The organism is Streptomyces sp. APSN-46.1 (genome assembly GCF_022815725.1).
GTDB lineage: Bacteria > Actinomycetota > Actinomycetes > Streptomycetales > Streptomycetaceae > Streptomyces.
Map to the genome: position 1 here is coordinate 1 of NZ_JALGRF010000006.1, position 223,944 is coordinate 223,944.

The 223,944-nt window shown below is 70.4% G+C and carries 233 protein-coding genes, 5 tRNA genes and 4 pseudogenes (1 of these 242 only partly in view); 165 read left to right on the forward strand and 77 right to left on the reverse strand.

Going from position 1 to position 223,944, the window contains the following annotated elements; genetic code table 11:
* Positions 1-138: 138 nt before the first annotated feature.
* Positions 139-1,305 (reverse strand): S8 family serine peptidase, encoded by a 1,167-nt coding sequence (locus tag MTF65_RS17960; protein ID WP_243629749.1) that lies wholly within the window; start codon positions 1,303-1,305, stop codon positions 139-141.
* A gap of 266 nt (positions 1,306-1,571) precedes the next feature.
* On the opposite strand from MTF65_RS17960, the gene MTF65_RS17965 reads away from it, so the two are divergent.
* The 9 genes from MTF65_RS17965 (at position 1,572) to MTF65_RS18005 (ending at position 8,537) form a co-directional block, all read left to right on the forward strand.
* Complete coding sequence (locus tag MTF65_RS17965) at positions 1,572-1,769, forward strand: hypothetical protein (RefSeq protein ID WP_243629750.1); 198 nt, start codon at positions 1,572-1,574, stop codon at positions 1,767-1,769.
* A gap of 19 nt (positions 1,770-1,788) precedes the next feature.
* The gene (locus MTF65_RS17970; RefSeq protein ID WP_243629751.1) at positions 1,789-2,457 is read left to right on the forward strand and encodes an HAD family phosphatase; all 669 of its coding nucleotides are present in this window, start codon (positions 1,789-1,791) and stop codon (positions 2,455-2,457) included.
* A gap of 52 nt (positions 2,458-2,509) precedes the next feature.
* A complete protein-coding gene (locus tag MTF65_RS17975; protein ID WP_243630022.1) occupies positions 2,510-3,727 on the forward strand; it encodes an MFS transporter in 1,218 nt (405 codons plus the stop codon).
* The gene (locus MTF65_RS17980) at positions 3,678-4,847 is read left to right on the forward strand and encodes an acetoin utilization protein AcuC (protein ID WP_243629752.1); all 1,170 of its coding nucleotides are present in this window, start codon (positions 3,678-3,680) and stop codon (positions 4,845-4,847) included. The genes MTF65_RS17975 and MTF65_RS17980 overlap by 50 nt, the downstream gene beginning before the upstream one ends.
* A 107-nt stretch (positions 4,848-4,954) precedes the next feature.
* A complete protein-coding gene (locus tag MTF65_RS17985; protein WP_243629753.1) occupies positions 4,955-5,785 on the forward strand; it encodes a phosphatase in 831 nt (276 codons plus the stop codon).
* A gap of 114 nt (positions 5,786-5,899) precedes the next feature.
* Complete coding sequence (locus tag MTF65_RS17990) at positions 5,900-6,109, forward strand: helix-turn-helix domain-containing protein (protein ID WP_008738568.1); 210 nt, start codon at positions 5,900-5,902, stop codon at positions 6,107-6,109.
* Positions 6,110-6,240: 131 nt separating this feature from the next.
* The gene (locus MTF65_RS17995; protein ID WP_003948845.1) at positions 6,241-6,339 is read left to right on the forward strand and encodes a 30S ribosomal protein bS22; all 99 of its coding nucleotides are present in this window, start codon (positions 6,241-6,243) and stop codon (positions 6,337-6,339) included.
* 114 nt (positions 6,340-6,453) lie between these two features.
* A complete protein-coding gene (locus MTF65_RS18000; protein ID WP_243629754.1) occupies positions 6,454-7,527 on the forward strand; it encodes an NAD-dependent epimerase/dehydratase family protein in 1,074 nt (357 codons plus the stop codon).
* A complete protein-coding gene (locus tag MTF65_RS18005) occupies positions 7,527-8,537 on the forward strand; it encodes a lysophospholipid acyltransferase family protein (protein ID WP_243629755.1) in 1,011 nt (336 codons plus the stop codon). The genes MTF65_RS18000 and MTF65_RS18005 overlap by 1 nt, the downstream gene beginning before the upstream one ends.
* Before the next feature lie 124 nt (positions 8,538-8,661).
* On the opposite strand, the gene MTF65_RS18010 is transcribed toward MTF65_RS18005, so the two are convergent.
* From MTF65_RS18010 to MTF65_RS18020, 3 genes are all read right to left on the reverse strand, one after another.
* Positions 8,662-9,873, reverse strand: a complete 1,212-nt coding sequence (locus MTF65_RS18010; protein ID WP_243629756.1) for a DUF5667 domain-containing protein — start codon at positions 9,871-9,873, stop codon at positions 8,662-8,664.
* 225 nt (positions 9,874-10,098) lie between these two features.
* Positions 10,099-10,914, reverse strand: coding sequence for an ECF subfamily RNA polymerase sigma factor, BldN family (locus MTF65_RS18015; RefSeq protein ID WP_243629757.1), 816 nt, complete (start codon positions 10,912-10,914; stop codon positions 10,099-10,101).
* A 309-nt stretch (positions 10,915-11,223) separates the two neighbouring features.
* Positions 11,224-12,204, reverse strand: coding sequence for an HAD family phosphatase (locus tag MTF65_RS18020; protein ID WP_243629758.1), 981 nt, complete (start codon positions 12,202-12,204; stop codon positions 11,224-11,226).
* A gap of 97 nt (positions 12,205-12,301) precedes the next feature.
* Between MTF65_RS18020 and MTF65_RS18025 the strand changes: the two genes are divergently transcribed.
* From MTF65_RS18025 to MTF65_RS18060, 8 genes are all read left to right on the forward strand, one after another.
* Entirely contained in the window at positions 12,302-12,589 is a 288-nt protein-coding gene (locus tag MTF65_RS18025; RefSeq protein ID WP_243629759.1) for a glutaredoxin family protein, read from the forward strand.
* A 273-nt stretch (positions 12,590-12,862) separates the two neighbouring features.
* Entirely contained in the window at positions 12,863-13,732 is an 870-nt protein-coding gene (locus MTF65_RS18030; protein ID WP_243629760.1) for a redox-sensing transcriptional repressor Rex, read from the forward strand.
* Positions 13,729-15,642: a glutamyl-tRNA reductase gene (locus tag MTF65_RS18035; RefSeq protein ID WP_243629761.1), complete on the forward strand. Its 1,914-nt coding sequence runs from the start codon at positions 13,729-13,731 to the stop codon at positions 15,640-15,642. Before MTF65_RS18030 ends, MTF65_RS18035 begins: the two co-directional genes overlap by 4 nt.
* Positions 15,639-16,607, forward strand: coding sequence for a hydroxymethylbilane synthase (hemC, locus tag MTF65_RS18040; RefSeq protein ID WP_243629762.1), 969 nt, complete (start codon positions 15,639-15,641; stop codon positions 16,605-16,607). Before MTF65_RS18035 ends, hemC begins: the two co-directional genes overlap by 4 nt.
* On the forward strand, positions 16,604-18,280 hold the full coding sequence (locus tag MTF65_RS18045) for a bifunctional uroporphyrinogen-III C-methyltransferase/uroporphyrinogen-III synthase (RefSeq protein ID WP_243629763.1): 1,677 nt from the start codon (positions 16,604-16,606) through the stop codon (positions 18,278-18,280). The genes hemC and MTF65_RS18045 overlap by 4 nt, the downstream gene beginning before the upstream one ends.
* A gap of 90 nt (positions 18,281-18,370) precedes the next feature.
* Positions 18,371-19,372 carry a porphobilinogen synthase gene (gene hemB, locus MTF65_RS18050; protein WP_243629764.1) on the forward strand — a complete coding sequence of 334 codons (1,002 nt, stop codon included), beginning with the start codon at positions 18,371-18,373 and terminating at the stop codon, positions 19,370-19,372.
* Positions 19,373-19,752: 380 nt separating this feature from the next.
* Positions 19,753-20,247 (forward strand): hypothetical protein, encoded by a 495-nt coding sequence (locus MTF65_RS18055; protein WP_243629765.1) that lies wholly within the window; start codon positions 19,753-19,755, stop codon positions 20,245-20,247.
* Between the two features lie 56 nt (positions 20,248-20,303).
* On the forward strand, positions 20,304-20,576 hold the full coding sequence (locus tag MTF65_RS18060; RefSeq protein ID WP_243629766.1) for a DUF1876 domain-containing protein: 273 nt from the start codon (positions 20,304-20,306) through the stop codon (positions 20,574-20,576).
* Here the strand turns inward: MTF65_RS18060 and MTF65_RS18065 are convergent.
* Together MTF65_RS18065 and MTF65_RS18070 are read right to left on the reverse strand one after the other, a co-directional pair.
* A complete protein-coding gene (locus tag MTF65_RS18065) occupies positions 20,558-20,803 on the reverse strand; it encodes a DUF397 domain-containing protein (RefSeq protein WP_243629767.1) in 246 nt (81 codons plus the stop codon). The two genes, MTF65_RS18060 and MTF65_RS18065, sit on opposite strands and share 19 nt — an antisense overlap.
* Positions 20,800-21,585, reverse strand: coding sequence for a helix-turn-helix transcriptional regulator (locus tag MTF65_RS18070; protein ID WP_243629768.1), 786 nt, complete (start codon positions 21,583-21,585; stop codon positions 20,800-20,802). The genes MTF65_RS18065 and MTF65_RS18070 overlap by 4 nt, the downstream gene beginning before the upstream one ends.
* Before the next feature lie 177 nt (positions 21,586-21,762).
* Here MTF65_RS18070 and MTF65_RS18075 point away from each other — a divergent pair, with 177 nt between their 5' ends.
* Positions 21,763-22,140 carry an ATP-binding protein gene (locus tag MTF65_RS18075; protein WP_243630023.1) on the forward strand — a complete coding sequence of 126 codons (378 nt, stop codon included), beginning with the start codon at positions 21,763-21,765 and terminating at the stop codon, positions 22,138-22,140.
* A gap of 119 nt (positions 22,141-22,259) precedes the next feature.
* Positions 22,260-23,984 carry a serine/threonine-protein kinase gene (locus MTF65_RS18080; protein ID WP_243629769.1) on the forward strand — a complete coding sequence of 575 codons (1,725 nt, stop codon included), beginning with the start codon at positions 22,260-22,262 and terminating at the stop codon, positions 23,982-23,984.
* Here the strand turns inward: MTF65_RS18080 and MTF65_RS18085 are convergent.
* From MTF65_RS18085 to MTF65_RS18095, 3 genes are read right to left on the reverse strand one after another with little or no spacing between them, the layout of a single operon-like run.
* Positions 23,981-24,457 carry an SRPBCC family protein gene (locus MTF65_RS18085; protein ID WP_243629770.1) on the reverse strand — a complete coding sequence of 159 codons (477 nt, stop codon included), beginning with the start codon at positions 24,455-24,457 and terminating at the stop codon, positions 23,981-23,983. The genes MTF65_RS18080 and MTF65_RS18085 overlap by 4 nt on opposite strands.
* The gene (locus MTF65_RS18090; protein WP_243629771.1) at positions 24,454-24,963 is read right to left on the reverse strand and encodes an RNA polymerase sigma factor; all 510 of its coding nucleotides are present in this window, start codon (positions 24,961-24,963) and stop codon (positions 24,454-24,456) included. The genes MTF65_RS18085 and MTF65_RS18090 overlap by 4 nt, the downstream gene beginning before the upstream one ends.
* On the reverse strand, positions 24,960-25,424 hold the full coding sequence (locus MTF65_RS18095; protein WP_243629772.1) for a DUF3995 domain-containing protein: 465 nt from the start codon (positions 25,422-25,424) through the stop codon (positions 24,960-24,962). The genes MTF65_RS18090 and MTF65_RS18095 overlap by 4 nt, the downstream gene beginning before the upstream one ends.
* Positions 25,425-25,586: 162 nt before the next feature.
* Here MTF65_RS18095 and MTF65_RS18100 point away from each other — a divergent pair, with 162 nt between their 5' ends.
* Positions 25,587-25,847, forward strand: coding sequence for a type II toxin-antitoxin system VapB family antitoxin (locus MTF65_RS18100; protein WP_243629773.1), 261 nt, complete (start codon positions 25,587-25,589; stop codon positions 25,845-25,847).
* Positions 25,844-26,248 (forward strand): PIN domain nuclease, encoded by a 405-nt coding sequence (locus MTF65_RS18105; protein ID WP_243629774.1) that lies wholly within the window; start codon positions 25,844-25,846, stop codon positions 26,246-26,248. Before MTF65_RS18100 ends, MTF65_RS18105 begins: the two co-directional genes overlap by 4 nt.
* Positions 26,249-26,320: 72 nt before the next feature.
* On the opposite strand, the gene argS is transcribed toward MTF65_RS18105, so the two are convergent.
* Positions 26,321-28,099 carry an arginine--tRNA ligase gene (gene argS, locus MTF65_RS18110; RefSeq protein WP_243629775.1) on the reverse strand — a complete coding sequence of 593 codons (1,779 nt, stop codon included), beginning with the start codon at positions 28,097-28,099 and terminating at the stop codon, positions 26,321-26,323.
* A 193-nt stretch (positions 28,100-28,292) separates the two neighbouring features.
* On the opposite strand from argS, the gene lysS reads away from it, so the two are divergent.
* Positions 28,293-30,056: a lysine--tRNA ligase gene (gene lysS, locus MTF65_RS18115; protein WP_243629776.1), complete on the forward strand. Its 1,764-nt coding sequence runs from the start codon at positions 28,293-28,295 to the stop codon at positions 30,054-30,056.
* Positions 30,057-30,150: 94 nt separating this feature from the next.
* Here lysS and MTF65_RS18120 read toward each other — a convergent pair whose 3' ends face one another.
* The 3 genes from MTF65_RS18120 to MTF65_RS18130 form a co-directional block, all read right to left on the reverse strand.
* Positions 30,151-31,557: a DUF2637 domain-containing protein gene (locus MTF65_RS18120; protein WP_243629777.1), complete on the reverse strand. Its 1,407-nt coding sequence runs from the start codon at positions 31,555-31,557 to the stop codon at positions 30,151-30,153.
* 62 nt (positions 31,558-31,619) lie between these two features.
* Complete coding sequence (locus MTF65_RS18125) at positions 31,620-32,426, reverse strand: DUF3558 domain-containing protein (protein WP_243629778.1); 807 nt, start codon at positions 32,424-32,426, stop codon at positions 31,620-31,622.
* Positions 32,427-32,584: 158 nt separating this feature from the next.
* Positions 32,585-33,448, reverse strand: a complete 864-nt coding sequence (locus MTF65_RS18130) for a DUF3558 domain-containing protein (RefSeq protein WP_243629779.1) — start codon at positions 33,446-33,448, stop codon at positions 32,585-32,587.
* 193 nt (positions 33,449-33,641) lie between these two features.
* Between MTF65_RS18130 and MTF65_RS18135 the strand changes: the two genes are divergently transcribed.
* Positions 33,642-34,835, forward strand: a complete 1,194-nt coding sequence (locus MTF65_RS18135) for an RtcB family protein (RefSeq protein WP_243629780.1) — start codon at positions 33,642-33,644, stop codon at positions 34,833-34,835.
* Between the two features lie 72 nt (positions 34,836-34,907).
* On the opposite strand, the gene MTF65_RS18140 is transcribed toward MTF65_RS18135, so the two are convergent.
* Complete coding sequence (locus tag MTF65_RS18140; protein WP_243629781.1) at positions 34,908-35,474, reverse strand: Uma2 family endonuclease; 567 nt, start codon at positions 35,472-35,474, stop codon at positions 34,908-34,910.
* Positions 35,475-35,631: 157 nt separating this feature from the next.
* On the opposite strand from MTF65_RS18140, the gene MTF65_RS18145 reads away from it, so the two are divergent.
* Together MTF65_RS18145 and MTF65_RS18150 are read left to right on the forward strand one after the other, a co-directional pair.
* A complete protein-coding gene (locus MTF65_RS18145; RefSeq protein WP_243629782.1) occupies positions 35,632-36,741 on the forward strand; it encodes a hypothetical protein in 1,110 nt (369 codons plus the stop codon).
* A 42-nt stretch (positions 36,742-36,783) separates the two neighbouring features.
* Positions 36,784-37,470 carry a polysaccharide deacetylase family protein gene (locus tag MTF65_RS18150; RefSeq protein ID WP_243629783.1) on the forward strand — a complete coding sequence of 229 codons (687 nt, stop codon included), beginning with the start codon at positions 36,784-36,786 and terminating at the stop codon, positions 37,468-37,470.
* A gap of 12 nt (positions 37,471-37,482) precedes the next feature.
* On the opposite strand, the gene MTF65_RS18155 is transcribed toward MTF65_RS18150, so the two are convergent.
* A complete protein-coding gene (locus tag MTF65_RS18155; RefSeq protein WP_243629784.1) occupies positions 37,483-38,253 on the reverse strand; it encodes an SDR family oxidoreductase in 771 nt (256 codons plus the stop codon).
* Between the two features lie 91 nt (positions 38,254-38,344).
* On the reverse strand, positions 38,345-38,680 hold the full coding sequence (locus MTF65_RS18160) for a YnfA family protein (protein ID WP_243629785.1): 336 nt from the start codon (positions 38,678-38,680) through the stop codon (positions 38,345-38,347).
* A gap of 486 nt (positions 38,681-39,166) precedes the next feature.
* On the opposite strand from MTF65_RS18160, the gene MTF65_RS18165 reads away from it, so the two are divergent.
* Entirely contained in the window at positions 39,167-39,736 is a 570-nt protein-coding gene (locus tag MTF65_RS18165) for a hypothetical protein (protein WP_243629786.1), read from the forward strand.
* Positions 39,737-39,776: 40 nt separating this feature from the next.
* Here MTF65_RS18165 and MTF65_RS18170 read toward each other — a convergent pair whose 3' ends face one another.
* A complete protein-coding gene (locus MTF65_RS18170) occupies positions 39,777-40,514 on the reverse strand; it encodes a Mut7-C ubiquitin/RNAse domain-containing protein (RefSeq protein ID WP_243629787.1) in 738 nt (245 codons plus the stop codon).
* A gap of 41 nt (positions 40,515-40,555) precedes the next feature.
* Positions 40,556-40,975 carry a helix-turn-helix domain-containing protein gene (locus tag MTF65_RS18175; RefSeq protein WP_243629788.1) on the reverse strand — a complete coding sequence of 140 codons (420 nt, stop codon included), beginning with the start codon at positions 40,973-40,975 and terminating at the stop codon, positions 40,556-40,558.
* A gap of 166 nt (positions 40,976-41,141) precedes the next feature.
* Between MTF65_RS18175 and MTF65_RS18180 the strand changes: the two genes are divergently transcribed.
* Positions 41,142-42,041, forward strand: coding sequence for an NADP-dependent oxidoreductase (locus MTF65_RS18180; protein WP_243630024.1), 900 nt, complete (start codon positions 41,142-41,144; stop codon positions 42,039-42,041).
* A 106-nt stretch (positions 42,042-42,147) separates the two neighbouring features.
* Here MTF65_RS18180 and MTF65_RS18185 read toward each other — a convergent pair whose 3' ends face one another.
* The 4 genes from MTF65_RS18185 to MTF65_RS18200 form a co-directional block, all read right to left on the reverse strand.
* Positions 42,148-42,666, reverse strand: coding sequence for an RICIN domain-containing protein (locus tag MTF65_RS18185; RefSeq protein WP_243629789.1), 519 nt, complete (start codon positions 42,664-42,666; stop codon positions 42,148-42,150).
* 201 nt (positions 42,667-42,867) lie between these two features.
* On the reverse strand, positions 42,868-43,965 hold the full coding sequence (locus tag MTF65_RS18190; RefSeq protein WP_243630026.1) for a MerR family transcriptional regulator: 1,098 nt from the start codon (positions 43,963-43,965) through the stop codon (positions 42,868-42,870).
* A gap of 108 nt (positions 43,966-44,073) precedes the next feature.
* Positions 44,074-44,772 carry a peptidylprolyl isomerase gene (locus tag MTF65_RS18195; RefSeq protein WP_243629790.1) on the reverse strand — a complete coding sequence of 233 codons (699 nt, stop codon included), beginning with the start codon at positions 44,770-44,772 and terminating at the stop codon, positions 44,074-44,076.
* Positions 44,773-44,930: 158 nt separating this feature from the next.
* On the reverse strand, positions 44,931-45,554 hold the full coding sequence (locus tag MTF65_RS18200) for a hypothetical protein (protein ID WP_243629791.1): 624 nt from the start codon (positions 45,552-45,554) through the stop codon (positions 44,931-44,933).
* A 133-nt stretch (positions 45,555-45,687) separates the two neighbouring features.
* Between MTF65_RS18200 and hemL the strand changes: the two genes are divergently transcribed.
* From hemL to MTF65_RS18235, 7 genes are all read left to right on the forward strand, one after another.
* Complete coding sequence (gene hemL, locus MTF65_RS18205) at positions 45,688-47,022, forward strand: glutamate-1-semialdehyde 2,1-aminomutase (RefSeq protein WP_243629792.1); 1,335 nt, start codon at positions 45,688-45,690, stop codon at positions 47,020-47,022.
* The gene (locus MTF65_RS18210; protein WP_243629793.1) at positions 47,019-47,693 is read left to right on the forward strand and encodes a histidine phosphatase family protein; all 675 of its coding nucleotides are present in this window, start codon (positions 47,019-47,021) and stop codon (positions 47,691-47,693) included. The genes hemL and MTF65_RS18210 overlap by 4 nt, the downstream gene beginning before the upstream one ends.
* A gap of 214 nt (positions 47,694-47,907) precedes the next feature.
* Positions 47,908-48,552 (forward strand): TlpA disulfide reductase family protein, encoded by a 645-nt coding sequence (locus tag MTF65_RS18215; protein ID WP_243629794.1) that lies wholly within the window; start codon positions 47,908-47,910, stop codon positions 48,550-48,552.
* A 4-nt stretch (positions 48,553-48,556) separates the two neighbouring features.
* A complete protein-coding gene (locus tag MTF65_RS18220; RefSeq protein WP_243629795.1) occupies positions 48,557-49,345 on the forward strand; it encodes a cytochrome c biogenesis CcdA family protein in 789 nt (262 codons plus the stop codon).
* 13 nt (positions 49,346-49,358) lie between these two features.
* Positions 49,359-51,182 (forward strand): cytochrome c biogenesis protein ResB, encoded by a 1,824-nt coding sequence (locus tag MTF65_RS18225; RefSeq protein WP_243629796.1) that lies wholly within the window; start codon positions 49,359-49,361, stop codon positions 51,180-51,182.
* The gene (gene ccsB, locus MTF65_RS18230; protein ID WP_243629797.1) at positions 51,179-52,273 is read left to right on the forward strand and encodes a c-type cytochrome biogenesis protein CcsB; all 1,095 of its coding nucleotides are present in this window, start codon (positions 51,179-51,181) and stop codon (positions 52,271-52,273) included. The genes MTF65_RS18225 and ccsB overlap by 4 nt, the downstream gene beginning before the upstream one ends.
* Positions 52,274-52,298: 25 nt before the next feature.
* Positions 52,299-52,802: an SRPBCC domain-containing protein gene (locus tag MTF65_RS18235; protein ID WP_243629798.1), complete on the forward strand. Its 504-nt coding sequence runs from the start codon at positions 52,299-52,301 to the stop codon at positions 52,800-52,802.
* Between the two features lie 49 nt (positions 52,803-52,851).
* Here MTF65_RS18235 and MTF65_RS18240 read toward each other — a convergent pair whose 3' ends face one another.
* Complete coding sequence (locus MTF65_RS18240; protein WP_243630027.1) at positions 52,852-53,268, reverse strand: MarR family winged helix-turn-helix transcriptional regulator; 417 nt, start codon at positions 53,266-53,268, stop codon at positions 52,852-52,854.
* Between the two features lie 167 nt (positions 53,269-53,435).
* Between MTF65_RS18240 and MTF65_RS18245 the strand changes: the two genes are divergently transcribed.
* Positions 53,436-53,801: a cupin domain-containing protein gene (locus MTF65_RS18245; RefSeq protein ID WP_243629799.1), complete on the forward strand. Its 366-nt coding sequence runs from the start codon at positions 53,436-53,438 to the stop codon at positions 53,799-53,801.
* Positions 53,802-53,955: 154 nt separating this feature from the next.
* On the opposite strand, the gene MTF65_RS18250 is transcribed toward MTF65_RS18245, so the two are convergent.
* Complete coding sequence (locus MTF65_RS18250) at positions 53,956-54,147, reverse strand: hypothetical protein (protein WP_243629800.1); 192 nt, start codon at positions 54,145-54,147, stop codon at positions 53,956-53,958.
* A gap of 70 nt (positions 54,148-54,217) precedes the next feature.
* Positions 54,218-54,520, reverse strand: a complete 303-nt coding sequence (locus MTF65_RS18255) for a PLD nuclease N-terminal domain-containing protein (RefSeq protein WP_243629801.1) — start codon at positions 54,518-54,520, stop codon at positions 54,218-54,220.
* A 90-nt stretch (positions 54,521-54,610) separates the two neighbouring features.
* Here MTF65_RS18255 and MTF65_RS18260 point away from each other — a divergent pair, with 90 nt between their 5' ends.
* Genes MTF65_RS18260 through mqnP form a run of 3 tightly spaced genes read left to right on the forward strand, consistent with a single transcriptional unit; the run spans position 54,611 to position 57,473 of the window.
* On the forward strand, positions 54,611-56,068 hold the full coding sequence (locus MTF65_RS18260; protein WP_243629802.1) for a menaquinone biosynthesis decarboxylase: 1,458 nt from the start codon (positions 54,611-54,613) through the stop codon (positions 56,066-56,068).
* Positions 56,065-56,553 (forward strand): hypothetical protein, encoded by a 489-nt coding sequence (locus MTF65_RS18265; protein ID WP_243629803.1) that lies wholly within the window; start codon positions 56,065-56,067, stop codon positions 56,551-56,553. The genes MTF65_RS18260 and MTF65_RS18265 overlap by 4 nt, the downstream gene beginning before the upstream one ends.
* Entirely contained in the window at positions 56,550-57,473 is a 924-nt protein-coding gene (mqnP, locus tag MTF65_RS18270) for a menaquinone biosynthesis prenyltransferase MqnP (RefSeq protein WP_243629804.1), read from the forward strand. Before MTF65_RS18265 ends, mqnP begins: the two co-directional genes overlap by 4 nt.
* A 39-nt stretch (positions 57,474-57,512) precedes the next feature.
* Here the strand turns inward: mqnP and MTF65_RS18275 are convergent, their stop codons facing one another.
* Positions 57,513-58,118, reverse strand: a complete 606-nt coding sequence (locus MTF65_RS18275) for a rhomboid family intramembrane serine protease (protein WP_243629805.1) — start codon at positions 58,116-58,118, stop codon at positions 57,513-57,515.
* Positions 58,119-58,240: 122 nt separating this feature from the next.
* On the opposite strand from MTF65_RS18275, the gene MTF65_RS18280 reads away from it, so the two are divergent.
* Entirely contained in the window at positions 58,241-58,924 is a 684-nt protein-coding gene (locus MTF65_RS18280; protein ID WP_243629806.1) for a UbiX family flavin prenyltransferase, read from the forward strand.
* A gap of 11 nt (positions 58,925-58,935) precedes the next feature.
* On the opposite strand, the gene MTF65_RS30300 is transcribed toward MTF65_RS18280, so the two are convergent.
* Complete coding sequence (locus MTF65_RS30300) at positions 58,936-59,070, reverse strand: hypothetical protein (protein ID WP_279399304.1); 135 nt, start codon at positions 59,068-59,070, stop codon at positions 58,936-58,938.
* Between the two features lie 122 nt (positions 59,071-59,192).
* On the opposite strand from MTF65_RS30300, the gene MTF65_RS18285 reads away from it, so the two are divergent.
* The 6 genes from MTF65_RS18285 to MTF65_RS18310 all read left to right on the forward strand — a co-directional run bounded on the left by MTF65_RS18285 (position 59,193) and on the right by MTF65_RS18310 (position 64,512).
* A complete protein-coding gene (locus MTF65_RS18285) occupies positions 59,193-59,648 on the forward strand; it encodes an Lrp/AsnC family transcriptional regulator (protein ID WP_243629807.1) in 456 nt (151 codons plus the stop codon).
* 66 nt (positions 59,649-59,714) lie between these two features.
* Positions 59,715-60,893 (forward strand): aminofutalosine synthase MqnE, encoded by a 1,179-nt coding sequence (mqnE, locus tag MTF65_RS18290; protein ID WP_243629808.1) that lies wholly within the window; start codon positions 59,715-59,717, stop codon positions 60,891-60,893.
* 106 nt (positions 60,894-60,999) lie between these two features.
* Positions 61,000-61,524 carry a GNAT family N-acetyltransferase gene (locus MTF65_RS18295; RefSeq protein ID WP_243629809.1) on the forward strand — a complete coding sequence of 175 codons (525 nt, stop codon included), beginning with the start codon at positions 61,000-61,002 and terminating at the stop codon, positions 61,522-61,524.
* Between the two features lie 83 nt (positions 61,525-61,607).
* A complete protein-coding gene (locus MTF65_RS18300) occupies positions 61,608-61,919 on the forward strand; it encodes a DUF4229 domain-containing protein (protein WP_243629810.1) in 312 nt (103 codons plus the stop codon).
* A gap of 458 nt (positions 61,920-62,377) precedes the next feature.
* Positions 62,378-63,679, forward strand: a complete 1,302-nt coding sequence (locus tag MTF65_RS18305; RefSeq protein WP_243629811.1) for a dicarboxylate/amino acid:cation symporter — start codon at positions 62,378-62,380, stop codon at positions 63,677-63,679.
* Between the two features lie 152 nt (positions 63,680-63,831).
* The gene (locus MTF65_RS18310; protein ID WP_243629812.1) at positions 63,832-64,512 is read left to right on the forward strand and encodes a hypothetical protein; all 681 of its coding nucleotides are present in this window, start codon (positions 63,832-63,834) and stop codon (positions 64,510-64,512) included.
* A gap of 186 nt (positions 64,513-64,698) precedes the next feature.
* Here the strand turns inward: MTF65_RS18310 and MTF65_RS18315 are convergent, their stop codons facing one another.
* Genes MTF65_RS18315 through MTF65_RS18325 form a run of 3 tightly spaced genes read right to left on the reverse strand, consistent with a single transcriptional unit; the run spans position 64,699 to position 66,063 of the window.
* Complete coding sequence (locus MTF65_RS18315) at positions 64,699-65,016, reverse strand: hypothetical protein (protein WP_243629813.1); 318 nt, start codon at positions 65,014-65,016, stop codon at positions 64,699-64,701.
* 1 nt (position 65,017) lies between these two features.
* Entirely contained in the window at positions 65,018-65,209 is a 192-nt protein-coding gene (locus tag MTF65_RS18320; protein WP_243629814.1) for a DUF397 domain-containing protein, read from the reverse strand.
* Positions 65,206-66,063, reverse strand: coding sequence for a helix-turn-helix transcriptional regulator (locus MTF65_RS18325; protein WP_243629815.1), 858 nt, complete (start codon positions 66,061-66,063; stop codon positions 65,206-65,208). The genes MTF65_RS18320 and MTF65_RS18325 overlap by 4 nt, the downstream gene beginning before the upstream one ends.
* Before the next feature lie 153 nt (positions 66,064-66,216).
* On the opposite strand from MTF65_RS18325, the gene MTF65_RS18330 reads away from it, so the two are divergent.
* The 3 genes and pseudogenes from MTF65_RS18330 to MTF65_RS18340 form a co-directional block, all read left to right on the forward strand.
* On the forward strand, positions 66,217-66,633 hold the full coding sequence (locus MTF65_RS18330; protein ID WP_243629816.1) for an ATP-binding protein: 417 nt from the start codon (positions 66,217-66,219) through the stop codon (positions 66,631-66,633).
* Positions 66,634-66,881: 248 nt separating this feature from the next.
* Positions 66,882-68,009: a helix-turn-helix domain-containing protein gene (locus MTF65_RS18335; RefSeq protein ID WP_243629817.1), complete on the forward strand. Its 1,128-nt coding sequence runs from the start codon at positions 66,882-66,884 to the stop codon at positions 68,007-68,009.
* A 33-nt stretch (positions 68,010-68,042) separates the two neighbouring features.
* A pseudogene (locus MTF65_RS18340) lies at positions 68,043-68,434 on the forward strand (transposase); the annotation flags it as partial.
* A gap of 27 nt (positions 68,435-68,461) precedes the next feature.
* Here the strand turns inward: MTF65_RS18340 and MTF65_RS18345 are convergent.
* The gene (locus MTF65_RS18345; RefSeq protein WP_243629818.1) at positions 68,462-68,749 is read right to left on the reverse strand and encodes a hypothetical protein; all 288 of its coding nucleotides are present in this window, start codon (positions 68,747-68,749) and stop codon (positions 68,462-68,464) included.
* Positions 68,750-69,131: 382 nt separating this feature from the next.
* On the opposite strand from MTF65_RS18345, the gene MTF65_RS18350 reads away from it, so the two are divergent.
* The 3 genes from MTF65_RS18350 to MTF65_RS30305 all read left to right on the forward strand — a co-directional run bounded on the left by MTF65_RS18350 (position 69,132) and on the right by MTF65_RS30305 (position 70,516).
* Entirely contained in the window at positions 69,132-69,398 is a 267-nt protein-coding gene (locus MTF65_RS18350) for a hypothetical protein (protein ID WP_243629819.1), read from the forward strand.
* A 63-nt stretch (positions 69,399-69,461) separates the two neighbouring features.
* Positions 69,462-69,809 (forward strand): GntR family transcriptional regulator, encoded by a 348-nt coding sequence (locus MTF65_RS18355; RefSeq protein ID WP_243629820.1) that lies wholly within the window; start codon positions 69,462-69,464, stop codon positions 69,807-69,809.
* A 71-nt stretch (positions 69,810-69,880) separates the two neighbouring features.
* Positions 69,881-70,516: a hypothetical protein gene (locus MTF65_RS30305; RefSeq protein WP_279399240.1), complete on the forward strand. Its 636-nt coding sequence runs from the start codon at positions 69,881-69,883 to the stop codon at positions 70,514-70,516.
* Between the two features lie 57 nt (positions 70,517-70,573).
* Here the strand turns inward: MTF65_RS30305 and MTF65_RS18370 are convergent, their stop codons facing one another.
* Positions 70,574-71,641 (reverse strand): site-specific integrase, encoded by a 1,068-nt coding sequence (locus MTF65_RS18370; protein WP_243629822.1) that lies wholly within the window; start codon positions 71,639-71,641, stop codon positions 70,574-70,576.
* Positions 71,642-71,760: 119 nt separating this feature from the next.
* Positions 71,761-72,735 (reverse strand): YafY family protein, encoded by a 975-nt coding sequence (locus MTF65_RS18375; protein WP_243629823.1) that lies wholly within the window; start codon positions 72,733-72,735, stop codon positions 71,761-71,763.
* 79 nt (positions 72,736-72,814) lie between these two features.
* Here MTF65_RS18375 and MTF65_RS18380 point away from each other — a divergent pair, with 79 nt between their 5' ends.
* Entirely contained in the window at positions 72,815-73,540 is a 726-nt protein-coding gene (locus MTF65_RS18380) for an alpha/beta fold hydrolase (RefSeq protein ID WP_243629824.1), read from the forward strand.
* Positions 73,541-73,566: 26 nt separating this feature from the next.
* Positions 73,567-74,643, forward strand: a complete 1,077-nt coding sequence (locus MTF65_RS18385; RefSeq protein WP_243629825.1) for a winged helix DNA-binding domain-containing protein — start codon at positions 73,567-73,569, stop codon at positions 74,641-74,643.
* A gap of 52 nt (positions 74,644-74,695) precedes the next feature.
* Here MTF65_RS18385 and MTF65_RS18390 read toward each other — a convergent pair whose 3' ends face one another.
* Positions 74,696-77,917, reverse strand: a complete 3,222-nt coding sequence (locus MTF65_RS18390) for a Tn3 family transposase (protein ID WP_243629826.1) — start codon at positions 77,915-77,917, stop codon at positions 74,696-74,698.
* Between the two features lie 135 nt (positions 77,918-78,052).
* Here MTF65_RS18390 and MTF65_RS18395 point away from each other — a divergent pair.
* From MTF65_RS18395 to MTF65_RS18415, 5 genes and pseudogenes are all read left to right on the forward strand, one after another.
* A pseudogene (locus MTF65_RS18395) lies at positions 78,053-78,265 on the forward strand (hypothetical protein); the annotation flags it as partial.
* Between the two features lie 287 nt (positions 78,266-78,552).
* On the forward strand, positions 78,553-80,373 hold the full coding sequence (locus MTF65_RS18400; protein ID WP_243629827.1) for a long-chain fatty acid--CoA ligase: 1,821 nt from the start codon (positions 78,553-78,555) through the stop codon (positions 80,371-80,373).
* Between the two features lie 33 nt (positions 80,374-80,406).
* Entirely contained in the window at positions 80,407-80,550 is a 144-nt protein-coding gene (locus MTF65_RS18405; RefSeq protein WP_243629828.1) for a hypothetical protein, read from the forward strand.
* Positions 80,551-80,581: 31 nt separating this feature from the next.
* Positions 80,582-82,135: an alpha/beta hydrolase gene (locus MTF65_RS18410; protein ID WP_243629829.1), complete on the forward strand. Its 1,554-nt coding sequence runs from the start codon at positions 80,582-80,584 to the stop codon at positions 82,133-82,135.
* 128 nt (positions 82,136-82,263) lie between these two features.
* Entirely contained in the window at positions 82,264-82,740 is a 477-nt protein-coding gene (locus MTF65_RS18415) for a hypothetical protein (protein ID WP_243629830.1), read from the forward strand.
* Here MTF65_RS18415 and MTF65_RS18420 read toward each other — a convergent pair.
* Positions 82,694-83,002 (reverse strand): annotated as a pseudogene (locus MTF65_RS18420) (helix-turn-helix domain-containing protein); the annotation flags it as partial. The gene MTF65_RS18415 and the pseudogene MTF65_RS18420 overlap by 47 nt on opposite strands.
* A 242-nt stretch (positions 83,003-83,244) precedes the next feature.
* Between MTF65_RS18420 and MTF65_RS18425 the strand changes: the two are divergent.
* Positions 83,245-84,966: a lytic transglycosylase domain-containing protein gene (locus MTF65_RS18425; protein WP_243629831.1), complete on the forward strand. Its 1,722-nt coding sequence runs from the start codon at positions 83,245-83,247 to the stop codon at positions 84,964-84,966.
* A 211-nt stretch (positions 84,967-85,177) separates the two neighbouring features.
* Here the strand turns inward: MTF65_RS18425 and MTF65_RS18430 are convergent, their stop codons facing one another.
* Positions 85,178-85,381 (reverse strand): cold-shock protein, encoded by a 204-nt coding sequence (locus MTF65_RS18430; protein ID WP_030162033.1) that lies wholly within the window; start codon positions 85,379-85,381, stop codon positions 85,178-85,180.
* 237 nt (positions 85,382-85,618) lie between these two features.
* Between MTF65_RS18430 and MTF65_RS18435 the strand changes: the two genes are divergently transcribed.
* The 4 genes from MTF65_RS18435 (at position 85,619) to MTF65_RS18450 (ending at position 90,705) form a co-directional block, all read left to right on the forward strand.
* Positions 85,619-86,482 (forward strand): menaquinone biosynthetic enzyme MqnA/MqnD family protein, encoded by an 864-nt coding sequence (locus tag MTF65_RS18435; protein ID WP_243629832.1) that lies wholly within the window; start codon positions 85,619-85,621, stop codon positions 86,480-86,482.
* Positions 86,483-86,739: 257 nt separating this feature from the next.
* On the forward strand, positions 86,740-88,716 hold the full coding sequence (locus MTF65_RS18440; RefSeq protein WP_243629833.1) for a serine/threonine-protein kinase: 1,977 nt from the start codon (positions 86,740-86,742) through the stop codon (positions 88,714-88,716).
* A 74-nt stretch (positions 88,717-88,790) separates the two neighbouring features.
* Positions 88,791-89,990, forward strand: a complete 1,200-nt coding sequence (gene mqnC, locus MTF65_RS18445) for a cyclic dehypoxanthinyl futalosine synthase (protein ID WP_243629834.1) — start codon at positions 88,791-88,793, stop codon at positions 89,988-89,990.
* Between the two features lie 10 nt (positions 89,991-90,000).
* Positions 90,001-90,705, forward strand: coding sequence for an imidazolonepropionase-like domain-containing protein (locus MTF65_RS18450; RefSeq protein ID WP_243629835.1), 705 nt, complete (start codon positions 90,001-90,003; stop codon positions 90,703-90,705).
* Here MTF65_RS18450 and MTF65_RS18455 read toward each other — a convergent pair.
* Positions 90,671-91,033 (reverse strand): helix-turn-helix transcriptional regulator, encoded by a 363-nt coding sequence (locus MTF65_RS18455; protein WP_243629836.1) that lies wholly within the window; start codon positions 91,031-91,033, stop codon positions 90,671-90,673. The genes MTF65_RS18450 and MTF65_RS18455 overlap by 35 nt on opposite strands.
* Before the next feature lie 73 nt (positions 91,034-91,106).
* A complete protein-coding gene (locus tag MTF65_RS18460; RefSeq protein WP_243629837.1) occupies positions 91,107-92,072 on the reverse strand; it encodes a DUF3152 domain-containing protein in 966 nt (321 codons plus the stop codon).
* 289 nt (positions 92,073-92,361) lie between these two features.
* On the opposite strand from MTF65_RS18460, the gene MTF65_RS18465 reads away from it, so the two are divergent.
* Positions 92,362-93,054, forward strand: a complete 693-nt coding sequence (locus tag MTF65_RS18465; RefSeq protein ID WP_243629838.1) for a demethylmenaquinone methyltransferase — start codon at positions 92,362-92,364, stop codon at positions 93,052-93,054.
* A 6-nt stretch (positions 93,055-93,060) separates the two neighbouring features.
* The gene (locus tag MTF65_RS18470; RefSeq protein ID WP_243629839.1) at positions 93,061-93,987 is read left to right on the forward strand and encodes a glutaminase; all 927 of its coding nucleotides are present in this window, start codon (positions 93,061-93,063) and stop codon (positions 93,985-93,987) included.
* Positions 93,988-94,078: 91 nt separating this feature from the next.
* Here the strand turns inward: MTF65_RS18470 and MTF65_RS18475 are convergent, their stop codons facing one another.
* A complete protein-coding gene (locus tag MTF65_RS18475) occupies positions 94,079-94,618 on the reverse strand; it encodes a GNAT family N-acetyltransferase (protein ID WP_243629840.1) in 540 nt (179 codons plus the stop codon).
* 98 nt (positions 94,619-94,716) lie between these two features.
* Here MTF65_RS18475 and MTF65_RS18480 point away from each other — a divergent pair, with 98 nt between their 5' ends.
* On the forward strand, positions 94,717-96,000 hold the full coding sequence (locus MTF65_RS18480) for a geranylgeranyl reductase family protein (protein ID WP_243629841.1): 1,284 nt from the start codon (positions 94,717-94,719) through the stop codon (positions 95,998-96,000).
* A 15-nt stretch (positions 96,001-96,015) separates the two neighbouring features.
* Here MTF65_RS18480 and MTF65_RS18485 read toward each other — a convergent pair whose 3' ends face one another.
* Genes MTF65_RS18485 through MTF65_RS18510 form a run of 5 tightly spaced genes read right to left on the reverse strand, consistent with a single transcriptional unit; the run spans position 96,016 to position 100,487 of the window.
* Complete coding sequence (locus MTF65_RS18485) at positions 96,016-96,321, reverse strand: hypothetical protein (protein WP_243629842.1); 306 nt, start codon at positions 96,319-96,321, stop codon at positions 96,016-96,018.
* A gap of 44 nt (positions 96,322-96,365) precedes the next feature.
* Positions 96,366-97,679 (reverse strand): ABC transporter permease, encoded by a 1,314-nt coding sequence (locus tag MTF65_RS18490; protein ID WP_243629843.1) that lies wholly within the window; start codon positions 97,677-97,679, stop codon positions 96,366-96,368.
* A gap of 26 nt (positions 97,680-97,705) precedes the next feature.
* Positions 97,706-98,392 carry an ABC transporter ATP-binding protein gene (locus MTF65_RS18495; RefSeq protein ID WP_243629844.1) on the reverse strand — a complete coding sequence of 229 codons (687 nt, stop codon included), beginning with the start codon at positions 98,390-98,392 and terminating at the stop codon, positions 97,706-97,708.
* Complete coding sequence (locus tag MTF65_RS30310; RefSeq protein ID WP_308407187.1) at positions 98,389-100,014, reverse strand: peptidoglycan-binding protein; 1,626 nt, start codon at positions 100,012-100,014, stop codon at positions 98,389-98,391. The genes MTF65_RS18495 and MTF65_RS30310 overlap by 4 nt, the downstream gene beginning before the upstream one ends.
* Positions 100,015-100,025: 11 nt before the next feature.
* Positions 100,026-100,487 carry a hypothetical protein gene (locus MTF65_RS18510; RefSeq protein ID WP_243630041.1) on the reverse strand — a complete coding sequence of 154 codons (462 nt, stop codon included), beginning with the start codon at positions 100,485-100,487 and terminating at the stop codon, positions 100,026-100,028.
* A 288-nt stretch (positions 100,488-100,775) separates the two neighbouring features.
* On the opposite strand from MTF65_RS18510, the gene MTF65_RS18515 reads away from it, so the two are divergent.
* Positions 100,776-101,189, forward strand: a complete 414-nt coding sequence (locus tag MTF65_RS18515; protein WP_243629846.1) for a hypothetical protein — start codon at positions 100,776-100,778, stop codon at positions 101,187-101,189.
* Between the two features lie 26 nt (positions 101,190-101,215).
* Entirely contained in the window at positions 101,216-102,235 is a 1,020-nt protein-coding gene (locus tag MTF65_RS18520) for a hypothetical protein (RefSeq protein WP_243629847.1), read from the forward strand.
* A 125-nt stretch (positions 102,236-102,360) separates the two neighbouring features.
* On the opposite strand, the gene MTF65_RS18525 is transcribed toward MTF65_RS18520, so the two are convergent.
* Positions 102,361-103,227 carry a C40 family peptidase gene (locus tag MTF65_RS18525; protein ID WP_243629848.1) on the reverse strand — a complete coding sequence of 289 codons (867 nt, stop codon included), beginning with the start codon at positions 103,225-103,227 and terminating at the stop codon, positions 102,361-102,363.
* Positions 103,228-104,013: 786 nt separating this feature from the next.
* Here MTF65_RS18525 and MTF65_RS18530 point away from each other — a divergent pair.
* From MTF65_RS18530 to nuoN, 14 genes are read left to right on the forward strand one after another with little or no spacing between them, the layout of a single operon-like run.
* Positions 104,014-104,373, forward strand: coding sequence for an NADH-quinone oxidoreductase subunit A (locus MTF65_RS18530; protein ID WP_008738438.1), 360 nt, complete (start codon positions 104,014-104,016; stop codon positions 104,371-104,373).
* A gap of 15 nt (positions 104,374-104,388) precedes the next feature.
* The gene (locus MTF65_RS18535; protein WP_123079911.1) at positions 104,389-104,943 is read left to right on the forward strand and encodes an NADH-quinone oxidoreductase subunit B family protein; all 555 of its coding nucleotides are present in this window, start codon (positions 104,389-104,391) and stop codon (positions 104,941-104,943) included.
* Positions 104,940-105,677 carry an NADH-quinone oxidoreductase subunit C gene (locus tag MTF65_RS18540; RefSeq protein ID WP_243629849.1) on the forward strand — a complete coding sequence of 246 codons (738 nt, stop codon included), beginning with the start codon at positions 104,940-104,942 and terminating at the stop codon, positions 105,675-105,677. The genes MTF65_RS18535 and MTF65_RS18540 overlap by 4 nt, the downstream gene beginning before the upstream one ends.
* A complete protein-coding gene (locus tag MTF65_RS18545; RefSeq protein WP_243629850.1) occupies positions 105,677-107,017 on the forward strand; it encodes an NADH-quinone oxidoreductase subunit D in 1,341 nt (446 codons plus the stop codon). Before MTF65_RS18540 ends, MTF65_RS18545 begins: the two co-directional genes overlap by 1 nt.
* A complete protein-coding gene (gene nuoE / locus MTF65_RS18550; protein ID WP_243629851.1) occupies positions 107,014-107,757 on the forward strand; it encodes an NADH-quinone oxidoreductase subunit NuoE in 744 nt (247 codons plus the stop codon). Before MTF65_RS18545 ends, nuoE begins: the two co-directional genes overlap by 4 nt.
* Entirely contained in the window at positions 107,754-109,103 is a 1,350-nt protein-coding gene (nuoF, locus tag MTF65_RS18555; protein ID WP_374207253.1) for an NADH-quinone oxidoreductase subunit NuoF, read from the forward strand. The genes nuoE and nuoF overlap by 4 nt, the downstream gene beginning before the upstream one ends.
* Complete coding sequence (locus tag MTF65_RS18560; RefSeq protein ID WP_243629853.1) at positions 109,100-111,607, forward strand: NADH-quinone oxidoreductase subunit G; 2,508 nt, start codon at positions 109,100-109,102, stop codon at positions 111,605-111,607. Before nuoF ends, MTF65_RS18560 begins: the two co-directional genes overlap by 4 nt.
* Entirely contained in the window at positions 111,604-112,965 is a 1,362-nt protein-coding gene (gene nuoH, locus MTF65_RS18565; protein ID WP_243629854.1) for an NADH-quinone oxidoreductase subunit NuoH, read from the forward strand. Before MTF65_RS18560 ends, nuoH begins: the two co-directional genes overlap by 4 nt.
* A gap of 3 nt (positions 112,966-112,968) precedes the next feature.
* Positions 112,969-113,568 (forward strand): NADH-quinone oxidoreductase subunit NuoI, encoded by a 600-nt coding sequence (gene nuoI, locus MTF65_RS18570; protein ID WP_243629855.1) that lies wholly within the window; start codon positions 112,969-112,971, stop codon positions 113,566-113,568.
* Positions 113,565-114,380: an NADH-quinone oxidoreductase subunit J gene (locus MTF65_RS18575; protein WP_374207254.1), complete on the forward strand. Its 816-nt coding sequence runs from the start codon at positions 113,565-113,567 to the stop codon at positions 114,378-114,380. The genes nuoI and MTF65_RS18575 overlap by 4 nt, the downstream gene beginning before the upstream one ends.
* On the forward strand, positions 114,377-114,676 hold the full coding sequence (gene nuoK / locus MTF65_RS18580) for an NADH-quinone oxidoreductase subunit NuoK (RefSeq protein ID WP_243629856.1): 300 nt from the start codon (positions 114,377-114,379) through the stop codon (positions 114,674-114,676). Before MTF65_RS18575 ends, nuoK (MTF65_RS18580) begins: the two co-directional genes overlap by 4 nt.
* Positions 114,677-114,688: 12 nt before the next feature.
* Positions 114,689-116,629, forward strand: a complete 1,941-nt coding sequence (gene nuoL / locus MTF65_RS18585; RefSeq protein ID WP_243629857.1) for an NADH-quinone oxidoreductase subunit L — start codon at positions 114,689-114,691, stop codon at positions 116,627-116,629.
* Position 116,630: 1 nt separating this feature from the next.
* Positions 116,631-118,250: an NADH-quinone oxidoreductase subunit M gene (locus tag MTF65_RS18590; protein WP_243629858.1), complete on the forward strand. Its 1,620-nt coding sequence runs from the start codon at positions 116,631-116,633 to the stop codon at positions 118,248-118,250.
* 11 nt (positions 118,251-118,261) lie between these two features.
* Positions 118,262-119,881 (forward strand): NADH-quinone oxidoreductase subunit NuoN, encoded by a 1,620-nt coding sequence (gene nuoN, locus MTF65_RS18595; protein ID WP_243630030.1) that lies wholly within the window; start codon positions 118,262-118,264, stop codon positions 119,879-119,881.
* A 49-nt stretch (positions 119,882-119,930) separates the two neighbouring features.
* Here nuoN and MTF65_RS18600 read toward each other — a convergent pair whose 3' ends face one another.
* From MTF65_RS18600 to fahA, 3 genes are all read right to left on the reverse strand, one after another.
* Positions 119,931-120,506 carry a hypothetical protein gene (locus tag MTF65_RS18600; protein WP_243629859.1) on the reverse strand — a complete coding sequence of 192 codons (576 nt, stop codon included), beginning with the start codon at positions 120,504-120,506 and terminating at the stop codon, positions 119,931-119,933.
* A gap of 82 nt (positions 120,507-120,588) precedes the next feature.
* A complete protein-coding gene (locus MTF65_RS18605) occupies positions 120,589-121,170 on the reverse strand; it encodes a hypothetical protein (protein ID WP_243629860.1) in 582 nt (193 codons plus the stop codon).
* A gap of 240 nt (positions 121,171-121,410) precedes the next feature.
* Positions 121,411-122,634 carry a fumarylacetoacetase gene (fahA, locus tag MTF65_RS18610; protein ID WP_243629861.1) on the reverse strand — a complete coding sequence of 408 codons (1,224 nt, stop codon included), beginning with the start codon at positions 122,632-122,634 and terminating at the stop codon, positions 121,411-121,413.
* Between the two features lie 304 nt (positions 122,635-122,938).
* On the opposite strand from fahA, the gene MTF65_RS18615 reads away from it, so the two are divergent.
* On the forward strand, positions 122,939-123,769 hold the full coding sequence (locus MTF65_RS18615; RefSeq protein ID WP_243629862.1) for an HAD family hydrolase: 831 nt from the start codon (positions 122,939-122,941) through the stop codon (positions 123,767-123,769).
* A gap of 78 nt (positions 123,770-123,847) precedes the next feature.
* On the opposite strand, the gene MTF65_RS18620 is transcribed toward MTF65_RS18615, so the two are convergent.
* Positions 123,848-125,872, reverse strand: coding sequence for a CocE/NonD family hydrolase (locus tag MTF65_RS18620; RefSeq protein ID WP_243630031.1), 2,025 nt, complete (start codon positions 125,870-125,872; stop codon positions 123,848-123,850).
* Positions 125,873-126,147: 275 nt separating this feature from the next.
* On the opposite strand from MTF65_RS18620, the gene MTF65_RS18625 reads away from it, so the two are divergent.
* The 4 genes from MTF65_RS18625 to MTF65_RS18640 all read left to right on the forward strand — a co-directional run bounded on the left by MTF65_RS18625 (position 126,148) and on the right by MTF65_RS18640 (position 129,297).
* Positions 126,148-127,158 (forward strand): polyprenyl synthetase family protein, encoded by a 1,011-nt coding sequence (locus MTF65_RS18625; RefSeq protein WP_243629863.1) that lies wholly within the window; start codon positions 126,148-126,150, stop codon positions 127,156-127,158.
* 235 nt (positions 127,159-127,393) lie between these two features.
* Positions 127,394-128,590, forward strand: coding sequence for a sigma-E factor regulatory protein RseB domain-containing protein (locus MTF65_RS18630; protein WP_243629864.1), 1,197 nt, complete (start codon positions 127,394-127,396; stop codon positions 128,588-128,590).
* Positions 128,591-128,698: 108 nt separating this feature from the next.
* Positions 128,699-128,902, forward strand: coding sequence for a ribbon-helix-helix domain-containing protein (locus MTF65_RS18635; protein ID WP_243629865.1), 204 nt, complete (start codon positions 128,699-128,701; stop codon positions 128,900-128,902).
* Positions 128,899-129,297, forward strand: coding sequence for a hypothetical protein (locus MTF65_RS18640; protein ID WP_243629866.1), 399 nt, complete (start codon positions 128,899-128,901; stop codon positions 129,295-129,297). Before MTF65_RS18635 ends, MTF65_RS18640 begins: the two co-directional genes overlap by 4 nt.
* 11 nt (positions 129,298-129,308) lie before the next feature.
* Here MTF65_RS18640 and MTF65_RS18645 read toward each other — a convergent pair whose 3' ends face one another.
* From MTF65_RS18645 to MTF65_RS18655, 3 genes are all read right to left on the reverse strand, one after another.
* Positions 129,309-130,625: a M28 family metallopeptidase gene (locus MTF65_RS18645; protein ID WP_243629867.1), complete on the reverse strand. Its 1,317-nt coding sequence runs from the start codon at positions 130,623-130,625 to the stop codon at positions 129,309-129,311.
* A 282-nt stretch (positions 130,626-130,907) separates the two neighbouring features.
* The gene (gene rarD / locus MTF65_RS18650; RefSeq protein WP_243629868.1) at positions 130,908-131,852 is read right to left on the reverse strand and encodes an EamA family transporter RarD; all 945 of its coding nucleotides are present in this window, start codon (positions 131,850-131,852) and stop codon (positions 130,908-130,910) included.
* Between the two features lie 177 nt (positions 131,853-132,029).
* Positions 132,030-132,884 carry an SDR family oxidoreductase gene (locus MTF65_RS18655; RefSeq protein ID WP_243629869.1) on the reverse strand — a complete coding sequence of 285 codons (855 nt, stop codon included), beginning with the start codon at positions 132,882-132,884 and terminating at the stop codon, positions 132,030-132,032.
* A 95-nt stretch (positions 132,885-132,979) separates the two neighbouring features.
* Here MTF65_RS18655 and MTF65_RS18660 point away from each other — a divergent pair, with 95 nt between their 5' ends.
* The gene (locus MTF65_RS18660) at positions 132,980-133,354 is read left to right on the forward strand and encodes a helix-turn-helix domain-containing protein (protein WP_243629870.1); all 375 of its coding nucleotides are present in this window, start codon (positions 132,980-132,982) and stop codon (positions 133,352-133,354) included.
* Between the two features lie 89 nt (positions 133,355-133,443).
* Here the strand turns inward: MTF65_RS18660 and MTF65_RS18665 are convergent, their stop codons facing one another.
* The 5 genes from MTF65_RS18665 to MTF65_RS18685 all read right to left on the reverse strand — a co-directional run bounded on the left by MTF65_RS18665 (position 133,444) and on the right by MTF65_RS18685 (position 140,522).
* Positions 133,444-134,502, reverse strand: coding sequence for a 2-oxoacid:ferredoxin oxidoreductase subunit beta (locus MTF65_RS18665; RefSeq protein WP_243629871.1), 1,059 nt, complete (start codon positions 134,500-134,502; stop codon positions 133,444-133,446).
* Complete coding sequence (locus MTF65_RS18670) at positions 134,495-136,468, reverse strand: 2-oxoacid:acceptor oxidoreductase subunit alpha (RefSeq protein WP_243629872.1); 1,974 nt, start codon at positions 136,466-136,468, stop codon at positions 134,495-134,497. The genes MTF65_RS18665 and MTF65_RS18670 overlap by 8 nt, the downstream gene beginning before the upstream one ends.
* Before the next feature lie 155 nt (positions 136,469-136,623).
* Positions 136,624-137,283 carry a response regulator transcription factor gene (locus MTF65_RS18675; protein WP_243630032.1) on the reverse strand — a complete coding sequence of 220 codons (660 nt, stop codon included), beginning with the start codon at positions 137,281-137,283 and terminating at the stop codon, positions 136,624-136,626.
* A gap of 324 nt (positions 137,284-137,607) precedes the next feature.
* Positions 137,608-138,921: a sensor histidine kinase gene (locus tag MTF65_RS18680; protein ID WP_243629873.1), complete on the reverse strand. Its 1,314-nt coding sequence runs from the start codon at positions 138,919-138,921 to the stop codon at positions 137,608-137,610.
* 428 nt (positions 138,922-139,349) lie between these two features.
* On the reverse strand, positions 139,350-140,522 hold the full coding sequence (locus MTF65_RS18685) for a sensor histidine kinase (protein ID WP_243629874.1): 1,173 nt from the start codon (positions 140,520-140,522) through the stop codon (positions 139,350-139,352).
* 146 nt (positions 140,523-140,668) lie between these two features.
* On the opposite strand from MTF65_RS18685, the gene MTF65_RS18690 reads away from it, so the two are divergent.
* The 13 genes from MTF65_RS18690 to MTF65_RS18750 all read left to right on the forward strand — a co-directional run bounded on the left by MTF65_RS18690 (position 140,669) and on the right by MTF65_RS18750 (position 152,525).
* Positions 140,669-141,076, forward strand: coding sequence for an NADH-quinone oxidoreductase subunit A (locus MTF65_RS18690; RefSeq protein ID WP_243629875.1), 408 nt, complete (start codon positions 140,669-140,671; stop codon positions 141,074-141,076).
* Complete coding sequence (locus tag MTF65_RS18695; protein ID WP_243629876.1) at positions 141,067-141,660, forward strand: NADH-quinone oxidoreductase subunit B; 594 nt, start codon at positions 141,067-141,069, stop codon at positions 141,658-141,660. The genes MTF65_RS18690 and MTF65_RS18695 overlap by 10 nt, the downstream gene beginning before the upstream one ends.
* On the forward strand, positions 141,657-143,087 hold the full coding sequence (locus MTF65_RS18700; protein ID WP_243629877.1) for an NADH-quinone oxidoreductase subunit C: 1,431 nt from the start codon (positions 141,657-141,659) through the stop codon (positions 143,085-143,087). The genes MTF65_RS18695 and MTF65_RS18700 overlap by 4 nt, the downstream gene beginning before the upstream one ends.
* Complete coding sequence (locus MTF65_RS18705) at positions 143,084-144,052, forward strand: complex I subunit 1 family protein (RefSeq protein WP_243629878.1); 969 nt, start codon at positions 143,084-143,086, stop codon at positions 144,050-144,052. The genes MTF65_RS18700 and MTF65_RS18705 overlap by 4 nt, the downstream gene beginning before the upstream one ends.
* Positions 144,052-144,714 (forward strand): NADH-quinone oxidoreductase subunit I, encoded by a 663-nt coding sequence (locus MTF65_RS18710; RefSeq protein ID WP_243629879.1) that lies wholly within the window; start codon positions 144,052-144,054, stop codon positions 144,712-144,714. Before MTF65_RS18705 ends, MTF65_RS18710 begins: the two co-directional genes overlap by 1 nt.
* Positions 144,714-145,319, forward strand: coding sequence for an NADH-quinone oxidoreductase subunit J (locus MTF65_RS18715; RefSeq protein WP_243629880.1), 606 nt, complete (start codon positions 144,714-144,716; stop codon positions 145,317-145,319). Before MTF65_RS18710 ends, MTF65_RS18715 begins: the two co-directional genes overlap by 1 nt.
* The gene (gene nuoK / locus MTF65_RS18720; RefSeq protein WP_243629881.1) at positions 145,319-145,669 is read left to right on the forward strand and encodes an NADH-quinone oxidoreductase subunit NuoK; all 351 of its coding nucleotides are present in this window, start codon (positions 145,319-145,321) and stop codon (positions 145,667-145,669) included. The genes MTF65_RS18715 and nuoK (MTF65_RS18720) overlap by 1 nt, the downstream gene beginning before the upstream one ends.
* Positions 145,666-147,735, forward strand: coding sequence for an NADH-quinone oxidoreductase subunit L (locus MTF65_RS18725; protein ID WP_243629882.1), 2,070 nt, complete (start codon positions 145,666-145,668; stop codon positions 147,733-147,735). The genes nuoK (MTF65_RS18720) and MTF65_RS18725 overlap by 4 nt, the downstream gene beginning before the upstream one ends.
* Positions 147,736-147,773: 38 nt before the next feature.
* On the forward strand, positions 147,774-149,333 hold the full coding sequence (locus tag MTF65_RS18730) for a NuoM family protein (RefSeq protein WP_243630033.1): 1,560 nt from the start codon (positions 147,774-147,776) through the stop codon (positions 149,331-149,333).
* Entirely contained in the window at positions 149,330-150,868 is a 1,539-nt protein-coding gene (locus MTF65_RS18735; protein WP_243629883.1) for an NADH-quinone oxidoreductase subunit N, read from the forward strand. The genes MTF65_RS18730 and MTF65_RS18735 overlap by 4 nt, the downstream gene beginning before the upstream one ends.
* Positions 150,869-151,050: 182 nt before the next feature.
* Positions 151,051-151,914: a zinc metalloprotease HtpX gene (gene htpX, locus MTF65_RS18740; protein WP_243629884.1), complete on the forward strand. Its 864-nt coding sequence runs from the start codon at positions 151,051-151,053 to the stop codon at positions 151,912-151,914.
* The gene (locus MTF65_RS18745; RefSeq protein WP_243629885.1) at positions 151,911-152,303 is read left to right on the forward strand and encodes a YccF domain-containing protein; all 393 of its coding nucleotides are present in this window, start codon (positions 151,911-151,913) and stop codon (positions 152,301-152,303) included. The genes htpX and MTF65_RS18745 overlap by 4 nt, the downstream gene beginning before the upstream one ends.
* Positions 152,304-152,363: 60 nt before the next feature.
* Positions 152,364-152,525: a hypothetical protein gene (locus tag MTF65_RS18750; protein ID WP_243629886.1), complete on the forward strand. Its 162-nt coding sequence runs from the start codon at positions 152,364-152,366 to the stop codon at positions 152,523-152,525.
* Here MTF65_RS18750 and MTF65_RS18755 read toward each other — a convergent pair.
* A complete protein-coding gene (locus MTF65_RS18755) occupies positions 152,509-153,762 on the reverse strand; it encodes an APC family permease (protein ID WP_243629887.1) in 1,254 nt (417 codons plus the stop codon). The two genes, MTF65_RS18750 and MTF65_RS18755, sit on opposite strands and share 17 nt — an antisense overlap.
* Positions 153,763-153,837: 75 nt before the next feature.
* On the reverse strand, positions 153,838-155,265 hold the full coding sequence (locus MTF65_RS18760) for a SulP family inorganic anion transporter (RefSeq protein WP_243629888.1): 1,428 nt from the start codon (positions 155,263-155,265) through the stop codon (positions 153,838-153,840).
* A gap of 422 nt (positions 155,266-155,687) precedes the next feature.
* On the opposite strand from MTF65_RS18760, the gene MTF65_RS18765 reads away from it, so the two are divergent.
* Positions 155,688-156,929 carry an MFS transporter gene (locus tag MTF65_RS18765; protein ID WP_243629889.1) on the forward strand — a complete coding sequence of 414 codons (1,242 nt, stop codon included), beginning with the start codon at positions 155,688-155,690 and terminating at the stop codon, positions 156,927-156,929.
* A gap of 23 nt (positions 156,930-156,952) precedes the next feature.
* Here MTF65_RS18765 and MTF65_RS18770 read toward each other — a convergent pair.
* The 5 genes from MTF65_RS18770 to MTF65_RS18790 form a co-directional block, all read right to left on the reverse strand.
* A tRNA-Ala gene (locus tag MTF65_RS18770) sits at positions 156,953-157,027 on the reverse strand.
* A 133-nt stretch (positions 157,028-157,160) separates the two neighbouring features.
* Entirely contained in the window at positions 157,161-157,910 is a 750-nt protein-coding gene (locus MTF65_RS18775) for a hypothetical protein (RefSeq protein WP_243629890.1), read from the reverse strand.
* A 201-nt stretch (positions 157,911-158,111) separates the two neighbouring features.
* Positions 158,112-158,564 carry a hypothetical protein gene (locus MTF65_RS18780; protein ID WP_243629891.1) on the reverse strand — a complete coding sequence of 151 codons (453 nt, stop codon included), beginning with the start codon at positions 158,562-158,564 and terminating at the stop codon, positions 158,112-158,114.
* 47 nt (positions 158,565-158,611) lie between these two features.
* A complete protein-coding gene (locus MTF65_RS18785) occupies positions 158,612-159,172 on the reverse strand; it encodes a phytanoyl-CoA dioxygenase family protein (RefSeq protein ID WP_243629892.1) in 561 nt (186 codons plus the stop codon).
* Positions 159,173-159,317: 145 nt separating this feature from the next.
* Positions 159,318-159,479, reverse strand: coding sequence for a hypothetical protein (locus tag MTF65_RS18790; RefSeq protein WP_243629893.1), 162 nt, complete (start codon positions 159,477-159,479; stop codon positions 159,318-159,320).
* Between the two features lie 177 nt (positions 159,480-159,656).
* Between MTF65_RS18790 and MTF65_RS18795 the strand changes: the two genes are divergently transcribed.
* The 3 genes from MTF65_RS18795 to MTF65_RS18805 all read left to right on the forward strand — a co-directional run bounded on the left by MTF65_RS18795 (position 159,657) and on the right by MTF65_RS18805 (position 162,434).
* Positions 159,657-160,919, forward strand: a complete 1,263-nt coding sequence (locus MTF65_RS18795) for a hypothetical protein (protein WP_243629894.1) — start codon at positions 159,657-159,659, stop codon at positions 160,917-160,919.
* Between the two features lie 12 nt (positions 160,920-160,931).
* Positions 160,932-161,486: a GNAT family N-acetyltransferase gene (locus MTF65_RS18800; protein ID WP_243629895.1), complete on the forward strand. Its 555-nt coding sequence runs from the start codon at positions 160,932-160,934 to the stop codon at positions 161,484-161,486.
* A gap of 573 nt (positions 161,487-162,059) precedes the next feature.
* Entirely contained in the window at positions 162,060-162,434 is a 375-nt protein-coding gene (locus tag MTF65_RS18805) for a hypothetical protein (protein ID WP_243629896.1), read from the forward strand.
* On the opposite strand, the gene MTF65_RS18810 is transcribed toward MTF65_RS18805, so the two are convergent.
* A complete protein-coding gene (locus MTF65_RS18810; protein WP_243629897.1) occupies positions 162,425-162,913 on the reverse strand; it encodes a YajQ family cyclic di-GMP-binding protein in 489 nt (162 codons plus the stop codon). The two genes, MTF65_RS18805 and MTF65_RS18810, sit on opposite strands and share 10 nt — an antisense overlap.
* A 201-nt stretch (positions 162,914-163,114) precedes the next feature.
* Between MTF65_RS18810 and MTF65_RS18815 the strand changes: the two genes are divergently transcribed.
* Positions 163,115-163,196: transfer RNA gene (locus MTF65_RS18815), tRNA-Tyr, on the forward strand.
* 140 nt (positions 163,197-163,336) lie between these two features.
* On the forward strand, positions 163,337-163,765 hold the full coding sequence (locus tag MTF65_RS18820; RefSeq protein ID WP_243629898.1) for a hypothetical protein: 429 nt from the start codon (positions 163,337-163,339) through the stop codon (positions 163,763-163,765).
* A gap of 35 nt (positions 163,766-163,800) precedes the next feature.
* Here MTF65_RS18820 and MTF65_RS18825 read toward each other — a convergent pair whose 3' ends face one another.
* On the reverse strand, positions 163,801-164,298 hold the full coding sequence (locus MTF65_RS18825; protein ID WP_243629899.1) for a hypothetical protein: 498 nt from the start codon (positions 164,296-164,298) through the stop codon (positions 163,801-163,803).
* 104 nt (positions 164,299-164,402) lie between these two features.
* On the opposite strand from MTF65_RS18825, the gene MTF65_RS18830 reads away from it, so the two are divergent.
* A complete protein-coding gene (locus tag MTF65_RS18830) occupies positions 164,403-164,843 on the forward strand; it encodes a DUF3574 domain-containing protein (protein WP_243629900.1) in 441 nt (146 codons plus the stop codon).
* Between the two features lie 80 nt (positions 164,844-164,923).
* On the opposite strand, the gene MTF65_RS18835 is transcribed toward MTF65_RS18830, so the two are convergent.
* A complete protein-coding gene (locus tag MTF65_RS18835; protein WP_243629901.1) occupies positions 164,924-165,580 on the reverse strand; it encodes an SDR family oxidoreductase in 657 nt (218 codons plus the stop codon).
* 54 nt (positions 165,581-165,634) lie between these two features.
* On the reverse strand, positions 165,635-167,050 hold the full coding sequence (locus tag MTF65_RS18840; RefSeq protein WP_243629902.1) for an amidohydrolase family protein: 1,416 nt from the start codon (positions 167,048-167,050) through the stop codon (positions 165,635-165,637).
* A gap of 362 nt (positions 167,051-167,412) precedes the next feature.
* On the opposite strand from MTF65_RS18840, the gene MTF65_RS18845 reads away from it, so the two are divergent.
* The 10 genes and pseudogenes from MTF65_RS18845 to MTF65_RS18890 all read left to right on the forward strand — a co-directional run bounded on the left by MTF65_RS18845 (position 167,413) and on the right by MTF65_RS18890 (position 174,735).
* Positions 167,413-167,485 (forward strand) — tRNA-Thr (locus MTF65_RS18845).
* A gap of 48 nt (positions 167,486-167,533) precedes the next feature.
* Positions 167,534-167,606, forward strand: a tRNA-Met gene (locus MTF65_RS18850).
* A gap of 89 nt (positions 167,607-167,695) precedes the next feature.
* Positions 167,696-167,860, forward strand: a complete 165-nt coding sequence (rpmG, locus tag MTF65_RS18855; RefSeq protein WP_006604855.1) for a 50S ribosomal protein L33 — start codon at positions 167,696-167,698, stop codon at positions 167,858-167,860.
* Positions 167,861-168,002: 142 nt separating this feature from the next.
* Entirely contained in the window at positions 168,003-168,455 is a 453-nt protein-coding gene (locus tag MTF65_RS18860; RefSeq protein WP_243629903.1) for a MaoC family dehydratase N-terminal domain-containing protein, read from the forward strand.
* Position 168,456: 1 nt separating this feature from the next.
* The gene (locus MTF65_RS18865) at positions 168,457-168,885 is read left to right on the forward strand and encodes a MaoC family dehydratase (protein WP_243629904.1); all 429 of its coding nucleotides are present in this window, start codon (positions 168,457-168,459) and stop codon (positions 168,883-168,885) included.
* Between the two features lie 1,544 nt (positions 168,886-170,429).
* A pseudogene (locus MTF65_RS18870) lies at positions 170,430-170,975 on the forward strand (TetR/AcrR family transcriptional regulator); the annotation flags it as partial.
* Between the two features lie 267 nt (positions 170,976-171,242).
* Positions 171,243-172,703 carry an MFS transporter gene (locus tag MTF65_RS18875; RefSeq protein ID WP_243629905.1) on the forward strand — a complete coding sequence of 487 codons (1,461 nt, stop codon included), beginning with the start codon at positions 171,243-171,245 and terminating at the stop codon, positions 172,701-172,703.
* 69 nt (positions 172,704-172,772) lie between these two features.
* Positions 172,773-173,177 (forward strand): DUF3291 domain-containing protein, encoded by a 405-nt coding sequence (locus MTF65_RS18880; protein WP_243629906.1) that lies wholly within the window; start codon positions 172,773-172,775, stop codon positions 173,175-173,177.
* Between the two features lie 69 nt (positions 173,178-173,246).
* Positions 173,247-174,302 (forward strand): UDP-N-acetylmuramate dehydrogenase, encoded by a 1,056-nt coding sequence (locus tag MTF65_RS18885; RefSeq protein WP_243629907.1) that lies wholly within the window; start codon positions 173,247-173,249, stop codon positions 174,300-174,302.
* Positions 174,303-174,318: 16 nt separating this feature from the next.
* Positions 174,319-174,735, forward strand: coding sequence for a hypothetical protein (locus MTF65_RS18890; protein WP_243629908.1), 417 nt, complete (start codon positions 174,319-174,321; stop codon positions 174,733-174,735).
* Between the two features lie 41 nt (positions 174,736-174,776).
* Here MTF65_RS18890 and MTF65_RS18895 read toward each other — a convergent pair whose 3' ends face one another.
* Both MTF65_RS18895 and MTF65_RS18900 read right to left on the reverse strand, forming a co-directional pair.
* Entirely contained in the window at positions 174,777-175,796 is a 1,020-nt protein-coding gene (locus tag MTF65_RS18895; RefSeq protein ID WP_243629909.1) for an adenosine deaminase, read from the reverse strand.
* Positions 175,797-176,096: 300 nt separating this feature from the next.
* Positions 176,097-177,323 (reverse strand): pyridoxal phosphate-dependent aminotransferase, encoded by a 1,227-nt coding sequence (locus MTF65_RS18900; protein WP_243629910.1) that lies wholly within the window; start codon positions 177,321-177,323, stop codon positions 176,097-176,099.
* Between the two features lie 259 nt (positions 177,324-177,582).
* Between MTF65_RS18900 and MTF65_RS18905 the strand changes: the two genes are divergently transcribed.
* The 10 genes from MTF65_RS18905 (at position 177,583) to MTF65_RS18950 (ending at position 190,961) form a co-directional block, all read left to right on the forward strand.
* Positions 177,583-177,655 (forward strand) — tRNA-Trp (locus MTF65_RS18905).
* 105 nt (positions 177,656-177,760) lie between these two features.
* Positions 177,761-178,042, forward strand: coding sequence for a preprotein translocase subunit SecE (gene secE / locus MTF65_RS18910; RefSeq protein ID WP_030298162.1), 282 nt, complete (start codon positions 177,761-177,763; stop codon positions 178,040-178,042).
* Between the two features lie 85 nt (positions 178,043-178,127).
* Positions 178,128-179,105 carry a transcription termination/antitermination protein NusG gene (gene nusG, locus MTF65_RS18915; RefSeq protein ID WP_243629911.1) on the forward strand — a complete coding sequence of 326 codons (978 nt, stop codon included), beginning with the start codon at positions 178,128-178,130 and terminating at the stop codon, positions 179,103-179,105.
* 169 nt (positions 179,106-179,274) lie between these two features.
* Positions 179,275-179,709 carry a 50S ribosomal protein L11 gene (gene rplK / locus MTF65_RS18920; protein WP_243629912.1) on the forward strand — a complete coding sequence of 145 codons (435 nt, stop codon included), beginning with the start codon at positions 179,275-179,277 and terminating at the stop codon, positions 179,707-179,709.
* A gap of 86 nt (positions 179,710-179,795) precedes the next feature.
* A complete protein-coding gene (gene rplA / locus MTF65_RS18925) occupies positions 179,796-180,524 on the forward strand; it encodes a 50S ribosomal protein L1 (protein WP_030710300.1) in 729 nt (242 codons plus the stop codon).
* A gap of 197 nt (positions 180,525-180,721) precedes the next feature.
* The gene (locus MTF65_RS18930; protein WP_243629913.1) at positions 180,722-181,606 is read left to right on the forward strand and encodes an LppX_LprAFG lipoprotein; all 885 of its coding nucleotides are present in this window, start codon (positions 180,722-180,724) and stop codon (positions 181,604-181,606) included.
* Between the two features lie 265 nt (positions 181,607-181,871).
* Positions 181,872-182,402, forward strand: a complete 531-nt coding sequence (gene rplJ, locus MTF65_RS18935; protein ID WP_243629914.1) for a 50S ribosomal protein L10 — start codon at positions 181,872-181,874, stop codon at positions 182,400-182,402.
* A gap of 110 nt (positions 182,403-182,512) precedes the next feature.
* Positions 182,513-182,893, forward strand: coding sequence for a 50S ribosomal protein L7/L12 (gene rplL, locus MTF65_RS18940; protein ID WP_243629915.1), 381 nt, complete (start codon positions 182,513-182,515; stop codon positions 182,891-182,893).
* A 588-nt stretch (positions 182,894-183,481) separates the two neighbouring features.
* Positions 183,482-186,964, forward strand: coding sequence for a DNA-directed RNA polymerase subunit beta (gene rpoB, locus MTF65_RS18945; RefSeq protein ID WP_243629916.1), 3,483 nt, complete (start codon positions 183,482-183,484; stop codon positions 186,962-186,964).
* Positions 186,965-187,061: 97 nt separating this feature from the next.
* Complete coding sequence (locus MTF65_RS18950) at positions 187,062-190,961, forward strand: DNA-directed RNA polymerase subunit beta' (protein WP_243629917.1); 3,900 nt, start codon at positions 187,062-187,064, stop codon at positions 190,959-190,961.
* Between the two features lie 29 nt (positions 190,962-190,990).
* On the opposite strand, the gene MTF65_RS18955 is transcribed toward MTF65_RS18950, so the two are convergent.
* The 7 genes from MTF65_RS18955 to MTF65_RS18985 all read right to left on the reverse strand — a co-directional run bounded on the left by MTF65_RS18955 (position 190,991) and on the right by MTF65_RS18985 (position 199,876).
* Positions 190,991-192,067, reverse strand: a complete 1,077-nt coding sequence (locus tag MTF65_RS18955; protein WP_243629918.1) for a M48 family metalloprotease — start codon at positions 192,065-192,067, stop codon at positions 190,991-190,993.
* A gap of 21 nt (positions 192,068-192,088) precedes the next feature.
* On the reverse strand, positions 192,089-192,589 hold the full coding sequence (locus MTF65_RS18960) for a Pycsar system effector family protein (RefSeq protein WP_243629919.1): 501 nt from the start codon (positions 192,587-192,589) through the stop codon (positions 192,089-192,091).
* Positions 192,586-193,602, reverse strand: coding sequence for a hypothetical protein (locus MTF65_RS18965; RefSeq protein WP_243629920.1), 1,017 nt, complete (start codon positions 193,600-193,602; stop codon positions 192,586-192,588). The genes MTF65_RS18960 and MTF65_RS18965 overlap by 4 nt, the downstream gene beginning before the upstream one ends.
* Positions 193,603-193,630: 28 nt before the next feature.
* Positions 193,631-195,772: a hypothetical protein gene (locus MTF65_RS18970; protein WP_243629921.1), complete on the reverse strand. Its 2,142-nt coding sequence runs from the start codon at positions 195,770-195,772 to the stop codon at positions 193,631-193,633.
* Positions 195,769-196,518: a hypothetical protein gene (locus MTF65_RS18975; RefSeq protein WP_243629922.1), complete on the reverse strand. Its 750-nt coding sequence runs from the start codon at positions 196,516-196,518 to the stop codon at positions 195,769-195,771. Before MTF65_RS18975 ends, MTF65_RS18970 begins: the two co-directional genes overlap by 4 nt.
* A 118-nt stretch (positions 196,519-196,636) precedes the next feature.
* Positions 196,637-197,350 (reverse strand): Crp/Fnr family transcriptional regulator, encoded by a 714-nt coding sequence (locus MTF65_RS18980; protein ID WP_243629923.1) that lies wholly within the window; start codon positions 197,348-197,350, stop codon positions 196,637-196,639.
* 60 nt (positions 197,351-197,410) lie between these two features.
* Positions 197,411-199,876: a YfhO family protein gene (locus MTF65_RS18985; RefSeq protein WP_243629924.1), complete on the reverse strand. Its 2,466-nt coding sequence runs from the start codon at positions 199,874-199,876 to the stop codon at positions 197,411-197,413.
* 493 nt (positions 199,877-200,369) lie between these two features.
* Between MTF65_RS18985 and rpsL the strand changes: the two genes are divergently transcribed.
* The 37 genes from rpsL to MTF65_RS19170 form a co-directional block, all read left to right on the forward strand.
* A complete protein-coding gene (rpsL, locus tag MTF65_RS18990) occupies positions 200,370-200,741 on the forward strand; it encodes a 30S ribosomal protein S12 (RefSeq protein WP_007265893.1) in 372 nt (123 codons plus the stop codon).
* 2 nt (positions 200,742-200,743) lie between these two features.
* Positions 200,744-201,214 (forward strand): 30S ribosomal protein S7, encoded by a 471-nt coding sequence (gene rpsG / locus MTF65_RS18995; protein WP_007265894.1) that lies wholly within the window; start codon positions 200,744-200,746, stop codon positions 201,212-201,214.
* Positions 201,215-201,253: 39 nt separating this feature from the next.
* Positions 201,254-203,386, forward strand: a complete 2,133-nt coding sequence (gene fusA, locus MTF65_RS19000; protein ID WP_243629925.1) for an elongation factor G — start codon at positions 201,254-201,256, stop codon at positions 203,384-203,386.
* Between the two features lie 149 nt (positions 203,387-203,535).
* The gene (gene tuf, locus MTF65_RS19005; RefSeq protein ID WP_243629926.1) at positions 203,536-204,729 is read left to right on the forward strand and encodes an elongation factor Tu; all 1,194 of its coding nucleotides are present in this window, start codon (positions 203,536-203,538) and stop codon (positions 204,727-204,729) included.
* 167 nt (positions 204,730-204,896) lie between these two features.
* Positions 204,897-206,090: a hypothetical protein gene (locus MTF65_RS19010; RefSeq protein WP_243629927.1), complete on the forward strand. Its 1,194-nt coding sequence runs from the start codon at positions 204,897-204,899 to the stop codon at positions 206,088-206,090.
* Positions 206,091-206,550: 460 nt separating this feature from the next.
* Entirely contained in the window at positions 206,551-206,859 is a 309-nt protein-coding gene (gene rpsJ, locus MTF65_RS19015; protein ID WP_003948644.1) for a 30S ribosomal protein S10, read from the forward strand.
* A gap of 14 nt (positions 206,860-206,873) precedes the next feature.
* On the forward strand, positions 206,874-207,518 hold the full coding sequence (gene rplC / locus MTF65_RS19020) for a 50S ribosomal protein L3 (protein WP_007265899.1): 645 nt from the start codon (positions 206,874-206,876) through the stop codon (positions 207,516-207,518).
* A gap of 4 nt (positions 207,519-207,522) precedes the next feature.
* Positions 207,523-208,173, forward strand: coding sequence for a 50S ribosomal protein L4 (rplD, locus tag MTF65_RS19025; protein WP_243629928.1), 651 nt, complete (start codon positions 207,523-207,525; stop codon positions 208,171-208,173).
* Positions 208,173-208,496, forward strand: a complete 324-nt coding sequence (gene rplW, locus MTF65_RS19030; RefSeq protein WP_243629929.1) for a 50S ribosomal protein L23 — start codon at positions 208,173-208,175, stop codon at positions 208,494-208,496. Before rplD ends, rplW begins: the two co-directional genes overlap by 1 nt.
* Positions 208,497-208,535: 39 nt before the next feature.
* Positions 208,536-209,372: a 50S ribosomal protein L2 gene (gene rplB / locus MTF65_RS19035; protein WP_008739715.1), complete on the forward strand. Its 837-nt coding sequence runs from the start codon at positions 208,536-208,538 to the stop codon at positions 209,370-209,372.
* Positions 209,373-209,384: 12 nt separating this feature from the next.
* Positions 209,385-209,666, forward strand: coding sequence for a 30S ribosomal protein S19 (gene rpsS, locus MTF65_RS19040; RefSeq protein ID WP_008739713.1), 282 nt, complete (start codon positions 209,385-209,387; stop codon positions 209,664-209,666).
* 43 nt (positions 209,667-209,709) lie between these two features.
* A complete protein-coding gene (gene rplV / locus MTF65_RS19045) occupies positions 209,710-210,057 on the forward strand; it encodes a 50S ribosomal protein L22 (protein WP_214946990.1) in 348 nt (115 codons plus the stop codon).
* Entirely contained in the window at positions 210,057-210,899 is an 843-nt protein-coding gene (rpsC, locus tag MTF65_RS19050) for a 30S ribosomal protein S3 (RefSeq protein ID WP_030230639.1), read from the forward strand. The genes rplV and rpsC overlap by 1 nt, the downstream gene beginning before the upstream one ends.
* 5 nt (positions 210,900-210,904) lie before the next feature.
* A complete protein-coding gene (rplP, locus tag MTF65_RS19055; RefSeq protein ID WP_243629930.1) occupies positions 210,905-211,324 on the forward strand; it encodes a 50S ribosomal protein L16 in 420 nt (139 codons plus the stop codon).
* Positions 211,324-211,548, forward strand: a complete 225-nt coding sequence (rpmC, locus tag MTF65_RS19060) for a 50S ribosomal protein L29 (RefSeq protein WP_008739703.1) — start codon at positions 211,324-211,326, stop codon at positions 211,546-211,548. Before rplP ends, rpmC begins: the two co-directional genes overlap by 1 nt.
* A complete protein-coding gene (rpsQ, locus tag MTF65_RS19065; RefSeq protein WP_030008467.1) occupies positions 211,548-211,829 on the forward strand; it encodes a 30S ribosomal protein S17 in 282 nt (93 codons plus the stop codon). Before rpmC ends, rpsQ begins: the two co-directional genes overlap by 1 nt.
* Positions 211,830-211,935: 106 nt before the next feature.
* A complete protein-coding gene (gene rplN / locus MTF65_RS19070) occupies positions 211,936-212,304 on the forward strand; it encodes a 50S ribosomal protein L14 (protein WP_008739701.1) in 369 nt (122 codons plus the stop codon).
* 2 nt (positions 212,305-212,306) lie between these two features.
* Entirely contained in the window at positions 212,307-212,630 is a 324-nt protein-coding gene (gene rplX, locus MTF65_RS19075) for a 50S ribosomal protein L24 (RefSeq protein WP_243629931.1), read from the forward strand.
* Positions 212,630-213,181: a 50S ribosomal protein L5 gene (gene rplE, locus MTF65_RS19080; protein WP_030154702.1), complete on the forward strand. Its 552-nt coding sequence runs from the start codon at positions 212,630-212,632 to the stop codon at positions 213,179-213,181. Before rplX ends, rplE begins: the two co-directional genes overlap by 1 nt.
* 5 nt (positions 213,182-213,186) lie before the next feature.
* Positions 213,187-213,372: a type Z 30S ribosomal protein S14 gene (locus tag MTF65_RS19085; RefSeq protein WP_003956452.1), complete on the forward strand. Its 186-nt coding sequence runs from the start codon at positions 213,187-213,189 to the stop codon at positions 213,370-213,372.
* Between the two features lie 223 nt (positions 213,373-213,595).
* Positions 213,596-213,994 carry a 30S ribosomal protein S8 gene (rpsH, locus tag MTF65_RS19090; protein WP_007265911.1) on the forward strand — a complete coding sequence of 133 codons (399 nt, stop codon included), beginning with the start codon at positions 213,596-213,598 and terminating at the stop codon, positions 213,992-213,994.
* 21 nt (positions 213,995-214,015) lie between these two features.
* The gene (gene rplF, locus MTF65_RS19095; protein WP_243629932.1) at positions 214,016-214,555 is read left to right on the forward strand and encodes a 50S ribosomal protein L6; all 540 of its coding nucleotides are present in this window, start codon (positions 214,016-214,018) and stop codon (positions 214,553-214,555) included.
* A gap of 2 nt (positions 214,556-214,557) precedes the next feature.
* Positions 214,558-214,941 (forward strand): 50S ribosomal protein L18, encoded by a 384-nt coding sequence (gene rplR / locus MTF65_RS19100; protein ID WP_030008471.1) that lies wholly within the window; start codon positions 214,558-214,560, stop codon positions 214,939-214,941.
* A 45-nt stretch (positions 214,942-214,986) separates the two neighbouring features.
* The gene (rpsE, locus tag MTF65_RS19105; RefSeq protein WP_030298218.1) at positions 214,987-215,592 is read left to right on the forward strand and encodes a 30S ribosomal protein S5; all 606 of its coding nucleotides are present in this window, start codon (positions 214,987-214,989) and stop codon (positions 215,590-215,592) included.
* The gene (rpmD, locus tag MTF65_RS19110) at positions 215,592-215,774 is read left to right on the forward strand and encodes a 50S ribosomal protein L30 (RefSeq protein ID WP_053682614.1); all 183 of its coding nucleotides are present in this window, start codon (positions 215,592-215,594) and stop codon (positions 215,772-215,774) included. The genes rpsE and rpmD overlap by 1 nt, the downstream gene beginning before the upstream one ends.
* 1 nt (position 215,775) lies before the next feature.
* Entirely contained in the window at positions 215,776-216,231 is a 456-nt protein-coding gene (gene rplO, locus MTF65_RS19115; protein WP_243629933.1) for a 50S ribosomal protein L15, read from the forward strand.
* 185 nt (positions 216,232-216,416) lie between these two features.
* Entirely contained in the window at positions 216,417-217,730 is a 1,314-nt protein-coding gene (secY, locus tag MTF65_RS19120) for a preprotein translocase subunit SecY (protein WP_243629934.1), read from the forward strand.
* Positions 217,730-218,377, forward strand: coding sequence for an adenylate kinase (locus MTF65_RS19125; protein ID WP_243629935.1), 648 nt, complete (start codon positions 217,730-217,732; stop codon positions 218,375-218,377). The genes secY and MTF65_RS19125 overlap by 1 nt, the downstream gene beginning before the upstream one ends.
* Positions 218,378-218,507: 130 nt before the next feature.
* Positions 218,508-219,359 carry a type I methionyl aminopeptidase gene (gene map / locus MTF65_RS19130; RefSeq protein WP_243629936.1) on the forward strand — a complete coding sequence of 284 codons (852 nt, stop codon included), beginning with the start codon at positions 218,508-218,510 and terminating at the stop codon, positions 219,357-219,359.
* A 138-nt stretch (positions 219,360-219,497) separates the two neighbouring features.
* A complete protein-coding gene (gene infA / locus MTF65_RS19135) occupies positions 219,498-219,719 on the forward strand; it encodes a translation initiation factor IF-1 (protein WP_003956442.1) in 222 nt (73 codons plus the stop codon).
* A gap of 73 nt (positions 219,720-219,792) precedes the next feature.
* Entirely contained in the window at positions 219,793-219,906 is a 114-nt protein-coding gene (rpmJ, locus tag MTF65_RS19140; protein WP_003956441.1) for a 50S ribosomal protein L36, read from the forward strand.
* Positions 219,907-220,105: 199 nt separating this feature from the next.
* Positions 220,106-220,486, forward strand: a complete 381-nt coding sequence (gene rpsM / locus MTF65_RS19145) for a 30S ribosomal protein S13 (RefSeq protein WP_007265919.1) — start codon at positions 220,106-220,108, stop codon at positions 220,484-220,486.
* A 54-nt stretch (positions 220,487-220,540) separates the two neighbouring features.
* Positions 220,541-220,945: a 30S ribosomal protein S11 gene (rpsK, locus tag MTF65_RS19150; protein WP_003956432.1), complete on the forward strand. Its 405-nt coding sequence runs from the start codon at positions 220,541-220,543 to the stop codon at positions 220,943-220,945.
* Between the two features lie 150 nt (positions 220,946-221,095).
* On the forward strand, positions 221,096-222,118 hold the full coding sequence (locus MTF65_RS19155) for a DNA-directed RNA polymerase subunit alpha (protein WP_008739666.1): 1,023 nt from the start codon (positions 221,096-221,098) through the stop codon (positions 222,116-222,118).
* Positions 222,119-222,254: 136 nt separating this feature from the next.
* Complete coding sequence (rplQ, locus tag MTF65_RS19160) at positions 222,255-222,713, forward strand: 50S ribosomal protein L17 (protein WP_243629937.1); 459 nt, start codon at positions 222,255-222,257, stop codon at positions 222,711-222,713.
* A 118-nt stretch (positions 222,714-222,831) separates the two neighbouring features.
* A complete protein-coding gene (truA, locus tag MTF65_RS19165) occupies positions 222,832-223,683 on the forward strand; it encodes a tRNA pseudouridine(38-40) synthase TruA (RefSeq protein ID WP_243629938.1) in 852 nt (283 codons plus the stop codon).
* A 56-nt stretch (positions 223,684-223,739) separates the two neighbouring features.
* Positions 223,740-223,944 carry the start of an ABC-F family ATP-binding cassette domain-containing protein gene (locus tag MTF65_RS19170; protein ID WP_374207255.1) on the forward strand. The gene runs 1,415 nt beyond the window's last position, so only the first 205 of its 1,620 coding nucleotides appear in the window; its start codon is at positions 223,740-223,742; its stop codon lies off the right edge, out of view.

Below are 223,944 nucleotides of genomic sequence, written 5' to 3' on the forward strand. Positions count from 1 at the left end.
AGCTAAGCCTTTCAGCGCCGATGGTACTGCAGGGGGGACCCTGTGGGAGAGTAGGACGCCGCCGAACAATCATTGCGGAAGCCCCGCATCGAATCCTTTATGGGTTCGGTGCGGGGCTTTTCTGCGTTTACGGGTCCTTCAGCGGCGGAAACCGCGGACTCCGCGGGGGCTGCCGACGCCGGTAGGGGCGTCGTAGCCGAGGGTCGCGGAGAAGGCGCCGGCGGTGCCCACGTTGATGTCCCAGAACGCGCGTCGGTTGGCGTAGGGGTAGGAGTTGGGGCGGTCGTTGGGACCGGGGTTGCCGGCCAGGGCGTACATGCCGGCGACCAGAGGCGCGGCGACGCTGGTGCCGCCGACCTGTAGCCAGCCTGTTTCCATGGTCGGGGTAGGGGTCGTGGTGTAGACGGCGAGGGGGGTGCTCGGGCTGGCGAGCGCGGCGACGTCGGCGCTGGTGCGGCTGCCCGGGCAGATGGCGTCGGTCTGCCACGCCGGTTTGGGCTGGAACGGGGAGCAGCCGCAGCCGGTGCCGGACCATGCGGATTCGAACCAGTTGCGCGGGCGATTGCGCTGTGGGCCCTGAATCGGACCCGGGATCTGGTTGAGGACGGTGCCGCCGGCGGAAGTGATGTACTGCGACGCGGCGGGCCACTGGGTGACGCCACCGGTGTTGCCGGAGGACGCGACGAAGGCGATGCCCGGGTGGTTGAAGTAGGTCTGGTCGATGATCGGCTGGAGGTTGTTCTCGCCGTCGCCCCAGCTCATGGAGATGAACTTCGCCGGCGGAAAGACGTTCGGCACGCCCATACGGGCCACGGTCACGGCGTTGAGTAGATCACCGATCGTGTTGCTGGCGGCTTCGACCAGCACGATGTTGCAGGCGGGACAGGACGCGCTGACCGCATCGATGTCGATGGCGCTCTCCAGTGCCCAGCTGGAATCGAACGGTGGTTGGGAGCCCGTCGCGTAGACCTGGTCGAAGCAGCCGTTGGCGGTGGTGCACGGGGGCAGGCCGTATGTGCGGCGGTACTCGGCCAGGTCGGCCTCGGCGGTGGGGTAGTGGAAGGCGGACACGATGGCCACCGTCCGGCCCCGGCCGGCGCCGAAGGGCAGCTGGTAGGCGCTGCGGATATGGGGCGGGCCGTAGCCGGGCGGCAGGGCCCCCGGGGTCAGACTCCTCACCGCCGGGAGGTCGGTGCGGAGCAGGGACTGGCAGGCGGCCCGGCCGGGCTTCGGCACGCACACCTGCTGGGTCGTCACCGCCGGGTCGGGCGGCTGGGCGTGCCCCGTGCCGGGGACGAAAGCCAAGGCCGCCACCAGGGGCAAGGCCCCCAGTAGCAACCGGAGAATGCGCACAGGTCGCATGTCGCTCCTTCACGATCGGATTCACGGCTGAACCCGACCAGGGCAATACGCGACGTCTTCGCCGTACGCGGGGCCCGGCAGATTCGCCCCACATCATCGGCAGCGCACGGACGGCGAGCCCGCGAACAGTACCGGGGAGGGCGTCCAATGCAGTAGCGGACTCACCTCTGCGGCCCAATGCGCGTGTGAGCTGCTCTTAGGCTTCCGCCATGGTGAAAGCGACGCTCCTGCATCCCACCGAGGACGCCCGCGAGATGCCCTGCGAGGACTGCGGGACCGGGTGTGAGCTGTTCTTCACCGTCTCCGGCGGTGGCGTAACGGGGATCGACATCGCAAGGGCCGGGGAGCTGAGGATCTTTCGTTGTCCTGCGGATGCCCGGCATGGGCTTTGGCTTGACGCGCACTGACTGCTCGTAATGTGGTGGTATGGGCTACGACCTCGTCATCTTCGACAACGACGGCGTGCTGGTGGACAGTGAGCCACTCGCCAACGGGATCCTCGCCGAGTACCTGACCGAGCTGGGGCACCCGACCTCGTACGACGAGTCGGTGCGCGACTACATGGGGTCCGCCGTGCACCGGGTTCACGAGCTGGTGCGCGAGCGGTCCGGCGCGCAGTTGCCGGCCGACTTCGACGAGACCCTGCACGCGCGGGTCTTCGCCGCGTTCGAGCGGGAGCTGCGGCCCGTCCCCGGGGTCGAGGACGTGCTCGGGGTGCTCACCGCGCGGGGGGTGGCGTATTGCCTCGCCTCCTCCAGCAGCCATGAGCGGATCCGGGTCGCGCTCCGGGCGGCGGGGATCGACGGGTGGTTCGAGGAGGAGTGGATCTTCAGCGCGGACGACGTCGGGCAGGGCGTGCCCGCGCCCGACCTGCTCCTGCACGCGGCGGACCAGATGGGAGTCGCGCCCGCCCGGTGCGTCGTCGTCGAGGACAGTCCGCTCGGCGTCCAGGCCGCCGCCGCCGCGGGGATGGACGTGTACGCCTTCACGGCGATGCTTCCCGCCGACCGGCTGCCCGGCGCCACCGGGTACTTCGGCGACATGAAGCAGCTGCCCGGACTCCTCGGGCTGGAGTCCCAGGCCATGGGCATGTGATCTCTCTACCCACGGGTAGCCCGGAGGCCTACGCTGTGCCGCCATGACGGCTATGGCAGATGTGCGGCTGCGGCGCGGCCGGAGCGCCTTGGGGTTCAGTTTCTTCGTGCAGGGCGTGACCTTCGCCCTGCTCGTGACCCGGATCCCGGCCATCCAGGACCGGTACGGGATATCCGACGGGCTGCTGCCCGCCTTCCTCGCCGCCGTGCCGATCCTCGCCGGAGCCGCGAGCGTGGCCACCGAGCACCTGGTGAAGCGGGTCGCGCCCGGCACCGTACTGCGGTGGGCGCAGCCGCTGGTGCTGCTGTCCCTGCTCGGGGTCGGGGCCGGACGTCAGATGTGGCATGTGGCGCTGGCCCTGGGGGCGTTCGGGCTGTCCGTCGGTGCGCTGGACGCGTCCATGAACATGCTCGGCGTCAGCCTCCAGCGGACGTACGGGCGCAGCATCATGCTCGGCTTCCACGCGTCGTACAGCCTGGGCGGGATCGTCGGGGCCTCGGCCGCCTGGGCCGGGGCGCACTGGCACCTGTCGCTGGTCACCAGCTATCTGCCGGCGGTGCTGGTCCTGCTGCCGCTGGCCTTCCTCGGGAGCCGGTTCTACGTCGATCAGGAGGGGCGGGGCCGGGCGGGCGAGGCCGAGAAGGGGCTGGGGCCCGGCGGGTTCACGCTGCTGCTGCCGCTGTGCCTGGTGATGGCGTGCGCGTACATCGGGGACTCGACGGTCTCGAACTGGAGCGCCAAGTACCTCCAGGACGTGCTCGGGAGCTCGGAGCAGCTGGCGACCGTCCCCTACAACGTGTACATGGTGACCACCCTGATCGGGCGGGCCGTCGGGGACCTGGGCGTGCGCCGCTTCGGGGCCGTCGCCGTCGTGCGGGCCGGGGCGCTGGTCGCGGCGCTCGGGTTCGGGGTCGTGGCCGCCGCGCCCGGGGCGTGGGCGGGGATGCTGGGGTTCACGCTGCTGGGGATCGGGCTGTGCGTGATCGTGCCGCAGACCTTCGCGGCGGCGGGCCGGCTCTTCGGAGGGGCCTCGGACACCGCCATCGCGCGGCTGAACATCTTCAACTACGTCGGGTTCCTGATCGGGTCGCCGCTCGTCGGAGGGATCGGGGACGCCTGGAGCTACCGGGGCGCGATGCTCGTACCGATGGCGCTGGTGCTGGTGACTCTCCTCTACGCCCGCTCGTTCGGCGTGCGGGGCGCCGGATACGGTGTCGGGCATGAGCGGCCGCGGGTTGTTGATGTGGGACGAGGCGGTAACGAGGTATGACTTCGGACCGAGCCATCCGATGGACCCGGTGCGCCTGGCGCTGACCATGGGCCTGGTGCGTGCCTTCGGGCTGGACCGGGCGATGGAGGTACGGGCGGCCCCCGCGGCCGGGGATTCGACGCTGCGGCTCGTGCACCGCGAGGACTACGTGGCCGCCGTGCGCGAGGTGTCGGCGGACCCCGGGGTGGCCGACGGCTTGTACGGGCTGGGCACCATGGACGATCCGGCGTTCCACGGGATGCACGAGGCGTCCGCGCTGATCGCGGGCCAGTCGGTGGCGGCCGTGGAGGCGATCTGGCGCGGGGAGGCCGAGCACGCGGTGAACTTCGCGGGCGGGCTGCACCACGCGATGCCGGGCGGGGCGGCGGGGTTCTGCGTGTACAACGACGCGGCGCTCGCGGTCGCCCGGCTGCTGGAGCTGGGGGCCGAGCGGGTCGCGTACGTGGATGTGGACGTGCATCACGGCGACGGGGTGCAGGCGGCGTTCTGGGACGACCCGCGGGTGCTGACCGTCTCCCTGCACGAGCACCCCCGGACGCTGTTTCCGCAGACCGGGTGGCCCGAGGAGACGGGCGGGCCGGCCGCGGAGGGTTCGGCGGTGAACGTGGCGCTGCCCGCCGGGACCGGGGACGAGGGCTGGCTGCGGGCGTTCCACGCGACGGTGCCCGAGCTGCTGGCGGATTTCCGGCCGCAGGTGCTGGTGACCCAGCACGGGGCCGACACGCACTTCGAGGACCCGTTGGCCCATCTGGCGGTGTCGTTGGACGCGCAGCGCGCCGTGCAGGAGGCCTGCCACCGGCTGGCGCACGAGTACGCGGGCGGGCGGTGGCTGGCGCTCGGCGGCGGCGGTTACGCGGTGGTGGACGTCGTGCCGCGGTCGTGGACGCATCTGGTGGGGATCGTGGCGCACCGGCCGGTCGATCCGGAGTCGGCGGTGCCGGCCTCGTGGCGGGACGAGGTGTACGCGCGGACGCGGCAGCTCGCGCCGGCCCGGATGACGGACGGGCGGACCCCGTCCTGGCGGGACTGGGACGCGGGCTACGATCCGGCGGACCGGACGGATCAGGCCGTTCTGGCGACGCGGCGGGCGGTGTTCCCGCTGCGGGGGATGCTGACCTGACGGGGCGGGTTTCGGCGCTGGTGGCAGTGTGATGCATCGTTACGCCAACGGTGGGGCTGTTCGCCGGAATCGACGATCCCGCTGATCCCGTGCGGCAGCATCGGAGGGTGTTGAGCACCGCGGCGCTGCGCGCGCATCTGCTGGCCGCCCGGTTGGCCGGGCCCGTCGCCACCTCCCGGGAGGAGAGCCTGCGCAGTTACCGGCTGTTCGCGGCGCGCGATCCGCGGGTGCTGCTGGGGCTGGATCCGGAGTGGGGCTGGGGCGAGGGCGACCTGCTGAGGCTGATGGCGGACAAGTGCGGGGTCTCCGCGGACCCGTCGCACGTCAGCGGCCCGGACGTGATCGATCCGGAGCGGACCCTCTCGGGGCTGGAGGCCTTCGCGGAGCGGCTGCGGGAGGCGGTCCGGGCGCGGTCGCCCGTGCTGTTCGGCACCGGGCATCCCCACCGTCTCCTGGCGTTCTACGCCAGTTTGGCGCAGGCGCTGTCGGCGGCGGGATGTGTTGTCCTCACTCCGGCGCAGGGGGTGGGTATCGACATGGCGACCCGGTTCGGCGTACGCCCGCACAGCATCGATTACGTACGGGGGGTCGCGCTGGTGCGGGAGCCCGGCGCGCGGCCGCCCGGGAGTGCGACCGGCGTGCACACCCATTCGCCGCTCCCGGTTCGGATCGCGCTCGGGGCGCTGGCGGAGGCCGGCGGGCCGCTGCCGGAGCTGGTGGTGGGGGATCACGGCTGGGTCTGCGGCGCAGGTCAGCTCGGTGTGGACGCGATCGGGCTGGCGGACACGGATGATCCGGCGCTGTTCGTGGGGGAGGCCGAGGGGCGCGTCTCGGTCGCGGTTCCGCTTGATGACGCGGTGCGCTCGGACTACTACCGCCCGCTTACTCGCTATGTGCTCAATCGGGCGAGTCTGACGATGGGCCAGGAGTGGCCGTAGCTCCTCTTCCCCACTCGTATCACACGCCCCTACTCTGGGGAGTGAGCGTGCGACGACGAGGAGTAACCGGAGGGGAAGCCGGTGCCCGTCATGCGCGGAAGGTCAAGGTGTGTCATGGCTGCTGGCGAGAGGCCTCTCAGTGAGGTTCAGTTCCTGACCGTGGCGGAGGTTGCCTCGGTGATGCGAGTGTCGAAGATGACCGTGTACCGCCTGGTGCACAACGGTCATCTGCCCGCAATCCGGGTGGGCCGGTCCTTCCGGGTCCCCGAAAACGCGGTCCACGAGTACCTTCGAGAGTCGTATGTGGGGGTGGAGTCGGCCTGAGCCTGGCGCCTTGGGCCCCCATGGACGCACTCGATTACAAGCTCAGAGCTCGGGCGGGTAGGCTAGGCCGACGTAGGTCGTGTGGGCCCAGACGCCCCGCACCGAGTGAAGAGAAGTGAGCGAGGGTAGTCGTGGGCTCTGTTATCAAGAAGCGGCGCAAGCGGATGGCTAAGAAGAAGCACCGCAAGCTGCTCAAGCGCACCCGCGTCCAGCGCCGTAACAAGAAGTAAACGGCAGCTGTACGTGTTCTCCGCAGCCCCTCCACCATCATGGTGGGGGGGCTGCGGTGCAGCCGGGGGCCAGTGGGATCCGGCTGTGGCTTCTAACAGGGAGGCGCTGAGCTCGTGGGAAAGGTCGTACTCGTCACCGGGGCTGCCCGGCAGCTGGGAGGCCGCTTCGTGCGCCGCATCCAGCGTGATCCGGAAGTCGAACGGGTGATCGCCGTGGACGCGGTGACTCCGCCACACCGGCTCGGATCGGCCGAGTTCGTCCGTACGGACATCAGGCAGTCGGCGATCGCGCGCGTGCTCGCCGAGCACGCGGTGGACACGGTGGTCCATCTGGCGGTCACCGGAGGCGGCTCGGGTCTGGGCGGCGGGCACAGCACGGTCAAGGAAACCAACGTCATCGGGACGATGCAGCTCCTCGGGGCCTGCCAGAAGTCCCCGACGATACGGCGGCTCGTGGTGAAGTCCAGTACCAGCGTGTACGGGGGCACCTCGCGGGATCCGGCCGTGTTCACCGAGACCACGCAGCCGAAGTCGCTGCCGTCGGGCGGCTTCGCCAAGGACGCCGCCGAGGTCGAGGGCTACGTACGGGGTTTCGCGCGCAGGCGGCCCGATGTGGCGGTGTGCGTGCTGCGGTTCGCCAACATCCTGGGGCCGTACGCCGATTCGGCGCTCGCCGAGTACTTCTCGATGCCGGTGATGCCGACGGTGCTGGGCTATGACCCGAGGCTGCAGTTCGTCCACGAGGACGATGTGCTGGACGTGCTGCGGCTCGCGGCGCAGGAGCCGCGGCGCGGGACGCTGAACAGCGGGACCTTCAACATCGCGGGCGACGGCGTGATGCTGCTGTCGCAGTGCTCGCGGCGGCTGGGGCGGCCCACGGTGCCGCTGCTGCTGCCCGCGGTGACATGGGTCGGGGCGGCGCTGCGGGCGGTGGGGGTCACGGACTTCTCGCCGGAGCAGATCAGGCTGCTGACGCACGGGCGGGTCGTGGAGACCACGCAGATGCGGGACACCCTGGGGTTCAAGCCGATGTACACGACCGCCGAGACCTTCTTCGACTTCGCCCGGAGCCGGGGGAGCGGGCTGCTGCCGCCGGAGCGGGTGGGGCGTGCGGTGGACCGGGTGGCGGAGATGCTGAACGCGGATCTGTCGAGTGTGGGGCCTGCGGTTGAGGGAGCGAAGAGATAGTGGCGGACGCCAAGGTCATTCCGTTCGACGAGGACCGGCCGCGGCGGCGGCCGCCGCGGCGCGTGCGGGTTGCTCCGCTGGTGGAGCTGGTGGAGCCGGTGAGGTCGGCGGCGCCGGCTCTGGCCGGACGCGTGCCCGCCGGCGGGGACAGGGCCGAGCCGGGGCGGGGCGGTGACTGGGACCGGCGGATCGCCGGCGGGCTGGCGTTCCTGCGGCGGCGGATCACCGGGGACTACGAGGTCGACGACTTCGGCTACGACGAGGAGCTGACGGACCAGGTCCTGATGTCCTTGCTGCGGCCGCTGTACGACAAGTACTTCCGCGTCGAGGTCAAGGGCATCGAGAACATCCCGAAGGAGGGTGGGGCGCTGATCGTGGCGAACCACTCGGGGACGCTGCCGCTGGACGGCCTGATGATGCAGGTCGCGGTGCACGACCACCACCCGGGGCGGCGGCATCTGCGGCTGCTGGCGGCGGACTTGGTGTTCATGCTGCCGGTGGTGAACGAGCTGGCGCGCAAGGCGGGGCACACGCTGGCGTGCGCGGAGGACGCGCAGCGGCTGCTGGAGGCGGGCGAGCTGGTCGGTGTGATGCCGGAGGGCTTCAAGGGGATAGGGAAGCCGTTCGGAGACCGGTACAAGCTCCAGCGGTTCGGGCGGGGCGGGTTCGTTTCGACGGCGCTGCGGGCGGGGACGCCGATCGTGCCGTGCTCGATCGTGGGGGCGGAGGAGATCTACCCCATGGTCGGCAACGCGAAGACGCTGGCGCGGCTGCTGGGGATCCCGTACTTCCCGATCACGCCGACGTTCCCGTGGCTGGGGCCGTTGGGGGCGGTGCCGCTGCCGACGAAGTGGACGATCCAGTTCGGGGAGCCGATTCCTACGGATGGTTATGCGGCGGAGGCGGCGGAGGATCCGATGCTGATGTTCAACCTGACGGACCAGGTGCGGGAGCAGATTCAGCACACGCTGTACAAGCTGCTGGTGCAGCGGCGGTCGGTGTTCTTCTGACGGTTGAGTGCCGGGGCTCCGCCCCGGACCCCGCGCCTCAAACGCCGGCGGGGCTGGGGATGTCGGCGGGGCTGAAAGATGACGGCGGGGGCTGCGTATGCGCAGACCCCGCCGTCATCTTTCTCTACTGACCCGCGTCCTCCGCGTTGAGGCCCAGGCCGGGCAGGAGGCCCGGGAGGAGGGGCGGGAGGGTGATGTCCGGCTTGGGGAGTTCCGGGGTTGCCGCCGAGGGGGCGGGCGACTGGCCCGCGGGCGGGTTCAGGAGCTCGCCGGTGCCGCCCAGGAGGCCGCCGGGGGACGCCGGCTGGCTCGCCGTACCCCCTGCCGGTGCCGAGGGGCTGTTGTGGCCGCCGGGCGACGAGGCACCCGGAGACGCGGCCGGGTGCTGCTTTCCGGCGGGCGCGCTCGGCTTGGCCGATGACCCCGCCCCGCTCCGCGGCTGCTCCGGTGGCTTGGGGAGCAGGCTCTGCAGCGGCGCCACGTCATCGTCTATGGCCTGGAAGACCGACTCCACCTCACCGCCCACGTCCGTGAGCTGCGCCGGGAGTTTCTCCCGGAGCCGGCCCCACGCGTCGCGGTGCGAGCGGGAGAACGACGACAGGGTCTGGATCGGGCCGAGCGAGCCGTCCCGGTGGTAGGCCGCGTGGAGGAGCCGGTGGCCCTCCGACGCGTCGTGCTTCATGCCCGCCAGCGCTCGGCGGATCTCGCCCACGGACTCGTGGTCCAGTGCGCCCGTACGGCCGCGCTCCATCAGCCTGCGGGCCTCCGACAGCCGGTTCGAGGCCTGGTCGAGATAGAGCTCGCCCCGGTCCGCGTCCTCGTCGGCCATCCCGAGCTTCAGGTCCTCCATACCCCGCTTGATCGGGTAGAGGGAGTCACCCGGCAGGGCGTCCGTACTGGCAGCGGCCACTCCGCTGAAAGCCCCCGCGGCCACACCCACGGTGAGGCCTCCCGCTGCGATGCCCTTGGACCAGCGGGAGCGGGGCCGCAATTTCCGGAGCGAGGTCGCCCGGTGGGCGCCGCGGCCGGTCCGCTGCTCGGGCACCAGAGGGTCCGGGGCAGCACCGCCCCCGGCCCTCTCCTCCAACACCAGGGCCTCCATGGCGGCCACGAGCTGAGCTCGCTGCACCACTTTGACGTCGGCGTCCAATTGCGGGCGCGGCAGTTCGCCGAGCGCGCTCGCCAAGGCCAACAGCCGGTCGTGGTCAGCAGGTTCGGCAGGTGCCTCGGACTGCTCGGCCGCCGGGTCCGGTTCCGGAAGATCGAATGGGTTCCGATCCTCCAGGGCCTGGGCGAAGGCGTTCGCCCGCCGGTGCGGAGTCACGTTCGCGATCACTGGCGGCACCTCCTCTCGTCATGACGATCGACTCCCCAAGGTGTCCGGAAGGTTGCCTTCCTTGAGCACATCCACACTTTCGAGTGAGCGGCTTCGGGCAAAGCGTGTCCACAGGGAGCCTGCATTCCGCACAACGAGCGGCGCGGCACTTGGGTTACGGACGAAGGATGATCGGACCACAGCGTCATCAGAGTCAGGCAGTTCGTCGTAGGCGTGGGGATGCCCTCAGCGGGCATCGTCCGGGAGCAGGCGGGCCAGGGTGCGGACCGCCCGGTACTGGAGCGTCTTGATGGCTCCCTCGTTCTTCCCCATCACGCGGGCCGTCTCGGCGACCGAGAGGCCCTGGAGGAAGCGCAGGGTCACGCACTCCTGCTGCTGCGGGTTGAGTTTGCGTACGGCCTCCAGCAGGGCCGCGTTGGAGAGGGATTCCAGGACCGAGTCCTCGGGGGACCGTTCCACCTCGTTCGCGTCCAGCATTTCGCCAGTGGTCACTTCCAGGCGGAAGCGGCTGGACTTGAAGTGGTCCGCGACGAGGTTGCGGGCGATCGTCACGAGCCAGGCGCCGAAGTCGCGGCCCTGCCAGGTGAAGGTGGAGATGCGGCGCAGGGCGCGCAGGAAGGTCTCGCTGGTGAGATCCTCCGCCGTCGCCTTGCCGCCGACGCGGTAGTAGATGTACCGGTAGACGGTGTCGCTGTACTGGTCGTAGAGCCGGCCGAAGGCCTCCGCCTCTCCGGCCTGGGCGCGTTCGACCAGGTCCATCATGCGGGCCTGGTCGCTGTCCGCGGTGGGGCGGCGGGCGGTGGGGGCGCTCGTGCCGGCGGCGGTGCCGCCCGCGCTCGCGGCCGTACGACCGCGTCTGCCCACGGTCGCTCCGCCGTCGGTCAGGGCATAGCAAGGACCGGCCGGGCCGAGGCCGGCAGGGACCGCGGCGGCGAAGGCGGGGACGGCGTACGCGGTGGGGACGAAGCCGCGCAGGTGGTCGAGGACCGTTGCGCGCAGCGTAGCCAGGCCCGAGGCGTCAACCCCGACAGGTGGGTACACGGGACTCCCAGAGGCAGAGCTTCCATCACGTGCAGTGCGGGACCGTTCACCCGTCGTGGCGACAGATGACCGGTGGCATGCGTTTGAGGAGAATAACGCTTCGTACAGGCAGTGCTACACCCAGTTGCTCAAATCACCGGTTCCGACACTTCTGTTGCGTGTCGAGGGCATATTCAGTCGCAGTTGGTGATCGATTCTTGATCGATTGGATACGCGGAATGGACGCTTCCGCGGTGGCTCGCGACCGAGTCGGGCATGCCGGAGTGCCCCGCCGGACGCGGGGGTAGGGCTGGGGGAATGCCGCCGTCGCTAGCGGCGGCGGCGGTGCAGGGCGATGGCGGCGGCCGTGCCGCCCGCGATCGCGCCGACTCCGGCGGCCGCGGGGACGCCGACCTTCACGGCCTTGCGGCCGGTGCGATAGTCGCGCAGCCGCCAGTCGTTGGCCCTGGCATGCTTGCGCAGTTTTGTGTCGGGATTGATCGCGTACGGGTGTCCGACCAGCGACAGCATCGGGATGTCGTTGTGCGAATCGCTGTACGCGGCGCAGCGTTCGAGATCGAGCCCCTCGGCGGCGGCCAGCGCGCGCACCGCCTCCGCCTTGGCGGGGCCGTGCAGCGGCTCGCCGACGAGCCGGCCGGTGTAGACGCCGTCCACGGATTCGGCGACGGTGCCCAGGGCCCCGGTCAGGCCGAGGCGGCGGGCGATGATCGTGGCCGTCTCGACGGGGGCGGCGGTGACGAGCCATACCTTCTGGCCGGCGTCGAGGTGGGCCTGGGCCAGGGCGCGGGTGCCCGGCCAGATCCGCTCGGCCATGTACTCGTCGTAGATCTCCTCGCCGATGGCCATGAGTTCGCAGACTTTATGGCCCTTGACGATGGACAGGGCGCTGTCGCGGGCGTCCTGCATGTGCTCGGGGTCCTCGACGCCGGCCAACCGGAACCAGGCCTGCTGCCAGGCGAAGCGGGCGAGCTCGCGGCGGCGGAAGAACTCCCGCTTGTAGAGGCCGCGGCCGAAGTGGAAGATGGCGGCGCCCTGCATGACCGTGTTGTCGAGGTCGAAGAAGGCGGCGGCCAGGTCGTCGCCGACGACGGGGAACGGGGGCGGGGCCGCCTCGGCGGCTTCCTCGGCCTCCGGCCGCACCGTTGTGACCTCGGTGTACGCGGTGATGTCCGGCTCCGGCGCCTCGGTCAGAGCGGTCTTGCGGGCGGCTTCGGCCGAGGCCTCGCCTGCCAGCACGCTCCGCGCGGTCGCGGAGCGCCTACGGGGGGTGAGCCATCCCAGAGCGGCCATGACGCGAGCATAGCCACTGTGTTCGGGAGTTCCCGAACCGTCCGGATGCGGAGGCGTGAACTCTTCGGGGCGGGGGTGTTACGGGCGGCGCGGGAGAATGGGGGGCATGAGCCCTTTGCTGCGTCGTAAGGAAAAGAAGCGTCCCGGGGAGCGGATGGTCACGCTCATCGGGAAGCCGGGGTGCCATCTCTGTGATGACGCCCAGGAGGTGATCGAGAACGTTTGCGCCGAGACCGGTGCGCAGTGGGAGAAGAAAGATATTTCGCAGGACGAGGAGCTCTACCGGCTCCACTGGGAGCAGATCCCGGTGGTGTTGGTCGACGGCGAACAGCACACCTTCTGGCGAGTGAACCCTGACCGGCTGCGCCGGGCGTTGGGAGGCTGACCGCCCGGGCGGTTACCATCGTGGGCGATTTATGGGGACTCGGGGGCGTATCGATGAGGAGTGTGTACCGTCTTGCCCCCATCTGGATTTGAACGGGTTCGGCCCGTTCTTGGTTCCGCCCCCGCGCGCCCGGACCGCGTGACCCCGGTCACTTTGCTCGGACAAAGCGGACACAATCTTTGTGCACGCGTTCACAAAGACATAGCCTGCATTCGACGGGGCGGTCTTGGGACAAGTGACCGCCTGCAGCCCCGCTCATCCCGCAGGAGCATCGTGGCAACTGGCCGAACTCACCGACCGGCGACCCGCAGCCGAGGTATTCCCGAGGCCACAGTCGCCCGGCTTCCGCTGTACTTGCGTGCCCTCACCGCGCTCTCCGAGCGATCGGTGCCCACGGTGTCCTCCGAGGAGCTCGCTGCCGCCGCCGGAGTGAACTCCGCGAAGCTGCGCAAGGACTTCTCGTACCTCGGTTCCTACGGGACGCGCGGCGTCGGCTACGACGTCGAGTACCTCGTCTACCAGATCTCCCGCGAGCTCGGTCTGACCCAGGACTGGCCGGTCGTCATCGTCGGCATCGGCAACCTCGGCGCGGCCCTGGCCAACTACGGCGGCTTCGCCTCGCGCGGGTTCCGCGTCGCGGCGCTCATCGACGCCGACCCCGCCATGGCCGGGAAGCCGGTCGCCGGCATGCCCGTACAGCACACCGATGATCTGGAGAAGATCATCGAGGATAACGGCGTCTCGATCGGCGTGATCGCGACCCCCGCGGGCGCGGCGCAGCAGGTGAGCGAGCGGCTGATCGCCGCCGGTGTCACCTCCATCCTGAACTTCGCGCCGACCGTGCTGTCCGTGCCGGAGGGTGTGGACGTGCGCAAGGTCGATCTGTCGATCGAGCTGCAGATCCTGGCGTTCCACGAGCAGCGCAAGGCCGGTGAGGGGGCGGCGGCGGCCAGTGCGGTCGCGGATTCCGCCGGTGACGTCGGTGGCGCCGGTGGCGTCGCTGCCGCGGACGACGAGGCGGCGGCCGGTGTCGGGACCGGTGCCGCTCCGGCCGCGGCCTTGGTGCCGCCCGCCGGGCGGGGCGCCGCCGCCGCGCGCAAGGGCGGCCCCGACGGAGACGTCCCGGCGGTGATGCCGGCATGAGTCTGCTCGTCGTAGGGCTGAGCCACCGCAGCGCGCCCGTGAGCGTGCTGGAACGGGCCTCCCTGTCCGCCGACGCCAAGGTGAAGCTGCTGCACGACACGCTGGCGGCGGAGCCGGCGGCCGAGGCCGCGGTGCTCGCCACCTGCAACCGGATCGAGCTGTACGCGGACGTGGACAAGTTCCACGCGGGCGTGGCCGAGCTGTCGACGCTGCTCGCGCAGCACAGCGGGGTGGCTCTGGAGGAGCTCACTCCGTACCTGTACGTGCACTACGAGGACCGGGCGGTGCACCACCTGTTCTCGGTGGCGTGCGGGCTGGACTCGATGGTGGTCGGCGAGGGCCAGATCCTCGGCCAGATCAAGGACGCGCTGGCGCTGGGGCAGGAGCTCCACACGGCGGGTCGGCTCATCAACGACCTGTTCCAGCAGGCGCTGCGGGTCGGCAAGCGGGCGCACTCGGAGACGGGCATCGACCGGGCCGGGCAGTCGCTGGTGACGTTCGGGCTGGAGCAGCTTGCCGTACGGGAGCCGGTGGAGCGGTGGGCCGACGGCAAGCGGGCGCTGGTGATCGGGGCCGGGTCGATGTCCTCGCTCGCGGCGGCGACGCTCGCGCGGGTGGGCTTCGCCGAGATCGTGGTGGCGAACCGGACCGCCGAGCGGGCGGACCGTTTGGTCGAGATTCTGGTTGCCTCAGGCACGGGTGTGGTGGCGCGGGCCGTTTCCATGGCCGGGGTCGCCGGTGAGCTGACACGTGTTGACGTGGTCGTTTCCTGCACCGGTGCGACTGGGCTGGTGCTGACCGCCGATGACGTGCTCGCCGCCGTGTCCCAGGGCTCCGCCGAGGCCGCAGGCTTTGCCGCGGCGGGGCTGGACGGGGCCGGGGCTGCGCCCCAGGCCTCCCAGGGGCTCCGCCCCCGGACCCCCGCGCCTCAAACGCCGGCGGGGCTGGAAGATCGGGGCTCCGTCCCGGACCCCGCGCCTCAAGCGCCGGCGGGGCTGGGTGTGGCGGGGCTGGGTGGGCTGGGCGCCGCGGCGCAGGTGTCGGCCGAGCCGGGAGGCCGGGGCTCCGCCCCGAGCCTCGCGTCTCAAGCGCCGGCGGGGCTGGATGTGGCCGGGCTGGATGTGGCCGACGCTCGGGTTGTCGCCAAGCTTGTCGCCGCTGCCGAAGGTGGGCGGCGGTTGGCCGATGCCGGGGCCGCCAGGACCATCGCGCCTGTCGCCGGGGCGGATGGTTGTCCCGTGGACGTGTCGGCAGGTGACGGGCGGGCCGCTCTGACCGGGGTGGATGCCAACTCGCTCGAACTGCACGGGACATGGGCCGACCAGGGGGAGGCCGCCGCGCAGCGGCAGCCGCGCCGGAGCGCGCGGACGCACCTCGACGGGGTGGCCGTACGGCTCGCGCTGCTCGACCTGGCCATGCCGCGCGACATCGACGCCGCCGTGCACCGGATCCCCGGCGTGCGGCTGGTGGACATCGAGTCGCTGGCCGAGGCATCGGCCGACGCGCCGATGGCCTCCGACGTGGACGCCGTACGGGGGATAGTCGCCGACGAGGTGGCCGCCTTCGGCGCCGCGCAGCGGGCCGCGCACATCACGCCCACCGTCGTGGCCCTGCGGGCCATGGCCGCCGAGGTCGTGGCCATGGAAGTGGCCCGCCTCGACGGGCGGCTGCCCGATCTCGACGAGCGGCAGCGGGCTGAGGTCACTCAGACCGTGCGGCGCGTCGTGGACAAGCTCCTCCACGCGCCGACCGTGCGCGTCAAGCAGCTCGCCAGCGAGCCCGGCGGCGCCGGGTACGCCGAAGCGCTGCGTGAACTCTTCGACCTCGACCCGCAGACGGTGGCCTCCGTCAGCCGGGCGGACGCGGCCGACAACGCCGACAAGAACGACGACTCAGGACGGGCATCATGAATCCACGTCTCGACCGGCCCCTGCGGCTCGGCACGCGGCGCAGCAAGCTGGCCATGTCCCAGTCCGGACATGTCGCCGACGCGGTACGGGCGATCACCGGTCGGCCCGTCGAGCTCGTGGAGATCACGACGTACGGTGACGTGTCGCGGGAGAGCCTCGCCCAGATCGGCGGGACGGGTGTGTTCGTCACCGCCCTGCGCGACGCGCTGCTGCGCGGTGAGGTCGACTTCGCCGTGCACTCGCTGAAGGACCTGCCGACCACGCAGCCCGAGGACCTCGTGATCGCGGCGATGCCGCCGCGCGAGGACCCGCGCGACGCGCTGGTCGCCCGTGACGGCATGACCTTCGAGCAGCTCCCCGACGGGGCCCGGATCGGTACCGGGTCGCCGCGCCGGACGGCGCAGCTCCACCACTACGCGCGCACCCTCGGGAAGCGCGTCGAGACCGTCGCCATTCGGGGGAATGTCGACACCCGGATCGGGTTCGTGCGCGACGGCGAGCTCGATGCCGTCGTCCTCGCGGCCGCCGGACTCAACCGGATCGGTCGCGGTGATGAAGCGACCGACCTGCTGTCGGTCGACAACGTGCTGCCGGCTCCGGGCCAGGGTGCCCTCGCCGTGGAGTGCCTCGCGTCCGACGCGGAACTCATCGCCGCGCTCGGCGAGCTCGACGACCCGTTGACCCGGGCCGCCGTGACCGCCGAGCGCTCCCTGCTCGCCGCCCTGGAGGCCGGCTGCAGTGCCCCCGTGGGCGCGCTCGCCGACCTGTTGGTTGATGGGCAGACTGTCAATGAAATGCGCCTGCGCGGCGTCGTCGGTACCCTCGACGGCTCGACGCTGGTGCAGCTGTCCACCACCGGTCCCGTGCCCCAGTCGTACGACGAGGCCATGGCGCTCGGCCGCGAACTCGCGGACGAGATGCTGGCCAAGGGCGCGGCCGGTCTGATGGGGGAGCGATCGCTTTGAACCCCTCAAGTCCGACCACCTCCGCCTATCCGGTCGTCGCCGCGAACGGGCACGTCACCTTCCTCGGTGCCGGCCCCGGCGACCCGGGTCTGCTGACCCTGCGCGCCGTCGAGGCGCTCGCGGCCGCCGACGTACTGATCGCGGAGCCCGAGGTGCTCGACGTGGTCCGTACGCATGCGCGCGCGGGTGTCGACACGCCGCAGCTGACGATCGCTGACGAAGTGTCAGCAGCCGCCAAGGTCCCGGTGATCCGTGACGCCGCCAATCTTGTCATGGAGGCCGCGCGCTCCGGCAGGCGGGTCGTGCGTGCCGTCACGGGCGACCCCGGGCTCGACGGGAACGCGGCCCAGGAGATGCTCGCCTGTGCCACGGCGGGCATCCCCTTCGAGGTGGTGCCCGGTGTCGCGACCGCCGTCGGCGTGCCCGCGTACGCGGGTGTCCCGCTTCGTGGCGGGCCAGGCGATCAGGGCGCAGACGTGCGCTTCGTGGACGCGCGCAACGCCTCGGCGCGGTGCTGGAGCGAGGCCGGTTCGAGCGACGGCGTGCTCGTCGTCTCCGCGACGCTGGAGACGGTGTCGGCCGCGGCCGCCGAGCTGGTGAGCGCCGGGCGCAAGCCCGACACCCCGCTGACCGTGACCGTGGGCGGTACGACGACCCGGCAGCGGACGTGGTCCGCGACGCTCGGCACCATCGCCACGGTGTTCAAGCAGGGCAAGGTGCTCCCCTCCCCCGAGGGCGCCCGGCCGGTCATAGCCGTGGTCGGTGAGCACGGCGCCACCGCGCGCCGCGAGGAGCTGGCCTGGTTCGAGTCGAAGCCGCTGTTCGGCTGGCGGGTGCTCGTACCGCGCACCAAGGAGCAGGCCGCTTCGCTCTCCGACCAGCTGCGTTCGTACGGCGCGGTGCCGCACGAGGTGCCGACCATCGCCGTGGAGCCGCCGCGCACCCCGCAGCAGATGGAGCGGGCGGTCAAGGGACTGGTGACGGGCCGCTACGAGTGGATCGCCTTCACCAGCGTGAACGCCGTGAAGGCGGTCCGCGAGAAGTTCGAGGAGTACGGGCTGGACGCCCGCGCCTTCGCGGGCATCAAGGTCGCGGCCGTGGGCGAGCAGACCGCGGCCGCGCTGGTGGAGTTCGGCGTCAAGCCGGACCTGGTGCCGAGCGGCGAGCAGTCCGCGGCCGGGCTGCTGGAGGACTGGCCGCCGTACGACCCGGTGTTCGACCCGATCGACCGGGTCTTCCTGCCGCGCGCGGACATCGCGACCGAGACGCTGGTGGCCGGGCTGATAGAGCTCGGCTGGGAGGTGGACGACGTCACGGCGTACCGCACCGTGCGGGCCTCGCCGCCGCCGGCGGACACCCGTGAGGCGATCAAGGGGGGCGGTTTCGACGCCGTGCTCTTCACGTCGTCCTCGACCGTGCGCAACCTGGTCGGCATCGCGGGCAAGCCGCACAACGTGACCGTCATCGCCTGTATCGGGCCGGCGACGGCCAAGACGGCGGAGGAGCACGGCCTGCGCGTGGACGTGCTCTCGCCCGAGCCGTCGGTGTCGAAGCTGGCGGAGGCGCTGGCCGAGTACGGGGCGGCGCGCCGCGACGCGGCCAAGGAGGCCGGGGAGACGGTGTTCCGGCCGAGCGAGCGCCGGCCGGGCGCGCGGCGTCGTCGTACGACGTGACCTGATGTGAGTGGTGTGGGCCCGGGCGCTGAGCGCCCGGGCCCTACCCTTGTCAGGACTGCTGTCGATGCTCGAAGAGGCGACTACAAGATGAGCGCGTACGGATCCTTCCCCGGCTCGCGGCCCCGGCGGCTGCGCACCACCCCGGCGATGCGGCGGATGGTCGCGGAGACCCGGCTGCACCCCTCGGACCTGATCCTCCCGGCCTTCGTGCGGGAGGGCATCAGCGAGCCCCTGGCCATCTCGGCGATGCCGGGCGTGGTCCAGCACACCCGGGACACACTGCGGAAGGCCGCCGTGGAGGCGGTGGAGGCGGGCGTCGCGGGCATCATGCTCTTCGGCGTCCCGGCCGACGAGAACAAGGACGCGCTGGGCACGGCGGGCACGGAGCCGGACGGGATCCTCCAGGTCGCGATCCGCGACGTGAAGGCGGAGGTCGGCGACGACCTCGTCATCATGTCGGACCTGTGCCTGGACGAGTACACCGACCACGGCCACTGCGGGGTGCTGGACGAGCACGGCCGCGTCGACAACGACGCGACGCTGGAGCGGTACGCGGAGATGGCCCAGGTCCAGGCCGACGCCGGCGTCCACGTGGTCGGCCCGAGCGGCATGATGGACGGCCAGGTCGGCGTCGTCCGCGACGCGCTGGACGAGACGGGCCACGAGGACGTCTCGATCCTCGCGTACACGGCGAAGTACTCCTCCGCCTTCTACGGGCCGTTCCGCGAGGCCGTCGCCTCCTCGCTCCAGGGCGACCGCAAGACGTACCAGCAGGACCCGGCGAACGCGCGCGAGTCGCTGCGCGAGCTGGCGCTGGACCTGGAGGAGGGCGCGGACATGGTCATGGTCAAGCCGGCCGGGCCCTACCTCGACATCCTGTACCGGGTCGCGCAGGCCGTGGACGTACCGGTGGCCGCGTACCAGATCAGCGGCGAGTTCGCGATGATCGAGGCGGCCGCGGAGAAGGGCTGGATCGAGCGCGACCGCGCCATCCTGGAGGCCCTGCTCGGCATCAAGCGGGCGGGCGCGGACACGATCCTGACCTACTGGGCGACCGAGGTCGCGGGCTGGCTGAACCAGAAGCGGTAGGCCGCCACCGGCCCGGACTCGGGGTCCACCCGCCCGAGTGCCGGGCCGCCCCCGCACGCGGCGTCGGCCTGCCCCGCCTGCTGAGTCAGACGGCTCCGGGTCTGAACGGGGGAAGTTCGCCCGCTTCTTCGCGTCGGGACGCGGTCGGGCCGACGTTCGGGGACCGTCCCAACACGACGGGTCCCGGCGTGGACGCGTGGGTGGTCGCGGCCGTCAACCCGACCGCGCAGGACCGCACCCTGAGTGCCTGGGCCGTCTGCGTCGACGCCGCGGAATGACCCCGAACGGCGGCGGCGAACCCCTCCTAGCCTGACACTGTCTAGAAGATAGTTCTAGAAAGGTCTTCCCCAACTCTCCTCGGCTGAGCCACACTTGGCCGCATGACGGGTCACGAGTCCGGCTTGTCGCCGACACCTGGCGAGTTCCTGGAACACGTCCAGCGGGACGCCTTCCGGCAGGCGTGCACCACGATGCGGCTGCACGGGGCCCTGCCCCGGCGGGTCTGGGTGTTCCGCTATCCGCGGCCCGAGCCGCTCGGCTCCTTCCCCGACGCGGGGGAGTCCGAGCGCTTCCGCAGACGGCTCGGGCAGGTGGCCGCCGAAGCGGCCGTGTACGTGCGGCGGCGGCTCCGCCGGCAGGCTGGCCAGCAGCAGCAGCAGCAGGAGGGGCGGGCTGGGGGCGGGGCGGGCGCCTGCGGCCAGCGCGGGCGGGGGAGCCCGTGCCCCGCCGGGCACCCGGCTCCGCCCGGACCCGCGCCTCAAACGCCGGCGAGGCTGAATGGGCGCGCCCGGGGTCGGGAGGGGGTGGAGACCCGGGCCGGGCGACGGGGACGGCCCGGGCCCCCGCCCCCGCCCTTTCCCGTCGAGTGGCCGTAGCGCGGAGCCGGGGGCACCCTGGAGGGATAGAGGTCGACCTCTGGAGGTGATCCCTCATGTCCACGCTGGTCGGGTGGCATGTGGAGCTGGAATTTACCGAGGAGGGCCACCGCACGAGCGCGGCTGCCCTGGTCAGACTCGGTGACGGCTCCGAGCTGCGGGCGCGCGGATACGCCATGCGTCACCCCTCCGACCCGGAGCAACTGCGGGTCGGCGAGGAGATCGCGGGCGCACGGGCGCTCATGGATCTCGCGTCACAGATGTTGCAGAAGGCGCACGGCGAGATCGACGAGGTGACGGGCAGGCACTCCTACCCGCTGACCCAGTGAGCCAGGTTCGTCCACGCCGAAGGGGAAAGGGTGAGGGTGGGACCGTGCGGGACTTTCGAGTCCCGCACGTGCACCTGGTCGGCCGACGGGCAGGGGGCCATCTCGACGCAGTCGCCGCCTTCGCTGCCGCTGTACGTGGACTTCCGCCAGCCGATGGCGACCTCCAGGCAGTTGCCGCCTTCGCTGCCGCTGTAGCTGGACTTGAACCACGTGAGTTCGGTGCTCATGGATCTCCTAGCAGCCGTTTCAACAGGCCCCTGGTGTCATCGGGGTTGAGGGCCTGCGTTCGCAGCATCGCATACTTCTGAGCGAGGATGCTGACCTCGTCGAGGTCGGAGACCACAAGGCTGCCGCGCTGAGTTTCGAGGTACGCGATGTGCTGGTGGTCCGGGGTTTCCAGGAGCACGAACGGGCCATCGAGAGCGGGGTGGGTGGCTTCGTTCAGGGGCAGGACCTGGATCATCACGCCCGGCAGGCGTGAACAGTCGAGCAGGTGACGGAGCTGGTCCCGGAGGACTTCCCGGCCGCCGATCGGGCAGCTGAGGACGGGCTCCCAGATCACGAAGCTGGCCAGGATCGGCTTCTCGCGGCGCAGCACCGGCTGACGGTCGAGGCGGGCGGCGGTCTGGTCGGCGATCTCGCTCTCGGTGTAGAGCGGGAGGCGGCTGCGGAAGACCGCCTCCGCGTAGGCCTCGGTCTGGAGCAGGCCCGGGATCACCTGGTTCTGGTACGAGGACAGGGCCTGGGCCTTCTTCTCCAGGTTCATCAGCGGCTCCGCCCACGGCGGTATCACGTCCATCTGGGGCATCTTGTGCGCGGCGACCGTGAGCACGCCGGGCAGGCCCAGCTCCTGGTCCATCAGCGCCGCCACGTCGGGCATCAGGGGGCGCCTGCCCTGTTCGATCGAGGCGATGCTCTCCTCCTGGAGCCCGACCCGCCTCCCGAGTTCCTTTTGTGTCAGTCCTCTGGCGATCCGGGCGACGGCGACCTGCTCGCCGACCATCCTCATCGCCGTCGCGTTGGGCCGAGCCCTTTTCCTTGGTGGCATGAACGTGAACTCCCCACCTGCGTCCGCGAAATACCCGTACCAACCCGTACTGGAAGTCCGGTACGGGTTGCCGTACTGCTCACGCTAGTCACGGACCGCGACGATCGTCTCGTGAACGTGAATACTCAACCCGCCTTGATGCGGGACCGGTTCTATCCGCGCAGTCGTCAAACGGTGCCTGCTGCCAGGGAGTTCACCGGGGTGACACTTGACGCGTGGGGTGTCACATCGCGCCGGGACGACGTGTTGCTCTGCGTGAGCGAGCTGGCGACCAACGCCGTGCTGCACGGCGTACCGCCCGGCCGGGGCTACCGGCTGCGGCTGCTGCGGTTCGAGGACGTCGTACGGGTGGAGGTGCACGACAGCGGCGACGGCAGGCCCCGGGTCGCGGACCGCGATGTCGCGGCCGAGCGGGGGCGGGGGCTGCTGCTGGTCACGGCGGTCGCGGACCGGTGGGGGGTCGGGCCGCGGTCGCCCGGAAAGATCGTCTGGTGCGAATTCACCCAGATGCCCTGACAGGACCCGACCGCCGGGCCGGCGTTGGAGTCCGGCCGCCGAACTCCCCCCACACTCCTGCCTCTACGCTTGTCGCCGGTTGATGAAGGGCGAACAGCAGCAATGGAACGGAGCGTGCGATGACGACGGGGGAAGCGAATGGCGGAGAGCTGATAGGCAAGGTCCTCGGGGGGCGTTACCGGGTGACTTCCGTCATCGGGCGTGGCGGCATGGGAGTGGTCGCCCGGGCGGTGGACGAACTGCTGAACCGAGAGGTCGCCGTCAAGGTCCTGCGAGCCTTCACCGACGCCGCCGCAGGCGAACTGGCCGATCTGCGGACCCGGATGCAGCGGGAGGCGCAGGCCGCCGCCCGAATACGGCACAGCGGCGTGGTCACCGTGCACGACGTGACCGAGGAGCAGGGCCTGCCGGTCATCGTCATGGAACTCGTCGAGGGGACCTCGCTCGACGGCCTGCTGATGGAGCGCGGCACTCTGGAGCCGCACGAGGCGGCGGCGATCGGCGCCAAGCTGATGGACGCGCTCGACGCCGCGCACCGGGCCGGCGTACTGCATCGGGACGTCAAGCCGGCGAACGTGCTGCTGGAGCACGGTGGGAGGGTCGTTCTCACCGATTTCGGCATCGCCACCATGGAAGACTCCGGCGACGAGGCCATGGCCAAGCTGACCCGCAGCGGTGCCATCGTCGGCTCTCTCGACTACCTGCCACCGGAGCGCGCGCAGGGCAGGGAGCCCGGGCCCGCGTCGGACATCTGGTCGCTCGGCATGACGCTGTACGCGGCTGTGGAGGGCATTTCGCCGTTCCGTCGCACTTCCGCGTGGTCCACGTTGTCGGCCATCGTCACCGATCCACTGCCGGAGCCCCGCAGGGCGGGACCACTCACGCCGGTGCTCCAGGCGCTGATGGCGAAGGAACCGGAGGACCGGCCCACCGCGGACCAGGCGCGCGCCATGCTGGAACGCGTCGCCGCGAACCGCCCGGCGTCGCCCGCCGCACCCGCCGCCGCGGCTCCCGCCCCCGCTCCCACCGCCGCTCCCACTCCCACGGTGGGTCCCGGGGCCGCGGCCGCCGTCGCACCGCCCCCCGGGTTCGGCCCCCCGCTGTTCCCCCAGCCCACCCCGCAGCCTCAGCCCCCGTATGCCGGTTACCCTCAGCCCGGCGCCGCACCGGTCGCGGGCCCCGCCGGAGTCCCCGGTCCCGAAACGAGCCGCTCCGCAGCCCGCCGCGCACGGCGCAGCAGCCGCACCCTCATCGCATCAGCGGTCGCCGTCGCGCTCCTCGCCGCAGGCGCCGGAATCACCTACGCCCTGACGTCCCAAGAGGGCGGCAAGACCGCGGACGGTGCGCAGGCGACGCCGGCCGGCGCCGGCTCCCCGGCGGGCAGCGCCACGTCGTCCGCCGGTTCTCCGGGCGCGTCCTCGCAGCCGTCTCCCTCGGGCAAGAACAAGGTGACGGTTCCCACGACGACGCCCGGCAACGGCGGTGGCAAGCCGGCGGCGAGCCCGTCCGCCTCTCCGGAGACCAAGCCCAGTTCCACGGTGAAGCCCAGTTCCACGGTGAAGGAGCCCACCCCGGTGTCGACGGCGTGCACCGGCTGGGCTCACGAGAACCGCAGCAACGGCTTCGGCTACCTCGTCGACAACTCCCACTTCTACACCGGGCCGTACGCGGAGTGCAGTTACGTGACCGTGGTCAAGACCGGCGTGAAGGTCTTTTACCACTGCTACATCACCAACGCCCATGGCAACAAGTGGATCTACGCCCGTATCGACGGCACGAACACCGAAGGCTGGATGTCCAGTACCCACATCACCCGGCAGAGCGGCACACTGGCCCGCTGCTAAGCGGTCTCCCCGAGCCCCAGGCGGGCCTCCAGGCGGTTCAGTGCGTCCGCGAGTTCGGCCGCCGTGCCGAGGGGGACGATCGCCGCGCGGCCCGGGACGCGGACGCCGCCCGTCAGGGCCACGCGGGTGCCGCCGCCCGGTTCCGGGGCGGCCGCCATGCCGATGATCAGGAACCGGCTCTGCAGCCAGCACCAGCCGGGGCGCAGGACGCCGCGGAAGTGGGCCCGCAGCCCGTACTTGCTGCGGGCCAGCGCCTCCACGCGGTCGCCGGTCATCCGCAGGACGCGGACCCGCCGCATGTCCGGCTGGAAGCGCCCGAACTCGCCCTCCAGGTCGGACATGAGCGCCCAGACCTCCTCGACGGGCGCCGGGAGGACCCGTTCCACCACCCGCGCGCCCCGCACGCCCGCCGCCATGATCCGCAGCCGGCCGACCGCGCCGACCGCGTCGACCGCATCGATCGGGTACGTCATGAGAACCACGCCTTCCGGAAGCTCGAACGGGCCCGGTGCAGCCGGGACTTGGCGGTGCCGGCCGGGACGCCGAGCAGGGCCGCGGCGGATTCCTCGTCCAGCCCCTCCACGTCCCGCAGGACCAGGACGGCCCGGTGGCCGGGGGAGAGCCGGGCCAGCACGTCGTCGATGTCGGCGGCCAACTGCGGATCGCCGCGCTCGGGTACGTCGGCCAGCTCGGCCGGGACGGCGCGCGCCGCGCGCCGGGCGACCCGTACCGCCTCGCGGACCGCGATGGCCCGCACCCACCCGTACAGGGTCTGCGGCTCGCGCAGGGACCGGAGCGCCTTGAACACGGCGACCAGCGCCTCCTGCGTGGCGTCCGGGCCGTCGGCGAGGGCGATCGGCGTGCAGATGCGGGCGATGTACGGGGCGAGGTGGTCCAGCAGGTCGTGCATCGCGAGGGTGTTCCCGGCGCGGGCCGCCCGGGCCAGGGCGATCCCGCGCTCGCGGTCGGCGGGGGTCACCGGGCGCGTGCCAGGCGGGCCGCCGCCCAGCCGAAGCCGAGGCAGACGGGCGTGTACAGGGCGAGGTTCAGTACGTAGAACGGGCCGGGCGGGCTGTCGATCAGCCCGGCCGCCCACCCCAGGCCCGCGAGGCCCCGTACCGCCAGCCCGGCCGCGACGGCCGCGGTGACCGCCCGGGTCACGCGCCCGCCGCGCCCGTACGCGTGCCCGAGCACGGCCGCGGCCCCCGCCAGGGCGACGGCGGCCAGCGGCAGCACCACCGGCGGCGCGAAGGACACCTGCGTGCCGAGCACGGCCGACGACAGCGCCCGCTCGTCGGCGGCGGGCCAGGTCGCCCCGGTGGCCCAGTACAGATGCGCCAGCCCGTCGGCGACGAGCAGCGCCCCCAGCGCCTGCCCGGTACGGCGTCGCGTCGCGGTCCTCATGTGCGGCATGAACGGCATGCGCGGCGTGAACGGCATGTACGGCCCCCTCGGTGGTGAACAACCCGACACCCCAAGGAGGAGCCGCACCGGAAGAACGTTCCCTGTGGCCCTCGTCACACAGCGCGGGGGGCGGTGGGATATCCTATTGGCGAATCGTATATACGCGTACGCGCCTGTGTGCGCCTGCTGGAGGCGGCCATGTCCAGAACCGTGATCGACCTCGATGACGAAGCGCTCGCCGAGGCGGCCCGGCACCTCGGTACCACCACTAAGAAGGACACGGTCAACGCGGCGCTGCGGGAGATCGCCGACCGCAGGCGGCGGGCCGAAGCCGTGGAACGCATGCGGCAGATGGTCGCCGAGGGTGACATCGATTTCGGTGCGATCGGCTACGACGCTTCCGAAGGGGTGGCCGAACCGGGCGACGGGAAGAGCGGGAAGAGGCAGTCCGCCGCGTGAGCGAGAGCTTCCTGATCGACACGAGCGCGCTCGTGCGCTTCTATCGCGGCCAGGCCGGATCGGAATGGGACCAGCTGGTCGCCTCCGGCCTGGTGGGTCTGTGCGAACCGGTCCGCCAGGAGTTCCTGCGGGCGGTCGGCGGTCGCCCCGCCTACTACGAGGCGGAGGGCCTGCTCCGCGAGACGTTCCCCTACTGGACGGCGCGTGACTCCGTGTGGGAGGACACAGCCGCTCTTCAGCGAAGGCTGGCCGACGCGGGAGCGCACCAATGCGCGAGCCCGGTCGATCTCCTCGTCGCCGTCATCGCGCAGCACCACCGGCTGACCGTCCTCCACCAGGACGCGGACTTCGAGACGATCGCCCGCCTCACTGCCCAGCCGGCGCGGCGCATCCTCGACTGACGGCCCACGGCAACCCACGGCAAAGCCCCGCCCCACCGCCTGCGCGGGGAGCGGGGCTTCACGCCGTACGGATCAGAGGCGCTCGGGGGTGCGGATGCCCAGGAGGGACATGCCCTTGGTGAGGGTGCGGGCCGTCAGGTCGCACAGGAAGAGGCGGTTCTCCGCGACGACCTGCTCCGGCTCCGGCTTGATGACCGGGCACTGGTCGTAGAACGTCGTGAAGAGCGACGACAGCTGGTAGAGGTACGCCGCCAGCTTGTGCGGGGCGTGCTCGGCCGCCGCCTCGGAGAGCAGCTCGCCGAAACCGTCCAGGTGCAGGCCCAGCGCGCGCTCGGCCGGGGCCAGCTCCAGCTCCGGGTGCGCGGCCGGCTCGCGGTCGCCCGCCTTGCGCAGGATGGAGCGGATGCGCGCGTAGGCGTACTGGAGGTAGACGGACGTGTCGCCGTTCAGCGAGACCATCTGGTCCAGGTCGAACTTGTAGTCGCGCGCGGCCGAGGTGGACAGGTCGGCGTACTTCACCGCGCCGATGCCCACGTACTGGCCGTTCTCGACGATCTCCTCCTCGGACAGGCCGACCTTCGCCGCCTTCTCGCGTACGACGGCGGTCGCCCGCTCGACGGCCTCGTCGAGCAGGTCCACCAGCCGTACCGTCTCGCCCTCACGGGTCTTGAACGGCTTGCCGTCCTTGCCGAGGACCGTGCCGAAGGCCAGCTGGACGGCCTTGACCTCGTCGTTCAGCCAGCCCGCCCGACGCGCGGTCTCGAAGACCATCTTGAAGTGGAGCGACTGGCGCGCGTCCACCACGTAGATGAGGGTGTCCGCCTTCAGGTTGGCGACGCGGTCGCGGATCGCGGACAGATCGGTCGCGGCGTAGCCGAAGCCGCCGTCCGACTTCTGGACGATCAGCGGGGTCGGGTTGCCGTCCTGGCCCTTGTACTCGTCGAAGAACACGCACAGCGCGCCGTTGGAGCGGACGGCGACGCCCGAGTCCTCCAGCAGCTTGCACGTCTCCGCCAGCATGTCGTTGTAGCCGGACTCGCCGACCACGTCCGCGTCCTGGATGTCCATGTCCAGCTTGTTGAAGACGGAGTAGAAGTAGATCTTCGACTCGTCCACGAACCGCTGCCACAGGGCAAGCGTCTCCGGCTCGCCGGCCTGGAGGTCCACCACCCGCGCCCGCGCCCGCGTCTTGAACTCCTCGTTGGAGTCGAAGAGCGCGCGCGAGGCCTTGTAGAGGCGGTTGAGGTTGGACATGGCCTCCTCGCCGGAGACCTCGATGTCATCGGCGGCGGCCTTGTGGTCCAGCTCGTGCGGGTGCTCCAGCAGGTACTGGATGAGCATGCCGAACTGGGTGCCCCAGTCGCCGATGTGGTGGCGGCGGATCACCTTCTCGCCCGTGAACTCCAGGATCTCGACCATCGCCGCGCCGATCACGGCGGACCGCAGGTGGCCGACGTGCATCTCCTTGGCCACGTTCGGCTGCGCGTAGTCGATCACCGTGGTGCCGGCCGTCGGCGACAGCGGCACGCCGAGGCGGTCATCGGCGGCGCGCGCCGCGAGGGTCTCGATGATCGCCTTGTCGGTGATCGTGATGTTGAGGAAGCCGGGGCCCGAGACCTCGATCTCCTGGATCAGGTCACTGAGCGCGATGCCCCCGACCACGGTCGCCGCGAGCTCGCGCGGATTGGCCTTCGCCTTCTTCGCGAGCGCCAGGATGCCGTTGGCCTGGAAGTCGGCCCGGTCGCTTCGTCGCAGCAGCGGGTCGGCGCCACCGGCCTCCGGCAGGGCCGAGGCGAGGGCGTCCGCGACGCGCTGATGGACGGAAGAAGCGAGGGAAGGGACCGAGGCCATGAGCTGCCGTTCCTGTGAGGTCGTGCCGGTGGGTGCACTTGGTTGTTCCGACAAGTGCCGAGTATCCCACGTGAGGGCCCACGGGCGGGCCGTCCATTTCGCGGGAGAAAACAGCCCCCGAGCACAACCCCGGAGCGGGCGCCGACGTCTGGGAGAATGGCGGAAGCCAGCATTCGAGATAGAAGGACGTGTCGTGGCTCAGAGCAGCACCGAGACCGACTGGGTCTCCCGTTTCGCGGACGAGGTCATCGCCGAGGCGGAGCGCCGAGCACCCGGCGCGGAGACATCAGTCGCTACCGCTCCGGTTGTCGTCGTCGCGTCCGGACTCTCCCCCTCCGGCCCGATCCACCTGGGCAACCTCCGTGAGGTCATGACCCCGCACCTGGTCGCGGACGAGATCCGCCGCCGCGGCTTCGAGGTCCGGCACCTGATCTCGTGGGACGACTACGACCGCTACCGCAAGGTCCCGGCCGGCGTCCCCGGCGTCGACGAGTCGTGGGCCCAGCACATCGGCCGCCCGCTGACCTCCGTCCCGGCCCCGGCCGGATCGGCGTACCCGAACTGGGCCGAGCACTTCAAGGCCGCCATGGTGGAGGCACTGGACGAGTTGGGCGTCGAGTACGACCCGATCAGCCAGACCGAGCAGTACACCTCCGGCGCGTACCGCGAGCAGGTGCTGTTCGCGATGAAGCACCGCGGCGACATCGACGCCGTGCTCGACCAGTACCGGACGAAGGCCAAGCCGGGCGGCAAGAAGCCCCAGCAGAAGACGCAGCAGAAGCCGCTCGACGAGGCCGAGCTGGAGGCCGCCGAGGGCTCCGGCGCGGCCGCCGAGGACGACGGCAGCAGCGCCGAGGGCGGGTACTTCCCGTACAAGCCGTACTGCGGCGCGTGCGGCAAGGACTTCACCAAGGTCACGGCGTACGACGACGAGACCACGGAGCTGACCTACGTCTGCACCGAGGACGAGTACACCGAGACGGTCAAGCTCAGCGAGTTCAACCGCGGCAAGCTCGTCTGGAAGGTGGACTGGCCGATGCGCTGGGCCTTCGAAGGCGTGATCTTCGAGCCGTCCGGTGTGGACCACTCCTCGCCCGGGTCGTCCTTCCAGGTCGGCGGGCAGATCGTGCACATCTTCGGCGGCGAGCAGCCGATCGGCCCGATGTACGCGTTCGTCGGCATCAGCGGCATGGCGAAGATGTCGTCCAGCAAGGGCGGGGTCCCGACCCCGGCCGACGCGCTGAAGATCATGGAGCCGCAGCTGCTGCGCTGGCTGTACGCGCGCCGCCGCCCGAACCAGTCCTTCAAGATCGCCTTCGACCAGGAGATCCAGCGGCTCTACGACGAGTGGGACAAGCTGGAGGCCAAGGTCGCCGACGGCTCCGCCCTGCCGGCCGACGTCGCCGCGCACTCCCGCGCCGTCCGCGTCGCCTCGCACGAGCTGCCGCGCACCCCGCGGCCGCTGCCGTACCGCACGCTCGCCTCCGTCGTCGACATCACCGGCGGCCACGACGAGCAGACCCTGCGGATCCTGACCGACCTGGACCCGTCGCAGCCGCTGACCTCCCTCGACGAGGTACGGCCGCGGCTGGACCGCGCCGAGAACTGGATCACCACCCAGGTGCCGGCCGACCAGCGCACGCTGGTCCGCGAGGAGCCCGACACCGAGCTGCTGTCGTCCCTGGACGACGAGGCGCGCGAGTCGCTGCGGCTGCTCCTGGAGGGGCTGGATTCGCACTGGTCACTCGACGGGCTGACCACGCTCGTCTACGGCGTGCCGAAGGTGATGGCCGGGCTGGAGCCCGACGCCAAGCCGACGCCGGAGCTCAAGGTCGCGCAGCGGTCGTTCTTCGCGCTGCTGTACCGGCTGCTCGTGACCCGGGAGACGGGGCCGCGGCTGCCCACGCTGCTGCTGGCGGTGGGGACGGACCGGGTGCGCAAGCTGCTGGGCGCCTGATACCGGGCATGGCATGAGGAAGTGCCCGCACCCCGAGGGGGGTGCGGGCACTTTTTCGTTCGGCTCGGCTCGGCTCGGCTCGGCTCGGCTCGGCTCAGGCGATGTGTTCGTTCTCCAGATCACGCTGGTAGCGCTGCTTCAGACCCGGCATGAGCTTGCGGATCATCGAGGAGCTGCGCGGGTGCACGATCCCGTGGCGGTCCGAGAGGTGTATGTCCACCTGCTCGGGGGTCGGGAAGTCGGAGTGCTCGTCGAGGTACGCGCGGAAGACCTCGTACGCGGCCTCGGCGAACTTGATCTCGTCGAAGTTCGCGTCCACGGTGTCCGTGGCGTCTTCCCCTCTTGCTGCCGGGAGGGGGAGCTCCTGCTGCGGAAGGTCCTCGTCCGGGCCGGTCGGGGGCATGACCGGGGTCGGCTCCAGGCCCTCGACGTACTGGGGGTTGTAACGCCCCTCGTACGAGGCCTGCGGCGCGAGCGGGGCGGCGAACCACGCGCTGTTGTGGGCCGCCGGCATGGCGGTCGGATCCACCGCGAACGGCGGCGGCGCGTGGTGGGCGGGGACGGGGGCCCCGGCAGGGCCCTGAGCGGCAACCCCGTCGGCCGGGATCCCGGCGTGGAACAGGGCGTCCGCGTCCGGCGCGGGGACGGGCGCCTGCTGCGCGGCCGGGTCCGCCGGGCCCGCCGTCAGGGCCGGGGCGGCGAGCGGCGCGTTCAGCGCGTCCACCGCGGCCACCGCGTTCGAGGCGTTCACGGCGGCGTTCACGGCCGTCCCGGGGTTCGGGTTCGCCGCGTTCGCCGGAGGCAGCAGCGCCGGGTCGATGCCGGCCGCCGCCAGCCCCTCGGGCGCCGTCTGGGACAGCGGCACGCCGATCCGGGCCAGCCGCAGCGGCATCAGCGCCTCGACGGGAGCCTTGCGGCGCCAGGCCCGCCCGTACCGCGCCTGCAGTCGGGCCTGGTAGATCAGCCGGTCCTGCTCCATGCCGACCGCCTGCTCGTAGGAGCGCAGCTCCCACAGCTTCATCCGGCGCCACAGCTTGAAGGTGGGCACCGGCGACAGCAGCCAGCGGGTGATGCGGACGCCCTCCATGTGCCGGTCCGCGGTGATGTCCGCGATCCGGCCCACCGCGTGCCGGGCCGCCTCGACCGTGACCACGAAGAGGATCGGGATCACGGCGTGCATCCCCACGCCCAGCGGATCCGGCCAGGCCGCCGCGCCGTTGAACGCGATCGTCGCGATCGTCAGCAGCCACGCCGTCTGGCGCAGCAGCGGGAACGGGATGCGGATCCAGGTCAGCAGCAGATCCAGGGCCAGCAGGACGCAGATGCCCGCGTCGATGCCGATCGGGAACACCAGCGAGAAGCTGCCGAACCCTTTCTGCAGTGCCAGCGCGCGCACCGCGGAATACGAGCCCGCGAAACCGATCCCCGCGATGACCACGGCCCCGGCGACGACAACGCCGATGAGTATCCGGTGCGTACGAGTCAGCTGCATCGCGGCCACCCGCGATCCCCTCCCCTTAATGAGCTACGGCAGGCACAGAGTACGGCCTACTGCTGAGAGGCCTACTGCTGAGAGGGCGACTGCTCCGGCTGCGCGGACGCCTGCGGGGATTCCTGCGTGGCCTCCGGCGTGGCCTCGCTCTTGTTCGCCGCCTCGACCGACGTGACGGTCTCCTTGGCCGCCGCGATGGCGCCCTCCATCAGCTTCGCCTGGTCCGGGGCGTCGGCGCCCTCGTAGGAAGCGCCGTTGTAGTCGACCGTGACCACCACGTTCTGGGTGCGGGCCACGATCGTGGTGTTGAAGAACTGGACGTCCTTCTTCACGCCGTACACGACCGACGTGCCCTCGTCGCCCACGCCCGTCGGCTCCACCTTGACGTCCGTGGCGCCCTCGGCCGCCTTCGCCGTCTCGACCTGCTTCTTGTACTGGTCCTCGGCGCGCTTGTTGCCGCTGCCGAGCGACGCGTGGGACTCGTAGCGGACCAGCGAGACCGAGAGCCAGCGGTACTTCGAGCCCTTCAGGCCGTCCACGTCGAGGCCGTTCCAGGAGCAGCTGGCGCGGCTGGACAGGTCGTTCGACTTGGTGGCCGTACCGCTCTTGTCCTTCGCCTCCGGGACGAGCGAGTCGATGCTCTTCCCCGAGAGGGCCTTGCAGGGCTCCGGGAGCGTGGCGTACGCCACCTTCTCCAGGGCGGCCGACGCCTTCGCGCTCGGCTTGGCGGAGGACGAGGACGAACCGGACTTCTTGTCACTGTTCGAGCCCGAACCCGAGCCCTTGCCCGAATCGGAGGAGCATCCGGCGACGGTGAGGATCACCGGGACGGCTGCGCAGGCGAGAACGCGAGTGAGGCGCGAGGCTGATCGGTGCATGGTTCCTTCAGACGTTGTGGGTCTTCATCGGGCATATGGACATATGGGCATATAGGCGTGTTGCGGGCGCGGGACCCGAACAACGGTAGCCCGACCCGGCGCCCGCCTGCTGTGCGCGCCGTCACGCGGACGCCGCGCGCCCCTCGGGCCGGATCCGTTCAGTCGCTGAAACGCTCGGCCAGGGCCTGCGCCAACTGCCGTACCTTGTCCTGCGTTTCGGTGCTGGGCGGGACCACGCCGGGCAGCGAGGGCTGCACGCTGTACTCGATGGTGACGATGACGTTCGAGGTACGGAACACAATCCGCACGCTGCGCGCCTGGGCGGCGGTGGCGCCGGCCGCGCTCAGCTTGTCGTCGAGGAAGCCCTCGTTGCCGAGCCCCTCCAGGACGCGGGAACCGAGCTCGGGCGGGGCGCTGGGGGAGCCGGAGGGACTCGGGCTCCCGCCGGCGGCCGCGCTCGCGCTCGTACTGGGCGCGGGTGTGGCGGGTGTGGCGGGTGTGGCGGAACTCGCGCTCGCGCTCGGGCTGGCGGTGGGGCCCGGGAAGGGCAGCTTCGCGTCCGTCAGCTGACGGACGTACACCTGCCGCGCCTTGTCGTCGTCGCTCGCGGCGGCGCGGTCGTACGAGACCACGCGCTCGAATCCGACGTACAGCAGCCGGGTTTCGGCGGTCGTCCCCGCGGTCCAGCGGCAACCGACGTGCCTGTCGCCGTCGTACGAGGTGTCGGCGGTGCCGGCGTAGAGCGCGTCGCGCTGTTCGTCGGTGAGGGAGTCCTGGGTCGGCAGCATCGCCTTGAGGCGCTTGCTGTCGAGGGCCTTGCAAGGGGAGGGCAGGCTGCGGTACTTCCCGGCGGGCGCGGGGGCGGGGCTGCCGCCGGGCTTCGAGTCGCTGACGGTCCCGCCGCCGCTGTCGCCGGTGCACCCGGTGAGGCCGGCGGTGCCGGCCGCGAGCGCGGTGAGCATCGCGATGCCGGGCAGGACTCTGCGTACCGCTGTACCCGCCTGGCCTGCCTTGCGCTGCACGTCCACTGGCTCCCTTCGACCGGCCGGCTGCCCCGCCGGTCAGGAAAATGCGTTGCCGCGGTTGGGGTGCGGCTGGACACAATGTCTATCGCACACGCTGGTGCTGGCGCCGGTCCGCTGTCTGTTTTGGGACCAAGAGCGAGGCTTTTGCGTAATAAGACTTTTCTGTGGTTAACGGGGTATTGGGGCTGTTATGTCGTATGTAGAGGTGGCCGGGGCGAAGGTCCCGATCCGGATGTGGACCGACCCGGCGTCGGTCGAGGCCGGTGCGATGCAGCAGCTCCATAACGTCGCGACCCTCCCGTGGATCAAGGGCCTGGCCGTCATGCCGGACGTCCATTACGGCAAGGGCGCCACGGTCGGCTCGGTGATCGCGATGAAGGACGCGGTCTGCCCGGCGGCGGTGGGCGTGGACATCGGCTGCGGAATGTCGGCGGTGAAGACCTCCCTGACGGCGAATGACCTGCCGGGGGACCTGTCGGGCCTGCGCTCGAAGATCGAGCGCGCGATCCCGGTGGGCATGGGCCTGCACCGGGAGCCGGTGGATCCGTCACGCCTCTACGGCTTCTCGGTGGAGGGGTACGAGGACCTCTGGAAGCGCTTCGACTACCTCGCCGATGCGGTCAAATTCCGTCAGGACCGCGCCATAAAGCAGATTGGAACGCTCGGAGGCGGCAATCACTTCATCGAATTCTGTCTCGATGAGTCAGGTTCGGTCTGGCTGATGCTGCACTCGGGGTCCCGGAACATCGGCAACGAGCTCGCCGCGCACCACATCGGCGTGGCGAGGGGCCTGGCCCACAACCAGAACCTGGTCGACCGGGACCTCGCGGTGTTCCTCGCGGCGACGCCCGAGATGGAGGCGTACCGCAGCGACCTCTTCTGGGCGCAGGAGTACGCGAAGTACAACCGCGCGGCGATGATGAGCCTGTACAAGGAGGTCATCCGGAAGGAGTTCCGGAAGGCGAAGGTCTCCTTCGAGCGGGAGATCAGCTGCCACCACAACTACGTGGCGGAGGAGCGGTACGACGGCATGGACCTGCTGGTCACGCGGAAGGGCGCGATCCGCGCGGGCAGCGGTGACTACGGGATCATCCCGGGTTCGATGGGCACGGGCTCGTACATCGTGAAGGGCCTCGGCAACGAGAAGTCCTTCAACTCGGCCTCGCACGGCGCGGGCCGGAAGATGAGCCGGACGGCCGCGAAGAAGAAGTTCTCGGCGCGCGACCTGGCGGAGCAGACCAAGGGCGTGGAGTGCCGTAAGGACTCGGGCGTCGTGGACGAGATCCCCGGCGCGTACAAGTCGATCGAGCAGGTCATCGACCAGCAGACGGATCTCGTCAAGGTCGTGGCCAAGCTCAAGCAGGTCATCTGCATCAAGGGCTGACGCCCAGGTGCGGTTGTCGGGGGAGTGGAGGAGCCCGGGCCGGTATCGGCCCGGGCTCCTCCGTGTGGTGGCTCAGGCCTCGTCGCCGTCGAGGAGGCGGTCCACCGGGAGTTCGAGGGTGATGCCGAGGGACTCGGGGAGCGGGACCGAGGTGCCGCGCTTGAAGGTCTTGCGGGAGCGGTACTCCCCGCCGCGGGGGTCGGTGTGGAGAACGGCCTCGTCGTGGCGCCGGTCGGCCACGAGGTAGACCGGGATGCCGGCCTGGGCGTAGCAGTCGGTCTTGGTCCCCAGGTCGTCGGACCAGTGGGGCCCGGTGACTTCCGCGACCATGCGGAAGGCGTGGGGGGCGTAGCAGTTGCTCTCGACGAGGTTGTGGCGGAAGTCGGCGGCTACGAGAGAGAGGTCCGGGATGGCGAAGTCGTCGGGGCCGGAGGGCAGCCAGAGGCCGATCGCCTGAAGGTACTTGAGACCTGCCTGTCGCGCCCCGGCCTCGTGGAACGTGGTGATCAGCTCGGTCAGGATGAGTGCGTGTGTTCCGTCGGCGTGCGGCGTCGCGGTGAGCCGCCCCTGGAGGATCTCTACTCGGTACCCGGGGAGTTCCCTGGAGAGGCGGTCGGCGGCCTCTGAGATGCGGCTCATGCCGTCGGAGCGTATCCGCGCCCGCTGACATTTCGCGTGCATTCACCCATACGGGCAGGCCGGGGGCGGGGGCAGCTCGACCCGGGCGGTGGGGGTGGGCCGTGGCGTGATTTCATCGGCGGGATTCTGGTGGGTGGGGTCTGTGGGGGGATGTTCCGTGAGTGGGTTCTGGGCTGGTCGGCGGCGTGTGCGGGCGGGCGTGGTCGGGGTGGTCGTGGGCTGTGCCCTCGGGCTGGGTGGGTGCGCGTCGGCGGGGACGGACGCGAAGGCGGCGGTGTCGGCTGCGGCCGCGCCGGTGGTGCCGATGGTGATCGGCAAGGGGCAGGCGGAGGACGTCTACAACCGGTGGGTGGCGGAGCGGAAGTCCTCGCTCGACCGGCGGGACGGGGCCGGCCTCGCCTCCGTGGAGACGGGGCCGCTGCTGGCGGAGAGCCTGGCGGCCATTGAGGTGGCCAAGGCGCGGGGTGTCGGCGCCCGAAACTCCGCTTTCGGCCGGGCCGAGTTCTTCGTACCCGCGGAACGCGACCAGCAGGGGTATCCGCGCTCCTTCGTGGCGCTGAGCAGGGTTGCCGGCACTGAGGGGAACGCGGTGCGGGAGGGCGCCCTGCACTACTTCACGCAGGAGGCGCCCGGCGGCGACTGGAAGGCGGCCGCGGTGTCGTGGGTGAACGACCGGCCGCCGCTCGTCCGCGCCAAGAACGAGACCTCCTGGGGCACCACGTACTTCGAACTGCGGAAGAAGGAGATCGCGGCGGTGAACCGGGACGCGGCGGGGGCCGCGGTGCTGTCGCCGGCCGCCGGGGCGGACCGGGAGGTGTGCGGCCGGTACGCGGAGTACATGAGCTTCACCGCGCCGGAGGGCGAGCCGGAGAGCGAGCACTTCCTGCCGGGCCCGCTGACGGGCGGGATGGTCGGGGCGTACAACGTCGCCGACGAGGACCTGAAGCTCGTGACGAAGCGGTACGCCTTCGAGCCGACCGGCGGTGAGCTGCCGGTGCTGCGGCTGGCGGACGGGAAGTCCCTGGTCACCTGCACGTTCGTGCGGACCGACCGGTGGGCGGGGAAGAAGGCGGCCTTCCGTTACGGGAACGGCGAGCACGGGGACGCGGCCGCGCTGCTGGGCGGGACGGACAAGTGGTGGGTGGACTCCACGGTGCGGCTGAGCGTGACGGCGACGTTCGAGGTGCCGGCGGAGGGGCCGGCCGATGTGGTGGGGTGCAACTGCCTGAAGCCGACGGTGCTTTCGGCGCTGGGAACGCCGAAGTAGGTGATTGACGGCGGGAGTTGGTCTAGACCAGGATGGGGCGGCATGTGGAGATCTCGCGCGCTTGTCGCCGCGCTCGCGTCGTTGTCGCTCGCCCTCGGGGCCGTCGGGTCCGCTCAGGCGGGGCCGGGGCCGGGGGCGGGGCTGCCGCCCGTCGTCTCGCATGTGCCGACACAGGAGAAGGTCGTCTTCATCACCATCGACGACGGCTGGAACCACGATCCGGAGGCCGCCCGGATCCTCCTGGAGGAGCGGGTGCCCGCCGCGCTGTTCCTGCTGCCGGGGGCGACCTCGTACGACACCGGGTACTTCACCGGGCTGGCGGAGCGGGGGAGGGTCACCGTCGGAAACCACACCGTGAACCACCCGGACCTGACCACGTTGGACGCGGCCGGGAAGGACGCGGAGGTGTGCGGGGCCGGGGAGCGGCTGGCGGCGACGTTCGGGCGCGAGCCGAGGCTGCTGCGCCCGCCGTACGGGGTGGTCAACGACGAGGTGCGGCTCGCGGCGAAGGCGTGCGGGGTGAAGGCGCTGGTGACCTGGACGCACGATTTCACGACGTGGGGCGGGACGCCGCCGACGCCGCGGCTGGAGTCCGGGGACATCGTGCTGCTGCACTTCACGCCGACCCTGGGGGCGGATCTGCGGCGGGCGCTGGAGGCGGCGAAGGCCGCCGGGCTGAAGCCGGCGGCCCTCATGCCGCACCTGAAGAGCGCGGGGCTGGTCCCGTAGGTCTCCTGGCCGCTAGAGCTCGCGGTGGACCTTCGTGTTCGAGGCCTGGGCGCGGGGGCGGACCACCAGGAGGTCGATGTTGACGTGGCTGGGGCGGGTCACGGCCCAGGTGATGGTGTCGGCCACGTCGTCGGCCGTGAGGGGTTCGGCGACGCCGGCGTAGACCTGCTCGGCCTTCGCGGCGTCGCCGCGGAAGCGGGTCTTGGCGAATTCCTCGGTCTTGACCATGCCCGGGGCGATCTCGATGACGCGGACCGGCTGGCCGACGATCTCCAGGCGGAGGGTCTCGGCGAGGACGCGGGCGCCGTTCTTGGCGGCGACGTAGCCTGCGCCGCCCTCGTAGGTGGAGTGGCCGGCGGTGGAGGAGAGGATGACCACCGTGCCGTCGCCGGAGGCGGTGAGCGCCGGGAGCAGCGCCTGGGTGACGTTGAGCGTGCCGATGACGTTGACCTCGTACATCGTGCGCCAGTCGGCGGGGTCGCCGGTGGCGACGGGCTCGGCTCCGATGGCGCCGCCGGCGTTGTTGACGAGGACGTCGACCGAGGGGAAGCGCTCCAGGGAGGCGGCGAAGGCGTCCACGGCGGCGCGGTCGGTGACGTCGAGTGCGTACGCGGTGGCCTCGCGGCCGGCGTCGGTCAGCTCGGCGGCGAGGGCCTCGATGCGGTCCTTGCGGCGGGCGGTGAGGACGACGTGGTAGCCGGCTGCGGCGAGCTGCCGGGCGGTGGCCGCACCGATCCCGCTGCTCGCGCCGGTGACTACGGCGGTTCGGGTGGCCGTGCTCATGTACGGGGCTCCTCGTGCACTCGGTCGTTCGTACGGGCGAATAGGCGAATACTCGCCAGCATAGGCGGGGGCCGGTGGGCCAGGGGGCCGCTTAGCGGCCGCGCGGGGTGTACATGATCACGGCCATGCCGGCGAGGCAGACGAGGGCGCCGACGATGTCCCAGCGGTCGGGGCGGTAGCCGTCGGCGACGACGCCCCAGGCGAGGGATCCGGCGACGAAGACTCCGCCGTAGGCGGCCAGGACGCGGGCGAAGTCGCCCTGGGGCTGGAGGGTGGCGACGAAGCCGTAGAGGCCGAGGGCGATGACTCCGGCGCCGATCCAGGCCCAGCCCTTGTAGTCGCGGACGCCCTGCCAGACGAGCCAGGCGCCGCCGATCTCCAGGAGGGCGGCGAGGGCGAAGAGCGCGGCGGAGCGGGCGATCAGCATGGCCGGAAGCCTATGCGGGCCCCCTCGGCCGGTCGGCCCGTCGGGCGCGCATCCAGCCTCGCCGGCGTTTGAGTGGGGGTCCCCCCGGACGGAGTCTGGGGGAGGGTCCGGGCAGAGCCCGGTGCCCGGCGGAGCCGGGTTCCTCCCCCAGCTACCTCCCCCAGACTCCGTCCGGGGGGACCCCCACGGAGGTGCCCCCAGGGGCTCCGCCCCAGACCCCGCGCCTCAAACGCCGGCGAGGCTGGATAGGTGGCCGGTCGGGAGGCAAGGCGGGACGGCATCGGCGGGACGGCCGGTCGGCCCTCGGCCGGTCGAGGCGGGCTCGACGAGGTGGCCGGTCGGGACGGCAGGGCGGGACGGCATCGGCCCTCGGCCGGTCGAGGCGGGCTCGGAGGGGCGGTCGGGCGGGCGGCGGATGGCGGAGGGCGCGCCCTCGTTCGTGTGATGGTCCTACTGGAGGGCGGTCGCGCGCACTAGCCTCCGCGCGTGGAGGTGGTGGCGGTGCGCCGTGGTGCCGTACGGAGTGTGGTGGTGGCGGGTTCGCTGGTGCTCGGTGTGACGGGCCTGACCGCTGTGGAGGGCGGTGCGCAGGCGCGGGCGGCCGATGGCACCGGCACCGGGGCACTGGTCGGGGTCGGGGCCCGGGCCGAAGGTGCCGGTGCGTGGGCCGGGCCCGAGGCCGATGTGTCGTATCACGGGCGGGTGCGGCTGACGCCGGGTCTGCTGCGCCTGTGGCTGGTCCCGGCGAACGTAGGGCCGTCCGCGCTGCCCAACGCCACGGTGCGGGTGCGGCTGTCGGCGGATCTCGCGGAACGGCAGGAGCTCTCGGAGGGCTGCGCGCGGATCGGCTCGCGCGAGCTGGTGTGCGAGACGGGACCGCTGCCGGAGCACGGGCGGGGCCGGCACATCGGGCTGGCGATGGAGCTGCGGGAACACCCCGGCGAGGTGACGGTGCGGATCGACACGTGGTGGAACGGCGGGGCGTCCGACCGGAACGGGGCCAACAACGAACTCGCGGTGCTGGCCCTGGACACGGGTGACTCGTACGCCTTCTGACGCCTTCTGAGCGCCCCGTCCCGCCCCGGCCGCCCCGGTCCTACGGGGTGCCGACGCCGCCGAATTCGGCGACGGCCTCGTCGACGATCCGCTCCAGGCGGGCGTGGTGGGCGCCGCGCCAGTAGACGCGCTCGCAGTCGGCGCACTGGGCGAACACGTCGTACGAGCGGTGCGTGCCGTGTTCGAGGCGTTCGCCGACGCTGGCCTTGTCGGCGCCCCGGAGCGGGCCGTTGCATGCCGTGCAGCGGCTCCACGGGGCGAGGGCCGGGGTGAACCGGCTCAGGACGTCTCGCAGTTGCTCGTCGGGGTTGTCGCTGTAGACGTACGCGCCGGCGAAGATCTCGCGGCGGCGCAGCAGGCCGCGGTCGCGGGAGAGCAGCACGCGCTGTTCGGCGGCGGAGCGGGTGGCGAGCGCCGGGTCGCCGATGTCCTCGTTCTCGTATGCGGCGTCGACGCCGAGCAGGCGCAGGCGGCGGGCGAGGGTGCCGAGATGGACGTCGAGGAGGAAGCGGAGCGGGGCGCCGGTGATCTGCTGCGGGCGGCTGACCCCGAGTACCTCGACGGACTCGCCGTCCCGGGGCACGTACGAGACGGGCACCTCCCTGCCGTCGACGAGGAGACGGCCGACCTCGGTGAGCGGGACCCCTGCCGACTCGACGACGTGGCCGATGCTGGAGGCGCCGTCGGTGCTGGTCGCCACGCGCTCGGCGCGCCGGCTGGGCGGGGCGAAGACGCGCAGTTCCGGGGCGAGGGTGAGTTGAATGCCGGGTCCGTTCACGGCCCCAGCATGCCATTGCCCGGCGGGCCGGTGTTGCCGATTTACGCGGCTGCGGTCGCGCTCTCGTCGTAGGCGTCGCGGTGCGCGCTGACCTCGTCGAAGTGGCGCTCGGCCCACAGCTTCACGGAGGAGAGGAGGTCGCCGAGGCTGGCGCCGAGCTCGGTGAGGCGGTAGTCGACGCGGACGGGGACGGAGGGGGTGACGGTGCGGGTGACGAGGCCGTCGCGTTCGAGGGAGCGGAGGGTCTGGGTGAGCATCTTCTGGCTGACGCCGGGGATCTTGCGGCCGAGGTCGCTGTAGCGCATGGAACCGGTCTCCGACTGGCCGAGGGCGCTGACGATCAGGCCGACCCACTTGTCGCTGATGCGGGCCAGGAGCTGGCTGGTGGGGCAGTCCTTGACGAAGGCGTCGTAGGCGGCGCGGGCCGCTTCGCGGCGGTCGGCGGCGGTGCGGGTGGCCATGGTTACCCACTTCCGGGTCGGGTACGCACTCCCGAGTGCGTACTTACGAAAGGAGAGTACCTCTCCCTAGGTTAGTGCTCACCCGGAACACGGGAACGCCGGGAACGCTACGAAACGGGGAGAAACGATGAGTGAGCAGACGCAGACGCCGGCTCAGGCGCAGACCATGCAGGCGGCCGTGGTGAGTGCCTTCGGCGGCCCGGAGCAGGTGGAGATCGTCGAGGTGCCGGTTCCGCGGCCGGCGGCCGGACAGGTCCGGATCCGGGTCCGCGCCGCCGGGCTCAACCCCGTGGACGGGGCGGTCCGCGCCGGAGTCTTCGGCGGTGCCGGGCAGCGGCTCGGCTTCGGCTGGGACGTGGCCGGCGAGATCGACGAGGTCGGCCCGGAGGCCACCGGCTGGAGCGCCGGACAGCGGGTGGTCGGGCTGCACTACGGGCAGATCAAGCCGCTGGGCACGCACGCGGAGTACGCGGTGCTCGACGCCTCGGCCGTGGCGGCGGCTCCGGCCACCGCGGACGACGTGGCCGCGGCGGCGTTCCCGCTCGGCGCGCTGACCGCCGCCCGCGCGGTGGACCTGCTGGGGCTCGCCCCGGGCGCCTCGGTCCTGGTCACCGGCGCGGCGGGCGTGGTCGGCGGCCTCGCCGTGCAGCTCGCGGCCCGGGCCGGGCTGGTGGTGAGCGCCCTGGCGGGTCCGGAGGACGAGGCCCTCGTACGGTCGCTGGGCGCCGCCGCCTTCGTCCCGCGCGGCGCGACCCCGGCCGGGCCGGTGGACGGGGTCCTGGACGCGGCCGTCATGGGCGAGAGCGCGCTGTCCCGCGTCCGCGACGGCGGCGTCTACGTGGGCCTCATCCCGGGCGCCGCCCCGGCCGCGCGGCGGGGGATCCGCGTGGTGGAGCAGGAGGTCGCGCCCGACGGCGCGCACCTGGCCCGCCTGGTGGCCCTGGTCGACGCGGGCGAGCTCACGCCGCGGGTGTCCGAGACGTTCGCCCTGGCCGACGCCGCCAAGGCCCACGCCCGCCTCGCCGAGGGCGGCTCCCGCGGCCGCCTGGTCCTGACGGTGGCCTGACGGAGGCCTGATGGTGGCCTGACGGTTCCCGACGGCGACAAACGGAAACGCCCCCGCCTCACGCAGGCGAGGGCGCTTCCTTGGTCCGTGGGACCCGGTCCGGAGGTTAGAAGTTCCAGAACTGCTGGTTCTTGCCGAAGTGGCAGTCCCACTGCCGGATCGGGGCACCGGCGTCGGTGCGCCAGTCGGCCACCTCCATGCACTTCTTGCTCGTCCAGTTGTGGTAGTAGCCGAGCACGCCGCTGTTTTGGGACGTCATGTACCAACGCTGGTTCTCGCCACCGTTGCAGCCCCACTGGACGACGGGGGCGCCGTTGTCGGTGCGGTAGCCCGGCACCTCGATGCACAGGCCGTTGGCCGCGTTGCGCAGGACGGGGGTTCCGTTGACATAGTCGAAGTAGAAGTTCTGGTTGGCGCCGCCGTTGCAGGGCCACTGGATGAGCTGGGTGCCCCAAGTGCCGGTTCCGCCGGGGACGTCCATACACATCCCGCTGTTCTGATTCTTCATGAAGAACTGCCCGCTCAGGGCGGCGGAGGCCGGGCTCGCCGGGGCCAGGAGGGTGAACCCAACGGCGGCGAGCAGCGCCAGGAGGAGTCGGTAGGGAGACTTCCGGGCTATGTGCATGGCTGTGCCTTTCTGTACTTCGACAACTGGCTGAGACGTCGGCACAGTACGTGACTTGATCATTTCGTCCACGCCTTCGACTCGGCGTGTCGCCACGGGAGATGAGCCCTGATCAGAGGCGTGTCTCCGGGTATTGCGCGATCTGGGAACCGGCCGGATTTCGAGCGACCGGCAGGTACCTCTCTGACGCTGCGACGCGGTTCAAGCTATGAGCAGGCGGAGGCCGAGATCTGCCGCGTCGAGGTCGGCGAGGTCGCTGTTGCGCTCGGCCCACCGGCCGGAGTCGAGGTCGTCGCCGAGGCCTCGTACCGCCCGCTGCTCGGCCTCCGGCCCGACCCTCGTCCACACCGACATCGCACGGCGCACGTGATCCTCCAGATACGCCCCCGGTCGGCGCCAGTACGCCTCGAACAGGCCGTCAGCGCAGTCCCACGGGATGGGCACCGGCTCAGCGCGGGCGCCGATCGCGTCGGCCATCCCGGCAAGCGAGGGAAATTCTGCGAGGACGGCCGCGAACTCGGGCAGGTAGTCACGGGTAAGCCAGAACCGGTCCTGCCATCCGGGCTCGTCGGTGTCGAACGTGAGCACCACCACGCGGCGGGCCACGCGCCGCATCTCGCGCAGCCCCGCTATCGGGTCCCCCCAGTGGTGAACGGTGGAGACGGCCATCGCGACGTCGAAGGAGTGGTCCTCGAACGGCAGGCTCTCCGCGGCGGCGGCCACGCACGGCGCCGAGCCGGCAGGCCGCTGCCCCCGCATGACCGCCGATGGCTCCACCGCGGTCACGTCGCGATCAGCAGGCTCGTAGGAGCCGGTGCCGGCCCCGACGTTCAGCACCGTCTGCGCGTCCCCGAGCGCGTCCCAGATCTGCGCGGCGATCCGCGGCTCGGTACGCCGTGTCGCGGTGTAGGCGCCGCCGATCGCGTCGTACAGCCGTGCACCGAGCATCTCCAGTTGCTCCTCCGGTGTCACCTTCAGCCCCTTCGCCCGTGCCTCAAGTTCCCTGTCGATGGCCGCCACCATGGCGTCAGCGCGATCACGCCGCTCCAGCAGCAGACCGCGCAGTCGGCGCAGGTGCGCGACCGCGTCGGTGGACGGGTCGCCGACCAGTTCCGCAACCTCCCGCAGCCCGAAGCCCAACCGCCGATAGGCCAGCACCTCCCGCAGCCGCTCCACGTCGCCCGCCGAATAGGCCCGGTACCCGGCCAGGGTCCGCGCCGACGGCCGAACGAGCCTGATCTCGTCATAGTGATGCAGCGTGCGGACGCTCACGCCGGCCAGCTCGGCCACGCGTCCCACGGTCCAGTGATCCTCCACGGCACCGACTATGCGGCCTGACGCCACGTGAGGGTCAAGAGCCTCACTCACGGCACCGCTCATGGCGTCCAGGCGGGGGTGCCTGCTCGGCTACTTCTCCGCGATCGTCACGTCCTGGATGGTGACCTTCTTCTTGGGGGCGCCGTCGCCTTCACCGTTGGCGTTGTCCGATCCGGCGTCCGCGACCTCTTCCAGCAGATCCATGCCGCTGGTGATCTTCCCGAAGACGGTGTAGTTCGGTGGCAGCTCGGAGTCGCCGTAGACCATGAAGAACTGGCTCCCGTTGGTGCCCGGACCCGCGTTGGCCATGGCCAGGGTGCCCTTGGCGTACTCGGCGGTCTCCTTGCCGGAAGCGGCTTTCGGCAGGTTCTCTTCCGCGTACTTGTAGGCCGGTCCGCCCGAGCCCGTGGCAGAGGGGTCACCGCACTGCAGGACCTTCAGCGCGCCGGTGGTCAGGCGGTGGCAGTTCGTCTTGTCGAAGAAGTTCTTCGCGGCCAGGTAGGTGAAGGAGCCGACGGTGCAGGGGGCCTTCTCCCCGTCCAAGTCGAGCTCGATGTCGCCCAGGTTGGACTTGACCGTGGCCTTCACCGTGCTCGTGTGCGGGGGCTTGACGGGTGGCTTTCCCACGTCCCTGGCCCCCTGCTCCTTGTTGTCCAGGTACAGGCACTCGCCCGGCCTGGGCGCGGTCCCCGCGACGAGTCCGGGCGAGGAGTGCGGCCCGGAGGCCACGGCGACGAGTCCGGCAGCGATGACGGCGCCGGCCGCCGCACGCAGGGTGGTGGCGAGCATGGAGGTCCGTTCATAGGCGCTTGCAGAGGACTCGATCTTGATATCGGCCCCTGCACCCTCGCGGCGCGAAACACTCTGGGGGTCACTCCAAAGAGCGATCCCGCCCTGTCCGACCCGCCGCGCGCGGTGTCGCCATCTTGAGATGACGAAAGACCAGGTCAGGGCCAGACCAGGCAGTACGGCTGGTGGCCCGCCTCGTGGAGGCGGTGGGAGAAGTCCTGCCATTCGTGGAGGAGCTGGTAGACGTTGAACGCGTCGCGGGGGCCGCCTCGGTCGGGGACCGTGGACCAGATGAAGGCGGCCGCGCCGACCGACTCCTCGCCGATGCCGCGCAGCGGGTCGACGACCGTCATCGGGAGCTTGACCACCGCGTAGTCGGGGTGGAGGACGACCAGTTCCAGCGGGGGCACCTGGTGCAGGGGTATTCCCTCGATGCCGGTCAGGACCATGGCGGCCACCGTCTCCGGCTTGATCTTGGTGAACATGCCGCCCATGCCGAGCTCGTCGCCGCCCAGCTCCTCGGGCCGCATCGTCACGGGCACCCGGGCCGCCGTCGCGCCGTCCGGCGCGCCGAAGTACTTGTACGTCACGCCCATGCCGCGGCCCCGGGGGGTGCCGTCGTGGCCGTCGGAGGAGCGGCCGTCGGTGGACCGGAACGGCCCCGGTGCCGCGTCCGCGGCGTCCGTGGCGCGCCGGCGGTGCTTGCCGCGGCGGCGCGCGTCGCGGGCGCGCTGCGGGTCGAGGCCGTCCGTACCCTCGCCCGGTCCACCACCGCGTTGCATATCTCCACCCGACTGGTATTGCCTGCCCCGGCCCCGCGGCCCCCGCCACGCAGCCTGATCATCATGGCAGTGACCTCCCCCGGGGCGGCGCGGTGAAACGCCCGTCCGCAAGTCAGTCGCGGCCTCTGAGACCATGGCTGGTGTGAGCTACCCGTATCCGTATGAAGCCCCAGTCTCGCAGAACCTGTTTACGCGCGCGTCCCTCGTGACGCCCGGCGGCGTGAACTCTCCCGTGCGCGCGTTTCGCGCCGTGGGTGGAACGCCCAGGTTCATGGTGTCTGGTACCGGTCCCTATCTGACCGATGCCGACGGCCGCGAGTACGTCGACCTGGTCTGCTCGTGGGGTCCGATGATCCTCGGACACTCCCACCCCGCCGTCACGGAGGCGGTCATGGCCGCCGTCGCGCGCGGCACCTCCTTCGGTACGCCCGGCGAGGGCGAGGTCGCGCTCGCCGAGGAGATCGTCGCGCGCATCGAGCCCGTCGAGCAGGTCCGCCTGGTGTCCTCGGGCACCGAGGCGACCATGTCCGCGATCCGGCTGGCCCGCGGCTTCACGGGCCGCGCCAAGGTGGTGAAGTTCGCCGGCTGCTACCACGGCCACGTGGACGCGCTGCTGGCCGCCGCCGGGTCCGGGCTCGCGACGTTCGCGCTGCCCGACACCCCGGGCGTGACCGGCGCGCAGGCCGGCGACACGATCGTGCTCCCCTACAACGACCTCGAAGCAGTCCGGGCGGCCTTCGCCGCGCACCCCGGCGAGATCGCGTGCGTGATCACCGAGGCCGCGCCCGGCAACATGGGCGTCGTGACCCCGGCCCCCGGCTTCAACCAGGGGCTCGCGGACGTGTGCCGGGAGAACGGCGCCCTGTACATCTCCGACGAGGTCATGACGGGCTTCCGTACGAGCCGTGCCGGCTGGTACGGCGTGGACGGCGTCAAGCCCGACCTGATGACCTTCGGCAAGGTCATGGGCGGCGGCTTCCCGGCCGCGGCGTTCGGCGGCCGCGCCGACGTCATGGGCCACCTGGCCCCGGCCGGCCCGGTCTACCAGGCGGGCACGCTCTCCGGTAACCCGGTCGCCACGGCCGCCGGCCTGGCGCAGCTGCGCCTGCTCGACGAGGCCGCGTACGACAAGGTCGACGCGGTGTCGGAGCAGATCCAGGGCCTGGTCACCGAGGCGCTGACCAAGGAGGGCGTGGCGCACCGGCTGCAGACCGCGTCCAACATGTTCTCGGTCTTCTTCACCGAGGACGAGGTGCGGAACTACGACGACGCCAAGAAGCAGGAGTCCTTCCGCTTCAACGGTTTCTTCCACTCGATGCTGGCGCAGGGCGTGTACCTGCCGCCGTCGGCGTTCGAATCGTGGTTCGTGTCCACGGCCCACGACGAGCAGGCCGTCGAGCGCATCGCGGCCGCGCTGCCCGCCGCCGCCCGCGCCGCCGCCGAGGCGACCCAGGAGAGCGCGGCATGAGCGACATCACTGTGGTGCACGTGATGCGGCACGGCGAGGTGGACAACCCGCACGGGGTCCTCTACGGGCGCCGCGCCGGCTACCACCTCTCCGAGCTCGGCCGACAGATGGCCGACCGGGTCGCCGAGCACCTGGCCGACCGGGACGTCACGTACGTGGTGTCCTCGCCGCTGGAGCGGGCGCAGGAGACGGCCGCGCCGATCGCGAAGACGCACGGCCTGGAACTGGCCACCGACGGCCGCCTCATCGAGGCGGGCAACGTCTTCGAGGGCAAGACCTTCGGCGTCGGCGACGGCGCGCTGCGCAGGCCGGGCAACTGGAAGCACCTGACGAACCCGTTCAGGCCGTCCTGGGGCGAGCCGTACGTCGAGCAGGTCGTGCGGATGATGAGCGCCATCGAGGCCGCGCGCGACGCGGCCCGCGGCCACGAGGCCGTGGCGGTCAGCCACCAGCTGCCGATCTGGATCGTGCGCAGCTTCGCGGAGCGGCGGCGGCTGTGGCACGACCCGCGCCGCCGGCAGTGCACGCTGGCCTCGCTGACCTCGTTCACGTACGACGGGGAGAGGCTGGTGTCGGTGGGCTACAGCGAGCCGGCCCGGGACCTGGTCCCGGCCCATCTCCTGGCCGGAGCGAAGCCGGTGAAGGGCAAGTCGAAGGCGTTCGGCGCCTGAGCGGCGCGTCGGATGCGCGTCCGGTGCGTCCGGTGCCTGACCGGTGCGCCCGGTGCGCGTCCGGCCGGGGCCCGGTGAACGACGCGACGGCCCGTCCGGCGCGCGCGGTCCGTCCGGTGCGCGCGGCCCGTCCGGCGGGTTGGCCTGACCAGGGCCTTAGCACCCCGTCGGGGGGCGCGGAAGATCCGCAAATCGCCCATGCGAAACTTTTCACATGAGCCTTAGCCGCGCCCGTGTCCGTCTGAGTAGCCGCCGCTCGGCCGGCGGCCGCGCCGTCCTGCTGACCGCGGTGACCCTCGTCGGCGCCTTCACCCTTTCGGCGTGCGGCGATTCGGGCAGCGGCAGAAGAACCGCCGGTTCCGCCGGCGGCAACTACGTGACGGGCCCCAGCGGCATCTCCACCGTCGCCAAGGGCGACCGCACTGACGCGCCCAAGCTCGACGGCGAGACCCTCGACGGCAAGACCCTCGACACCACCGCCCTCAAGGGCAAGGTCGTCGTCCTCAACGTCTGGGGCTCCTGGTGCCCGCCGTGCCGGGCGGAGGCCCCGTACTTCGCGAAGGTCTCCAAGGAGTTCGCCGACGCCGGCAAGGACGTCGCGTTCGTGGGCCTCAACACCCGCGACAACAGCAAGCAGAACGCGACCGGCTTCGAGGAGACCTTCGGGATCACCTACCCGAGCCTCTACGACCCGGACGGCAAGCTGATGCTCCGCTTCCCCAAGGGCACGCTCAACGCGCAGTCGATCCCGTCCACGATCGTCCTCGACAAGGAGGGCAAGATCGCCGCCCGCACCCTCGTCGCGGTCAACGAGGAGCAGCTGCGCTCGATGATCGACCCGCTGCTCGCGGAGAAGTGACCTCGTGGTCGCAGAGCTTTCCGACTTGCACCAGCTCGCCGCCGAGGCGACCGGCGTGAACACCACCGTCCTCAACGGCGCGCTGCTGCTGGCCCTGCCCATCGCGCTGCTCGCCGGACTGGTGTCCTTCTTCTCGCCCTGCGTGCTGCCGCTCGTCCCCGGATACCTCTCCTACGTCACCGGCGTGAGCGGGGCCGATCTCGCCGAAGCCCGGCGCGGCCGGATGGTGGCCGGGGCGAGCCTGTTCATCGCGGGCTTCACGGCCGTCTTCGTCTCGACGGGCGCGCTCTTCGGCTACTTCGGCGACGCCCTCCAGGACAACAAGCAGATCATCTCCCGGGTCCTCGGCGGCCTGGTGATCGTCCTCGGCCTCTTCTTCATGGGCGCGATCCCGGGCCTGACGATGCGGGAGTTCCGCTTCCACAAGAAGCCGACGGCCGGCCTGATCGGCGCGCCCGTGCTCGGGGTGCTCTTCGGCGTCGGCTGGACCCCCTGCATGGGCCCGACCCTCGCCGCCGTCAACACGCTCTCGATCGACCAGGCGAGCGCCGGCCGGGGCGCGCTGCTGACGGTCGTCTACTGCCTGGGCCTGGGCCTGCCCTTCATCCTCGCGGCGGTCGCCTTCCGCAAGGCGCTCGGCGCGTTCGGCTGGGTCAAGAAGCACTACGCGTGGGTGATGCGCATCGGCGGCGGCATGCTGATCCTGACCGGTCTGCTGCTCGTCACAGGATGGTGGGACATCATCGTCGGCGACATGCAGAGCTGGACCCAAGACTTCACGGTGGGGATCTGAGGACCTAACGCACATGAGTACGACTGACAACGCGCCCACCGAGGCGCCGCGATCCGAGGACTCCGCCGAGGCCGCAGCCCAGGCCGACGCCCACGCCCAGGCCGACGCGAACGCCCAGGCCGACGCCCGGGCCGAGGCGGCGGCCGGGGCCCAGCTCTCCACCGCCCCGCTGGACGACAGCCCCGCCGACCCCGTCGGCATCGGCGTCTTCGGCTGGGTCCGCTGGTTCTGGCGCCAGCTCACCTCCATGCGGGTGGCGCTGATCCTGCTCTTCCTGCTGTCCCTCGGGTCCATCCCCGGCTCGCTCATCCCGCAGACCCAGGTCGACGAGCTCAAGGTCGCCGCCTGGAAGCAGGAGCACGCCTCCTGGGTCGGGATCGCCGAGAAGCTCCAGCTCTTCGACGTCTACAGCTCGGTGTGGTTCTCCGCGATCTACATCCTGCTGTTCGTGTCGCTGATCGGCTGCATCCTGCCGCGCTCCTGGCAGTTCGTCGGCCAGCTAAGGGACCGCCCGCCGGCCGCCCCGAAGCGGCTCGACCGGCTGCCCGCGTACACGACGTGGCGTACGGAGAAGTCCCCGGACGAGGTGCTCACCCACGCCAGGACCCTGCTCGGCGGCAGGCGCTTCCGCACCGAGGCCGCCGGGAGTTCCGTCGCCTCGGAGAAGGGCTACCTCCGCGAGGCCGGGAACCTGGCCTTCCACATCGCCCTGATCGTGATGCTGGTGGCGTTCGCCTGGGGACAGCTGTTCAAGTCCGAGGGCGGCAAGCTCGTCCTGCGCGGCAAGGGCTTCTCGAACACACTGACCCAGTACGACGACTTCAAGCCCGGCGGCCTCTTCAACTCCGACGACCTGCCGCCGTTCTCCTTCACGCTGGACAAGTTCGACGCCACGTTCGAGAAGTCCGGCCCGCAGAAGGGCACCCCGCGCGACTTCAAGGCGTACGTCACCCTCAGCGAGGGCGTTGACGGCACGCCGCAGAAGCGCGAGATCGAGGTGAACACGCCGCTGGAGGTCGAGGGCTCGAAGGTCTACCTCCTCGGGCACGGCTACGCGCCGGTCATCTCGGTGACCGACCCCAACGGCAAGGTGATCTTCAAGGACGCCGTGCCGATGCTGCCCCAGGACGCCAACCTGACCTCCTCCGGCGCCGTCAAGGTCACCGACGGCTACAAGGACAAGAACGGCAAGAAGGAACAGCTCGGCTTCAACGCCTGGTTCGTGCCGACGTACGCGGGCGAGGGCAAGGGAACGATGTTCTCGCAGTTCCCGGAGCTGGACTTCCCCGTCCTCGCGCTCAACGCGTACCACGGCAGCCTCGGCGTGGACTCGGGCCTGCCGCAGAACGTCTACCAGCTCGACACGTCGAAGATGGAGAAGTTCACCGACGAGAACGGCGAGCTGTTCAAGCGGAAGCTGCTGCCCGGCGAGACGATGAGCCTGCCGGACGGCGCGGGCACGGTGAAGTTCGAGGGCATCGAGCGCTGGGCCACCTTCTCCGTGACCCACCAGCCCGGCAGCGGCCTCGCGCTCGCGGGCGCGATCGCCGCCATCGGCGGCCTGGCCGCCTCCCTGTTCATCCAGCGCCGCCGGATCTGGGTGCGGGCGGTGACCGGCCCGGACGGCGTGACCGTCGTCGAGATGGCGGGTCTCGGCCGCAGCGAGTCCGCCCGGCTCCCGGAGGAGCTGACGGTGCTCGCCGAGGCGCTCCACCGGCAGGCGCCCTCGGCGGCGTCCGCCCCACCTGTCGAAGCTCCACCCGTCGAAGCTCCACCCGTCGAAGCCCCACCTGTTGAAGAACCCGCTGAAGTTGAAGTTGAAGGGGAGCGCGGATGACGCCGCTCGCAGCAGCGACCAACGAGAACCTGGCTCAGATCAGTAATTACCTGGTCTATTCGTCGATGGCGGTCTACACCCTCGCCTTCCTCGCGCACATCGCCGAGTGGATCTTCGGCAGCCGCAGCAAGGTGGGCCGTACGGCCGCCGCGCTGACCGCCACGCAGGCCGCGGGCGCGGGCGCCCCTGCCGTGCGGGTACGGGCCACGCGGGCCGGGGGCGGCACCGCCGTACTCGACCGGCCGAAGGTCGTCACCCGCTCCGCGGCCGGCACCCGCGACGTCCCGGACGGCCCCGGCGCGGCCGGCGGCACCGAGCAGGGGGACCTGTACGGCCGGATCGCGATCTCGCTGACCGCGCTCGCCTTCCTCATCGAGGCGGCCGGCGTCGTCGCCCGTGCGGCGTCCGTGCAGCGGGCTCCCTGGGGCAACATGTACGAGTTCTCGCTCACCTTCTCCACGGTGGCCGTCGGCGCGTACCTGGCGCTGCTCGCCCTGAAGAAGAACGTCCGCTGGCTCGGCCTGATCCTGGTCACCACCGTCCTGCTGGACCTCGGCATCGCCGTGACCTGGCTCTACACCGACAGCGACCAGCTCGTCCCGGCCCTGCACTCGTACTGGCTGTGGATCCACGTCTCCACCGCGATCTTCTGCGGCGCCGTCTTCTACATCGGCGCGGCCGGCGCGGTCCTGTACCTCTTCCGCGACTCCTACGAGGCCAAGCTCGCCGGCGGCGGCAAGCCGGGCCGGTTCGCGACCTCGGTCCTGGAGCGGTTCCCCTCGGCGGCCTCGCTCGACAAGTTCTCGTACCGCGTCAACGCGGCCGTCTTCCCGCTGTGGACCTTCACGATCATCGCGGGCGCGATCTGGGCGGGCGACGCCTGGGGCCGCTACTGGGGCTGGGACCCCAAGGAGGTCTGGTCCTTCGTGACCTGGGTGGCGTACGCCTGCTACCTGCACGCCCGCGCCACCGCCGGCTGGAAGGGCCGCAAGGCCGCTTACCTCGCGCTCTTCGCCTTCGCCTGCTGGATCTGGAACTACTACGGCGTGAACATCCTGCTCAACGGCAAGCACTCGTACGCGGGCATCTGACCGGCGGGAGTGGGACGCTGGTGTCATGCCTCCTGTGAGCCATGGCACCAGCGAGAGCCGGGGCGAGGACCGTTGGCGCCTGAGATTCGAGCCCCACCTGCCGTACGCCTACGAGGTCATCTGGCCCGCCCTGACCACGCGGGACGGGCTGCGCGGCTGGCTGGCCGAGGCGGAGGTCCTGGAACGCCACCTCGGCGGGGCCGTCACGCTGCGCTGGCCGAACACCGGGACGGTGGTGTCGGGACATGTCACGGCCTGGGACGTCGAGCGGATCGTGGAGTACACGGTCACCGAACACGGGCGGATCCGCTTCCACCTGGAACCCGTCGGCACCGACTCGACGGTGATCCGCTTCCTGAACGAACGGCGCGGGACGGAGTCGGAGCGGCTGGACAGCCTGGCCGGCTGGCACCACCACTTCGAGCTGCTGGAGTCCGCGCTGGCGGGGCACCCGGCGGACTGGTCGGCCTGGAGCGATGCCCACTGGGCCGAGCTGCGGGCCTCCTACGCGCCGCACGCGGCGGCCTGAGGCGACCGCCTCGCCGCCCGCCAGTCCTCGTTCCTCGTCCGAGCTCCGCTCACCACACCGGGCGCAGCGCGGGCAGCGGCCCGTCCCCGTTCAGCGCGCGTACGAACCGGGCCAGCTCCCCGCGCAGGACGCGGAGGTCGGCGGCCCGCCCGAGTTCCGCCTCCAGCTCGTGCAGGATCCGGCCCGCGACGGCGAGGTGGTCGTAGGCCGCCCGGGTCAGGACGACGAGCTTGCGCCGGCCGCCCTCCGGGTGCGGTTCGCGGCGGACGTAGCCGCGCCGCTCCAGTTCGTCGACCACCTGCCCGGCGGCCTGTTTGGTCACCCCGAGCCGCTCGGCGAGCTCCGTGGCGGTGGCCCCGGGGCCCTTGAGGACCTGGAAGGCCATGCCGTGCAGGGGGCGCAGATCCTCGTACCCGGCCGCGGCGACCCTCCGGGTGAACTCGCCGAGCATCAGCTGGAAGCCCATGCCGAGCAGGAAGCTCAGCTCGACGCCCTCTTCTTCGTTCCCGTTCCCGTTCCCGTTCACGGAAACATGGTGACACGGGTGAGTCAATCTGCTTTACTCATCGCAAGTAAAGCTGCTTGACTCACTCGACCGCGAAGACACCGAGAAGACGAGGCCACTCCTTGCGCGTGATCACCGTTTCCCCCGAGCACGTCACCGCCACCCCGAACGCCACCATGACCGGACTCGCCGCCCCCAGCCGTGGCAGCTCCGAGCTCAGCACCTGGCACGTCGCCATGCCCGCCGGAATCACCGGCCCCGAGCACTCCGTCAGCCGCGAGCAGGTCTGGACCCTCACCGCCGGCTCCCTGGAGGTCACCTGCGACGGCCGCACCGAGAAGGTCGCCGCCGGCCAGACCCTCGTCCTCCCGGCGGACGTGCTGCGCCACATCCACTCCGTCGAAACCTTCGAGGCCTACGTCGCGATGCGCGCGGACGGCGTGGTCTCGGTCCCCGACACCGAGGGCACCCGCGCCCTGCCCTGGGCCCAGTAACGCGCTGATCGGCGCCTGCAGGGGAACGGCGCCCATCCGATCGTCGCGAAGGGCGACGCGTGCGGCTGGTCAGCTGGCGCGGCCAGGTCCGGAACATCACCTACGGCCCCGGGTTCTCCCGCACCGCCTTCACCGAGGCGAACCCGCACACCGCTTACTCGGTGCCGTTCGGCTGGGGACCGGGCCTGCTGATCGGCGGACCGGCCCTGGTGTGGATGGCCTGCTGGTACGGGTGGCTGTCCGGTCGCTCCCGCCGGGCCGCCCCCTGGCAGGTGACGGTGCCCTCCGTGGCACTGATCGTCCTGGCCGCCGGGACGGGGAGCGCGAGGTGCTCATCGCCGTCCACCGCAAGAACATGCCCTGGCTGGTCGGCGCGCTGCCGCAGGCGGAGCCCGCTGACGCCGGCTAGTCCGCGGCTAATCCTTGCCGGTGTCCTTGCCGTTGTCCTTGTCCCGCTCCTCGCGCAGCGAGCGCAGGAACTCCGGGTTGTCGTCCGGCGCCACCCACTGGGTCCTCGCGGCACGTCCGCCGCCCGCGGCGGTCCGCTTCTTGCCCGCGGCCAGCCACACCACCGGGCCGACGATCGAGAAGAGCAGGATGATGATCACCCAGATCACCTTGGGGAGGTGTTTGACCTCCTCCTCCGGCGTGTTCAGGCAGTCGATGAAGGTGTAGATGGTCAGCGCGATGATCAGCAGGAACGGCAGATAGCGCAGCACGGTGTGGGACCGACTCCCAGGCAGTGACGGCGGGCCCCACGGGGGCCCCGGTGACGCTTCCAGGGTAGTTGGTGGCGGATACTGACCCCTATGGCTTACGACGATCTCCGCTCGCTGCTCCGGGCTTTGGAGCGGGAGGGCGACCTCAAGCGCATCAAGGCCGAAGTCGACCCGTACCTGGAAGTCGGGGAGATCGTCGACAGAGTGAACAAGGCGGGCGGGCCCGCCCTGCTCTTCGAGAACGTCAAGGGCTCGGCGATGCCGCTGGCCATGAACGTGTTCGGGACCGACCGCCGGCTGCTGAAGGCCCTCGGGCTGAAGTCGTACGCCGAGATCAGCGAGAAGATCGGCGGCCTGCTGAAGCCGGAGCTGCCGCAGGGCTTCATCGGGGTCCGCGAGGCCTTCGGCAAGCTCGGCTCGATGGTGCACGTGCCGCCGAGGAAGGTGAAGGGCGACGACGCCCCCGTCCAGGAGGTCGTCCTCACGGGCGACGACGTGGACCTGGACCAGCTGCCGGCGCTCTTCACCTGGCCGAAGGACGGCGGCTCCTTCTTCAACCTGGGCCTGACCCACACCAAGCACCCGGAGACGGGCGTGCGCAACCTCGGCCTCTACCGCCTCCAGCGCCACGACAAGCGCACCATCGGCATGCACTGGCAGATCCACAAGGACAGCCGCAACCACTACGCCGTCGCCCAGAAGCGCGGCGAGCGGCTGCCCGTCGCGATCGCCTTCGGCTGTCCGCCGGCCGTGACGTACGCGTCCACCGCGCCGCTGCCGGGTGACATCGACGAGTACCTCTTCGCCGGCTTCGTCGCGGGCAAGCGGATCGAGATGGTCGACTGCAAGACCGTCCCGCTCCAGGTCCCGGCCAACGCCGAAGTCGTCATCGAGGGTTGGCTGGAGCCGGGCGAGATGCTGCCGGAGGGTCCCTTCGGCGACCACACCGGCTTCTACACCCCGCAGGAGCCGTTCCCCGCGCTGAAGATCGACTGCGTGACGATGCGGAAGCGTCCGCTGCTCCAGTCGATCGTCGTCGGCCGTCCGCCGACGGAGGACGGCCCGCTGGGCCGCGCGACGGAACGCTTCTTCCTGCCGCTGCTGAAGATCATCGTCCCGGACATCGTGGACTACCACCTCCCCGAGTCGGGCGGCTTCCACAACTGCGCGATCGTCTCGATCGACAAGAAGTACCCGAAGCACGCTCAGAAGGTCATGCACGCCATCTGGGGCGCCCACATGATGTCGCTGACCAAGCTGATCATCGTGGTGGACTCCGACTGCGACGTCCACGACCTGCACGAGGTGTCCTGGCGGGCCCTCGGCAATACGGACTACTCCCGCGACCTCACGGTGGTCGAGGGCCCGGTGGACCATCTGGACCACGCCTCGTACCAGCAGTTCTGGGGCGGCAAGGCCGGCATCGACGCCACGAAGAAGCTGCCCGAGGAGGGCTACACGCGCGACGGCGGCTGGCCTGACATGGTCGAGTCCGACCCCGCGACGGCGGCCCTCGTGGACCGCCGCTGGAAGGAGTACGGACTGTGAGCCCCATCGCCGTGAGCGGACCCGCCCTGTTCATCGGATCCGACACCCCCTGCGTCGCCCTCGTACGCCCCGCGATCGACCCGGCCCAGCCGGCGGTCCGCGCGGCCGCCAAGCGAGCCGGCGTCACCCCCGAGGAGTTCGCCGGCCCGTCGGACGTGTGGCAGCTGATCGCCGACCGCACCGACGGCGAGGGGCGCGAGATCGCCCTCAACGAGCTCTCCGACGACGACGCGGCCGCCTTCGCGGACCGCCTGCTGGCCGCCATCGCCGACCCGGACGCCGAGTTCTCGGAAGTGCTGACGGTCGCCGCGCACGACGTGCTCCGCCTCGACGGCCGCCCGGCGGGCGAAGGCAGGTTCTCCTTCCTGGCCAGCGTCGTCCCGCCGCCCTCCGAGGGAACGCCCCTGCTGGAGGTGGAGATCGGCCCGACGTCCGCCACGGACCTGCGCGTCGAACTCGAACAGTTCCGGAGGTCCCTCGGATGACATCGGCTGCCGAGGGCGTCCTCGGGCCCGGCCCCGCGCCGCAGGCGAGCGGCAAGGTCAAGGCGTTCCTGCGGCTCGTGATGATCGAGCACTCGGTCTTCGCCCTGCCCTTCGCCTACATCGCCGCGCTCACCGCGATGTTCACGCTCGACCGGGTCATGCACTGGGGCGAGCTGCTGCTCGTCACCCTCTGCATGGTCGGCCTGCGGACCTTCGCGATGGCGGCGAACCGGATCATCGACCGCGAGATCGACTCCCGGAACCCGCGCACCGCCGGGCGCGAACTGGTCACGGGCGCGGTGTCGGTGCGGTCCGCGTGGACCGGGGCCGGGATAGCGCTGGTGCTGTTCCTCGGGTCGGCGGCGCTGCTGAACCCGCTGTGCCTGATGCTGGCGCCGCTCGCCGTGGTGCCGATGGTGGTCTACCCGTACGGCAAGCGCTTCACGAACTTCCCGCACGCCATCCTGGGTCTGGCCCAGGCGATCGGCCCGATCGGGGCGTGGCTGGCGGTCACGGGCGAGTGGTCGTGGGACGCGGTGATCCTCGGGGTCGCGGTGGGCGTGTGGATCGGCGGCTTCGACCTGATCTTCGGCTGCCAGGACGTGGCGGCGGACCGCGCGGAGGGCGTCAAGTCCGTCCCGGCCCGCTTCGGCATCCCGGCGGCGCTGTGGGGCGCCCGCGCCGCGCACGTCGTGACCACGGGCCTGCTGGTCTGGTACGCCCTCGCCACCGGCGCGGGCGCGCTGTTCTGGTTCGGCCTGCTGATCGTCGCGGCGGCGTTCCTCTACGAGCACACCATCGTGAAGCCGCACGACCTGTCCCGCCTGAACCGTGCCTTCTTCACGGTCAACGGGTTCATCGGCATCGCGCTCTTCGCGTGCGCCGTCCTCGACCTGGCGAACCGGGGCATGGTCCTGTAGCAGCCTGGCCTCTAAGCGGTCTGGGCTGAGCGGTCTGCGCTAAGCGGTCTCGGCCCGGCCGCGGAAGAGGAACGCCGCGGCCACGCCCGCCAGGAGGCCGAAGAGGTGGGCCTGCCAGCTGACCACCGGGTCGGTCGGCAGGATGCCGCCGAGGACCGTCGTCCCCCAGACGGCGGCCATGACGATGCCGACGGCCACCCCCAGCGGTCTGCGCTCCAAGAAGCCGCGGACCAGCAGGTAGCCGAACAGGCCGAAGATCAGGCCCGAGGCGCCCGCCGTGATGGACTGCGCGGGGGATATCAGCCACACCGCGAACCCGTCGGCCACGATGATCGCCCCGCAGACCGCCAGGAAGCGGCGTATGCCGCTCAGGGCGGCGACGAAGCCGAGCACCAGCAGCGGCAGGCTGTTCCCGGCCAGGTGGTCGAAGCCGAAGTGCAGGAACGGGGCGGCGAGGATGCCGCTGAGGCCCTCCGGGTCGCGCGCGACGATCCCGAACCCGTCCAGGGCATGGCCGGCGGCGAGGTCCAGGACCTCGATCACCCACAGCAGACCCACCCAGCCCAGCATGAGCTTCCCGGCCGCCTTGGCCCGGTCGGCCTGGGTCCAGCTGCCGCTCCGGGTGTCCGGACTCGCGTATCCCATGCCGATCCCCTCCCACTTCCACTGGCCGCTTCGACTGACCACTTCCACCGACCGTCCCACCCTATGAACGTCGGGTCACCTTACTCAGTGCCCATGACCGGTGGCCGGATAGTCTCGTAGGCATGACTGACGGCAAGCGCACCCCATGGGTGGTCGGGGTTTCCGGGGCGTCCGGGACGCCGTACGCGGCGGCGGTGATCCGCGGGCTGCTGACGGCGGGCGAGAGTGTGGACCTGGTGGTCAGCCGGGCCTCGCGGCTCACCCTGCTGGACGAGACCGGGATCGCCTTCCGGGACGCGCACTGGCGCGACGACCTGTCCCAGTGGCTGGGGCACGGGGCGGACGGGAAGCCGGAGACGTTTCCGCGCCCCGACCTCGACGACGTCCGCTACTGGGCCGCTGGGGATCTGGCCGCCGGACCGAGTTCGGGCTCGTACCCCGTGAAGGGGATGCTGATCGTCCCGGCGTCGACGGCCTGTGTGGCGGGAGTGGCGCTGGGCCTGTCGAAGGACCTGCTCCAGCGCGTGGCGAGCGTGACGCTCAAGGAGCGGCGCCGGCTGGTGGTCGTGGTGCGGGAGACCCCGCTGAACGGGCAGACGCTCAAGCATCTGGTGGCGCTGGACGAGGCGGGCGCAGTGGTGCTGCCCGCCTCTCCGGCGTTCTACGCGGGCGCGACGCACATCCAGGATCTGGTGGATTTCGTCGCGGGGCGGGTGCTCGACACGGCAGGGGTGCCGCACGGGCTGTACCGCCGGTGGGAGGGGGAGCTGGGGAGCTCCCGCCCCCGGGAGGAGAGCCGTGGTTAGCAGCGCTGGTGCTAGCGCTTCTTCGCGGCGTGCGGCTTGCGGGTCTTGTCGACGCGGTGGGCGGCGGCGGGCTGGTCGGTGCGGGATCGGTTGGCCAGCTCCTGGAGCTGTCGCATGTGCGCGTAGGCCATCTCGATCGTGTACACGGTGAACCACTCCTGAAGATCGTCATTGATCTGATGAAAAGATTCGCAGGGTGTTGACCCTGCACGCCTTTGATTCTATACCTAATCTTGCAGGATCGCCGAATAATGGAAGGCTCCACGTAATGGACACGGTGGACAGGCAGCTCATCCAGGCACTCCGGGAAAACGGACGTGCCTCGTACGCGGAGCTGGGCCGTCTCGTGGGCCTCTCCGGCCCCAGCGTCACCGACCGCATCAACCGCCTGGAGACGGCCGGGGTGATCACCGGCTACCGCGCGACCGTCGACTCGGCCTCGCTCGGCCTCGGCGTCACGGCCCTGATCGGGATCTCCCTCTCCGACGCCGCCGACCACGAGGACGTGGCCCGCCGGCTGCGCGACCTCGCCGAGATCGAGGACTGCTGGTTCATCGCGGGCGACGACTCCTTCATGCTGAAGGTCCGCGCCAGCGACGTGGACGGCCTGGAGAAGATCATCCGTAGGCTCTCCGGCACCAAGGGCGTCTCGCGCACCCGCACCACCATCGTGCTGTCCACGAAGTGGGAGAACCGGGTCGGAGATCTCCCCGAGGAGGGCTGAGAGTACGGTTGCGGGGTTGGGCACGGGCAGTAGGACAGAGCAGGACACAGAGGAGGCGGCCGGCCGATGACTGCATCTATCAAAGATGTAGGGCTCAAGCGCGAGCTGGAGGAGAAGGTCCGCTCCGGCGAGCGGCTGACGCGTGAGGACGGCATCGCCCTCTACGAGTCGGACGACCTGGCATGGCTGGGCGGCCTCGCCCACGAGGTGCGCACGCGCAAGAACGGCGACGTCGTCCACTTCAACGTCAACCGCCACCTCAACATGACGAACGTGTGCACCGCGTCCTGTGCGTACTGCTCGTTCCAGCGCAAGCCGGGCGAGAAGGACGCGTACACGATGCGCATCGAGGAAGCCGTCCGCCTGGCCAAGGCCATGGAGAACGAGAACCTCACCGAGCTGCACATCGTCAACGGCCTGCACCCGAGCCTGCCGTGGCGCTACTACCCGCGCTCGCTCTCGGCCCTGAAGGAGGCGCTGCCGAACGTCTCGCTGAAGGCGTTCACGGCGACCGAGATCCACCACTTCGAGACGATCTCCGGGATGTCGGCCTCCGACATCCTGGACGAGCTGATCGAGGCGGGCCTGGAGTCGCTGACCGGCGGCGGCGCCGAGATCTTCGACTGGGAGGTCCGGCAGCACATCGTCGACCACCGCACCCACTGGGAAGACTGGTCGCGCATCCACCGGCTCGCGCACGAGAAGGGTCTCAAGACCCCGAGCACGATGCTGTACGGGCACATCGAGGAGCCGCGCCACCGCGTGGACCACGTGCTCCGGCTGCGCGAGCTCCAGGACGAGACCGGCGGGTTCCAGGTCTTCATCCCGCTGCGGTACCAGCACGACTTCGTGGATATGAAGGACGGCAAGGTCCGCAACAAGCTCCAGGCGCGCACCACGATGGCCACCGGCGCCGAGGCGCTGAAGACCTTCGCGGTCTCGCGGCTGCTGTTCGACAACGTCCAGCACGTCAAGGTCTTCTGGGTGATGCACGGCGTGCAGACCGCCCAGCTCGCGCTCCAGCACGGCGCGGACGACATGGACGGCTCGGTCGTCGAGTACAAGATCACGCACGACGCCGACAACTACGGCACCCCGAACAAGCTGGGCCGGGACGACCTCCTGGAGCTCATCCGGGAGGCGGGCTTCCGCCCGGTCGAGCGCAACACGCGCTACGAGGTCATCCGCGAGTACCCGGGCCCGGACGCGGAGCTGCGCGAGTCGCCGCAGGCGATGCGCGTCTGAGGTCCGACGAGCTCTGAACGGCTGAACTGAGGAAGCCCCGGTCCCCGCGGACCGGGGCTTCCTCAGTTCCGTTGCCCCCCGCTCCGGTAATAGATACTCTCCGGATATGGCCCTTACTTTCACCTTCGATCCGGTGGTCGATCCCGCCCTGCGCGACGGCCTCGTCGACCTCTGGACCGACGCCTCCAACGCCGGCGGGGCGATCGGCTTCGTACCGCCCGTCACCCGCGAGGACATCCGGCCCGAGCTGGTCAGGCACCTCGTCGCCATGGCCGAGGGCCGCAACCGCCTGGTCGTCGGCCGCGACGCGAACGGCAGGGTCGGGGCCGCCGCGTTCCTCGCGTTCAACACCCACCGGCTGCAACTGCACTGGATCTGGGTCTACACGGTCATGGTGCACCCCGACCTCCAGGGCCAGGGCGCCGGCCGCGCCCTGATGGAGGCCGTCGCCGACGCCGCCCGCACGCTCGACGGCATCGACGCGATCCGCCTGAGCTGCCGCGGCGGCCACGGCCTGGAGCACTTCTACGCGGCCTGCGGCTACAAGGAGGTCGGCCGGGTCCCCGACGCCATCCGCGTGGCCCCCGGCGAGGACCGCGACGACATCACGATGCTGCTGCCGCTGCTCTGACCTCACCCCAGCGGGCGGGGGCGGGGTACCGGCGTGCTTCACTGGACGGGCACGTCCGGACGTACGAGAAAGAAGGGGTCACCGTGTCCCTCAAGGCGAGCGCAACGATCCGCTACACCGCGATGCGGCTGGGCATCTTCGTCGGGTGCTTCATCGCCGTACTCGGCCTGGTCAAGCTCGGCTGGGTGCCCGCCGGGATCGGCGACGCCAACCTCGCCTGGGTCGCGCTCCTCGCGCTGCTGCTGTCCGCGCCGCTCTCCTTCGTCCTGCTGCGCAAGCAGCGTGACGACATGTCGGAGCAGATCGCCGGACGTGTCGAGGGCGCGAAGGAGAAGCTCGCCGCGAACCGCTCCCAGGAGGACGCGGTCGACGACGCCGCCCGCGCGACCTCGTAAGGGCCCCGTTAGCTTCATCACACACCGCACCGCCCCAGCACGCCCCGGCACCGCCTCAGCACCGCCCCAGCATCGGCCATGCCGCCGGTAGCGCTGGGGCGTTCGCGTTTTCCGGGGCCGCGCAAGAGGGCCTCGTGCGCCTGTTGGCTCAAAGGGCACCTTTGAGGTTCTCAAAGGGTGGGTGTTAGCGTGTTCAACATGTTGACCCCAGTTGCGCACCCGATGACCGCGAGCCTTCCGCTCGTGGCGCGCCTGCACGTCGACCTCTGCCGCCGCGTGTCCGCGGCCTGTTGCTGTTGTCGCTGAGCATGTCAGCGCGTCCCTGACACGCCCTGACCCGCTGAACCGCTGAATCGATACAGCAGCGGTCCCGGCCGGCCGCTTTCCGGCTGCCGCACCGCTTCACCACGCAGAAAATCCCCCGCCTTCTCGTTGTGCGTCCCCTCCGGAGAGTGTCCGTGTCCGCGTCCCCCCAGGCCCCCGCCAAGGCCTCGTTCAAGTTCCCCTTCTGGGCCCAGATCATCACCGGTCTCGTGCTCGGCGTGCTGCTCGGCTGGCTCGCCAAGAGCCAGGACATCAGCTGGCTCAAGACCACCCTCGGGCAGGTCGGCGACATCTTCGTCCAGCTGCTGAAGCTGGCCGTCGCCCCGCTCGTCTTCTTCGCGATCCTGGTGTCCATCACCAACCTCCGGAAGGTGAACAACGCCGCGCGGCTCGCCTCCCGCACGCTGCTCTGGTTCATGATCACCTCGCTGATCGCGGTGGGCATCGGCCTCGGCCTCGGCCTGCTGACCAACCCGGGCGCCGGCACCGGCCTCACCCCGCAGGACGGCAAGCTGCCCAAGAAGCAGGGCTCGTGGATCGACTTCCTGACCGGCATCGTGCCGAAGGACATCGTCACGCCGTTCACCGAGCTGAACGTCCTCCAGATCGTCTTCCTGGCCGCCGTCGCCGGTATCGCCGCCCTCCAGCTGGGCAACAAGGCGCAGCCGGTCCTGAACGTCGCCGAGTCCATCCTGGAACTCCTGCAGAAGGCCCTGTGGTGGGTCATCCGCCTCGCCCCGATCGGCACCGTCGGCCTCATCGGCACCGCGATCGCCACGTACGGCTGGGACCTGATCGGCAAGTACGCCACCTTCACCGCCGACATCTACATCGGCTGCGCGCTCGTCATGTTCGGTGTCTACCCGCTGCTCCTCGCCACCGTCGCGAAGGTCAACCCGATCCAGTTCTTCAAGGGCGCCTGGCCGGCCCTTCAGCTGGCCTTCGTCTCCCGCTCCTCGGTCGGCACCATGCCGGTCACCCAGAAGGTCACCGAGCGCCTCGGCGTCCCGAAGGAATACGCGTCGTTCGCCGTTCCGTTCGGTGCGACCACGAAAATGGACGGCTGCGCCGCGATCTACCCGGCGCTGGCGGCGATCTTCATCGCCCAGATCTTCGACGTCCAGCTGGGTATCAAGGAGTACCTCCTCATCGCCTTCGTCTCGGTGGTCGGCTCGGCCGCGACGGCCGGTCTGACGGGCGCCACGGTCATGCTGACCCTGACCCTCTCCGCCCTGGGCCTCCCGCTGGAGGGCGTGGGCCTGCTGATGGCGATCGACCCGATCCTGGACATGATGCGCACCGCCACCAACGTGGCCGGCCAGGCCGTGGTCCCGGTGATCGTCTCGGCCCGCGAGGGAATCCTGGACAAGCGCGCCTACGAGGCCGCCTCCTCCTCCCCGCTCGACGACCGCCCCGCGGTCGCCGTCGCCGCCTGACCGCTGCCGCCGCATCGCTGCCGCTCGGCCTGTACGTACGCACTCACCGCAGCCCCGCCCCCGTCCGGGCGGGGCTGCGGTGTGTCCCGGTGCAGACGGGCCCCCTGATACGGCTGATACGGCGTGTCAGAGGTAGCGCCTACGCTCCGCTCATGCGAAACGCCAAGATTCTCATCGGCCTGGTCGCGGCCGGTCTGCTCACCGCCGGCTGTGGCTCCACCGGCAGCTCCTCCGACTCCAGCGGCGGAGGAGCCGCGCAGAAAGCGATGCCGGTCGCCATCGACGGCCCCCAGGAGGGCGTGCGCAAGCGCGGCGAAGACAACCTCAAGGTCACCCCGGCCCCTGAGCTGAGCGCGCCCTTCATCCAGAAGGTGGAGCACCGCCTGCGCGAGTCCGTCCTCCTCACCGCCAAGGTGGCCGGTGAGACCAGCGCCAAGTGCCCCAATAGCGTGACCCAGAAGGCCGGCGCGGTCAGTCAGTGCGTCGTGACGTACGAGGGGGCCGAGATCCCCTACGAGGTCAAGATCGGCGACAGCTACAAGGAGGGCAGCAGCATCATCTCCTACAACAGCACGGCCAAGACCGGCCTGCTGGTGGGGAAGGTCGTGTACGACGCGCTGAACGAGCGCTACGGCTCCGAGTCGGGGACCACCCACGCCAGCAAGCTCGCCTGCGAGGAGATCCCCGCCGCGAAGGCGGTCGATTTCAACTCCGACACCGGCTACAAGTGCCAGTACTGGAGCAAGCACGCCAACAACGGCAAGGGCGGCTACGACACCCTGCGGGTCACGACAGGCCCCACCGGCGGCATCGGCTTCGAGATGGTCAAGTAACGCACCGCCCTCCCGGCCCGCTCGGGCTCCGACGCCCGTTCGACCGCTGGGCCAGTAGTGGGCTGATGCACAAGCATGACCTGCGAGGAGAGGCCGTCCGTGCCTCGGGTGAGCCCTTGGCCGCCTGTTCGAGGGTGGTACCAATACACCTTGGAACCGTGGTCCCACGGAAGTGCTTATAGACACTCAGCCGAGGGTGGCACCGCGTACGTACGCGACGACCCCGAGTAGCAGGGGTGGGGCGAGCCACCAGACGCCCATGGCGCGGCGTACGGAGGGGATGAGCGTGATCAGGCCCCCGAGCACGCTCAGGCAGATCGACATGAAGCAGGCCGCCGCGATCCGGGTGTACCCCCGGTCGTCCCACGGCCCTTGAGGGCCGACGGCCACGGCGGCGAAGACGATCAGGGCGTTCAGGAGATGGATGAGGCCGAGGGGTACGCCCAGTACCCACCGGAGACACCCCCGGTCCTCGGGCAGGTCTATGGTTTCGCGCTGGAACATGTCAGTGATGGGAGGCGTCCCTGACGAATCCGGCCCAGGCGTCCGGCGCGAAGGCGAGGCGGGGGCCGTGGAGGTCCTTGGAGTCCCGGACATGGATCGTGGCGGGGGTGGTGGCCACCTCGATGCAGTCGTCGCCTTCGCTGCTGCTGCTGTAGCTGCTCTTGAACCAGTCCAGCTCGGGGTTGTGGATCATGTCTCTCCCAGCAGTTCCTCGATGAAGGCCCGCGACTTCGGCGGCGTCAGCGCCTGAGCTCGGATAATGCCATAGCGCAGTTCAAGGATCCGGAGCTGCTTCGGCTCGGAGACCGGGCGCCCGTAGAACGCGCCGTCGGAGCGCCCGACTGCGCTCCCGTCCTCGAACTTCAGCACCTCGATCAGGCCGCCCATGCCCGCGTGGTCCTCGACATCGGTCGGCATCACCTGGAACTCGACATTCGGCAACTGGGCTACCTCCAGAAGACGTTCGAGCTGTCGGCGCAGCACCATTGTGCCTCCGATCGGGCGGCGTAGGGTCACTGCCTCCTGGACGAAGCTGAGGGCGGGGCCCGGTGAGCGGTCGAAGATCGACCGTCGGGCCATCCGGGCGGCCAGTATCCGGTCCATCTCGTCGGGCGAGTAGGCGGGCCGCCTCATGGCGAACAGGGCGGCGGCGTACTCCTCTGTCTGGAGCAGCCCGTGGATGTTGTGGTTGTTGTACGTTCCGATCTCGACGGCCCTGGCCTCCAGATTCGCCAAGACCCGGATCCGCTTCGGGTAGCGGACCTGCTCCAGGTCGGCCCGCATCGCCGTGATCTTGCCACCGGCGCCGAGTACGTCGTCAGCGCGCTCCAGATACTCGGGTCGGGGGATTCGTTTTCCGGCCTCCACCTTTCGAACCTGGTCTTCCCCGTACTGAATTCGCGCGCCGAAATCCGCGACGCGCATTCCCGCGGCCTCCCGCCACGCCTTCAGCTGGCGGCCCAGCGCGGCCACCACCGCGGCTCCCTGTTCGTCCTCCGGATCGACGTCCCAGCCAGGTTCTTCCGTACCGTCATTGTCCACGCTCATGCGTGCCCACCTCCGACGAGCCGATTTCCCAACGCCCCTACCCCGCACTCCGGTCCGGACGGGCCGGACACGGCCGGACAGGCACCGGACAAACGCTGGACGCACGGGCGTTGTCACTTCTCACGGTAGACATGAACCCCCACGCTCTGTGACGTGAATCATCAACTTGCCGACTTCCACGTCCAGCTGTCCGCCACCCCACGAGGCGCCCGGCTCGCCCGGCTGCTCGCCGTCGAACAACTCCGGAGCTGGGGCCTGCCGTTCGAGCGTCCAGCGCACATCGTGGCCGAGCTCGCCGCGAACGCCGTGACCCACGGGCGGGTGCCCGGACGGGACTTCCGGCTGGTGCTCACCGTCACCCCGGGCACGCTCCGGATCGAGGTGACGGACACGCGGAGTGACCGGGTCCCGGTCATCCACGAGCCGGTGGGAGCGCGGGGGCGCGGGCTGCTCCTCGTAGAAGCCTTCGCAGATCAATGGGGGGTTACCCAGGGTCCGAGCCCCTGCAAGGTGGTGTGGGCCGAAATCTCGCTCACCGGGTCACGGGAATGTGGGACCCGGTGGGCTTAGACGCGTAATAAGAACCAGAGGCTTTAAAGAAACAGAAGCGAAACCCAACCCAACCCACCCCCTCCATCCCCCGCGGCGCGCCGAAAACGGCGAGGTCCCCCACACGGGTGAACATTCCCAACTGGGCTGGATTTCGGGCTGGTTGGCTGGCATATGCTCGGCCCCACAAACCCCAGACATGAGACGGCCCTCGTCGGGACGGGAATCCCGGGCGAGGGCCTGACCAACCAGGAAGTTGCACCTTCCCAATGGCTCTTGAGCACCCTAGCGGGCCTGCGTCCGCGTCGTCCCGTGAACTCGCCGAGATCCCCCGATCCGGTGTCATCCACGTCAACATCCGGCACGACTCCCACTTCGTGGTGATCGGCAACCACCTCGCCCAGCACCGCAGGTTGTCGGCGACGGCGATCGGCATCGCCGTGTACATCCAGTCGCTCCGCCCCGGTTCGCCGGTCGGCATCAAGGCGCTCGCGGACTGGTTCCCGGAGGGGCAGGCACGGATCGCCACTGCCCTGCGGGAGCTGGAGGAGTACGGATACTTCGAGCGCCGTCAGGAGCGACTGGGGCACGGGCACGTGGTGACCCGGACGTACTCGTACAACCGCCCCGGGGCCACCTTCGGCCCCCCGCCGCCACCGGACTGGGGCCCGCTGTCGTCTCCGGACCCGGCCCCGGAGCCCGAGCCGGAGCCGGACCCCGACTCGGACGGGGAAGCCGACCTGGACCCGGTCCCGGAGCCTGAGCCGCAGCCGATGCCCGAGCCCGAATGGGTCCGCGTCCGGGAGTTGGTCTCCGAGCCGGAGCCGGAGCCGGACCCGGCGCCGGAAAGCGGCCCGGCCCCGTACCCGGACCTGGACTCGGCCCCGGCCCCGGCCCCGGACCTGGACCTGGACCTGGACCCTGAGCCTGAAGCGGCGTCCAAGCCGTTGCCTCGGCCGGACCCCGACCCCGATCGCGAGCCGTTGCCGGAGGCGGACCGCCGGGCCGCGAGCGGGCCGGTGCTGCGGCTGCAACGGGAGGCTGCCGATCTGCTGGCCGGGCTTCGGGGCCGTGACCCCCGGCTGCTGCTGGCCGAGCGGGACGTGCGCCGGCTGGCGCCCGGACTTGCCGTCTGGCTGGAGCGCGGGGCGGACCCCGAGTCCGTGGGGCGGGCGCTGGCCGCGGACCTGCCCGAGAACCTGCGCTACCCGGCCGGTTTCCTCGCCCACCGGATCACCGCGTTGATCCCGCCCCGGATGCCCGTCGCCCCACTCCGGCCGAGGTTCGTCCCGCCGGACCCGTTCCAGACCTGCGACGGCTGCGACCGCGCCTTCCGGGCCCCGACCCCCGGCCGCTGCCGCGACTGCCCACCCACCCCGCTGGCCCCCGCCGCCTGAATGGCCGTTGGCCGACGCACGAGGTCGGCGGTCCCCGTCCTGACGTCGCTGCCCGGCGTCGGCGTCAGGACCGCCGCAGTCCTGCTGGCACCGTCGGCGACGGCACCAGCTTCCCCACCGCCGCCCACATCGCCTCCTACGCCGGCCTCGCTCCGGCCACCAAGCAGTCGGGGACCTCGATCCACGGCGAACACGCACCCCGAGGGGGCAACCGGCAGCTCAAACGCGCCATGTTCCTCTCCGCGTTCGCCGCCCTGCACGACCACGCCTCCCGCACCTACTACGACCAGTGCCGGGCCTGCGGCAAAACCCACACCCAGGCCCTTCTCCGCCTGGCCCGCCACCGCATCAGCGTCCTGTTCGCCGCCATGCTCCGCGACGGAACCTTCTACGAACCCCGCCTCCCCCAGGCGACGGCCGCGTGAACCAGCCCACAGGCAGGTCGATTCAGATCAATGCCGTATGTCGTCTGTCCACACCGAGATATCTGAGGCACCCCGGCGGACAGCTTCTTCCCGGTCCCGGGCGAGCTTCCCGCAGACCTCTGCGATGTCCGGCACACCGTCCGCTCCCACCAGCGCGTCATGCACCCCGGTATGCAGCCAGTCGGCCTGGTTGTCATCAGCTTCGGCAACCGCAAGAGCGATGAGCCTTACGGCTGCCACCGTTCCCACCCGGGCCAGGGCCTCTGCCGTCTGTCGAGTCACCGCCGTGTCCTCGACGTCCAGCAGCAGTCCCAACAGCGCTTCCGCAGCCTCCGGAACTTCAACGAAGGAAGCAAGGTCACGCCCGGCACGAGCACGTTGCGCCCACGAAGGAGACGACGCCTCAGCCAAGGCCGCCCCCAACCCACTCATCATCTCTGGCACAACCAGACAGTCTCATGCCCCACGAAGAAGATCGAACCCCGGGCCGAAGCTGCCCACACGCTTGACGAAGAACATAGAGGCCCCCGGGCGGCCTGAAGTGCGTGCCTCGGTGCCGTGTTCTAGCGTCGGAAGGGCGAGGGTGGCCGATGTGTCGAGCCGGTCGCCCCTCGGAGTGCCTGCTCAGCGCCGCCCCCGCCCGTGGTCCGGCGCGCCCGCGGATCGCGTGACCGGTCGAGAGAGCAGGTGCATCCGTATGCGTCCGTCGACTCGTATCCCCGGCATCCTCGCCGGCCTGGCCCTCGCCGTCGGCGGGATCGTCTTCGCCGCCCCAGCCGCCCACGCGGACATCAAGGCCTGCGAGCAGGTCGTCGCGCAACAGGGCAAGCAGGTCACGGGCGACGTCACGCAGGCGTGCTACGTGGGCCAGATCGGCGACCAGACCAGCTGCGTCAGCAGCCTTGAGGGGGCCGGTGTCTCCAACAAGGCCTCGGCCGATGCCTGTCGGGCGGCCACGAAGTAGCGGTTGGCCGCTGAAACGCCGTAGCCCCTAAATGACGTACATGGTGCTAGCTTCATTGGCATCATGTTGCTGAGGCTGAACATCGCGGACAACCGCCCCCTGCACGAGCAAGTGGCCGGCGCCATCCGGCGGGCCATCGCCGGGGGGGAGTGCGGGCCCGGTGACCGGTTGCCGCCCGCGCGGGAGTTGTCGTTGGCGCTCGGCGTCAACGCGAACACCGTCCTACGGGGGCTGCGCGCGCTGCGCGACGAAGGGCTGCTGGAGTTCCGGCGCGGCCGGGGCGTGACCGTGGCCGGTGGGGCGGACGGCCGGTCGGCGCTGCTGGAGCGGGTGCGGGAGCTGGTGGCCGATGCGGCGCACCTGGGATACAGCAAGGGCGATCTCATAGAGATGATCAAGGAGGCGCGGTGAACGACCGCAACGACCGTAGTGGCTTAAGTGGTGGCTTAAGTGGTGGCTTGAAGGGTGGGGGTTCGTGGGGGGTGGCCGCGTGGGCGGCCGGGGTCCTCGCTCTGCTGGTGGTGTTGCCGTTGGCGGCGCGCCGGGGGCTGAGGGAGCGGCTGGCGACGCACTGGGGCGGCTCGGGGGAGCCTGATGGGTCGCTGCCGTTGTGGGCGACGGTGGTGGTGCCGGTCGTGATCTGGGCGGTGCTCGTCGCGGGCGCCGTCTTCTGGCGGGCGGCGCGGGGGTGGAGTGTCGTGGTGCTGGCCTCGGGCGGCGTGCTGCTGGCCGGGGAGCAGGTGTCGATCGTCCGGGCGAACCTCTCTTACGCGGACTGGCGCGACGCGGACTCGGTGACCGTCGGGGCCGTGGTGACGGTCGCCGCGGCGCTGGCGGCCGGTCTCGCGGCGGCTCGGGCCGGTCACCGGCCTTGGGCGGCGTCGGCGTCGGGGTCGGCCGGCGAGGGGCCGCGGATGGACATTCCCGCAGGTGAGCGGCGGGTGTGGCTCGCCCGTACGGCGAACCCGTGGCTGAGTCTGATCGCCGCCGTCGCCGGGGTGGTCGGGTTGGCCGCACTGCTCATCGGCCTCAGCGGCCTGACGGAAACGATGTGGATGCTGATCGTGCCGCTCGCGTGGCCGGTGCGGCGCTGGGCGGCGGCGGACATCGGGGTGTGACCGAGATACGCGCCAAAGGGGCAATGGGATGATCTTGAAGCCCTGATCTGCTCGGATTTACGTGCGGCGGCGTGCAGCGGGGTCGCGTTCGGCGACGTGCCGGGCGACCGAGTCGACGCCGGGGCGGGCGTATCTCTCCAGGGAGCGGACGGAGGCGTGGCGGGAGCGGGCCAGCAGCATCGGGGTCGAGGTGCCGTCCTCGGCGTCGTGTGTCAGAGCGCTGTGCCGGAGCCGGTGCAGGGTCCAGCCGTCCAAGTCTTCAATGTCCTCGGGCGAGGCGAGCGGGTTGGCCAGCAGCCGGGTGTTCTCCTCGAAGATTTCTTCAGCTCGGCGGTAGGAGAGCCGGCCCCGACCGGTCTCCGGGCACACGTCCAGCGTCGGCGTTCCGGCCGGGGCCTTGCGGTCGGTGAGGAACAGCGGGCCGCGGGTGCGGCGGGCGATGAGCCGGGGCAGGAGCTGGGCGGTGCCGGACTGCCAGTGAATCCACTCGGTCGCTCCGCCCTTGGCGGTGATCTTCCCACGCTTGTCCTGCGGGTACAGGTCTTCCACATTGAGGCACAGCACCTCGTCGGCCCGTGCGGCGGACTCGTAGAGCATCTTCCACTGCGTCTTCTCCCGCAGCGCGACGTCGAGGCGCCACAGGGCGGCGATCTGGTTCTCCGCGAGAGCCTTGGTGCGGTCGGGCGGTGCCGGCCGCCGCTCGATGCCGATCGTGGGATCGCCTTCGATCCAGCCTTGGCGCTGCCACCAGCCGATCGCCTTCCGGGCGATGGACAGTTCACGGTTGACGGTGTCGGCGTCCATCTCGTCCGCCCGCGCGGCGGCCAGCTCGGCCAAGACTTCCGGCAGCGCCGGGTCGTCGATCGAGGTGATGGGGAAGACGGGCGGTTTCGCGCCTCGTCGGGCGGGCCCGGTCGGCGCGGGTTCTCCGGTGAGCATCCATCCCCACGTCGTGAGGGAGATCCGGTAGATCCGGGCGGAGGACTTCGCGATGCCCGCGCCGGTGAGGTAGCGCTCGACCGCCGCGGTGTACGACGCGGGTGGGGCGGACAGAGGTACGACCCGAGCGCGCGGCAACCGAAGTGCGCCCCCGCTCCCGAGATCGGTCACTGGTTCGATCGTCACGCCGTCCCACCCTTCCGGCACTGCCGCAGTAAATGCGTACACCTCGCCCCGGCGGCCGGAATGGCCCGCCGCAGGTCGCGGTGATCACGGTAGGGGCTCCGCCGCAGTAAATCCGGCATTTACTGCGGTAGTTCTTCCGGTTTCCGCTGGGCGGCTGCGGTGAGCTGGGCGGCCAGATTCTTGAGCGCCTGCCGCAGTTCGTCGGGATGGTGGATGGTGAAGGGCCACTCCAGGGAGGCGAGCAGGTGGGCCATGCCGTCCAGCCGTTCTGCCCGTGCGTGCATGAGAACGCCGGTGGGCTGGGCGGTGAGGGTCACCGCTGAGCGAGGCAGCCGGCGAGCGATCTCATCGAGGGGGCCATGGATCGTCACCTCGACCTGCCAGCGGTAGGGCCCCTGAGCGAGGGTCGAGGTCAGGTGGGCGACGGGGTCGAAGCCGTCGGGTGCGGTGAAGCTGTCGGCTCGGGGGGTGACGGAGGTGATGCGGTCGATGCGGAAGGTGCGCAAGCTGTCGCGGAGGTGGTCGTGGCCGACGACGTACCAGCGGCCGGTGTGGAAGACCACGCCGTAAGGGTCGATGTCGCGTTCGGTGTGTTCCTGGCGCCAGGACTGGTGGCTGATGGCGACGGTCGTGCGGGCGCGGGAGGCCTGGGCCAGTGCCAGCAGGACGCCGGTTCCGGGTGCCTGCCCGATTACGGCGTGGGCGGTGAAGGACAGGGTCTCCCACATGGCGGCGAGCGGTTCGCGCAGGGCGTGCGGGAGCACCCGCTCGATCTTGGCCAAGGCACCGGCATTGGCCGGCGCGGCGGTGCCCATGCCCAGACGTTCTGCCGCGAGCAGGCCAAGGACGACGGCGAGGGCCTCGTCATTGGTGAGGACCAGAGGTGGCATGCGGTAGCCGCGGGCCAGTCGGTAGCCGCCGTAGCGGCCGCGTTCGGCCTCCACGGGGATGCCCAAGTCGCGTAGGTGGGCCGTGTAGCGGCGCACGGTGCGGACGTCGGTGTCCAGGCGGTCGGCCAGCTCCGTCCCGGTGAGCCGGGCGTTGGACTGGAGGAGTTCCAGCAGGGTCAGCACACGGGTGAGGGGATGCGACATGGATCACTCGGCATTTCAGGGCGGATTCTGTCCTGTATCGACTTTACGCTCCCCGCAGCACCTACTTCTGGGAGATCACATGGCCACCTTCGTACTCGTTCCCGGCGCCTGGCTCGGGGCGTGGGCCTGGGAAGACACCGCCCGCGCTCTGCAGGAGCGCGGCCACACGGCGCTGCCGCTGACCCTGACCGGCCTGGCCGAACACGCCGACCAGGTCGGCCCCCAGACAGGCCTGGACACGCACATCGCGGACATCACGGGATTCGTCGAGCGGAACGATCTGCGCGACGTCACGCTGGTCGCCCACAGCTACGCGGCTGCCCCGGTAACCGGGGCAGCCGGACGTCTCGGCGACCGCCTGGAGCGCGTGATCTACGTGGACAGCGCCCCGTTCGCCGCAGGCATGTGCATGCTCGACCTCATGCCACCGCAGGCAGCGGACCAGCTGCGCCAGCAGGTCGACGCTGGGTGGCGGCTACCGATGCCGCCCTTTGAGGTCCTGGGCTTGTCCAGCAGCCTCGACGGGCTCGATGAGGGCCAGCGGAACGCTCTGCGCACCCGGGCCACCCCTCAGCCGTTCGGCACTTTCACCCAGCGTCTCGCCGGCCCGGCCGAGCCCGGTCCCGGTGTGGACCGTGTCCTGATCGCCTGCCGTGACTTCACGGGACTGCTGGATGCCGGGGTGCCGATGCTGGCCTACCTGAACCAGCCGCCGTGGCGGCGCTTCGACCTGCTCACCGGGCACTGGCCAATGCTGTCCGCGCCCGCCGAACTCGCCCGCGTCCTCGACAAGGCCGTCTCCTGACCGCGCCGGCCGAGAGGCACAGCCCGATGCCTGACCACGAGAGCATCCGCAGGCTGCGGGCCTGTGCGCAGGCCCTGGCCGGCGGAGCATGCGAGGCCTCTGCCGTGACGGTCGTCCGACGGGTCTTCGCCATCCAGGCCCAGGACGCCACGGCCGCCGACCTGGGCATCCGGGTACGCGGCCGGGACATCACCGCCCAGGCCATCCGCACGGCATACGAGAAAGAGCGGTGCATCGTCCGCAACTGGTACATGCGCGGCACCCTGCACACCATCCCCAGCGACGACGCCCGCTGGGTGTTGCAGTTGCTGTCCCCGCGTATCCTTGCCGCAACCAGCCGCCGCTACCAGCAGCTGGGCCTGGGCGATGATCTGCGCCAGCGCGCCGACCATCTCATCCGGCATGCTCTTGCCGCGCACGGCCCACTCACCCGGGCCGAGCTGACCGAGCGCCTTACCACCCTCGGTATTCCGCCGGACGGGCAGGCGCCGTTCTACCTGATCCGCCACGCGGCACTCACCGGCATCCTCTGCCACGGTCCGCAGCGCGCCGGTGAGGCCACGTATGTGCTGCTCGACGACTGGCTGCCTCCCACCGGGCGCTTCCGGTGGGAGGGCGACGATGCTCTCGCCGAGCTGGCCCGCCGGTACCTGGCCGCGCACGCCCCCGCCACCTTGGAGGACTTCGCCGCCTGGTCCGGACTGCCGATCACCTGGGCCCGCAGGGCCTGGAAAATGCTGGCGGAATCCCGCGTGATCACCGAGTACGGCGCATTGACCATGCTCGCCGGGCGGGTGAAAGAACTCCCACGCTCGTCTGACACCCCGGACGTTCGCATGCTGCCCGCCTACGACAACTACCTGATCGGCTACCACACCCGCGAGGCGTCCGTCCCCGCTCTCCACCAGGCCCGCGTCTGGCCAGGAGGCGGCCTCATCCGCCCCACCGTCATCGCCGACGGCCTGGCCATCGCCACCTGGACCCGTGGCCCCGGCTCGCGCTCCATCCAGGTGGATGCGTTCGAACCTGTCCCGCCTCAGATCGAGCAGGGTATCGACATGGAAAAGGAGGCCGTCGTCGGCTTCCTGCGGCCCACCACATAGCCGACCCGCATCCCGATCCCAAAAGGGCGGCCGCATAGGCGAGAACGTTGGGTCAAGCGGCCTGACCGAGGCCGGCGGCGATCAGACCCTGCTCACGGAGCGGGGTGAAGTCGACGTCAAGCTTCGGGTCGTACGCTTCCGGCTGGATGCCGACTTCGTGGGTGCTGTACTCGCCGAACCGGTTGATGTGTTCGGTCAGATACGGCGAGATGTGGGCCAGGTCCTCGGGGTCGATCTCCCAGCCTTCTTCCAGCAGCTGGCGGATGATCTCGGCGATGTCCAGGGTGTTGTGGAAGATCACCGTGTTCGTGAGCAGGGCGTTGAACTTCATCGCCTTCTCCTGCTCTACGGGGTCGTTGTCGGCGATGACGCCGCGGTTGCCGAAGCCGACCCACTGGGAGAACCGGTTGAACGACTCCACCTTGTTCGTCGCCGCGGTCACCCGCCGCCGCAGCGGCGCATCGGAGAGGTAGCGCAGCAGCTGCACGGTGCGGATGACGCGGCCGACCTCGCGGAAGGCCGCGTAGGTGGCGTTCTTTCGCGACCCGGAACGCAGCCGCTTGAGCAGCGTGGAGGAGGAGATCGTGCCCTCGCGTACGGAGACGGCCACCCGCATCAGGTGGCGGAACTGGGACTCGATCAGGTCGAAGTCGATTGTGTTCTTGCCCGGCTCCCCGAACAGGGCGTCGATGTGTACGTACTCGCTCTGCTTGGAGGGCCGGTAGAAGGTCAGTTCCTTCCAGTTCCTGATCCTGGGCATCAGGTCGAAGCCCAGGAGGTGGGCGAGCGCAAAGACAGGGAAGCTCTGGCCCTGCGTATCCGCGTGCACCGTGGTCGGCTGCACCTCGGAGGTGTTCTTCAGCAGGCCCTCGATGATGTAGACGGCCTCCCACACGCCGCACGGGATGAAGTGCGTGAACAGCGCGATGTAGGTGTCTGAGACGTGGTGGTAGGCGATGCCGCCCGGCTTGCCGTACCTGACGCTCGTCTCGGAGAGCAGGTTGTCGAGATAGGTGTCCATGTGGGTGCCGTCCGCCGCCACCGCGGTTCCGTCGCCCCACGCCTGCGAGATGTCCAGGCGGGCGTGCGCGTTCACCAGGTCGGCGACCGCCTCGTTCAGCAGCACGATCGAGAAGTGCTTGTTGGCGACGTACGACAGCTCGTGCCCGCTCACGCCGGGGATGTGCCGGGCGGCCTCGTACGGGCCCATGTTGGTGCCCTTGACGAACGTGACGATCACGTAGCGGCCCAGGGGGTCGGTGAGCTTGGGTTCGTTGCCCGAGGCCGGGCCGAAACGGCGCCACCAGTCCACCCAGTACGCGGTCCGGGCCACGATCCCCATCAGGGAACGCTCCGGCATCCTCGCCTTGATCTCCTGCTCCAGGCGCTTCGCCGAGGGCCGCTGGCCGTCAGCCCGGAACGCCTTCAGCGACGGGACGCCCGTCTCCGGATCGATCACCAGGCCCTCGTTCTCCGGGTACCCGGCGTCCGCCGCCGCGGCGGCGCCTCGCAGCTTGTCCTCCAGCTGCCGGCGGAAGAACTTCGCGTCGAACTCTGCGCTCTCGCCCGCCTCGGCGAGGCCGACCTCCACCAGGTAGGACCCCAGCGTCTCCTGGACGGCCTCCCAGGCCAGCAGCTGCTCGGACCAGTCGGCGTACTCCTCCGAGCCGACCACCGCGACGTCGCCGGTGCGCAGTTCCTCGGCGAGCGCGGTGAAGACCATCGCCTCGAAGTGCTTGCGGACGAACTGCCCGGGCCGGGTCTTGTCGAGGACGGCCTTGCGCCAATTCTGGGTGGCGAAGGAGATGTCGACCTCCTTGCCCTCCTCGTTGAAGGCGGTGATGTACTCGCCGCGGGCCGCCTGGTGCCGCTGGGCGTGCGCGAGGGCATCCAGCACCCGGCTGTCCTCGCTCGTCGCAGTGAACTTCAGCTTGTCGTTGTCGGCCAGGTCGAACATCACCGCCCGGTCCCGGCCGATCTGCCCGTGCAGCAGCACTTCCCAGAAGTTGCCGTGATGGGCGGAGACCTTCTCGATCTGCTCGTACTGCTTCGCGAACCCTCCGAAGCCCTCCACCGCGCGGGTGACCGCGCCGAACCCGCCGGCCTGCACCACCTGGGCCTTCACCAGGGCGAGGACTGCCGGGGAGACCCTTCCCTCCAGCCGCGTCGCGACCTCGTCCACCGACGCCTCCTCGTCCAGGCCCTCAAGGGCTTGGCGGACCTCGGCGGTCATGGTCGCGGCCCTCGTGAGCGCCTCCTGGGCCGGGCCGCCCTCGTCGATGTGCTTGAGCACCGTGCGGTAGTTCCCGATCAGGGCCTCGACGATCTCCCGCTCGGCGAGCCGGATCTCCTCCAGCTCCGCCTTGGCCTTCTTGATCTTCGTCGCCACGCGCTTGCAGAACATCGTCGCCAGGTCGTCCCGCACCCGCATACGCGCCTTGTGCGTCAGAGCCGCGACCAGCGCAATGCGCTTGACAGGGGCGAAGTCCCGCAGCTCCGAGGCGTCCGCCGCGTCCGCTTCTCCGGCGAAGTCGGTGATCTTCCCTGCGGCGACTCCGTCCATCCACACGTCGGTGTCGCCGAGCTCGTCCAGCCATTCCAGACGCTTGGTCAGGTTCTTGAAGTGCGACCAGGTCGGGCCCTTGGCGGGCTTCTTCAGCCGGTTGAACAGCGTTGTCCCGTCGCTGTCGCGCTCCTCCAGCAGTCGCATGAGCCCCGCCCGCTGAGCAGCGCTCATGCGATCGTGGATACCCGCGCAGATCGAGGCGTTCACCTCGGTGCGGATCTTCGACGCCAGCTTGTCGAAGGTCGAGAACCCCGGCAGCTCCAGCCCGGCCTCCACCACCTTCTCCAGCGCGATGTTGATCAGATCCGCCGGGCGATTCTTCGCCGCGGCCTCCTTGCGGATCGACTGCTCGACGATCCCCCGGGCCTTGGCCTGGTCGAACGTCACGCCGGCCTGCTTGCGGACCAGGCCCCGGTGATGCTTGGCGGTCCGCTCCGCCCGGTACACCGGCAGCGTGCCCTCCGGCAGCTCCACCGCACGCCGGACGAAGTCCACCACCATCTCCGGGACGTCCTCCAGCGCCGGGAAACACCCCATGCGCCGGTACGACTTCAGCATCAGCAGCAGCGCCAGCAGATGCTCATCACAGTCCGTGGCATCGGACGCCCACTCCAACTCATCGCGGCTCGGGGAGAAGAACAGATGCAGCTCATGCGCGGTGATCAGCCGCTTGAACCGTGGATACGCGGTCCGTTCAATCGATGTCACAACCCACCCCAGGCCCCAGACGACGCGCAACATCACCACCAACGACACTGGGCCGAATGGGTGACGGGCGACGAACGCTCAGGGCTTCAAGATCATCCCGTTGCCCCTTTGGCGCGTATCTCGGTCACACCCCACATCGAGTCGGCCCGCGTCGAGACCCGGACGCCGGCGCAGGTCGGCGGCTGGGGTTACCGGCTGAGCGGGCTGGGGACGACCGTGATGCTGCGGAGCGGCGAGTGCCTGGTGGTCCGGGCCAAGGGGAGGGACTTCGCGGTCAGCGTGGACGACGCCGAACGGGGTGCCGCGCTGCTGAACTCCCTGACCGGCACGCGCGCCGGGCGCCCCTGACAGGCCCGCCTGCCCCATCCGTAGTGGGTCTGCCCGTCGCCGGTCAGCCCGCGCCCGATCCGGCCAGCCCGGGGCCGAGGTCGTTTGGGCAAGCGGTGGCGGTCCGGTGGAGGTCGTGTCGCGGGGGTGGTCAGCAGGGTTACCCGTCCGTAGATTACCGGCGGTAACTCCTGTTGAGCAGAGGGGAACGTGCCGTGGACGTCGTGCCGAAGCCGGTGGAGCCCGTAGCGCCCGTCGCACCCGTAGCACGGGTCGCACCAGTAGTACCCGTAAAGCCGGTTGACCCCGTGAAGACTGTCGTCGACGGGGTGGTGCGCCAGGTGGTCGTACCCGCGCTGGTGGCGCCGCCCGTGAGCGGGTCGCTCGGGGACATCCCGTTCGACAACGCCGCCGCCGCGCCGGCGGACGTCGTACTGGCGCGCAAGGAGCGGGACGGGACCTGGCGGGACGTCACCGCCGCCGAGTTCGCGGCCGAAGTGCTCGCCGTCGCCAAGGGGCTGATCGCCGAGGGGCTGCGCGAGGGCGACCGGCTCGCCATCATGGCGCGGACCACCTACGAGTGGACGCTGCTGGACTTCGCGGGGTGGGCGGCGGGGCTGGTGACCGTGCCGGTCTACCCGACCGCGTCGGCACTTCAGGTGCGATGGATCCTGCACGACTCGGGGGCCGTCGCCTGCGCCGTCGAAGACACCGCGCAGGCGCGGCTCGTCAGCTCCGAGCGGGTCAACCTGCCCGGGCTGGCGCACCTGTGGGAATTCGACACCGGGGCGGTGGCGCGGCTGATCAAGGCCGGGGAGCACATACCCAACGCGCTGGTGCACGCCCGGCGCGGCGCGCGGACGCCGGAGTCGGTGGCGACGCTCGTGTACACCTCGGGGACCACCGGCCGGCCCAAGGGGTGTGTGCTCACGCACGGCAACTTCTTCGCCGAGGTGGACAACGCCGTGGAGCTGCTCCACCCGGTGTTCAAGTCGGTGAGCACGGAGCCGGCGTCCACCCTGCTGTTCCTGCCGCTGTCGCACGTGTTCGGGCGGATGGTCGCGGTGGGGTGCCTACGGGCGCGGGTGCGGCTGGGGCACGCGCCGAGCATCCGGACCGAGGACCTGCTGGCGGACCTGGCGGGGTTCCGGCCGACGTTCCTGCTGGCCATCCCGTACGTCCTGGAGAAGGTCTACAACACCGCCCGGGCCACGGCCGAGAAGATGGGCCGGGCCGCCTCCTTCGACCGGGCCGCGCGGATCGCGCGGAGGTACGGGGAGAGCGTCGGGGGAAAGCGGCCGGGGCTCGGGCTGCGGGCGGCGCGGGCGCTGTACGACCCGCTGGTCTACCGGCGGATCCGGGCGGCGCTGGGCGGGCATGTGCGCTACGTCCTGAGCGGCGGGTCCCCGCTGGGGCGGCGGCTCGCGGCGTTCTACACGGGTGCGGGGATCGAGGTCTTCGAGGGGTACGGGCTGACGGAGACGACCGGGGCCTCGACCGTCACCCCGCCGCTGCGGCCGAGGCTGGGGACGGTGGGGTGGCCGCTGCCCGGGACGGCGGTACGGATCGCCGACGACGGCGAGGTGCTGCTGGGCGGGCGGCACGTCTTCGCGGGGTACTGGAACCTCGCCTCGCACGGCGGCGCGGGGTGGCTGGCCACCGGGGACATCGGGGAGCTCGACGCCGACGGGTACCTGACGATCACCGGCCGGAAGAAGGACCTGATCATCACCTCCGGCGGCAAGAACGTGGCCCCGGCGCCGCTGGAGGACTGGCTGCGGGCGCATCCGCTGGTCGGCCAGTGCATGGTGGTCGGCGACAACCGGCCGTACGTCGCCGCGCTGATCACGCTGGAGCCGGAGGGGCTGGCGCACTGGCGGCAGATGCGGAAGAAGCAGGGGGTGCCGGTGCGGGAGCTGGTACGGGACGAGGAGCTGCGGGCCGAAGTACAGCGCGCGGTGGACGAGGCGAACCGGCTCGTGTCGCGGGCGGAGTCGATCCGGCGGTTCGCGGTGCTGCCGGGGGAGTTCACGGAGGCGCGGGGGCACCTGACGCCGTCGATGAAGCTGAGGCGGGCGGCGATCGCCCGGGATTACGGGCGGGAGATCGAGGACCTGTATCGCCGGTGACCCGTGCGCTGCGCTGGCTGAACCGGGACACCCATGCCCTCGGACCGGGCCCGGGCTCCGGCCTCGGCCCCGGTTCCGGCCTCGGGCCCGGCGCTCGATCCCGAGCGGGTCACGGTGGAGATCGGCGAGGGCGAGGTCGAGCGGCGGTGGTGGCGGGGCGCGCTTATGGTGGGCTGACTGGGTCGGGGGGTCGCCCGAGGAGGGTGCCGTGTACCGGTCCCGCCGCTTTCGCAGGTCCGCCGTCACCGCTGCCGTCACCGCCGCCGTGATGTGCGTCGGCCCCGGGGCGTCGGCCTTCGCAGCGGGCGCGCCGACCGGGGAGCGGATCCGGTGGGGTGACTGCCCCGAGCGGCATGTGCCAGACGGGATGCGGTGCGGGACGCTCACCGTGCCCCTCGACCACGCCGACGCGGCCAAGGGCTCGGTACGGCTGGCCCTCGCGCGGATCCCCGCGACCGGCGGGAAGCCGCTCGGGTCCGTGGTCCTGAACTACGGCGGCCCCGGCGGCTCCGGGATCGCGAGCCTCGCCGCCGACCCCAAGCTCTTCGCGGAGCTCGGCAAGCGGTACGACCTCGTCACCTTCGACCCGCGCGGGGTCGGGCACAGCGAGCCCGTCTCCTGCGGGGGCTCCCTGGAGCCCGACCCCGGGGCCGGCGCGGACGCCGCCGCGCAGCTGGCCGCTCTGCGCGCGCTGGTGAAACGGTGCGAGCTGCATTCCGGGCCCGTGCTCCCGTACATCGGCACCGTCCACGTCGCCCGCGACCTGGACCTCGTACGCCAGGCGCTCGGCGACAAGAAGCTCAACTACCTCGGCTTCTCCTACGGATCCCGGCTCGGCGCCGTGTACGCCGCCCAATTCCCCCAGAACACCGGCCGGATGGTCCTCGACGGGGTGGACACCCTCACCGAACCGCTCGCCGAGCAGGCCCTCGTATCGGCGCGCGGGCAGCAGCGGGCCCTGGACAACTTCCTGACCTGGTGCGCCCACCAGGCGGGCTGCGTGTACGGGACCAACACCCGTACCGCGAAGGAGAAGGTCAACGCCCTCGTGGCGCGGCTCGACGAGGAACCGCTGATCGACGGCGGGTGGTTCGTCACGGGGCAGGACGTGGTGGCCGTGGTGGCGGCCGCCCTGTACACGCCGAGCACGTGGCCCGCGCTCGCGGAGGGGCTGCGGATGATCGAGCGGGACGGGGATCCGTCCGGGCTGACGCGGCTGGGCGAGCCGGTGGAGCCCTCCGCGGATGACGCGGACGAGGGCGGCGCGGACGGCGGCGGCGGCGACGGCGGAGGGCCGGGCCAGGTGCCCGCCGACAACGCGGCCGCCGCGCTCGCCGCCGTGAACTGCGCCGACGATCCGGACCGGGGACACGACAAGGCCAGTCCGGCCGCGATAGTGAAGGAGATCCAAGGGCTGAGGGAGGAGTTCCGCAAGGCTTCGGAGATCTTCGGCCCGGCTCAGCTGATGACCGTGCTGTCCTGCTACGGCCGCCCCGCCGGCACCGACTTCATCCGCGGGATCGACCGGCCCGCCGGGATCCCGCGGATGCTGCTCGTCGGCACCCGCGGGGATCCGGCGACCCCGTACGAGTGGACCGAGGAGACGGCGGACCGCCTCGGCGGCTCGGCGGTGGTGCTGGACCACAAGGGCGACGGGCACACCGGGTACGCGACCTCGCCCTGCGTACGGGAGTTCGTGAACCACTTCCTGGTCGACGGCGGGCTGCCGAACGGTACCCGGTCCTGCCCCGCCGGAGAATGAGCCGGCAGAGCCTTGTCCGCCGGGCCGCGGGTGCGGTAGAAACACGCGACACGTGGGGCGAGAACCAGCCACGCACGTCCTGATCACGTCCTGATATGGCGTACGCACAACCACTTTTGGGGGATTCGATGGCCGGACGTGCGGAGAAGTTCAAGCAGCGGGCGACCTTGAGCCTGGTCCTCACCGGCATAGCCGCCGGCGTCTTCTTCTTCGTCGGGAGCGCCTCCCAGAAGCCGGCCGGCTGGGGCGCCGCGTATGCCTTCGCCACCCCCGTCACCGTCCAACTGCCCAGCCGCTGCGGGGTGGAGACCTTCGTCCGGGGCGACGGCCGCGGCACCGCCGTGTGCGAGCGCACGGTCTGGACGGCCGACGGGACGGCGCACACCGGCACGCTGTACGCGTACGCCGACGAGGTCAAGCGCGACGGCGGCCAGCTCACCTTCACGGGCGAGGCCAAGGCGCTCGGCGACCGCGCCTACGGGAAGCCGGAGACCTGGGAGACCGTCCTGCACCTGGCCACCCTGGCCGTCGCTGCCCTCGGCGTCCTCGGTCTCCTGCTCAGCTGCGTGGCGGCCGCCTTCCCGGCCCGCCGCCCCCGCGCGTAACGCGCGCCACCTCCGCGCCCGGAGCCCCGCCCGGAGCCGCGCCCGGAGCCGCGCCCGGTCCGGCCCGGCCCGGCCCGTTCCCGCCCGGCGCGAACGTCCCCCGGGGAGCGGCGCCGCCCAGCCGGTAGGCCCCCGGGGTCGTGCCGGTCCAGCGGCGGAAGGCCCGGTGGAAGGCGGTGTCCTCGGAGAAGCCCGGCCGGTCGGCGAGGTCCGCGATCGGCTCGCCGCTCTCGGCCAGGCCCGCGATCGCCGCATCCCGCCGCCCATCCGGGCCCCTTGACCCCGTCCGCATGGCCGGGGCCGGGGCCGCCGCCGGGTGCCAGGTCGGCCGGTTCCGCTCGTCCCGCTGGACGTCCCACCCGCACGGGCGGGTGAAGCCGAGACGAATGGTGCGCCCTATCTGCGGGGGCGACGGTGAGTCATATCCGAATACCTGATACACAGAACATTCATGGCTCGACCGGCCGCACGCCTCGCTGGCCGCCTTGGGGGGAATTTCGCACCGTGAAGCCACTTCAACGTCACCTCGTCAACACCTCGCGCAAGGTCCTGTGCACGGCCGCGCTCGCGGCCAGCCTGACGACCGCCGCCGTGGTCACCAGCCCGACGACCGCCGACGCGGGGGAGTCCGAGCCAAGCCCGGACAGCCCCCAGGCCACCGACCGCGGTGACGCCCGGCTGGATCTGCCCGCACCGGTCGCGGACCCGCAGGTCCCGCCGACCACCGGCACCCCCGAGGGGTCCAGCGGCATACCGGGAACCGCCCTCGACGCCTACAAGCGCGCCGAGTTGTCGGTGGCCGCCGCGCTCCCCGGCTGCAAGCTGCCCTGGCAGCTGCTCGCGGGCATAGGCAGGGTCGAGTCCGTGCACGCCTCCGGCTACGGGCTCAAGATGGACGGCTACACCGAGAAGCCGATCCGCGGGCCGCAGCTGAACGGCAACGGCTTCGCCGAGATCCGCGACACCGACAAGGGCGAGTGGGACGCGGACGCCACGTACGACCGGGCGGTGGGCCCGATGCAGTTCATCCCCTCCACCTGGAGCAAGTGGGGCGCCGACGGCAACGGCGACACCAAGCGCGACCCGAACAACATCTACGACGCGGCACTCGGCGCGGGGCTCTACCTCTGCGCGGGCGACCGTGACTTGTCGGACCCGGCCGCGCTGGACCGGGCGATCCTGAGCTACAACAACTCGCGCGAGTACGTGAACACGGTGCTCGGCTACATGCGGCAGTACAAGGACGGCGTCGCGGAGGTTCCGAACCCGCCCGCGGGCAACTACCCGACTCCTCCGACGACGGGCGGCCTGCCGACCCCGCAGCCGCCGCGACGGACGACCCCGCCCCCGAAGCCGACGCCGACGCCGACGCCGCCCGCGAAGCCGACTCCGACGACGCCGACGACGCCCACCAAGCCGCCCACCACCCCGTCGACGCCGACCACGCCCACGACGCCCACCACCCCGTCGAAGCCGACGCCGGCCCCGGCGACCCTGGCCAAGGTGGAGCTCGTCGGTGAATCCGGGATCACGGCCGAGGCCGGGGCCGCCTTCAGCGCGGTGCCCCGGGTGAAGGCCGTACTCAGCGACGGCAAGCCGGCGGAGAAGCAGGTCGTCGTGTTCGCGGTCGAGGACGACACGACGGACGGCACCGGCTTCGGTACCTCCGACAGCCTGGTGGTCCGTACCGACGAGCAGGGCATCGCGGTGGCACCGGGACTGAAGGCCGGCGCCAAGGCGGGTACGTTCACGCTGCGGGCCACGGCCTACGACGCCACGAACCAGTTCACGGTGGCCTTCAAGGGCACCGTCACCGCGCAGCCGGTGGTGCTGGCCCGGACCGACGGCGGCACGCTGCCTCTGGAGGCCGTCGCCGGTACGAGCATCAAGGGCGTGGAGCTGGCCGCCACGGCCGGGGGCAAGCCGGTCGCCGGTCTGAAGACCACGGCCGGGCTGGTCGAGAAGGACGAGGCCGGGAAGTGGCAGCCGGTGAAGCCGGAGGCCGCGGGGAAGGTGCCGTACTTCAAGGGCGCCGCGGAGGGCGAGAAGCTGACCTCGGTGGCGCTCGCGCCCAGCGCGGCCGACGGAAAGATCACGGTGCCCGAGCTGTTCACGTCGGACGTGGCCCCGGGGACCTACCACCTGCGCGTGATCACTCCCGAGGGCGTCGCCCTCATCCTGGAGCTCAAGATCACGGCGAAGGCGGAAGCCACCCCGCAACCGTAGGCAGTCTCACGGCGATTCGCCCGGAACACCCCGCAGGCCCACCCCGGGCCTGCGGGGTGTTCCGGTTCCGGGGCGGCCGCCGGCCGGGGGGCCAGTTCCGTTCAACCCCCGGAGGGAAAAGGCAGGAGCCCCGCCACCCCCCGCTCGCGCGGGAGGAGGCAGGGCTCCTTGGGTACTACTAATCCAACCGCGATCCGGTTGGCCCAGGCGACTAGGCCGGGGTGACGTTCTCCGCCTGCGGGCCCTTCGGACCCTGCGTGACGTCGAAGTTCACCATCTGGTTCTCCTCGAGGGAGCGGAAGCCAGAGGCGTTGATCGCGGAGTAGTGGACGAAGACATCCGGGCCGCCGCCGTCCTGGGCGATGAAGCCGAAGCCCTTTTCAGCGTTGAACCACTTCACGGTTCCGGTAGCCATGAGCCCTCCTATGGGCCAAAGGGTCGCCCTGCTCCAGAACCTGCTAAGAAGTCTGAAAACTACAAAAGCCTGCGGGTCACATTCTCCGCAGGCCTCGTACTGCAAGGGAAACCAAACTGCAACTTGCGTCGAGCCTAGCACGCACCCTGCGGCCGAGACCAGAGGGAAAGATCACGTCACTCGGACGTTTGAGACCCGCGGGAAGGCTGACGAAGACGCGGCGGCTAGTCTCGCGATGTGGACGCCTATCGCAGCCGGCCCCGTGTCGGCCACATCCAGTTCCTGAACTGCCTGCCCCTCTACTGGGGGCTGGCCCGGACCGGCACGCTGCTGGACCTGGAACTGACCAAGGACACTCCCGAGAAGCTGAGCGAGCGACTGGTCCGGGGGGAGCTCGACATCGCCCCGATCACCCTCGTGGAGTTCCTCCGCAACGCCGACCAGCTCGTCGCGTTCCCCGATCTCGCGGTGGGCTGCGACGGCCCCGTGATGTCCTGCGTGATCGTCTCCCAGGTGCCCCTGGAGCAGCTGGACGGCGCCCGCGTGGCCCTCGGTTCGACCTCCCGGACGTCCGTCCGCCTCGCCCAGCTGCTGCTCTCCGAGCAGTACGGGGTGCGGCCCGATTACTACACCTGCCCTCCTGACCTGGGGCTGATGATGCAGGAGGCGGACGCGGCGGTGCTGATCGGCGACGCCGCGCTGCGCGCCTCGCTGCACGACGCCCCCCGGCTCGGCCTCGCCGTGCACGACCTGGGGCAGATGTGGAAGGAGTGGACGGGGCTTCCGTTCGTCTTCGCCGTCTGGGCCGCCCGCAAGGACTACCTGGCCCGCGAGCCCGCCGTCGTCAGCAAGGTGCACGAGGCGTTCCTCGCCTCCCGGGACGTCTCCTTGGAGGAGGTCGGCAAGGTCGCCGAGCAGGCGGCCCGCTGGGAGGCCTTCGACGCCGAGCTGCTGGAGCGCTACTTCACCACGCTCGACTTCCGGTTCGGGCCCGAGCAGCTGGCCGGCGTACGGGAATTCGCGCGCCGCACGGGACCGACCACGGGCTACCCCGCGGACATCGCCGTGGAGCTTCTGAAGGTCGCCGCCCCGGGCCATTGATCGCGCTTATGTCCTGGGGGTGACGCGGCCCGGTCACCCCCAGGCGCGCATGCGGAATCGGTGAATATTCCGTTTACCGTGAATTCGTTCCCTTTTCGCAATCCCATGGTGGGAAGCGGAATGCAGATGGGGCCTGCGGGGCGGGTGGGGAGAGCTGCCCCGCATTCGCGGTAACCGGGCGTTTTCCCTCCCGTGCCCCCCTAAGGTGCTGCTTGGCCAAAGCCACAACGGACGGACTCACGGGGGAGGGGGACGCGATGCAGCCGCTCGAAGCCGGCGAACCGCGGACCATCGGCGCGTACCGGCTGCTCGGCCGGCTCGGAGCGGGCGGCATGGGCCGCGTCTACCTCGGCCGCAGCGCCGGCGGCCGGACGGTCGCGGTCAAGATCGTGCACCCGCATTTCGCCTCCGACGAGGAGTTCCGGGCCCGGTTCCGCCGCGAGGTCGAGGCCGCCCGGCGGGTGGGCGGGGAGTGGACCGCGCCGGTACTGGACGCGGACCCGGAGGCTCCGGTGCCGTGGGTGGCCACCGGGTACGTGGCGGGGCCCTCCCTGGACCGCGCGGTGGCCGCCCACGGTCCGCTGCCGGAGGCCTCGGTACGGGCCGTCGGCGCCGGGCTGGCCCGCGCCCTGGTGGCGGTGCACCGGCTGGGCCTCGTCCACCGGGACGTGAAGCCGTCGAACGTGATGCTGACCCTCGACGGGCCCCGGCTCATCGACTTCGGGATCGCCCGCGCCACGGACGGCACCGCCTCGCTGACCTCCACCGGGGTCTCCGTCGGCTCGCCCGGCTACATGTCGCCCGAGCAGATCCTGGGCAAGGGCGTCACCGGCGCCGCCGACGTGTTCTCGCTCGGCGCGGTCCTGGCCTTCGCCGCGAGCGGGCGGCCGCCCTTCACCGGGGACAACTCGGCGACCCTCCTCTACAAGGTGGTCCACGAGCCGCCCGAGCTCGGCGGGATCCCGTCCGGGGAACTGCGGGAGCTGATCGCCGCCTGCCTGGCCAAGGCGGCCGCCGACCGGCCGGCCCCGCAGGCCGTGGCGGAGGCCCTCGGCGGCGCGCTCGGCGCCCCCGGCTGGCTGCCCGCGCCCCTGGTCGAGGAGGCCAGCCGGGCCGCCGTGGCACTGCTGGACCTGGACGCCGATTCCTCCGAGGGCGGTACGGAGATCGGCTCGGCGGCGTACGAAGCCGGACCCGGCTCCGGCTCCGGCTCCGGGCCTGGTTCCGGCTCGGGCTCCGGCTCGGGGCCCCGCTCCGGCCCCGGCCCGAGGCCCGGCTCCAACTTCGGCCCCGGCTCCAACTTCGGCCCCGGCTCCGGCTCGGGCTCGGGCTCGGGCTCCGGGCCCGGCTCCGGCTTCGGCCCGGGGCCCGGCTCCGGGGCCGGCGTCGAATTTCCCTCGGGGCCCGTGCCGTTCACGGCTCCGTCGTACGGGGGCGCGGCGGGCGGATTCGGGCCCGCCGACGCGCCGACCTCCGGGCCGGGAGGGTCGGGAGGGCCCTACGGGCCGCCGCCTGCGGATGCCTCCGGCGCGCAGGCCTGGACGGCGGGTCCGTACGGTCGGCCGGCTGCCGGTCCCTATGGCTCGCCCACCGAGACGGCGGGCGGCGGGGTACCGGGCCCGCGGACCGCGCCCGACGGGCGGCAGGTGAGCGTGACCGCCGCCGGGCGCCGGTTCAGCTGCACCCTCGTGCTCGCCGCGGCCGCCGTCCTGGCCGCGCTGTCCGGCGGGCTGTACGGGATGGGGCTGCTGCCCGGCCAGAGCGGCAAGGAGCGGGACCTGGCCGACGGCGGTCCGAAGCCCTCCGCCTCGGCTCCGGCTCCGGGCGCGACCCCGTCCGCCGCCACCCCGAGCGGCAGCGCCAAGGGCACCCGGAACGACGTGCCCAAGGAACTCACCGGCACCTGGAAGGGAACGGTAACCACCGCCCGGATGGGCGTCGCCAGCGAGTTCGAGATCACCATCAAGGCGGGCAAGGTGGGCGAGACCGTCGCACGCGACAAGTCGGTCCTCCCCATCCTCGGCACGGACTGCAGCGGCGACTGGAAGCTCGCCTCCGCCACCGACCGCTCCCTCGTGCTGGACACCTCCGGCGGCCCCAACCCGGCGCCGGGCATCTGCTCCAACGGCTCCGCCGACGAGCGCTTCACCCTCAAAGAGAACGGGACCCTGCACTACAAATCGGGTGACGCTCCGGCAGGAAACCCCGAGGGCGACCTGACCCGTATCCCGTGATCGCCGCCGAAGGCCGCTGGCGTAGGCTGGATCGGTCCGTACCTCTTGACACACCGCCGAAAGGTGACGCACCGGTGACCGACCAGGCCGTTCTCCAGTCTGTCCTCGACCGCGCCGCCGCGGGGGGCCGGATCACCAAGGAAGAGGCGCTCGACCTCTACCGGCACGCCCCGCTGCACGCGCTCGGCCAGGCCGCCGACGCGGTGCGCCGCCGCCGCTACGCCGGTACCGAGCACATCGCGACGTACATCATCGAGCGCAACATCAACTACACGAACGTGTGCGTGACGGCGTGCAAGTTCTGCGCCTTCTACGCGGCCCCGAAGGACACCAAGAAGGGCTGGTCCCGCGACCTCGACGACATCCTGCGCCGCTGCGCGGAGACCGTCGAGCTCGGCGGCACGCAGATCATGTTCCAGGGCGGGCACCACCCGGACTACGGCGTCGAGTACTACGAGCACCACTTCGCCGCCATCAAGCAGGCGTTCCCGCAGCTGGTCATCCACTCCCTCGGCGCGTCCGAGGTCGAGCACATGGCCCGGATCTCGGGCGTCTCGGCGGAGGAGGCCATCCAGCGCATCCACGCCGCCGGCCTCGACTCCTTCGCGGGCGCCGGCGCCGAACTGCTGCCGGCCCGGCCGCGCAAGGCGATCGCCCCGCTCAAGGAGTCCGGCGAGCGCTGGCTGGAGATCATGGAGATCGCCCACAAGCTGGGCGTGGAGTCCACCTCCACCATGCTGATGGGCACCGGCGAGACCAACGCCGAGCGCATCGAGCACATCGCGATGATCCGGGACACGCAGGACCGCAGCGGCGGCTTCCGCGCCTTCATCCCCTACACGTACCAGCCCGAGAACAACCACCTCAAGGGCCGGACCCAGGCGACGGTGTTCGAGTACCTGCGCATGATCGCCATCGCGCGGCTCTTCCTCGACAACATCGCCCACATCCAGGGCTCCTGGCTGACCGTCGGCAAGGAGGCGGGCCAGCTCTCGCTGCACTACGGCGCGGACGACCTCGGCTCGATCATGCTGGAGGAGAACGTGGTCTCCTCGGCCGGCGCCAAGCACCGCTCGAACCGCCAGGAGATCATCGACCTGATCCGCAAGGCGGGCCGTACCCCGGCGCAGCGCGCGACGACGTACGAGCACCTCCTCGTGCACGACGACCCGGCGAACGACCCGGTCGACGACCGCGTGGTCTCGCACATCTCCTCAACCGCGATCGCAGGCGGTACGGCGCACCCCGAGCTGAAGCTCATCTCCACGAACTGACGCTCGATCGATGCTGACGCTGCACACCGCCGAACTCCTCGTCCCCGGACCGGGACCCGGACCCAAACCCGGACCCGGACCCGGACCCGGACCGGGTTCCGCGCCGCTGCCCGGCGGCGCGGTGCTCGTCGAGGGCGACCGGATCAGCCGGGTGGGCCCGTACGAGGAGCTCGCGGCGGCCTGCCCGCACGCGCGGGTCCGCCGCTGGCCCGGGGTGCTGACGCCGGGGCTGTGGGTGCGCGACGGGGACGTGCTGCTGGAGCGGACGTACTACCCGGACGACCCCTACGAGGTCACCGAGCTGGGCGCGGACCCGATCAGCGAGGACGCGGCGCTGGCCGACCTCAAGCTGACCGAGGTCCGCTGGGGCCACAGCGCCCGGCGCGGGACGCAGAAGCTGCTGGCCCGCGGGGTGGTGGCGGTGGCGGGCCGGTTCGCGATCCCGGCGGTGCGGACGGCTGTGGCCCGTTCGGGGCTGACGATCCTTCCTCCCGCCCAGGCCGGTGCCGGGGCGCGGGAGCCCTCCGCCCCCTCCCTGGACCCTCTCGCCGGGCGGGAGTCGGTGGAGGAGGCCTTCCACGGGGTCCTGGAGCCGGGCGCACCGGCCCGCTTCGCGGCGTTCGCCGTCGCGGACCTGGCGGAGCTGGCGGCGCGGGGCACGGCCACCTGCGTGGCCACCGTCATCGGCGGACGTCTGCTGCACCGCCGCCGCTGAGCGGTTCCGGGGGCCGTACGTCGGTCACGTCCGTCACCTCGGTCACCTCGGTCACGTCGTTCGCGCCCTCTCGGGCGAGGGCGGCGAGCAGGCAGGCCTGCAGGCGGCTGATACCGCCCAGTTTGGCCCGTATGTTGCCCACGTGGAACTTCACCGTGCTGACGGACAGCAGGAGTTCGGCGGCGAGTTCCGCGTTCGAGGCGCCGGTGGCCAGGCAGCGGAACACGGCCGACTCCTGCTCCGTGAGCTGCGCTTCCTCCCGGAGCGGCGGCCCGGCCGGGTCCGGCGAGGGGAACCAGGCGGGCACGGTGAAGCTGACGACGCGCACGGTGTTCACTCCTCACCCCCCGGCCGGCCCCGGGCGATCAACTCGGCGGCTGATCCTGGGCATCGGCTCCTGCCTAAGGGACGTGCGGGCCCGCCAGATAAGTTCCGCTCCGGTCGAAAGGCCAGGCGTTCGCCGTGCAGCCGAGCAGCCCCTTGATCTGCTGCATCATCGCCGGGGCGGGCTTGCCCGGGCCCGGACAGGTCTCGTGTTCGTGGCCGAGCTCGTGTCCCACCTCGTGGTTGACGATCAGCGCCCGGTACTCCTCCACCGGGCCCTTGAACTGCGGTGATCCCTCCTGCCAGCGCTTGAGGTTGACGACGACGTCGTGGCCGGCGCGGCAGTTGGTCTCACCGACGAGCTCGGGGGTGACCACCTCGCACAGCCGGTCGGTGGTCGTGGGGGTGGCGATCTTCACCGTGAAGTCCACCGGCTGCCCGGGCCCGGCCAGCTGGAAGCCGTACGCCGGGTCCCTGATCCAGCCCCGCTCGTCCCCGAGGATCGCCTCCACCGCCTTGGCGGCGGCGTTCGGATCGACCCCGCTGCCCTCCTCGACCTCGACCCGCCAGCGGCGTACGGGGCCCTTGCCCTGCGGCTGCCCGGACGCCGAGGACGCGCCGAAGGTCCCCGGGCCCGCCGCGGGAACGGACGCCGAGGACGCCGGCGACGGGTTGCCGGACGGACTGGCGGCGGGCGGCGAGGCGGAATCCGGGGCGGCGTGCGAGGAGGACGAGGGCGCGGCCGAGGCCTTCCGCTTGCCGCCCTGGGCGGCCGGGGCCCCGCCCCCGCCCGTGCCGCCGCTCGCCGGGGACTTCCGCGGGTCCGCACCCGGGCCCCCGGCCCCGCGGCCGTCCGCGACCGTCGAGATCCCGTCCTCCGGGGCCAGGGCGTACGCGGTCCCCGTGAGCGCGATCAGCACCGCCGAGCTGATGACCGTACGGCGGAGCCGCTTGCGCCGCTCTGCCGCCCGGCGCCGGGCGCGCGGGCTGAGGGGCGTGCGGGAGCGGGTGCGTGAGCGACCGGTGGAATGGCCTGCCGGCATGGTGTGAAGCCCTTTGTTCAGGGAGGCCACCGTATGTGACCCGGGGCGGAGGCGCCCGTACCGGTGCGGATGATCACCACCCGCCACCCTGCCACCCGGCCGTCCGCAGGCCAGTCAACGGGGCGCGCGTCGTCCCGCGTAACTGTCCTTCGGGCCAGTTCCGGGCGCGGGGGACCGGGCGGGGGCCAGCTGGGGGCCGGGCGGGGGCCGGGTGGGGGGCCGGGCCTGAGAGGATGGCTCCGTATCCGCCGATCCGCATCGCACACCGACACCGAGGGGCGAACCGCCAGTGACAAGGGCCTCCCTGGACAAGCAGCCGCACGAAGTCGCCTCCATGTTCGACGGTGTGGCGGCGAATTACGACCTCACCAACGACGTCCTCTCCCTCGGCCAGGCCCGGCTGTGGCGCAAGGAGGTCGCCAAGGCGGTCGGCGCGCGCCCCGCGCAGAAGGTGCTCGACCTGGCCGCCGGGACCGCGACCTCCTCGCTGCCCTTCGCCGCGACCGGCGCGTACGTCGTCCCCTGCGACTTCTCCCTCGGCATGCTCCGCGAGGGCAAGAAGCGCAACCCCTGGCTCCCGCTGACCGCGGGCGACGCGACGAAGCTGCCGTTCAAGGACGACGTCTTCGACACCGTGACGATCTCCTTCGGGCTGCGCAACGTCCAGGACACCGACGCCGCCCTGCGCGAGCTGTACCGGGTGACCAAGCCCGGCGGGCAGGTCGTGATCTGCGAGTTCTCGCAGCCCACCTGGGCGCCGTTCCGCACGGTGTACATGGAGTACCTGATGCGCGCGCTGCCGCCGGTGGCCCGGGCGGTGTCCTCCAACCCCGACGCGTACGTGTACCTCGCCGAGTCCATCCGCGAGTGGCCCGACCAGCCGGCACTGGCCGCGCTGCTGCAGAAGGCCGGCTGGTCGAAGGTGGCGTGGCGCGACCTGAGCGGCGGCATCGTGGCGCTGCACCGCGGCACCAAGAAGTAACCACCGGTGGACGCCGCGACTTTCGACTACGGGGCGGTGCTGCGCCGGATCGAGGCCGACATTGCCCCGCTGGTGGGCAGCGGCACGCCCGCCGAGTACATCCCGGCGCTCGCGACCGTGGACCCGGGGAAGTTCGGGATGGCGGTCGCCGACCTCGACGGCAACGTCTTCGGGGTCGGGGACTGGCAGGTTCCGTTCTCCACCCAGTCCATCACCAAGGTGTTCGCGCTGGCCCTGGCGCTGGCCGAGGGCGGCGACAGCCTGTGGGAGCGGGTGGGCCGGGAGCCCTCCGGCAACCCGTTCAACTCGCTCGTGCAGCTGGAGTACGAGAACGGCATCCCGCGCAACCCGTTCATCAACGCGGGCGCGCTCGTCGTCACAGACCGGCTCCAGACCCTGACGGGTGACGCGAGCAGCGAACTGCTGCGGTTCCTGCGGGAGGAGAGCGGGAACCCGGACGTCGGCTTCGACGCCGAGGTGGCCGCCTCCGAACACGAGCACGGGGACCGCAACGCGGCCGTGGCCCACTTCATGGCCTCGTACGGGAACATCGACAACCCGGTGCCGACGCTGCTGGACCACTACTTCTGGCAGTGCTCCATCGAGATGAGCTGCGCCGACCTGGCCCGCGCCGGGCGTTTCCTGGCCCGGCACGGGCTGCGCACGGACGGCTCGCGGCTGTTGACGCGGAGCGAGGCGAAGCAGGTCAACGCGGTGATGCTGACCTGTGGGACGTACGACGCGGCGGGGGAGTTCGCGTACCGCGTCGGACTGCCCGGCAAGAGCGGCGTGGGCGGCGGCATCGTCGCGGTCGTCCCGGGCCGGTGCGTCCTGTCGGTATGGAGCCCCGGCCTGGACCCCCAGGGCAACTCCGTTGCGGGTGTGGCCGCCCTGGACCGCTTCACGACCCTGACGGGCCTGTCCGTCTTCTGACGCTGCCGTGCGGCGCCGTTGCCGGGGGCTCCGCCCCCGGAAACGGAGAAAGGGCGGGGCGGGGAGCAGCTCCGCGCAGCGGCCGCCCCCCTCAGCCTTGGTCGAGCGCCAGCTCATACCGGCGGCCGTAACGGCTGCCCCCCGGCAGAAGGAACCGCTCGGCAAGGGTCATGCCCAACCGCTCGGCCACGGCTATCGAGCGGACGTTCTCGTCGTTGATCATCGCCACCACCCGCGGCACACCCGCCTCCCGCACCCGCCCCAGCGTGGCCAACGCAGCCGCATACGCATACCCCCGCCCCCACGCGGAACGCCCCAGCCGCCACCCGATCTCGATCTCCCCGACCGGCCCCCACTCCTTCTCCCGGGGCCACGGCTGCGCGCCGGTGAAGCCGATCACCGCGCCGTCCCCGTCCAGCAGGGTCCACAGGCAGTAGCCGAGCTGCGCGTCGTGCATGCGCTGGCGCGCCGTGAACTCCTCGTACGCGGACAGCTCGGCCGGGCCGCCCAGGAACTCCATGACGTCCGGGTCGGCGAAGACGCGGTGCCAGGCGTGTGCGTCCTCGTCGGTGGGCACGCGGAGCTGTACGGCGGGGAGCGGCCGGGTCGGCGAGCTAGGCGAGGGGGTCATCGGGGCAGCCCTTCTGATCGCGATCTCTATCGCTGCATAGACTGCGCCATGTCCTGTGCCGTTGGGCACCCTTTATCGAGCCTTCGGGAGACCCCGCAGTGACCGAGCCCCTCTCCGAACACTCCGCGGATGTGATCGTCGTCGGGGCCGGGCCCGCCGGCTCCACCACCGCCTACTACCTCGCCAAGGCGGGACTGGACGTCCTGCTCCTGGAGAAGACGGCGTTTCCGCGCGAAAAGGTGTGCGGTGACGGCCTGACCCCGCGCGCCACCAAGCAGCTGGTCGCGATGGGCATCGACATCTCCGAAGAGGCCGGCTGGCTGCGCAACAAGGGCCTGCGGATCATCGGCGGCGGGCAGCGGCTCCAGCTGGACTGGCCGGAACTCGCCTCTTTCCCGGACTACGGACTCGTCCGCAAGCGCGACGACTTCGACGAGACCCTGGCCCGGCAGGCGCAGAAGGCCGGCGCACGCCTCTACGAGCGCTGCAACGTCGGCGAGCCGGTCCGCGACCCGCGCACGGGGCACATCACCGGCGTGCAGGCGAAGCTGGGCGAGGAGAAGACCCCGGTCACCTTCAGCGCCCCGCTGGTCGTCGCGGCCGACGGCAACTCCTCCCGCCTCTCCCTGGCGATGGGCCTGCACCGCCGTGAGGACCGCCCGATGGGCGTGGCCGTACGCACCTACTTCACCTCCCCCCGGCACGACGACGACTACCTGGAGTCCTGGCTGGAGCTGTGGGACCGGCGCGGAGCGCAGGACCGGCTGCTGCCCGGCTACGGCTGGATCTTCGGCATGGGCGACGGCACCTCCAACGTCGGCCTCGGCATCCTCAACTCCTCGGCCGCCTTCAAGGAGCTGGACTGGCGCGAGGTCCTCAAGGCCTGGTGCGCCTCGATGCCGGAGGACTGGGGCTACACCCCGGAGAACATGACGCAGCCGATCCGCGGCGCGGCCCTGCCGATGGCCTTCAACCGGCAGCCGCACTACACCAAGGGCCTGCTGCTGGTCGGTGACGCGGGCGGGCTCGTCAACCCGTTCAACGGCGAGGGCATCGCCTACGCGATGGAGTCCGGCCAGATCGCGGCGGACGTCATCGTGCAGGCCCACGCCCGCGCCACCCCGGCGCAGCGTGAACTCGCCCTCCACTCCTACCCGAAGGTGCTCAAGGAGACCTACGGCGGCTACTACACGCTGGGCCGGGCCTTCGTGAAGCTGATCGGCAACCCGAAGGTCATGAAGGTGGCCACGCAGCGTGGCCTGACGCACCCGGTGCTGATGAAGTTCACGCTGAAGATGCTGGCCAACCTGACCGACCCGACAGGCGGCGACGCGATGGACCGCATCATCAACGGCCTCTCGAAGGTGGCCCCGAAGGCCTGAGAAGGGTTAAGGGCCCTAAGGGTTAAGGGTTTCAGGGAGCGGGTCGGGTCGGGGTTCCCCGGAGTGGCCCGCTGCTTCGGCGGGGGTGTACGGGTCTTCGTGCACCGTACGCGCGCAGCGGGCCAGCAGTACCAGCCCGCACACCAGCAGGGCCGCCGACGCCGTCCAGCCCAGGCCGAGCGCGACGGGGTGCGCCGGTCGCTGCCAGGGGCGGGCGGTGGCCAGGAGCCAGCCGCCGAGCGCGAGGAGGGCGAGCCCGGCGGCCGCCGGGACCGCGGTGGGGTCGCCGGCGCCCTGCTCCTCGTACGGCTCGGTGATCACGGGACCATCACCTCCAGCGGGCCAGTCGGTCGGACGCGACCCCGCTATCTTCGCAAAGCCTCCGCCGGTTCGATACGGGCCGCCCGCCAGGCGGGATGGAGACCGGCCAGCAGCCCCGTGACCAGCCCGGCGAGCGGGGCCGCCACGACCGTGGCCGGGTGGATCACCGGGGTCCAGTCGCGGACGAGGGCCACCGCGACGACGGTGAGCTCGCCGAGGGCGGTGCCGACCAGGCCGCCGAGGCCGCCCAGGGCGGCGGACTCGGTGAGGAACTGCGCCGACACGTGCCGTCCCCGGGCGCCGAGCGCGCGGCGCAGCCCGATCTCCCCGGTCCGCTCCAGGACGGCGACCAGGGTGGTGTTCGCGATGCCGACCGCACCGATGACCAGGCAGATCCCGGCGAGCAGCAGGAACAGCGCGCTCAGGTCGGAGGTGACCCCGGAGCGCAGCATCCGGGGGTCGGGCGGCGGAACGGCCTTCAGATACTCGGGGTGGTCGGGGCGCAGGGCCAGTGGGACGAGTTCGGCGACCTGGCGGGCGGCGCCGAGTTCGGTGTCGATCAGCATGCTCGCGCCGGAGGGCCCGGGCGGCCCCCACAGCTCCTCGGCGGTGGAGCGGGGGACCAGCACGGAGAGCAGGTGCTCGGGTTCGCGCTCGACGTCGGCGATGATCCCGGCCACGGTGAACGGCTCCTGGCCGATGTGGACGACGGGATTCGTGGCGAGGGTGGTGATGCCGAGGCGTTCCGCGACTCCGCTGCCGACGAGGGCGACGCGCTGGCGGCTCCGCTCGGCGAACTCGTCGTAGAGCCTGCCCTGCTGGAGGGTCGGCGCGAGGGCGGCGACGGCTCCCGGGGAGGCGGCGACCACGGCGGTGCCGCCCGAGCCGGCGCCCGCCGTGCCGGGGCCGGCGCCGCCGCCGCCCGGCCCTGGGCCCGGGCCCGGGCCCGGTGGCAGCGCGCCGATGGGGGTCGTCGGGTCCAGCCGTACGGTCCACATCACCCCGGCGTGGGCGATGCCGGCGACCTGGCGCAGCCGCTGTTCGGCGTCGGCGGGGAAGGCGGGGCCGGCGAACTCGTCGTGCTGGGTGGCGACGTCCTCGACGGTCACCTCGGTGGCGGTCAGGACGTTGAACCGGCCGTCGATCTGGGAGGAGATGGTGGCGGTCAGGCCGAGCACGGCCACGAAGCTGCCGACGCCGAGGACGGTGCCGAGGGCGGTGAGCACGGCCCGGCCGGGGCGGCGCAGGATGCCGGCGAGGGCCTCGGAGAGGGTGTCGCGGGCGGACAGCCGGGTGGGGCGGGCGGGGTTCGCGCCGGCGGGGTTCGGTCGGGCCGGGTTCGCTCGGGCGGTGCTCACGTCGGCTGTTTTCACGTCGGCGGGTTTCACGCGGACAGCCGCCCGTCGTGGAGGGTGATGGTCCGGTGGCCGCGGGCGGCGACCTCGGGGTCGTGGGTGATGACGAGGACGGTCATGCCGGCGCGGTGCAGCTCGTCCAGCAGCGCGAGGACGGAGGCGGCGTTCGCGGAGTCCAGATTCCCGGTCGGCTCGTCGCAGAGCAGCAGCGAGGGACGCCCGACGAGTGCGCGGGCGATGGCCACGCGCTGGCGTTCGCCGCCGGAGAGCCGGCCGGGGACGGCGGCGGCGCGGTGCCCGAGCCCGACCCGGTCCAGGGCCTCGCGGGCGCGTACGAGGCGCTCCGCGCGCGGGACTTCGGTGTAGAGCATGGCGAGGGCGACGTTCTCCAGGGCGGAGCGGTGGGGGAGGAGGTGGAAGGCCTGGAAGACGAAGCCGATCCGGCGGCCGCGCAGGGCGGTGCGGCGGCGGTCGGGCAGGGCCGCGGTGTCGATGCCGTCGAGGAGGTAGCGGCCGGCGGTCGCGGAATCGAGCAGTCCGGCGATGTTGAGGAAGGTGGACTTGCCGGAGCCGGAGGGGCCGACGACGGTGACGAACTCGCCGCGCCGTACGAGGAGGTCGCAGGGGTGCAGGGCCCTGACGGGCGGGGGCCCGGGGTAGGTGAGCGCGACGCCGCGGAACTCGATGACGGGGGTGTCGCCGTCGTCGCTCCTCACTTCGCCGCCCCCTTGGGCGCGATCCCGACGACCACCCTCGTCCCGGGCGCGAGGGAGCCGGCCTGGACGGGGGCGACGGCCACGAAGCCGTCGCCGCTGGTGCCGGTACGGACCTCGATCCGCCGCCGCGTGCCGTCGCCGGCCTGGGCGGTGACGACGGTACGCCCGTCCGCGCCGGCGGAGACCGCGGTGACCGGGACCACGAGGGCCTCGCCGTCGGTGGCGGCGGACTCGACGGTCAGCCGGACGTCCTGGCCGGCGAAGGCGGCGGGGAGCGGGTCGTCGGCGCGGACGACCATCCGGAACCCGGATTGCTGCGGCTGCTGTTGCTGAGGGTCGGGCTGGCCGGGTTGGCCGGGTTGCGCGGGTTGGGCGTTGGACCGCTCGGCGGCGACCACCGCCACCTTGCCCCGGGTATCGCTGCCGGCGAGCTCGGAGGAGATCACCACCGGCATCCCGGGGCGGAGCAGCTGCCTCTTGTCGTCCTTGAGGTACGCCTCTACGACGAGCTCCCCGGCGGACAGGGTCAGCACCGGCCCGGACACGGTGGCGCCGACCTGCGCGCCGACCGCGCCGACGCGGGCCGGGAACCCCCTGAGGAACACGGCCTCGGCGGCGGGCAGCATCGGCCCGTCAGCGGCCTCCACCGCCGCCAGCCCGTCCCGCGCCTCCCCCAACACCTCCCGCGCCCGCTCCACCTCCCACCCCCCGGCGCCGCCGGAACCCCCGCCCGTGGCCGCACCTCCGGCGGTGCCGGAGCCCCCGGCTGTCGCCGTACCTCCGGTGGGGCCGGAGTGGGCGGCGGTGACGGCGCTGCCGGGGCCGCCGCCGTGGTCGGCGTCCGCCGCAGCCGCCGCGCTGCGGCTTGCGACCCCGCCGTCCGACTTCCCGGCGGTGCCGGAGCCCCCGGCCGTGGCCGTGCCCCCGGCGGTGCCCGAACTTCCGGCTTTGGCCGAGCCCCCGGCGGAGCCAGGGCCCCCGGGTGGGGGGCTGGTTTCGGCGGAGCCACCCGCGGAGCGGTCGGCGGAGTGGTCGGTGGAGCGGAGGGTGTCCTCCAGGGTTCGTTCCGCCGCGCGGACCGCGTCGCGGGCGGTCTTCAGGGTGGCGGGGCCGTCCGGGACGGCGGGGAGCGGGGTGTACCCGATGGCGCGGTAGCGCGCGACGAGCGCGGCCTTCGTGCCCGGGCCGAACACCCCGCTCGGGTCCGGGCCCGTACCGTGGCCCAGCTCGCGCAGCGCCCGCTGCACCTGGGCGACGTCGTCGCCGGTCGCCCCGGGCTTGAGGTCCCGGTACATCGGCAGGGGGCCGTGCAGCGCGAACACCGGCCGTCCCGAAACCTCGGCGAGCAGCTGCCCCGCCCTGACCGGGTCCCCGGCCTTCAGCGGCAGCTTGGTCACCACGGCCGTGCCCGGCGGGGACACCGCCACGCTCTGGTCCGCGACCACCGTCCCCCGCATCACCACCGTCTCCGCGAGCACCCGCCGCTCCACCTCGGCGGTCAGTACCCCCTGGGCCGGCGGCCCGGTCTCCGCCGCCACCTGCGCCGGGGACTTCACCACCGCCGTGGCCAGCAACCCCCCGACCGCCATCAGCGCGGCCCCGCCCACGACCCCGAGCACCACCCGCCGCCCCCTCATCTCGCCGGCCGGCATGTCCGCAAGGCGTCACCGTGCTCCCGCTTCAACGCGGACCACCGCTCCGCGCCGACGCCCTCCTGGCTGATCTCGCCGGTGACCGGGTCCGGATCCGGGTACCAGGAGACCCCTTCGGCACGCAGGCACGCGGATTCCTTCCGCGCCGCCGCCAGCCGCTCGGGACTCGCCGGCACCGGCTCCGGCGGCGGCGGCGGAACGAGCGACTCACACGCCGTATGCGCCTTTTCGTTCCACGGCTTCGACTTGTCCTCGCGCGGCGCCCCGTAATCCGTGTGGACGATGTCCACGCCCTGCTTCTTCAAGCAGTCGTAGTACGCGATCTCCGCCGCGGTCGGCGGCGGGCTGTCGCTCGCCGCCTCGGGTTCCTCGCCGCCGCCGCATCCGGATCCGGTCAGGGAAATGCAGAGGACGAGCAATGGGGCGAAATGGCGTGCGCGCACGACGGCGATTCCCTTGCGGCGGTAGAAGTGGAATTTGCGCGTCCATGCGAGAGAGGGGTGTCAGGGAGTCACAGAATCATGGAGTCACGGAACCGCGCGGCCAGATGGTAAGGAGACCGGATCGCACGCGACAAGTCGCGTGCAAGCCAAGTCATATGACTGTCCATCAGGCGGGAAAGTGCCTGTTCTGCCGCGCGGGCGGACGGTTGAATCCCGGCCGGGCGGAAAATCGGCGTTCGCCGCCCGACGCCCCGCACCGTATTTCACCCGAAGAGTGAGGAACGCGTGATGAACAAGGCAATCCGCAAGCTGGTGCCGGGCTGCATGGCCGTCGTCGCGTTGAGCGGCGTCCTCATGGGCACGGCAGCCGGTTCGGCATCCGCCATGGGCAAGAACGGCTACCTGGAAGTCGACGAGTTCGGCCTTTTCTACTACGCGGGCCGCTCGGGTTGTGTCTTCGACCTCTATGGCGAGGACATGAACTTCAACGACGACAACTTCAAGGGATCCTGCACCGGCAGCGGTTCCCTCGTGAATGACAACACCGAGTCCTATCGGAACCGGGACGCCTACGCCTGGAAGGTGGCCACCGACAAGGACCTCGACGGCAACGTCGGCGAGATCCCCTCGCATTACGAGGGCAATGCCTCGACCACCTTCAAGAACAAGATCAGCTCGTCCACGTACACGCTCCACCCCTGATCCCGGCCCCCGAAGGAGCCCGCGCGATGCGCACCCACCGCCGCCCCCGGTCCGCCGTCCCGCGCCGCCGCGTCCCGCGCGCCGCCCTGACGACGGTCCTGCCGACGGTCCTGGCGGCCGCGCTCCTGGCCGGCTGCGCGGGCGCGGGCGCGGGAGGGGGTGGCGGCCCGGCCGGGGCCGGTGAGCCGGAACTCGGCCCCGTCGCGGTCGATCCCGCCACCGCCTCGATCGCGCTGCCCATGGACGCGTACACGGACACCGAGGCCGAGGCCGTCCGGATGGGCCGGGTCCAGGAGGGCCTGGTCTCCCGGTGCATGGCCCGGTACGGGTTCACGTACGAGGGCACGCCGGCCGCGCCCCCGGGCGGCGCGGCCGGGGAGGACCGGCACCGGTACCTCTTCGGCCTGGCCGATCCGGCGTACGCGGCCGCCCACGGATACGACAAGGGCGCGGGCGGGGAGCGGCGGGCCAAGCCCCCCGCCCCGCCGCTGAGCGACAGCGCGTACGCCGTCATGCACGGGGAACAGCGCGGCGCGGGGCCGGGAGGGCGGGTCCCCGACGCCCGCACGGAGGAGGAGGCCGCCGGGACGGACAGCGGGATCGAGGCCGGCGGGCGGAAGGTCCCGGCCGGCGGGTGCGGCCGGGAGGCGTACCGCAAGCTCTACGCACCGACCAAGGACAGCGTGGACCTCCTCTTCGCGTTCGGGCTGGCCTCGGAGGCGCACGACCGGTCCAAGAGGGACTCCCGGGTCGTCGAGGTGCTCGCGAAGTGGTCGGCCTGCATGGACAAGACGGGATATACCGGCATCAAGTCCCCTTATGACGTCGTCGAGAAGCTCGGCCTGGCGGACGACAAGGGCGGGACCAAGGCCGTGGCGGCGGCCACGGCGGACGTCGCGTGCAAGCGCGAGGTGAACCTGGTCGGCGTCTGGGCCGCGGTCGAGAAGGCGTACCAGGAGCGGCTCGTGGAGGAGCACGCGGAGACGCTCGCCCTCTACGAGAGGCAGCGCGACGCCCGCTTCGCGCTGGCGGCGAGCCTCGCCTGAGCCGGTACGCGGTACCCAGTACCCAGTACGCGGCACGCGGCACGCGCGAAGGCCGGTACTCCGCCCCCGAGCGGGGGAGTACCGGCCTTCGCGGTCGCCTGCCTCAGGGAGGCGGCGCCGACGGCTCAGAGGACGCGAACGGCGCCCGACGGCTTGTCGTAGCTCAGCGAACGCTCGACGATGCCCGTGCTGGGGTTCTGGGCGCCCACGAACTTGCCGCCGCCCACGTAGATGGCGACGTGGTACGCGCTGCCCTTGCTGCCCCAGTACAGGATGTCGCCGGGCTGAAGCGCGTTCAGGGACACCGAGGTGCCGGCCAGCGACTGCGACTGCGAGGTGCGGGACAGCGTGATGCCGGCCTGGCGGTACGCGGCCTGGACGAGGCCGGAGCAGTCGTACGCGGAGGGGCCGGTGGCGCCCATCACGTACGCCTTGCCGACCTGGGCGCGGGCGAAGTTCACGATGGCGGCGGCGGAGCCGGTCGCCGGGGTGCTGGAGCCGGTGGAGCTCTTGGCGGGCGTGGAGGCCGTGCCGGAGCCGGAGCCGGAGGCGGACGCGGAGGTGCTCGTCAGCGTGGAGCGCGCGGTGCTGCGGTTGGCGCGCTCGGCGGCGGCCTGACGGTCCGCCTCCTCCTTCAGCTTCTTCTCGGCGTCGGCCTTCTTCTGGGCCTCTTCCTTGGCCTCCTTCGCCTCGGCGGCGGCTCCCGTACGGGCGCTCTCCTCCTGGGCGTTCAGTTCGCCTTCCACGGCGGCCGCACGGGTGTTCTCGGCGGCGGTGGTGACGGCGGAGGCGACGTCGGAGCTCAGGTCCAGTTCGAGGACCGGCATTTCGAGCGTCGTCTCGGCCACGGGCTCGGCGGCGGGGGACGCGCTCGCCGTGCCGGCCATGGCCAGGGTGCTGAGGACGCCACCGGCAACTCCGGCGCGGACCGCGAGCTTCGAGGCGCTGCGGCGGGGCTTCCGGTGGCTGGGTATGTGAGCGGTGTGGGACATGAGAACAACCGCTATCAGGGGGTTGCGGTTCCCTTCAAGAAACGTGGTCTGCGCCACAGTTGCGCCCGAAGGGGTTTAACCGGGCGCGCCGCGCGGCTTATTGACGGCGTAACGGACCAAACGGACATGCCCCCGCAAGGCTGTGATCAAGGGGTTTCAGCAATAAGTCCGAATTGATCTGCGCCTACCATTCCTCGGCACTGATGGCCAAGCCCTCTTTCGGTGGCACTCATTCCGAGTGGCGCAGGTCACAAGAACGTCACGTCGTAGGGGTGCTGTGGCCCGCTCGTGACCTCCCTGTGAGGGAGTCGCCGAGTTCGTGAACGGATGCACACCCTCCGTACACGTCCCGCCCCACACGTCCCCGGACCCTCACGCGCCCCTGCGACCCCCCGGCGCCCCTCTCGCCCCGCCGCGTCCACTCCCGTACCGGGGGGTCCCCCGGCCGGGCGACGCGGATCCCCTTACCCCGACCGCCACCCGGGTCGCAAATTTGCCTGCAAGGGACACGTTTGATAATGCGATGAGGTCTTCTACCTGCGGTAACGCCCCTGGATGTCACCTTTGGTGATCATGTGGATGCTTCGCGTATGTAGATCACCACTCAGCGGACTTCATGATCGTTCGTCGGGTGGTGGAGATCACAAACTCGGTGTTGTAACCCGTGTCGCAGATCACAGACCGGCAGGCATAGGATGCGCAGCAGTCCGGCTTGTGAACTGCCTCACATGCAGCAGGCCGGCGCGGCGGTCCAACGGTCAAGGACGACTGGAAGGAGCGAGGAGCGTGAATGCGTACGCGCCCATCCTCGTGCTCGGCGCCCTCGGCGCAGGGTTTGCGATCTTCTCCGTGGTCATGGCCACGCTGATCGGCCCGAAACGGTACAACCGGGCAAAGCTTGAAGCGTATGAGTGCGGCATCGAGCCGACTCCGGTGCCGGCCGGCGGCGGCCGCTTCCCCATCAAGTACTACCTGACGGCGATGCTCTTCATCGTCTTCGACATCGAGGTTGTCTTCCTCTACCCCTGGGCCGTCACCTTCGACTCCCTGGGGATCTTCGGGCTCGTCGAGATGCTGCTCTTCGTGCTCACCGTCTTCGTCGCCTACGCCTACGTCTGGCGCCGCGGCGGCCTGGAATGGGACTGAGGGGCTGAATTTTCCATGGGACTGGAAGAGAAGCTGCCGAGCGGCTTTCTGCTGACCACCGTCGAACAGGCCGCGGGCTGGGTGCGCAAGTCATCCGTCTTCCCGGCCACCTTCGGCCTCGCGTGCTGTGCCATCGAGATGATGACCACCGGAGCCGGCCGGTACGACCTGGCCCGGTTCGGCATGGAGGTCTTCCGCGGCTCGCCGCGCCAGGCCGATCTGATGATCGTGGCCGGCCGGGTCAGCCAGAAGATGGCGCCCGTGCTGCGGCAGGTGTACGACCAGATGCCCGCTCCCAAGTGGGTCATCTCCATGGGCGTTTGCGCCTCTTCGGGTGGAATGTTCAATAACTACGCGATCGTCCAGGGCGTCGACCACATCGTCCCCGTGGACATCTACCTGCCCGGCTGCCCGCCCCGCCCCGAGATGCTGTTGGACGCGATCCTCAAGCTCCACCAGAAGATCCAGGGCTCCAAGCTCGGCGTGAACCGGGAAGAGGCGGCGCGCGAGGCGGAGGAGGCGGCTCTCAAGGCCCTCCCCACCATCGAGATGAAGGGGTTGCTCCGGTGAGCGACGACCCGGCCGTGGAGAACGGCAACGCCAAGAACGGGAACAACGTTCCTGCCCCCCGGGCCTCCGCCGGCCCCGAGGTGATCGGCGTCCGCAAGGGCATGTTCGGCGCCAACAACGGCGGGGACACCAGCGGCTACGGCCGCCTCGTGCGCACCGTGGCCCTGCCGGGCCCGAGCCTGCGCCCGTACGGCTCGTACTTCGACGAGGTCGTCGACGAGCTGGAGGGGGCGCTGGAGGAGCAGGACCTGCTCCCCGAGAACGCCATCGAGAAGGTCGTGGTCGACCGGGGGGAGCTCACCCTCCACATCGCCCGCGAGCACCTCGTCCAGGTGGCCTCGACCCTGCGCGACGACCCGGCCCTGCGCTTCGAACTCTGCACCGGCGTCAGCGGCGTCCACTTCCCCGAGGACAAGAGCCGCGAGCTGCACGCCGTCTACCACCTGCGCTCGATCACCCACGGCCGGGTCGTGCGGCTGGAGGTCTCCGCCCCGGACAGCGACCCGCACGTTCCCTCGCTCGTCTCCGTCTACCCGACCAACGACTGGCACGAGCGCGAGACGTACGACTTCTTCGGCCTGATCTTCGACGGGCACCCGGCCCTCACCCGGATCATGATGCCGGACGACTGGCAGGGCTTCCCGCAGCGCAAGGACTACCCGCTCGGCGGCATCCCCATCGAGTACAAGGGCGCCCAGATCCCGGCTCCCGACCAGCGGAGGTCGTACAGCTGATGTCCACCAACAATCACGCCTCCGCGGACCAGGCCTCCGCGCGCGAGACCACCGAAGGCACCGTCTACACCGTCACCGGCGGCGACTGGGACGAGATCGTCCAGTCGGCGGCCCGCGCGGACGACGAGCGGATCGTCGTCAACATGGGTCCGCAGCACCCGTCCACCCACGGCGTGCTCCGCCTGATCCTGGAGATCGACGGCGAGACGGTCACCGAGGCCCGCTGCGGTATCGGCTACCTGCACACCGGCATCGAGAAGAACCTCGAATTCCGGAACTGGACGCAGGGCACCACCTTCGTGACGCGCATGGACTACCTGACGCCGTTCTTCAACGAGACGGCGTACTGCCTGGGCGTCGAGAAGCTGCTCGGCATCACCGACCAGATCCCGGACCGCGCCACCGTCATCCGCGTCCTGCTGATGGAGCTCAACCGGATCTCCTCCCACCTGGTGTGCATCGCCACCGGCGGTATGGAGCTGGGCGCGACCACGATCATGATCTACGGCTTCCGCGACCGCGAGCTGATCCTCGACATCTTCGAGCTGATCACCGGCCTGCGCATGAACCACGCGTACGTCCGCCCCGGCGGCCTCGCCCTGGACCTGCCCCCGGGCGCCGTCGACCAGCTCCGCGACTTCGTGAAGACGTTCAAGAGGAACCTGCCGGAGTACGACAAGCTCGCCACCGGCAATCCCATCTTCAAGGCCCGCATGCAGGACGTCGGCTACCTCGACCTCACCGGCTGCATGGCCCTCGGCGCCACCGGCCCGATCCTGCGCTCGGCCGGCCTGCCGCACGACCTGCGCAAGTCGGACCCGTACTGCGGTTACGAGAACTACGAGTTCGACGTGCCGACCACCGAGAGCTGCGACTCCTACGGGCGGTTCCTGATCCGCCTGGAGGAGATGCGCCAGTCGCTCCGGATCGTCGAACAGTGCCTGGAGCGGCTGGAGCCGGGCCCGGTGATGGTCGCCGACAAGAAGATCGCCTGGCCGGCGCAGCTCGCGATGGGCCCGGACGGGCTCGGCAACTCCCTCGACCACATCAGGAACATCATGGGCACCTCCATGGAGGCCCTCATCCACCACTTCAAGCTGGTGACCGAGGGTTTCCGGGTGCCGGCCGGGCAGGCGTACTCGGCCGTCGAGTCGCCGAAGGGCGAACTCGGCGTCCACGTCGTCTCCGACGGCGGCACGCGTCCCTACCGGGTCCACTTCCGCGACCCGTCCTTCACCAACCTCCAGGCCATGGCGGCGATGTGCGAGGGCGGCATGTTCGCCGACGTCATCGTCGCCGTCGCCTCCATCGACCCCGTGATGGGAGGCGTCGACCGATGACAGAGATCAGCCTCGGGATGCCGCGGCTTCCCGCCCCCGACTTCCCGGCCGACGTACGCGAGCGGCTCGAAGCGGACGCGAAGGAAGTCATCGCCCGCTACCCCGACAGCCGCTCCGCGCTGCTGCCGCTGCTGCACCTCACCCAGGCGGAGGAGGGCTACGTCTCGCGCACCGGCATCCGGTTCTGCGCCGAGGTCCTGGGCCTGACCACCGCCGAGGTCACGGCCGTCGTCACCTTCTACACGATGTACCGGCGCAAGCCCTCCGGCGACTACCAGGTCGGCGTCTGCACCAACACCCTGTGCGCGGTCATGGGCGGCGACGCCATCTTCGACGAGCTCAAGCAGCACCTCGGGGTCGGCAACAACGAGACCACCCCCGACGGCAAGGTCACGCTGGAGCACATCGAGTGCAACGCGGCCTGCGACTACGCCCCCGTGGTGATGGTCAACTGGGAGTTCTTCGACAACCAGACCCCCGAATCCGCCAAGGCCATGGTGGACGACCTGCTCGCCGGCCGCCCGGTCGCCCCGACCCGGGGCGCGCCGCTGTGCACGTACAAGGAGACCGCCCGGATCCTGGCCGGTTTCCCGGACGAGCGCGCGGGAGCCGTCGAGGCGAGCGGCGGCGCCGGCCCGGCCTCACTGATCGGCCTGCGCATCGCCCGCGGCGAGACCCCGCAGCACGGCAAGGTCGTGCACCCGCGCGGCGAGGCCACCGGCACCGAGGAGGGGGAGTGATGACGGTGACCGCCGAAGCGCACGCGAACGGCGCCCCGGAGAAGCTGCTGGCACCCGTGCTGTCGGCGTTCTGGGACGAGCCGGAGTCGTGGACGCTGGAGACCTACCGACGCCACGAGGGGTACGAGGGCCTGCGCAAGGCGCTCGCGATGACCCCGGACGACCTCATCGCGTACGTGAAGGACTCCGGTCTGCGCGGACGCGGCGGCGCGGGCTTCCCCACCGGAATGAAGTGGCAGTTCATCCCGCAGGGCGACGGAAAGCCGCACTACCTCGTCGTGAACGCGGACGAGTCGGAGCCGGGAACCTGCAAGGACATCCCCCTTCTCTTCGCCAACCCGCACTCCCTCATCGAGGGAATGATCATCGCCTGCTACGCGATCCGTTCGCAGCACGCCTTCATCTACCTGCGCGGCGAGGTCGTACCGGTCCTGCGGCGCCTGCACGAGGCGGTGCGCGAGGCGTACGAGGCCGGATACCTCGGAAAGGACGTTCTGGGGAGCGGCCTCGACCTCGACATCACGGTGCACGCGGGAGCGGGCGCGTACATCTGCGGCGAGGAGACGGCACTGCTCGACTCCCTCGAAGGCCGGCGCGGTCAGCCCCGGCTGCGTCCTCCCTTCCCTGCCGTCGAAGGGCTCTACGCGTGCCCCACTGTCGTCAATAACGTCGAGTCCATCGCCTCGGTTCCCGCGATCCTGAACAAGGGCAAGGACTGGTTCAAGGCGATGGGGACCGAGAAGTCCCCCGGCTTCACGCTGTATTCGCTCTCCGGGCACGTCGCCGGCCCCGGCCAGTACGAGGCCCCGCTCGGCATCACCCTGCGCCAGCTCCTCGACATGAGCGGCGGGATGCGCCCCGGCCACCGGCTGAAGTTCTGGACCCCGGGCGGCTCCTCCACCCCGATGTTCACGGACGAGCACCTGGACGTCCCGCTCGACTACGAGGGCGTGGGCGCCGCCGGCTCGATGCTCGGCACCAAGGCCCTCCAGTGCTTCGACGAGACGACCTGCGTGGTGCGGGCCGTCACCCGGTGGACCGAGTTCTACGCCCACGAGTCCTGCGGCAAGTGCACGCCCTGCCGCGAGGGCACGTACTGGCTGGTCCAGTTGCTGCGCGACATCGAGGCCGGGAAGGGCGTGATGTCCGACCTCGACAAGCTGAACGACATCGCCGACAACATCAACGGCAAGTCCTTCTGCGCGCTCGGCGACGGCGCCGCCAGCCCGATCTTCTCCTCGCTCAAGTACTTCCGCGAGGAGTACGAGCGGCACATCACGGGCAAGGGCTGCCCCTTCGACCCCAGGAAGTCGACCCTCTGGGCTGACACGGAGGTGAACGCATGACCGTCACCAGTAATGCACCCGCAGGTGGCGGCGAGGCAGTGGTCCCGCCCGAGGACCTGGTCTCCCTGACCATCGACGGCATCGAACTGTCCGTCCCCAAGGGGACCCTCGTCATCCGGGCCGCCGAGCAGATCGGCATCGAGATCCCCCGGTTCTGCGACCACCCCCTCCTCGACCCGGTCGGCGCCTGCCGGCAGTGCATCGTCGAGGTCGAGGGCCAGCGCAAGCCGATGGCCTCCTGCACCATCACCTGCACCGACGGCATGGTCGTCAAGACCCAGCTCACCTCCGAGGTCGCCGAGAAGTCCCAGCGCGGGGTGATGGAGCTGCTGCTCATCAACCACCCGCTGGACTGCCCCGTCTGCGACAAGGGCGGCGAGTGCCCCCTGCAGAACCAGGCGATGTCGCACGGAAACGCCGAATCCCGTTTCGAGGGCAGGAAGCGCACGTACGAGAAGCCCGTGCCGATCTCCACGCAGGTGCTGCTGGACCGCGAGCGGTGCGTGCTCTGCGCGCGCTGCACCCGGTTCTCCACCCAGGTGGCCGGCGACCCGATGATCGAGATGCTGGAGCGCGGCGCGCTCCAGCAGATCGGCACCGGTGAAGGCGACCCCTTCGAGTCGTACTTCTCCGGCAACACCATCCAGATCTGCCCCGTCGGCGCCCTCACCTCGGCCGCCTACCGGTTCCGCTCCCGCCCGTTCGACCTCGTCTCCTCCCCGAGCGTGTGCGAGCACTGCGCGGGCGGCTGCGCGACCCGGACCGACCACCGCCGCGGCAAGGTGCTGCGCCGGCTGGCCGCCGAGGACCCCGAGGTCAACGAGGAGTGGATCTGCGACAAGGGCCGCTTCGCGTTCCGCTATGCGCAGCGCCCCGACCGCCTGACCACCCCGCTGGTGCGCGGCGCCGACGGGATCCTCGCCCCGGCGAGCTGGCCCGAGGCCCTGGAGGCCGCGGCCGCCGGGCTCGCCGCCGCGCGCGGCCGGGCGGGCGTACTGACCGGCGGCCGGCTCACCGTCGAGGACGCGTACGCGTACGCCAAGTTCGCCCGGGTGGTGCTGGACACCAACGACATCGACTTCCGGGCCCGGATCCACAGTGCGGAGGAGGCCGAGTTCCTGGCCGCCACCGTCGCGGGTACGGGCAAGGACCTCGACGGCAAGGGGGTCACCTACGCCTCCCTGGAGGCGGCCCCCGCCGTGCTGCTCGCCGGCATCGAGGCCGAGGAGGAGGCCCCCGGGGTCTTCCTGCGGCTGCGCAAGGCCCACCGCAAACACAAGCAGCGGACCTTCGCCCTCGCCCCCTTCGCCACCCGCGGCCTGGAGAAGGCGGGCGGCACCCTGCTGGCCGCCGCCCCCGGCACCGAGCCCGAGTGGCTCGACGCACTGGCCTCCCGGACCGGCCTGGAGGCCGGCGGGGCCGCTGCCGCCGACGCGCTGCGCCGGCCCGGCGCCGTCATCGTCGTCGGGGAGCGCCTCGCGGGCGTGCCCGGCGCGCTGACCGCCGCCGTACGGGCCGCCACCGCGACCGGGGCCACCCTCGTGTGGATCCCGCGCCGGGCCGGGGAGCGGGCCGCCGTAGAGGCGGGCGCGCTGCCGTCCCTGCTGCCCGGCGGCCGCCCGGCCACCGATCCGCGGGCCCGCGACGAGGTCGCGACCGCCTGGGGCCTGGACGAACTCCCGCACCGCTACGGCCGCGACACCGGCCAGATCATCGAGGCCGCCGCCGGGCGCGAGCTCTCCGCCCTGCTGGTCGCGGGCGTCGAGGTCGCGGACCTGCCGGACCCGGCCCGCGCCCGGCTCGCCCTCCAGGAAGCCTTCGTGGTCTCCCTGGAACTGCGGCCCGGCGAGGTCACCGACCACGCCGACGTGGTCCTCCCGGTCGCCGCGGTGGCCGAGAAGTCGGGCGCGTTCATCAACTGGGAGGGCAGGGTCCGCCCGTTCGAGGCGGCCCTCAAGCCCGACCAGATGACCCGCCGGCTCGCCCCGGCCGACCACCGCGTCCTGCACATGCTGGCCGACGCCGCCGACCGGCCGATCGCGCTGCCCGACGTACACGCCGTACGCCGGGAGCTCGACGGGCTCGGCCCGTGGGCCGGGGAGCGCGCGTCCGAGCAGTCCGCGGACACCGCGCCGGTGCCCCGCCCCGGCGCGGGCGAGGCGGTCCTCGCGGGGCACCGGCTCCTCCTCGACCAGGGACGTCTCCAGGAGGGCGACGACGCCCTCGCCGGCACCCGCCACGAGGCGAGCGCCCGGCTGTCGGCCGCCACGGCCGCCGAGACGGGCGTCAAGGACGGCGACGTCCTCGCCGTCACCGGCCCGGCCGGATCCGTGGAACTCCCGCTCCGGATCACCGAGATGCCCGACCGGGTGGTCTGGCTCCCCCTGAACTCCACCGGATCGGGCGTCCTCGCCGACACCGGCGCCCGCCCGGGCACCCTCGTACGGATCGGTCCGGCGACCCCGGCCGGCGCGGGCGACACCACTGCGGAGGTGGGCGCGTGAACGCGGTACAGCTGGCTGCGGAGGACCTGTCCCTGTTCGGCACGGACCCCTGGTGGCTCGTCGTCGTCAAGGCGGTGTTCTGCTTCGCCTTCCTGATGGTGACGGTGCTCTTCTCCATCGTGTGGGAGCGCAAGGTCGTCGCCTGGATGCAACTGCGCATCGGCCCCAACCGGCACGGCCCCTGGGGCATGCTCCAGTCGCTCGCCGACGGCGTGAAGCTGATGCTGAAGGAAGACCTCATCGTCAAGCGGGCCGACAAGGTGGTGTACGTCCTGGCCCCGATCATCGCGGCGGTCCCGGCCTTCATGGCCATCGCGGTGATCCCCTTCGGCCCGCCCGGCGACGAGGTCTCGATCTTCGGCGTGCGCACCACGATGCAGCTCACCGACCTGCCCATCGCGATGCTGTACATCCTCGCGGTGGCCTCGGTCGGCATCTACGGCATCGTCCTCGCGGGCTGGTCATCGGGCTCGACGTACCCGCTGCTCGGCGGTCTGCGCTCCTGCGCGCAGATGATCTCGTACGAGATCGCGATGGGGGCCGCGTTCGCCTCGGTCTTCCTCTACTCCGGGTCGATGTCGACCTCGGCGATCGTGGAGGCCCAGGCGGACCGCTGGTACATCATCCTGTTGCCGGTCTCCTTCATCATCTACGTCGTCACCATGGTCGGCGAGACGAACCGCGCCCCCTTCGACATGCCGGAGTCCGAGGGCGACCTGGTCGGCGGCTTCAACACCGAGTACTCCTCCATCAAGTTCGCGCTGTTCATGCTGGCCGAGTACGTCAACATGGTCACCGTCTCGGCGGTCTCGGTCACCCTCTTCCTCGGCGGCTGGCGGGCCCCGGCGCCGATCTCGACGTACTGGGAAGGCGCGAACCACGGCTGGTGGCCGATGCTCTGGTTCGTCCTCAAGGTCCAGCTGCTGCTGTTCTTCTTCATCTGGCTGCGCGGCACGCTGCCCCGCGTCCGCTACGACCAGCTGATGAAGCTCGGCTGGAAGGTCCTCATCCCGGTCTCCCTGGTCTGGCTGATGCTGGTCGCCACCGTCCGCGCGCTGCGGAACGAGAACTACGACTTCCAGCAGATCGTGCTCTACGTCGGCGGCGGCGTCATCGCCGTCCTGCTGCTGTCCTTCGTCGCGGACCTCTTCCGCGACAAGAAGGAGAAGGCGGCCGCCGAGGAGGCCGGACAGGCCGCGGTGAGCGAGCCCTTCGACCCGCTGGCGGGCGGATTCCCCGTACCGCCCAAGCCCGGCCAGGAGCTGGCACCCGTACCGCGCAGGCGGCCTCGCCACCAGCGGGAGCTGATTGTCAGTGGCGGGACGAATACTGACAGTGACCGAGAGGAGGAGGGTTGAGACATGTCTGACGAAAAGTGGCAGAACCCGGTGGCCGGCTTCGGCGTGACCTTCAAGGCCATGTTCAAGAAGCGCCTCACCGAGCAGTACCCGGAGCAGAAGAAGACCACCGCTCCGCGCTTCCACGGCCGGCACCAGCTCAACCGGCACCCGGACGGTCTGGAGAAGTGCATCGGGTGCGAGCTGTGCGCCTGGGCCTGTCCCGCCGACGCCATCTACGTGGAAGGCGCGGACAACACCGAGGAGGAGCGCTACTCCCCGGGTGAGCGGTACGGCGCGGTCTACCAGATCAACTACGCCCGCTGCATCCTGTGCGGGCTGTGCATCGAGGCGTGCCCGACCCGGGCGCTGACGATGACGAACGAGTTCGAACTGGCCGACTCCAGCCGCGAATCGCTCATCTACACCAAGGAGCAGCTGCTCGCCGGTCTCACCGAGGGCATGGTCGAGGCGCCGCACGCGATGTACCCGGGCACGGACGAGCAGGACTACTACCGCGGGCTGGTGACCGGGGCGGCTCCCGGCACGGAGCGCCAGGTGGCCGTCTCCAAGGGCGAGACGGCGGATGCCCCCGCCGAAGACCCTGAGGAGGTGGGCGCGTGAGCACGATCGCCGCGGCCGCCGCCACGGTCACCTCCACCGGGGAGGCCGTGCAGTTCTGGATCCTCGCCACCGTCGCCGTCGTCGGCGCCCTGGCCACGATCCTGATGAAGAAGGCCGTGCACAGTGCGCTGAGCCTGGCCGGGACGATGATCGTCCTGGCGGTCTTCTACCTCGCCAACGGGGCGTACTTCCTGGGCGTCGTCCAGGTCATCGTCTACACCGGCGCCATCATGATGCTGTTCCTCTTCGTCGTCATGCTCGTCGGCGTCACCGCGGCGGACTCGCTCAAGGAGACGCTCAAGGGCCAGCGCTGGATGGCCGTGCTGTGCGCGCTCGGCTTCGGCGTCCTGCTGATCGCCGGCATCGGCCACGCCGGGCTCGGCCACTTCACCGGGCTCGGCCGGATCAACTCCGCCGGGCACGTGGAAGGCCTGGCCACGCTGATCTTCACCAAGTACGTGTTCGCCTTCGAGCTCACCGGCGCGCTGCTGATCACCGCGGCCGTCGGCGCGATGGTGCTCACCCACCGCGAGCGCACCGAGCGGGCCGCCACCCAGCGCGAACTCGCCGAGCGGCGCGTACGCGAGGGCGTGCAGCTCCCGCCGCTGCCCGCCCCCGGTGTCTACGCCCGGCACAACGCGGTGGATGTCGCCGGCCTGCTGCCGGACGGCACCGCCTCCGAGCTGACCGTCAGCAAGACGCTGCGCGCCCGCGGCCAGATCCGGGACGTCTCCAGCGAGGCGCTGAGCGACCTGAAGGCGCTGGAGCAGCAGTCGGCCGAGCGCCTCGGCCGTGAGGAGGCCTCGAATTGAATCCGGTCAACTACCTGTACCTGGCCGCCCTGCTGTTCACCATCGGGGCGTCCGGGGTGCTCATCCGGAAGAACGCGATCGTGCTGTTCATGTGCATCGAGCTGATGCTCAACGCCTGCAACCTCGCGTTCGTCGCCTTCTCCCGGATGCACGGCAACCTCGACGGCCAGATCATCGCGTTCTTCACGATGGTCGTCGCCGCCGCGGAGGTCGTGGTCGGCCTGGCGATCATCGTGTCGTTGTTCCGTACCCGCCACTCGGCCTCGGTCGACGACGCCAGCCTGATGAAGCTGTAAGGGGCGCTCACAGTGGAGAATCTGATTGCGCTGCTGGTAGCGGCGCCCCTGCTCGGGGCGGCGGTGCTGCTGTGCGGCGGCCGGCGCCTCGACAAGGCCGGCCACTGGCTCGGCACCCTGTTCGCCGCCGCCTCCTTCGGCATCGGGGCGGCCCTGTTCGCCGACATGCTCGGGCGCGGCGCCGATGACCGGACGATGTACCAGCGGCTGTACAGCTGGATCCCGGTGGAGGGCTTCCAGGCCGACGTGGCCTTCCAGCTCGACCAGCTGTCGATGACCTTCGTCCTGCTGATCACCGGGGTGGGCACGCTCATCCATATGTACTCGATCGGGTACATGGCGCACGACGAGCGCCGCCGCCGCTTCTTCGGCTACCTGAACCTGTTCCTGGCGGCGATGCTCCTGCTGGTCGTCGCCGACAACTACCTGCTGCTGTACGTCGGGTGGGAGGGCGTCGGCCTCGCCTCGTACCTGCTCATCGGCTTCTGGCAGCACAAGCCCAGCGCGGCCACCGCCGCGAAGAAGGCCTTCCTGGTCAACCGGGTCGGCGACATGGGCCTGTCGATCGCCATCATGTTGATGTTCACCACCTTCGGGACCTTCACCTTCGGGCCGGTGTTCGGCGCGGTCGGCGAGACGTCGGAAGGCAAGCTGACGGCCATCGGCCTGATGCTGCTGCTGGCCGCCTGCGGCAAGTCGGCCCAGGTGCCGCTGCAGTCCTGGCTCGGTGACGCGATGGAGGGCCCGACCCCGGTCTCGGCCCTGATCCACGCGGCGACGATGGTGACGGCGGGCGTGTATCTGATCGTCCGCTCGGGCGCGATCTTCAACGGGGCGCCGGACGCGCAGCTCGTGGTGACCATCGTGGGCGCGGTCACGCTCCTCTTCGGTGCGATCGTCGGTTGCGCGAAGGACGACATCAAGAAGGCCCTCGCCGGGTCGACGATGTCGCAGATCGGTTACATGATCCTCGCCGCCGGCCTCGGCCCGATCGGCTACGTCTTCGCGATCATGCACCTGGTGACGCACGGCTTCTTCAAGGCGGGCCTCTTCCTCGGCGCCGGTTCCGTGATGCACGGGATGAACGACGAGGTGGACATGCGCAAGTACGGCGGCCTGCGGAAGTACATGCCCATCACCTTCGTCACCTTCGGCCTCGGGTACCTGGCCATCATCGGCTTCCCGGGTCTGTCGGGCTTCTTCTCCAAGGACAAGATCATCGAGGCGGCCTTCGCGAAGGGCGGCACCGAGGGCTGGATCCTCGGCGGAGTGGCCCTGCTGGGCGCGGCGATCACCGCGTTCTACATGACCCGCGTCATGCTCCTCACCTTCTTCGGCGAGAAGCGCTGGCAGCCGGCCCCGGACCCGGACAAGACCCCCGGTATCGAGCCCGGCGTCGAAGCGCGCCCCGGCGAGCTTCCCCACCCGCACGAGTCCCCGAAGTCCATGACCATCCCGATGATCGTGCTGGCCTTCGGGTCCGTGTTCGCCGGCGGCTTCTTCAGCATCGGCGACCGGTTCCTGAACTGGCTGGAGCCCGTCACCGGTTACGCGCACGGCCACCCGCCGGTCAGCGCGCAGACGGTGACCCTGGCCACCATGGTGGTCCTCGTCATCGGCGTCGGCACCGCCTGGGGGATGTACGGCCGCAGGCCCGTCCCGGTCGTCGCCCCGCGCGGCTCGCTCCTCACCCGGGCGGCCCGGCGGGACCTCCTCCAGGACGACTTCAACCACGTCGTGCTGGTGCGCGGCGGGGAGCACCTGACCCGCTCGCTCGTGTACGTCGACCACAGCCTGGTCGACGGGGTGGTCAACGGGACGGCCGCCTCGGTCGGCGGGCTGTCGGGCCGGCTGCGCAAGCTGCAGAACGGCTACGCCCGCAGCTACGCGGTCTCGATGTTCGGGGGGACGGCGATCCTGATCGCCGCGACCCTGCTGATGAGGGCGGTGTGAGATGAGTTTCCCGCTTCTGACGGTGACGGCCGCGGTCCCCGCGGTCGGAGCCATCCTGACGGCGGCCGTCCCGGCCGCCCGCAGGACCGCCGCCAAGTGGCTCGCGCTGCTCTTCTCGCTGGCGACCCTGGCCCTGGCCGTGCTCGTCGCGGTCCGCTTCGAGCCCGGCGGCGACCGCTACCAGCTGACCGAATCCCACGCCTGGATCGCCGACTTCGGCGTCCGCTACGAGCTGGGGGTGGACGGGATCGCGGTGGCGCTCATCGCGCTCACCGCCGTGTTGATGCCGTTCATCATTCTGGCCGGGTGGCACGACGCCGACCCGTTGGAGACCAAGAGCCAGCGCTGGCGGCCGACGCAGGGCTTCTTCGCCCTGATCCTGCTGGTCGAGGCGATGGTGATCATCTCCTTCGAGGCCACCGACCTCTTCCTCTTCTACATCTTCTTCGAAGCCATGCTCATCCCGATGTACTTCCTCATCGGCGGCTTCGGGGACCGGGCCACTTCCTCTCGATCAGCCGCTGCCGCGGCGGGGGGCTCGGATGAGAACGCGGCCGCGCAGCGCTCGTACGCGGCGGTCAAGTTCCTCCTCTACAACCTGGCCGGCGGCCTGATCATGCTGGCCGCCGTCATCGGCCTGTACGTGGTCGCGGGGAACTTCTCCCTCCAGGAGATCGCCGCCGCCCGCGCCGCGGGCACGCTCGACATGGCGACCAACACCGAGCGCCTGCTGTTCCTCGGCTTCTTCTTCGCCTTCGCCGTGAAGGCGCCGCTGTGGCCGCTGCACACCTGGCTGCCGAACGCGATGGGCGAGTCCACCGCCCCCGTCGCCGTGCTGATCACCGCGGTCGTCGACAAGGTCGGCACCTTCGCGATGCTCCGCTACTGCCTCGGGCTGTTCCCGGACGCCAGCAAGTGGGCCACGCCCGTGATCCTCGTCCTGGCCCTGATCAGCATCGTCTACGGCGCGCTGGTCGCCGTCGGACAGCGGGACATCAAGCGGCTGATCGCGTACGCGTCGATCTCGCACTTCGGCTTCATCATCCTGGGCATCTTCGCGATGACCTCCCAGGGACAGTCGGGCGCGACGCTGTACATGGTCAACCACGGGCTCTCGACGGCGGCGCTGATGCTGGTGGCCGGCTTCCTGATCTCGCGGCGCGGCTCGCGGCTCATCGCCGACTACGGCGGTGTGCAGAAGGTGGCCCCGGTGCTCGCCGGCACCTTCCTGATCGGCGGCCTCGCCACCCTCTCGCTGCCGGGCCTCGCGCCCTTCGTCAGTGAATTCCTGGTCCTGGTCGGCACGTTCGCCCGGTACCCGGTCGCCGGAATCATCGCGACCTTCGGGATCGTGCTGGCCGCCCTCTACACGCTGGTGCTCTACCAGCGCACCATGACCGGCCCCGTGAAGGAGGAGGTCCGCGCGATGCCGGACCTGCGCCTGCGCGAGGTACTGGTGGTCGCCCCGCTGATCGCCCTGCTGATCGGGCTGGGCGTCTACCCGAAGGTGCTGACCGACATCGTCAACCCGGCGGTCGAGCAGACCCTGTCGGATGTGAAACAGACGGACCCGAAGCCCGAGGTGGCCGTCGAAGCCAAGAATGGGGAGGCGGCGAAGTGAGCCCGCTGACTGTGGCGGCCGCCGCTCCGGTGGACCGCATCCCGGCCCCGCACATCGAGTACGCGCAGCTCGCGCCCACGCTCATCGTGGTGGGCGTGGCGATCCTCGGCATCCTCGTCGAGGCGTTCGTACCGCGCAGGTTCCGCTACTCCGTGCAGGTCTTCCTGGCCGTCGCCGCGCTGGCCTCGGCCTTCGCGGCGGTCGTCGGCCTCGCCGCCGGCGGGTACGCGGGCGACAAGGCGCAGGTCGCCGCGATGGGCGCCGTCGCCGTGGACGGCCCCGCGCTGTTCCTCCAGGGCACCATCCTGCTGGCCTCGATCGTCGCGATCTTCACCTTCGCGGAGCGGCGCCTCGACCCGGCCGCGCACGGCAACCGGGTGGACTCCTTCGCCGCCCAGGCGGCGTCCGTACCGGGCGGCGAGAGCGAGAAGGCCGCGATCAAGGCGGGCTTCACGACCACCGAGGTCTTCCCGCTGGCCATGTTCGCGATCTCCGGGATGCTGATCTTCCCGGCGGCCAACGACCTGCTGACGCTGTTCGTGGCCCTGGAGGTCTTCTCCCTCCCGCTGTACCTGCTCTGCGCCGTCGCCCGCCGCCAGCGGCTGATGTCGCAGGAGGCCGCGGTCAAGTACTTCCTGCTCGGCGCCTTCTCCTCGGCGTTCCTGCTCTTCGGCATCGCGCTGGTCTACGGCTACGCGGGCTCCGTCTCGTACGCGGCGATCGCGGACGTGGTGGACGGCACGGTCCAGACGGTCAGCCCGGCACTCGCCGACACCATGGGCAATGACGCGCTGCTGCTGATCGGCGGGGCGCTGATCCTGATGGGCCTCCTGTTCAAGGTCGGCGCGGTCCCCTTCCACATGTGGACGCCGGACGTCTACCAGGGCGCCCCGACCCCGGTCACGGGCTTCATGGCGGCGGCGACGAAGGTCGCCGCGTTCGGCGCCCTCCTCCGCCTGCTCTACGTCGTCCTCCCGGGCCTGCGCTGGGACTGGCGGCCGGTGATGTGGGGCGTGGCGATCGTGACCATGCTGGCGGGTGCGGTGATCGCGGTGACCCAGACCGACGTGAAGCGTCTGCTGGCCTACTCCTCGATCGCGCACGCGGGCTTCATCCTGGCCGGTGTGATCGCGACGTCGGCGGAGGGAGTCCAGTCCGTCCTCTTCTACCTGGGCGCGTACTCCTTCGTGACGATCGGCGCCTTCGCGGTGGTCACGCTGGTGCGCGACGCGGGCGGGGAGGCGACGCACTTGTCCAAGTGGGCGGGCCTGGGCCGTCGTTCGCCGCTCACCGCGGCCGTCTTCGCGGTGTTCCTGCTGGCTTTCGCCGGCATCCCGCTCACCTCGGGCTTCGCGGGCAAGTTCGCCGTGTTCAAGGCGGCGGCGGAGGGCGGCGCCGGGGTGCTGGTCGTGGTCGGTGTCATCTCGTCCGCGATCGCCGCGTTCTTCTACATCCGGGTGATCGTGCTGATGTTCTTCAGCGAGCCGAAGGCCGACGGCCCGACGGTGGCCGTCCCCTCGCCGCTGACGATGACGACGATCGCGGTGGGCGTCGCGGTGACCCTGGTCCTGGGCGTGGCCCCGCAGTACTTCCTGGACCTGGCGGGCCAGGCGAGCACCTTCGTCCGCTGACCGGTTCGCAGCACGGCTGAGGGTCCGGCCCCCGTTCGGGGTCGGGCCCTCAGCCGTGTGCGGGCGGCCCGGAGCATTCGACGGCAGTGTTCCAGTTGTGGAAGAGGCCCGCCGGGTTGTCCTTGTAGGCCCACATGTGGAGGTCGTAGTGGATCGGCATGCCGGGGGCGTGGCCCGGCATCGGGCCGTCGAAGGGGAGGCCGAACATCGTGGGGCGGCCCGTGTCCGTCGCCAGGTTCTGGTCGGGGTCGGAGACGATCCATTCGACCGCGTAGAGCTTGCGGCCGCCGCCGGGGCCCTTCTCCGGGCCGTAGATCAGGGCCGCCGGCTTCGTCGGGTCGGTCGAGCCCCAGTGGGATGCGTTCATGTAGTGGTAGCCCATGGCGCCAGGGCCGCGCGGGTTGGCCAGACAGACGTCGGAGCGCTTGTAGCCGTCCACGATGGCCGCACTCTCGTCCGCGTACTTCGCCGTCACCCGGTACGCCGTCGCCAGGTCGAGCATCGCCCGACCGTTCTCCGGGTCGGGCGCCGGGCCGTCGACGGCCCCGGCCGGGGGCAGGGCGGCCAGGGCTATGGACGCGGCGGCGGCGACGGTGAGGACGGCCTTGAGACGGCGTGCGGACATCGGGGCTCCCGGAGACGGTGGACTTTCGTCCACCATCCCCGCGCGCCCCGACCGCCGCACCCGGCGCTCCTCCGAACGGGGGTCAGGGCCGGGTGGTGCCGGGGCGGCAGCGCACCGCGGGGTTGAACGTCGCGAACATCCCCGCCGGATTGGGCTTCCAGAGCCAGACGTGCAGGGCGTAGTGCACCTTCTGGCCCTTGAAGCGGCCCGGGATCGGCCCCTTGAACGGCTGGCCGAACAGGCTCGGGCGGTCGTCGTCGGTTTCGGGCTTCCCGTCCCGGTCCATGACCACCCACTCCAGGGCGACGAGCCTGCGGCGGCCCGACGCGTCGTCCTCGTACAGCAGGGCGGTGGGCCGCTCGGGGTCGAGGGAGTTGTCGTAGGCGTGGTTGAAGTGCGGGTAGCCCAGGTCCCCGCTGCCCGTCGGGTCGCTCACACAGTACGTGTCGGGGACGTAGCCGGCGTCGACCGCCGCGGACTCCCGGGTGTAGCGGCCGCTCGCGAGGGTCGCCCGCGTCAGGTCCGCCCAGACGGCCGGGTCCGCGGACGCACCGGGCGGGCCCCCGCCCGGCCCTGGGCTGGCTCCGGCGGGCCCGGCGGGCAGGGCGAGGGCCGTCGCGGCGGCGAGGGCGGCCAGGGCGGTCATGCCGGTACGAGAGGCCATTCGAGAGGCCGTTCGAGAGGTCATGCGGGGGGCCATACGGGGAGCTCCTTGGGCGACATCGGGGAGGCCGGCCCGACGAGCTTCCCCCCGGGGCCCGTTCCGGGCGGCGCGCCGGGCCGGTGGGCACCGCCAGGCCGCCCGGGCGGCGTACGCGCCGCCCTCCCGTGACCCGCGCCGCGGCCGGGGTGACGGAGCGATCCGGCACCCCGGCGGCGCGCGTTGTCCCGAGGCCCGTCCGGACTAGCGGGTTCCCACAATGCGGCCGGTGACCTCGCCGAGGCCCACGCGGGTGCCGTTGGCGCCGGGCGCCCAGGCGGTCATGGTGACGGTGTCGCCGTCCTCCAGGAAGGTGCGCTTGCCGTCGGCGAGTTCGATGGCGTCGCGGCCGTTCCAGGTCAGCTCCAGCAGGGAACCGCGCTGGTCGGTCTCGGGGCCGCTGACGGTGCCGGAGCCGTACACGTCTCCGGTGCGCAGGGAGGCGCCGTTGACCGTCATGTGCGCCAGCTGCTGGGCGGCGGTCCAGTACATGGTGGCGAACGGCGGCCGCGCCACCTCCTGCCCGTTGATGGACACGGTGATGTGCAGGTCGAAGCCGCCGGGCCGGTCGCTGTCGGCGTCGTCGAGGTAGGGCAGCAGCGGGAAGTCCCGGGCGGGCGGGGCGACCCGGGCCGCGTCCAGGGCCTCCAGCGGGGTGACCCAGGCGGAGACGGAGGTCGCGAAGGACTTGCCGAGGAAGGGGCCCAGCGGCACGTACTCCCAGGCCTGGATGTCGCGCGCGGACCAGTCGTTGAGCAGGAACAGGCCGAAGACGTGGTCCTCGAACTCGCCGAGCGGCACCGGGCGGCCCAGCTCGGAGGGGGTGCCGACGACGAAGCCGACCTCGGCCTCGATGTCGAGCTTGACGGACGGGCCGAAGACGGGCGCCGGGTCGGTGGGGGCCTTGCGCTGCCCGGAGGGCCGTACGACGTCGGTGCCGGACACGACGATCGTGCCGGAGCGGCCGTGGTAACCGATGGGCAGGTGCTTCCAGTTGGGCGTGAGCGCGTCACCGTCCGGCCGGAACATCCTGCCGACGTTGGTGGCGTGGTGCTCGCTCGCGTAGAAGTCGACGTAGTCGGCGACCTCGTACGGGAGGTGCAGCGCGACCTCGTCCAGCGGCAGCAGGTGCGGCTCGACGGTCGGGCGGTGGCCGGGGTCGGTGACCCAGGCGGTCAGCGCGCGGCGCACGTCGTGCCAGGCGGTGCGGCCGGCGGCCAGCAGCGGGTTGAGGGAGGGCCGGCCGAGCAGTCCGGCGTACGGGGACCCGAGCGCGACCGCGGCCGCCCCGGCGTCGAGCACGTGCCCGCCGATGCGCACGCCGATCCGCCGGCGCGGGTCCCTGGAGGTGGAGAACACGCCGTAGGGGAGGTTGTGCGGGCCGAACGGGTCGCCCTCGGGGACATCGAGGGGGCTCTGCTGGGGCATGGGGTACTGCCTCACTTTCGATGCGGTCCGGGGTAGCCGGTAGACACAGTGCGGGACACGCTACCCAGGATCCTGGGGGAAAGCTCGGGCCCCTCAACCGGAGATGAAACACACCTCGGCGGACACGAACAGGCGGATATCGCCAGTTCCGGTCGTATCTCGTCCTTTCGGCTGCGATGCCGAGCCCTGATGGCGGTGCGTCGCTAGGCTCCTGAGTGCCTCAAGTGGCTGGTGTGGCCTGCGAGAGGCCGGATTGGTGCGCTATTTATAGGACTTGTCCAAAAGGGTCCGTATCCTAGGCGCCGTGACTTCCGCCCTCGCCCCCTCCCCCTCCCCCTCCTTCCCCTATGCCTTGATCGCCACTGACCTGGACGGGACTCTGCTGCGTGCCGGAGACACCGTCTCGGCCCGCTCGTACGCGGCGCTCGCGACGGCGCGCGCCGCCGGCGCCCAGCACATCGTCGTGACCGGCCGCCCGGTCCCGCAGGTACGGCATGTCCTCGACGGCCTCGGCTACACGGGGCTCGCGGTGTGCGCGCAGGGCGCGCAGGTGTACGACGCGGCGGCCGGCCGACTGCTGCACTCCGTGTCGATGGACCGGGAGCTGGCGGAGGTGGCGCTGGGGAAGATCGAGGCGGAGATCGGCGAGGTCTACGCGGCGGTCAACCAGGAGGGGTTGGACGCGGAGATGCTGATAGGGCCGGGCTACCGGATGTGGCATCCGCACCTGCCGACGGTCCGGGTGGGGCGGCGGTGCGATCTGTGGGCCGCGCCGATCAACAAGGTGCTGTTGCAGCACCCGGAGCTGGACGACGACGAGCTGACGCGGGTGGCGCGCTGCGTCGTGGGCGACCTGGTGAACGTGACGATGGCGGGGGAGCACACGGTGGAGCTGCAGCCGCTGGGCATCGACAAGGCGGGCGGGCTGGCGCGGGCGGCCGCCGTTCTGGGGGTCGCGGGGTCGGCGACGATCGCCTTCGGCGACATGCCGAACGACATCCCGATGTTCGCGTGGGCCGCCCGTGGGGTCGCGATGGCGAACTCACACCGTGAGCTGGTGGCCGTCGCGGACGAGATCACCCTGTCCAACGAGGACGACGGCATCGCCGTGGTCCTGGAGCGGTTTTTCGGCTGACCGCCGGTTTCCGGGGGCAGAGCCCCCGGGGAACGGTGGAAGGGTGGGGAGGGGCACAGCTCCGCGCAGCGGGGGCGGCTAGCCCGCCGCGCGTGGGAGTCGGCGTTCCCACGTGCGGTGGAAGAGCACCTCGTCGCCCTCCCGGCAGATCACCTCGTTCGACGTCAGGAAGCCGCCCTCGTCGCAGGCGATCTCCGAGCGGGTCTCGACCCGGGTGTCCCACCCCAGGTCCGGCCGGTGCAGCCGGATGCGCCAGTCGGAGCGGGTCCGGGCCGACAGGGGGTCCGCCTCCTGGATCTCGTACACCTCCAGCGCGTCCTCGCTGAACTCCAGCCCGTCCGGATACACCCGCGTCCCCCCGTAGCGCGGGTCCACCTCCAGCCGCCAGGTCCCGCGCGCGACGTCCCGTACGACCAGCCGTTCCGGACGCGGCTCGTCCAGCGTGGCCGGGAGGACCACCCCGAGCGGCTCCGACTGCTCGGGGGCCCCGAAGGCGACGACCGGCTCGGCGGCGGCGGCAGCGGCGGCAGCGGCGGCGGCCTCGCGGACCGGGAGCGTCAGCGCGCTGCCCGCCGGTTCCACCGTCCAGCCCGCCTCCGAGCCGGCCCGCGGCCAGATCCACGGCCAGTACGCCGAGGACAGCGCCAGCCGGATCCGGTGGCCCGGCGGGAAGGAGTGGCCGATGCCGTTCAGCTCGAAGGCCACGTCCTCGTACGCGCCCGCCGGCCACGGCACCGCCTTGTCCCGGCCCATGCGGGCGGAGAGGTTCAGGGCGCCCCGGGTCACCAGCGTCGAGGACCCGTCGGGGGCCACGTCGCACAGCCGGGCCGCCACCTGGCCGTACGGGACGTCCATCCGCAGCCGGAGGGTGACCTGCGGCCGTCCCAGGACCTCCACCGGCTTCCCGCCCTCCACCGGGAACTCGAAGCACGCCGACTTGGCGTCCTCCTCCCGCTGGTCCGGCGGCAGGTCCGCGTCGTTGCCGAATGGGCAGAACCGCCCCGCGTCCAGCCCGGTGTGCTGCGGCGACGCCACGATCACCGGCGCGCCCCGCAACCCGTACGTGACGGGCGTGACCGCCGGCGAAGGCCACGACGCGTCGCCGACCCACCGCCCCGGCAGCGCCTCGTACGTCGTCGCCGGCGGGTGGGACCCGGAGATCCAGGACCGCAGCAGCGGCTCGCCCATCACCCCGGTGTCCGCCCCCTTCAGCCAGTGGTCCCACCACCGCAGCGTCTCCTGGAGGAACCCGATCCCCGGACCCGGTGGAAGCCCCCGGTCCGGGTACTGGTGCGACCACGGCCCGATCAGGCCGCGCACCCGGTCGGAGGGCAGGTGGGACACCAGCCGCAGCACCGTGTCCCGGTACGGGTCGTGCCAGCCGCCCACCGCCAGGACGGCCGCGCCGATCGCCCCGTAGTCCTCGCAGACGCTGCCGTGCTTCCAGTAGTCGTCCCGCGTCTGGTGCGACAGCCAGGTGTGGATGAGGGGTTCGACCGATTCGAGCCGCGCCAGCCACTGCTCCCGCCAGCCGTCCCCGGCGAACAGCGGGTCCGGCGGCCGCGCGGCGAAGGCCAGCATCGTCGCCGCCCACGCGTGCGCGTCCACGGCCAGCACCGAGCCGCCCATGTAGTGCGCGTCGTTGTCGTACGGGTCGTCCGTCGAGCAGACCGTGACCACCGCCTTCAGCGCCCGCGGGGCCAGCGCGGCGATCCGCAGGGAGTTGGAGCCGCCCCAGGAGATCCCGAACATCCCCACCGACCCCGTGCACCACGGCCGCGCCGCCAGCCACTCCACCACCGCCACGCCGTCGGCGAGTTCCCGCGCGTCGTACGCGTCGCCGGGCGCGCCCCCGCTGCACCCGTGGCCGCGCACGTCCACCCGTACGGACGCGTAGCCGTGCCCCGCGTACCAGGGGTGGCGCTGCCAGTCGCGCGGCGCGGTCCCGTCGGTCAGCCGGTACGGGAGGTACTCCAGCAGTGCCGGAACCGGCTCGTCCGTGACGGGGCGCCAGATCCGGGCGTACAGTTCCACGCCCCCGGGCATCGGAATCCGGACATCCTCGCGCGTGGTCTCGTAGGGGAACTCGGTACGGATGATCATGCGGAAGCCCTCGCCGATCGCCTCGGTGGACGGGGTGCGTCCGGCTCCTCCGCGCCGGTCGCAGTTCTGGAGAAAACGCATACTCCGGTAATTTCGGTTTCTCAAGAACATACCGGTGCGCTTCGGGCGTTGCGCGCGTGGGGACGTCACCATGGCCGGGAAGGCGCTCTGCGTGATCGAAAACGGACGGGATACGCTGGCTTGAGTGATGGCAGCGACACATCGACAATCCATGTGATCGTCAGCGTGATCGTCAGCAGACAGGAGTACCCCTCGTGACCGTCGTCGGGCCGTTCGGACTGAGCGTGCGGGACAAGGCTCTTGAAACCGATGTCCAGGCCGGACTGGCCGCCGTCGAGGCGGGTCTGCTGGAAGCCACCAAGAGCGAAGTCCCCTTCATCACCGAGGCCGCACAGCACCTGGTGCGGGCCGGAGGCAAGCGTTTCCGCCCGCTGCTGGTGATGCTCGCGTCGCGCTTCGGTGATCCCTACGCCCCCGGAATCGTGCCGTCCGCGGTGGTCGTGGAGCTCACCCATCTGGCGACGCTCTACCACGACGACGTCATGGACGAGGCGGACGTGCGCCGCGGGGTGGACAGCGCCAACGCCCGCTGGGGCAACTCCGTCGCCGTCCTGACGGGTGACTTCCTCTTCGCCCGTGCCTCGCACATCCTGGCGGACCTCGGGCCGGAGGCCGTACGGATCCAGGCCGAGGCCTTCGAGCGGCTGGTGACCGGTCAGATCCTGGAGACGGCCGGCCCGCGCGACGGGCGCGACCCCGTCGAGCACTACCTCGACGTCATCGCCGGCAAGACCGGCTCGCTGATCGCGGTCTCCGGCCGCTTCGGCGCGCTGATGGCCGGCGCCGACGAGTCGGTCGTGGACATCCTGACCCAGTACGGCGAGCGGCTCGGCACCGCCTTCCAGCTCGCCGACGACGTCCTCGACATCGCCTCCGACTCGCACGAGTCCGGCAAGACCCCGGGCACCGACCTGCGCGAGGGCATCCCGACGCTGCCCGTGCTGCGGCTGCGCGAGATGGCGGCCCGCGACGGGTCCCCGGACGACCTGGAACTCGTACGGCTCCTGGACGGCGATCTGACGGACGACGCCCTGCACGCCGACGTGCTGGCCCGGCTGCGGGTGCACCCCGCGCTGGAGCGGGCCCGCCGCGACACGATCCGGTACGCGCAGGAGGCGCGGGCCACGCTCGCGCCGCTGCCCGAGTGCTTCGCGAAGTCGGCGCTGGAGGAGCTCTGCGACGCGGTGGTGCACCGCGCCGGCTAGCGGCGTCCGCGCAGCGCCCCGTACGACCATGGCAGGGCCCGGGCCCCGCATCCCCCTACGGGTAGGGGGATGCGGGGCCCGGTCGTGTCATCCCTGGGTTGTACGCGGAGTTGATTCCGGGGAGTGACGCCCGACCCCCCTCACCTTTGGTCAGATAGAGGCACATCCCCACCGGATCGGGTGAGAGTGGCGCCGCGGGGTGGACGTGACGCATCTACGGAGGCAGGGCATACAGATGGCAACGAACTCGAAGACCCGCAAGGCCGCACGGTACGCCGTACCGGTGGCGGTGCTCGGCGTCGCCGCGGCGACCATCGCCATCCCGGCGTTCGCCACCGGCAGCGGGCCGGAGCTGTCGAAGGTGACGGCGCAGCAGCTCATCGAGAAGATCGCGGCCTCGGACGTGGAGCAGCTGTCCGGCACCGCGAAGATCAGCACCGACCTGGGCCTGCCGACCATGGCGAGCGGCCTGCTCGGCGGCGGGGGTATCGCCGGAGGTTCGGCCAACCCCGAGGACAAGGTCGCCCAGCTGGCGAACGGCACGCACACCTTCCGCGTCGCCGCCGACGGCGAGGACCGCCAGAAGCTCACCTTCCTGGACGGCAAGGACGAGTACACCCTCGTCCACAACGGCGCCGACGTGTGGGGCTACGACAGCAAGTCGAACGAGGTCTTCCACGAGAAGGACGCCGACGCCGGCAAGGGCGACCGCAAGGCGGCCGAGGAGCTCCCCGCCACGCCCCAGAAGCTGGCCCAGGACGTCCTGGAGGCCGCCGGCCCCACCACGGACGTCACCGTCGGCGACACCGTGCAGGTCGCCGGCCGGGACGCCTACCAGCTGGTCCTGAAGCCCAAGCAGAGCGGCTCCACGATCGGCTCGGTCCAGATCGCCGTGGACGCCGAGAACGGCGTGCCGCTGCGCGTGCAGGTGCTGTCCAGCCAGGGCGGCAAGCCGATCGTGGACGCGGGCTTCACCAAGGTGGACTTCGCCAAGCCGGCCGCCGACACCTTCACCTTCACCCCGCCCAAGGGCGCGAAGGTCACCGAGGGCGCGGCGGAGGCGGCGGGCGAGAAGGACCACGGGAAGGAGTTCAAGGCGCTGGAATCCTTCCCGGGTCTGGAGGGCCTGACCGGCGGCGACGACAAGGGCGTGTCGAAGGTGCTCGGCGAGGGCTGGGCAGCGGTCGCGCGCATCGACACCGGTGCCGGCAAGGGCCTTTTGGACGCCGAAGGCCCTGCGAGCGACAAGAACGCGCCCAAGGAGGCCAAGCAGTTCCTCGACTCGCTCGGGGACAAGGTCAAGGGCTCCTTCGGCGAGGGCCGGATCTTCTCGACCCGCGTGGTCAACGCCCTGATCACGGACGACGGCAAGGTCTACGTCGGCGCGGTCACCAAGGACGCGCTGGTGAAGACGGCCAACGCCGACAAGTAGCCGCGATACTCGGCTGGCACGCCTGAAGGGTGGGCGGGGACTGTGTCCCCGCCCACCCTTCCGCCGTTCCGGTCCCCCGTACAGCTGCCCCGCTGTACCGTGAAACACATGTCGAGACACGTCACCATCCGCCTGGAAGAAGAGTTCCACGAACGCCTGAAGGCGCGCGCGGCGGCGCTGGGGACGACGGTCACCGCGTTGATCACCGAGGTCACGGAACGCGAACTCGACGAGGACCGGAAGACGTTCCTGTCCGGCATCGAGGAGTTCGCCGACCACTGGGGCTACTTCCAGGAGCGGTTCGGCAATTGAAGATCACCATGGAGTGGGCCTGGACCGCCTTGGCCCACCATCTGCCCTCGGATCCCGCCGTATGGGATCCCTCCGGGGTGGCCGCCGCGGTCGCCCGGCACCAGAACGACCTCGTTCTGGTCCCCGAACAGCCCGCCCCGGACACCGCGTGGCGGGCCGCCGCGTTTTTGCACACCCTCGCCGTGTGCCCGGCGCTGGAATCCCCGATGAACGAGTTCTACGCGGCCGCCGCGACCCGCTCGTACCTCCGGGTGGCGGGGGCCAAGCAGCTGCCCTCGCCCGAGGTCCTGGGCGATCTGGTCGAGGCGGCGAAGATGGGCCTGGCGGACATCGGGGCGGTCGCCGAGGAGCTGCGGGCCCGCATACAGGACCCGCAGCCCGCTTCGCGTGGCTAGGACCGGCAGCCCTAGAAGGTGACCTTCCAGCTGTTGATGTAGCCGACGTCCTGCGCGGCCACGTCCTTGACCTGGAGCTTCCAGATCCCGTTGGCCACCTCGGCGGAGGCGTTGACGGTGTAGGACTGAACGAGGTTGTCGGCGCTGCCGCCGCTGCGGTTGTGCAGGTTGTAGACGCTGCCGTCGGGGGCGATCAGATCGACCACCAGGTCACCGCGGTAGGTGTGGACGATGTTCACGTCCACCTTGGTGGTGGCCGGGGCGTTCCCCGTGACACCGGACACCGTGATCGGGGAGTTCACCGCGGCACCGGGGGAGTCCGGGATGTTCACGTCCGCCGTGTTCTCGAAGGACGGGCCCGGCGGGACCGGGGTGGCCGCACCGAGGTTCCAGATCGCGTAGGCGATGGCGTCGGAGTTGCGGTCCAGGGCGGTGTCGTTGATGTTCGCCGTGTTGTCGCAGGAGGAGTGGTAGCAGCGGTCGAAGGCCTGGCCGGCGGTGCCGCCCCACTTCTGCGCCTGCGCCGACGACTTCGTGTTGCTGGCGCCGGTGAACAGGCCGCCGACCGGGATGCCCACGTTCTTGAACGAGGCGTGGTCCGAGCGTCCGTCGCCTTCGGTCTCGATCTCGGTCGGGACGCCGAGGCCCGTGAAGTAGTTCTTGAAGGTCTGCTCGATGGTCGGGTCGTCGTCGTAGACGAAGTAGCCCGGGTTCGGCGAGCCGATCATGTCGAAGTTCATGTACCCGGAGAACTTCGCGCGCTCGGTGTCCGGCAGGTTGTTGACGTAGTACTTCGAGCCGATCAGGCCCAGTTCCTCCGCGCCCCACCAGCCGAAACGCAGGTGCTTCGTGGGCTGGAGGCCGGCCCGGGAGACGGCCAGGGCCGTTTCGAGCACGGCCGCGCTGCCGGAGCCGTTGTCGTTGATGCCCGCTCCCGAGGACACCGAGTCCAGGTGCGCGCCCGCCATCAGGACCGAGTTCGGGTCGCCGCCCGGCCAGTCGGCGATCAGGTTGTAGCCGGTGGCGCCGCTGGTGGTGAAGGTCTGGAGCGTGGTGGTGAAACCGGCCGCGTCCAGCTTGCCCTTCACGTAGTCGATCGAGGCCTTGTAGCCGGCCCTGCCGTGGGCGCGGTTGCCGCCGTTGGCGGTGGCTATGGACTGGAGCTGCGTCAGGTGCGCCTTGACGTTGGCCAGCGGGATGTCGGGCGGAGTCGGCGCAGCGGCGGCAGCCGAGGGGGCGGCGAGCGCGGCGGGGGCGGTGGAGGCGAACAGCCCCGCGACCGCGAAGGCGGTCACGGCGGCGAGACGCCGGGAGACGGACAGGCTCATGTGGGGGCTCCGGGATTCCGTTTGGGGGATTCCGTTTGGGGATGTGAACGGAACGTGCGGGAATGCGCGGGTGAGCTTTGGTACGTCAGTGCGAGCCCGATGTTCAGTGAGAATGTGACTATCCGTCAAGACCTGATTCAGGACAGGAGAGTTCGGAAAACGGACGATCCCCGCCGCGGAAGTTCCGCGGCGGGGATCGTGGGTGTTGCGGGTGTTGCGGGTGTTGCGGGTGTTGCGGGTGTTGTGGGTGTAGCGGGGGTGGTGAGGGTGGTGGGTGCGGTGTTACGCCGGCTCGCGCGCCGGAGTGACCGCGGCGGCCGGGATCCTCGCGAGCGAGGACCGGGACCGGCGGGCCGTACGCAGCGCGTCCCAGGTCAGCAGCGCGAGCGCGCCCCAGACCAGGGAGAACCCGGCCCAGCGCTCCGGCGGCATGGCCTCATGGAAGTAGAGGACGCCCAGCCCGAACTGGAACACCGGCGCCATGTACTGGAGCAGTCCGAGCGTGGACAGCGGGACCCGGATCGCGGCGGCCCCGAAGCAGACCAGCGGGATCGCGGTGACCAGCCCGGTCGCGGCGAGCAGCGCCGAGTGGCCCGGGCCCTGCGAGGTGAAGGTGGACTGCCCCTGGGCGGCCAGCCACAGCAGGTAGGCGAGGGCGGGCGGGAAGAGTACGGCGGTCTCGGCGGCCAGCGATTCCAGCCCGCCCATGTTGAGCTTCTTCTTGATCAGCCCGTACGCGGCGAAGGAGAAGGCCAGGACCAGCGAGATCCACGGCGGCCGCCCGTACCCGACGGCGAGCACCAGCACGGCGGCGAAGCCGATGCCGACCGCCGCCCACTGCGCGCGGCGCAACCGCTCGCCCAGCACCAGGACGCCGATGGCGATGGTGACGAGCGGGTTGATGAAGTAGCCGAGGCTGGCCTCGACCACCTGGCCGTTGTTGACGGCCCAGATGTACAGACCCCAGTTCACGCTGATCACCGAGGCGGCGAGCGCGGTGAGGCCGAGCTTGCGCGGCTGGCGCAGCAGTTCCCGTATCCAGCCCCAGCGGCGCAGGGCGAGCAGCGCCACGCCGACCACGGCCAGCGACCACACCATGCGGTGGGCCAGGATCTCGACGGCTCCGGAGGGCTTGAGCAGCGGCCAGAAGAGGGGGACCAGGCCCCACATCCCGTAGGCGCCGAATCCGTAGAGCAAACCCGTGCGCTGCTCGGTCTGTGCCTTCACGGGCCCTCCAGTGCGAAATTCGGCCAACCTCACGAAGGTAACGCCGCGCGGGCCGGATGTCATGCCCGTTTACACGAGATACTCATGACATCGCCGAGGTCTTGTGCGACCGGAGCGGCGCGGACTCGGTCCGCGCCGCCCGTCGATGCCGCGTCGCTCGTCGTGAGGCGCCGTTCGCTACGCCAGGGCGGCGGCGATCGCCTCGGACACCGGGGTCGTCGGACGCCCGATGAGCCGGGCCAGGTCGCCGCCCGTGTCGGCCAGCCGGCCGCGCGAGATCGCCGCGTCCACGTCGACGAGGAGCGCCGCGAAGCCCTCCGGGACCCCGGCGCCCGTCAGGATCGACAGGTGCGCCTCGGCCGGGACCTCGGCGTACGCGACCTCGCGGCCGGCCTGCGCCGCGACCTCGGCGGCGTACTCCGACAGGCTCCAGGCGGTGTCGCCGGACAGCTCGTAGACCCGGTTCAGGTGGCCCTCGCCGGTCAGCACCGCCGCCGCCGCGGCCGCGTAGTCCGCCCTGGCCGCGGAGGCGACCCGGCCCTCGCCCGCGCTGCCGACGACCGCCCCGTGCTCCAGGACGGCGCCCAGGTGCCCGGTGTAGTTCTCGTGGTACCAGCCGTTGCGCAGGAAGGTGTACGAAAGCCCGGAGTCGAGGATCGCCTGCTCGGTGACCTTGTGCTCGGCCGCCAGCTCGAAGTCCGCCTCGGGCCCGCCCAGGATGCCGGTGTACGCCAGCTGCGCCACGCCCGCGGCCTTCGCGGCCTCGACCACGGCGGTGTGCTGCGGGACGCGCCGGCCGACCTCGTTGCCGGAGATCAGCAGGACCCGGTCGCCGGCCCGGAAGGCGCCGGCCAGGCTCGCCGCGTCGCCGTAATCGGCGATGCGTACGTCGATGCCGCGCTCGGCCAGGTCGGCGGCCTTCTCCTTGTTCCGGACGACGACGGCGACGCGGTCGGCGGGGACCCGGTTCAGCAGCTCGTCGACGACGAGACGGCCTAGGGCTCCGGTGGCTCCGGTGACGACGATGCTCATGCTGCGCTCCTGCGGTTCGTGGTGCGGGGTGATGTCACTACCGTAGGGAGAGCGCTAACTTTCCGGAAGTACACACTTCAAAGTAAGGTACTGGTATGGAAGTAAGTGTCGATGTCACGGTGAAAGCCCCGATGTGCCCCTCCCGAGGGGTGCTGGAACACGTCACGAGCCGCTGGGGCGTACTGGTCCTGGCCTGCCTCCACGAGCGCTCGTACCGGTTCAGCGAACTGCGCCGGGAGGTGGGCGGCGTCAGCGAGAAGATGCTGGCCCAGACCCTGCAGACGCTGGAGCGCGACGGATTCCTGCTGCGCGACGCGAAGCCGGTGATCCCGCCGAGGGTGGACTACTCGCTGACCGAGCTCGGGCGCGAGGCCGCCGACCAGGTGTGGGCGCTGGCGCGCTGGACCGAGCGGCGCACGGCCGACGTCCAGGCGGCGCGGGTCGCCTACGACGCGGCCCGCGCGGGGTAGGCGCGCAGGGTAGACGCGCGGGGTGGAGACGGCGCGGCCCGGATCCCCTGGCGGGGATCCGGGCCGGTGCGACGGGTAAGCGGGCCGGGTCAGCCGATGACCGTCCAGGTGTCGTTGCCGGCGAGCAGCGTCGCGAGGTCGCCCTTGCCGCGCTGGTCGACGGCCGTGTCGAGCTGCTCGGCCATCAGGGTGTCGTAAACCGGCCGTTCGGCGTTGCGGAAGACCCCGATGGGGGTCTGGTGCAGGGTGTCGGGATCGGCCAGCCGGGAGAGCGCGAAGGCGGTGGTCGGGGACGCGGCGTTCGCGTCGTGGACTAGGATCCGCGACTCGTTCTCCGGCGTCACGGCCACCACCTCAAGGTCTCCGGTGTCCTGGTCGCGGACGACGCCCTTGTGGCCGTCGGCGCCGAAGCGGATCGGCTGCCCGTGCTCCAGCCGGATCACGGCCTCCTGCGCCTGGTCCTTGTCCTTGAGCACCTCGAAGGCGCCGTCGTTGAAGATGTTGCAGTTCTGGTAGATCTCCACGAGCGCCGTGCCCTGGTGGTCGGCGGCCGCGCGCAGCACCTCGGTGAGGTGCTTGCGGTCGGAGTCGACCGTGCGCGCCACGAACGAGGCCTCGGCGCCCAGGGCCAGCGACACCGGGTTGAAGGGCGCGTCCAGCGAGCCCATCGGGGTCGACTTGGTGATCTTGCCGAGTTCGGAGGTGGGCGAGTACTGGCCCTTGGTCAGACCGTAGATCCGGTTGTTGAAGAGCAGGATCTTGAGGTTGACGTTGCGGCGCAGCGCGTGGATCAGGTGGTTCCCGCCGATGGACAGCGCGTCGCCGTCACCGGTCACCACCCACACCGACAGATCGCGCCGCGAGGTGGCGAGCCCCGTCGCGATGGCCGGGGCGCGGCCGTGGATGGAGTGCATCCCGTACGTGTTCATGTAATAGGGGAAGCGGGAGGAGCAGCCGATTCCGGAGACGAAGACGATGTTCTCCTTCGCCAGCCCCAGCTCGGGCATGAAGCCCTGGACGGCCGCGAGCACCGCGTAGTCACCGCAGCCGGGGCACCAACGCACTTCCTGGTCGGACTTGAAGTCCTTCATGGACTGCTTGGCCTGGGCCTTGGGAACCAAGGACAACAGGGTGGGCGCCTCAGTCATGGGTGGCCTCCTTGAGAACCTTGGCGAGCTGCTCGGCCTTGAACGGCATTCCGTTCACCTGGTTGTACGACTGCGCGTCGACCAGGTACTTCGCCCGGATCAGGGTGGCCAGCTGCCCAAGGTTCATCTCCGGCACCACTACCTTGTCGTAACGCCTCAGGACCTCGCCCAGATTCCCGGGGAAGGGGTTGATGTGGCGCAGGTGGGCCTGCGCGATGGGGGTTCCGGCGCTCCGCAGCCGGCGCACGGCGGCGGTGATCGGTCCGTACGTGGAGCCCCACCCGATGACGAGCGTGCGGGCCCCGTCCGGGTCGTCCACCGGCAGGTCCGGAACGGCGATGCCGTCGATCTTGGCCTGGCGGGTGCGGACCATGAGGTCGTGGTTGGCCGGGTCGTACGAGATGTTGCCCGTGCCGTCCTGCTTCTCGATGCCGCCGATCCGGTGCTCCAGACCGGGGGTGCCCGGGACGGCCCAGGGCCGCGCCAGGGTCTGCGGGTCGCGCTTGTACGGCCAGAAGACCTCGGTGCCGTCGGCCAGCTCGTGGTTCGGTCCGGCCGCGAACGGCACCTTGAGGTCGGGCAGGTCCGCGACGTCCGGGATCCGCCAGGGCTCGGAGCCGTTCGCGAGGTACCCGTCGGAGAGCAGGAACACCGGAGTCCGGTACGTCAGGGCGATCCGGGCCGCGTCGAGCGCCGCGTCGAAGCAGTCCGCCGGCGTCCTCGGGGCCACGATCGGGACCGGTGCCTCACCGTTGCGCCCGAACATGGCCTGGAGCAGATCCGCCTGCTCCGTCTTGGTCGGCAGACCCGTGGAGGGGCCGCCGCGCTGGATGTCCACGATCAGCAGCGGCAGCTCCAGGGAGACCGCGAGGCCGATCGTCTCCGACTTCAGCGCCACGCCCGGCCCGGAGGTGGTGGTCACCGCGAGGGAGCCGCCGAAGGCCGCGCCCAGCGCCGCCCCGATGCCGGCGATCTCGTCCTCCGCCTGGAAGGTCCGTACGCCGAAGTTCTTGTGCTTGCTCAGCTCGTGCAGGATGTCGGAGGCCGGCGTGATCGGGTACGAGCCCAGGTAGAGCGGGAGGTCGGCCTGCCGGCTCGCCGCGATCAGCCCGTAGGACAGGGCCAGGTTCCCGGAGATGTTGCGGTAGATCCCGGGCGGGAAGGCCTGCGTCGCGGGGTTGACCTCGTACGAGACGGCGAAGTCCTCGGTGGTCTCGCCGAAGTTCCAGCCCGCCCGGAACGCGGCCACGTTCGCCTCCGCGATCTGCGGCTTCTTCGCGAACTTCTGCCGCAGGAAGGCCTCCGTCCCGTCGGTGGGGCGGTGGTACATCCAGGACAGCAGGCCCAGCGCGAACATGTTCTTGCTGCGCTCGGCCTCCTTGCGCGAGAGGCCGAAGTCCTTGAGCGCCTCCACGGTGAGCGTGGTCAGCGGGACCGGGTGGATGCTGTACGCCTCCAGCGAGCCGTCCTCCAGCGGCGAGGTCTCGTAGCCGACCTTCGCCATGGGGCGCTTGGTGAACTCGTCCGTATTGACGATGATCTCGCCGCCGCGCGGCACATCGGCGATGTTCGCCTTCAGCGCCGCCGGATTCATCGCCACCAGCACATTCGGGGCATCGCCGGGCGTCAGGATGTCGTGATCGGCGAAATGCAGCTGGAACGAGGACACACCCGGCAGCGTCCCGGCAGGGGCGCGGATCTCGGCGGGGAAGTTCGGCAGCGTGGAGAGGTCGTTTCCGAACGACGCCGTTTCCGAGGTGAACCTGTCACCCGTCAACTGCATGCCGTCACCCGAGTCACCCGCGAAGCGGATGATCACCCGGTCGAGACGGCGGATCTCCTTGCCGTGTCCGTTGCCACCCGAATGCCCGACCGTCCGCTGCTCGCCGACCAGGGTCCCATCGGTCCCGTCGGCTCCCTCGGCTCCGTCGGCCTGTTCGGCTGGGCTACTGACCTGACTGGTCACTGAACTGGACCTCCTTCGAGGCGGGCGTTCGCTCCCAAGACCCACCCTACGTCGGTGAGGGTGAGTCCTCAGGTCGCCCGCATTCTGGACCGCCCTTCCGGGCGGCTCGTCCGAACATGTGCCGTGTTGCATGACCGACAGGGTGTGTCAGCCGGTCACGACCGCAGGTAGGTGAGAACCGCCAGCACGCGCCGGTGGTCCCCGACACTGGGGGACAAACCGAGCTTCATGAAGATATTGCTGACGTGCTTCTCCACCGCCCCGTCGCTCACCACCAGCTGCTTGGCCACCGCCGAATTGGTGCGGCCCTCGGCCATCAGGCCCAGTACCTCGCGTTCGCGCGGGGTCAGACCGGCCAGGACGTCCTGCTTGCGGCTGCGGCCCAGCAGCTGGGCGACGACCTCCGGATCCAGGGCGGTACCGCCCTTGGCCACCCGGACCACCGCGTCGAGGAACTCTCGTACCTCGGCCACCCGGTCCTTGAGCAGATAGCCCACTCCGGTGCTGGAACCGGCCAGAAGTTCGGTGGCGTACTGCTCCTCCACGTACTGCGACAGCACGAGCACCCCTATCCCGGGGTAGTCGCGCCGCAGCCGGACGGCGGCCCGTACGCCTTCGTCGGTGTGGGTCGGCGGCATCCGCACGTCGGCCACCACCACATCCGGCAGCGCGTCCTCCGCCGCCAGCTCGGCCACCGTCTTGATCAGGGCTTCCGCGTCCCCGACGCCCGCGACGACGTCATGCCCCCGGTCGGTCAGCAGCCGGGTCAGGCCCTCTCGCAGCAGCACTGAATCCTCGGCGATGACCACACGCACCCTGTCGTCCACGACTTCGCAGCTCCCGCATCCACACGCGTCCGGTATCCCTGGCACAGCCAAGCATCCCAGCCTCAAGGCTCGATCACGGCCGGTTTCGAACCAACGCGTGGCGTACGAACGGGTATTTCGGGAGCGCGGGGCCGGGTCCGGCTCTGTCCGCGGGGCCGGTCGGGGCCGGTCCGGATCTGTCAGGGACCTACGCCCGCACGGGCTACGCCCTGCGCCGGCAGGGGCCTACGCCTGCCTGCGCCCGCGGGGGCCTACGCCTGCCTGCGCCCGCACGGGCTACGCCCGCCTGCGCCCGCAGGGGCTTACGCCCGCCTACGCCCGCCAGGGGAGCTCGGCGGTGACGGTCGTACCGACGCCTTCGGGGGAGTCCACGACCAGCACCCCGTCCACGGCGTCCAGACGCTCCGCGAGCCCGGCCAGCCCGCTCCCCGCCCGGGCGCCCGCCCCGCCGCGTCCGTCGTCGGCGACCTGGATCAGCAGCCGCTCCCCGGACTTCCACACATCGACGCGCACGCCGCGCGCCCGCGCGTGCTTGCTGACGTTCTGCAGCAGCTCCGAAACGGTGAAGTACGCGATCCCCTCGATCGCAGCGGCCGGCCGGGCCGGGAGATCCACCGCCACCCGTACCGGCACGGCGCACCGCGAGGCCACCGAGGACAGCGCGGCGTCGAGCCCGCGGTCGGTCAGCACCGCCGGATGGATCCCGCGGGCCAGGTCGCGCAGCTCCCGGAGGGCCAGCTTCACCTCGCCGTGCGCCTCGTCCACCATCGCCGCCGCCCCCTCCGGGTCCCCGGCCAGCTTCTCCTTGGCCAGCCCCAGATCCATGGCCAGCGCCACCAGCCGGGCCTGCGCCCCGTCGTGCAGGTCCCGCTCGATGCGCCGCAGATCGGCGGCCGCGGTGTCCACGACCACGCCCCGGTCGGTCTCCAGCTCGCTGACGCGGTGGGCGAGCCGGGACGGCCCGAGCAGCCCGGCGACGAGGACGCGGTCGACGGTGGTGAGGGCGCGGACCACCCACGGGGTCGCGAGCGTGAAGGCGAGTCCGACGAGGCAGGTCAGGGCGATCTCGGCCGGCGAGTCCAGGTAGAAGGCGTAGTCGTCGTTCTGGAAGAGCTGGAGGCCGGGCTGATCCGTGTAGGCCGGGAAGACCCAGAACCAGACGGGGTAGAGGAGGTAGGCCCAGCCGGTCGCCCAGAACACCAGCGCCAGGGAGAAGGCGAACACCGCCCACGGAAAGTGGATCACCGAGTACAGCGCGTGCCGCCAGGCGCTCCCGCTCTTGAGCACGGCCGCCATGGCGGCGAACACGCCGGGCTTGCGGGGCCGGATCGGCTCCGGACCGGCGACCTCCACGCGCAGCAGCCCGCGCACCCGGGCCCGCTCCAGCCGCCCGAACCCGCGGCACATGGCGAGCACCCCGGCGAGCACCGGAATCCCGAGGAAGGTGACGAGCAGCCCGGCGCCGAGACTCACCCCGGTGACGGCGAGCGAGAAGTACAGCGTGCTCAGCGGCAGCCCGAGCATCAGGTACCCGAACTCCCGCCAGGCCCGCGCCTCCACGGGCGCCCGCAACACCCGCCCGATCCCCTTGCCGTTCCCCATGACCCCGACCCACCCTTCCGTCATCCCGCTACCCCTCAACCCTGGCCCGGGCCCTCCTTCGGAACCATCCGGCGAGTCGGCCTCTCCCCCGGGGGTTAACCCCACCCCGCCCCGCCCGGCCCGCCCGGCCGGCGTTCGAGGCGCGGGGCCCGCGCCCCGAGGCCTCATCCAGCCCCGCCGGCGCTTGACGTGCGGGGCCCGATCCAGCCTCGCCGGCGTTTGAGGCGCGGGGTCTGGGGCGGCGCCCCAGGAAGCCGACCCGCAGGGCTCCACGGCCTTGGCCCCCGCCGCCCCCGCCCCATCGCGCAGCAACCGGCATCGCGCAGCGGCCCGCAGCAATCGGCAGGGTCCCGCTGACCCCGGCCCCGCCGGATCGACAGCAACCCCGCAGGGGTCCCGGCCCCGGCTCCGCCGGATCGCCAGCGGCCCGCAGGGACGGGCCCCGGCCCGCGTCACATCCCCCGGTCCCGCCACGGCAACTCGGCGGTGACCACCGTCCCCGCCCCCTCCGGCGAGTCCACCAGGAACACCCCGTCCACCGCCCCCAGCCGCTCCGCGAGCCCGGCCATCCCCGACCCCCGGTCCACCCGCGCCCCGCCCCGCCCGTCGTCCGACACCCGGATCAGCAGCCGCGCCCCGGACCGCCACACCTCCACGCCCGCGCCCCGCGCCCCCGCGTGCTTGCTGACGTTCTGCAACAGCTCCGAGACCACGAAGTACGCGATCCCCTCGATCGCGGCCGCCGGCCGCGCCGGCAGATCCACCGCCACCTTCACCGGCACCACACACCGCGACGCCACCGAAGACAGCGCCGCGTCCAGCCCCCGGTCCGTCAGCACCGCCGGATGGATCCCCCGCGCCAGATCCCGCAGCTCCTGAAGGGCCAGCTTCACCTCCCCGTGCGCCTCGTCCACCATCGCCGCCGCCCCCTCCGGGTCCTCCAGCAGCTTCTCCTTCGCCAGGCCCAGCCCCATCGCCAGCGCCACCAGCCGCGCCTGCGCCCCGTCGTGCAGGTCCCGCTCGATCCGCCGCAGATCCGCCGCCGCCGTGTCGACGACGACCCCCCGGTCGGACTCCAGCTCCGCGATCCGCCGCTCCAGCTCGTCCGACGGGGACAGCAGGCCCCGTACCATCGCCCGGTCCACGTTCGTCAGCCCGCGCGCCACGTACGGCAGGACCGGCCACAGCACGAACAGCCCGGTCAGCGCCACGGTGAAGGTCAGCACCCCCCACGGCAGCCGCACCAGCTCGTACAGCACGCTCCGCCACGCCACCGGGTCCTTGATCCCCGCCCACAGCCAGGGGAAGAACCCGCCGGCCCGCCGCGGACCGGGCAGCGGAGTCGGCTCGTCCACCCGTACGCCGAGCAGCGCCCGCGCCCGCGCGCGCTCCAGCCGTCCCAGCTGGCGAGACATGAAGAGACCGCATGCGAGCAGCGGAATTCCGATCGCGGTCACGGACAAACCGCCCGCCGTCACTACCATGAAGAGTGTGTAAACAAAGCCGATCAGCGCCGCCGGCAGATTGGTCAGCAGGTGCGCGATTTCTTTCCAGGTCCCGGCGTTGAGGGCCGGGCGTACCCGAGGCGGCCGGTCAGGGTCGGAGGCTTGATCGATCACGGTCATGCGGCACAGCCTGCCAAGCAGGGCCCGCTGATGCCATGGGGTGGCCGGGTGCTGTGAACGGGGGATAACCCCACCCCGTGTGAGGCAGGCCCTAGACTCCCGTGCGTACCAGATCATCGACATTGGCCGAGGAGCGAGGAGCGGACGTGCCAGACGCGACGGTTTCGACCGCGAACGTGCTCGCGGCGGACTACTTCCGGAGTTATTCGGTCGTCGGCCTGCTCGCCGTCCTCGGCGTGCTCTTCGTCGCCGTGGCCTTCGGCGCCGGCCGCCTGCTGCGCCCCGTGGTCCCGACGCGCGAGAAGCTCCTGACGTACGAATGCGGAGTGGACCCGGTCGGCGAGGGCTGGGCGCACACCCAGGTCCGCTACTACGTCTACGCCTTCCTCTACGTCATCTTCGCCGTCGACTCGATCTTCCTCTTCCCGTGGGCGACGGTGTTCGCCGCCGCCGGCTATGGCGCCACGACGCTCGTGGAGATGTTCATCTTCCTGGGCTTCCTGGCCGTCGGCCTGCTCTACGCGTACAAGAAGGGCGTCCTCGAATGGACGTGACACCGGTCGAGACGCAGCCGCTCCCCGAGCCCAAGAGGCTGGGAGTCCTCTCCCGCCTGGCCCCGGAGCCCATGAAGGTGGTCCTGAACTGGGGCCGCCGGTACAGCCTGTGGGTCTTCAACTTCGGCCTCGCCTGCTGCGCGATCGAATTCATCGCCGCGTCGATGGCGCGGCACGACTTCATCCGCCTCGGCGTGATCCCGTTCGCGCCCGGCCCGCGCCAGGCCGACCTGATGATCGTCTCGGGCACCGTCACCGACAAGATGGCCCCGGCCGTCAAGCGCCTGTACGAGCAGATGCCGGAGCCGAAGTACGTCATCTCCTTCGGCGCCTGCTCCAACTGCGGCGGCCCCTACTGGGACTCGTACTCGGTGACCAAGGGCGTGGACCAGATCATTCCGGTCGACGTCTACGTGCCGGGCTGCCCGCCGCGCCCCGAGGCGCTGCTCCAGGGCATCCTCAAGCTCCAGGAGAAGATCGCCCGCGAGTCGCTGGCGGACCGCTACGCGGCCGGTCCGTCCGTCGCGCAGCTCACCAGCGGCCTGGTCACGCCGCCGCCGCCCGCTCCGGGGGTCGGCGCATGAACCTGTACGACACCCTTCCCGACTCCGCCGCGACCGTGTTCGGCGCGGAGGCCGTGGGCTCGTACGCGTACGACGTCCTCACGGTCGACGTCCCCGTCGGGTCCTGGATCCCCTCGCTGGAGATCGCCCGCGACAAGCTGGGCTGCACCTACTTCGACTGGCTGAGCGCGGTCGACGAGCCCGGGGTGGGCTTCCGGATCTGCGCGCACGTGGTTTCGCTGGAGAACCACCGCGTACGTCGGCTGCTGCTGCGGACCACGGTCCCGCACTCTGCACCCTCGCTGCCCTCCGCCGTCTCGATCTACGCGGGCGCGGAATGGCACGAGCGCGAGACGTTCGAGATGTTCGGCGTGACCTTCACGGACCACCCGCACCTGGTCCACCTGCTGCTCCCCGAGAACTTCGAGGGCCACCCGCTGCGCAAGGACTTCGTGCTGGCCGCGCGCGTCGCCAAGGCCTGGCCCGGTGCCAAGGAGCCGGGCGAGGCCCACGATCCGGACGCGCCCAAGCGCCGCCAGATGCTCCCGCCGGGCGTCCCGGACCCCAACGACTGGGGCCCGCTGAAGGGCCAGCTCCCGCCGGCCCCCACCCGCCCGACCCGCACCCCCCGCACAGGCGCCGCCCCGGCCCGCACCCCCCGCGAGGGCGCCCCACCCCGCCGCACCCGCTCGGTCGCGGACGGCTCCGCGACCCAGCCGACCCCGCCTGCGACATCGGCGGACTCCGAAGCCCCGGCCCGCCCGGCCCGCCGCACCCGCTCGGTGGCCGACGGCTCGGCGAGCCAGTCGACCCCGCCTGTGGCGTCGGCAGACTCCGAATCGGTGGCCGACGGCTCTGCGAGCCAGCCGACCCCGCCTGTGACGTCCGCGGACTCCGAAGCTCTGGAGTCCGGTGCTCCCGACGCGGCGGGTGCCCCGGAGGCCCCGGCCCGGCGTAGCCGCTCGGTGGCCGACGGCTCGGCGAGCCAGGCGACCCCGCCTGTGGCGTCCGCGGACTCCGAAGCTCTGGAGTCCGGTGCTCCCGACGCGGCGGGTGCCCCGGAGGCCCCGGCCCGGCGTAGCCGCTCGGTGGCGGACGGCTCGGCGAGCCAGGCGGCGCCGTCGGCCGGTGCCGAGTCGGCGGAGGCGGACGCTGGGGCGGAAACCCCGGCCCCGGCGCGGCGTACCCGCTCCGCGGCAGACGGCTCGGCCGGCCAGGCCGACCCCCGCGGAGCCGAGCGGCACGCCCGCGCCGCGCCGCGCAGCGCGGACGCGCCCTGGCACCACGCGAAGCCCGCCTTCGAGGAACCGGAGCCCGCTCCACCGCCCAAGCCCGCCGAGCCCGCCAAACCCGCGGCCAGCGGACCCGCGGCCAGCGGACCGGCGGCCAGCGGACCGGCCACCGACCCCGACCCCGATCCCACCCCCGACACCGGAGGCGACGCGTGAACGACGTCCTCGACGTCGCCCTGCGACTGATCGTCGTCTTCGCCGTGTTCCTCGTGCTCCCGCTCGTCGTCGGACAGACGGAGCACAAGGTCATGGCCCACATGCAGGGCCGCCTCGGCCCCATGTACGCCGGAGGCTTCCACGGCTGGGCCCAGCTCGTCGCCGACGGAGTCAAGTTCGCGCAGAAGGAGGACGTCGTCCCGGCCAACGCCGACCGGCGGATCTTCCAGCTCGCCCCGGCCGTCGCCCTGCTCCCGTACCTTCTCGTCCTCATCGCCGTCCCCATCGGCCCCGGCAAGGGCGCGGTCGGGCAGGTCATCGACGCCGGGCTGTTCTTCGTACTCGCCGTCATGGGCGTCGGAGTCCTCGGCTCGCTGATGGCCGGCTGGGCCTCCGCCAACAAGTTCTCCATGCTCGGCGGCCTCCGCACCGCCGCGCAGCTGCTCGCCTACGAGCTCCCCATGCTGCTCGCGGCCGCCTCGGTCGCCATGGCCGCCGGCACGGTGTCCCTCCCCGGGATCGTCGAGGCCTTCGAGTGGTGGTGGCTGCCCTGGCAGATCGTCGGCGGCCTCGTCTTCTTCACCGCGGGCCTCGCCGAACTCCAGCGGCCCCCGTTCGACATGCCCGTCGCCGACTCCGAGATCATCTTCGGCGCGTACACCGAGTACACCGGCCTGCGCTTCGCGCTGTTCCTGCTCGCCGAGTACGCCGGCATCGTCGTCCTCTGCGCCCTCACCACCGTCCTCTTCCTCGGCGGCTGGCACGGCCCCTTCGGCGCCGACGGCCTCGGCTGGGTCTGGACCCTGCTCAAGACCGCGATCCTCGCCTTCGTCGTGATCTGGCTCCGCGTCAGCTACCCGCGGCTGCGCGAGGACCAGCTCCAGAAGCTCGCCTGGACCACACTCATCCCGCTCGCGCTCGCCCAGATCGCGCTCACCGGCATCGTGAAGGTGGCGATCCAGTAATGCCCATCCCCGGATCCGGCCTCGCCAAGGGCCTGGCCGTCACGTTGCGCACGATGACGAAGCGCTCGCACACCGCCCAGTACCCCGAGGTACAGCCCCAGCTCCCGCCGCGCTCGCGCGGGGTCATCGGCCTGTTCGAGGAGAACTGCACGGTCTGCATGCTGTGCGCCCGCGAGTGCCCCGACTGGTGCATCTACATCGACTCCCACAAGGAGACGGTCCCGGCCGCCGCCCCCGGCGGCCGCGAGCGGAGCCGAAACGTCCTCGACCGCTTCGCCATCGACTTCTCCCTCTGCATGTACTGCGGCATCTGCATCGAGGTGTGCCCCTTCGACGCCCTCTTCTGGTCGCCGGAGTTCGAGTACGCGGAGACCGACATCCACGAACTCACCCACGAGCGCGACAAGCTGCGCGAGTGGATGTGGACCGTGCCGGCCCCGCCCGCCCTGGACCCGGCCGCCGAGGAGCCGAAGGAAGTCGCCGCGGCCCGCAAGGCCGTGGAGAAGGCCGAAGCCGCTGCGGCAGCGGCCGCAGCAGCAGCCGCCACCGCCACCGAGGCCGGCGGCACCGACGCCAACGCCACCGAGGCCGGCGCCACCGACGCGGACCCGGGCGCGCCCGGCAGTGACACCCCCGACGCCCCCGCCGGAGGCACCGCCTGATGCTCACCGCCCACCTCGCGGCCGCCGCCCAGGGGCCCGGCTTCCTCTCCCCGACCGGCGTCGAGATCGCGTTCGCCATCGTCGGCCTCGCCACCCTCGGCGCGGCCGCCATCACCGTCAACACCAAGCAGCTCGTGCACGCCGCCCTCTGGCTCGTCGTCGCGCTCGGCGGCATCGCCGTCGAGTACCTGCTGCTGACGGCCGAGTTCATCGCCTGGGTCCAGGTCCTGATCTACCTCGGTTCCGTGGTCGTCCTCCTCCTCTTCGGGCTGATGCTCACCAAGGCCCCCATCGGCCGATCCCCGGACGCCGACTCCAACAACCGCTGGGTCGCGCTCGGCGTCGCCACCGCCGCGGCCGCCGCGCTCGTCTGGGTCGTCGTCGACGCCTTCCGCACCACCTGGATCGACCTCGACGGCCCCGCCCAGGGCTCCACTCAGGTCTCCGGCGAAATCCTCTTCCGGTACTGGGTGCTGCCGTTCGAGGCGCTCTCCGTCCTCCTCCTCGCGGCCCTGATCGGCGCCATCGTGCTGTCCCGCAGGGACGACGCCCAGGCCGACCCCCATGCTGCCCGCGCCGCAAACGACAGCAAGGGGCAGCGCTGATGCACCTCGCCTACCCCGCCGTGCTCGCGGCGCTCCTCTTCTGCACGGGCCTGTACGGAGTACTCGCCCGCCGCAACGCCATCCTGGTCCTGATGTCCGTCGAGCTGATGCTCAACGCCGTCAACCTCAACCTGGTGGCCTTCGACGTCTGGCTGCGCGACACCCTGCACGCCGGCCAGGCCCTCACCCTCTTCACCATCGCCATCGCCGCCGCCGAGATCGGCATCGGCCTCGCGATCGTGCTGATGGTGTACCGCAACCGAGGCACTTCGGACGTCGACAAGCTGCGCGACACCGCCGAGGGCCACGAGCCCGACCAGAGCACCGCACGGCCGGAGGTCGCCGCGTGAGCACCACGACCCTCGCCGTCCTTGTCCCGCTCCTGCCCTTCCTGGGCGCGGTCGCGGGACTGCTGCTCGGCCGCACCGCCCCCGGCTTCGTCCGGCCGCTGGCGATCCTGCCGACGCTGGCCGCCGCCGTCCTGGCCGTGCTCGTCGCCGTCCGCCAAGGCGGCGGCAAGGCGATCGTCACCGCGACCGAGCTGACCCCGACCGGCTCCGTGCCGATCGACCTCTCGCTCTACATCGACGGCTTCGCCGCGCTCGTCGCCGTCCTGGTCGGCGTCATCGCCACCTGTGTCCAGCTCTACTCGACGGCGTACCTCCGCGAGGACCCGCGCTACCCGTCGTATGCCGCTCTGGTCTCACTGTTCACCTCCGCCATGCTGCTCGTCGTCTACTCCGGCGACCTGATGGTGCTGCTGGTCGGCTGGGAGATCATGGGCATCTGCTCGTACTTCCTCGTCGGCCACTACTGGGAGACCGAGGCGGCCCGCTCCGCCTCCCTGAAGGCCTTCCTCGTCACCAAGCTCGGCGACGTCCCCTTCCTGTTCGGCCTGTTCGCGCTCGCCACGGACGCCGGCTCCTTCCAGATCACCAAGATCCTGGGCACCGTCGCCGCGGGCGGGCTCGACCACCCGACGCTGATCGCGCTGCTCCTGCTCGCCGGAGTCGCCGGCAAGTCCGCGCAGTTCCCGCTGCACACCTGGCTTCCCGACGCCATGGCGGGCCCCACCCCGGTCTCCGCGCTGATCCACGCCGCGACGATGGTCGCCGCCGGTGTCTACTTCATCGCCCGCCTCCTTCCGGTCTTCGCGGCCTCCGGGGCCGCACTGATGGTCATGGCCGTCATGGCGGCCGTCACGATGGTCGGTTCGGCCCTCGCCGCCCTGGCCCAGGACGACATCAAGCGCGTGCTCGCCTACTCCACGATCGGCCAGCTCGGCTACATGACCGGGGCCCTGGCCGTCGGCGACCGCGGCGCCGCCGTCTTCCACCTCATGTCCCACGGCGCCTTCAAGGCGCTCCTGTTCCTCGGCGCGGGCGTGATCATCCACGCCGCCGGTACGAACTCCCTGGCCGCCATGTCCCGGATGGACGGCCTGTCCAAGCGCGTCCCCGACGCCTTCTGGACGATGACGATCGCGCTGCTCGCGCTCGCCGCGATCCCGCCCTTCGCCGGCTTCTTCTCCAAGGAAGCCGTCCTCGTCGCCGCCGAGCACACCGCCGGCGGCCACTCCGAGTTCGCGCCCAGCGCCGCCGGCTGGCTCGTGCTGGTCGCCGGTGTGCTGACCGCCCTCCTCACCGCCGCCTACGCCACCCGGCTGTGGCTGATGGCCTTCCGCGGCCGGGGCGTCGCCGCACCCGACCACCGCAAGGAACCCTTCGCCATGACCGGCGTGCTGTGGGTGCTCGCGGTCCCGTCGATCGCCTTCGGCCTCGCGGCGGGCCCGCTCGCCGACTGGTTCGACGGCGGGGAGCTCACCCCGACCGTGCTGACCTCGGTCCTCGGCACCGGCGCGGCGGTCATCGGCGTGATGCTCACCTACGCCCTCTGGCAGCGCGCCGTGGTCCAGGCAGCCCGGGCGGCCACGGTCACGGTTCCCACCGCGGCCGTCACCGGCCTCGGCACCGCGGCGGGCGCCCCGCAGCCCGCCGCCGTGGCGGCCGCCGAGTCCGCGGCCACGGCGGCCGCCGAGTCCGCCGCCGAGACCCCCGAGGTCGCCGAGGTCACCCACGACCACCCTGCCGTCCCGGCCGGCCCCGCCCCCGACCCCGGACGCGCGCTCCTCGGCCCGCTGCACCGCCACGCGGCCGACGGCTTCCACCTCGACGCCGTCTACGACCGGCTCTTCGTCCGCCCCGTCCGGGCCGCGGCCGTCCTCGTCAGCTTCCTCGACCGCGAGGTCGTGGACACGTACGTCCGCGGCGCCGGCCTCGGCCCCCGGCTGCTCGGCGGCCTCGTCCGCCGCGCCCAGACCGGCAACGTGCAGAGCTACCTGAGCGCCCTGCTCGCCGGCGCCGTGGTCCTGGCGATCGCCACCGCCGTCCTCGCCAACGTCAACGCCGGATCGTGAGCCGTGAGTCAGCCGTGATTGATATCAGCCCGTCCGTGATGCAGTTCCTTCTGGCGTTCGTCGTGGCCGCGCCGCTCCTCGGCGCCGCCGCGGCCCTCCTGCCGGCCCCGCCCGGGCTCAAGGGCCGCAGCCCCCAACAGGCCGTGCTGCGCCACGGCGTGACCGTGACCGGCGTGATCCTCGCCGCGGCGATCGCCCTCACCCTGGGCTTCGACCACGACGCCCCGTCCCGCTTCCAGGCGACGACGGACATCAGCTGGATCCAGGCGCTGAACGTCCGGATCCACCTCGGCATCGACGGCATCTCGCTCCCCCTCCTCCTGATGACCGCGCTGCTGTTCTTCCTCTGCGCGGTCTACAGCTACTTCAAGCTCCCCGCAGGCCCCTCCCCGAAGGCCTTCGTCGCACTGCTCCTCGTCCTCGAATCCGGCACCCTCGCGACCTTCACCGTCCTCGACCTGCTGCTGTTCTTCCTCGCCTTCGAGATGGTCCTCATCCCGATGTACTTCCTCATCGCCCGCTGGGGCGGTGCTCAGCGGCAGGCCGCCGCCTGGAAGTTCATCCTCTTCACGCTCCTCGGCTCCGTGGTCATGCTGCTCGGTCTGCTGCTGATCGGACTGAACAGCGGCACATTCGACATGGTGGCACTCGCCTCTGACAACGGCCGCGAACTGACGTACACCACCCAGCTCCTGGCCGTCCTGGCCATCGGCATCGGCCTCGCCGTGAAGACCCCGATGTGGCCGCTGCACAGCTGGCTGCCGGACGCCCACACCGCCGCGCCCACCGTCGGCTCCGTACTGCTCGCGGGCGTCCTGCTGAAGATGGGCACGTACGGGTTCATCCGCATCCTGCTCCCGATCACCCCCGACGGCATGCGCACCTTCGCCCCGTACCTGGGCGCCTTCGCCGCCATCGGCATCGTCTACGGGTCCCTCGCCTGCCTCGCGCTCGCACGGAAGGGCAACAAGGGCGACCTCAAGCGCCTCATCGCGTACTCCTCCGTCGGCCACATGGGCTTCGTGCTCCTGGGCATCGCGACCATGACCCCCACCGGCGTCAACGGCGCGCTCTTCGCCAACATCGCCCACGGCCTGATCACCGGCCTCCTCTTCTTCCTGGTCGGCGCCCTCAAGGACCGCTACGGCACCGCAGACCTCGACACCCTCGCCGGGGCCACCGGCGCCGCCCTCTACGGCCGCGCCCCCCGCTTCGGCGCGTTCCTCGCGTTCGCCGCCGTCGCCTCGCTCGGCCTTCCCGGCCTGGCCGGCTTCTGGGGCGAGATGCTCGCCCTGTTCGGCGCGTTCGACCCGGCCGAGGGCCTGTCCCGGCCCGCGTTCCTCACGTACATGGCCATCGGCGGCTTCGGCGCCCTGCTCACCGCCGCCTACCTGCTGATCGTCGTACGGCGCGTCTGCATGGGCGACCCCAAGGCCGAGAGCGCCGCCCCGGTGGCCCTCGCGGACATCCAGCACTACGAGTTCGCCGCCTGGACCCCGCTGGTCGCCCTCACCGTCCTCGCCGGCCTGTGGCCCGCGGTCCTCCTCGGCCTCACCAACCCGGCCGTCCAGAAGCTCCTCGCCGGAGGCACCTCATGACGGCCCTGTCCGCCGTTACCGCCGACACCCCGAGCCTGGTCCAGTCCGTCGACTGGCTCGCCATCGCGCCCGTGGTCGTCACCGCCACCGTCGCCCTCGTCGTGCTGGTCGCCGACCTCTTCGTACCGGAGAAGCGCAAGCCCCTGCTGGGCTGGCTCTCCGTGGCCGGCCTGGCCGCCGCGACCCTCCTCCTCCTGCCGCTGCGCGCCGGGAACCGGGCCACCTTCTGCCTGCCCGGCGACCCCGACGCGTGCAGCTACACCGCCGACCACTTCACGCTGGTCATCCAATTCCTGGTGCTGGCCGGCGCCCTGGTCACCGCCCTGCTGTCGGTCACCGCCGTCCGTGACGCGCGCATGCCGGCCGGCGAGTACTGGTTCCTGCTGCTCTCCTCGGCGGCCGGCGCGGCCCTGCTGCCCGCCTCCCGCGACCTCGCCACGTTGATCGTGGCCCTCGAAGTGGCCTCGCTGCCCGCCTTCGCCCTCGTCGGCATGCGCCGCGGCGACCGGCTCTCCTCCGAGGCCGCCCTCAAGTTCTTCCTCTCCTCCGTCACCGCCACCGCCGTCTCGCTGCTCGGCGTCAGCTTCGTCTACGCCGCCACCGGCTCCCTGTACCTCACCCAGGTCGCCGACGGCCTCGAAGACGTCCCCGGGCAGCTCGACACCCTCGCGATGGCGGGCGTGGCGCTTACCCTCGTCGGCTTCGCCTTCAAGACCGCGGCCGTCCCCTTCCACTTCTGGGTGCCGGACACGTACGTCGGGGCGCCCCTGCCCATCGCCGGCTACCTGTCGGTGATCGGCAAGGCCGTCGGCTTCACCGGCCTCATCCTCGTCACGGTGATCGCCTTCCCGGCGTACTCCGAGATCTGGGGCCCGGCCCTCGCCGTCCTCGCCGCGCTCACCATGACGCTCGGCAACGCCGCCGCCCTGCGCCAGTCCGCCGACCGCGCGAACGGCGCCGTACGGCTGCTCGCCTGGTCCTCGGTCGGCCAGGCCGGCTATCTGCTGGTCCCGATCGCGGCCGCCGCGTACGGCGAGCGCGACCAGATCGGCTCCACCGTCGCGTACGCGCTGATGTACGCCGTCGTGAACCTCGGCGCCTTCGCCGTGGCCGCGCTGGTCGCCCGTACCAAGCCGCTGCAGCGGATCCGCGACTACCGCGGCCTCTACGCCGAGCGCCCGCTGGCCGCCCTCTCGCTGGCCTTCTTCCTGCTCTGCCTGGCCGGACTGCCGCCGGGCGTCATCGGGCTCTTCGCCAAGGTCATCGTCATCCAGGCCGCGGTCGACGCGGGTCTGGGCTGGCTGGCCGTGATCATGGCGATCAACGTCGTCATCGCCCTGTACTACTACCTGCGCTGGACGGCGCTGCTCTTCCGCGGCCCCGAGGAGGGCGCGGCCGCGGTCGCCGCCGCCCGTACGAGGGTCCCGCTGCCGGTCACGGCGGCGATCGCGCTCACGGCCGTCACCGCCGTGGTGCTCTCGGGCGCCCCGCAGCTGGTCCTGCGCTTCGCCTCGGGCAGCCTGTTCCCGCAGTAAGGCACCCGGACGGAGCAACGCCCGCCGTCGCCCCGCCGCCCCGCCCCGGGGGCGGCGGCCCCGGCATGCCCGGGGAACCAGCAGCTCTCACCTGGCGTTGACCAGGAAGGGAGGGTCCACTGGACCGTAGACCCTCAGATCCTGGACGGGGTCCCCCTGCCGCATCGTTTGGAGGGCGTACCGTGCACCGCCGGCACAACGGGCTGAAGACCGCCGTACTCCTCGGCGGGCTGTCCGCACTCATCATCCTCATCGGAAGCTTCTTCGGACGGGGCGGCCTCGTCATCGCCGTCCTGATCGCCCTCGGGACCAACGCCTACGCGTACTGGAACAGCGACAAGCTGGCTCTACGCGCGATGCGTGCGCGCCCCGTCAGCGAGTTCGAGGCCCCCGGGCTCTACCGCATGGTGCGCGAGCTCTCCACGTCCGCGCGCCAGCCCATGCCCCGGCTCTACATCTCGCCGACCGAGGCCCCCAACGCGTTCGCCACCGGCCGCAACCCGCGCAACGCCGCGGTCTGCTGCACCGAGGGCATCCTGCGCATCCTCGACGAGCGCGAGCTGCGCGGGGTCATCGGCCATGAGCTCAGCCACGTCTACAACCGCGACATCCTCATCTCCTCCGTCGCCGGAGCACTGGCCTCCGTGATCATGTTCCTGGTGAACTTCGCCTGGCTGATCCCGGTCGGCCGGTCGAGCGACGACGAGGGTCCGGGCCTCTTCGGTATGCTGATGATCATGATCTTGGGCCCGCTGGCGGCGTCCGTGATCCAGCTGGCGATCAGCCGCTCGCGCGAGTACGAGGCCGACGCGTCCGGCGCCCAGCTCACGGGCGACCCGCTCGCCCTGGCCAGGGCCCTGCGCAAGCTGGACGCCGGCACCAAGCAGCTCCCGCTGCCGCCGGAGCCCCGGCTGGAGGCCGCGAGCCACATGATGATCGCGAACCCCTTCCGGCCGGGCCAAGGCATGTCGCGGATGTTCTCGACCCACCCCCCGATGGCCGAGCGGATCGCCCGGCTCGAACAGATGGCAGGCCACAGGCAGTGAAGACAATCCTCAACGTCATTTGGCTCATACTCAGCGGCGTCTGGCTGTTCCTGGGGTACTGCCTGGCGGGCGTGCTCCTCTGCATCACCATCATCGGCATCCCCTTCGGCATCGCCGCCTTCCGCATCGCGGTGTACGCCCTCTGGCCCTTCGGCTACACCACGGTCGAGCGCCGCGACGCGGGCGCCGCCTCTTGTGTCGGCAACGTCCTGTGGCTCGTCCTGGCCGGCTGGTGGCTGGCCCTGAGCCACATCGTCACCGGCATCGCCCTCTGCGTCACGATCATCGGGATCCCCTTCGGCATCGCTAACTTCAAGATGGTCCCGCTGTCCCTGCTCCCGCTGGGCCGCGAAATCGTCCGGACGGACGCGCCGTTCGCCTCCCGCTGAGCGGCTGACCGATTCGCGCAGGTCAGGGCGATTGTCAGTGGGGTCGTTCACCATGAACACATGACCGAGACAGAGCAGTCGCCGCAGCAGCCACCGCAGCAGTCCGCACCTGGAGTACGCCAGTCATCGGCCCCGGGGCGTGAGTTCGTACGGCAGGACCTCGTATGGCAGGACCTGGTACCACAGGGCCTCGTACGGCAGGACCTCATACCCCGGGCGTGACCCGCTTGCGCATGCCGTAGGCCAGCGCGCCGAGCGCGAGTACCGCCGCCCCCGCGATCGCCGAGGCGGCAGGCAGCGCGCAGGCGAGCACCACACAGCCGGACAGCCCGACCGCTGCCACGGCCCGACCCTTGACAGCTGAATCAAGAGTCCACGCGGAGGCGTTCGCGATCGCGTAGTAGGCCAGCACTCCGAAGGAGGAGAAGCCGATCGCGCCCCGCAGATCACCGGTGGCCGCGAGCGCCGCCACCACCGCCCCCACGGCCAGCTCCGCGTGGTGCGGGACCTGATACCGGGGATGTACGGCGGCCAGCGCGCGCGGGAGATGGCCGTCCCGGGCCATCGCCAGTACCGTCCGCGACACCCCGAGGACGAGGGCGAGCAGCGAGCCCAGCGCGGCCAGCGCCGCGCCCACCCGGACGACGGGGGCCAGTCCGGGCCATCCGGCCGCGCGCACGGCGTCGGCCAGCGGGGCCGTGGACCCCGCCAGACCGTCGGCGCCGAGCACCGACAGCGCCGCCACCGCCACGGCGGCGTACACGAGCAGGGCGATCCCCAGGGCGAGCGGGACCGCCCGCGGGATCGTGTGCTCCGGATCGCGCACCTCCTCACCCAGGGTGGTGATCCGGGCGTACCCCGCGAAGGCGAAGAACAGCAGCCCGGCCGCCTGTAGCAGCCCGCCGGCGGCCCAGTCCCCGGGGGCCCCGCCGTCCAGCCGCCCGGCATCGGCCGCGCCGGAGGACAAGCACGCCACGACGACCCCGGCCAGTACGGCCAGTACCACCGCCACGATCACCCGGGCGATCCGGGCGGACTTCTGCATGCCGCCGTAGTTCGCGGCGGTCAGCGCCACCACCGCCGCGACGGCCACCGCGTGCTGCTGCCCGGGCCAGGCGTAGGCCCCGACTGTGAGCGCCATCGCCGCGCAGGATGCCGTCTTGCCGACCACGAAGCCCCAGCCCGCCAGATACCCCCAGAAGGGCCCGAGCCGTTCGCGCCCGTACACGTAGGTCCCGCCGGAGGCCGGATAGCGGGCGGCCAGCCGCGCCGAGGAGTGCGCGTTGCAGTAGGCCACGAGGGCCGCCAGCCCGAGGGCCGTGAGGAGCGCGCCCCCCGCCGGTCCCGCCGCGCCTGCCGCCGGGGCGAGCGCGGCGAAGATACCGGCCCCGACCATCGCGCCCAGTCCGACGACGACGGCGTCGAAGACCCCCAGCGTGCGCTTCAACTCGTTGTCCACGGGCGGAGGGTAACCGGGCCGGGTGACGGGCGGGTGGCCGGCCTCGCTCGGGCGGGACTTCGACGACAGGGGGGCCTAGGAGACGCCCTCGCGGCCGGGCAGCGGTGTCCGCTTGCGCTCCCACCCGTCGAGCGCGGTCAGACACGCGTGGTCGAGGTGGCGCAACCCGCTCAGGTCGAGCCGCACCGACGGCCCGTGGGGCAGCGCGTCAAGGGCGTCCAACAGCTTGGGCAGCCGCAGGAAGCTCGCGTTCCCCACGACCCGGACGCACAACTCCTCGCCCTCCCACACCTCCTCGATGTGCACATGGGAGGTCTCCCACGCGGCCTTGGCGACGGCCAGCCCCAGGCCGACGAGGACCCCCTCGAAGAGGTTGGTGGCCACGATCGCGGCGGCCGTCGCCACCAGCACCACCGCCTCGCCCCGGTGCGTCCGCCACAGGGAGGCCACCGCGGCGGCCGGCAGCAGCTTCCAGCCGGCGTGCAGCAGCACCCCGGCGAGCGCGGCGAGCGGCACCACCTCCAGCGCCTGGGGGAGTGCCACGGCGAACAGCAGCAGCCAGCCGCCGTGCAGGATCCGGGCCGCGCGGGTGCGCGCCCCCGCCTCCACGTTGGCGGCGCTGCGCACGATCACGGCGGTCATCGGCAGCGCCCCCAGCAGCCCGCAGACGGCGTTGCCGAAGCCCTGGGCCACGAGTTCGCGGTCGTAGTCGGTGCGGTCCCCGTCGTGCATCCGGTCCACGGCGGCCGCGCTGAACAGCGTCTCGGCGGAGGCGATCAGCGCGAGCGCGACCACGGTACCGACGGCCCCGACCGAGGCCAGCACCCTGAAGTCCCCCCAGGCGGGCAGGGATACGGCCGCCAGCACCCCCGTGACCCGGACCTTCGCCACCGGCAGCCCCAGCAGCGCGGCAGCGGCGGTGGCGGCCGCCACCCCGACCAGCGCGCCCGGCACGAGCCGCAGCCGGGCGGGCATCCGGGGCCACGCCACCAGGACGGCCACGGTCCCGGCCCCCAGCGCCACGGCGGCCCAGTCGGCCTGCCCGCCGAGCGCGGTCATCCCGCCGAGCTTCCCCAGGGTGTCCCCCGGCGCGGGGACACCGCCCAGCGCGTACAGCTGCCCGGCGATCAGCACGAGCCCGATCCCGGCCAGCATCCCCTGCACGACGGCGACGGAGATAGCCCGGAACCACCGTCCGAGCCGCAGCACACCCATGCCCAGCTGCACCGCCCCGGCAGCCAGCACCAGGATCCCGAGCGCGGCCAGGCCGTACGCCCGCACCGCCTCGTAGACGAGCACCGTGAGCCCGGCCGCCGGGCCGCTGACCTGGAGCGAGCTCCCCCGGAACCACCCGGTGACCAGCCCGCCGGCCACTCCGGTGACGATCCCCAGCTCGGCCGGCACCCCCGAGGCGACGGCGACGCCCACGCAGAGCGGCAGCGCCACCAGCGCGACGACGACGGACGCCCCGAAGTCTTCGCGGAAACTGCCGGCCCCAGGCATGCGAGAACCCCCTGCCACACGGTGATGGATGCCACCCCAGCGTGCTGGGGCGCATCCACCCACGCCTAGTGACCACAGGGGGCCCACGAAGGGGCGTGCGCCGCGCACGCCCCGCACACACCCTCCGCGCCCCGACGGGCAGCGGCACGGCACGACGCGCCGATCGCTGCCCATTCGAGTCTCCGACCTGCACTTACGTGGATACAGTGCCGTTGACCTGCCAAAACTACATTTAGTAGTTGTCGTGTTCCTCAGCATTTTCACGCTCCTCGTGCCCTGCCTGTGCCCTCGGGACGGCCTGTCCCGCGTTCGTGCGAGGTCTGCGAGAACGCCGAGCCCCGTGCGTGGCAGGGGCCTAGGGTGGGCGGCGGTTCGGCAGGGACTGTGCTCCCGGTCAGATGCGGCACGCCCCGGAGGGCACATTGGGTTACCTGACGCTGCTTCGGCAGCGGCCCGTACTGGTGCTGTGGCTCGCACAGAGCCTCTCCGTCCTCGGGGACCGCCTCTATGCCCTCGCGGTCATGTGGGTCGTCTACGCCGCGACGGGCTCGGCCTCGCTCATGGGCATGGTCGCGGTGGCCGAGTCGCTTCCGTACATCGTGCTCGGCACTCTGGGCCGCCGGCTCGTCTCGCGCTTTTCCTCGTACCGCGCACTCGCATGGGTCGACGGGGCGCGGGCGGCGGTCGCGGTCGCGCTTCCGTTCCTGTGGTCACCGGACGCGCGAGGCATCGTGCTGCTGCTCGCCGGTGTGCTGCTCCTCGGCACGCTCGGGGCACTCTTCGACCCCAACCTCGGCGCGCTGGTGCCCGATCTTGTTGAGCCCGAGCGGGTGCAGCAGATCACTGGTCTCCTCGACCTCACGGGCCGCATCGCCCGCATCGCGGGCCCGGCCAGCATCGGTCTGCTGCTGCTCTTCGTCTCCGAGGTACAGCTCTTCGCCCTGAACGGCGCAACGTTCGGCGTGTCCGCCGTGGTGCTGCGCTGGCTGGCCCGCCGCAACGCAACCGCGGCTGGCCCTCCCGTCGAGCGCCCTGGGGGCAGGGCGCGATCGTCGGTCCGAGCGTGGCCAGTGCTGCGTGAGCACCCGCGGGTCGGGCTGGCGATCGGCCTGCACGGTGTAGCCCTGTACTGCTCGGCTGTGACTGCCATCGGTATGCCTGCCCTGCTCGCCACCCGGTACGGGGCGGGCGCCGCGGTGTACGGACTCGTCACGGCGGCGATGGGCATCGGGGCGCTGCTCGGTAACCCTCTCGCGAGCAACCGACGCTCGGGCGGCTGGCTGACCGTCTATTGCGGTGCGTGGGCCGTACAGGGCGCGGCGACGGCCTGCATGGGCCTGGTGCTCGATCTGCCCGCGCTGCTGCTGCTGTCCCTGCTGACGGGCAGCGTCACGCCGGCTACGAGCGTCACCCTGCGCGCGCACCTCGGCGCGTTCGCCCCGACGGAACGGCTGCGCCTGATGTCCGTCGATCAGACGGTGATCCGGACGGGCGGAACGGCCGGAATGCTGCTCCTGCCGCTGCTGGTGGATGCTTCGCCACGGGGGGCCTTTTTCGCGGGCGGGCTCATGGTCACCGGGACCGCGCTCGGTGCCTTGCTGGCCGCCACACGACTGCGGCGGCGGGATGCCGCTCTGCCTGCTCTCTCTACGGCAAGCGGATGAACCACGGTCCCAAACGTTGAAGGGGCGGGGCGGCCGGATTCGAACCGGCGTCCTCCTCCATGCTGTGTAGGCGCACTACCTCTGTGCTACGACCCCGCCTTGCAGTGATCATAGGCAGCCTGCCCCGCCACAGGGCCAGCGATTTGTCAGAACCTATGTCCGATTCCTAAGAGTTCAGGCCAGTGGCCTTGAAGGCGTGGAGTTCGGTAGTGAGGCCGATCGAGCCAGTTGTCAGCTCTCGATCGGGTCCGATGCGAAGTAGGCCCGCATGGCATTCGCGAAAACGTCGGTTGCGGTATCGAGCCGCTCAAGGGCAGCACGTAGACCGGCCTCGGGATCCTCAGGCACCCGCCTTAGAAGCACCGCGACGGGTGGCTGCCGGGCCACATCATCCGCCGATCCTGACGGCGGCTGGTTGACTGGCGGCGTGGACCGGGGTACCCGGCGCGGCAGGGGCTCGGCGGAGCCCTCTGCTGTACTCCGTACCAGCGGTACGGGTTGCGGCGGCGGAGCAAGCCGCAACGGGCGCCGTACCCACATGCAGGCCCGCATGAACGGCCTAGTCATGGAGGCTACTTCCCCGAACGTCGCGAGCAGCGGCTCGGGTCCGGTGGCAACGAGGGCGGCGCCGGCCTCGCCGAGACGACGGCGGGCCTGGTCCACCTGTTCAGCCGCGTGACGGACGGGATCCTCCAGCCCGTCAGACGGTTCGAGGTGGTATTGCGCCGCACGGTGCCGCGCCGCGGAAAGCAGCGCGTGACCGGCATCGAGCAGCCCATACGCAGCAGCGTGAGCAGCGGCGGCAGCGGCCCGCTCCGTCGTCCGCAGCGCGTGAGCATGCTGAGCCCTCGCCTGAACCTGAGCGGCGGCGAGGGCGTTGTCAGCTGCGCGGCGGGCGGCGCGGGCCTGTAAGTACACAGCGGGGATACCGAAACCGGCAACCGCAGCCGAGGCGGTCGAGGCGAGCTCTCCGAGGTTCATGACAGGTCATAATGCAACCCTCGACTGACAAGACCACCCATGCACGTGGCCAAGGGCTCTGCGGACAGACCTCTGGGGTTTCCACGGGTGCGCTAGATCACTCGCCTCATGCAGCCCAAACAGTTCTCAGGAGCGACGCGCCTCACCCCTCGCCGGTGGTGCAGGTCCTGCGAGGGGTGAGGGCTTAGGGAGACTGGCCGGTTACGCCGCGGGCGCCTCAGGCTTCCACTCGGCCGCGTCGAGGGCGAGCCAGTGCTCGACCGTCACGTTCTCGAACGGGACGCCGATCTCCAGGTAGATGCGGGTGTGCATGGCGCCGAACCAGGCGCCCCGACGGTCGTCGAAGAACGCGCGGTCGTACCAGGCGACGCCCAGCAGGACCGTCCCGCCGCCGTTCTCGTTGTCCGGGTCGGCCTCGAAGTACGTGCACTCCCAGTCCCAGAGCATCTGCTCGTCGGGGCGGGAGCGCAGCCGCTCGTCGCTGGCACGCAGGTGCTCGATGCACCGCTCGATGGTCGCGGTGTCGGGGCAGTAGTACCGGCAGTCGCTGAACGCCACGACGCGCTTGCTGCCGCGCCGGGCGGGGTCGACGTCCTCGCCGGTGAGCACCCGGACGCGGGTGATCGGCGGAGCGCTGGTTTCGAGGATGGTCACGGTGGTTCTCCTCTCGTTGCCGATGGTGCGTTGCAGGTGGTGCGTGATCACCAGCTCGACCCGGTCAACGGGTACAGGCTGGGGCTGTGGACGCCGCTCGACCGGATGGCACCGGGAGCGACGTAGCGGATGTTCAGGCCGATCCGGGCACCGGCGGTCGTATTGCTGTCCGAGCGGTGCAGGAGCCGGACGTCCATCAGGCATGCCTGCCCGGCATCGAGCGGCAGCCATAGGCCGTGGTCGTGTGGTCCGTTGGGCATGCCCTGCACTCTGAGTGCTCTGCCTCGACGGGCGCTGCTCGCCTCGCGGTCATTGCCGAGGTAGCCGCTGGCGTGTGAGCCCGGGTTGACCTGCAAGCAGCCGTTGGCGGTTGTCGCGTCGGTGATGGCGAGCCACGCCGCGACCGAACGGGCGGGGTCGAGCTGCATCCGTCGGTTGGTGCCGTCCTGGTGCCAGGGCACTCGGAACTCACGGCCGGGCCACTTGATCATCAAAAAGGTGTTCTCGACGGCGACCGCCTCGCCGATCGTCTCCTGCACGGCGGCGAGCAGTCCGGGGGCGCGTACCGCGTGCGCGGCCCACTCGAAGCGCAGGTGCGCTTCGAGCACGACCTCGGTCCGCTCGGCCCGGTGCTCGGCGATGACCCCGACAGCTCGGGCGCGGGCTCGGCTGTTGGTGTTCCACTCCAGCCCGGTCCGGTATCCGTCCTCGCCGAGCGGGCTCGGTCCCGTGTAGCGGTGAGGGACTCGCTCATCACGCTTCGCCCTTCGGCCGGCAGCGGGTGCACTGGCAGGGCGGGAAGGCGAGGGAGTTCATGGGCGGGCTGTCCCGGACCCCGGGCCCGACGACCACCTCGGCACGCTCGTGGACGACCTTTCCCGTCCGGCCGTTGACGTCGTACACACGAATGGTCATGGGCATGCGCACTCCCGCTGCTCAGGGGCGTTGTGGTTCGGTGTGTCACCAGTGCACCGCTTGAGAGGGCGTCATGGGCGAGCAGGCACCGGACGTTTGGGCGGACGTTTCCGCGCCCGAGTCCGCGGCCAGATCACTACGGTGGGCGCACGGCCCGCAGCTGCGAGGGGGAAACGCATGACGGGGCAGGAGTCGGGCGGGCTGGCACGGTTACGGCGGGCTGCCGGCCACACGCAGGAGACGTTCGTCAAGGCGTTCCGGCAGGAGTCCGCCCGCCTCGGCATCGCCGCCGCGGTGAGCGTCCGCCAACTGCGACGGTGGGAGAGCGAGACGCCCCCGCCCCTGCCGCACCCGGGCCAGCAAGCCGTACTTGAAGCCATGTTCGGCATGCCCCTCGCCGAGATGGGGTTCGACGTCCCTGGGCATCGCGTGACGGTTGCGGCACCGATCAGCGACGCTGGAGAGGTGAAGAGGAGAACGTTCGTCGCAGACGCGGGCGCCCTCGCTGCCGCTGCCCTGCTGCCCGCCGCGCCGGGCCCACGCATCGGCACGGCCGATCTCGGGCGGTTGAGAGAGCGCCTCGACGGGCTCTACCAGACAGACCACACCGCGGGCAGCGTGCCGGCGAGCACGCAGGCCGAGCGCATCGAGGCGGGGATCACGCGAGCCCTGAGCAGCGCCTCGTACACCGCCGGCGTGGGCCGTGAGCTACAGACGATGCTCGCCGAGCTGCACGGACACCGGGCCTGGTACGGCTACGACGGCGGACGCATCGCGGAGGGCCGCGCCGCCTGCATGGAAGCCCTCGCCGCGGCGCAACTCGTCGACGACCCTCTGCTACAGGTCTCCGTGCTGGAGACGCTCGTACTCCTCGCGATCAAGGCCGGCCGGTCCTGGGAGGCTGCGAGCGCCGTCGAGAACGGCTACCGCCTCGCAACCCAAGCAGGGGCAGGTGCGACGGTGCACCTCGTGATCGCACTCCGCGATACCAATGTCGCCACGCACGCCGGGGACCTGTCGGGTGCACGCCGCGCCCTGTCCCGCGCCGTCAGCTTCCAGGGGCGCGCGGATGCCGATACAGACGTGCCCAACTGGGCCAAGTTCGTGGGTCCGTTCGAGGTCGACTACGCCACGGCGGACATGTACGTACGAGCAGATCAGCCCAAGCGCGCCGTGCCGTTCCTCCGGGCGGCCGTGCGCGGCATTGGCGGTGGGCTCGCCCGGAACAGCGCCTCGTACCGCGTCAAGCTCGCCGGTGTGCTCCTCGCCGCGGGGGAGGTCGACGAGGCGTGTGCCGAGGTGGGCGGCGTGCTGGATACCTGGGGAGGCATCGCCTCGCCCCGGCTGCTGGGCAAGGTGCACGATTTCCAGCGGGCGGCCGGGGTAGTCGACAGCCCAACCGCCCGCGAATGCATGGCACGTATCCGCGAAACCGTGTGAGAGGGCCGCCGGATGAGTCAGCCAGCACAGGCCAGCGTCGAGCAGCTCGACGGGCCGGCCGCCGCCAGGGCCGAGGAAGCGTTCCGCCTGGTCTACGCCGAGGCGTTCGCCGAGCCGCCCTACAACGAGACGGAGACGGACGTCGCAGCCACCTTCCGCCGCTTCCGCTCCCAGACCCGTAAGGCCACGTTCCGCGGCGCCCTGGCGACCACCTCGGACGGCGAGCCAGTCGGCATGGCCTACGGCTACCCGCTCAGCCCGCAGACGGGCTGGTGGGACCAACTGACCGAGCCCGTTTCCGATGACATGCGGCGAGAGGACGGCCGGCGGACATTCGGTCTGATGGAACTTGCCGTGCGTGCCCCATGGCGGGGGCAGGGCATCGCCCGCCGCCTGCACGAGGCTCTGCTCGACGGCACCGACGCCGGGCGGGTCCTGCTCAACGTCCACCCGGACAGCAAGGCGGCCGTGGCCGCGTACCGATCGTGGGGGTACCGGAAGATCGGAGAGGCGCGGCCCTGGGAAGGCGCAGACCTTCACGACGTCATGCTGCTCGACCTGCGTTGAGCCGCTTCCCGCGCGCGTAGGGGGCAGCGACCGGTCGCGGTGCGGACATGGTCCGTCATAGCAGGGGGACGGCGGGGACGTGGGGGACGCTGTTGGCCGCTTCCTCTCCTACCCTTCCCTGACTCTCTGGGTGAGACAGAGGGGTGAGGGGGTGGAGTCGTCCTCTGAGTCCCCCCTTCGCTTGCTGTGTCGCTCCTGGCTGGGTCCGAGGGGGACGACCAGTGGTTGACGGCGCGACCCGGGCCGCGCCAGGGCGAGGCGTTCGGGCTGGAAGTGGAACATGTCGACTTCCTGCGTCGCGAGGTCAGTGTGCGACAGCAAGCGATCACCCCCCCCAGACGGGCGAGCCCTACCTCGGTAGCCCAAGACGCACGAGAGTTACCGCACAGTACCGCTCGCCAAGGCGGCCGTGGACGCGCTCGCTGCTCACCTTGAACGCTATCCGGCGGCCGAGACGGAGATCGAGGACCGTACGGACCGCGCAAGCCGCGCACGAGAAAGGCCCGGCTGCTCTTCCTCAACGAGCACCGCGAGCCCATCCGCCGCGACGGATGGGCTCACGTATGGGCGCGCATGATCGCCAACGCGAACAAGCAGTTCGTCGCGACCCACGAGCGAGCACACGCCGCGTGGGTCAGGAAGGGCCGGCCCGAGGGGAGGCAGCCTGAGCTGCTGCGCGTGCCGGCCGGGACGTTCATGCACGACCTGCGGCACTTCTACGCCTCGCTGCTGATCAAGCACCGAGAGAACCTCAAGACGGTGCAGAAGCGGCTCGGCCTCGCAAAGCCGTCGATCACGCTCGACACGTACACGCACGCACCTGTGGCCGGGCGACGAGGACACAACGCGGGCAGCCGTCGAGGCGGTCCTCGGCGATGTGCCCCCGTTGTGCCCTGTCAAGCTCGCCTAGAAGCGTTTTTGCAGGTCAGAGGCCCTGATCAGCGGTAGTTCACGAACTGGATCGCGAAGTCCAGGTCCTTGCCCTTGAGGAGCTGCTGGACGGCCTGGAGGTCGTCGCGGCTCTTCGAGGTGACGCGCAGCTCGTCGCCCTGGACCTGGGCCTTGATGCCCTTGGGACCCTCGTCCCGGATGATCTTCGCGACCTTCTTGGCGTTCTCCTGGGAGATGCCCTCCTCGATGCTGGCGAAGATCTTGTACTCCTTGCCGGACAGCTGCGGCTCGCCGGCGTCGAGTGCCTTGAGCGAGATCCCGCGCTTGACCAGCTTGGTCTCGAAGACGTCGAGAACGGCCTTGACGCGCTCCTCGGAGTTCGCCTCCATCAGGATCTTTTCGCCGGACCAGGCGATCGACGCGCCCGTGCCCTTGAAGTCGTAGCGCTGCGAGAGTTCCTTCGCGGCCTGGTTGAGGGCGTTGTCGACCTCCTGCCGCTCGACCTTCGAGACGATGTCGAAACTGGAGTCGGCCATGTGCTGTGGCTCCTTGAAGTCGGCTGTGGTGTGCCCCGGAGGGCGCGTCCGGACATCCCCGGCCCGCTCGGCAAAGCCTAGCCACCGCGTCAGCCGGGAGCGCTGATCAATCAGGTGGCGAAGCACCCCCAGGCATCAGGTATCGTTTACGTCGTTGCCACCGAGCACCGCCCCAAAGCGGCCTCACCGGCGACATCCCTTGGCGGTGTGCCCGAGTGGCCAAAGGGAGCAGACTGTAAATCTGCCGGCTCAGCCTACCCAGGTTCGAACCCTGGCGCCGCCACGCGATGTGAGACCCCCGTTACTGCGGAAACGCAGTAGCGGGGGTCTCCTCGCATGCGCTCGGCGCTCCTGGGAAAACGGGTGGGCGCGGGCGGGGCCGTCACGGCATGCTGGGCGCATGATCAGCATGCCGTGAGGCCCATGCCGCGTAAGGCCCCCTCGCAGGTCAGATCGGACCTGCCCCGCCCGCCGTCCCGGTGGGACAGCCGCGCCGTCATCCCCGGCATCTCGGGCAAGGCCCTGGCCGACATCGCCCGCGTCGAGCGCTACCGCTACGCGCCCGGAGCCGCCTGGCATGCGCTGCGCCACTGGCGCCGGCTCGTGTACGAGCGCGGCCCGTGGGTGATGTACCCGTCGTTCGTCAGCGACTATCCCTGCTGCGATCCCCCGTGGATCGGCGAGCACCGCCAGATCCTGGAGGAGTTCCTCGCCGTGCTCCCGCGCCGGGCCCGGCGGGAGCTGCGCGCCGTACTCGCACCGCTCGACGCGCGCTTCCTCGCCCGCACCCTGAACGATCCGTACGCCGCGCCCGGCGATCCGTGGTGGCGCAGGCGGCTGGAGACCCCGTGAGGCCCGTCAGGCAGCCCGGCGACGACTCCCGGTCGTCATTCCACCGTCAGGTGGTACGTCGTGTCGACCCAGAAGCTGTCCGCCGCCGCTGCCTTGATCTCCAGGACGAACTGGCCCTCCGGCAGCGGGCCGAGGCCGCACCACAGACCCCACGCGACGCGCGGTATCCCCAGGACCGGGAACGTCTTCGAGGAGAACTCGCTCAACTCCAGCGGCGAGCCGTTCAGGTACGCCTCCGCCCGCTCCACCTCCAGCCGCCACGGCTTGGTCACGAGCGGTACGGCCACGCGCTGCGTGTTGAGCACCGGGAAGAACACCGGCCGGCCCGAGGGGATCGCGCACCGCCGTACCACCCGGCCGCCGTACGTGCCCGCGAGGAACCAGAGGTCCCGCGGCTGCCGCCAGTCGGCGTGCATCCCCGTGACGTCCCCGACCGGGCTGCGGTCCTCCGGCGCGGACAGCGCCCACTGCCACCACCGGGCGGCCAGCCGGCCGCCCTCCGCCTCGCCGATACGCCAGTCCCCGTCGCCCATGCCCCACCCCGGCACCTCGTACGACTGCCCCCTGCAGCCGAATCGGTGTGACCCTATCGGCCGGTCCGACCGCACCGATCGGGGCCTCCGGTCGTTCTCCCCGCGTGAAATGGACTTCGGACACGCGTGGCAAGGTCGGCGGCGGGGTACTCCTCGCCCTGCTCGGCGCCGGGATCCCGGCCCTGATGGGGGCGGCACTGGACAGCCATGTCGGGCAGCCGTACCAGGAGACCCGGCTCTACTTCGGCACCGACCGCCTCGACGGCCTGCCCCCGGTCGGGGAGGGGGAGTTCATGCGGTTCCTGGACCGCGAGATCACCCCCGCCTTCCCCGAGGGACTGACCGTCCACGACGGCCGAGGCCAGTGGCGCGGCCAGGACGGGAAGACCGTCCGCGAGACCTCGTACGAGGTGGTGCTCCTCTACCCCGAGAAGGAGGCCGAGGACCGCGGCGTGCGCATCGAGCGGATCCGGCAGGCGTACGAGGACCAGTACCAGCAGGACTCGGTCGGGCGGTCCGACGACAAGGTGAGCGCCGAGTTCTGACCCGGCATCTGACCTCGGCTTCTGACCCCCAGCTTCTGACCCCCGGCATCTGACCCCGGCCGGCCTGAACGCCGGTCAGGTCAGTTGCCCGCCACGTCCTTCACGGCCACCGGGATCGGGATCGAGCCCGAGACCAGCTCCAGCGTCAGGCCCGCCGTCGCCGGGGTTTCGAGCAGCTCGGCCAGCACCGCCGCCACATCCTCCCGCGACACCGCCCCGGGGCCGGTCTGCGCCTCCAGGCGGACCAGACCGCCGCCGGGGTCGTCCGTCAGCGAACCGGGCCGCAGGATCGTCCACTCCAGACCCAGCCGCGTCCGCACGTGCTCGTCCGCCTCGCCCTTCGCCCGCAGATAGAAGTCGAAGACGTCGTCGCCCTCGTGGTACGGGTCCGCGCCCATCGAAGAGATGATCAGGAAGCGCCGTACGCGCGCCCGTTCGGCGGCATCGGAGAACAGCACCGCCGCGGCCCGGTCCACGCTGTCCTTGCGCTCGATGCCGCTGCCGGGGCCCGCGCCGGCCGCGAACACCGCCGCGTCCGCCCCCTGCAGGATCCCCGCCACATGCTCCACCGAGGCCGATTCCAGATCGCAGAGCACCGGTTCGGCGCCCGCCTCCCTCAGGTCGTCGCCCTGTGCCGGATCACGGATGATGCCCGCGACCTCGTACCCGCGTGCGGAGAGCAACCGCTCCAGCCGCCGCGCGATCTGACCGTGTCCACCCGCGATGACGATGCGCATGCCCCGACCGTACGACGAGCCGCGCGCCCACGCCCGCGAACGGCGGGCGAACGGTCAGGGTCCGGGCTCCGTACGGCCCTGCCGCGGCAGGTCCAGGGCCACCGCGACGGCCGAGTCGCAGTACTCCCGCACGGCACTCGTCCGGGCTACCACCCGCCCCCGGTGGATCACGATCCGGCTGTACGCCAGGGAGAGCACCGCCGCGATCCGGTCCCCGCGGACGGCGAGCAGCTCCGCCGGGAAGCCGGCCTCCACCCGCACCTCCGGCAGGCCCATGGCCTCGCGGGCGGCGGAGCTGACCGACGCGTACGCCTCGGCGGGGCGGAGCCCGCCCTGGGAGGCCAGCAGGTACGCGGCTTCGAGCGGGTCCCCGCGGCCGACCGGGTTCCCGGCGTCCCGCAGCGCCCCGCTGCCGGCGGCGACCCGGACCCCGGCGGCGCGCAGGAGCCGTACGGGCGCGGTGCGCAGGCCGTGGCGCTCCAGGGCCGCGCAGTCGCCCTGGGGCAGGCAGGTCACCCGTACACCGGCCGCGGCCAGCTGGTCGGCGGCCCGGGTCGCCGCGTCCAGCGGGAGCCGGGCCAGGCCGCCGCAGGGGCCGATGGCCACCCCGGGGCGGAGCCCGCCGGCCATCGCCGCGAGCCGGGCCAGGCGGGCCGGATCGTCACCGTCCGTATGCAGGTCCACGGGGCAGCCGTGCTCGGCGGCGAGTTCCAGGACGGCTTCGAGGAAACCGGTCGGGTCGGGGTCCAGGTCCGGACAGCCGCCGATCACGGAGGCGCCCATCTTGACGGCGTCGCGCAGCATCGCGAGCCCGTCGGCGCCGGCCACGCCGGTGAGCAGTCGGGGCACGGCGACGGCGGTGAGGTCGGTGAGCCCGCGCAGCGAGCGGCGGGCCTGGAGCACGGCCTCCATGGGGCCGAGGCCGTGCATGTCGCCGATCCGCACGTGGGACCGTACGGCCGTGGCGCCGTGGCCGAGCTGGAGCAGGGCGGCCTCGGTGGCCCGGCGCTGGACCTCGTCGGGGGTGTACGAGACCGGCCCCTCGCCGTCGGCGGTCAGGGCGGTGTCCCCGTGGGCGTGCGGCTCGGCCGGAGCGGGGAGCAGCAGGTAGCCGCCGAGGTCCACACGGGCGAGGGCGGGGGCGGGGAGGCTGCCCGCGGTGCCGACGGCCTGGATGCGGCCGCCGCTGAGCCGGACGTCGACCGTACGGCCGTCGGTGAGGCGGGCCCCGGCGAGCAGCAGGGTGGTGGACTCGACGGCGGCGAGGTACCCGCTGTGTCCTTGTCCGCTACGCCCGTTGTTCCCGTTGTTCCCGTTGTTCCCGCCGCTCCCGTTGCCGGCCGGGCGGAAGTTCCCGGAGTTCCCGGCGCGGTGGTCGGCGGGGCCGCGCGAGGGGCCGTCGCCGCCGTCCTCGCCGCCGCGACCGCTGTGCGGGGGGTGGGACGGCTGCTGCGGCTGGCTGTCGGACATCGCGCGCTCCTGCGGTGGATCGGGCGGTTCCTGGGCCGTGGCCGCGCCCCGCGGCCCAAGATCACGCAGCGTGCTCAGAGCCTAGGGCGCGGGGCTGCCCGCTTCACGGAAGAGCGCAATAGTCGTACCGGTGTGGTGCAACGCGCGCCCCGGCGCTCGCGAGTACCCCGGGTGGCGCGTGCGCGCCCGTGGGCCCACTAGTGATGGAGGGGTTGGTGGTGAGCCCGGTCACAAATGGGGGTGGATTGGGCCCGTGGGGCGCCGGAGCCTTGATCGGGAATGACGCGCGGACCCCCTCGGAGCCCGGTCCCCCCAAAGGATTTGGGCGATGGGCGCGCAACCGTGTAATGTCTTCCTCGCTCGCCCCAATAGCTCAGTCGGTAGAGCGTCTCCATGGTAAGGAGAAGGTCTGCGGTTCGATTCCGCATTGGGGCTCTGGTGAGAGAGGTTCCCCGCCCTCGGGTGGGGAGCTGATCACATCAAAGCGGCGTAGCTCAGTCGGTAGAGCAAGCGGCTCATAATCGCTGTGTCACCGGTTCAAGTCCGGTCGCCGCTACACACAGTAGCCGATTGCGGGGTCGGTCTCCCGATCGGCTACTCTTTTATGCGTTCATCCGTCCAATAGTCCGTCCAAGGAGCACTCACGTGGCTGCCACCGACGTCCGCCCGAAGATCACGCTGGCCTGCGTGGAGTGCAAGGAGCGGAACTACATCACCAAGAAGAACCGGCGTAACGACCCGGACCGTCTTGAGATGAAGAAGCACTGCCCGCGCTGCAACTCGCACACCGCGCACCGCGAGACCCGCTGACCCCAGCGAAGTCTCGAATACAGGCACCGTCATGAGGCCGTCCCCTTCAATGGGGGCGGCCTTGTGTCGTTTCCGGGGCCGTCTTCTTTGTCTTCGTGTTCCTTCAGTTCCTTCAGTTCCTTCAAGCAGGAGGTAGTGAGCCATGGCGCTCGACCAGTCCTTCGTGGGGCGGAGCTACCCGCCCACCGATCCGTACGAGGTCGGCAGGGAGAAGATCCGTGAATTCGCGGTCGCGGTGGGTGACGCCAATCCCGTCTACACCGACCCCGAGGCGGCCAAGGCGTTCGGGCACCAGGATGTGATCGCCCCGCCGACTTTTGTGTTCGCGATCACTTTCGCGGCGGCGAGCCAGGTCATCGAGGACCCGCAGCTGGGTCTCGACTACAGCCGGGTCGTACACGGCGACCAGAAGTTCGCGTACTCCCGCCCGGTGCGTGCCGGTGACCGCCTCTCGGTGACCTCCACGATCGAGGCCGTGAAGTCGCTGGCGGGCAACGACGTCATCGACATCCGCGGCGAGGTGCACGACGAGTCCGGTGAGCACGTGGTGACGGCGTGGACGAAGCTCGTGTCCCGCGCCCCCGAGGAGGCCTGAGATGACTGCGCAGATCCAGTACGCCGATGTCGAGGTCGGCACCGAGCTGCCGCCGGGGTCCTTCCCGGTGACGCGCGCGACGCTCGTGCGGTACGCGGGTGCCTCGGGCGACTTCAACCCGATCCACTGGAACGAGAAGTTCGCCAAGGAGGTCGGGCTGCCGGACGTGATCGCGCACGGCATGTTCACCATGGCCGAGGCGATCCGGGTGGTCACCGACTGGGTGGGCGACCCGGGCGCGGTGGTGGAGTACGGCGTGCGGTTCACCAAGCCGGTCGTGGTTCCGAACGACGAGCGGGGTGCGGTGATCGAGGTCTCGGCGAAGGTGGCCGTGAAGCTCGACGACAACCGCGTCCGCGTGGACCTGACGGCCAAGAGCGCCGACCAAAAGGTCCTGGGCATGTCCCGCGCGGTCGTCCAGCTGGCCTGAGGGCCGTTTGGCGGGCCTGGGCGGGGGTGGGCGCTGCGCGCCGGGGCGGGGCGGGCTTCGACGGGTGGGGCGGGGTTTGGGGGGCGGGGTGCTGGTGGGACGGAATTGGACGGTGCTGGGGGCTTCCCGTCAGTCTCACTGTCCTTCCGGTTCGGTCCGGTCCCTCAAGGGCGCTCCCTTCGGTCGCGTCGCTTCGCGATGGCCTTCGGCCACCCTTGACCGACCGGCCCGCCCCGGAAAGACAAAGACTGCCGGGAAACCCCCAAAAGGACGGTCTGGGGGGAACCATTCCCACCGAGCACCCGTAAACGAGCCGGCCGGGCGCCCGGCTGCCCGGTATCCCCGCCCTGCGGGCGGAAAAGACGCCGGAACCTGCACCGAACAGCGTCCAGAACACCTGAGGAAGCGGTAAGGCGCGTCAGATCGCTACACGCTTCTGCTGGCATAGCGTCCGCCGGCCGTCTGTGGCTGGGCATAAGCCGCCACTAATCGCTATGCGCTCCTCGCCGAGGGCGGCTGCGGCCCGTCTGTGGGTGGGCACAAGCCGCCATCGATCGCTACGCGCTCCTCGCCGACGGCGGCTGCGGCCCGTCTGTGGGTGGGACGCCCCATATCGCTACCCGCTTCCCCATCGACGGCGGCTGCGGGTCTGTGGGTGGGCGCCGGCCGGCACCATCGCCATGCGTCGCCCGACGAGGGAGGCTGTGGGCGTCTGTGGGTGGCATGGCCGCCACCGACCGCTGGGCGCTCCTCACCGAGGGCGGCTGCGGGAGTCTTGGGCTGGGCATAGGCCGCAGGGGCCTGTCTAACCGAGGCTGATGCCGGATCGTTGGGTCTCACGCTCCGGGAGAAGGCCAAATGACTCCACTGTGGCCGCCAAAATGGGACAAACAGGTCGCAGGCGTGCTCCTGGAGACATCAAATGACCGTGGGCGGCCTATGTTCAGCCCAAGATGCCCGCAGCCGCCCTCGGCGAGGAGCGCGTAGCGATTAGTGGCGGCTTATGCCCAGCCACAGACGGGCGGCGGACGCTAAGCCGAGAGAAAGGCGGGTAGCGATCTGTGGCGCCTGACGTGCCGGTTGGGTGTTCTGGATGCTGCTCGGTGCAGGTCCCGGTGCTTTTCGCCCGCAGGGCGGGGATGCCGGGCGGCCGGGCGGCCGCCCAGGAGGTTGGATCCCGCTCGGTGGGAATGGTTCCCCCCTGACCGTCCTTTTGGGGGTTTCCCGACAGTCTTTGTCTTTCCGGGGCGGGCCGGTCGGTCAAGGGTGGCCGAAGGCCATCGCGAAGCGACGCGACCGAAGGGAGCGCCCTTGAGGGACCGGCCCGCCCCGGAAGGACAGTGAGACTGACGGGAAGCCCCCAGCACTGTCCAATTCCGTCCCACCAGCACCCCGCCCCCGAAACCCCGCCCCGCCCGTCGAAACCCGCCCCGCTCAACCCGGCACCCCCACCCCCCGCTCAATCCGCCCCGGCGGCCCCGGGACCTCCGCCCCCGCGCCCCCTCCCCTTGCGGAGTTAGTGATTGGACACTAACTTAGCCCGCATGGCAAGGATGAGCGCAGAAGAGCGGCGCGAGAGCGTCATTCGCGCGGCGATGCACGAGTTTGCCCGCGGCGGCTACTACGGGACCTCCACCGAGGCGATCGCCAAGCGTGTCGGCGTCTCGCAGCCGTACCTCTTCCGGCTCTTCCCGAACAAGCAGGCGATCTTCCTGGCCGCCACGAGGCGCTGCATGGAAGACATCAGGGTCGTCTTCGAAGAGGCGGCCAAGGGGCGCAGTGGTGACGAGGCGCTCCACGCCATGGGGGAGGCGTACATGCAGTTGATCGCCGACCACCCCGACAAGCTCCAGATGCAGCTCCAGGTGAATGTGACCGTCGCCGCGGCCGAGGCCGCCGGGGAGCCGGAGTTCGGCGAGCTGGTGCGGGCCGGCTGGATGGATCTGTGGGACACCATTCACGTACCGCTCGGGGCCGATGTCGAAGTGACCACCAACTTCCTGGCCCACGGGATGCTCATCAACACCCTGTCCGCCCTGGGTTTCCCGCCGGGCCACTGGATCTGGGAGGGCTGCTACCCCTCCACCCGCGGCCAGGAGCAGGGCAGCGGGCAGGGCAGCGGGCAGGGCGGCGGGCAGGGCGGCCGGCACGGCGGCGGGCGGTGCGCCAGCAGCGAGCAGGTCGGCGAGCAGGGCCGGCAGGCGCAGGTCCACGAGGAGTGGCAAGTCCGCGAGGAGTAGGGGTAGGCGCCGGCGCGGGATTCCGGGGATCGCTCCGCACCTTGCCCCAGAAAGTTAGTCAGTAATCACTAATGACACACGCACACCCGCGCCACGACTGCAGGGGGAATCGTGACCATGACCACCCATACCGCAAGCGACACCCGGCTCCGGGGCCCCGCGCTCTGGACGCTTGTCATCACCGCGACCGCCGGGTTCATGGCCGCCCTCGACAACCTCGTCGTCACCACCGCCCTCCCCGCCATCCGCCAGGACCTCGGCGGGAAGCTCGAAGACCTCGAATGGACGGTGAACGCCTACACCCTCACCTTCGCCGTCCTCCTCATGCTCGGCGCCGCCCTCGGGGACCGTTTCGGCCGCCGCAGGCTCTTCATCGGCGGCCTCGCCCTGTTCACCGCCGCCTCCGCCGCGGCCGCCCTCTCGCCCGGGATCGACGAGCTCATCGCCGCCCGCGCCGTCCAGGGCGTCGGCGCCGCGGTCATGATGCCGCTGACCCTCACCCTGCTCACCGCCGCCGTCCCCGCCGCCCGCCGCGGCATGGCGCTCGGGATCTACGGAGCCGTCTCCGGCCTCGCCGTCGCCAGCGGCCCCCTCATCGGCGGCAGCCTCACCGAGTACATCTCCTGGCAGTGGATCTTCTGGCTCAACGTCCCGGTCGGCCTCGCGCTGATCCCGCTCTCCCGACTCCGCCTCACCGAGTCCACCGCCCCGAACGCCCGCCTCGACATCCCGGGCACCGTCCTCATCAGCGGCGGCCTCTTCGGCATCGTCTACGCCCTGGTCAACGCCAACGCCCACGGCTGGACCAGCGCCCCCGTCCTGACCGGCCTGATCGCCGGCTCCGCGCTCGTCGGCGGGTTCATCCACCACGGCTTCACCAGCGCCAACCCCATGCTCCCCATGCGCCTCTTCCGCAACCGGGGCTTCCTCGGGATCAACTTCGCCGGCCTGCTGATGTTCCTCGGCATGTTCGGCTCGATCTTCCTGCTCAGCCAGTTCCTCCAGGGCGTCGCCGGCTACTCGCCCACCGAGGCCGGACTGCGGCTGCTGCCCTGGACCGGAATGCCGATGATCATTTCCCCGCTCGCGGGCATCCTCGCCGACCGCATCGGCAGCCGCCCCGTCATCGCCGCCGGTCTCGCCTACCAGGCCGCAGGCCTCGTCTGGTACGCCATGACCCTGGAGGCCGACCTCTCGTACACCCACCAGCTCCCCGCGCTGATCCTCAGCGGCATCGGCATGGGCCTGTACTTCGCCCCCGCCTCCCACGCCCTGATGTCCACCGTGGCCCCCGCCGACCAGGGCAAGGCCTCCGGTACCAACAGCGCCCTGCGCGAGGTCGGCGGCGCCCTCGGAATCGCCATCCTGGCCTCCGTCTTCTCCACCCAGGGCGGCTACGAGAGCCCGCAGGCCTTCGTCGACGGCACCGTCCCCGCCGTGTGGATAGGCGCCGGCGCGGTCGCCGTGGCCGCCGGGCTGGCCCTGCTGCTGCCCCGCAAGGCGAAGTCCGCGCCGGTCGTCGCCGCCGAGCGCGCCCCACGCGTCGGCGAGACCACCGCCAAGGTCCCCGCGAACTGACCCCACCCGCGCGCTACACGCCCCGCGCCCCGCGCCCCGCGCCCCACACCCCCCGAAGGAGTACCCGCCATGCCCGACATCCCCTGGTCCACGCCCACCCAGGCCCCCACCGGCGCCGAGGTCTACGTCATGGCCTCCCGCTTCGAGACCGCCACCCTCCTCGGCGCCTTCAGGTTCTTCCTCAAGTCGCCCGGCATCATCCTCCAGGTCCGCAAGGCTCCCGGCGCCCACGGCGTCGCCCTCCGGGCCCGCGTCTTCAGCCGCACCTTCCTCACCGTCTCCGCCTGGGAGGACCGCGAGGCGCTCTACCGCTTCGCCCGCAGCGAGCCGCACCGTTCCAGCTCCCGCGCCGCGAGCGCCTCCATGAAGGAATCCACCTTCACCTTCTGGAGCGTCCCGGCCTCCGAGCTGCCCATCACCTGGGCCGAGGCGCAGCGCCGCCTCGACGAGCAGCAGGCGGGCGCGGGCCGCTGAGCCCCCTCACCCGCGTACGGTCCGTGGCCCCGCAAGGATGCGGGGGGCACGGACCGTACTCTTGTCCACGTGCAGGAACTCCACGACGCCCCCCTCGCCCCGCTGACCACCTTCCGCCTCGGCGGCCCCGCCGCCCGGCTGGTCACCGCGACCACCGACGCCGAGGTGATCGCCGCCGTCCGCGCCGCCGACGACAGCGGCACCCCGCTGCTCGTCATCGGCGGCGGCAGCAACCTGGTCATCGGCGACCAGGGCTTCGACGGAACCGCCCTGCGCATCGCGACCACCGGCTTCACCCTGACCGGCACCACCCTGGAGCTCGCCGCGGGCGAGAACTGGAGCGCGGCCGTCGCCCGTACCGTCGAGGCCGGCCTGGCCGGCATCGAATGCCTCGCCGGAATCCCCGGCTCCGCCGGTGCCACCCCGATCCAGAACGTCGGGGCGTACGGCCAGGAGGTCCGCGACACCATCACCGAGGTCGTCGCGTACGACCGCACGCGCCGCGAGACGGTCACGCTCACCGCCGCCGAGTGCGCGTTCACCTACCGCAACAGCCTCTTCAAGCACGAGCCCGAGCGGTACGTCGTCCTGCGCGTCCGCTTCGCCCTGGAGGACGCCGGCGGGCTGTCCGCGCCGATCAAGTACCCCGAGACCGCCCGCGCCCTCGGCGTCGAGGCCGGCGACCGGGTCCCGGCCGCCACCGCCAGCGCGACCGTGCTACGGCTGCGCGCCGGCAAGGGCATGGTGCTGGACCCCGCCGACCACGACACCTGGTCCGCCGGCTCCTTCTTCCACAACCCGATCCTGAGCGACGAGGCCTACGCCGCCTTCCTCGCCCGCGCCCAGGACCGCCTCGGCCCCGACACCGCCCCGCCCGCCTACCCGGCCGGCCACGGGCGTACGAAGACCAGCGCGGCCTGGCTGATCGACAAGGCCGGATTCACCAAGGGCTACGGCACCGGCCCCGCGCGCATCTCCACCAAGCACACGCTCGCGCTCACCAACCGCGGCGAGGCCACCACCGAGGACCTCCTCACCCTGGCCCGCGAGGTCGTCGCGGGCGTTCACGCGGCTTTCGGCGTCACCCTGGTCAACGAGCCGGTGACGGTCGGCGTCAGCATCTGAAGGAGCCCCGGCCGCCATGCTCTGTCCCCGGCACGGCGCCGGTACGGACCCCACCCGGCTGGTGGGACGCGCGATCAGCAGCATCGTGGCGTCCTGGCACGTCTACGAGGGCGAGCGCTCCGAGGCCCCGCTCGACGTCTGGCTGATCGACAGCGAGGGTGAATCCACCCGGATCACCACCGGGTCCGACCAGTGCCTCATCGTCGAGTCCGCCGAGCCGCACGAGCCGTTCGACATGGGGGAGTGGGGGCGCATCGAGGTCGGCGAGGACCTCGGCTACCACCCGTTCCTGAGGCACCTGGGCGAGACCGTGGCCACCGTGGCCGAGTTCGCCGTGCCCGCCACCGGCCGCACCCACCTGGAGATCGGCTTCGCGGACGGCGACCGGGTGCGGGCCGACTGCCACCAGGGCGACCTGCGGCTGACCCGGTGATCAGCCGGTGATCAGCCGTTGACCAGCCGCTGATCAGCCCATCAGCCCGTCAGCCAGTGGTCGATCCCGGCCAGCAGCTTGGCCTGTACGTCCTCAGGCGCGGCCGAACCGCGGACGGACTGGCGCGCCAGCTCGGCGAGTTCCGCGTCCGTGAAGGCGTGGTGGCGGCGCGCGATCTCGTACTGCGCCGCGAGCCGGGACCCGAACAGCAGCGGGTCGTCCGCGCCCAGCGCCATCGGCACCCCGGCCTCGAAGAGCGTGCGCAGCGGGACGTCCTCGGGCCGCTCGTACACCCCGAGGGCGACGTTGGAGGCCGGGCAGACCTCGCAGGTGATCTGCCGGTCGGCGAGCCGCTTCAGCAGCCGGGGGTCTTCGGCGGCCCGTACGCCGTGCCCGATGCGGGCGGCGTGCAGGTCGTCGAGGCAGTCGCGGACGGAGGAGGGGCCGGTGAGCTCGCCGCCGTGCGGGGCGGCGAGCAGGCCGCCCTCGCGGGCGATCGCGAAGGCCCGGTCGAAGTCGCGGGCCATGCCGCGGCGCTCGTCGTTGGAGAGGCCGAAGCCGACAATGCCGCGGTCGGCGTAGCGGACGGCGAGGCGGGCGAGGGTGCGGGCGTCGAGGGGGTGCCTCATGCGGTTCGCGGCGATCAGGACGCGCATCCCCAGGCCGGTCTCGCGGGAGGCGGCGTCGACGGCGTCCAGGATGATCTCGACGGCCGGGATCATCCCGCCGAGCAGGGGGGCGTAGGAGGTGGGATCCACCTGGATCTCCAGCCAGCCGCTGCCGTCCCGTACGTCTTCCTCCGCGGCCTCGCGGACCAGGCGGCGGATGTCGTCGGGCTCGCGGAGGCAGGACCGGGCGGCGTCGTAGAGCCGCTGGAAGCGGAACCAGCCGCGCTCGTCGGTGGCGCGGAGCCGGGGGGGCTCGCCGGCGGTCAGCGCGTCGGGGAGGCGGACGCCGTACTTGTCGGCGAGCTCCAGCAGGGTCGATGGGCGCATCGAGCCGGTGAAGTGCAGGTGGAGGTGGGCCTTGGGGAGGAGCGAGAGATCGCGTGCGTGCGCCATTTTGTGATCCTGCCGTACCGCTGCGCTGGGCGGGAGGGGGTTTACCTATTGGGGGCTTGCCCGAACGGGCGAGCGGGGTCGGGGGCGGGGGAGGCGGGCCGCTGCGCGGGGCCTCCCGGGCGCTGCCCGGACCCGCGCCTCAAACGCCGGCGAGGCTGAAAAGGCGCCTCAAGCGCCGGCGGGGCTGAAGAACCCGGGCGCTGCCCGGACCCGCGCCTCAAACGCCGGCGGGGCTGGATGTGCCTGAGCGGCGGCTCCCCGTTCGGGGAGGCGCCGCTCAGGGTCTGGCTGCGGGCCGCTCTAGGCCTTGGCCTCGGCCAGGAGCTTCTGGATGCGGGAGACGCCCTCCACCAGGTCCTCGTCGCCCAGGGCGTACGAGAGGCGCAGGTAGCCCGGGGTGCCGAAGGCCTCGCCCGGGACGACCGCGACCTCGGTCTCGTCCAGGATCAGGGCGGCCAGCTCGATGGTGGTCTGCGGGCGCTTGCCGCGGATCTCCTTGCCGAGGAGCTCCTTGACGGAGGGGTACGCGTAGAACGCGCCCTCGGGGGTCGGGCAGAAGACGCCGTCGATCTCGTTCAGCATCCGCACGATCGTCTGGCGGCGGCGGTCGAAGGCGGTCCGCATCTCGTGGACGGCGCTCAGGTCGCCGGAGACGGCGGCGAGCGCCGCGACCTGGGCCACGTTGGAGACGTTGGACGTGGCGTGCGACTGGAGGTTGGTCGCGGCCTTGATGACGTCCTGCGGGCCGATGACCCAGCCCACGCGCCAGCCGGTCATCGCGTACGTCTTGGCGACGCCGTTGACCACGATGCACTTGTCGCGCAGCTCGGGGACGATCGCCGGGAGCGAGACGAACTTCGCGTCGCCGTAGACGAGGTGCTCGTAGATCTCGTCGGTCAGGACCCACAGGCCGTGCTCGGCGGCCCAGCGGCCGATCGCCTCGGCGTCGGCCTCCGAGTACACGGCGCCCGTCGGGTTGGACGGGGAGACGAACAGGACGACCTTCGTCCGCTCGGTCCGCGCCGCCTCCAGCTGCTCGACGGACACGCGGTAGCCGGTGGTCTCGTCGGCGACGACCTCGACCGGGACGCCGCCCGCGAGGCGGATGGACTCCGGGTAGGTGGTCCAGTACGGGGCCGGGACGATGACCTCGTCGCCCGGGTCGAGGATGGCCGCGAACGCCTCGTAGATCGCCTGCTTGCCGCCGTTGGTCACCAGGACCTGCGACGCGTCGACCTCGTAGCCGGAGTCGCGCAGCGTCTTCGCGGCGATCGCGGCCTTGAGCTCGGGCAGGCCGCCGGCCGGCGTGTAGCGGTGGTACTTCGGGTTGCGGCAGGCCTCGATCGCGGCCTCGACGATGTAGTCCGGGGTCGGGAAGTCCGGCTCGCCCGCGGCGAAGCCGATCACCGGGCGCCCGGCGGCCTTGAGCGCCTTGGCCTTGGAGTCGATGGCGAGGGTGGCGGACTCGGAAATGGCGCCGATACGGGCGGACACCCGGCGCTCGGAGGAAGGCGTTGCAGAGGTCATGCGGCCAATCGTCCCAGACGGCATCCGAGCCCCGCACACCGTTTCAGGTACCGGACGAACCACATCCGGATGATGATCTCGACGGCCTCCGGCCGTCCTCCGGTCTGCCTTCGGACGGCGTCCGGACGGCGTCCCGATGGGTTCTGTTCGACGTCAGGGCCCGGACCACGTACACTCACCTGTCGTTGGTCCTCGCCGATCGCTCCAGAGCGTGAGCACTCCGTGCACTCATCCGGATGCGGTAGGTTGGGGAACGCAAAGGGTCGTAGCTCAATTGGTAGAGCACTGGTCTCCAAAACCAGCGGTTGGGGGTTCGAGTCCCTCCGGCCCTGCTCCACACTCCTTCTCGGACGTGTGCGCAGGTACGTACTTCGATGCAACGCCGTGCGGCGCAACCGGGCGCGGCTACGGCCACGACCCGGATTCAGGTGAGAGACGTGACGGACGCCCTGGGCTCCATCGACATGCCTGACGCCGAGGACGACACTCGAGAGAAGAAGGCCCGCAAGGGCGGCAAGCGCGGCAAGAAGGGCCCTCTGGGTCGGCTCGCGCTCTTCTACCGCCAGATCGTCGCGGAACTCCGCAAGGTCGTCTGGCCCACTCGGAACCAGCTCACGACGTATACCACCGTGGTGATTGTCTTCGTCGTCATCATGATCGGTCTGGTGACCGTGATTGACTATGGATTCCAGGAAGCCATCAAGTTCGTCTTCGGCTGATCCCCGCGGAGGGCGGCGCCTTGATGGGTGCCGCCCGTTTTCGCATGTTCCACCACCTTTTGTATTCCAGGAAGAAGCAGCCACCGTGTCTGACCCGAACCTGAACGCGAGCCACGACTCCGTCGAGTCCGTCGAGGACGCGCTCGACATCGTCGAGGCGGCGGACGCTGTGGACCCTGACGAGGCCGAGCGCGCCGACGCCAAGGCTGGTATCGCTGCCGAGGAAGCCGCCCTGCACGTCGAGGACGAGGCCGACCTCTACGCCGAGGCCCCTGACGTGGAGACCGCCGACCTCGACGCCGGCGACGCGGAGCCCGCCCACGCCGAGGCCGTCGAGGTCGAGGTCGATGTCGAGGCCGAGGTCGAGACCGCCGAGGAAGAGACCACCGAGGAAGAGGCGGAGACCGCCGAGGGAGAGGCCGAGGAGGCCGCCCCCGCCGAGCCCGTCGACCCCGTCGAGGCCCTGCGCCAGGAGCTCCGCCTGCTCCCCGGCGAGTGGTACGTGATCCACACCTACGCGGGCTACGAGAAGCGCGTGAAGGCCAACCTGGAGCAGCGCGCCGTCTCGCTGAACGTCGAGGAGTTCATCTACCAGGCCGAGGTGCCCGAGGAAGAGATCGTCCAGATCAAGAACGGCGAGCGCAAGAACGTCCGGCAGAACAAGCTGCCCGGTTACGTTCTCGTCCGCATGGATCTGACGAACGAGTCCTGGGGCGTCGTCCGCAACACGCCTGGCGTCACCGGCTTCGTCGGCAACGCGTACGACCCGTACCCGCTGACCCTGGACGAGATCGTCAAGATGCTCGCCCCGGAGGCGCAGGAGAAGGCCGCCAAGGCCGCCGCGGAAGAGGCCGGCCTGCCGGCGCCCGCCGTCAAGCGCACCATCGAGGTCCTGGACTTCGAGGTCGGCGACTCGGTCACCGTCACCGACGGCCCGTTCGCGACGCTGCAGGCGACGATCAACGAGATCAACCCGGACTCGAAGAAGGTCAAGGGCCTCGTCGAGATCTTCGGCCGCGAGACCCCGGTCGAGCTCAGCTTCGACCAGATCCAGAAGAACTGATCCACCTCTTCTGAGACTCAGCTTCCGGACAGGTCAGATCGCCCCGTGAGGGCGGTCTGACCTGCTCGGTTTTTAGCCCCGCTCCGATACCCGTTATCGTGGTGCGGTATGCCTCCATCCGGATGACCGGATTGGCGGCGAAAACTCTCACTAGGACCCGGAGAGAGCAATGCCTCCCAAGAAGAAGAAGGTCACGGGGCTTATCAAGCTCCAGATCAAGGCCGGTGCGGCCAACCCGGCTCCGCCGGTCGGCCCCGCGCTCGGTCAGCACGGCGTCAACATCATGGAGTTCTGCAAGGCCTACAACGCCGCGACCGAGTCGCAGCGTGGCATGGTCGTGCCGGTGGAGATCACGGTCTACGACGACCGCTCCTTCACCTTCATCACCAAGACTCCGCCGGCCGCGCGTCTCATCCTGAAGAGCGCGGGCATTGAGAAGGGCTCCGGCGAGCCGCACAAGACCAAGGTCGCCAAGCTCACCGGCGCCCAGGTCCGCGAGATCGCCGAGCTCAAGATGCCCGACCTGAACGCCAACGACATCGACGCCGCCGTGAAGATCATTTCCGGCACCGCGCGCTCGATGGGCATCACGGTCGAAGGCTGATCCAGCCACCCCAGCACCACAGTGGTAGGACCAAGCGCTGGTCCGCACCACGACTCCACGCCTGAAGAAACAACACAGGAGCAGAAGTGAAGCGCAGCAAGACTCTCCGCGCTGCGGACGCCAAGGTCGACCGGGAGAAGCTGTACGCCCCGCTCGAGGCCGTCCGTCTCGCCAAGGAGACCTCCGCGACCAAGTTCGACAGCACCGTCGAGGTCGCCTTCCGCCTGGGTGTCGACCCGCGCAAGGCCGACCAGATGGTGCGTGGCACCGTGAACCTCCCGCACGGCACCGGCAAGACCGCCCGGGTCCTGGTCTTCGCGACCGGTGACCGTGCTGCGGCCGCGGAAGCCGCCGGCGCCGACATTGTCGGCGACGACGAGCTGATCAACGAGATCGCCAAGGGCAACCGCCTGAACGAGTTCGACGCCGTTGTGGCCACCCCGGACCTCATGGGCAAGGTCGGCCGCCTCGGCCGCGTGCTCGGTCCCCGTGGCCTCATGCCGAACCCGAAGACCGGCACCGTCACGATGGACGTCGCGAAGGCTGTCACCGAGATCAAGGGTGGCAAGATCGAGTTCCGCGTCGACAAGCACTCGAACCTGCACTTCATCATCGGCAAGGTCTCCTTCTCCGATGAGCAGCTGGTCGAGAACTACGGCGCGGCCCTGGACGAGATCCTTCGTCTGAAGCCGTCCGCCGCGAAGGGCCGCTACATCAAGAAGGCCGCCCTGAGCACCACGATGGGTCCCGGCATCCAGCTGGACTCGAACCGCACCCGGAACCTCCTCGTCGAGGAAGACCCGGCTGCTGTCTGATCGGGCCGACCAGGCCGGGCCTGACGGCTCGCTGAACGGCTGAACGGGCCCTTCGCCCCCTTCACAGGGTGGCGAAGGGCCCGTTTCTCGTTGGCGGCCCTTGTTGAACGGTTGAACGGCCGAAAACACGTTCGGTGGTGGGGGCGGGGGAACGTATGGTCATAGCAACAAACGATCACACCAGGGGTGGGGACTCCATGCTCGCGAACCGCAAGAAGACCGTTGGCGCGGCACTGGCCGCCGTACTGCTCGTGGGTGGGGCCACGGCGTGCGAGAACGGCGACACCAAGAAGGACACGGGCAAGGCCGCCGCCTCGGCCTCCGCGTCCGCGTCCGCGCCGGCGGGCAAGGGCGCCGCGGAGGTGACGCCGGTCGCGCTGCTGGAGAGCACGAGGAAGACGTCCGAGGAGATCACCTCGCTCCGCTACACGATGTCCGGCACCACCCCCGACGGGGCGGTCGCGGGTGACGTCTCGATGTCGCTCAAGCCGGCCCTCGCCATGCAGATGAAGATGACCTCGCCGGACAGCCCGGGCGAGACCGCCGAGATCCGCCTGATCGACGGCGCCATGTACATCGGCGCCGAGGGCAAGTGGCTGAAGTTCGACCTGAAGTCCCTCGACCCGAAGGCGGCCGAGCAGCTGGACGCGGCCGGCAAGGGCACGCAGAACGCCGAGAACCCGGGCGACAAGGCGAACGCCCTGCTCCAGTCCAAGGACGTCAAGCTGGTCGGCGAGGAGACCATCGACGGCCAGAAGACGAAGCACCTGGCGGGCACGCTCACGCTGGACCAGATGAAGACCGCGACCGCGAGCGAGGACCAGGCGGCGAAGGACCGCCGGGAGAAGACGCTCAAGGACCTGGAGAAGCAGGGCATCACCACCATGACCGTGGACATGTGGATCGACGAGAGCAACCACACCAAGCAGGTCCGCACCCGTGGCCAGGGCACCAAGGGCGCCACGGACATGACGATCAAGTTCACGGACTACAACAAGCCGGTCTCCGTCACCGCCCCGCCGGCCGACCAGGTCGTGGACCTCGCCGAGATGATGAAGGGCTCGGGCGAGGGCAGCGCCTGAGGTTCCTGAGCCTCCTGGGCCGATTTGCCTCGGCTCGACCCCTTCACGTAGTCTTCCCCAGAAGCCAAAGACCGCTGGTCGTTGCCGTGCCCGCAAGGGTTCGGTGGCCGAAGGATCCGCCAACTGCGGACGACCCGCGCAGGTGACTGTGGAGAGTTCCCGGAATTCGTTCCGGTTGAGCTACGCCCTGGCGCCTGCGCCGGGGCGTTTTGTATGTCGGCCCCTTCTGAGCGGTCCTCATCACCCGGAAGGAGGCCGACGCACTATGCCGACGCCCAACAAGGCTGCCGCGGTAGCCGAGCTCACGGACGCGTTCCAGAGCTCGAACGCCGCCGTGCTGACCGAGTACCGGGGTCTCACCGTCGCGCAGCTCAAGACGCTGCGTCGTTCGCTCGGTGAGAACGCCCAGTACGCCGTGGTGAAGAACACGCTGACCAAGATTGCGGCCAACCAGGCCGGGATCACCGCGCTGGACGAGCACTTCGCTGGTCCCACCGCGGTCGCCTTCATCACCGGTGACCCGGTGGAGTCGGCGAAGAGCCTGCGTGACTTCGCCAAGGACAACCCCAACCTGATCATCAAGGCGGGTGTCCTTGATGGTAAGGCGCTCTCCGCCGATGACATCAAGAAGCTTGCGGACCTCGAGTCCCGCGAGGTTCTGCTCAGCAAGCTGGCCGGCGCGTTCAAGGGCAAGCAGTCTCAGGCTGCCTCGCTCTTCCAGGCGCTGCCGTCGAAGTTCGTCCGCACTGCGGAAGCGCTTCGCGTCAAGCTCGCCGAGCAGGGCGGTGCCGAGTAATTCGGCTCGCGCACTGATCCGCGCCGCCTAGTGCGCGGGTCGTAGCGGGCCGTTACGCCCGCCTCTCTATACATCCGGCACCTGCCGAATTAGTGGAAGGATCGCCCATCATGGCGAAGCTCTCTCAGGACGACCTCCTCGCCCAGTTCGAGGAGATGACCCTCATCGAGCTCTCTGAGTTCGTGAAGGCGTTCGAGGACAAGTTCGACGTCACCGCCGCCGCGGCCGTCGCCGTTGCCGGTCCGGGCGCCCCGGCCGCCGTTGAGGCCGCCGAGGAGCAGGACGAGTTCGACGTCATCCTCACCGGTGCCGGCGACAAGAAGATCCAGGTCATCAAGGTCGTGCGTGAGCTGACCTCCCTGGGCCTCAAGGAGGCCAAGGACCTCGTGGACGGCGCCCCGAAGCCCGTTCTCGAGAAGGTCGCCAAGGAGGCCGCTGACAAGGCCGCCGAGGCCCTCAAGGCCGCCGGTGCCGGCGTCGAGGTCAAGTAACACCTCTGAGGCCGCCTGACGGCCTCAACCAAAGGGCGATCACCCGTAAGGGTGGTCGCCCTTTGGCGTACTCCCAGTGCCTGATTTGCCCTGGTCTCGTTGGGGAGTATGGTGATCTTCGCTGCCCTGGGAGCGGGTCCCGAGATGATCCGCACGGAGCAGGGGGCCTTGACGAACGGCACGCGGCGCGCAATTCTCAGACCCGTCGTGAGATCGACCCCGCTCGATCCGAGATCCGAGGCACCGGATCGGAGATCCTAGGCATGGATCGACTACGAAGAGGGCAGTACTGATACGCGCTCTGTGTACGAGGGCCGCAGCGTTGGACGAGTGTTGGAACAACATGGGGAAGGCCTGTTGCCGGTTTCCGGAAACCTGGTCTGGACATCAGTGAGCCAAGTGGCTACACTGACCCTTTGCGCTGCCTGTTAGCTGCCCTCTGCCCGTCGCCAGGGGCATGCCCACGCTAGAGCACACTTGATTGATACGCCCTGACCTGGTCTTTCGATCAGATTGGGGGGCCTGTCTTCTGTGTCAGCTGGGACCGGTACGCGCGTAGTGAGTCCGAGCCCTCGGAAGGACCCCCTCTTGGCCGCCTCGCGCAACGCCTCGACCAATACGAACACCGGTGCCAGCACCGCCCCGCTGCGCATCTCCTTTGCAAAGATCAAGGAGCCCCTCGAGGTTCCGAACCTCCTGGCGCTGCAGACAGAGAGCTTTGACTGGCTGCTCGGTAACGCAGCCTGGAAGTCTCGCGTCGAGTCGGCGCTTGAGAGTGGACAGGACGTCCCCACCAAGTCCGGTCTGGAAGAGATCTTCGAGGAGATTTCGCCGATCGAGGACTTCTCCGGGTCGATGTCGCTGACCTTCCGCGACCACCGTTTCGAGCCGGCGAAGAACTCTGTCGACGAGTGCAAGGACCGCGACTTCACGTACGCGGCTCCGCTGTTCGTCACGGCCGAGTTTACGAACAACGAGACCGGAGAGATCAAGTCTCAGACGGTCTTCATGGGCGATTTCCCGCTCATGACCAACAAGGGCACCTTCGTCATCAACGGCACCGAGCGTGTCGTGGTGTCGCAGCTCGTCCGTTCCCCCGGTGTCTACTTCGACTCCTCCATCGACAAGACGTCCGACAAGGACATCTTCGCAGCCAAGATCATCCCGTCCCGGGGTGCCTGGCTGGAGATGGAGATCGACAAGCGCGACATGGTCGGTGTCCGCATCGACCGCAAGCGCAAGCAGTCCGTCACCGTCCTCCTGAAGGCTCTCGGCTGGACCACCGAGCAGATCCTCGAGGAGTTCGGCGAGTACGAGTCCATGCGCGCCACCCTGGAGAAGGACCACACCCAGGGCCAGGACGACGCGCTGCTCGACATCTACCGCAAGCTGCGTCCGGGCGAACCGCCGACCCGTGAGGCCGCTCAGACGCTGCTCGAGAACCTCTACTTCAACCCGAAGCGCTACGACCTCGCCAAGGTCGGCCGCTACAAGGTGAACAAGAAGCTCGGCGCCGATGAGCCGCTGAACGCCGGTGTGCTCACCACCGACGACATCACCGCCACGATCAAGTACCTCGTGAAGCTCCACGCGGGCGAGACCGAGACCATCGGTGAGTCGGGCCGTTCGATCGTCGTCGAGACCGACGACATCGACCACTTCGGCAACCGTCGTCTGCGCAACGTCGGCGAGCTCATCCAGAACCAGGTCCGCACGGGTCTGGCTCGTATGGAGCGCGTCGTCCGCGAGCGGATGACCACCCAGGACGTCGAGGCGATCACGCCGCAGACCCTGATCAACATCCGGCCGGTCGTCGCCTCCATCAAGGAGTTCTTCGGCACCAGCCAGCTGTCGCAGTTCATGGACCAGAACAACCCGCTGTCGGGTCTGACCCACAAGCGCCGCCTGTCGGCGCTGGGCCCCGGCGGTCTGTCCCGTGAGCGGGCCGGCTTCGAGGTCCGTGACGTTCACCCGTCGCACTACGGCCGCATGTGCCCGATCGAGACCCCTGAAGGCCCGAACATCGGTCTGATCGGCTCGCTCGCCTCCTACGGCCGCGTCAACGCGTTCGGTTTCGTCGAGACCCCGTACCGCAAGGTCATCGAGGGTGTCGTCACCGACGAGGTCGACTACCTGACCGCCGACGAGGAAGACCGCTTCGTCATCGCCCAGGCCAACGCCGGCCTGTCCGAGGACATGCGCTTCACCGAGAACCGCGTGCTGGTTCGCCGTCGTGGTGGCGAGATCGACTACATCGCCGGCGACGACGTCGACTACATGGACGTCTCCCCGCGCCAGATGGTGTCCGTCGCGACCGCGATGATCCCCTTCCTGGAGCACGACGACGCCAACCGCGCCCTCATGGGCGCGAACATGATGCGCCAGGCCGTTCCGCTCATCAAGGCGGAGGCGCCGCTCGTCGGCACCGGCATGGAGTACCGCTGTGCGGTCGACGCCGGTGACTCGATCCGTGCGGAGAAGGACGGTGTCGTCCAGGAGGTCTCGGCCGACTACATCACCGTCGCCAACGACGACGGCACGTACACCACGTACCGCGTCGCGAAGTTCTCCCGCTCGAACCAGGGCACCTCGGTCAACCAGAAGGTGATCGTCAACGAGGGCGACCGGATCGTCGAGGACCAGGTCCTCGCCGATGGTCCGGCGACCGAAGAGGGCGAAATGGCCCTCGGCAAGAACCTGCTCGTCGCGTTCATGCCGTGGGAAGGTCACAACTACGAGGACGCGATCATCCTGTCGCAGCGCCTCGTGCAGGACGACGTCCTCTCCTCGATCCACATCGAGGAGCACGAGGTCGATGCCCGTGACACCAAGCTGGGCCCCGAGGAGATCACCCGGGACATCCCGAACGTCTCCGAGGAGGTCCTAGCGGACCTCGACGAGCGCGGCATCATCCGCATCGGTGCGGACGTAGTCGCCGGCGACATCCTGGTCGGCAAGGTCACGCCCAAGGGTGAGACCGAGCTGACCCCGGAGGAGCGCCTGCTCCGCGCGATCTTCGGTGAGAAGGCCCGCGAGGTGCGTGACACCTCGCTCAAGGTCCCTCACGGTGAGATCGGCAAGGTCATCGGTGTCCGCGTCTTCGACCGCGAGGAGGGCGACGAGCTTCCTCCGGGCGTGAACCAGCTGGTCCGCGTCTACGTCGCCCAGAAGCGCAAGATCACCGACGGCGACAAGCTCGCCGGCCGCCACGGCAACAAGGGTGTCATCTCCAAGATCCTTCCGATCGAGGACATGCCCTTCCTTGAGGACGGCACGCCGGTCGACATCATCCTGAACCCGCTGGGTGTCCCGTCCCGAATGAACCCGGGACAGGTCCTGGAGATCCACCTCGGCTGGCTCGCCAGCCGCGGCTGGGACGTCTCCGGCCTCGCGGAGGACTGGGCGAAGCGCCTTCAGGTGATCGGCGCCGACCAGGTTGCCCCCGGCACCAACGTCGCCACCCCGGTGTTCGACGGTGCCCGTGAGGACGAGCTCGCCGGCCTCTTCGAGCACACGCTCCCGAACCGCGACGGGGACCGCCTGGTCCTCCCGTCCGGCAAGGCGCGCCTGTTCGACGGCCGCTCCGGTGAGCCGTTCCCCGACCCGGTCTCGATCGGGTACATGTACATCCTCAAGCTCCACCACCTGGTCGACGACAAGCTCCACGCCCGGTCGACCGGTCCGTACTCGATGATCACGCAGCAGCCGCTGGGTGGTAAGGCGCAGTTCGGTGGCCAGCGCTTCGGTGAGATGGAGGTGTGGGCGCTTGAGGCTTATGGCGCCGCTTACGCCCTCCAGGAGCTGCTGACCATCAAGTCCGACGACGTCACCGGCCGCGTGAAGGTCTACGAGGCCATCGTCAAGGGCGAGAACATCCCCGAGCCGGGCATTCCCGAGTCCTTCAAGGTGCTCATCAAGGAAATGCAGTCGCTCTGCCTCAACGTGGAGGTGCTGTCCTCGGACGGCATGTCCATCGAGATGCGCGACACCGACGAGGACGTCTTCCGCGCGGCGGAGGAGCTCGGTATCGACCTGTCCCGGCGTGAGCCGAGCAGCGTCGAAGAGGTCTGACGGGCCTGACGGGGGGCTCGCTCAAGAGCCCCCCGTCATCCCCGGGACCGTTCAGACCATGATTGAGACTCGACCCCGAAAGAGGGATTGACGCACAGTGCTCGACGTCAACTTCTTCGACGAGCTGCGGATCGGCCTTGCCACCGCGGACGACATCCGAACCTGGTCGCACGGCGAGGTCAAGAAGCCGGAGACCATCAACTACCGCACCCTCAAGCCCGAGAAGGACGGACTCTTCTGCGAGAAGATCTTCGGTCCTACCCGGGACTGGGAGTGCTACTGCGGCAAGTACAAGCGTGTCCGCTTCAAGGGCATCATCTGTGAGCGCTGTGGCGTCGAAGTCACGCGCGCCAAGGTGCGCCGTGAGCGGATGGGCCACATCGAGCTTGCCGCTCCCGTCACCCACATCTGGTACTTCAAGGGCGTCCCGTCGCGCCTTGGCTACCTGCTGGACCTCGCGCCGAAGGACCTCGAGAAGGTCATCTACTTCGCCGCGTACATGATCACGTTCGTGGACGACGAGCGCCGCACCCGCGACCTCCCGTCGCTGGAGGCCCACGTCTCCGTCGAGCGCCAGCAGATCGAGAACCGCCGTGACGCGGACCTCGAAGGCCGTGCCAAGAAGCTCGAGACCGACCTGGCCGAGCTTGAGGCCGAGGGCGCGAAGGCCGACGTGCGCCGCAAGGTGCGCGAAGGCGCCGAGCGCGAGATGAAGCAGCTCCGTGACCGCGCCCAGCGCGAGATCGACCGCCTCGACGAGGTGTGGGCCCGCTTCAAGAACCTCAAGGTCCAGGACCTGGAGGGCGACGAGCTGCTGTACCGCGAGCTGCGTGACCGCTTCGGTACGTACTTCGACGGCTGCATGGGCGCCGCGGCGCTGCAGAAGCGCCTGGAGTCCTTCGACCTCGACGAGGAGGCCGAGCGCCTCCGCGAGATCATCCGTACCGGCAAGGGCCAGAAGAAGACCCGTGCGCTCAAGCGCCTCAAGGTCGTCTCCGCGTTCCTGCAGACCAGCAACAAGCCCAAGGGCATGGTGCTCGACTGCGTGCCGGTCATCCCGCCGGACCTGCGTCCGATGGTGCAGCTGGACGGTGGCCGCTTCGCGACCTCCGACCTGAACGACCTGTACCGCCGCGTGATCAACCGCAACAACCGCCTGAAGCGTCTGCTCGACCTCGGTGCCCCCGAGATCATCGTGAACAACGAGAAGCGCATGCTCCAGGAGGCGGTCGACGCCCTCTTCGACAACGGCCGTCGTGGTCGCCCGGTCACGGGCCCCGGCAACCGTCCGCTGAAGTCCCTCAGCGACATGCTGAAGGGCAAGCAGGGTCGATTCCGTCAGAACCTTCTCGGTAAGCGTGTGGACTACTCCGCGCGTTCCGTGATCGTCGTCGGTCCGCAGCTGAAGCTGCACCAGTGCGGTCTGCCCAAGGCCATGGCGCTGGAGCTCTTCAAGCCGTTCGTGATGAAGCGCCTGGTCGACCTGAACCACGCGCAGAACATCAAGTCGGCGAAGCGCATGGTCGAGCGCGGCCGCACGGTCGTCTACGACGTGCTCGAAGAGGTCATCGCCGAGCACCCGGTTCTCCTGAACCGTGCGCCCACGCTGCACCGCCTCGGCATCCAGGCCTTCGAGCCCCAGCTGGTCGAAGGCAAGGCCATCCAGATCCACCCGCTCGTCTGCACCGCGTTCAACGCGGACTTCGACGGCGACCAGATGGCCGTGCACCTGCCGCTCTCCGCGGAGGCGCAGGCCGAGGCCCGCATCCTGATGCTGTCCTCGAACAACATCCTCAAGCCGGCCGACGGCCGTCCGGTCACGATGCCGACCCAGGACATGGTCCTCGGTCTGTTCTTCCTGACCACCGACGGTGAGCTCCGTGACGTCAAGGGTGAGGGCCGCGCGTTCGGCTCGACCGCCGAGGCGATCATGGCGTTCGACGCCGGCGAGCTCGCGCTGCAGTCGTCCGTGGACATCCGCTTCCCGGTGGGCACCATCCCGCCGCGTGGCTGGGTGCCGCCGGTCGCCGAGGAGGGCGAGCAGGAGTTCCAGCCGGGCGACAGCTTCCGTCTGCGCACCACCCTGGGCCGCGCGCTCTTCAACGAGCTGCTGCCCGAGGACTACCCGTTCGTCGACTACTCGGTGGGCAAGAAGCAGCTCTCCGAGATCGTCAACGACCTGGCGGAGCGCTACCCCAAGGTCATCGTGGCGGCGACGCTCGACAACCTGAAGGCGGCCGGCTTCCACTGGGCGACCCGTTCGGGCGTCACCGTGGCCATCTCCGACGTCGTCGTGCCCGAGGCCAAGAAGGCCATCGTCGCGGGCTACGAGGCGATGGACGAGAAGGTCCAGAAGCAGTACGAGCGCGGTCTGATCACCAAGGACGAGCGCACGCAGGAGCTCATCGCGATCTGGACCAAGGCGACCAACGAGGTTGCCGAGGCGATGAACGCGAACTTCCCCAAGACGAACCCCATCTTCATGATGGTTGACTCGGGTGCCCGAGGAAACATGATGCAGATGCGACAGATCGCCGGTATGCGTGGTCTGGTGTCGAACGCGAAGAACGAGACCATCCCGCGTCCGATCAAGGCGTCCTTCCGTGAGGGCCTCACCGTTCTGGAGTACTTCATCTCCACGCACGGTGCCCGTAAGGGTCTGGCGGACACCGCCCTGCGTACCGCCGACTCGGGTTACCTGACCCGTCGTCTGGTGGACGTCTCGCAGGACGTGATCATCCGCGAGGAGGACTGCGGTACCGAGCGCGGCCTCAAGCTGAAGATCGGTGTCAAGGACGAGGCGGGTGTCCTCCGCAAGGCGGACGACGTCGAGACCTCCGTGTACGCCCGCATGCTGGCCGAGGACGTCGTCATCGACGGCAAGGTCATCGCGCCGGCGAACGTGGACCTCGGTGACGTGCTCATCGACGCCCTCATCGCGAACGGCGTCGAGGAGGTCAAGACCCGCTCGGTCCTGACCTGTGAGTCGGCTGTCGGCACCTGTGCCTTCTGCTACGGCCGCTCCCTGGCCACCGGCAAGCTGGTCGACATCGGTGAGGCGGTCGGCATCATCGCCGCCCAGTCCATCGGTGAGCCCGGTACCCAGCTGACGATGCGTACCTTCCACACCGGTGGTGTGGCCGGTGACGACATCACGCAGGGTCTGCCGCGTGTCGTCGAGCTCTTCGAGGCCCGTACCCCGAAGGGTGTCGCCCCGATCTCCGAGGCCGCCGGCCGCGTGCGGATCGAGGAGACCGAGAAGACGAAGAAGATCGTCATCACGCCCGACGACGGCAGCGAGGAGACGGCGTTCCCGATCTCCAAGCGCGCCAAGGTCATCGTGCACGAGGGCGACCACGTCGAGGTGGGCCAGAAGCTCACCATGGGTGCCACCAACCCGCACGACGTGCTGCGCATCCTCGGCCAGCGCGCCGTCCAGGTCCACCTGGTCGGCGAAGTCCAGAAGGTCTACAACTCGCAGGGCGTGTCGATCCACGACAAGCACATCGAGATCATCATCCGGCAGATGCTGCGCCGCGTGACGATCATCGAGTCCGGCGACGCGGAGCTCCTGCCGGGCGAGCTCGTCGAGCGGTCGAAGTTCGAGACCGAGAACCGTCGTGTGGTCACCGAGGGCGGTCACCCCGCCTCCGGCCGTCCGCAGCTGATGGGTATCACCAAGGCCTCGCTCGCCACCGAGTCGTGGCTGTCGGCGGCGTCCTTCCAGGAGACGACCAGGGTTCTGACGGACGCGGCGATCAACGCCAAGTCCGACTCCCTGATCGGCCTCAAGGAGAACGTCATCATCGGTAAGCTCATCCCGGCCGGTACGGGCCTCGCCCGCTACCGCAACATCCGGGTCGAGCCCACCGAGGAAGCCAAGGCCGCGATGTACTCGGCCGTCGGCTACGACGACATCGACTACTCGCCCTTCGGCACCGGCTCCGGCCAGGCTGTCCCGCTGGAGGACTACGACTACGGCCCGTACAACGGCTGAGTCGGACCAGAGCAGTAACCGCAGGGCGGTCACCCGAGAGGGTGGCCGCCCTGCGGCGTTACCCCCTGCCCGGCCAGATAGGGCTGAAGGTGGTGCAGCCGGGTGCGGTGATCGGGGTGGCTGGACAGCAGCCGGGCCAGGAAGCCGGGCTCGGCGGCGGCCGTGGCGACGGCAGCGCCACCGGGCAGGGTCGCCCGGCCCGTGGCGGGCCTTTCCTCGGCGATCCATCCGTGCAGTACTTGGGCAAGCATGGGAGCGAAGCCCAGAACAGCGGCATGCTCATCCGCACGGAGTTCGGCCCGCCGGGCCACCGCGGCTGTCAGATAGGGCAGGGCGGGCAACAGGAGCGGAAGGCCGTAGGTCTCGCTCACGGTGACGAAGGCGAGCCACGCGACGAGGCCGACCAGGAGTGCCCCGGCCATGTACGAGGACATGCTCACGGACCGGTACAGCCGGATGGCCAGCACGTTCAGGGCCCGCCACATGTGTCGGCCCGGCTGCTCGTACCACCAGCCCAGCAGCCCGGACCAGGCGTGCCCGCCGGTGTGGTGGCCGAGTTCATGAGCCAGTACGGCGGCCAGCTGCGCGGTGGGGAGGCGCTCCACCGCGTGCCGGGTGACTCCGACGATGTGGCCGGCGGCCGCGGAGGCGTTGATCCCGTCGCTGTCTTCGATCCACAGCTCGTAGCGCGTGCCGTCGATGCCCGCGCGGGCGGTGACCTCGCGCCACACCGGGTGGAGCCGGGCGAGCTCCTCTGGCAGAGGGCGTTGGAGGCGTAGCAGGTGGCGCGCGAGGAACCGCTCACTGGGCCGGTGGAAGACGAGGGCCCCCGAAGTGATCCAGAGGGTGGTCGGAACCCAGACGGGCAGCCCGAGCCAGACTTCCAGCAGCAGCGCGGTGAGCAGCACCACGGCCAGGCTCAGCAGGAACCCGGGTATGTGGAGCGCGAGCGTGCCCCAGGCGGTGGCATCGGTGCGGCGCTGGCGGGCATGGTGGAAAACGCGGGTTCCCGGGGCGTTCCGGTACTCAAGATCGTCGGGGCCGAGCTCGGCCGGTGCGGGCTCCGGCGGGTAGCCGGGGTACGAAGGGTCGGATGCCTGGTCCACGGTGGTCCTTCCGGTCGGACGTCAGCCGATGAGGAGGGCAGCGGGCAGCAGCACGGTTGCGGCGCAGAACGCGATCAGGCCGGCCTTGATCCACTGCAGTTTGCGCACGGCGATACGGCTGTTCTCCGCGAGAGCCGCCCGCAGCGGGGCGCCGGGGTCCCGGACGGTGTCCGCCAGGGCCTCTTCGAGTCGGCCCTGGCGGTCGGCCGAGCGGATGTCGCCGAAGTACGAGAGGGGTGTGCCGGGCTGCCAAGCGGTAGTGCGGTACCGCGGTAACACTGCGAGCAGGAGTGAGAACAGGGCCAGCCCCAAGCCCGCGGCTCCGCACCACCAGAAGACAGCGCCGGTGGTGGAGAGCACGTCGGGCCGCCAGTGCTTGCCCGCGAGCAGGGCGCTGATCAGCCCGACCGTCATACCGAGTGCTCCCATCAGGATCGAGGCCTTGCTGTCCGCGCGGGCGATCTCCGTACGCAGATCGCCGAGGAGTCGCTGGGCGGCCTCACCGGTGGCGGGGGCGGTCACCGCTCACCGTCGCCGGAAGGGCCCGGCGGTACCGGGGCGTGCCCGTAGCCGGAGGGCTGCTCCCAGCGGGGGAGGGCGCCGGCGACCGGTTCGCCGGGTGTCCCGGACAGTCGGCGGGTGAAGAAGTCGCTGATCATCTGGAGCACGATCCGCTTGGGGCCCTCCAGCTCGTGCGCTTCGCCGCCGCTCTCGCCGAGAAGTTCCCTGATCAGGCTGATCTGTGCCTGGATCAGGTCCAGCTCGTGCTTCTGCATCCCGTCGAGGACCGGCTGGGTGTCCTCGGGGCGCTGCGCCAGGTGCAAGGCCCAGGCCTGCACCCCGCCCTGTGCCAGATGGCGCTGGTAGAAGTCGACCTTCTGAGCCTCATACCGCTGGAGTTCGAGCGCGTGCCGGGCTTCGGCCGTGGCTTGCTCCGCCGAGTGGTGGATGGCCTGCAGACGCCGCTCGTGCTCGATGTTGTCCGCGTCCCGCCGGAGCCGGATCGTCCAGTTGGCGCGCAGACCCGCGCTTTCCCCCAGGGGCTTGCCGGCCTGGAGCGTGGAGAGCAGTTCCGATTCCGCTGCCGCGCTCCGGCCGATCGGGAACTGCCGGGCCACCGGGCGGGCCGCCTGTTCCAGCTCGTTGGTCAGCATGCGCGGCACGTTGCGCCAGCCACTGCGGACGTACTGTGCCGGGTCGGTGACCTGCCAGTCGAGGACGACGTTCACCTCGAACTCGTGGGCGTCGTTGTCACTCGGCAGCCGCAATTCGGCGCGGAGCGGATGGACGCCGGTGTCGACCTCGTACACAGCGGTGTAGCGCCTGGTCGTGACCGGCCGTCGAGGCGGCAGATATGTGTCATATGTACCTTTGGGTGACGAGTACACGAGCGCGTAGTCGATCCGGCCGTGAGGCTTGCGGGGGAGGATGTTCATCCGGCCGAGCTGGCGGACGGTGACGACGGCATCGATCAGCTCGCTGTCGCGGCGGGCGTGCTGGTCCCAGTCGGGTCGGCCGAAGAGGTCGGTCGCCATGTGTGTCTCCTTCGCGGAGTAGGGCTCTTCAGACGGTTTCGATGAACGGAAGTGCCGTGCGCAGGCGGCCCGCGACCGCCGGGTACGGTCCGCCGTCCTCCCCTTGGGGCTTGCGCAGCAGGTAGTCCAGTCGCGCGTGCTCGCGCGGGCTGGTTACGAGTGCCCGCAGCAGGTGGGCCAGCGCCCACTCCGTTGCCTCGTCCTGGTCGGCCGCCAGGATCCACCTGCGCAGGACATCGGCGGCACTGGAGGTGAACTGCACGTCGTCAAGGGCGGTGCGCATGAGCAGGGCGATGTGCGGTGCGGTCTCAGCTCCGCTGCGTGCGGCGCACGTGTACCAGTCCAGGACCGGGGGCAGCCGGTGTTCGGCGTCGTCACTGTTGTGGAAGCAGGCGGCCAGGAAGCCTTGAACGGCGAGTTCGAAGGCGGAGCGGTGGGCGTGCAGAGTGCGCAGCAGGTCCGTGAGGATCTCGTCACCCTTGGGAGAGAGCAGCAGCAACGCAACTGACTGGGGTATCTCCTCTGCCACCATCTGGTCGCGGGTGGCTTGGCTGCTCTGCTGGCGGGCCTGGGTGCGCAACGCGGCAAGTGCCTTCTCTGGGCGCTCGGGCCCGATGAGTCCCTGGGCCCGGATCGCGACCCAGCAGCGCTGCGGCTCGTCGGTGTCGGTGCTCCAGCCGTCGATGATCCGGGGGATGTTGGGGGCGCCGATCCGGTGGGCCAGGGTGAGCGCGCTGACGGCGGTGGTGCGCTGCCGCGCCTGGGCTGACAACGCCCAGGGTTCGATGATCAGGGCCATCGCGGACGGCAGGTCGGTGTACGCGAGGACGGCGACGGTGGCGGCGGCCCGCGTCCTGACCAGGGGGCGACCGTCCTTCGCAAGCTTCCCGAGCCAGGAGACGATCGCCGGGCGGGCGGACGGGTGCCCGGTCCACACCTCCCGCAGCAGCACGGGGGACGTGCGGTTGTCCTTGAAGAAGGCGGTGAGCTGGGTGACCGGCCCCCACTCGGTTTCCTCGCTCGCCTGGCGGATGTCGGCCCGGGCTTCTTGGAGCCGCTTGCCGATGTGGGTGCCGAAGACGGGAATTCGTTCGTTGTACTCCGGATCGCCCGTGCGCCGGAGTTCCGAGTACAGCAGATCGCTCAGCTCGGCGGTGAGGGCGTACGGTCCGCCGTCGAAGGTGGCGAGGGCGATCAGGAATGCCTTCTCCCGCAGATGGAGCGTGGTCTCGGCCTCCTCGAACCACTCGCGGATCTGAAGCTCCAGGCGGTGCAGCGAGTACCGGTCGACCTGGGAGACGTCGGCCGCGCCCTGGGCGTACTGGATCAGGAGGGTCGCGTACGCGGAGGCCTCGCGCACCTGATGGTCACGGGCGAGGAACTCGCCGACGGCGGGCAGTGCCAGCAGGCGGTCGGCGACCTCCTTTCCGGCGTGCCGGTGCAGCCGCTCCGACAGCACGGCCTCGGCCGTCGGCGGTGACCATGTGTCGGGGCGGACGTCGCTCTCGATGTACGGGCTGTGGCCGGTGGTGATCACCAGGTAGCCCTGCTGCTCCTTCATCCGACTGCGCAGTGCGAGCAGATGTGCCTCGCGAAGCGGCTGGTCGCGCGGAATCGCCAGGTCGCACAGCACATGACCGCGGGCTTTGCCGGGCTTGGTGAACTGCCGGCTGAAGTCACCGGGTGAGATTGCGCGGTCCAGAACGTGGACGGGGGTGGCACCCAGCCGGTGCAGCAGCATCAGGGCCGCCGTGCGCCGACCGGTGAACGGGGCGCCCTTCAGGACGAGGACGTGCTCCTCGCGCAGCCGTTCCAGCAGGGCGTCGAAGGGAGTCCCCTCCGCGACGAAGGTGCCCGCCAGCCGATTCAGGGTCGTTTCTGGGATCTCCCCGGACGCCTGGGACGCGCCCGTGTCACCGAATAAGTAGTTGATCTCGGTCTTGCCGCCGGTGATGACATCACCGACGATCAGGCCCGCGACGACGCCATTGCTCGTGCCCTCGAACTGCATCGACTCCGGAGCGTGTGCGTCCAGGTCGCGGCGGGTGGCCCAGGCCCGCTGGGCGCGTTCCTCCTTCTTCGCGGCGGCCGCGGCAGCGTCCCCGGCGGACCGTTCCACCGGTTCTGCCGCGTCGGGGGCCGGCGCCGACTGCTCGGCCTCCGCGCTCACGCCTGCTCACCCGGCCGCGCGGGGCCACCGCCGATGGAGATGTTGCCCCGGATTCTGTCCGCGACGACGCCGTTGTTGACGCCGTGGAACTGGATGCCGGATCCGGCGGGGGGCGACACCGGAGGCGTTGGGGCCGCTGAGGCTGTGGGCACGGGCCGCGGCGCGGGCAGGCCGGACGGCGGGGGTCCGTACAGCCAGGCCTGGAGCGGACCGTTCTTGCTGGGCATGGTGATCCCGTGGAATTCCTCGGCCGGGATACCCGTGTGGTTGTGCCGCACGATGCCCGAGTACACCGCCTCGGAGACGCAGAGCGCGTAGTCGTCCGTACGCTCCCGCAGCGCCGCGCGCAGGGGATCGCCGTCCAGGAGCCGGCAGGCCTGGTTGAGGTCGGTGCCCACCCAGCCGTCGTACTCGTCGATCGCCACGTATCCGGTGGCGAGCACGGCCCGCAGTCGGATCTGCGCGGAGCTGGCCGCCATCCGGTTCACCGCGCGGAGCTGGGCGGGGACTTCCGTCAGCAGGGCTCGCAGCAGGGTGGTGAGCGGCGCGACCGGGTCGATCAGCTCCATGATCGCGTCGCCGCGATCGGCCCGGAGCCGGAGCGTCTGGTCGATTCCGGCGGCCAGCAGAGTCCGGTCGACGACGCCGTAGAGCATCCGGCGCAGATAGGTCTGCTGGACGTCGTCCCTGTCGCTGAATCGCTCCGTGTCGACGAGGAGCATGGTGCGGGACAGTGGGTCGCTCATGATCACCTCTCGTGGTGGGTCCTTGCTGAGACAAGAGAGTGGGGCAGGCGGGCGCACCGCCGAGAGGGCGGATGACGCACCCGGAGTGTGACGGCGTGCACTGAAGAGGGGAGGGGGCTCAGCCCTCGTCCTGAGACTCGGCGATCCGGCGCAGCACGTCGGGCCGCACGATCACCAGGGCGCGACGGCCAGTGACGACCACCTCTCGGTCGCGCAGCTGCTTGAGCTGCCGCTGGACCATCTCGCGGGACGCCCCGACTGCCCCCGCGAGCTCCTGCTTGGTGAGCGGCACCGCGATCTCGATCCCCTGCTCGGTACGCCGTCCGTGAGTGCGGGCCAAGTCCTGGAGCAGTACGGCGAGCCTTTCGCGCACGCTCATGGAGGCGAACTCCAGTCGGCGCCGGTCGGCGGCGCGAGTGCGGTCCGCGGTCAGAGCCAGGAGCTGGAAGGCGACGGCGGGCACTCGGGACAGGAAGGCGTGGAAGCGTTCCTGCTCGACGGCGATGGCGCGTACGGGTTCGAGCGCCGTCACGGTGGCGGAGCGGGGGCGTCCGGTGACTGCGGCGGATTCACCGATGATGTCGCCCGGACCGCGCAGGGCGAGCAGGGCTTCGTAGCCGTTGGCGGCGGAGGCGGTGACCTTGGTCCAGCCGTGGAGGATCAGCAGGACGTGGGAGGCCGGTTCGTTCTGGTGGATCAGCGGGGCTCGCGGCGCGAAGCTCAGCTCGCGGCCGAGTGCCCGTAACGCGGCGCCGTCCTCGTCCTCCAGGCGGGCCAGGAAGGGGACCCGGTCGTCCAGTCCTCCGTCGCCCGCCAGATGCGCCGATGCCATGCGCGCCCCCCGGTCGTCAGGGCGGTCAATGTACTGGCCACGGGGACGCGGCGCGGGTGATTACGCGATCTCGCGGCGGCGGCGGAAGAGGGCTGCCGTGGTGGTTGCGGCCAGGGCCAGGAGGGCGAGGGTGGCGGCGATGAGGCCGGGGAGGAGGCCCCTGGGCGTGAAGGTGCAGGAGACCTTTTCGGTGCCCGGTCGCAGAGCGAGCGAGACCAGGCCGTGGAAGGAGGCCGGGGTGACCGTCCTGCCGTCTGCCGCGCACTGCCAGCCCGGGATCGACGTCATGGCGAAGACCGCCGTGCCGGTGGCGTCGTGGGGGAGGGCGGCTTCGATGGTGTGGCCCGTTGTGCGGACCGAGGTGGCGCCCGTGGTGGTGAGGTGCTCGATCGCCGTGTCGAGGCGGGTGCGGTCCAGGCAGCCGACCGGGTGTTTCCCGGCGGTGGCTCCGGCCGTGCGGGTCGTGACCGTCACGGTGACGCGGCCGGAGGCGGGGACGGGGCCGAGCTTCAGCACGCCGGTCATCCGGTCCTCCAGGCGGTGCCGCGTACCGTCCGAGACGGCCGTGCCGTAGAGGGCGGGGGAGTACCAGTACGCCTCGGAGCCCGGAGTGCACCGCGCGGTGTAGGTCTGCCGGGCGGCCGTGCCGCCGCGGGTGGCCTCGGGGACCTGGTAGACGGTGGCCCCGAGGACGGTCTCCTGGCGGGCGTAGACGCTGTCCGCCGGGTTGGGGGAGGTGTACGGGGCCGGCCGGACCGTGACCAGGGGCGGCGCGGGGAACTTCGAGGCCGTCCAGGTGTGCGGCGCGGCCCCCGGGCGGACCCGGGCGCCGATCGAGAAGATCGCGTCCAGGACCGGGTTGTCGGCGCCGAAGATGGTCCGGCCGTCGTTCTTGTAGCCGTATCCGAGGGGTTCGAGGGCCTGGTACGTGGCCGCCGGGAGGTAGCTGCTGTAGTACTGCGGGCCCTCCGCCCGGAGCGCCAGGGCGTCGTTGTACGAGGTCTGCGGCGCGCCCGAGTCGGTCCGGTGGGCGGGCCAGCCGTCCACACCCCGGACGGCGTCGAAGTGGGCGGTGATCGACCGGCTGGAGGTGGCCGCCGGCTTCGCCCAGCGCTCGCGGGCGCGGCGCTCCTCCGCGTTCACCGAGGCCGCCGTCGACTCGGCGAAGACGACGCCGGCCATCAGGGCCGCGGCCGGCGGGATCAGCACGCGGTGCTTCTCGCCGAGCCGCAGCAGGACCAGCGCCAGCAGGGAGAGGGCCCCGCCGCCGAGTACGGCGGGCCAGGTCCAGCCGCCGAAGTCATCGGTGCGGCGGAGCGCGAAGCAGGCCCCGACCAGCAGGGACGCCGACAGCGCCAGGTGGAGCGGCCGCGGCCGGGCCGCCAGCGCCAGCCAGGCGAGGATCACCACCATGCCGCTGAAGACGAAGGTCTCGCGGTACGGATTGCCGTTCGGGACGGCGAGCCCGTGCCAGACGTACTGCGTCGGCGGGAACTGGAACGAGGCCAGCACCAGCAGGGTCGCGGCCGCCCACACCAGGCGGGTCCTGCGCGCGATGGCGGAGGAGAACACGAACGAGCCGGCCAGGATCAGGCCGAGCGAGGCCACGTACAGCCGGGGCCGGCCGCCCCACAGGTGGGTGGCCGGGAGCATCCCGGCGAGGAACACGTCGAGGCGCACCGGGTCGAAGGCGCCGACCCTGGTGGGCTGCGCGGCCCCGCTGGACAGGAACGACGGCAGGAGGAGGGGCAGGGTGAGGAGGATGCCCGTCGCCGTCGCGGTGGCCGCGCGCCACAGCGCCCGCAGCCGTTCCCGGCCGGTCAGGTCGCGGGTGATCAGCCGGATCGCGAGCAGCACGCAGGCGGCCGTCGTAGCCATCATCGCGGTGTAGAAGTTGCCGGACCAGGCGAGGGCCACGAGCAGCGCCGCACCCGGCCAGCGCCGTCCCTCCAGGCACCACTCGACGGCGATCCCGAGCAGCGGCAGGGCGACCAGGCCCCACAGCCACATGGGGATGTACGAGGCGTCGCTGAGCGCCCAGCCGCACAGGCCGTAGCAGGCGCCGAGGACGCCGCGCTGCCACCAGGGGCCGGGCCGCAGCATGCCCAGGTACACCGTCATGACGGCGGCGGCGGTGCCCATGGTGACCGGGGAGACGACGAAGACGGCCAGGTCCACGTGCTCGCGCGGGACCAGCGCGGTCAGCCAGGAGAACGGGTTGCCGAGGTACGTGTGGAAGTCGGACAGGAACTGCTGGCCGAAGCCGCCGCGCCAGGTGAAGAGCGCGTCGCCGGCGGCCCGGCCGTGGGCCAGGTCCCAGAGGGCGCGGTGGAAGGGAACGTACTGGTTGGCCTGGTCGTTGACGGCCCGGCCGGTGTCGCCGAAGGGGTACGTGCCGCGGGCCGCCCAGGCCGCGCAGAAGGCGCCCGAGGTGATCAGGAAGGCGAGCAGCGGCCCGTACAGGCGGGAGAGCCGGGGGCGCCGGCGCGGGGCGGGGGCGGCGGCCGGCGGGCTCTCGGCCGTCATCGGATCGGGGCTGCCCGAGGTGACCGTCCCCAATGTCGTTCTCCCCGCTGGTCGTGCCGTTCGGGATGCGTGCTGAGGCGGCAGTGTAGTTCTCGGGCCCGCCCGCACGCGGGTCGAGCGGTGTCGGTCGCGCGAGTGTCCGTACCACATCCGAACGACTTCCGCACATCCGGCCTACCACCCCGGGGTGCCGCGGAGGCGTCAGCCGTGCGGTGTCTGGCCTGCGGCCATGCGGCGGGACCGGGGCGGGCGGGGCGGCGGGGCTTTTGTTTTGACCGGAGTGGATGCGGTAGGTACGCTCAGACCTTGTGCCTGGGGTGTGCCTGGGCTCCCGTGCGTGTCCATCAACCGCAGGAGAGCCCGCATCGGCCACCGCGATCCATGCGTTTCCGCGCTCGCGCGGAGGTCCGCCGGATCCGACACACCCGACCGCGTGGGTCGGCAAATGTTCCAGGTTAGCTTCACTACACGGCACACAGAAACCGGAGAAGTAGTGCCTACGATCCAGCAGCTGGTCCGGAAGGGCCGGCAGGACAAGGTCGAGAAGACAAAGACCCCCGCGCTTGAGGCTTCGCCCCAGCGTCGCGGCGTCTGCACGCGAGTGTTCACGACCACCCCGAAGAAGCCGAACTCGGCGCTGCGTAAGGTCGCGCGTGTGCGTCTGACCTCTGGCATCGAGGTCACCGCTTACATTCCGGGCGAGGGACACAACCTGCAGGAGCACTCGATCGTGCTCGTGCGTGGTGGCCGTGTGAAGGACCTGCCGGGTGTTCGCTACAAGATCATCCGCGGTGCGCTTGACACCCAGGCTGTCAAGAACCGCAAGCAGGCCCGCAGCCGCTACGGCGCCAAGAAGGAGAAGTAAGAATGCCTCGTAAGGGCCCCGCCCCGAAGCGCCCGGTCATCATTGACCCGGTCTACGCATCTCCTCTGGTGACCTCGCTCATCAACAAGATCCTCCTGAACGGCAAGCGCTCCACCGCCGAGCGCATCGTTTACGGCGCCATGGAAGGCCTCCGCGAGAAGACCGGCAACGACCCGGTCATCACGCTGAAGCGCGCGCTGGAGAACGTCAAGCCGTCGCTCGAGGTCAAGTCCCGCCGTGTCGGTGGCGCGACCTACCAGGTCCCCGTCGAGGTCAAGCCGGGTCGCCAGTCGACCCTGGCCCTCCGCTGGCTCGTGGGTTACTCCCGCGCCCGCCGTGAGAAGACCATGACCGAGCGCCTCATGAACGAGCTGCTCGACGCCTCCAACGGTCTTGGCGCTGCCGTCAAGAAGCGCGAGGACACGCACAAGATGGCCGAGTCCAACAAGGCCTTCGCGCACTACCGCTGGTAGTCCCAACCCACATCGAGACCGAGAGAAGACTGAGCCGATATGGCTACCACTTCGCTTGACCTGGCCAAGGTGCGCAACATCGGCATCATGGCTCACATCGACGCGGGCAAGACGACCACCACCGAGCGCATCCTGTTCTACACCGGTGTGTCTTACAAGATCGGTGAAGTCCACGACGGCGCTGCCACGATGGACTGGATGGAGCAGGAGCAGGAGCGCGGCATCACGATCACGTCCGCCGCGACGACCTGCCACTGGCCGCTCGAGGACGTCGACCACACCATCAACATCATCGACACCCCGGGTCACGTTGACTTCACGGTCGAGGTGGAGCGTTCGCTCCGCGTCCTCGACGGTGCCGTCACCGTGTTCGACGGTGTCGCCGGTGTGGAGCCGCAGTCCGAGACCGTTTGGCGTCAGGCGGACCGCTACGGCGTGCCGCGCATCTGCTTCGTCAACAAGCTCGACCGTACCGGTGCCGAGTTCCACCGCTGTGTCGACATGATCAAGGACCGCCTCGGCGCGGTTCCGATCGTCATGCAGCTCCCCATCGGTGCCGAGATGGACTTCCAGGGCGTTGTCGACCTGGTCACCATGAAGGCGTTCGTCTGGTCCGCCGAGGCGACCAAGGGCGAGATGTACGACATCGTCGACATCCCGGCCACGCACACCGAGGCTGCTGAAGAGTGGCGCGGCAAGCTGGTCGAGACCGTCGCCGAGAACGACGACGAGATCATGGAGCTCTTCCTGAACGGCGACGAGCCGTCCGTGGAGCAGCTGCACGCCGCCGTCCGTCGCATCATCCTTGGCTCCGGCAAGGGCAAGGGCGAGCCCACGATCACCGCGGTGTTCTGTGGTACGGCGTTCAAGAACAAGGGCGTTCAGCCCCTGCTCGACGCCGTCGTCCGCTACCTGCCGTCGCCGCTGGACATCGAGGCCATCGAGGGCCACGACGTCCGCGACGCCGAGGTCGTCGTGAAGCGCAAGCCTTCCGACGAGGAGCCGCTCGCGGCTCTGGCGTTCAAGATCATGAGCGACCCGCACCTCGGCAAGCTCACCTTCGTCCGGGTTTACTCGGGCCGCCTGGAGGCCGGCACTGCGGTGCTGAACTCCGTCAAGGGCAAGAAGGAGCGCATCGGCAAGATCTACCGCATGCACGCCAACAAGCGTGAAGAGATCGCCGCGGTGGGCGCCGGTGACATCGTCGCCGTCATGGGCCTGAAGCAGACCACCACCGGTGAGACGCTGTGTGACGACAAGGCACCCGTGATCCTGGAGTCCATGGACTTCCCGGCTCCGGTCATCCAGGTCGCCATCGAGCCCAAGTCCAAGGGTGACCAGGAGAAGCTGGGTGTCGCCATCCAGCGTCTCGCGGAGGAGGACCCCTCCTTCCACGTTCACTCGGACGAGGAGACGGGCCAGACCATCCTCGGCGGTATGGGCGAGCTGCACCTCGAGGTGCTGGTCGACCGTATGAAGCGCGAGTTCAAGGTCGAGGCCAACGTCGGCAAGCCGCAGGTCGCGTACCGCGAGACGATCCGCAAGGCCGTCGAGCGTCACGACTACACCCACAAGAAGCAGACCGGTGGTACCGGTCAGTTCGCCAAGGTGCAGATCGCGATCGAGCCCATCACCGAGACCGACGGTCCGGCGTACGAGTTCGTGAACAAGGTCACCGGTGGCCGCATCCCGAAGGAGTACATCCCTTCGGTCGACGCGGGTGCGCAGGAGGCCATGCAGTTCGGCATCCTGGCGGGCTACGAGATGACTGGCGTCCGCGTCATCCTTCTCGACGGTGGCTACCACGAGGTCGACTCCTCCGAGCTCGCGTTCAAGATCGCCGGTTCGCAGGCCTTCAAGGAGGCCGCGCGCAAGGCTTCTCCCGTGCTCCTTGAGCCGATGATGGCCGTCGAGGTCACCACGCCCGAGGACTACATGGGTGACGTCATCGGCGACATCAACTCCCGCCGTGGCCAGATCCAGGCCATGGAGGAGCGTCACGGCGCTCGCGTCGTGAAGGGCCTCGTGCCCCTTTCGGAGATGTTCGGCTACGTCGGAGACCTCCGCAGCAAGACCTCGGGTCGCGCCAGCTACTCGATGCAGTTCGACTCCTACGCCGAGGTTCCCCGGAACGTCGCTGAGGAGATCATCGCGAAGGCCAAGGGCGAGTAACTCTTCGGAGTACACGCTTTAGGCTTGTCACCGGAACCTCTGGGGCAACAGGAGTAACAACTCCGTTGCCCCGGGGGGACTGGATCCCAGCAAAGATCACCTGGCGCCGATCTGTAAGGCGTACAGAACCACTCTCCAGGAGGACCCCCGTGGCGAAGGCGAAGTTCGAGCGGACTAAGCCGCACGTCAACATCGGCACCATCGGTCACATTGACCACGGTAAGACGACCCTTACGGCCGCCATTACCAAGGTGCTGCACGACAAGTACCCGGACCTGAACGCGGCTTCGGCCTTCGATCAGATCGACAAGGCTCCTGAGGAGCGTCAGCGCGGTATCACCATCTCCATCGCGCACGTCGAGTACCAGACCGAGGCGCGTCACTACGCCCACGTCGACTGCCCGGGTCACGCGGACTACATCAAGAACATGATCACCGGTGCCGCGCAGATGGACGGTGCCATCCTCGTGGTCGCCGCCACCGACGGCCCGATGCCGCAGACCAAGGAGCACGTGCTCCTGGCCCGCCAGGTCGGCGTTCCGTACATCGTCGTCGCCCTGAACAAGGCCGACATGGTGGACGACGAGGAGATCCTGGAGCTCGTCGAGCTCGAGGTCCGCGAGCTGCTCTCCGAGTACGACTTCCCGGGCGACGACCTGCCGGTCGTCCAGGTCTCCGCGCTGAAGGCGCTTGAGGGCGACAAGGAGTGGGGTGACAAGCTCCTCGGCCTCATGGACGCCGTGGACGAGGCCATCCCGACCCCGCCGCGTGACACCGAGATGCCGTTCCTGATGCCCGTCGAGGACGTCTTCACGATCACCGGTCGTGGCACCGTCGTCACCGGCCGCATCGAGCGTGGTGTCCTCAAGGTCAACGAGACCGTCGACATCATCGGCATCAAGCCGGAGAAGACCACCACCACGGTCACCGGCATCGAGATGTTCCGCAAGCTGCTCGACGAGGGCCAGGCGGGCGAGAACGTCGGTCTGCTCCTCCGTGGCATCAAGCGCGAGGACGTCGAGCGCGGCCAGGTCATCATCAAGCCCGGTTCGGTCACGCCGCACACCGAGTTCGAGGCCCAGGCCTACATCCTGTCGAAGGACGAGGGTGGCCGTCACACCCCGTTCTTCAACAACTACCGCCCGCAGTTCTACTTCCGTACCACCGACGTCACGGGTGTTGTCACCCTGCCGGCCGGCACGGAGATGGTCATGCCGGGCGACAACACCGAGATGACCGTCTCGCTGATCCAGCCGGTCGCCATGGAAGAGGGCCTGAAGTTCGCCATCCGTGAGGGTGGTCGTACCGTGGGCGCCGGCCAGGTCACCAAGATCACGAAGTAATTCGTGCTCTGACCTGGTAGCTCGCGCGAGCGAGCACCATGTTTGACAGAAGGGCCCCGTCCCGTCGCGCAAGCGATGGGCCGGGGCCCTTTGTCGTTGCCCCGGTGTTCTGCCTGCTCAGAGGGTGTGAGAAGCTCCGCAGCGCCGAACATCACAGGGGTGGGGACATGACAAGCAACGACGCGGGCGGACCGGGCGTCCCCGACGAGGAGTGGGCGCGGTTCGTGCGGGAGGCCGAGCAGGGCGCGGGTCAGGCCCCGGCGGAGCCGTCGGCGCGGGCGCGGATGGTGACGGAGCGGCTGCGGCGTGAGGACGAGCAGCGGGCCGGGGCCGCGCGGGGGCGGTTCGGGCGCAGGTCCGGGCCCGCGCGCCACGAGCCGCCCGGCTGGCGGACCGGGCCGGCCTGGCAGGACATGCGGGGAGGCCGTGGTGCGGGCAGGCGCCGCCTCAAGGCCACCCTGGCCGTGGTCTTCATCGCGGGGCTCGGGCTGGTGGCCGTACGGCCGGAGCTGGTGATCGACCGGATCACGGGGAAGGCCGAGGCCCGGAGTGTCGCCAGGACGGCCGCGCCGCTGCCCGCGGAGAGCGTGCGCCCGACCACGGCCCCGGAGGCGGTGGACCCGGACCGGCCGACCCTGAAGGAGCCCTTCCGCGGCTCCCCGGCCGTCCAGTGGGCCGACGGGGTCGCCGGGATCGAGCTCCCGGCCGCCGAGGCCGTCGGAGGGATGTCCAAGGAGCGGGTGGCCGAGGGGCTGGAGAACGTCAAACGGTTTCTGGTGGTGTCCAACCTCGACCCGGCGACCTTGCGCGGGGAGCGTCCCTCGGAGGCGCTGAAGCTGCTGGACCCGAAGATGAAGGAGCTGAACGCGGGGCTGGAGAAGTCGCTGTCCACGCCCTCCAGGGAAAACGATCCGCTGAGCCTGTTCACCCGCGCCGACCCGGCCGAGCTGAAGCCCGTCGGCGACGTGGTCAAGGTGCGCGGCCGCATGTGGGTGGAGCCCGGCAGGAAGGGGCCGGGCGAGGCGGAGATCCGGGTGGACTTCAGCTTCGTGTACCCGTTCGTGAAGGCCAAGGCCGGCTCGACGCAGGTCGAGCGGACCATCGTGCGGCGCGTGGCCACCTTCTCGATCGCCGACCCGCGCAAGTTCGAGGCCACGACCGGCAAGCTCTGGCTCGTCGAGTACAACCGCGACATCGCCAACAGCGCGTGTGACGTCGATGACGGTTACCTGCACCCGACCTTCGACATGGACCCCGTCACCGGCCCGACACCAAGCGGGGCGCCCGTGGACCCGTACGACCGCAGCAAGGGCCTGGACGGCTCTGAGCAGGAGGAATGCGGCGTCGTGTCCCGGTCCTGAGGGCTTCGGCGATGGCCTCGTCGCGCGGCGCTGTTTGACGTGATCGGGCGGCGGGGTATTCTCTTCCGCCCGATTGGCCAGGTACGTGCCTCGTATGGCAGACTACTCAAGTTGCTCGGCTGAGCGTCGATGCTGCGCGCCTCCCGCCGGGAGGACCGGAAGCGAGTCCCACAGTACTCGTCGTCCTTAATCTGCCTCTCGGGGCAGCAATGAGGGCGGACGTACGGGAATCTTCTGGGAAGTGTCAGCACGGTGCCCACCAGGCACTCGGTGGGTGTTTCTCCCCCGAAACGCGGTCACAGGGACCGCACCCCCTTGGATGAGGGAATTTCCGTATGGGAATTTTCTGTAGAGGGAGTGCGACACGCCCGACCGCGTGGGTCGGAGAGAAGCGGTGGAGAGATCCACAGCCGGCCGAGAGCCAGAGCGTTTCCACAACAGACAGGACTACGGAGTAGCCATGGCGGGACAGAAGATCCGCATCCGGCTCAAGGCCTACGACCACGAGGTCATCGATTCGTCGGCGAAGAAGATCGTCGAGACGGTGACGCGCACTGGTGCGTCGGTCGCGGGCCCGGTGCCGCTGCCCACTGAGAAGAACGTGTACTGCGTCATCAAGTCGCCGCACAAGTACAAGGACTCGCGCGAGCACTTCGAGATGCGCACGCACAAGCGCCTGATCGACATCCTCGACCCGACGCCCAAGACCGTTGACTCGCTGATGCGCCTGGACCTTCCGGCCGGCGTTGACATCGAGATCAAGCTCTGAGAGGCGTCGAGAAGATGGCAAAGCAGATCAAGGGCGTCCTGGGCGAGAAGCTCGGCATGACCCAGGTCTGGGACGAGAACAACCGTGTCGTCCCGGTGACCGTTGTCAAGGCCGGGCCCTGCGTCGTTACCCAGGTCCGTACGAACGACATCGACGGCTACGAGTCGGTCCAGATCGCCTTCGGCGAGATCGACCCGCGCAAGGTGAACAAGCCCCTCAAGGGCCACTTCGCCAAGGCCGACGTGACCCCCCGCCGCCACCTGGTGGAGCTCCGCACCTCCGACGCCAGCGAGTACACGCTCGGCCAGGAGATCACTGCTGAGGTGTTCGAGTCCGGCGTCAAGGTTGACGTCACGGGCAACAGCAAGGGCAAGGGCTTCGCCGGTGTCATGAAGCGGCACAACTTCCGGGGCCTCGGCGCCGGTCACGGTGTGCAGCGCAAGCACCGCTCCCCCGGTTCGATCGGTGGCTGCGCCACCCCTGGGCGTGTCTTCAAGGGCATGCGCATGGCTGGTCGTATGGGCAACGAGCGTGTCACCACCCAGAACCTGACCATCCACGCGGTTGACGCGGAGAAGGGTCTGCTCCTTATCAAGGGTGCGGTCCCCGGTCCGAACGGCGGCCTCGTCCTGGTCCGTACCGCGGCCAAGGGGGCTTGAGGTAATGAGCACCATTGACATCCTTTCGCCGGCAGGCGACAAGGCCGGTACCGTCGAGCTCCCCGCGGAGATCTTCGACGCGAAGACCAGCATTCCGCTGATCCACCAGGTCGTTGTCGCTCAGCTGGCTGCTGCCCGTCAGGGCACGCACAAGACCAAGCGTCGTGGCGAAGTCCGTGGTGGTGGCCGCAAGCCGTACCGCCAGAAGGGCACCGGCCGCGCGCGTCAGGGTTCGACCCGTGCGCCGCAGTTCGTCGGCGGTGGCGTCGTCCACGGCCCGCAGCCGCGTGACTACTCCCAGCGGACCCCGAAGAAGATGAAGGCCGCCGCCCTCCGCGGTGCCCTCTCGGACCGTGCGCGTCACTCCCGCATCCACGTCATCACCGGCGTGGTCGAGGGTGCCGCCTCCACGAAGGCCGCCAAGACGCTGTTCGGCAAGATCTCGGAGCGCAAGAACCTGCTCCTGGTCGTCGACCGTGCCGACGAGGCCGCGTGGCTGTCCGCCCGCAACCTGCCCCAGGTCCACATCCTGGAGCCGGGCCAGCTGAACACGTACGACGTGATCGTCTCTGACGACGTGGTCTTCACTCAGGCCGCTTTCGAGTCCTTCGTGTCTGGCCCCAAGGCCGACGAGACCGAAGGGAGCGACGCCTGATGGCTGAGGCGACCGTTACCAGCAAGACCTTCACTGACCCGCGCGACCTGCTGATCAAGCCGGTTGTCTCGGAGAAGAGCTACGCGCTGCTGGACGAGAACAAGTACACGTTCATCGTCGCGCCCGGCTCCAACAAGACTCAGATCAAGCAGGCCGTCGAGGCGGTCTTCGGGGTCAAGGTCACCGGGGTCAACACGATCAACCGTCAGGGTAAGCGCAAGCGCACCAAGACCGGTTTCGGCAAGCGCGCTGACACCAAGCGCGCCATCGTGACCCTCGCTGAGGGCGACCGAATCGACATCTTCGGCGGCCAGGCCTCCTAACGGAGGTCTAGTCGTCCGGAATCGGACGAGGACTGAGAAATGGGTATCCGCAAGTACAAGCCGACGACCCCGGGCCGTCGTGGCTCCAGCGTCGCCGACTTTGTCGAGATCACGCGGTCCACGCCGGAGAAGTCGCTGGTTCGCCCTCTGCACAGCAAGGGCGGCCGTAACAACACCGGCCGGATCACCGTTCGCCACCAGGGTGGTGGACACAAGCGCGCCTACCGCGTGATCGACTTCCGTCGTCACGACAAGGACGGCGTGCCGGCCAAGGTCGCGCACATCGAGTACGACCCCAACCGCACCGCGCGCATCGCGCTCCTGCACTACGCCGACGGCGAGAAGCGCTACATCATCGCGCCGAAGGCTCTGAAGCAGGGCGACCGGATTGAGAACGGCCCCACGGCCGACATCAAGCCCGGTAACAACCTGGCGCTCCGCAACATCCCGGTCGGTACCACGATCCACGCGATCGAGCTCCGTCCCGGTGGTGGCGCGAAGTTCGCCCGCTCCGCTGGTGCCTCCGTGCAGCTGCTGGCGAAGGAGGGCACGATGGCCCACCTTCGTATGCCGTCCGGCGAGATCCGTCTCGTCGACGCCCGCTGCCGCGCCACGGTCGGCGAGGTCGGCAACGCCGAGCAGTCGAACATCAACTGGGGCAAGGCCGGCCGCATGCGCTGGAAGGGCGTTCGCCCGTCCGTCCGCGGTGTCGCGATGAACCCGGTTGACCACCCGCACGGTGGTGGTGAGGGCAAGACCAGTGGTGGTCGCCACCCGGTCTCCCCGTGGGGTCAGAAGGAGGGTCGTACTCGCTCGCCGAAGAAGGCTTCGAGCAAGTACATCGTCCGCCGCCGCAAGACGAACAAGAAGCGCTAGGAGCGGGTTTAGATGCCGCGCAGTCTCAAGAAGGGGCCCTTCGTCGACGACCACCTCGTAAAGAAGGTGGACGTCCAGAACGAAGCCGGCACCAAGAACGTCATCAAGACCTGGTCCCGTCGCTCGATGATCATCCCCAGCATGCTGGGTCACACCATCGCGGTGCACAACGGCAAGACCCACGTCCCGGTGTTCGTCACCGAGTCGATGGTCGGCCACAAGCTCGGCGAGTTCTCGCCGACTCGCACCTTCCGCGGCCACGTCAAGGACGACCGGAAGTCGAAGCGCCGCTAAAGGCGGGGTGGTTACGACTATGACTTACACCGAAGGGACAACCATGGAAGCCAGGGCCCAGGCGCGGTACATCCGCGTCACGCCCATGAAGGCCCGCCGAGTGGTGGACCTTATCCGTGGCATGGATGCCACGGAGGCTCAGGCGGTCCTGCGTTTCGCCCCGCAGGCCGCGAGCGTGCCGGTCGGCAAGGTGCTTGACAGCGCCATTGCCAACGCCGCACACAACTACAACCACCCGGACGCCACCACGCTGGTCATCAGCGAGGCGTACGTGGACGAGGGCCCGACCCTGAAGCGGTTCCGTCCGCGTGCCCAGGGCCGTGCCTACCGGATCCGCAAGCGGACCAGCCACATCACCGTGGTCGTCAGCAGCAAGGAAGGTTCCCGGTAATGGGCCAGAAGGTAAACCCGCACGGGTTCCGGCTCGGCATCACCACCGACTTCAAGTCGCGTTGGTACGCCGACAAGCTGTACAAGGACTACGTCAAGGAAGACGTCGCCATCCGTCGGATGATGACGTCCGGCATGGAGCGCGCCGGCATCTCGAAGGTTGAGATCGAGCGCACCCGTGACCGCGTGCGTGTGGACATCCACACCGCTCGTCCGGGCATCGTCATCGGCCGCCGTGGCGCCGAGGCCGACCGCATCCGCGGCGACCTCGAGAAGCTCACGGGCAAGCAGGTCCAGCTGAACATCCTCGAGGTCAAGAACCCCGAGCTCGATGCCCAGCTGGTCGCCCAGGCCGTTGCCGAGCAGCTCTCCTCCCGCGTCTCCTTCCGTCGCGCCATGCGTAAGAGCATGCAGGGCACGATGAAGGCCGGCGCCAAGGGCATCAAGATCCAGTGTGGCGGCCGTCTCGGCGGCGCCGAGATGTCCCGCTCCGAGTTCTACCGCGAGGGTCGTGTGCCGCTGCACACGCTGCGCGCGAACGTGGACTACGGCTTCTTCGAGGCCAAGACCACCTTCGGCCGTATCGGTGTGAAGGTCTGGATCTACAAGGGCGACGTCAAGAACATCGCCGAGGTTCGCGCCGAGAACGCTGCGGCCCGTGCGGGTAACCGCCCGGCCCGTGGCGCGCAGGGCGCTGGCGACCGTCCCGCCGGCCGTGGTGGCCGTGGTGGCGAGCGCGGCGGCCGTGGTGGCCGCAAGCCGCAGCAGGCTGCTGGTGTCGAGGCCCCCAAGGCCGACGCTCCCGCCGCCGCTCCGGCTGAGAGCACCGGAACGGAGGCCTGACCGACATGCTGATCCCTCGTAGGGTCAAGCACCGCAAGCAGCACCACCCGAAGCGCCGCGGTATGGCCAAGGGCGGTACTGAGGTCACGTTCGGCGAGTACGGCATCCAGGCGCTGACCCCGGCGTACGTGACGAACCGCCAGATCGAGGCGGCTCGTATTGCGATGACCCGCCACATCAAGCGTGGCGGCAAGGTCTGGATCAACATTTACCCGGACCGCCCGCTCACCAAGAAGCCTGCCGAGACCCGCATGGGTTCCGGTAAGGGTTCTCCCGAGTGGTGGATCGCCAACGTGCACCCGGGTCGGGTCATGTTCGAGCTGTCCTACCCGAACGAGAAGATTGCTCGTGAGGCGCTCACCCGCGCTGCTCACAAGCTTCCGATGAAGTGCCGGATTGTTCGGCGCGAGGCAGGTGAGTCGTGATGGCGACGGGAACCAAGGCGTCCGAGCTGCGTGAGCTCGGCAACGAGGAGCTCGTTGGCAAGCTGCGCGAGGCCAAGGAGGAGCTGTTCAAGCTCCGCTTCCAGGCGGCCACGGGTCAGCTGGAGAACAACGGCCGGCTCAAGTCCGTCCGTAAGGACATCGCTCGCATCTACACCCTGATGCACGAGCGTGAGCTCGGTATCGAGACGGTGGAGAGCGCCTGATGAGCGAGAACAACGTGACTGAGAAGACCGAGCGCGGTTTCCGCAAGACCCGTGAGGGTCTGGTCGTCAGCGACAAGATGGACAAGACCGTCGTCGTCGCTGTCGAGGACCGCGTGAAGCACGCCCTGTACGGCAAGGTCATCCGCCGTACGAACAAGCTCAAGGCGCACGACGAGCAGAACGCTGCCGGCGTCGGCGACCGCGTCCTCATCATGGAGACGCGTCCGCTGTCGGCGAGCAAGCGCTGGCGCATCGTCGAGATCCTCGAGAAGGCCAAGTAAGCACCTGAGGGGTTTCCCTTAGGTTCGTTCCGCCAGGCTCGGTGGGGGCGGTAGCTCTTCGGAGTGAGGCCCCCGCCGGGAACCGGCAGACAAACAGGAGATACACGTGATCCAGCAGGAGTCGCGACTGCGTATCGCCGACAACACTGGTGCCAAGGAAATCCTTTGCATCCGTGTTCTCGGTGGTTCCGGTCGCCGCTACGCGGGCATCGGTGACGTCATCGTCGCCACCGTCAAGGACGCGATCCCCGGTGGCAACGTGAAGAAGGGTGACGTCGTCAAGGCGGTCATCGTTCGCACCGTCAAGGAGCGTCGCCGCCAGGACGGCTCGTACATCCGCTTTGACGAGAACGCCGCCGTCATTCTGAAGAACGACGGCGACCCTCGCGGCACCCGTATCTTCGGCCCGGTGGGCCGTGAGCTGCGCGAGAAGAAGTTCATGAAGATCATCTCGCTCGCGCCGGAGGTGCTGTAAGCATGAAGATCAAGAAGGGCGACCTGGTTCAGGTCATCACCGGTAAGGACAAGGGCAAGCAGGGCAAGGTCATCGTTGCCTTCCCCGCCGACAACCGTGTCCTCGTCGAGGGTGTCAACCGGGTCAAGAAGCACACCAAGGCCGGTCAGACCGCTGGTGGTTCGCAGACCGGTGGCATCGTGATCACCGAGGCGCCGATCCACGTCAGCAACGTTCAGCTGGTTGTGGAGAAGGACGGCCAGAAGGTCGTCACCCGCGTCGGCTACCGCTTCGACGACGAGGGCAACAAGATCCGCGTTGCCAAGCGGACGGGTGAGGACATCTGATGGCTACCACTCCGCGTCTCAAGACGAAGTACCGCGAGGACATCGCGGGCAAGCTGCGTGAAGAGTTCTCCTACGAGAACGTCATGCAGATCCCCGGCCTCGTGAAGATCGTGGTCAACATGGGTGTGGGCGACGCCGCCCGCGACTCCAAGCTGATCGACGGCGCCATCCGCGACCTGACGACGATCACCGGTCAGAAGCCGGCCGTCACGAAGGCCCGCAAGTCCATCGCGCAGTTCAAGCTGCGCGAGGGTCAGCCGATCGGCTGCCACGTCACCCTCCGTGGTGACCGCATGTGGGAGTTCCTGGACCGTACGCTGTCGCTCGCGCTGCCGCGTATCCGTGACTTCCGTGGTCTGTCGCCGAAGCAGTTCGACGGCCGTGGCAACTACACCTTCGGTCTCACGGAGCAGGTCATGTTCCACGAGATCGACCAGGACAAGATCGACCGTACCCGGGGTATGGACATCACCGTGGTCACCACGGCGACCAACGACGCTGAGGGCCGCGCGCTCCTTCGTCACCTCGGCTTCCCCTTCAAGGAGGCGTAAGCGAGATGGCGAAGAAGGCTCTCATCGCGAAGGCTGCCCGTAAGCCCAAGTTCGGTGTGCGTGCGTACACCCGCTGCCAGCGCTGCGGTCGCCCCCACTCCGTGTACCGCAAGTTCGGCCTGTGCCGCGTGTGCCTTCGTGAGATGGCTCACCGTGGCGAGCTGCCGGGCGTGACCAAGAGCTCCTGGTAATTCCCCCTCGTCCGCAAGGACTTGGGCGGTACCAGGCACTCTCGGTAAGCATCTGGTCGGTGGGTGCCCGGCCGCGCATGCCTTAGGCTTGTGTGGTTGGGCGTCCGCCGCCCATAACGACTTACTACGCCGTAGGTCCCCGCACCGCACCCGTCCCGCCACTGAGTGGGGAGAGGGATGGCGCATACAGGAAACCCCGGCGAGAGAGGCCGAAGGCCACTTCATGACCATGACTGACCCGATCGCAGACATGCTGACCCGTCTGCGTAACGCTAACTCGGCGTACCACGACACCGTGGTGATGCCGCACAGCAAGATCAAGTCGCACATCGCGGAGATCCTCAAGCAAGAGGGTTTCATCACCGGCTGGAAGGTCGAGGACGCCGAGGTCGGCAAGAACCTCGTCCTCGAGCTGAAGTTCGGGCCGAACCGTGAGCGCTCCATCGCGGGCATCAAGCGGATCTCGAAGCCCGGTCTGCGCGTGTACGCAAAGTCCACCAACCTGCCGAAGGTCCTCGGCGGCCTGGGCGTGGCGATCATCTCCACGTCCCACGGTCTCCTGACCGGCCAGCAGGCAGGCAAGAAGGGCGTAGGTGGGGAAGTCCTCGCCTACGTCTGGTAGTCGGGAAAGGAAGGAAAGCTCATGTCGCGAATCGGCAAGCTCCCCATCCAGGTTCCCGCCGGTGTGGACGTCACCATCGACGGCCAGACGGTGGCGGTGAAGGGCCCCAAGGGTTCCCTGTCGCACACCGTCAAGGCGCCGATCGAGATCGTCAAGGGTGAGGACGGCGTTCTGAACGTCACCCGCCCGAACGACGAGCGTCAGAACAAGGCCCTGCACGGCCTGTCCCGCACGCTGGTGGCGAACATGATCACCGGTGTGACCACGGGATACGTCAAGGCTCTCGAGATCAGCGGTGTCGGTTACCGCGTCGCCGCGAAGGGCTCCGACCTGGAGTTCCAGCTTGGTTACAGCCACCCGATCCTGATCGAGGCGCCCGAGGGCATCTCCTTCAAGGTCGAGTCGCCCACCAAGTTCACGGTCGAGGGCATCGACAAGCAGAAGGTCGGCGAGGTCGCCGCCAACATCCGCAAGCTGCGGAAGCCCGACCCGTACAAGGCCAAGGGTGTCAAGTACGCCGGCGAAGTCATCCGCCGCAAGGTCGGAAAGGCTGGTAAGTAGCCATGGCATACGGTGTGAAGATCGCCAAGGGCGACGCGTACAAGCGTGCCGCCAAGGCTCGCCGCCACATCCGCATCCGCAAGAACGTCTCGGGTACGGCGGAGCGTCCGCGCCTCGTCGTGACGCGTTCCAACCGCAACATCGTTGCTCAGGTCATCGACGACCTCCAGGGTCACACCCTGGCGTCGGCGTCGACCCTGGACGCTTCGATCCGCGGTGGCGAAGGCGACAAGAGCTCGCAGGCCCAGGCTGTCGGCGCGCTCGTCGCCGAGCGTGCCAAGGCCGCGGGTGTCGAGACCGTCGTGTTCGACCGCGGTGGCAACCGATACGCCGGGCGCATTGCCGCTCTGGCTGACGCCGCCCGCGAAGCCGGGCTGAAGTTCTAAGCCCCGGTTCCGGGACTCACGGACGTAACAGAGAGAGGTAATCCAATGGCTGGACCCCAGCGCCGCGGAAGCGGTGCCGGTGGCGGCGAGCGGCGGGACCGGAAGGGTCGCGACGGTGGCCCTGCCGCCGAGAAGACCGCTTACGTTGAGCGCGTTGTCGCGATCAACCGCGTCGCCAAGGTTGTCAAGGGTGGTCGCCGCTTCAGCTTCACCGCGCTGGTCGTGGTGGGCGACGGTGACGGCACCGTAGGTGTCGGTTACGGCAAGGCCAAGGAAGTTCCCGCGGCCATCGCCAAGGGTGTTGAGGAAGCCAAGAAGAACTTCTTCAAGGTTCCGCGCATCCAGGGCACCATCCCTCACCCGATCACGGGCGAGCGCGCCGCGGGCGTCGTGCTGCTGAAGCCGGCTTCCCCGGGTACCGGTGTTATCGCCGGTGGTCCGGTGCGCGCCGTTCTGGAGTGCGCCGGCGTTCACGACATCCTGTCGAAGTCGCTCGGCTCGTCCAACGCGATCAACATCGTGCACGCGACCGTGGCGGCCCTCAAGGGCCTGCAGCGTCCCGAGGAGATCGCGGCTCGCCGTGGTCTGCCCCTCGAGGACGTCGCCCCCGCGGCCCTGCTCCGTGCGCGTGCTGGGGCGGGTGCTGCGTAATGGCTCGCCTCAAGATCACGCAGACGAAGTCGTACATCGGTAGCAAGCAGAACCACCGCGACACTCTGCGTTCGCTCGGGCTCAAGCGCCTGAACGACGTGGTCGTCAAGGAGGACCGCCCCGAGTTCCGCGGAATGGTGCAGACCGTCCGCCACCTCGTGACGGTTGAGGAGGTTGACTAACATGGCTGAGAACAGCCCGCTGAAGGCCCACAACCTCCGTCCCGCCCCCGGTGCCAAGACCGCGAAGACCCGTGTCGGTCGTGGTGAGGCGTCGAAGGGTAAGACGGCCGGTCGTGGTACGAAGGGCCAGAAGGCCCGTTACCAGATCCCGGTGCGCTTCGAGGGTGGGCAGATGCCCCTCCACATGCGCCTGCCGAAGCTCAAGGGCTTCAAGAACCCCTTCCGCACCGAGTTCCAGGTTGTCAACCTGGACAAGCTCGGCGCTCTCTACCCCGAGGGTGGAGAGGTCACGGTGGCCGACCTGGTCGCCAAGGGCGCGGTGCGCAAGAACAGCCTCGTCAAGGTCCTGGGCCAGGGCGAGATCTCCGTGGCGCTGACGGTTTCGGTTGACGCCGTCTCCGCCTCCGCCAAGGAGAAGATTGCCGCTGCCGGCGGCACCGTCACCGAGCTCGTCTAAGACGAACTCAGTGATTAATAGCTGAAACCCGACCGGGGATGCCTCACATATGGGGCATCCCCGGTTGGTCGTTCCACGGGGGGCGCAGTCGCCGGTAAGGTGGCCTGCACCTTTGCATGTACGTATTCGTCGATCCCTCAGACCGTCACCTCTGACGCAGTAGCGCGGGGGTCGCAGGAGGCACCGTGCTCACCGCGTTCGCCCGGGCGTTCAAGACGCCCGACCTGCGCAAGAAGCTGCTCTTCACGCTCGGCATCATCGTGCTGTTCCGGCTCGGGTCCCACATCCCGGTACCCGGCGTGAGCTACAAGAACGTTCAGATCTGTGTCGACCAGCCGGGTAACAGCAATGGACTGTTCGGTCTGGTCAACATGTTCAGCGGCGGTGCGCTGCTGCAGATCACGATCTTCGCGCTCGGCATCATGCCGTACATCACGGCGAGCATCATCCTGCAGCTGCTGACCGTGGTCATCCCGAAGCTGGAGAACCTCAAAAAAGAGGGACAGTCCGGCACGGCGAAGATCACTCAGTACACGCGCTATCTGACGGTCGCGCTCGCGATCCTGCAGGGCACCGGCCTCGTCGCCACCGCCCGCAGCGGCGCCCTCTTCCAGGGCTGCCAGGTCGCCAGCCAGATCGTCCCGGACCGGTCGATCTTCACCACTGTCGTCATGGTCATCACGATGACCGCCGGTACCTGCGTCGTCATGTGGCTCGGTGAGCTCGTGACCGACCGCGGCATCGGCAACGGCATGTCGATCCTTATGTTCATCTCCATCGCCGCCGGCTTCATCGGCGCCCTCTGGCAGATCAAGGTGCAGGGCAAGATCGCCGACGGCTGGGTCGAGTTCGGGGTGGTCATCCTCGTCGGCCTCGCGATGGTCGCCCTGGTGGTCTTCGTCGAGCAGGCGCAGCGCCGGATCCCGGTCCAGTACGCGAAGCGCATGATCGGCCGCCGTGCCTACGGCGGTACCTCGACCTACATTCCGCTCAAGGTCAACCAGGCGGGTGTGATCCCGGTCATCTTCGCCTCGTCGCTGCTGTACATCCCCGCACTGATCGTTCAGTTCAGCGGCTCGACGGCGGGCTGGGCGACCTGGATCAACAAGCACTTCGTCAAGGGCGACCACCCGTACTACATCGCCACCTACTTCCTCCTGATCGTCTTCTTCGCGTTCTTCTACGTGGCGATTTCGTTCAACCCCGAGGAAGTTGCAGACAACATGAAGAAGTATGGTGGGTTCATCCCGGGCATCCGCGCCGGCCGACCTACCGCCGAGTACTTGAGTTACGTGCTCAACCGGATCACCTGGCCGGGGTCGCTGTACCTGGGTCTCATCGCTCTTGTGCCGACAATGGCGTTGGCAGGCTTCGGCGCGAACCAGAACTTCCCGTTCGGCGGGACGAGCATCCTCATCATCGTGGGTGTGGGTCTGGAGACCGTGAAGCAGATCGAGAGCCAGCTCCAGCAGCGCAATTACGAAGGGTTCCTCCGCTGATGCGAATCGTCCTCGTCGGACCTCCCGGTGCGGGAAAGGGAACGCAGGCCGCGTTCCTTGCCAAGAACCTGTCGATCCCGCACATCTCCACGGGCGATCTCTTCCGCGCCAACATCAGCAAGAACACCGAGCTGGGTCAGCGCGCGAAGGCGTTCATGGACGCCGGTGACCTCGTCCCGGACGAGATCACCATCGGTATGGCCAAGGACCGCATGGAGCAGCCCGACGCCGTGAACGGCTTCCTGCTCGACGGCTTCCCGCGGAACGTCTCGCAGGCCGAGGCGCTCGACGCGATGCTCGACGCGGAGAGCATGAAGCTCGACGCCGTCCTCGACCTGGAGGTCGAGGAGGACGAGGTCGTCAAGCGGATCGCCGGTCGCCGGATCTGCCGTAACGACTCCGCGCACGTCTTCCACGTCGTGTACGCCGCGCCGAAGACCGAGGGCGTCTGCGACGTCTGCGGCGGCGAGCTGTACCAGCGCGGCGACGACTCGGAGGACACGGTCCGCAACCGGCTGGAGGTCTACCACACGCAGACCGAGCCGATCATCGACTACTACAAGGCCCAGGGCCTGCTGGTGACCATCCCGGCCCTCGGTGAGGTCGCGGACGTCACGCAGCGCGCGATGGACGCCCTCAACAAGTAGCTCCCGCTGTGCGTACCGGCCGCGGTGTCCCCAGGGCACCGCGGCCGTACTGTTGGATCGATCCGAAACAGCGCAGGCAAAACGCAAACAAACGCCGACAAACGCAGACCCGAAGGTGGAAGGCATTTCCATGGTCCAGATCAAGACCCCCGAGCAGATCGCGAAGATGCGCGAGGCGGGGCTGGTCGTCGCCGCGATCCACGCGGCGACCCGTGAGGCGGCCGTTCCGGGCGCCACGACGCGGGATCTGGACATGGTGGCCCGCAAGGTCATCGCCGACGCCGGTGCGAAGTCGAACTTCCTCGGGTACGGCGGCTTCCCCGCGACCATCTGCACCTCGGTGAACGAGGTCGTCGTCCACGGCATCCCGGACGACAAGACGGTCCTCAAGGACGGCGACATCATCTCGATCGACGCCGGCGCGATCGTGGACGGCTGGCACGGCGACGCGGCGTACACGGCCTTCGTGGGCACCGGGCACGCCCCGGAGCTCGTCGAGCTGTCCCGGGTGACCGAGGAGTCCATGTGGGCCGGTATCGCCGCCATGAAGCTCGGCAACCGCCTCGTGGACATCTCCAAGGCGATCGAGAGCTACATCAAGCGCCAGCCGCGCCCGTCCACCGGTGAGCACAGCCTCGGCAAGTTCGGGATCATCGAGGACTACGGCGGCCACGGCATCGGGTCCGAGATGCACATGGACCCCCACTTGCTGAACTACGTCTCGCGCAAGCGGGGCAAGGGGATCAAGCTGGTCCCGGGCGTCTGCCTGGCGATCGAGCCGATGGTCTCCCTGGGCACCGCCCAGACGGAGGTCCTGGCGGACGACTGGACGGTCATCACCACGGACGGCACCTGGTCCTCGCACTGGGAGCACTCCATCGCGCTGACCGAGGCCGGCCCCATCGTCCTGACCAGCCCGGACTGCGGCAAGGCGAAGCTGGCGGAGTATGGAGTCACCACGGCTCCGGACCCGCTGGCGTAATGATCTACACTCTGGGGCAAACTTTCCGGATTCGTCTTTCTGGGAGCCCTGACGTAGACTGACTCGTCGGCTCTCGTGCACTCCCATGCCTGCATGGCGCACGAAGCCGATCAAGGTAGCCGATTCGAAAGGCGAAGCGTGGCCAAGAAGCAAGGTGCCATCGAAATCGAGGGCACCGTGATCGAGTCCCTCCCGAACGCGATGTTCAAGGTGGAACTCCAGAACGGTCACAAGGTCCTCGCGCACATCAGCGGCAAGATGCGCATGCACTACATCCGCATCCTCCCGGATGACCGGGTCGTCGTGGAGCTGTCTCCGTACGACCTGACGCGTGGCCGGATCGTCTACCGATACAAGTAGATCTTGTCCTCACTCCTGCCTGGGCATCCGTCCCGGTGCGGGTGGTGGCACTGACCCGGAGAACCTCACCAACATGAAGGTCAAGCCGAGCGTCAAGAAGATCTGCGACAAGTGCAAGGTGATCCGCCGTCACGGTCGGGTCATGGTCATCTGCGACAACCTGCGCCACAAGCAGCGCCAGGGCTGACGCACGCCGACCGACCTGCCTTCCGCAGTTCTTCGCGCGACGTAAAGAAAACGTACATACGCAGAACCCGCCCAGCCCTGAAGAGGGCCGGCGGCACCTCCGGCGGGGGCCGGGGACCCGGACGTACCACCATCCATCAAGGGCGGTCGGCGGTCGGGAGTGGTTCTGCGGAAGACCCCCGAACACACAGGAGCCATTTGTGGCACGCGTTTCCGGTGTTGACATCCCGCGCGAAAAGCGCGTGGAGATCGCACTCACCTACGTCTTCGGTATCGGGCGCACCCGGTCCAAGGAGATCCTCGCCTCCACCGGCGTGAACCCGAACACCCGCGTTCGTGACCTGGCCGAAGAGGACCTGGTCAAGATCCGCGAGTACGTGGACGCCAACCTCCGCACCGAGGGTGACCTCCGCCGCGAGATCCAGGGCGACATCCGCCGGAAGATCGAGATCCAGTGCTACCAGGGCATCCGCCACCGTCGTGGCCTGCCGGTGCACGGTCAGCGCACCAGCACGAACGCGCGTACCCGCAAGGGCCCGCGTCGCGCGATCGCCGGTAAGAAGAAGCCGGGCAAGAAGTAGTCCTGTTCAGCGGTCTTGCGCTGTAGGACCGACCACCTCCCGTAGGAGATTTAGATGCCCCCCAAGGGTCGTCAGGGCGCTGCCAAGAAGGTGCGCCGCAAGGAAAAGAAGAACGTCGCTCACGGGCACGCCCACATCAAGAGCACGTTCAACAACACCATCGTTTCGATCACGGACCCCTCGGGCAACGTGATCTCCTGGGCCTCCGCCGGCCACGTCGGCTTCAAGGGCTCGCGCAAGTCCACCCCCTTCGCCGCGCAGATGGCCGCCGAGTCGGCCGCCCGCCGCGCGCAGGAGCACGGCATGCGCAAGGTTGACGTCTTCGTCAAGGGTCCGGGCTCCGGCCGCGAGACCGCGATCCGCTCCCTCCAGGCCACCGGCCTTGAGGTCGGCTCGATCCAGGACGTCACCCCCACCCCGCACAACGGCTGCCGCCCGCCGAAGCGCCGCCGCGTCTGACGTGGTGGACGCACCTGTGCGTTCTTGAGTGTCCGGGCGGTACGACCCCTTCGGGGGCCGTGCCGCCCGTACCCTTGCAGTAGCCGTACTCCGGTACGGCGTCCCGTCGGGCGTCAAATAGTGGGCGTCCACGAATGAAGGAACACAGACATGCTTATCGCTCAGCGCCCTTCGCTGACCGAAGAGGTCGTCGACGAGTACCGCTCGCGGTTCGTGATCGAGCCGCTGGAGCCGGGCTTCGGCTACACCCTCGGTAACTCCCTGCGCCGTACGCTCCTGTCCTCGATCCCGGGTGCTGCCGTAACCAGCATCCGCGTGGACGGCGTCCTGCACGAGTTCACCACCGTGCCGGGTGTCAAGGAAGACGTCACCGACATCATCCTCAACATCAAGCAGCTGGTCGTCTCCTCGGAGCACGACGAGCCGGTCGTGATGTACCTGCGCAAGCAGGGTCCCGGCCTGGTCACCGCTGCCGACATCGCGCCCCCGGCCGGTGTCGAGGTGCACAACCCGGACCTGGTCCTCGCCACGCTCAACGGCAAGGGCAAGCTGGAGATGGAGCTGACCGTCGAGCGCGGTCGCGGCTACGTCTCCGCCGTCCAGAACAAGCAGCTGGGCCAGGAGATCGGCCGTATCCCGATCGACTCCATCTACAGCCCGGTCCTCAAGGTCACCTACAAGGTCGAGGCGACCCGAGTCGAGCAGCGCACCGACTTCGACAAGCTGATCGTCGACGTCGAGACCAAGCAGGCCATGCGCCCGCGTGACGCCATGGCGTCCGCCGGTAAGACCCTGGTCGAGCTGTTCGGTCTGGCGCGCGAGCTCAACATCGACGCCGAGGGCATCGACATGGGCCCGTCCCCCACGGACGCCGCCCTGGCCGCCGACCTGGCGCTGCCGATCGAGGAGCTCGAGCTCACGGTCCGCTCGTACAACTGCCTCAAGCGCGAGGGCATCCACTCCGTGGGTGAGCTCGTCGCCCGCTCCGAGGCCGACCTGCTCGACATCCGCAACTTCGGTGCGAAGTCGATCGACGAGGTCAAGGCGAAGCTGGCCGGCATGGGCCTGGCCCTCAAGGACAGCCCGCCCGGATTCGACCCGACCGCCGCGGCTGACGCCTTCGGCGCCGATGACGATGCCGACGCTGGCTTCGTCGAGACCGAGCAGTACTGATTCTTCCCGTCGCCGGCGGCTGAGGTCTTTGGCCTCAATCGCCGGCCGGGCTTGATTTGATCTTTCCCGCGGCATCCGCCCCGGGGGAACTGACACCGGTACCTGACACGGCCGGTGCAGATATGAAGGAGTAACAATGCCGCGTCCCGCAAAGGGTGCCCGCCTGGGCGGCTCCGCCGCGCACGAGAAGCACCTCCTCGCGAACCTCGCGAAGGCGCTCTTCGAGCACGGCCGCATCACCACCACCGAGGCCAAGGCCCGTCGCCTGCGTCCCTACGCCGAGCGTCTGGTCACCAAGGCCAAGAAGGGCGACATCCACAACCGTCGCCTGGTGCTGCAGACGATCACGGACAAGAGCATCGTGCACACGCTGTTCACCGAGATCGCCCCGCGCTACGAGAACCGCCCCGGTGGTTACACGCGCATCACCAAGATCGGCAACCGTCGTGGCGACAACGCCCCGATGGCCGTGATCGAGCTGGTCGAGGCCCTGACGGTCGCCCAGCAGGCCACTGGTGAGGCCGAGGCCGCCACCAAGCGCGCGGTCAAGGAGGCGGAGGCTGTCGAGGCTCCCGCCGCCGAGCCCGCCGAGTAATCGGCTGAAAGATCGGGTCAAGGAGGCCTGATCCCGCTTCGGGATCACGCTGAACGGCTCTGAACGGGCCCGCCCCTCACGGGGCGGGCCCGTTTGCCATTCTGAGAGGATCGGTCACGTGAGTGACGAGGTGGAGCCCGGGCACGTCCGGGTGCGGCTGGACCTGAGTTACGACGGCAAGGACTTCTCCGGCTGGGCGAAGCAGCGCACGCTACGGACCGTGCAGGGCGAGCTGGAGTCGGCCCTGCAGACCGTGATGCGGCTGTCGGAGCCGGTCAGCCTGACCGTCGCCGGGCGCACCGACGCCGGCGTGCACGCCCGCGGGCAGGTGGCACAGCTCGACCTGGCGGAGGAGGTGTGGGCCGAGCACCGGGACAAGCTGCTGCGCCGCCTCGCGGGGCGGCTGCCGCACGACGTACGGGTGTGGAAGGCCGCCGAGGCCCCCCCGGGCTTCAACGCGCGGTTCTCGGCCATCTGGCGTCGCTACGCCTACCGCGTCGGCGACCACCGGGCCGGGGTGGACCCGCTGCGCCGCGGCCACGTCCTTTGGCACCAGTGGCCCCTCGACGTGGACGCCATGAACGAGGCCTCGGCCCCGCTGCTCGGCGAGCACGACTTCGCCGCGTACTGCAAGCCGCGGGAGGGCGCGACGACGATCCGTACGCTCCAGCAGCTCAGCTGGGAGCGCGCCGAGGACGGGGTCATCACCGCGACCGTCCGCGCCGACGCCTTCTGCCACAACATGGTCCGCTCGCTGGTGGGCGCCCTGCTGCACGTCGGGGACGGGCACCGGCCCACCGACTGGCCCGGGAAGGTGCTGGCCGCAGGCGTACGGGACTCCTCCGTGCACGTGGTCAAGCCGCACGGGCTGACGCTGGAGGAGGTCGGCTACCCGGCCGACGAGCTGCTGGCCGCCCGCAGCAAGCAGGCGCGGAACATGCGGACACTCCCGGGCGCCGGCTGCTGCTGATCGCCTCGCGCTTATCCATTTGGGCGGATCGCCGCCGGGCCTGGACAATGCCCCGCATGGGACATCTCGAAGCCAGCCACCTGGAGTACTACCTTCCCGACGGGCGGGTTCTGCTCCCCGACGTCTCCTTCCGCGTGGGGGAGGGGTCGGTCGTCGCCCTCGTCGGGGCGAACGGGGCCGGCAAGACCACCCTGCTGAAGCTGATCTCCGGTGACCTCCAGCCGCACGGCGGCGGGGTCACGCTGAGCGGCGGGCTCGGGG

Bases quoted from the DNA above. Each gene is read 5' to 3' on its own strand.
- MTF65_RS17965 (WP_243629750.1), top strand. From the start codon at position 1,572: ATGGTGAAAGCGACGCTCCTGCATCCCACCGAGGACGCCCGCGAGATG.
- MTF65_RS17970 (WP_243629751.1), top strand. From the start codon at position 1,789: ATGGGCTACGACCTCGTCATCTTCGACAACGACGGCGTGCTGGTGGAC.
- MTF65_RS17975 (WP_243630022.1), top strand. From the start codon at position 2,510: ATGGCAGATGTGCGGCTGCGGCGCGGCCGGAGCGCCTTGGGGTTCAGT.
- MTF65_RS17980 (WP_243629752.1), top strand. From the start codon at position 3,678: ATGAGCGGCCGCGGGTTGTTGATGTGGGACGAGGCGGTAACGAGGTAT.
- MTF65_RS17990 (WP_008738568.1), top strand. From the start codon at position 5,900: ATGGCTGCTGGCGAGAGGCCTCTCAGTGAGGTTCAGTTCCTGACCGTG.
- MTF65_RS18020 (WP_243629758.1), bottom strand. From the start codon at position 12,204: ATGGCCGCTCTGGGATGGCTCACCCCCCGTAGGCGCTCCGCGACCGCG.
- MTF65_RS18025 (WP_243629759.1), top strand. From the start codon at position 12,302: ATGGGGGGCATGAGCCCTTTGCTGCGTCGTAAGGAAAAGAAGCGTCCC.
- MTF65_RS18035 (WP_243629761.1), top strand. From the start codon at position 13,729: ATGAGTCTGCTCGTCGTAGGGCTGAGCCACCGCAGCGCGCCCGTGAGC.
- hemC (WP_243629762.1), top strand. From the start codon at position 15,639: ATGAATCCACGTCTCGACCGGCCCCTGCGGCTCGGCACGCGGCGCAGC.
- hemB (WP_243629764.1), top strand. From the start codon at position 18,371: ATGAGCGCGTACGGATCCTTCCCCGGCTCGCGGCCCCGGCGGCTGCGC.
- MTF65_RS18055 (WP_243629765.1), top strand. From the start codon at position 19,753: ATGACGGGTCACGAGTCCGGCTTGTCGCCGACACCTGGCGAGTTCCTG.
- MTF65_RS18060 (WP_243629766.1), top strand. From the start codon at position 20,304: ATGTCCACGCTGGTCGGGTGGCATGTGGAGCTGGAATTTACCGAGGAG.
- MTF65_RS18065 (WP_243629767.1), bottom strand. From the start codon at position 20,803: ATGAGCACCGAACTCACGTGGTTCAAGTCCAGCTACAGCGGCAGCGAA.
- MTF65_RS18070 (WP_243629768.1), bottom strand. From the start codon at position 21,585: ATGAGGATGGTCGGCGAGCAGGTCGCCGTCGCCCGGATCGCCAGAGGA.
- MTF65_RS18075 (WP_243630023.1), top strand. From the start codon at position 21,763: ATGCGGGACCGGTTCTATCCGCGCAGTCGTCAAACGGTGCCTGCTGCC.
- MTF65_RS18080 (WP_243629769.1), top strand. From the start codon at position 22,260: ATGACGACGGGGGAAGCGAATGGCGGAGAGCTGATAGGCAAGGTCCTC.
- MTF65_RS18085 (WP_243629770.1), bottom strand. From the start codon at position 24,457: ATGACGTACCCGATCGATGCGGTCGACGCGGTCGGCGCGGTCGGCCGG.
- MTF65_RS18095 (WP_243629772.1), bottom strand. From the start codon at position 25,424: ATGCCGTTCACGCCGCGCATGCCGTTCATGCCGCACATGAGGACCGCG.
- MTF65_RS18100 (WP_243629773.1), top strand. From the start codon at position 25,587: ATGTCCAGAACCGTGATCGACCTCGATGACGAAGCGCTCGCCGAGGCG.
- argS (WP_243629775.1), bottom strand. From the start codon at position 28,099: ATGGCCTCGGTCCCTTCCCTCGCTTCTTCCGTCCATCAGCGCGTCGCG.
- MTF65_RS18125 (WP_243629778.1), bottom strand. From the start codon at position 32,426: ATGCACCGATCAGCCTCGCGCCTCACTCGCGTTCTCGCCTGCGCAGCC.
- MTF65_RS18135 (WP_243629780.1), top strand. From the start codon at position 33,642: ATGTCGTATGTAGAGGTGGCCGGGGCGAAGGTCCCGATCCGGATGTGG.
- MTF65_RS18140 (WP_243629781.1), bottom strand. From the start codon at position 35,474: ATGAGCCGCATCTCAGAGGCCGCCGACCGCCTCTCCAGGGAACTCCCC.
- MTF65_RS18150 (WP_243629783.1), top strand. From the start codon at position 36,784: ATGTGGAGATCTCGCGCGCTTGTCGCCGCGCTCGCGTCGTTGTCGCTC.
- MTF65_RS18155 (WP_243629784.1), bottom strand. From the start codon at position 38,253: ATGAGCACGGCCACCCGAACCGCCGTAGTCACCGGCGCGAGCAGCGGG.
- MTF65_RS18160 (WP_243629785.1), bottom strand. From the start codon at position 38,680: ATGCTGATCGCCCGCTCCGCCGCGCTCTTCGCCCTCGCCGCCCTCCTG.
- MTF65_RS18175 (WP_243629788.1), bottom strand. From the start codon at position 40,975: ATGGCCACCCGCACCGCCGCCGACCGCCGCGAAGCGGCCCGCGCCGCC.
- MTF65_RS18180 (WP_243630024.1), top strand. From the start codon at position 41,142: ATGCAGGCGGCCGTGGTGAGTGCCTTCGGCGGCCCGGAGCAGGTGGAG.
- MTF65_RS18185 (WP_243629789.1), bottom strand. From the start codon at position 42,666: ATGCACATAGCCCGGAAGTCTCCCTACCGACTCCTCCTGGCGCTGCTC.
- MTF65_RS18195 (WP_243629790.1), bottom strand. From the start codon at position 44,772: ATGCTCGCCACCACCCTGCGTGCGGCGGCCGGCGCCGTCATCGCTGCC.
- MTF65_RS18200 (WP_243629791.1), bottom strand. From the start codon at position 45,554: ATGCAACGCGGTGGTGGACCGGGCGAGGGTACGGACGGCCTCGACCCG.
- hemL (WP_243629792.1), top strand. From the start codon at position 45,688: ATGGCTGGTGTGAGCTACCCGTATCCGTATGAAGCCCCAGTCTCGCAG.
- MTF65_RS18210 (WP_243629793.1), top strand. From the start codon at position 47,019: ATGAGCGACATCACTGTGGTGCACGTGATGCGGCACGGCGAGGTGGAC.
- MTF65_RS18215 (WP_243629794.1), top strand. From the start codon at position 47,908: ATGAGCCTTAGCCGCGCCCGTGTCCGTCTGAGTAGCCGCCGCTCGGCC.
- MTF65_RS18225 (WP_243629796.1), top strand. From the start codon at position 49,359: ATGAGTACGACTGACAACGCGCCCACCGAGGCGCCGCGATCCGAGGAC.
- ccsB (WP_243629797.1), top strand. From the start codon at position 51,179: ATGACGCCGCTCGCAGCAGCGACCAACGAGAACCTGGCTCAGATCAGT.
- MTF65_RS18235 (WP_243629798.1), top strand. From the start codon at position 52,299: ATGCCTCCTGTGAGCCATGGCACCAGCGAGAGCCGGGGCGAGGACCGT.
- MTF65_RS18240 (WP_243630027.1), bottom strand. From the start codon at position 53,268: ATGGGCTTCCAGCTGATGCTCGGCGAGTTCACCCGGAGGGTCGCCGCG.
- MTF65_RS18260 (WP_243629802.1), top strand. From the start codon at position 54,611: ATGGCTTACGACGATCTCCGCTCGCTGCTCCGGGCTTTGGAGCGGGAG.
- mqnP (WP_243629804.1), top strand. From the start codon at position 56,550: ATGACATCGGCTGCCGAGGGCGTCCTCGGGCCCGGCCCCGCGCCGCAG.
- MTF65_RS18275 (WP_243629805.1), bottom strand. From the start codon at position 58,118: ATGGGATACGCGAGTCCGGACACCCGGAGCGGCAGCTGGACCCAGGCC.
- MTF65_RS18280 (WP_243629806.1), top strand. From the start codon at position 58,241: ATGACTGACGGCAAGCGCACCCCATGGGTGGTCGGGGTTTCCGGGGCG.
- MTF65_RS18285 (WP_243629807.1), top strand. From the start codon at position 59,193: ATGGACACGGTGGACAGGCAGCTCATCCAGGCACTCCGGGAAAACGGA.
- mqnE (WP_243629808.1), top strand. From the start codon at position 59,715: ATGACTGCATCTATCAAAGATGTAGGGCTCAAGCGCGAGCTGGAGGAG.
- MTF65_RS18295 (WP_243629809.1), top strand. From the start codon at position 61,000: ATGGCCCTTACTTTCACCTTCGATCCGGTGGTCGATCCCGCCCTGCGC.
- MTF65_RS18310 (WP_243629812.1), top strand. From the start codon at position 63,832: ATGCGAAACGCCAAGATTCTCATCGGCCTGGTCGCGGCCGGTCTGCTC.
- MTF65_RS18315 (WP_243629813.1), bottom strand. From the start codon at position 65,016: ATGTTCCAGCGCGAAACCATAGACCTGCCCGAGGACCGGGGGTGTCTC.
- MTF65_RS18320 (WP_243629814.1), bottom strand. From the start codon at position 65,209: ATGATCCACAACCCCGAGCTGGACTGGTTCAAGAGCAGCTACAGCAGC.
- MTF65_RS18325 (WP_243629815.1), bottom strand. From the start codon at position 66,063: ATGAGCGTGGACAATGACGGTACGGAAGAACCTGGCTGGGACGTCGAT.
- MTF65_RS18335 (WP_243629817.1), top strand. From the start codon at position 66,882: ATGGCTCTTGAGCACCCTAGCGGGCCTGCGTCCGCGTCGTCCCGTGAA.
- MTF65_RS18350 (WP_243629819.1), top strand. From the start codon at position 69,132: ATGCGTCCGTCGACTCGTATCCCCGGCATCCTCGCCGGCCTGGCCCTC.
- MTF65_RS18355 (WP_243629820.1), top strand. From the start codon at position 69,462: ATGTTGCTGAGGCTGAACATCGCGGACAACCGCCCCCTGCACGAGCAA.
- MTF65_RS18375 (WP_243629823.1), bottom strand. From the start codon at position 72,735: ATGTCGCATCCCCTCACCCGTGTGCTGACCCTGCTGGAACTCCTCCAG.
- MTF65_RS18380 (WP_243629824.1), top strand. From the start codon at position 72,815: ATGGCCACCTTCGTACTCGTTCCCGGCGCCTGGCTCGGGGCGTGGGCC.
- MTF65_RS18385 (WP_243629825.1), top strand. From the start codon at position 73,567: ATGCCTGACCACGAGAGCATCCGCAGGCTGCGGGCCTGTGCGCAGGCC.
- MTF65_RS18405 (WP_243629828.1), top strand. From the start codon at position 80,407: ATGCCCTCGGACCGGGCCCGGGCTCCGGCCTCGGCCCCGGTTCCGGCC.
- MTF65_RS18415 (WP_243629830.1), top strand. From the start codon at position 82,264: ATGGCCGGACGTGCGGAGAAGTTCAAGCAGCGGGCGACCTTGAGCCTG.
- MTF65_RS18430 (WP_030162033.1), bottom strand. From the start codon at position 85,381: ATGGCTACCGGAACCGTGAAGTGGTTCAACGCTGAAAAGGGCTTCGGC.
- MTF65_RS18440 (WP_243629833.1), top strand. From the start codon at position 86,740: ATGCAGCCGCTCGAAGCCGGCGAACCGCGGACCATCGGCGCGTACCGG.
- MTF65_RS18450 (WP_243629835.1), top strand. From the start codon at position 90,001: ATGCTGACGCTGCACACCGCCGAACTCCTCGTCCCCGGACCGGGACCC.
- MTF65_RS18460 (WP_243629837.1), bottom strand. From the start codon at position 92,072: ATGCCGGCAGGCCATTCCACCGGTCGCTCACGCACCCGCTCCCGCACG.
- MTF65_RS18475 (WP_243629840.1), bottom strand. From the start codon at position 94,618: ATGACCCCCTCGCCTAGCTCGCCGACCCGGCCGCTCCCCGCCGTACAG.
- MTF65_RS18515 (WP_243629846.1), top strand. From the start codon at position 100,776: ATGAACAAGGCAATCCGCAAGCTGGTGCCGGGCTGCATGGCCGTCGTC.
- MTF65_RS18520 (WP_243629847.1), top strand. From the start codon at position 101,216: ATGCGCACCCACCGCCGCCCCCGGTCCGCCGTCCCGCGCCGCCGCGTC.
- MTF65_RS18525 (WP_243629848.1), bottom strand. From the start codon at position 103,227: ATGTCCCACACCGCTCACATACCCAGCCACCGGAAGCCCCGCCGCAGC.
- MTF65_RS18535 (WP_123079911.1), top strand. From the start codon at position 104,389: ATGGGACTGGAAGAGAAGCTGCCGAGCGGCTTTCTGCTGACCACCGTC.
- MTF65_RS18545 (WP_243629850.1), top strand. From the start codon at position 105,677: ATGTCCACCAACAATCACGCCTCCGCGGACCAGGCCTCCGCGCGCGAG.
- nuoE (WP_243629851.1), top strand. From the start codon at position 107,014: ATGACAGAGATCAGCCTCGGGATGCCGCGGCTTCCCGCCCCCGACTTC.
- MTF65_RS18560 (WP_243629853.1), top strand. From the start codon at position 109,100: ATGACCGTCACCAGTAATGCACCCGCAGGTGGCGGCGAGGCAGTGGTC.
- nuoI (WP_243629855.1), top strand. From the start codon at position 112,969: ATGTCTGACGAAAAGTGGCAGAACCCGGTGGCCGGCTTCGGCGTGACC.
- MTF65_RS18590 (WP_243629858.1), top strand. From the start codon at position 116,631: ATGAGTTTCCCGCTTCTGACGGTGACGGCCGCGGTCCCCGCGGTCGGA.
- MTF65_RS18600 (WP_243629859.1), bottom strand. From the start codon at position 120,506: ATGTCCGCACGCCGTCTCAAGGCCGTCCTCACCGTCGCCGCCGCCGCG.
- MTF65_RS18605 (WP_243629860.1), bottom strand. From the start codon at position 121,170: ATGGCCTCTCGTACCGGCATGACCGCCCTGGCCGCCCTCGCCGCCGCG.
- fahA (WP_243629861.1), bottom strand. From the start codon at position 122,634: ATGCCCCAGCAGAGCCCCCTCGATGTCCCCGAGGGCGACCCGTTCGGC.
- MTF65_RS18620 (WP_243630031.1), bottom strand. From the start codon at position 125,872: ATGATCATCCGTACCGAGTTCCCCTACGAGACCACGCGCGAGGATGTC.
- MTF65_RS18630 (WP_243629864.1), top strand. From the start codon at position 127,394: ATGGCAACGAACTCGAAGACCCGCAAGGCCGCACGGTACGCCGTACCG.
- MTF65_RS18635 (WP_243629865.1), top strand. From the start codon at position 128,699: ATGTCGAGACACGTCACCATCCGCCTGGAAGAAGAGTTCCACGAACGC.
- MTF65_RS18645 (WP_243629867.1), bottom strand. From the start codon at position 130,625: ATGAGCCTGTCCGTCTCCCGGCGTCTCGCCGCCGTGACCGCCTTCGCG.
- MTF65_RS18655 (WP_243629869.1), bottom strand. From the start codon at position 132,884: ATGAGCATCGTCGTCACCGGAGCCACCGGAGCCCTAGGCCGTCTCGTC.
- MTF65_RS18660 (WP_243629870.1), top strand. From the start codon at position 132,980: ATGGAAGTAAGTGTCGATGTCACGGTGAAAGCCCCGATGTGCCCCTCC.
- MTF65_RS18665 (WP_243629871.1), bottom strand. From the start codon at position 134,502: ATGACTGAGGCGCCCACCCTGTTGTCCTTGGTTCCCAAGGCCCAGGCC.
- MTF65_RS18680 (WP_243629873.1), bottom strand. From the start codon at position 138,921: ATGACGGAAGGGTGGGTCGGGGTCATGGGGAACGGCAAGGGGATCGGG.
- MTF65_RS18685 (WP_243629874.1), bottom strand. From the start codon at position 140,522: ATGACCGTGATCGATCAAGCCTCCGACCCTGACCGGCCGCCTCGGGTA.
- MTF65_RS18695 (WP_243629876.1), top strand. From the start codon at position 141,067: ATGGACGTGACACCGGTCGAGACGCAGCCGCTCCCCGAGCCCAAGAGG.
- MTF65_RS18700 (WP_243629877.1), top strand. From the start codon at position 141,657: ATGAACCTGTACGACACCCTTCCCGACTCCGCCGCGACCGTGTTCGGC.
- MTF65_RS18710 (WP_243629879.1), top strand. From the start codon at position 144,052: ATGCCCATCCCCGGATCCGGCCTCGCCAAGGGCCTGGCCGTCACGTTG.
- MTF65_RS18715 (WP_243629880.1), top strand. From the start codon at position 144,714: ATGCTCACCGCCCACCTCGCGGCCGCCGCCCAGGGGCCCGGCTTCCTC.
- nuoK (WP_243629881.1), top strand. From the start codon at position 145,319: ATGCACCTCGCCTACCCCGCCGTGCTCGCGGCGCTCCTCTTCTGCACG.
- MTF65_RS18730 (WP_243630033.1), top strand. From the start codon at position 147,774: ATGCAGTTCCTTCTGGCGTTCGTCGTGGCCGCGCCGCTCCTCGGCGCC.
- MTF65_RS18735 (WP_243629883.1), top strand. From the start codon at position 149,330: ATGACGGCCCTGTCCGCCGTTACCGCCGACACCCCGAGCCTGGTCCAG.
- MTF65_RS18750 (WP_243629886.1), top strand. From the start codon at position 152,364: ATGACCGAGACAGAGCAGTCGCCGCAGCAGCCACCGCAGCAGTCCGCA.
- MTF65_RS18760 (WP_243629888.1), bottom strand. From the start codon at position 155,265: ATGCCTGGGGCCGGCAGTTTCCGCGAAGACTTCGGGGCGTCCGTCGTC.
- MTF65_RS18775 (WP_243629890.1), bottom strand. From the start codon at position 157,910: ATGAACCTCGGAGAGCTCGCCTCGACCGCCTCGGCTGCGGTTGCCGGT.
- MTF65_RS18790 (WP_243629893.1), bottom strand. From the start codon at position 159,479: ATGACCATTCGTGTGTACGACGTCAACGGCCGGACGGGAAAGGTCGTC.
- MTF65_RS18795 (WP_243629894.1), top strand. From the start codon at position 159,657: ATGACGGGGCAGGAGTCGGGCGGGCTGGCACGGTTACGGCGGGCTGCC.
- MTF65_RS18800 (WP_243629895.1), top strand. From the start codon at position 160,932: ATGAGTCAGCCAGCACAGGCCAGCGTCGAGCAGCTCGACGGGCCGGCC.
- MTF65_RS18805 (WP_243629896.1), top strand. From the start codon at position 162,060: ATGATCGCCAACGCGAACAAGCAGTTCGTCGCGACCCACGAGCGAGCA.
- MTF65_RS18810 (WP_243629897.1), bottom strand. From the start codon at position 162,913: ATGGCCGACTCCAGTTTCGACATCGTCTCGAAGGTCGAGCGGCAGGAG.
- MTF65_RS18820 (WP_243629898.1), top strand. From the start codon at position 163,337: ATGCCGCGTAAGGCCCCCTCGCAGGTCAGATCGGACCTGCCCCGCCCG.
- MTF65_RS18825 (WP_243629899.1), bottom strand. From the start codon at position 164,298: ATGGGCGACGGGGACTGGCGTATCGGCGAGGCGGAGGGCGGCCGGCTG.
- MTF65_RS18835 (WP_243629901.1), bottom strand. From the start codon at position 165,580: ATGCGCATCGTCATCGCGGGTGGACACGGTCAGATCGCGCGGCGGCTG.
- MTF65_RS18840 (WP_243629902.1), bottom strand. From the start codon at position 167,050: ATGTCCGACAGCCAGCCGCAGCAGCCGTCCCACCCCCCGCACAGCGGT.
- MTF65_RS18860 (WP_243629903.1), top strand. From the start codon at position 168,003: ATGGCGCTCGACCAGTCCTTCGTGGGGCGGAGCTACCCGCCCACCGAT.
- MTF65_RS18865 (WP_243629904.1), top strand. From the start codon at position 168,457: ATGACTGCGCAGATCCAGTACGCCGATGTCGAGGTCGGCACCGAGCTG.
- MTF65_RS18875 (WP_243629905.1), top strand. From the start codon at position 171,243: ATGACCACCCATACCGCAAGCGACACCCGGCTCCGGGGCCCCGCGCTC.
- MTF65_RS18880 (WP_243629906.1), top strand. From the start codon at position 172,773: ATGCCCGACATCCCCTGGTCCACGCCCACCCAGGCCCCCACCGGCGCC.
- MTF65_RS18890 (WP_243629908.1), top strand. From the start codon at position 174,319: ATGCTCTGTCCCCGGCACGGCGCCGGTACGGACCCCACCCGGCTGGTG.
- MTF65_RS18895 (WP_243629909.1), bottom strand. From the start codon at position 175,796: ATGGCGCACGCACGCGATCTCTCGCTCCTCCCCAAGGCCCACCTCCAC.
- MTF65_RS18900 (WP_243629910.1), bottom strand. From the start codon at position 177,323: ATGACCTCTGCAACGCCTTCCTCCGAGCGCCGGGTGTCCGCCCGTATC.
- rplK (WP_243629912.1), top strand. From the start codon at position 179,275: ATGCCTCCCAAGAAGAAGAAGGTCACGGGGCTTATCAAGCTCCAGATC.
- MTF65_RS18930 (WP_243629913.1), top strand. From the start codon at position 180,722: ATGCTCGCGAACCGCAAGAAGACCGTTGGCGCGGCACTGGCCGCCGTA.
- rplJ (WP_243629914.1), top strand. From the start codon at position 181,872: ATGCCGACGCCCAACAAGGCTGCCGCGGTAGCCGAGCTCACGGACGCG.
- rplL (WP_243629915.1), top strand. From the start codon at position 182,513: ATGGCGAAGCTCTCTCAGGACGACCTCCTCGCCCAGTTCGAGGAGATG.
- MTF65_RS18965 (WP_243629920.1), bottom strand. From the start codon at position 193,602: ATGGCGACCGACCTCTTCGGCCGACCCGACTGGGACCAGCACGCCCGC.
- MTF65_RS18975 (WP_243629922.1), bottom strand. From the start codon at position 196,518: ATGAGCGACCCACTGTCCCGCACCATGCTCCTCGTCGACACGGAGCGA.
- MTF65_RS18980 (WP_243629923.1), bottom strand. From the start codon at position 197,350: ATGGCATCGGCGCATCTGGCGGGCGACGGAGGACTGGACGACCGGGTC.
- MTF65_RS18985 (WP_243629924.1), bottom strand. From the start codon at position 199,876: ATGACGGCCGAGAGCCCGCCGGCCGCCGCCCCCGCCCCGCGCCGGCGC.
- rpsG (WP_007265894.1), top strand. From the start codon at position 200,744: ATGCCTCGTAAGGGCCCCGCCCCGAAGCGCCCGGTCATCATTGACCCG.
- fusA (WP_243629925.1), top strand. From the start codon at position 201,254: ATGGCTACCACTTCGCTTGACCTGGCCAAGGTGCGCAACATCGGCATC.
- MTF65_RS19010 (WP_243629927.1), top strand. From the start codon at position 204,897: ATGACAAGCAACGACGCGGGCGGACCGGGCGTCCCCGACGAGGAGTGG.
- rpsJ (WP_003948644.1), top strand. From the start codon at position 206,551: ATGGCGGGACAGAAGATCCGCATCCGGCTCAAGGCCTACGACCACGAG.
- rplC (WP_007265899.1), top strand. From the start codon at position 206,874: ATGGCAAAGCAGATCAAGGGCGTCCTGGGCGAGAAGCTCGGCATGACC.
- rplD (WP_243629928.1), top strand. From the start codon at position 207,523: ATGAGCACCATTGACATCCTTTCGCCGGCAGGCGACAAGGCCGGTACC.
- rplW (WP_243629929.1), top strand. From the start codon at position 208,173: ATGGCTGAGGCGACCGTTACCAGCAAGACCTTCACTGACCCGCGCGAC.
- rplB (WP_008739715.1), top strand. From the start codon at position 208,536: ATGGGTATCCGCAAGTACAAGCCGACGACCCCGGGCCGTCGTGGCTCC.
- rpsS (WP_008739713.1), top strand. From the start codon at position 209,385: ATGCCGCGCAGTCTCAAGAAGGGGCCCTTCGTCGACGACCACCTCGTA.
- rplV (WP_214946990.1), top strand. From the start codon at position 209,710: ATGGAAGCCAGGGCCCAGGCGCGGTACATCCGCGTCACGCCCATGAAG.
- rpsC (WP_030230639.1), top strand. From the start codon at position 210,057: ATGGGCCAGAAGGTAAACCCGCACGGGTTCCGGCTCGGCATCACCACC.
- rplP (WP_243629930.1), top strand. From the start codon at position 210,905: ATGCTGATCCCTCGTAGGGTCAAGCACCGCAAGCAGCACCACCCGAAG.
- rpmC (WP_008739703.1), top strand. From the start codon at position 211,324: ATGGCGACGGGAACCAAGGCGTCCGAGCTGCGTGAGCTCGGCAACGAG.
- rpsQ (WP_030008467.1), top strand. From the start codon at position 211,548: ATGAGCGAGAACAACGTGACTGAGAAGACCGAGCGCGGTTTCCGCAAG.
- rplX (WP_243629931.1), top strand. From the start codon at position 212,307: ATGAAGATCAAGAAGGGCGACCTGGTTCAGGTCATCACCGGTAAGGAC.
- rplE (WP_030154702.1), top strand. From the start codon at position 212,630: ATGGCTACCACTCCGCGTCTCAAGACGAAGTACCGCGAGGACATCGCG.
- MTF65_RS19085 (WP_003956452.1), top strand. From the start codon at position 213,187: ATGGCGAAGAAGGCTCTCATCGCGAAGGCTGCCCGTAAGCCCAAGTTC.
- rpsH (WP_007265911.1), top strand. From the start codon at position 213,596: ATGACCATGACTGACCCGATCGCAGACATGCTGACCCGTCTGCGTAAC.
- rplF (WP_243629932.1), top strand. From the start codon at position 214,016: ATGTCGCGAATCGGCAAGCTCCCCATCCAGGTTCCCGCCGGTGTGGAC.
- rplR (WP_030008471.1), top strand. From the start codon at position 214,558: ATGGCATACGGTGTGAAGATCGCCAAGGGCGACGCGTACAAGCGTGCC.
- rpsE (WP_030298218.1), top strand. From the start codon at position 214,987: ATGGCTGGACCCCAGCGCCGCGGAAGCGGTGCCGGTGGCGGCGAGCGG.
- rpmD (WP_053682614.1), top strand. From the start codon at position 215,592: ATGGCTCGCCTCAAGATCACGCAGACGAAGTCGTACATCGGTAGCAAG.
- rplO (WP_243629933.1), top strand. From the start codon at position 215,776: ATGGCTGAGAACAGCCCGCTGAAGGCCCACAACCTCCGTCCCGCCCCC.
- MTF65_RS19125 (WP_243629935.1), top strand. From the start codon at position 217,730: ATGCGAATCGTCCTCGTCGGACCTCCCGGTGCGGGAAAGGGAACGCAG.
- map (WP_243629936.1), top strand. From the start codon at position 218,508: ATGGTCCAGATCAAGACCCCCGAGCAGATCGCGAAGATGCGCGAGGCG.
- rpmJ (WP_003956441.1), top strand. From the start codon at position 219,793: ATGAAGGTCAAGCCGAGCGTCAAGAAGATCTGCGACAAGTGCAAGGTG.
- rpsK (WP_003956432.1), top strand. From the start codon at position 220,541: ATGCCCCCCAAGGGTCGTCAGGGCGCTGCCAAGAAGGTGCGCCGCAAG.
- MTF65_RS19155 (WP_008739666.1), top strand. From the start codon at position 221,096: ATGCTTATCGCTCAGCGCCCTTCGCTGACCGAAGAGGTCGTCGACGAG.
- rplQ (WP_243629937.1), top strand. From the start codon at position 222,255: ATGCCGCGTCCCGCAAAGGGTGCCCGCCTGGGCGGCTCCGCCGCGCAC.